This window comes from Streptomyces sp. NPDC028722 (assembly GCF_040637655.1).
Classification (GTDB): domain Bacteria; phylum Actinomycetota; class Actinomycetes; order Streptomycetales; family Streptomycetaceae; genus Streptomyces.
In genome coordinates, this window is the sequence record NZ_JBEZWU010000019.1 from 1 (window position 1) to 172,962 (window position 172,962).

General features: G+C 73.0%; 129 protein-coding genes, 2 tRNA genes, 3 pseudogenes and 1 riboswitch. Of the genes and pseudogenes, 53 read left to right on the forward strand and 81 right to left on the reverse strand.

The features are described from left to right. The 6 genes from AB0F03_RS25785 to AB0F03_RS25810 form a co-directional block, all read right to left on the reverse strand. Positions 1-8,375: type I polyketide synthase (locus AB0F03_RS25785; protein WP_361996002.1), on the reverse strand; the 8,375-nt coding region annotated here is incomplete at its 3' end. Between the two features lie 58 nt (positions 8,376-8,433). Beyond that, positions 8,434-14,049 carry a type I polyketide synthase gene (locus tag AB0F03_RS25790; RefSeq protein WP_361996004.1) on the reverse strand — a complete coding sequence of 1,872 codons (5,616 nt, stop codon included), beginning with the start codon at positions 14,047-14,049 and terminating at the stop codon, positions 8,434-8,436. Positions 14,050-14,084: 35 nt separating this feature from the next. Beyond that, positions 14,085-23,618 (reverse strand): SDR family NAD(P)-dependent oxidoreductase, encoded by a 9,534-nt coding sequence (locus AB0F03_RS25795; RefSeq protein WP_361996006.1) that lies wholly within the window; start codon positions 23,616-23,618, stop codon positions 14,085-14,087. A 324-nt stretch (positions 23,619-23,942) separates the two neighbouring features. Continuing rightward, positions 23,943-26,471, reverse strand: coding sequence for an amino acid adenylation domain-containing protein (locus tag AB0F03_RS25800; protein ID WP_361996008.1), 2,529 nt, complete (start codon positions 26,469-26,471; stop codon positions 23,943-23,945). Between the two features lie 42 nt (positions 26,472-26,513). Continuing rightward, positions 26,514-27,440, reverse strand: a complete 927-nt coding sequence (locus tag AB0F03_RS25805) for a GNAT family N-acetyltransferase (RefSeq protein WP_361996010.1) — start codon at positions 27,438-27,440, stop codon at positions 26,514-26,516. A gap of 99 nt (positions 27,441-27,539) precedes the next feature. Beyond that, positions 27,540-27,797 (reverse strand): type II 3-dehydroquinate dehydratase, encoded by a 258-nt coding sequence (locus AB0F03_RS25810; protein ID WP_361996012.1) that lies wholly within the window; start codon positions 27,795-27,797, stop codon positions 27,540-27,542. 306 nt (positions 27,798-28,103) lie between these two features. Here AB0F03_RS25810 and AB0F03_RS25815 point away from each other — a divergent pair, with 306 nt between their 5' ends. The 8 genes from AB0F03_RS25815 to AB0F03_RS25850 all read left to right on the forward strand — a co-directional run bounded on the left by AB0F03_RS25815 (position 28,104) and on the right by AB0F03_RS25850 (position 40,378). Beyond that, positions 28,104-29,267 carry a DegT/DnrJ/EryC1/StrS family aminotransferase gene (locus AB0F03_RS25815; protein WP_361996014.1) on the forward strand — a complete coding sequence of 388 codons (1,164 nt, stop codon included), beginning with the start codon at positions 28,104-28,106 and terminating at the stop codon, positions 29,265-29,267. Then, on the forward strand, positions 29,264-30,388 hold the full coding sequence (locus AB0F03_RS25820; RefSeq protein WP_361996016.1) for a Gfo/Idh/MocA family oxidoreductase: 1,125 nt from the start codon (positions 29,264-29,266) through the stop codon (positions 30,386-30,388). The genes AB0F03_RS25815 and AB0F03_RS25820 overlap by 4 nt, the downstream gene beginning before the upstream one ends. Before the next feature lie 104 nt (positions 30,389-30,492). Continuing rightward, positions 30,493-31,200, forward strand: a complete 708-nt coding sequence (locus tag AB0F03_RS25825) for an HAD-IA family hydrolase (protein WP_361996018.1) — start codon at positions 30,493-30,495, stop codon at positions 31,198-31,200. Positions 31,201-31,667: 467 nt separating this feature from the next. Further along, positions 31,668-32,897 (forward strand): 3-deoxy-7-phosphoheptulonate synthase, encoded by a 1,230-nt coding sequence (locus tag AB0F03_RS25830; RefSeq protein ID WP_361996020.1) that lies wholly within the window; start codon positions 31,668-31,670, stop codon positions 32,895-32,897. 218 nt (positions 32,898-33,115) lie between these two features. Next, positions 33,116-36,127: a 3-phosphoshikimate 1-carboxyvinyltransferase gene (aroA, locus tag AB0F03_RS25835; RefSeq protein ID WP_361996021.1), complete on the forward strand. Its 3,012-nt coding sequence runs from the start codon at positions 33,116-33,118 to the stop codon at positions 36,125-36,127. An 82-nt stretch (positions 36,128-36,209) separates the two neighbouring features. After that, entirely contained in the window at positions 36,210-37,379 is a 1,170-nt protein-coding gene (locus AB0F03_RS25840) for an acyl-CoA dehydrogenase family protein (RefSeq protein ID WP_361996023.1), read from the forward strand. After that, a complete protein-coding gene (locus AB0F03_RS25845) occupies positions 37,376-38,227 on the forward strand; it encodes an SDR family oxidoreductase (protein ID WP_361996025.1) in 852 nt (283 codons plus the stop codon). The genes AB0F03_RS25840 and AB0F03_RS25845 overlap by 4 nt, the downstream gene beginning before the upstream one ends. A 27-nt stretch (positions 38,228-38,254) precedes the next feature. Further along, positions 38,255-40,378 (forward strand): FAD-dependent oxidoreductase, encoded by a 2,124-nt coding sequence (locus AB0F03_RS25850; RefSeq protein WP_361996027.1) that lies wholly within the window; start codon positions 38,255-38,257, stop codon positions 40,376-40,378. A 38-nt stretch (positions 40,379-40,416) separates the two neighbouring features. On the opposite strand, the gene AB0F03_RS25855 is transcribed toward AB0F03_RS25850, so the two are convergent. Continuing rightward, entirely contained in the window at positions 40,417-43,206 is a 2,790-nt protein-coding gene (locus tag AB0F03_RS25855) for a LuxR C-terminal-related transcriptional regulator (protein ID WP_361996029.1), read from the reverse strand. Between the two features lie 1,432 nt (positions 43,207-44,638). Beyond that, a tRNA-Pro gene (locus tag AB0F03_RS25860) sits at positions 44,639-44,712 on the reverse strand. Positions 44,713-44,816: 104 nt separating this feature from the next. On the opposite strand from AB0F03_RS25860, the gene AB0F03_RS25865 reads away from it, so the two are divergent. Together AB0F03_RS25865 and cobF are read left to right on the forward strand one after the other, a co-directional pair. Then, the gene (locus AB0F03_RS25865) at positions 44,817-45,323 is read left to right on the forward strand and encodes a DUF309 domain-containing protein (RefSeq protein ID WP_361996031.1); all 507 of its coding nucleotides are present in this window, start codon (positions 44,817-44,819) and stop codon (positions 45,321-45,323) included. 69 nt (positions 45,324-45,392) lie between these two features. Beyond that, positions 45,393-46,166, forward strand: a complete 774-nt coding sequence (gene cobF, locus AB0F03_RS25870) for a precorrin-6A synthase (deacetylating) (RefSeq protein ID WP_361996033.1) — start codon at positions 45,393-45,395, stop codon at positions 46,164-46,166. A 156-nt stretch (positions 46,167-46,322) separates the two neighbouring features. Here cobF and AB0F03_RS25875 read toward each other — a convergent pair whose 3' ends face one another. The 4 genes from AB0F03_RS25875 to AB0F03_RS25890 all read right to left on the reverse strand — a co-directional run bounded on the left by AB0F03_RS25875 (position 46,323) and on the right by AB0F03_RS25890 (position 50,819). Continuing rightward, positions 46,323-47,090 carry a cobalt-precorrin-6A reductase gene (locus AB0F03_RS25875; RefSeq protein WP_361996035.1) on the reverse strand — a complete coding sequence of 256 codons (768 nt, stop codon included), beginning with the start codon at positions 47,088-47,090 and terminating at the stop codon, positions 46,323-46,325. 92 nt (positions 47,091-47,182) lie between these two features. Then, a complete protein-coding gene (locus AB0F03_RS25880; RefSeq protein ID WP_361996037.1) occupies positions 47,183-47,956 on the reverse strand; it encodes a sulfite exporter TauE/SafE family protein in 774 nt (257 codons plus the stop codon). 95 nt (positions 47,957-48,051) lie between these two features. Further along, on the reverse strand, positions 48,052-49,563 hold the full coding sequence (locus AB0F03_RS25885; protein ID WP_361996039.1) for a long-chain fatty acid--CoA ligase: 1,512 nt from the start codon (positions 49,561-49,563) through the stop codon (positions 48,052-48,054). A gap of 68 nt (positions 49,564-49,631) precedes the next feature. Beyond that, on the reverse strand, positions 49,632-50,819 hold the full coding sequence (locus tag AB0F03_RS25890) for a thiolase family protein (RefSeq protein WP_361996041.1): 1,188 nt from the start codon (positions 50,817-50,819) through the stop codon (positions 49,632-49,634). A gap of 146 nt (positions 50,820-50,965) precedes the next feature. On the opposite strand from AB0F03_RS25890, the gene AB0F03_RS25895 reads away from it, so the two are divergent. The 4 genes from AB0F03_RS25895 to AB0F03_RS25910 all read left to right on the forward strand — a co-directional run bounded on the left by AB0F03_RS25895 (position 50,966) and on the right by AB0F03_RS25910 (position 53,758). Further along, positions 50,966-51,775 (forward strand): lysophospholipase, encoded by an 810-nt coding sequence (locus AB0F03_RS25895; RefSeq protein WP_361996043.1) that lies wholly within the window; start codon positions 50,966-50,968, stop codon positions 51,773-51,775. Positions 51,776-51,859: 84 nt separating this feature from the next. After that, positions 51,860-52,351, forward strand: coding sequence for a DNA starvation/stationary phase protection protein (locus tag AB0F03_RS25900; RefSeq protein ID WP_361996045.1), 492 nt, complete (start codon positions 51,860-51,862; stop codon positions 52,349-52,351). A 32-nt stretch (positions 52,352-52,383) separates the two neighbouring features. Further along, entirely contained in the window at positions 52,384-52,728 is a 345-nt protein-coding gene (locus tag AB0F03_RS25905; RefSeq protein ID WP_361996047.1) for a DUF3140 domain-containing protein, read from the forward strand. Between the two features lie 235 nt (positions 52,729-52,963). Further along, a complete protein-coding gene (locus tag AB0F03_RS25910; protein ID WP_361996048.1) occupies positions 52,964-53,758 on the forward strand; it encodes an SAM-dependent methyltransferase in 795 nt (264 codons plus the stop codon). A 64-nt stretch (positions 53,759-53,822) separates the two neighbouring features. On the opposite strand, the gene AB0F03_RS25915 is transcribed toward AB0F03_RS25910, so the two are convergent. Then, on the reverse strand, positions 53,823-54,677 hold the full coding sequence (locus AB0F03_RS25915) for a Cof-type HAD-IIB family hydrolase (protein WP_361996049.1): 855 nt from the start codon (positions 54,675-54,677) through the stop codon (positions 53,823-53,825). Positions 54,678-55,074: 397 nt separating this feature from the next. Here AB0F03_RS25915 and AB0F03_RS25920 point away from each other — a divergent pair, with 397 nt between their 5' ends. The 3 genes from AB0F03_RS25920 to AB0F03_RS25930 are packed head-to-tail and all read left to right on the forward strand — an operon-like array spanning position 55,075 to position 58,200. Then, on the forward strand, positions 55,075-56,478 hold the full coding sequence (locus AB0F03_RS25920) for a glutamine synthetase family protein (RefSeq protein ID WP_361996051.1): 1,404 nt from the start codon (positions 55,075-55,077) through the stop codon (positions 56,476-56,478). A 2-nt stretch (positions 56,479-56,480) separates the two neighbouring features. Further along, positions 56,481-57,656 carry an amidohydrolase family protein gene (locus tag AB0F03_RS25925; protein ID WP_361996053.1) on the forward strand — a complete coding sequence of 392 codons (1,176 nt, stop codon included), beginning with the start codon at positions 56,481-56,483 and terminating at the stop codon, positions 57,654-57,656. Positions 57,657-57,672: 16 nt separating this feature from the next. Then, on the forward strand, positions 57,673-58,200 hold the full coding sequence (locus AB0F03_RS25930) for an NUDIX hydrolase family protein (protein WP_361996230.1): 528 nt from the start codon (positions 57,673-57,675) through the stop codon (positions 58,198-58,200). Positions 58,201-58,241: 41 nt separating this feature from the next. On the opposite strand, the gene AB0F03_RS25935 is transcribed toward AB0F03_RS25930, so the two are convergent. The 4 genes from AB0F03_RS25935 to AB0F03_RS25950 form a co-directional block, all read right to left on the reverse strand. After that, complete coding sequence (locus AB0F03_RS25935) at positions 58,242-58,700, reverse strand: helix-turn-helix domain-containing protein (protein ID WP_361996055.1); 459 nt, start codon at positions 58,698-58,700, stop codon at positions 58,242-58,244. 32 nt (positions 58,701-58,732) lie between these two features. After that, the gene (locus AB0F03_RS25940; protein ID WP_361996057.1) at positions 58,733-60,070 is read right to left on the reverse strand and encodes an MFS transporter; all 1,338 of its coding nucleotides are present in this window, start codon (positions 60,068-60,070) and stop codon (positions 58,733-58,735) included. A gap of 274 nt (positions 60,071-60,344) precedes the next feature. Then, on the reverse strand, positions 60,345-60,968 hold the full coding sequence (locus tag AB0F03_RS25945; protein WP_361996059.1) for a ScbR family autoregulator-binding transcription factor: 624 nt from the start codon (positions 60,966-60,968) through the stop codon (positions 60,345-60,347). Positions 60,969-61,138: 170 nt separating this feature from the next. Further along, positions 61,139-61,212 (reverse strand) — tRNA-Pro (locus AB0F03_RS25950). Between the two features lie 125 nt (positions 61,213-61,337). Between AB0F03_RS25950 and AB0F03_RS25955 the strand changes: the two genes are divergently transcribed. Continuing rightward, positions 61,338-62,045 carry a transketolase gene (locus AB0F03_RS25955; RefSeq protein WP_361996061.1) on the forward strand — a complete coding sequence of 236 codons (708 nt, stop codon included), beginning with the start codon at positions 61,338-61,340 and terminating at the stop codon, positions 62,043-62,045. A 43-nt stretch (positions 62,046-62,088) separates the two neighbouring features. Next, on the forward strand, positions 62,089-63,006 hold the full coding sequence (locus tag AB0F03_RS25960; RefSeq protein WP_361996063.1) for a transketolase C-terminal domain-containing protein: 918 nt from the start codon (positions 62,089-62,091) through the stop codon (positions 63,004-63,006). 46 nt (positions 63,007-63,052) lie between these two features. Here AB0F03_RS25960 and AB0F03_RS25965 read toward each other — a convergent pair whose 3' ends face one another. The 13 genes from AB0F03_RS25965 to AB0F03_RS26025 all read right to left on the reverse strand — a co-directional run bounded on the left by AB0F03_RS25965 (position 63,053) and on the right by AB0F03_RS26025 (position 75,294). Next, positions 63,053-64,342 carry an MFS transporter gene (locus AB0F03_RS25965; protein WP_361996065.1) on the reverse strand — a complete coding sequence of 430 codons (1,290 nt, stop codon included), beginning with the start codon at positions 64,340-64,342 and terminating at the stop codon, positions 63,053-63,055. Positions 64,343-64,525: 183 nt separating this feature from the next. Continuing rightward, positions 64,526-64,909 (reverse strand): MmcQ/YjbR family DNA-binding protein, encoded by a 384-nt coding sequence (locus tag AB0F03_RS25970; protein WP_361996067.1) that lies wholly within the window; start codon positions 64,907-64,909, stop codon positions 64,526-64,528. 30 nt (positions 64,910-64,939) lie between these two features. Continuing rightward, positions 64,940-65,461: a GNAT family N-acetyltransferase gene (locus AB0F03_RS25975; RefSeq protein WP_361996068.1), complete on the reverse strand. Its 522-nt coding sequence runs from the start codon at positions 65,459-65,461 to the stop codon at positions 64,940-64,942. Next, positions 65,458-66,024, reverse strand: a complete 567-nt coding sequence (locus AB0F03_RS25980; protein ID WP_361996070.1) for an XRE family transcriptional regulator — start codon at positions 66,022-66,024, stop codon at positions 65,458-65,460. The genes AB0F03_RS25975 and AB0F03_RS25980 overlap by 4 nt, the downstream gene beginning before the upstream one ends. A 46-nt stretch (positions 66,025-66,070) precedes the next feature. After that, positions 66,071-66,973: a LysR family transcriptional regulator gene (locus AB0F03_RS25985; protein WP_361996072.1), complete on the reverse strand. Its 903-nt coding sequence runs from the start codon at positions 66,971-66,973 to the stop codon at positions 66,071-66,073. A 31-nt stretch (positions 66,974-67,004) separates the two neighbouring features. Continuing rightward, positions 67,005-68,198, reverse strand: a complete 1,194-nt coding sequence (locus tag AB0F03_RS25990) for a glycine C-acetyltransferase (RefSeq protein WP_361996073.1) — start codon at positions 68,196-68,198, stop codon at positions 67,005-67,007. 51 nt (positions 68,199-68,249) lie between these two features. Then, on the reverse strand, positions 68,250-69,278 hold the full coding sequence (gene tdh / locus AB0F03_RS25995) for an L-threonine 3-dehydrogenase (RefSeq protein ID WP_361996075.1): 1,029 nt from the start codon (positions 69,276-69,278) through the stop codon (positions 68,250-68,252). Positions 69,279-69,451: 173 nt separating this feature from the next. Continuing rightward, complete coding sequence (locus AB0F03_RS26000; protein WP_361996077.1) at positions 69,452-70,027, reverse strand: GAF domain-containing protein; 576 nt, start codon at positions 70,025-70,027, stop codon at positions 69,452-69,454. Positions 70,028-70,087: 60 nt separating this feature from the next. Next, positions 70,088-70,687: an ATP/GTP-binding protein gene (locus AB0F03_RS26005; RefSeq protein ID WP_361996079.1), complete on the reverse strand. Its 600-nt coding sequence runs from the start codon at positions 70,685-70,687 to the stop codon at positions 70,088-70,090. Next, positions 70,665-71,036 carry a DUF742 domain-containing protein gene (locus tag AB0F03_RS26010; protein ID WP_361996232.1) on the reverse strand — a complete coding sequence of 124 codons (372 nt, stop codon included), beginning with the start codon at positions 71,034-71,036 and terminating at the stop codon, positions 70,665-70,667. The genes AB0F03_RS26005 and AB0F03_RS26010 overlap by 23 nt, the downstream gene beginning before the upstream one ends. 2 nt (positions 71,037-71,038) lie before the next feature. Beyond that, positions 71,039-71,473 carry a roadblock/LC7 domain-containing protein gene (locus AB0F03_RS26015; protein WP_361996081.1) on the reverse strand — a complete coding sequence of 145 codons (435 nt, stop codon included), beginning with the start codon at positions 71,471-71,473 and terminating at the stop codon, positions 71,039-71,041. Between the two features lie 77 nt (positions 71,474-71,550). Continuing rightward, positions 71,551-73,770 (reverse strand): ATP-binding protein, encoded by a 2,220-nt coding sequence (locus AB0F03_RS26020; protein WP_361996083.1) that lies wholly within the window; start codon positions 73,768-73,770, stop codon positions 71,551-71,553. Between the two features lie 462 nt (positions 73,771-74,232). Further along, a complete protein-coding gene (locus tag AB0F03_RS26025; protein WP_361996085.1) occupies positions 74,233-75,294 on the reverse strand; it encodes a LacI family DNA-binding transcriptional regulator in 1,062 nt (353 codons plus the stop codon). A gap of 57 nt (positions 75,295-75,351) precedes the next feature. Here AB0F03_RS26025 and AB0F03_RS26030 point away from each other — a divergent pair, with 57 nt between their 5' ends. Then, on the forward strand, positions 75,352-75,711 hold the full coding sequence (locus AB0F03_RS26030) for an aldo/keto reductase (protein WP_361996087.1): 360 nt from the start codon (positions 75,352-75,354) through the stop codon (positions 75,709-75,711). Between the two features lie 84 nt (positions 75,712-75,795). Here the strand turns inward: AB0F03_RS26030 and AB0F03_RS26035 are convergent, their stop codons facing one another. Beyond that, positions 75,796-76,536, reverse strand: a complete 741-nt coding sequence (locus AB0F03_RS26035; protein ID WP_361996089.1) for a VWA domain-containing protein — start codon at positions 76,534-76,536, stop codon at positions 75,796-75,798. Between the two features lie 115 nt (positions 76,537-76,651). Beyond that, complete coding sequence (locus AB0F03_RS26040) at positions 76,652-77,845, reverse strand: MBL fold metallo-hydrolase (protein ID WP_361996091.1); 1,194 nt, start codon at positions 77,843-77,845, stop codon at positions 76,652-76,654. A 216-nt stretch (positions 77,846-78,061) separates the two neighbouring features. On the opposite strand from AB0F03_RS26040, the gene AB0F03_RS26045 reads away from it, so the two are divergent. Continuing rightward, a complete protein-coding gene (locus AB0F03_RS26045) occupies positions 78,062-79,240 on the forward strand; it encodes a Glu/Leu/Phe/Val dehydrogenase dimerization domain-containing protein (protein WP_361996093.1) in 1,179 nt (392 codons plus the stop codon). An 88-nt stretch (positions 79,241-79,328) separates the two neighbouring features. Further along, positions 79,329-79,949, forward strand: a complete 621-nt coding sequence (locus tag AB0F03_RS26050) for a TetR/AcrR family transcriptional regulator (protein ID WP_361996095.1) — start codon at positions 79,329-79,331, stop codon at positions 79,947-79,949. Between the two features lie 481 nt (positions 79,950-80,430). Here the strand turns inward: AB0F03_RS26050 and AB0F03_RS26055 are convergent, their stop codons facing one another. The 3 genes and pseudogenes from AB0F03_RS26055 to AB0F03_RS26065 form a co-directional block, all read right to left on the reverse strand. Beyond that, positions 80,431-81,216, reverse strand: a complete 786-nt coding sequence (locus tag AB0F03_RS26055) for an SGNH/GDSL hydrolase family protein (RefSeq protein WP_361996234.1) — start codon at positions 81,214-81,216, stop codon at positions 80,431-80,433. 246 nt (positions 81,217-81,462) lie between these two features. Beyond that, positions 81,463-82,383 carry a peptidoglycan DD-metalloendopeptidase family protein gene (locus tag AB0F03_RS26060; RefSeq protein WP_361996097.1) on the reverse strand — a complete coding sequence of 307 codons (921 nt, stop codon included), beginning with the start codon at positions 82,381-82,383 and terminating at the stop codon, positions 81,463-81,465. A 5-nt stretch (positions 82,384-82,388) separates the two neighbouring features. After that, a riboswitch (cyclic di-AMP (ydaO/yuaA leader) is annotated at positions 82,389-82,547 on the reverse strand. A 307-nt stretch (positions 82,548-82,854) separates the two neighbouring features. Continuing rightward, positions 82,855-84,779: pseudogene (locus AB0F03_RS26065) on the reverse strand (alpha-galactosidase). A gap of 166 nt (positions 84,780-84,945) precedes the next feature. Here AB0F03_RS26065 and AB0F03_RS26070 point away from each other — a divergent pair. Continuing rightward, positions 84,946-85,743, forward strand: a complete 798-nt coding sequence (locus AB0F03_RS26070) for a tyrosine-protein phosphatase (RefSeq protein ID WP_361996099.1) — start codon at positions 84,946-84,948, stop codon at positions 85,741-85,743. 36 nt (positions 85,744-85,779) lie between these two features. Here AB0F03_RS26070 and AB0F03_RS26075 read toward each other — a convergent pair whose 3' ends face one another. The 19 genes from AB0F03_RS26075 to AB0F03_RS26165 form a co-directional block, all read right to left on the reverse strand. Beyond that, on the reverse strand, positions 85,780-85,902 hold the full coding sequence (locus AB0F03_RS26075; RefSeq protein ID WP_356944375.1) for a DUF6126 family protein: 123 nt from the start codon (positions 85,900-85,902) through the stop codon (positions 85,780-85,782). Then, entirely contained in the window at positions 85,899-86,522 is a 624-nt protein-coding gene (locus AB0F03_RS26080; protein WP_361996101.1) for an XRE family transcriptional regulator, read from the reverse strand. The genes AB0F03_RS26075 and AB0F03_RS26080 overlap by 4 nt, the downstream gene beginning before the upstream one ends. Positions 86,523-86,658: 136 nt before the next feature. Continuing rightward, a complete protein-coding gene (locus AB0F03_RS26085) occupies positions 86,659-88,044 on the reverse strand; it encodes an aspartate aminotransferase family protein (protein WP_361996103.1) in 1,386 nt (461 codons plus the stop codon). Continuing rightward, positions 88,041-89,939, reverse strand: coding sequence for a 1-deoxy-D-xylulose-5-phosphate synthase (dxs, locus tag AB0F03_RS26090; RefSeq protein WP_361996105.1), 1,899 nt, complete (start codon positions 89,937-89,939; stop codon positions 88,041-88,043). The genes AB0F03_RS26085 and dxs overlap by 4 nt, the downstream gene beginning before the upstream one ends. A 99-nt stretch (positions 89,940-90,038) precedes the next feature. Beyond that, positions 90,039-91,061: an adenosyl-hopene transferase HpnH gene (gene hpnH, locus AB0F03_RS26095; RefSeq protein ID WP_361996107.1), complete on the reverse strand. Its 1,023-nt coding sequence runs from the start codon at positions 91,059-91,061 to the stop codon at positions 90,039-90,041. 5 nt (positions 91,062-91,066) lie between these two features. Beyond that, positions 91,067-91,708, reverse strand: a complete 642-nt coding sequence (locus AB0F03_RS26100; RefSeq protein ID WP_361996108.1) for a 1-hydroxy-2-methyl-2-butenyl 4-diphosphate reductase — start codon at positions 91,706-91,708, stop codon at positions 91,067-91,069. 1 nt (position 91,709) lies between these two features. Beyond that, the gene (gene shc / locus AB0F03_RS26105) at positions 91,710-93,740 is read right to left on the reverse strand and encodes a squalene--hopene cyclase (protein WP_361996110.1); all 2,031 of its coding nucleotides are present in this window, start codon (positions 93,738-93,740) and stop codon (positions 91,710-91,712) included. Between the two features lie 115 nt (positions 93,741-93,855). Next, positions 93,856-94,989, reverse strand: a complete 1,134-nt coding sequence (locus AB0F03_RS26110) for a polyprenyl synthetase family protein (protein WP_361996112.1) — start codon at positions 94,987-94,989, stop codon at positions 93,856-93,858. Then, entirely contained in the window at positions 94,989-96,416 is a 1,428-nt protein-coding gene (hpnE, locus tag AB0F03_RS26115) for a hydroxysqualene dehydroxylase HpnE (RefSeq protein WP_361996113.1), read from the reverse strand. Before hpnE ends, AB0F03_RS26110 begins: the two co-directional genes overlap by 1 nt. Beyond that, positions 96,413-96,541, reverse strand: coding sequence for a DUF6380 family protein (locus tag AB0F03_RS26120; RefSeq protein ID WP_361996115.1), 129 nt, complete (start codon positions 96,539-96,541; stop codon positions 96,413-96,415). Before AB0F03_RS26120 ends, hpnE begins: the two co-directional genes overlap by 4 nt. After that, complete coding sequence (hpnD, locus tag AB0F03_RS26125; protein WP_361996117.1) at positions 96,541-97,503, reverse strand: presqualene diphosphate synthase HpnD; 963 nt, start codon at positions 97,501-97,503, stop codon at positions 96,541-96,543. Before hpnD ends, AB0F03_RS26120 begins: the two co-directional genes overlap by 1 nt. Beyond that, the gene (hpnC, locus tag AB0F03_RS26130; protein WP_361996119.1) at positions 97,500-98,396 is read right to left on the reverse strand and encodes a squalene synthase HpnC; all 897 of its coding nucleotides are present in this window, start codon (positions 98,394-98,396) and stop codon (positions 97,500-97,502) included. The genes hpnD and hpnC overlap by 4 nt, the downstream gene beginning before the upstream one ends. Positions 98,397-98,755: 359 nt before the next feature. After that, positions 98,756-99,544 (reverse strand): ABC transporter ATP-binding protein, encoded by a 789-nt coding sequence (locus tag AB0F03_RS26135; RefSeq protein WP_361996121.1) that lies wholly within the window; start codon positions 99,542-99,544, stop codon positions 98,756-98,758. Then, entirely contained in the window at positions 99,537-100,466 is a 930-nt protein-coding gene (locus tag AB0F03_RS26140) for an ABC transporter permease (protein WP_361996122.1), read from the reverse strand. The genes AB0F03_RS26135 and AB0F03_RS26140 overlap by 8 nt, the downstream gene beginning before the upstream one ends. Positions 100,467-100,549: 83 nt before the next feature. Further along, entirely contained in the window at positions 100,550-101,422 is an 873-nt protein-coding gene (locus AB0F03_RS26145; protein WP_361996236.1) for a glycosyltransferase, read from the reverse strand. A gap of 5 nt (positions 101,423-101,427) precedes the next feature. After that, entirely contained in the window at positions 101,428-102,213 is a 786-nt protein-coding gene (locus AB0F03_RS26150; RefSeq protein WP_361996124.1) for a CDP-alcohol phosphatidyltransferase family protein, read from the reverse strand. Then, entirely contained in the window at positions 102,191-103,252 is a 1,062-nt protein-coding gene (locus tag AB0F03_RS26155) for an iron-containing alcohol dehydrogenase family protein (RefSeq protein WP_361996126.1), read from the reverse strand. Before AB0F03_RS26155 ends, AB0F03_RS26150 begins: the two co-directional genes overlap by 23 nt. Beyond that, positions 103,240-103,992, reverse strand: coding sequence for a phosphocholine cytidylyltransferase family protein (locus AB0F03_RS26160; protein ID WP_361996128.1), 753 nt, complete (start codon positions 103,990-103,992; stop codon positions 103,240-103,242). The genes AB0F03_RS26155 and AB0F03_RS26160 overlap by 13 nt, the downstream gene beginning before the upstream one ends. Continuing rightward, entirely contained in the window at positions 103,989-105,836 is a 1,848-nt protein-coding gene (locus tag AB0F03_RS26165; RefSeq protein ID WP_361996130.1) for a DUF5941 domain-containing protein, read from the reverse strand. The genes AB0F03_RS26160 and AB0F03_RS26165 overlap by 4 nt, the downstream gene beginning before the upstream one ends. A 265-nt stretch (positions 105,837-106,101) precedes the next feature. Here AB0F03_RS26165 and galE point away from each other — a divergent pair, with 265 nt between their 5' ends. The 3 genes from galE (at position 106,102) to idi (ending at position 108,949) form a co-directional block, all read left to right on the forward strand. Then, positions 106,102-107,073: a UDP-glucose 4-epimerase GalE gene (galE, locus tag AB0F03_RS26170; RefSeq protein ID WP_361996132.1), complete on the forward strand. Its 972-nt coding sequence runs from the start codon at positions 106,102-106,104 to the stop codon at positions 107,071-107,073. A 157-nt stretch (positions 107,074-107,230) separates the two neighbouring features. Further along, positions 107,231-108,172, forward strand: coding sequence for a cation diffusion facilitator family transporter (locus tag AB0F03_RS26175; protein WP_361996134.1), 942 nt, complete (start codon positions 107,231-107,233; stop codon positions 108,170-108,172). Positions 108,173-108,355: 183 nt separating this feature from the next. Next, entirely contained in the window at positions 108,356-108,949 is a 594-nt protein-coding gene (idi, locus tag AB0F03_RS26180; protein ID WP_361996135.1) for an isopentenyl-diphosphate Delta-isomerase, read from the forward strand. A 6-nt stretch (positions 108,950-108,955) separates the two neighbouring features. Here idi and AB0F03_RS26185 read toward each other — a convergent pair whose 3' ends face one another. Continuing rightward, the gene (locus AB0F03_RS26185; protein ID WP_361996237.1) at positions 108,956-109,447 is read right to left on the reverse strand and encodes an ATP-binding protein; all 492 of its coding nucleotides are present in this window, start codon (positions 109,445-109,447) and stop codon (positions 108,956-108,958) included. Between the two features lie 214 nt (positions 109,448-109,661). Between AB0F03_RS26185 and AB0F03_RS26190 the strand changes: the two genes are divergently transcribed. Next, positions 109,662-110,417 (forward strand): enoyl-CoA hydratase/isomerase family protein, encoded by a 756-nt coding sequence (locus AB0F03_RS26190; protein WP_361996137.1) that lies wholly within the window; start codon positions 109,662-109,664, stop codon positions 110,415-110,417. Here AB0F03_RS26190 and AB0F03_RS26195 read toward each other — a convergent pair. Together AB0F03_RS26195 and AB0F03_RS26200 are read right to left on the reverse strand one after the other, a co-directional pair. Continuing rightward, complete coding sequence (locus AB0F03_RS26195; protein WP_361996139.1) at positions 110,404-111,039, reverse strand: DJ-1/PfpI family protein; 636 nt, start codon at positions 111,037-111,039, stop codon at positions 110,404-110,406. The two genes, AB0F03_RS26190 and AB0F03_RS26195, sit on opposite strands and share 14 nt — an antisense overlap. A gap of 71 nt (positions 111,040-111,110) precedes the next feature. Further along, complete coding sequence (locus AB0F03_RS26200; RefSeq protein ID WP_361996141.1) at positions 111,111-112,070, reverse strand: GlxA family transcriptional regulator; 960 nt, start codon at positions 112,068-112,070, stop codon at positions 111,111-111,113. Between the two features lie 192 nt (positions 112,071-112,262). Here AB0F03_RS26200 and AB0F03_RS26205 point away from each other — a divergent pair, with 192 nt between their 5' ends. Further along, complete coding sequence (locus AB0F03_RS26205) at positions 112,263-114,704, forward strand: Tex family protein (RefSeq protein ID WP_361996143.1); 2,442 nt, start codon at positions 112,263-112,265, stop codon at positions 114,702-114,704. A gap of 128 nt (positions 114,705-114,832) precedes the next feature. Here the strand turns inward: AB0F03_RS26205 and AB0F03_RS26210 are convergent, their stop codons facing one another. After that, a complete protein-coding gene (locus tag AB0F03_RS26210) occupies positions 114,833-116,473 on the reverse strand; it encodes an ABC-F family ATP-binding cassette domain-containing protein (RefSeq protein WP_361996145.1) in 1,641 nt (546 codons plus the stop codon). 143 nt (positions 116,474-116,616) lie between these two features. On the opposite strand from AB0F03_RS26210, the gene AB0F03_RS26215 reads away from it, so the two are divergent. After that, complete coding sequence (locus tag AB0F03_RS26215) at positions 116,617-117,555, forward strand: FAD-dependent oxidoreductase (protein WP_361996147.1); 939 nt, start codon at positions 116,617-116,619, stop codon at positions 117,553-117,555. A gap of 212 nt (positions 117,556-117,767) precedes the next feature. Here the strand turns inward: AB0F03_RS26215 and AB0F03_RS26220 are convergent, their stop codons facing one another. Next, positions 117,768-119,717 carry a Xaa-Pro dipeptidyl-peptidase gene (locus tag AB0F03_RS26220; protein ID WP_361996149.1) on the reverse strand — a complete coding sequence of 650 codons (1,950 nt, stop codon included), beginning with the start codon at positions 119,715-119,717 and terminating at the stop codon, positions 117,768-117,770. Positions 119,718-119,894: 177 nt separating this feature from the next. Between AB0F03_RS26220 and AB0F03_RS26225 the strand changes: the two genes are divergently transcribed. After that, a complete protein-coding gene (locus AB0F03_RS26225; protein WP_361996151.1) occupies positions 119,895-121,388 on the forward strand; it encodes a M1 family metallopeptidase in 1,494 nt (497 codons plus the stop codon). Between the two features lie 116 nt (positions 121,389-121,504). Here AB0F03_RS26225 and AB0F03_RS26230 read toward each other — a convergent pair whose 3' ends face one another. Then, positions 121,505-122,980 carry an amino acid permease gene (locus AB0F03_RS26230; RefSeq protein ID WP_361996153.1) on the reverse strand — a complete coding sequence of 492 codons (1,476 nt, stop codon included), beginning with the start codon at positions 122,978-122,980 and terminating at the stop codon, positions 121,505-121,507. Between the two features lie 254 nt (positions 122,981-123,234). On the opposite strand from AB0F03_RS26230, the gene AB0F03_RS26235 reads away from it, so the two are divergent. Continuing rightward, complete coding sequence (locus AB0F03_RS26235; protein WP_361996155.1) at positions 123,235-124,011, forward strand: MerR family transcriptional regulator; 777 nt, start codon at positions 123,235-123,237, stop codon at positions 124,009-124,011. A 68-nt stretch (positions 124,012-124,079) separates the two neighbouring features. Here AB0F03_RS26235 and AB0F03_RS26240 read toward each other — a convergent pair whose 3' ends face one another. From AB0F03_RS26240 to AB0F03_RS26250, 3 genes are read right to left on the reverse strand one after another with little or no spacing between them, the layout of a single operon-like run. Further along, the gene (locus tag AB0F03_RS26240; RefSeq protein ID WP_361996157.1) at positions 124,080-126,257 is read right to left on the reverse strand and encodes a 3-hydroxyacyl-CoA dehydrogenase NAD-binding domain-containing protein; all 2,178 of its coding nucleotides are present in this window, start codon (positions 126,255-126,257) and stop codon (positions 124,080-124,082) included. A 41-nt stretch (positions 126,258-126,298) separates the two neighbouring features. After that, positions 126,299-127,513: an acetyl-CoA C-acetyltransferase gene (locus AB0F03_RS26245; RefSeq protein ID WP_361996159.1), complete on the reverse strand. Its 1,215-nt coding sequence runs from the start codon at positions 127,511-127,513 to the stop codon at positions 126,299-126,301. A gap of 42 nt (positions 127,514-127,555) precedes the next feature. After that, on the reverse strand, positions 127,556-128,713 hold the full coding sequence (locus tag AB0F03_RS26250) for a CaiB/BaiF CoA-transferase family protein (RefSeq protein ID WP_361996161.1): 1,158 nt from the start codon (positions 128,711-128,713) through the stop codon (positions 127,556-127,558). A gap of 303 nt (positions 128,714-129,016) precedes the next feature. Between AB0F03_RS26250 and AB0F03_RS26255 the strand changes: the two genes are divergently transcribed. Then, on the forward strand, positions 129,017-130,195 hold the full coding sequence (locus AB0F03_RS26255) for a saccharopine dehydrogenase NADP-binding domain-containing protein (RefSeq protein WP_361996162.1): 1,179 nt from the start codon (positions 129,017-129,019) through the stop codon (positions 130,193-130,195). On the opposite strand, the gene AB0F03_RS26260 is transcribed toward AB0F03_RS26255, so the two are convergent. Beyond that, complete coding sequence (locus AB0F03_RS26260; RefSeq protein WP_361996164.1) at positions 130,192-130,941, reverse strand: endonuclease V; 750 nt, start codon at positions 130,939-130,941, stop codon at positions 130,192-130,194. The two genes, AB0F03_RS26255 and AB0F03_RS26260, sit on opposite strands and share 4 nt — an antisense overlap. Before the next feature lie 60 nt (positions 130,942-131,001). Here AB0F03_RS26260 and AB0F03_RS26265 point away from each other — a divergent pair, with 60 nt between their 5' ends. Then, positions 131,002-131,298: a YciI family protein gene (locus AB0F03_RS26265; RefSeq protein WP_361996166.1), complete on the forward strand. Its 297-nt coding sequence runs from the start codon at positions 131,002-131,004 to the stop codon at positions 131,296-131,298. Between the two features lie 10 nt (positions 131,299-131,308). Here AB0F03_RS26265 and AB0F03_RS26270 read toward each other — a convergent pair whose 3' ends face one another. Together AB0F03_RS26270 and AB0F03_RS26275 are read right to left on the reverse strand one after the other, a co-directional pair. Continuing rightward, positions 131,309-131,647, reverse strand: coding sequence for a plasmid stabilization protein (locus AB0F03_RS26270; RefSeq protein WP_361996168.1), 339 nt, complete (start codon positions 131,645-131,647; stop codon positions 131,309-131,311). A gap of 55 nt (positions 131,648-131,702) precedes the next feature. Next, the gene (locus AB0F03_RS26275) at positions 131,703-132,866 is read right to left on the reverse strand and encodes an oxidoreductase (protein ID WP_361996169.1); all 1,164 of its coding nucleotides are present in this window, start codon (positions 132,864-132,866) and stop codon (positions 131,703-131,705) included. 241 nt (positions 132,867-133,107) lie between these two features. On the opposite strand from AB0F03_RS26275, the gene AB0F03_RS26280 reads away from it, so the two are divergent. From AB0F03_RS26280 to AB0F03_RS26295, 4 genes are all read left to right on the forward strand, one after another. Continuing rightward, a complete protein-coding gene (locus AB0F03_RS26280) occupies positions 133,108-133,524 on the forward strand; it encodes an SsgA family sporulation/cell division regulator (protein WP_361996171.1) in 417 nt (138 codons plus the stop codon). 309 nt (positions 133,525-133,833) lie between these two features. Next, positions 133,834-135,459, forward strand: a complete 1,626-nt coding sequence (locus AB0F03_RS26285) for an ABC-F family ATP-binding cassette domain-containing protein (RefSeq protein WP_361996172.1) — start codon at positions 133,834-133,836, stop codon at positions 135,457-135,459. A 145-nt stretch (positions 135,460-135,604) separates the two neighbouring features. Beyond that, the gene (gene ddaH, locus AB0F03_RS26290; protein ID WP_361996173.1) at positions 135,605-136,381 is read left to right on the forward strand and encodes a dimethylargininase; all 777 of its coding nucleotides are present in this window, start codon (positions 135,605-135,607) and stop codon (positions 136,379-136,381) included. 218 nt (positions 136,382-136,599) lie between these two features. Continuing rightward, positions 136,600-137,574, forward strand: a complete 975-nt coding sequence (locus tag AB0F03_RS26295) for an acyl-ACP desaturase (RefSeq protein ID WP_361996175.1) — start codon at positions 136,600-136,602, stop codon at positions 137,572-137,574. A 53-nt stretch (positions 137,575-137,627) separates the two neighbouring features. Here AB0F03_RS26295 and AB0F03_RS26300 read toward each other — a convergent pair whose 3' ends face one another. Continuing rightward, a complete protein-coding gene (locus AB0F03_RS26300) occupies positions 137,628-137,873 on the reverse strand; it encodes a WhiB family transcriptional regulator (protein WP_356820306.1) in 246 nt (81 codons plus the stop codon). A 326-nt stretch (positions 137,874-138,199) separates the two neighbouring features. Here AB0F03_RS26300 and AB0F03_RS26305 point away from each other — a divergent pair, with 326 nt between their 5' ends. Next, complete coding sequence (locus AB0F03_RS26305) at positions 138,200-138,991, forward strand: VOC family protein (RefSeq protein ID WP_361996177.1); 792 nt, start codon at positions 138,200-138,202, stop codon at positions 138,989-138,991. 76 nt (positions 138,992-139,067) lie between these two features. Here the strand turns inward: AB0F03_RS26305 and AB0F03_RS26310 are convergent, their stop codons facing one another. Further along, the gene (locus AB0F03_RS26310) at positions 139,068-140,162 is read right to left on the reverse strand and encodes a LacI family DNA-binding transcriptional regulator (RefSeq protein ID WP_361996179.1); all 1,095 of its coding nucleotides are present in this window, start codon (positions 140,160-140,162) and stop codon (positions 139,068-139,070) included. A 126-nt stretch (positions 140,163-140,288) separates the two neighbouring features. Next, positions 140,289-141,308, reverse strand: a complete 1,020-nt coding sequence (gene ligD, locus AB0F03_RS26315) for a non-homologous end-joining DNA ligase (protein ID WP_361996181.1) — start codon at positions 141,306-141,308, stop codon at positions 140,289-140,291. 74 nt (positions 141,309-141,382) lie between these two features. Between ligD and AB0F03_RS26320 the strand changes: the two genes are divergently transcribed. Then, positions 141,383-142,459 carry an ATP-dependent DNA ligase gene (locus tag AB0F03_RS26320; protein WP_361996183.1) on the forward strand — a complete coding sequence of 359 codons (1,077 nt, stop codon included), beginning with the start codon at positions 141,383-141,385 and terminating at the stop codon, positions 142,457-142,459. Between the two features lie 14 nt (positions 142,460-142,473). Here the strand turns inward: AB0F03_RS26320 and AB0F03_RS26325 are convergent, their stop codons facing one another. Further along, positions 142,474-143,664: a zinc-dependent alcohol dehydrogenase gene (locus tag AB0F03_RS26325; RefSeq protein ID WP_361996185.1), complete on the reverse strand. Its 1,191-nt coding sequence runs from the start codon at positions 143,662-143,664 to the stop codon at positions 142,474-142,476. 171 nt (positions 143,665-143,835) lie between these two features. On the opposite strand from AB0F03_RS26325, the gene AB0F03_RS26330 reads away from it, so the two are divergent. Together AB0F03_RS26330 and AB0F03_RS26335 are read left to right on the forward strand one after the other, a co-directional pair. Beyond that, entirely contained in the window at positions 143,836-144,822 is a 987-nt protein-coding gene (locus AB0F03_RS26330; protein WP_361996186.1) for a DUF3048 domain-containing protein, read from the forward strand. 87 nt (positions 144,823-144,909) lie between these two features. Then, positions 144,910-145,175, forward strand: a pseudogene (locus AB0F03_RS26335) (carboxymuconolactone decarboxylase family protein); the annotation flags it as partial. Positions 145,176-145,329: 154 nt separating this feature from the next. On the opposite strand, the pseudogene AB0F03_RS26340 reads toward AB0F03_RS26335, so the two are convergent. Further along, positions 145,330-148,012, reverse strand: a pseudogene (locus tag AB0F03_RS26340) (AAA family ATPase). A 304-nt stretch (positions 148,013-148,316) separates the two neighbouring features. Here AB0F03_RS26340 and AB0F03_RS26345 point away from each other — a divergent pair. Further along, a complete protein-coding gene (locus tag AB0F03_RS26345) occupies positions 148,317-149,378 on the forward strand; it encodes a DUF2510 domain-containing protein (protein ID WP_361996188.1) in 1,062 nt (353 codons plus the stop codon). A 137-nt stretch (positions 149,379-149,515) separates the two neighbouring features. Here the strand turns inward: AB0F03_RS26345 and AB0F03_RS26350 are convergent, their stop codons facing one another. After that, complete coding sequence (locus AB0F03_RS26350; RefSeq protein ID WP_361996190.1) at positions 149,516-150,130, reverse strand: TetR/AcrR family transcriptional regulator C-terminal ligand-binding domain-containing protein; 615 nt, start codon at positions 150,128-150,130, stop codon at positions 149,516-149,518. Between the two features lie 246 nt (positions 150,131-150,376). On the opposite strand from AB0F03_RS26350, the gene AB0F03_RS26355 reads away from it, so the two are divergent. Further along, complete coding sequence (locus tag AB0F03_RS26355; protein ID WP_361996192.1) at positions 150,377-151,177, forward strand: phosphatase PAP2 family protein; 801 nt, start codon at positions 150,377-150,379, stop codon at positions 151,175-151,177. Continuing rightward, positions 151,174-152,178 carry a hypothetical protein gene (locus tag AB0F03_RS26360; protein ID WP_361996194.1) on the forward strand — a complete coding sequence of 335 codons (1,005 nt, stop codon included), beginning with the start codon at positions 151,174-151,176 and terminating at the stop codon, positions 152,176-152,178. Before AB0F03_RS26355 ends, AB0F03_RS26360 begins: the two co-directional genes overlap by 4 nt. An 84-nt stretch (positions 152,179-152,262) precedes the next feature. Here AB0F03_RS26360 and AB0F03_RS26365 read toward each other — a convergent pair whose 3' ends face one another. From AB0F03_RS26365 to AB0F03_RS26375, 3 genes are all read right to left on the reverse strand, one after another. After that, the gene (locus AB0F03_RS26365; protein WP_361996196.1) at positions 152,263-153,111 is read right to left on the reverse strand and encodes a phospholipid scramblase-related protein; all 849 of its coding nucleotides are present in this window, start codon (positions 153,109-153,111) and stop codon (positions 152,263-152,265) included. 66 nt (positions 153,112-153,177) lie between these two features. Beyond that, a complete protein-coding gene (locus AB0F03_RS26370; protein WP_361996198.1) occupies positions 153,178-155,226 on the reverse strand; it encodes a phosphocholine-specific phospholipase C in 2,049 nt (682 codons plus the stop codon). Between the two features lie 564 nt (positions 155,227-155,790). Further along, the gene (locus AB0F03_RS26375) at positions 155,791-156,462 is read right to left on the reverse strand and encodes a hypothetical protein (protein WP_361996200.1); all 672 of its coding nucleotides are present in this window, start codon (positions 156,460-156,462) and stop codon (positions 155,791-155,793) included. 240 nt (positions 156,463-156,702) lie between these two features. Here AB0F03_RS26375 and AB0F03_RS26380 point away from each other — a divergent pair, with 240 nt between their 5' ends. The 3 genes from AB0F03_RS26380 (at position 156,703) to AB0F03_RS26390 (ending at position 158,379) form a co-directional block, all read left to right on the forward strand. Then, positions 156,703-157,359, forward strand: coding sequence for a helix-turn-helix transcriptional regulator (locus tag AB0F03_RS26380; RefSeq protein WP_361996202.1), 657 nt, complete (start codon positions 156,703-156,705; stop codon positions 157,357-157,359). A gap of 13 nt (positions 157,360-157,372) precedes the next feature. After that, the gene (locus tag AB0F03_RS26385) at positions 157,373-157,975 is read left to right on the forward strand and encodes a toxin-antitoxin system, toxin component (RefSeq protein WP_361996204.1); all 603 of its coding nucleotides are present in this window, start codon (positions 157,373-157,375) and stop codon (positions 157,973-157,975) included. A gap of 176 nt (positions 157,976-158,151) precedes the next feature. Continuing rightward, on the forward strand, positions 158,152-158,379 hold the full coding sequence (locus AB0F03_RS26390; RefSeq protein WP_361996206.1) for a hypothetical protein: 228 nt from the start codon (positions 158,152-158,154) through the stop codon (positions 158,377-158,379). Positions 158,380-158,788: 409 nt separating this feature from the next. On the opposite strand, the gene AB0F03_RS26395 is transcribed toward AB0F03_RS26390, so the two are convergent. Together AB0F03_RS26395 and AB0F03_RS26400 are read right to left on the reverse strand one after the other, a co-directional pair. Then, positions 158,789-159,469 (reverse strand): 4'-phosphopantetheinyl transferase superfamily protein, encoded by a 681-nt coding sequence (locus tag AB0F03_RS26395; protein WP_361996207.1) that lies wholly within the window; start codon positions 159,467-159,469, stop codon positions 158,789-158,791. Further along, the gene (locus tag AB0F03_RS26400) at positions 159,417-160,322 is read right to left on the reverse strand and encodes a metallophosphoesterase (RefSeq protein WP_361996209.1); all 906 of its coding nucleotides are present in this window, start codon (positions 160,320-160,322) and stop codon (positions 159,417-159,419) included. The genes AB0F03_RS26395 and AB0F03_RS26400 overlap by 53 nt, the downstream gene beginning before the upstream one ends. Positions 160,323-160,599: 277 nt before the next feature. Between AB0F03_RS26400 and AB0F03_RS26405 the strand changes: the two genes are divergently transcribed. Continuing rightward, positions 160,600-161,721: an ATP-grasp domain-containing protein gene (locus tag AB0F03_RS26405; RefSeq protein WP_361996211.1), complete on the forward strand. Its 1,122-nt coding sequence runs from the start codon at positions 160,600-160,602 to the stop codon at positions 161,719-161,721. Between the two features lie 10 nt (positions 161,722-161,731). Here AB0F03_RS26405 and AB0F03_RS26410 read toward each other — a convergent pair whose 3' ends face one another. Both AB0F03_RS26410 and AB0F03_RS26415 read right to left on the reverse strand, forming a co-directional pair. Then, positions 161,732-163,069 carry a 6-phospho-beta-glucosidase gene (locus AB0F03_RS26410; protein ID WP_361996213.1) on the reverse strand — a complete coding sequence of 446 codons (1,338 nt, stop codon included), beginning with the start codon at positions 163,067-163,069 and terminating at the stop codon, positions 161,732-161,734. Positions 163,070-163,231: 162 nt separating this feature from the next. Beyond that, positions 163,232-163,570 carry a nuclear transport factor 2 family protein gene (locus AB0F03_RS26415; RefSeq protein ID WP_361996215.1) on the reverse strand — a complete coding sequence of 113 codons (339 nt, stop codon included), beginning with the start codon at positions 163,568-163,570 and terminating at the stop codon, positions 163,232-163,234. Between the two features lie 311 nt (positions 163,571-163,881). On the opposite strand from AB0F03_RS26415, the gene AB0F03_RS26420 reads away from it, so the two are divergent. After that, the gene (locus AB0F03_RS26420; RefSeq protein ID WP_361996217.1) at positions 163,882-165,327 is read left to right on the forward strand and encodes a glycoside hydrolase family 16 protein; all 1,446 of its coding nucleotides are present in this window, start codon (positions 163,882-163,884) and stop codon (positions 165,325-165,327) included. 263 nt (positions 165,328-165,590) lie between these two features. Here AB0F03_RS26420 and AB0F03_RS26425 read toward each other — a convergent pair whose 3' ends face one another. Then, positions 165,591-165,878 (reverse strand): contact-dependent growth inhibition system immunity protein, encoded by a 288-nt coding sequence (locus AB0F03_RS26425; RefSeq protein WP_361996219.1) that lies wholly within the window; start codon positions 165,876-165,878, stop codon positions 165,591-165,593. Between the two features lie 137 nt (positions 165,879-166,015). Then, the gene (locus AB0F03_RS26430) at positions 166,016-166,948 is read right to left on the reverse strand and encodes an AraC family transcriptional regulator (protein WP_361996221.1); all 933 of its coding nucleotides are present in this window, start codon (positions 166,946-166,948) and stop codon (positions 166,016-166,018) included. Positions 166,949-167,091: 143 nt separating this feature from the next. Between AB0F03_RS26430 and tkt the strand changes: the two genes are divergently transcribed. Genes tkt through opcA form a run of 4 tightly spaced genes read left to right on the forward strand, consistent with a single transcriptional unit; the run spans position 167,092 to position 172,837 of the window. Then, positions 167,092-169,167, forward strand: coding sequence for a transketolase (gene tkt, locus AB0F03_RS26435; protein WP_361996222.1), 2,076 nt, complete (start codon positions 167,092-167,094; stop codon positions 169,165-169,167). Positions 169,168-169,185: 18 nt separating this feature from the next. Next, on the forward strand, positions 169,186-170,328 hold the full coding sequence (gene tal, locus AB0F03_RS26440) for a transaldolase (protein WP_361996224.1): 1,143 nt from the start codon (positions 169,186-169,188) through the stop codon (positions 170,326-170,328). Next, complete coding sequence (gene zwf, locus AB0F03_RS26445) at positions 170,328-171,914, forward strand: glucose-6-phosphate dehydrogenase (protein WP_361996226.1); 1,587 nt, start codon at positions 170,328-170,330, stop codon at positions 171,912-171,914. Before tal ends, zwf begins: the two co-directional genes overlap by 1 nt. Further along, entirely contained in the window at positions 171,911-172,837 is a 927-nt protein-coding gene (opcA, locus tag AB0F03_RS26450) for a glucose-6-phosphate dehydrogenase assembly protein OpcA (RefSeq protein ID WP_361996228.1), read from the forward strand. Before zwf ends, opcA begins: the two co-directional genes overlap by 4 nt. Positions 172,838-172,962: the final 125 nt, after the last annotated feature.

Here is a 172,962-nt window from a genome sequence, read left to right on the forward strand (position 1 = left end):
GCCACCGCCGGGTCGTCCACCCCCTCCCCGACACCCACCCCACCCCGCGTCACCACCACCAAAGACCCCTCCCGCGACGACGCAAGGAAGGACTGAACAGCCGACAACGCCTCAGCCGTCACACCGTGCACGGCTTCCGCATCCAGCGCGACCGCCCCGACCTCGAACACCTCCACCACACCGGCATCAGCGTCCACAGGCACCGGCACCGGCACCGGCACCGGCACCCGAGACCACTCCACCCGCAACAACGACTCGCCACCGTCGGACACCCTCAACTGGTCCCGGGGTACTTCGCGCAGGACGACCGACTCCACAAACGCGACGGGTGCGCCGTCCGCGTCGCGGATGTCCAGACTTACCGTGTCGGAATCGGTGGGCGTCAGACGAACGCGCACCGTGGAGGCGCCGGCTGCGTGGAGGGTCGTACCGCGCCATTCGGTGGACATCCCCGACAGGCCGGTCACATGGGCCGCGGCCTCCAGAAGGGCCGGGTGCAGGCCGAAGCGCTCGGCTTCGGCGATGAGTTCCTCGTCCAGGGCGACCTCGATGAACTCGCCTGCCGGGTGAGCCTCGCCAGTCGGCTCGCCGGCCGCGCCCGTAGGCGCCAGTGTGCCGGTGGCATGGCGGGTCCAGGAGTCGTCGCCACGCTCGGGACGGGTGTAGACACCGACCGTGCGGTTCCCCTCGTCGTCGGCGCCGCCGACAGAGACCTGCACGCGGAGCGCTCCGGTGGCGGGCAGTACGAGCGGCGTCTCGACCGTCAGTTCACGCAATGTGCCGGCGTCGACCTCGTCACCGGCGCGGATCGCGAGCTCGACCATTGCGGCTCCCGGCACGACGTCTGCGCCCGGCAGCTGCTCGGAAAGCCACGGCTGAGCGGCTCGTGAGAGACGTCCGGTGCACAGCACACCGCCCGTGTCGGGCACGGTCAGCACCGCGTTGAGCACCGGGTGCCGCATCGCGATGTCGCCCGCCGGTGCCGCGGCGGCGGCGAGCCAATACCGCTGGTGTTGGAAGGCGTACGTGGGCAGGTCAACGCGGCGTGCGCCGGTGCGGGCGAAGACCTGTTCCCAGTCGATGGCAACACCACGCGTGTGCAGCTGTCCCACACTGTTCATCAACGCCCGGTCCTCGGGCACGTCCCGACGCAGCGACGGCACACAGTCCTCCGCCACCATCCCGGTCAGGACGCCATCCGGACCCAACTCCAGGAACGTACGCACGCCTTGATCACGCAACGCCCGCACACCATCGTGGAAACGAACCGTGCCACGTACGTGCTCCACCCAATAGTCGGGCGAGCACAACCGTCCGGCGTCCGCCACCTCACCCGTCAGGTTCGACACCACCGGCAGGACCGGGGCGTTGTAGGTCAGCCCGGCCGCGACCTCGCGGAACTCCTCCAGCATCGGGTCCATCAACGGCGAATGAAACGCGTGCGACACCCGCAGCCGCTTCACCCGACGGTCGGGCAGGGCTTCGGTAACCGCCAACACCGCACCCTCAGCCCCCGACAACACCAGCGAGGTCGGCCCGTTGACCGCGGCGATGCTCACACCGTCCGACAGCAACGGCGCGACCTCCTCTTCCATGGCCTCCAACGCGACCATCACGCCACCCGCCGGCAGCGCCTGCATCAGCCGACCACGCGCGACGACCAGCGTGGCCGCGTCCTCCAGCGACCACACACCCGCCACATACGCGGCTGTCACCTCACCGATCGAGTGACCCGCCACGAAATCAGGACGCACGCCCCACGACTCCGCCAGCCGATACAACGCCACCTCGACCGCAAACAGCGCCGGCTGCGCGTACCCCGTCTCCTCCAGCAGCTCCCCGCCCTCGAAGACCACCGCCTTCAACGAGCGGCCCAGTTGAGTGTCGACGGCCGCACACACCTCATCGAAAGCTTCGGCGAACACCGGGAAGACGCCGTACAGCTCACGCCCCATCCCCACCCGCTGCGACCCCTGCCCGGTGAACAACACACCCAGACGGCCCGCCGGCACCACACTCTGCGGACGTAAAGACGCCAGACCCTCCCGCGCCTCCCCCACCGACCCGGCGACGACCACCGCACGATGGTCGAAATGCGTCCGGGCGGTCGCCAGCGAGTACGCCACATCCGCGAGGTTCACCGAAGCATCCGCGCCCAGGAAGTCCACCAGCCGACCCGCTTGAGCCCGTACCGCCTCCACCGACTTGCCCGACACCACCAACGGCACCACACCGTCAGGGACCACCGCACGCTCCGCCACCGGCTCAGCCTCGACGGCCTCCAGGATCACGTGCGCATTCGTCCCACTGATACCGAACGCCGACACACCCGCACGACGCGGACGACCCCTCTCAGGCCACTCCCGCGACTCCGTCAGCAACTCCACCGCACCCGCCGACCAGTCCACCTTCGGCGACGGCTCATCCACATGCAACGTCTTCGGCAGCACACCGTGCCGCATCGCCTGCACCATCTTGATCACACCCGCCACACCCGCGGTGGCCCCGGTGTGGCCGAGGTTCGACTTCAGGGCGCCGAGGAGCAGTGGGCGATCGTCGGCGGGGCGTTCCTGGCCGTACGTGGCGATCAGCGCCTGCGCCTCGATCGGGTCGCCCAGCGACGTACCCGTACCGTGCGCCTCCACCGCGTCCACGTCGGCGGCCGACAGACCGGCACTCGCCAACGCCTGCCGGATCACGCGCTGCTGCGACGGACCGTTCGGCGCCGTGAGGCCGTTCGACGCACCGTCCTGGTTGACCGCGCTGCCGCGTACCAGGGCCAGGACCTCGTGGCCGTTGCGTCGCGCGTCGGACAGACGCTCCAGCAGGATCACGCCTACGCCCTCGGCCCACGCCGTACCGTCCGCGCCGTCGGCGAAGGCCTTGCACCGGCCGTCGGGGGCCAGTCCGCGCTGCCGTGAGAACTCCACGAAGACGCCCGGGGTGGACATGACGGCGACGCCGCCGGCCAGCGCGAGTGAGCACTCGCCGCTGCGGAGTGCCTGCATCGCGGAGTGCATCGCCACCAGCGACGACGAGCACGCCGTATCGATGGTGAGGGCGGGGCCCTCCAGGCCGAGGGCGTACGAGACGCGGCCGGAGGCGACGCTGCCGGCGCTGCCGGTCAGGGCGTATCCCTCGGTGCCCTCGGTGCCGCCGCCGAGCCGTGGGGTGTAGTCCTGGGCACCCATGCCGGTGAAGACACCGACGTCCGTGCCGCGCAGGGAGGCCGGGTCGATGCCGGCGCGCTCCAAGACCTCCCAGGAGGTCTCCAGGAGGAGGCGCTGCTGCGGGTCCATGGCGAGGGCCTCGCGCGGGTTGATGCCGAAGAATCCGGCGTCGAAGTCGGCGACGCCGCGCAGGAAGCCGCCCTTGCGGACGTAGGTCGTGCCGGGAGCGTCCGGGTCGTCGGAGAAGAGGTTGTCCAGGTCCCAGCCGCGGTCGGCCGGGAAGTCGGCGAGCGCGTCACGGCCCTCGGCGAGCAGGGTCCACAGTTTTTCGGGGGAGGTCACGCCGCCGGGGAGGCGGCATCCCATGGAGACGATGGCGATCGGGTCGTCGGTCGCCGACGGCGGTACGACGATGGCAGGAAGGGCCGTGTCGGCGGTGTCGGGGATGGCGGCGGACCGGTCGCCGACGAGTTCGGTGCGCAGGTGGTCGGCCAGTGCCTTGGGGTTCGGGTAGTCGAAGACGAGGGTGGCGGGCAGGCGCAGCCGGACGGCCGCGCTGAGCCGGTTGCGCAGTTCCACCGCGGTGACGGAGTCGAAGCCGACCTCCTTGAACGCCCGTTCCTCGCCTACGACTTCGGTGTCGGCATGGCCCAGGACGGCCCCGGCCTCGGCCCGGACCAGGCCCACCAGTCGGCGTTCCTGTTCGGCCGGGGAGAGCCGCAGCAGTTCGGAGCGGAGGGCGGAGGCGTCGGTGTCGGGCTGGTCCTCGGTGGCGCCGGCGAGGATCTCGGTGACCTCGGGCAGGCCGCGCAGCAGGGGGCGGGGACGGGAGAGGGCGAAGGCGGGGGCGAAGCGGGTCCAGTCGATGCCGGCGACGACTACATGCGTCTCGTCGTGCTCCACGGCCTGTACCAGGGCGGCGACGGCGAGGTGGGGCTCCATGAGGGTGATGCCGAGCTTGGCGAACTCCCCGGCCATGGACGCGTCGACCATGCCGCCGCCGCCCCAGGCACCCCACGCGATGGAGGTGGCGGTGAGTCCGCGGGCACGGCGACGGTGGGCGAGGGCGTCGAGGTGGGCGTTGGCCCCGGCGTACGAGGTGAGGCCGTTGCTGCCCCAGGCGGTGGCGCCGGAGGAGAACAGGACGAAGGCGTCCAGGTCGCGGTCGCCGAGCAGGTCGTCCAGGTGGCGGGCACCGGCGATCTTGGCTCGGCCCATGTCCGCGAACTGCTCGACGGTGAGATCGGACAGCGGGGATTCGGTCTGGGGGGCGCCGGCGAGGTGCAGGACGGCGGTGAGCGGCAGCTCGGCGGGGATGTCCTGGAGGAGGCCGACGACTGCCTCCCGGTCGGCGATGTCGCAGGCGGTGATGGTGATCCGGGCGCCCAAGGCCTCCAGTTCGGCGCGGAGTTCGTCGGCGCCGGGCGCGTGGGGGCCGCGGCGGCTGGTGAGCACCAGGTGCTCGGCTCCGTGCTCGGCGAGCCAGCGGGCGACATGGGCACCGGTGCCGCCGGTGCCGCCGGTGACCAGGACGGTGCCGCGCGGCGTCCAGGGCTTGACTGCCGGGGCGCCGTCGAGCGGGGCGCGGCGCATGCGGCGGGCGTGCAGGCCGTCGGGGCGTACGGCGAGCTGGTCCTCGTCGACGGTGCCGGAGAGGGCGGTGCACAGCAGGTCGAGGGTGCGCGGGTCGGCTTCGGTGGTGCCGGCGGGCAGGTCGACGAGGCCGCCCCAGGTACGCGGGTGGTCCAGGGCCAGGACGGTGCCGATACCCCACATCGCGTGCTGGGAGGCGTCGGTCAGTTCGGCGGAGTCGGCCACGGCGACGCCTCCGGAGGTGACCGCCCACAGGGGTGCCTCGATCCCCGCGTCGCCGAGTGCCTGGACGAGCGCGACGGTGCCGATCGTGCCGCGCGACCAGGTGGTGTGGACGGGGTGTGGCCGTCCGTCGAGCGCGAGGAGGGACAGGACGCCCGTGACATCCCGGTCGGTCAGGGCGGCGGCCAGCGTCTCGCGGTCGGCGTTCTCGGTGTCGACCTCGATGCGCACCGTCCGTACGCCCCGTTCGGCGAGTCCGTCGGCGACCGCGTCGGCGAGCGGGCCACCGTCGCTGCCGACGGCGACGAGCCACGTACCGGAAACGGTGCCGACGGCTGTACCGCCAGCGGTATCGGGGACGATGACGGCGGCGGTACCGACGGCTGTGCCCGCAGCAGTACCGGCGACGGTACCGGCGGCGTCGACGCGGTCCCAGCCGAGTCGGTAGCGCCATCCGTCGATGACGGTCCGCTCCTGCTTGCGGCGGCGCCAGGACGACAGTGCGGGCAGGACCTCGTCGAGTACGGAGGCCTTCAGCTGGAGGTCGTCGGCGAGGGCGCCGGTGTCACCGGCCTCGATCGCGGCCCAGAAGGCCGCGTCCACCGGGTCGGCCTCCACGGCGGGCCGGTCGTCGGCGTCGAGCCAGTAGCGCTGGTGCTGGAAGGGATACGTCGGCAACTGGACCCGCCGGCCGGACCCCTCCAGCACCGCCCGCCAATCGACATCCACACCCCCCGCATACACCTCACCCACCGACCGCAAGAACCGCTCCCAACCCCCCTCACCACGCCGCAACGACCCCACCACCACACCATCAACACCCACCGCACCCATCGTCTCCGCCACCACGAACCCCAGCACCGGATGCGGACTCACCTCCACGAACACCCGCCGCCCCGACCCCAGCAACGCACGCACCACCTCCTCAAAACGCACCCGCTCCCGCAAATTCCGATACCAATACCCCCCATCCAGAACCGCCGTATCCACCACACCCCCCGTCACCGTCGAAAAGAACGGCACCCCCGACGACACACCCGACACACCCCCCAACACCTCCCCCAACACACCCTCGACCCGCTCCACCCCCACCGAATGCGACGCATAATCCACCGCCACCCGACGCACCCGCACCCCCTCCCCACGCAACTCCTCCTCCAGCACCTCCAACTCCCCCACCACACCCGCAACCACCACCGACGACGGACCATTCACCGCCGCCACCGACAACCCCCCACCCAACCGCCCCTCCACCACACCCACCGGCAACCCCACCGACAACATCCCACCCAACCCCGCCAAACCCGACGCAATCACCTGACTACGCCGCGCCACCACCCGCGCACCCTCCTCCAACGACAACCCACCCACCACACACGCCGCCGCGATCTCCCCCTGCGAATGCCCCACCACCGCAACCGGCTCCACACCCACCGACCGCCACAACCCCGCCAACGACACCATCACCGCCCACAACACCGGCTGCACCACATCAACCCGCCCCAACGCCTCCTCATCACCCAACACCTCCACCAACGACCACCCCACGAACGGAGCCAACGCCTCACCACACCGCGCCATCCACCCCGCGAACACCTCCGACTCCGCCAACAAACCCACCGCCATCCCCACCCACTGCGCCCCCTGACCCGGAAACACGAACACGACACCGGTGTCACCGTGGGTGCCGGTGGACACCGTGGCGTCCTCCGCGAGGGCCGTGAGCCGCTGGACGGCCTCGGCGTGCGTGCCCGCGACGGCCACACCCCGGTGGTCGAACACGGCGCGCGAGGTCAGGGAGAGGGCGATGTCGGGCAGCGGCGTCCCGGGGTGGCTCTCCAGGAAGGCCGCGAGCCGCTTCGCCTGCGCGCTCAGGGCGTCGGCGGACTTGCCGGAGAGGGCCAACGGCACCACACCGTGCGGGACGGCACGCTCGACGGTCGTCCGCCCGGGCTCGGTCGGCTCGGTGGGTTCGGTCGCGGGGCCGGGTTCGTCGGGCGCGGGCCGCGCGGACTCGAGAATCACATGGGCGTTGGTGCCGCTGAGGCCGAAGGACGACACGCCGGCCCGGCGCGGCTCGTCGCGCTCCGGCCACTCGCGGGCCTCGGTCAGCAGCTCCACCGCACCGGCGGACCAGTCGACCTCGGGCGTCGGCGCGTCCACGTGCAGCGTCCTCGGCAGCACGCCGTACCGCATCGCCTCCACCATCTTGATCACACCGGCCACACCGGCGGCCGACTGTGCGTGCCCGATGTTGGACTTCAGCGAGCCCAGCCACAGCGGTCGACCGTCGCCGGGCCGTTCCTGGCCGTACGTGGCGATCAGCGCCTGGGCCTCGATCGGGTCACCGAGGGAGGTCCCGGTGCCGTGCGCCTCGACGGCGTCCACGTCGGCGGCGGAGAGCCGGGCGTTCTCCAACGCCTGGCGGATGACCTCCCGTTGCGCGGTGCCGTTGGGCGCGGTCAGGCCGTTGGACGCGCCGTCCTGGTTGACGGCGGTGCCGCGCACGACCGCCAGGACGTCATGGCCGTTGCGGCGGGCGTCCGACAGGCGCTCCAGGAGGAGTACGCCGACGCCCTCGGAGAAGCCGGTGCCGTCGGCGCTCGCCGCGAAGGCCCGGCACCGGCCGTCCGGGGAGAGGCCGCGCTGGCGGGAGAACTCCACGAACATCTTGCTGTCGGACATCACGGCCGCGCCGCCCGCCATCGCCATCTCCGACTCGCCGGTGCGCAGGGACTGCACGGCGAGGTGGATGGCGACCAGCGAGGAGGAGCACGCGGTGTCGACCGTGACCGAGGGGCCTTCCAGGCCCAGCATGTACGACACGCGGCCGGAGGCGAAACTGCCCGTGCTGCCGCGCCCGATGTACGCCTCCAGGTCCTCGGGAACCTGGCGCACCCGTGGGGCGTAATCGTGGTGCATGACGCCGGTGTAGAAGCCGATCCGGTGCCCGCGCAGTGACGTGGGGTCGATGTTGGCGCTCTCGAAGACCTCCCAGGAGGTCTCCAGGAGCAGCCGCTGCTGCGGGTCCATGGCCAGCGCCTCGCGCGGGGATATCCCGAAGAAGCCCGCGTCGAAGTCGGCCGCGCCGTGGAGGAAGCCGCCCTCACGGACGTACGACGTGCCCGGCACGTCGGGGTTCGGGTCGTACAGGCCCTCCAGGTCCCAGCCGCGGTCGGCCGGGAAGGCGGATATGGCGTCGGTGCCGTCGGCCACGAGCCGCCACAGGTCCTCCGGGGAGGTCACCCCGCCCGGCAGCCGACAGGCCATACCGACGATGGCGATGGGCTCCCATGCCCTCTCCTCGACCTCACGCAGCCGGCGCGTGGCCTGACGTGCGGTGGCGACGGCCTTGTTGAGGTATTCGCGGTACTTCTTGTCGTCGACCATGGGGAAGGTCAGCTCCTAGAAACAGACTTCTGACGGCGGGCGGGCAGCGGGGACGGCGTCAGGAAGCGGTGAATTCGTCGAACTCGTTGTCGATGATGTCGAAGACCTCGTCGTCGGTGACCGACTCGAGATCGTCGTCCGTCTCGTCCTGGGCGGTGTCCGGGGACCACTTGGCCAGCAGGACGTGCAGGGCGGCGGTGACCTGGGCGCGGACCGCCCGGTCGTCGGGTACGGAGGCGAGCGCGGCCTTCAGTTTCTCCACGTCCGCCACTGCCGGGTGCGCGCTGGGGCCGCCCTCGGGGGTGAGCGCGTTCCTCAGGTGGTCGACGAGCACGGCGGGTGCCGGGTGGTCGAAGAGCAGGGTGGCGGGCAGCCGCAGGCCGGTGGCCGCGGAGAGTCTGTTGCGCAGTTCGACGGCGGTGAGCGAGTCGAAGCCCAGTTCCTGGAAGGCGCGGTCCGGGTGTATCGCGTGCACGTCCTGGTGGCCGAGGACGACGGCGGTCTCGGCGCGGACCAGGTCGAGCAGGATCTCCTTCTGCGCGTCCTCGCCGAGGCCGGCCAGGCGGCGCTGCAACGAACCGGCCGTGGCGAGGTCGGCGCGCCGGGCACGGGCGTCGGCGGCAGCGATGCGCCGTACCTCGGGTATGCCCGTCAGGAGGGCGGAGGGCCGGGCGGCGGTGAACGCCGGGTAGAAGCGTTTCCAGTCGATGTCGGCGACGGTGAGCCCGCTCTGGTCACCCGTCAGGGCGCGGTCGAGTGCGGTGAGCATCAGTTCGGGACGGACGGACCGGATGCCCTGGCGGCGCAGTTGCGGGGCCGAGGCGGCGTCCACCATGCCGCCGCCGGACCAGGCGCCCCAGGCGACGGAGGTGGCGGGCCGGCCGTGGGCGCGCCGGTGCAGGGCCAGGGCGTCCAGGTAGGCGTTGCCCGCGGAGTAGGCGCTCTGGCTGCCGCTGCCCCAGACACCGGCGATGGAGGAGAAGACGACGAACGCGTCCAGGCCGGTGTCGGCGAGCAGTGCGTCGAGGTGGGCCGCGCCGGCCGCCTTGGCGGAGACGACGGCGCCGAAGTCGGCGAGTGTCGTCTGCGCGAGGGAGCCGAAGCCGTTGACGCCCGCGGCGTGCACCACGGCACGGATCGGGTCGCCGTCGGCCGCCGACTTGGTCAGCAGGTCCTCCAGGGCCTGCCGGTCGGCGACGTCACAGGCGGCGACCGTGACCCGGGCGCCCGCCTCGGTGAGTTCGGCGGTCAGTTCCGCGGCTCCCGGGCTGTCGGGGCCGCGCCGGCTGACGAGCAGGAGGTGCTCGGCGCCCTTGGCGGCCAGCCGGCGGGCGACATGGGCGCCGAGCGCTCCGGTGCCACCGGTGATCAGTACCGTCCCGGTGGGCTGCCACCCGGTCTCGTCGGGCAGCGGCCGGTGCAGCGCTGTCCGTTCCAGGCGGCGGGCGAGCAACGCTTCCCCACGGAGCGCGAGTTGGTCCTCGGTGCCGGTGCCGCCGCCCAGTACGGTGCCGAGCCCGGCGCGGACGCGGTCGTCGAACGTGCCGGGCAGGTCGATCAAACCGCCCCAGCGGCCAGGGTGTTCGAGGGCGACGACCTGGCCGAGGCCCCACAGGGCGGCCTGGCGCGGGTTGCGCACCGGGTCGGTGGCGCTGGTGGCGACCGCGCCGTCGGTGGCGAGCCAGACGGGGGCCTCGACGCCGGTGTTGCCGAGCGCCTGGAGCAGGGCGAGCGTGGTGGCCAGGCCGCCGGTGACGCCGGGGTGGTCGGGGTGGTCGGACTCGTCGAGGGCGAGCAGGGAGAGGACGCCCGCGACGGTGTCCTCGCCGTGCGTGGTGTCGGTGAGCAGTGCGGCCACGGCCGTGCGGTCGGAGCTGTCGACCGGCAGCGCGACGGGGTGGGCGCCCGCCTCGCCGAGCGCCGTGACGCAGGCCGTCACGGTGGCGTCGTCCGTCCGGCCGGCGGGCACGGCCACCAGCCAGGTGCCGTGGGGTGCCGCGGCCGTGTCCGTCGCCTCGGTGGGGGTCCAGCTCGTGCCGTACACCCAGTTGTCGAGGCGGGACGAGCCGCTCTCGCGGGCCAGTCGGGCCTCCGCGAGCTGCTCCGGTGTCACCTGGCGGCCGATGAGTGCCTCGACGCGGGCGACGGGTGCGCCCGTCCGGTCGGTGACGGTGACCTGCCAGGTCTCCTCGCCGGCGGGCACGAAGTGCGCCCGGAGCCGGGAGGCGCCGCGGGTCCACAGGGTGATGCCGTTCCAGGAGAAGGGCAGCCGCGGAAGGCCGGTGCCGTAGAGGAGTGGCGCGTGCAGCGCGGAGTCGAGCAGGGCGGGATGCAGCGAGAACCGCTCGGCGTCCTCCTGCTGCTGTTCCGGCAGGGCGACCTCGGCGAAGATCTCGTCCCCGCGGGTCCACACCGCGCGCAGGCCCTGGAAGGCCGGGCCGTACTCGTAGCCGCGCTCGGCCAGGCCCTGGTAGACGGACCCGGTGTCCACGGGTACGGCGGTGGCGCCGGCCGGGGGCCAGTCGAGCGCCGGTTGTGAGGGGTCCGGGTCCGCGGGGACCAGGGTGCCGCCGGCGTGGCAGGTCCAGTCGGGGTCGTCGGCCTCGGGGCGGGAGTGGACGGAGACGGTGCGGCGGCCGGATTCGTCGGCCGCGCCGACCTCGACGCGCACCTGGACGGCGTCGTCCTCGGGGAGGATCAGGGGCGCTTCGAGGACGAGTTCCTCGATGGAGCCGCAGTCGACCGCGGCGCCGGCGGTGAGGACGAGGTCGACGAAGCCGGTGCCGGGCAGCAGGGCCGTGCCCCAGACGGCGTGGTCGGCCAGCCAGGGGTGGGTGTGCGGGGACCAGCGGCCGGTGAAGGCGACGCCGCCTGTTCCGGGCAGCTCCACGGCGGCGCCGAGGAGTGGGTGTCCGGGAGCGGCGAGTCCGGCGGCGCAGACGTCGCCGGCCGTACGTTCCGCCTTCAGCCAGTAGCGCTGGTGCTGGAAGGGATACGTCGGCAGCTGGACCCGCCGGCCGGACCCCTCCAGCACCGCCCGCCAATCGACATCCACACCCCCCGCATACACCTCACCCACCGACCGCAAGAACCGCTCCCAACCCCCCTCACCACGCCGCAACGACCCCACCACCACACCATCAACACCCACCGCACCCATCGTCTCCGCCACCACGAACCCCAGCACCGGATGCGGACTCACCTCCACGAACACCCGCCGCCCCGACCCCAGCAACGCACGCACCACCTCCTCAAAACGCACCCGCTCCCGCAAATTCCGATACCAATACCCCCCATCCAGAACCGCCGTATCCACCACACCCCCCGTCACCGTCGAAAAGAACGGCACCCCCGACGACACACCCGACACACCCCCCAACACCTCCCCCAACACACCCTCGACCCGCTCCACCCCCACCGAATGCGACGCATAATCCACCGCCACCCGACGCACCCGCACCCCCTCCCCACGCAACTCCTCCTCCAGCACCTCCAACTCCCCCACCACACCCGCAACCACCACCGACGACGGACCATTCACCGCCGCCACCGACAACCCCCCACCCAACCGCCCCTCCACCACACCCACCGGCAACCCCACCGACAACATCCCACCCAACCCCGCCAAACCCGACGCAATCACCTGACTACGCCGCGCCACCACCCGCGCACCCTCCTCCAACGACAACCCACCCACCACACACGCCGCCGCGATCTCCCCCTGCGAATGCCCCACCACCGCAACCGGCTCCACACCCACCGACCGCCACAACCCCGCCAACGACACCATCACCGCCCACAACACCGGCTGCACCACATCAACCCGCCCCAACGCCTCCTCATCACCCAACACCTCCACCAACGACCACCCCACGAACGGAGCCAACGCCTCACCACACCGCGCCATCCACCCCGCGAACACCTCCGACTCCGCCAACAAACCCACCGCCATCCCCACCCACTGCGCCCCCTGACCCGGAAACACGAACACCGCTTCCCGGGGGTGGGTGGCCGGCACGGTGTCGGGGGCGGCGGCGAGGGCGGCGAGCCGTTCCACCGCTTCCTGGTGGGTGCCCGCGACGGCCACGGCGCGGTGCGGGAACCGGCTGCGGGTGGTGACGAGTGACAGGGCCACGTCGTGCAGGGAGGTGCCGGGGTGCGTGCGCAGGTGGTCGGCGAGGCGGGCCGCCTGGGCGCGGAGGGCGTCGGGTGTGGCGCCGGAGAGCGCCAGCGGCATGACGCCGCCGGGGACCGTGCGGGCCGGTTCGGGGGCGTCGGCCGGCTCCTCGGGCCGGGCCTGTTCCAGGATGATGTGGGCGTTGGTGCCGCTGATGCCGAAGGAGGACACGCCCGCGCGGCGCGGGCGACCGGTCTCCGGCCAGTCCCGGGCCTCGGTCAGCAGCTCCACCGCACCGGCGGACCAGTCGACCTCGGGCGTCGGCGCGTCCACGTGCAGCGTCCTCGGCAGCACGCCGTGCCGCATCGCCTCCACCATCTTGATCACACCGGCCACACCGGCGGCGGCCTGCGTGTGCCCGATGTTGGACTTCAGCGAGCCCAGCCACAGCGCCGTGTCCGCGGAACGGGTGCGGCCGTAGGTGGCGATCAGGGCCTGTGCCTCGATCGGGTCGCCGAGGGCGGTGCCGGTGCCGTGGGCCTCGACGGCGTCCACGTCGGACGGCGACAGGCGGGCGTTGTCCAGGGCCTGCTGGATGACGCGCTGCTGCGAGGGGCCGTTGGGCGCGGTCAGGCCGTTGGACGCGCCGTCCTGGTTCACGGCGCTGCCGCGCACGACCGCCAGGACGTCATGGCCGTTGCGGCGGGCGTCCGACAGGCGCTCCAGGAGGAGCACTCCGACGCCCTCCGCCCAGCACGTGCCGTCCGCGGCGGCGGCGAAGGCCTTGCACCGGCCGTCTAAGGACAGTCCCCGCTGACGGGAGAACTCCACGAAGGCGCCCGGTGTCGACATCACGGCCACCCCGCCCGCCAGCGCGAGCGAGCACTCGCCGTTGCGGAGCGCCTGCGCGGCCAGGTGGATGGCCACCAGAGACGACGAGCACGCGGTGTCGACCGTCACCGCGGGACCCTCGAAGCCGAAGGTGTAGGCGATCCGGCCGGAGACGACGCTGCCGGCACCGCCGGTCAGCACGTAGCCCTCGATCTCCTGGGAGCCGGTGCCCATGCGGGGCGCGTACTCCTGTCCGGCGACCCCGGTGAAGACGCCGACGCTGTCGCCCTTGAGAGTGGAGGGGTCGAGCCCGGCGCGCTCCAGGGTCTCCCAGGAGGTCTCCAGGAGCAGCCGCTGCTGCGGGTCCATGGCGAGTGCCTCGCGCGGGGATATGCCGAAGAAGTCCGCGTCGAAGCCGGCCACGTCGTCGAGGAAGCCGCCCTCCCGCACGTACGACGTGCCGGACGCGTCCGGGTCGGGGTCGTAGAGGGCGTCGAGGTCCCAGCCGCGGTCGGCCGGGAACGCGCTGATCGCGTCGGTGCCCTCGGACACCAGGTGCCACAGTCCTTCCGGTGAGGTCACTCCGCCCGGGAGCCGGCAGCCCATCGAGACGATGGCGATGGGTTCGGTTCGCCGGCCCTGCTCCTCGCGCAGGGCCTCCCTGGTCTGCTGAAGCTCGGCCGTGACCCGCTTGAGGTAGGTGAGCGCCTTCTCGTCGGTGGTCATGGAACCTGGTCTCCTCTTCCGGGTGGGGCGGCGGGTCAGCCGAGTCCGAGCTCGTTGTCGATGAAGGCGTAGACGTCGTCGGCGGTGGCGTCTTCGAGGCGGTCCGTGGTGGGGGCGGTCTCCGCGGAGGTGCCGTTCAGCGCGGCCTCCTGGATGCGCGTGCCCAGGGACCGCAGCCGGGAGTGGATGCCGGAGTGCGTCAGCTCCTGGGTGAGGAGCGCGTCGAGCGCGCTCTCCAGGGCGTCGAGCCCTGCGGTGACCGGGTCGGTCTCCTGGTCGAGGGCCTTGAGCAGGTACTGGGCGAGCGCGGTGGGCGCCGGATAGTCGAACACGGCGGTCGTCGGCAGCCGCTTCCCGGCGGCCTTGCCGAGGCGGTTGCGCAGCTCCACCGCCGTGAGCGAGTCGAAGCCGGCCTCCTTGAAGGCGCGGTCGGGCAGGACCAGCGAGGCGTCGGCGTGGCCGAGGACGGCCGCGGCCTCCTTGCGGACGACGTCCAGGACGAAGGCGGCCTTCTCGTCGGCCGGGAGCGCGGCGAGCCGTCCGGCGAGCGTGCGGCCGGTGGCCGGACCGGCTCCCGTAGCGCGGCGCGGCGCCCGGACCAGTCCGCGCAGCAGCGGGTGGAGCCCGCCGGAGGCTGCCTGGCCGCGCAGTACGGACAGGTCGAGCCGGGTCGGTACGAGGGCCGGCTCGTCGGCCGTCAGGGCGGCGTCGAACAGGGCCAGGCCCTCGTCGGCCGCGAGGCCGAGCATGCCCGCGCGTTCGGTGCGCCGCAGGTCGGCCACGGCGAGCGCACCGGTCATGTCGCTGGCGTACGACCACAGGCCCCACGCGAGTGACACGGCGGGCAGCCCTTGGCGGTGACGTATCCGGGCGAGCCCGTCGAGGAAGGAGTTGGCCGCCGCGTAGTTGGCCTGTCCGGGGTTGCCGAGGACACCGGCGGCCGAGGAGAACAGCACCCAGGCGGCGAGGTCCAGGTCCTTGGTCAGCTGGTGCAGGTTCAGGGCGGCGTCGGCCTTGGGCCGCAGGACGGCGGCCATCCGCTCCGGGGTGAGCAGGGACAGCACGCCGTCGTCGACGACGCCCGCGGCGTGGACCACGGCTGTCAGGGGCTCCCGGGCCGGTACGGAATCCAGGAGCCGGGCCAGCGCGTCACGGTCGGCGGCGTCGCAGGCCGCGACGCGTACCGACGCGCCCAGGGAGGTCAGTTCGGCGGTGAGTTCGGCCGCGCCGGGAGCGTCGGGGCCGCGCCTGCTGGTGAGCAGCAGGTTGCGCGCACCGTGCTCGGTGACGAGGTGACGGGCGACGAGCGCGCCGAGGGCTCCGGTACCGCCGGTGACGAGGACGGTGCCCCCGGGATCGGGGCGGCGCGGCACGGTCAGTACGGCCTTGCCGACGAGACGGGCCTGACCGAGCTGCCGGAACGCGTCCGGGGCGCGCCGTATGTCCCACGCCGTCACCGGCAGCGGGCCGAGAACGCCGCGTTCGAAGAGGTCGGCCAGTTCGTCGAGCAGCTGCCGCAGCCGGTCGTCGTCCGCCTGAGCGAGGTCGTAGGCCCGGTACTCCACGCCGGGGTGGCGCTCCGCGACCTCGGCGGCGTCGCGGACGTCGGTCTTGCCCATCTCCAGGAAGCGGCCGCCGCGCGGCAGCAGACGCAGCGACGCGTCGACGAACTCACCGGCCAGGGCGTCAAGGACGACGTCGACGCCCCGGCCGCCGGTGGCCTCCAGGAAGCGCTGCTCGAAGCCGGTGGTCCGGGAGTCGGCGATGTGCGTGTCGTCGAGCCCGGCCGCGCGCAGGGCGTCCCATTTGCCGCGGCCCGCGGTGCCGAACACCTCCGCACCCAGGTGGCGGGCCACCTGGACGGCGGCGGTGCCGACACCACCGGCCGCGGCGTGGACGAGGACTCTCTCGCCGGCCCGGAGGCCGGCCAGGTCGCGCAGCCCGTACAGGGCGGTGAGGAAGGCGATGGGTGCGGCGGCGGCCTGGGCGAAGCTCCAGCCGGCGGGGACGCGGACGAGTCTGCGCTGGTCGGTGACGGCCTCCGGCCCGAACGCCCCGCCGGGGAACAGGCCCATGACGCGGTCGCCGGGCGCCAGGGCGGTGACGCCGGGGCCGGTCTCCAGGACGACGCCCGCGCCCTCGCCGCCGATCGCGGCCCGGCCCGGGTACATGTCCAGGGCGATGAGGACGTCGCGGAAGTTCATCCCGGCGGCGCGTACGGCGACCCTGACCTGGCCGGGTGCCGGTGGTCCCGGTTCGGCGTCCGGTAGGAGGGCCAGGTTCTCCAGGGTGCCGGGGCCGGTGGTGTCCAGGTGCCAGGTGCGGGCTCCGTCCGGGATCGTCAGGGTGTCGTCGGCGAGCCGGCCGAGCCGCGGCACGAGGACCTCGCCCTCGCGCAGCGCCAACTGTGGCTCCTCCAGGGCCGCGGCGGCGGCCGGGACGCCGGTGAGGATGTCACGGGAGGCGGCGTGTCCGTCGAGGTCGGCGAGGAGGAGGCGGTCGGGGTTCTCGGACTGGGCGGAGCGCACGAGGCCCCAGACCGCGGCGCCCGCCGGGTCGGTGACCGTCTCGCCGCCGTGTACGGCGACCGCGCCGCGGGTGAGTACGAGCAGCCGCGCGGTGTCGTCGCCGGGGTCCGCGAGGAACGCCTGTAGCTCTGCCAGCACGCGTGCGGTCAGCTCGCGCACGGCCTCCGCGCCGGTACCTGTGCCGGTGGCGTCGAGGACGCGGATGCCGTCGAGCCCGTCCGCGCGTGCCTCCACCGGCAACGCCGTCCAGATCGTGCGGAACAGCGCGTCGTGGCCCGGCTCGACGGCCGGGCGCAGTTGCTCCGCGGCCACCGGGCGCAGGACGAGGGAGTCGACGGCGGCGACCGGGGCGCCGGTGGTGTCGGTGATGCGCAGGGACACCTCGTTCGGTCCGGCCGGGGTCAGCCGGACCCGCAGAGCCGTGGCGCCCGCGGCGTGCAGCCGCACTCCCTGCCACGCGAAGGGCAGCAGGCGCCGGCCGTCGTCCGGTTCGGCGACGGCGCCGAGGGCGCTGGGGTGCAGGGCCGCGTCGAAGAGGGCCGGGTGGAGGCCGAACCGGTCGGCGTCCGTGTGCAGTTCGTCGTCGAGGGCGACCTCGGCGAAGACCTCTTCGCCGCGGGTCCACACCGCGCGCAGGCCCTGGAAGGCCGGGCCGTACTCGTATCCGGCCGCGGCGCGTTCCCGGTAGAAGTCGGTCACGGGCACGGCGGTGGCGTCCGTGGGCGGCCACGGTTCCTGGCCGGTCCCGGAGTCGTCGGCCGTCCTGGTCAGGACGCCGCCGGCGTGGCGGGTCCACACCGTGTCGCCGCCGTCCGGCCGGGAGTGGACGGAGACGGGGCGGTCGCCGGTCTCGTCGGGAGGGCCCACGTGCACGCGGATCCGTACGGCGCCGCTGTCGGGCAGGACCAGGGGGGCGGCCAGGACGAGTTCGCGGACGGTGCCGTGGCCGATCTCGTCGCCGGCGCGGAGGGCCATCTCCACGAGGGCGGTGCCGGGCAGCAGTACGGTGCCGTCGACGGCGTGGTCGGCGAGCCAGGGCTGCGCGGCCAGGGAGAGGCGTCCGGTGAGGGTGACGGCGTCGGCCTCGGGCAGGTCGACCGTGGCGGTGAGCAGGGGGTGGCCGGCGGCGGTGATGCCCGCGGCGTCCAGGCCGCCGGCGCCGGGGTCGGAGGCGTCCAGCCAGTAGCGCTCGTGCTGGAAGGCGTAGGCCGGCACCGTGGTGCGGCGGGCACCGCTGCCGGCGAACAGCACGGGCCAGTCGACCCGGGCGCCCCGGGTGTGGGCGCGGGCGACGGCGGTCAGCAGCGCCTTCGGCTCCGGCCTGCCGTCACGCAGCGCGGCCACGCAGTCGACGTCGTCGGGCAGGCAGTCCTGGGCCATGGCGGTCAGCACGCCGCCGGGTCCGAGTTCCAGCACGGTGCGGGCGCCCTGCTCGCGCAAGGTGCGCAGGCCGTCCGAGAAGCGGACCGTGTCCCTGACGTGGCGCACCCAGTACTCGGGGGCGCACAGCTCCGCGGGGTCGGCGAGGGCGCCGGTCAGGTTGGACACGACGGGCAGAGCGGGGGTGTAGAAGGTCAGTCCGGCGGCGACCTCCCGGAAGGCGCCGAGCATCGGTTCCATGCGCGGCGAGTGGAAGGCGTGCGAGACGCGTAGCCGCCTGGTCCTGCGACCGCGGGCCTCGAACCGGGCGGCGAGGGCCTCGACGGCCGCGGCGTCGCCGGAGAGGACCACGGCTTCGGGGCCGTTCAGCGCGGCGATCGCGACGCCGTCGCGCGGACCGGCGGCGATCTCCTCCTCGGTGGCCTGGACGGCGATCATGACGCCGCCCTCGGGCAGCCGCTGCATCAGCGCGCCGCGGGCGGCGACGAGGGTGGCGGCGTCCTCCAGGGACCAGACGCCGGCCACGTGGGCGGCGACGAGTTCGCCGATGGAGTGCCCGGCGACGAGGTCGGGCCGTACGCCCCAGGACTCCACCAGGCGGAAGAGGGCCACCTCCACCGCGAAGAGGCCGGCCTGGGTGTAGGCGGTCCGGTCGAGCAGGTCCGCGTCCGGGGTACCGGGCTCGGCCAGGACGACGTCGCGCAGCGGGCGGTCGAGCCACCGGTCCAGGGCGGCGCAGACCTCGTCGAAGGCGCGGGCGTACACCGGGAAGGCGGCGTGGAGTTCGCGGCCCATTCCGACGCGCTGCGCGCCCTGTCCGGGGAAGACGACCGCGAGTTTGCCGTCGGTGACGGCGTCGGCCGTGTCGTCGCCCTCGGCGAGGGCCGTCAGGCCGCGCCGGGCCTCCTCCGGGGAGTCGGCGACGACGGCCGCGCGGTGCTCGAAGGCGGCCCGGCCGCTGAGCGTGAGGGCCACGTCGGCAGGCGAAGGGGCGGGATCGTCCGCGAGGAGGGCGGCGACGCGTGCGGCCTGGGCGCGCAGTGCCTGCGCCGACCTGGCGGAGAGCACGAGCGGGACGAGCCCCTCGGGCAGCGCACACTCCCGCGTGCCGCCGGGGGCGGTGCCGGCCGGGGCGGGTTCGCCGGTGGCCTGTTCCAGGACGACGTGGGCGTTGGTGCCGCTGATACCGAAGGAGGACACGCCCGCGCGGCGCGGGCGACCGGTCTCGGGCCAGTCCCGGCCCTCGGTCAGCAGTGCCACGGCGCCCCGCGTCCAGTCGACCTCGGGGGTCGGCGCGTCCACGTGCAGCGTCCGCGGCAGCACGCCGTGCCGCATCGCCTCCACCATCTTGATCACACCGGCGACACCGGCGGCGGCCTGCGTGTGCCCGATGTTGGACTTCAGCGAGCCCAGCCACAGCGGCTCGCCGGTCCGGCGGTGCTGTCCGTAGGCGGCGATCAGGGCCTGTGCCTCGATCGGGTCGCCGAGGGCGGTGCCGGTGCCGTGCGCCTCGACGGCGTCGACGTCCGCGGGTGTCAGACCGGCGTTGGCGAGGGCCCGGCGTATGACGCGCTGCTGGGAGGGGCCGTTGGGCGCGGTGAGGCCGTTGGACGCGCCGTCCTGGTTCACGGCGGTGCCGCGTACGACCGCCAGGACGTCATGGCCGTTGCGGCGGGCGTCCGAGAGCCGTTCGAGCAGCAGCAGGCCCACGCCTTCGGACCAGCCGGTGCCGTCCGCCGCGGCGGCGAACGCCTTGCAGCGGCCGTCGGCGGCCAGACCCCGCTGCCGGGAGAACTCCACGAAGCTGCCCGGTGTCGACATGACCGCGACACCGCCGGCCAGCGCCAGGGAGCACTCCCCCGAGCGCAGCGCCTGGGCGGCCAGGTGCAGGGCCACCAGTGACGACGAGCACGCGGTGTCGACCGTCACCGCGGGACCCTCGAAGCCGAAGGTGTACGCCACCCGGCCGGAGACGACGCTGCCCGCGCCGCCGACGCCGAGGTAGCCCTCGATCTCCTTCGCGGGCCGCACCGCCCGCGAGGTGTAGTCGTGGTACATGACCCCGGCGAAGACACCGACGTCCGTGCCGCGCAGGGCGGTCACGTCCAGGCCGGCGCGTTCGAAGACCTCCCAGGAGGTCTCCAGGAGCAACCGCTGCTGCGGGTCCATGGCCAGGGCTTCGCGCGGGGAGATGCCGAAGAAGGCGGCGTCGAAGCCCGCGGCGTCGTCGAGGAAGCCTCCCACCTCGACGTAGGACGTGCCGGCGGCGTCGGGGTCGGGGTCGTACAGCTCCTCCAGGTTCCAGCCGCGGTCGGCCGGGAACGGGGAGAGGCCCTCGGCGCCCTCGGCGACCAGGCGCCACAGTTCCTCGGGGGAGGTGACACCGCCCGGCAGCCGGCAGCCCATCGAGACGATGGCGATCGGCTCGTCGCGGGCCGTGCCGGCCGTCACGGGCAGAGGCCGGGCGGAACCGTCGGCGGGTTCGCCGAGGACCTCGCGCAGCAGCCGGTGCGCCAGGGCCGCGGGGGTGGGGTGGTCGAAGGCGCTGGTGGCGGGCAGTCGCAGTCCGGTTGCCGCGCCGAGCCGGTCGCGCAGGGCGACGGCCATGACGGAGGTGAGGCCCAGTTCCTTGAAGGCCCGGTCGGCCGGGATGCCGTCCGTGTCGGTGCGGCCGAGGACCGCGGCCGTCCCGGCGCGCACCAGCCGCAGCAGCGTCTCCTCGCGCTCCCGCGCGGGCAGGCCGGCCAGGCGGTCGCGCAGGTCCGCGGCCTCCGCGGGGGCCTGCCGGGCCGTGGTGTCGACGAGGCCGCGCAGCGGGGCGGGGACGGGGCCGCGGAGCAGGGCGGCGTTGTCGAGACGCATCGCGACGAACGCCGCCTCGTCGGCCGCGTGCGCGGCGTCGAACATCACCAGGGCCTGCTGTTCGGTCAGTTCACCGGCGGCGAAGGGGACCGCGGCCCCGGTGCCCTCGGTCGCGCCGTCCTGCCAGGGGCCCCAGGCCAGACACAGTGCGGGCCGGCCGTGGGCGCGCCGGTGCTGTGCCAGCGCCTCCAGCGCGGCGCTCTCGGCCGCGGCCTCGCCGGCGCCGGGAGCGCCGAGGACGCCGAGGGGCGAGGAGCACAGGACGAACGCGGCCAGGTCGTGGTCGGCGGTCAGGTCGTGCAGGGTGTGTGCCGCCTCGGCCGCGGCGCCGGTGCCGGTGGCCTCTTCGGCGTGCACCACGGCTGTCAGCGGCGGCCGTCCACCGTCCGCCAGCAGTGCGGCGAGCCCGGCCCGGTCACCCGGGTCGCAGGCGACGGCGGTGACCTGGGCCCCGGCCGCGGTGAGTTCGGCGCGCAGCGTCTGCACGGTCTCGTCGCCGTGGCCGGAGGTGAAGGTCAGCAGCAGGTGACGGGCGCCGTGCGCCGCCACGAGATGCCGGGCGAGCGCGCTGCCCCGGGCGGTGGCGGCGCCGCTGACCAGCACGGTGCCGTCCGGGTCGAGCGGCGGGAGCGACGGCTCCTCCCGGTCCATGGAGACGCGGGCCAGGCGTGGCAGCAGGACGACGCCGGAGCGGATGGCGAGCTGTGGCTCGCCCGCGGTCACGGCGGCGGTCAACGGGCGTGCGCCGTGCTCGCCGAGGCCGTCCACGTCGAGGTCGGCGAGCACCAGCCGGCCGGGGTGCTCGGTCTGTAACGCACGTACCAGGCCCCACAGCGGGGCGTGCGCGAGGTCCCGCACGTCCTCGCCGTTCCCGGCGGCCACGGCGCGGCGGGTGAGGATCACGAGCGTGACACCTTCGGTCCGCTCGTCGGCGAGCCAGTCCTCCAGGGCCGCGGCCGACCGCCGTACGCCCGCCCCGGACACGTCCGCCGTCTCGGGTGCGTCGGCGGTCCGGTCCACGAGGAGGACGTCGGGGCCGCCTTGTGCCGGGGGGCGGGCCGCCGCGTGGGCGGCGGCCAGGTCGGTGTGGACGTCGCACGGTACGCCGGCGTCGTCCAGGGCGCCGGCCAGGCCGAGGAGGTCGGGACCGGCCAGCGCCCAGCGGCCCGGTGCGTGCTCGAGACCGCCCAGGGACAGCGGGGAGCTCGGGATCCAGTCGACGCGGAACAGCGAGTCGTACAGGCCGCTGCTGGTGGCGCGCAGCCGGGCGTGGGTCTCCAGCAGCCGATGGCGCATGATCTTGCCGGAGGCGGTGCGCGGGATCGATGCGATCTCGTACAGCTCCTCGGGCACCTTGAAGTAGGAGAGCCGGTCGCGGCACTCGGCGAACATCCGTTCCGTGTCCGGTCCCTGCGGGCCGGGGACGATGAACGCGACCGGCACCTCGCCCAGGACGTCGTGCGGCTTGCCGACGACAGCGACGTCGGCGACGCCGGGGACGGTGCGCAGGACCTCCTCCACCTCGCCGGGGTGGATGTTCTCGCCGGCGCGGATGATGAGTTCCTTCTTGCGGCCGGTGATGGTGAAGTAGCCGGCCTGGTCGCGGCGGGCCAGGTCACCGGTGCGGTACCAGCCGTCCTGGAAGGCGGCGGCAGTGGCCTCGGGCTGGTTGTGGTAGCCGGCCATGACTCCCGGGCCGCGTACCCACACCTCGCCCTCCCGGCCGTCGGCGACGTCCTCGCCGGTCCCGGTGTCCACCAGCCGTACGCCCAGGCCCACCACGGGCAGGCCGCAGGAGCCCTCGGGACGCGCGCCGGAGGGCCAGTTGACGGTGATGGATCCGCAGGTCTCGGTGGAGCCGTAGGCGTCGATGAGCGGGACGCCGAAGACACGCTCGAACGACTGGCGCAGCGAGGCGGTGGTGACCGCGCCGCCGACGAGGGCCACGCGCAACCGGGGTGCGGCGAAGCCGCGTTCACGGGCGGCGTCGAGAAGGTAGTGCAGCAGGGTGGGGACGCCGGCGAGCAGGGTGGCGCGCTCCTCGTGCAGCGCGGTCAGCACGTCCTCGGCCGAGAGGCCGTCGATGATGCGGGCGCTGGCACCCACGGCCACGACGGACAGCACGCAGGCGATGTGCGACAGGCTGTGGAAGAGGGGCAGCGGCCACACGACGCGGTCCTCGGGGCCGAGTCCGGGCACCGGGACGTAGCAGGCGGCCACCGACCACAGGCAGTTGCGCTGGGTGGAGAGCACGCCCTTGGGCCTGCCGGTGGTGCCCGAGGTGTAGAGCATCCACGCCAGGTCGTCCAGGCCCAGGTCGTCGCGGGCCGGGGTGGCCGGGTCACGGGTCGCGAACGTCTCGTACGGCAGGAAGTCCGACGGCACCTCCTCGTCACCGACCAGAACGACCGTCAGGTGCGGGCGGTCCGGCAGCAGTCGCCGCAACTGCTCCACGTGGAGGTGGTCGGTGATGACGATCCGGGCGCCGCTGTCGTCGAGGATGTGCGTGAGTTCCGCGTCGCTGCTCTGCGGGTTGACGGGGACGCCGATGGCGCTGGCCCGGGTGATCGCGTGGTAGCTCTCGACGGTCTCGACGCGGTTGCCCAGACAGATGGCCGCGCGGTCGCCGGGTTGCAGTCGCAACTCCGCCAGGTGGCCGGCCAGCCGACGGGTGCGCAGCTCCAGCTCGGTGTAGCTGACACTGCGCCGGTCATCGCTGTAGGCGACCTTGGCCCCGAAGCGACGGGCCTGGCGGACCAGCAGTTCGGGAATCGGCCGGATCAGCTCCGTGCGCAACATGTGTCGTCATCCCTCCGGGGTGACAGCAGACGGGCAGCCCGCAATGGCAGATGATTCCCCCTACCCGGAATTGTTGTGCCTTACGACGCCATTCGGCAGCCCCCTAACCCCCCCTACATCTCCCCGACCAGGGGCGACGAGAATTCCCCTCGGAGGAGTTTAGGGCGATGGACCGCAGGAAATAGACTCCGACGCCGCACGATCTGCCATTGCATTATCTGCCGTCCGCCCGAATACGCCCGTTGTGAACGGCTCGCGATTGACGCGGACTTCAGGGGAGAAACAATTCCCTCCCCTGAAGCCTTCCTCCGGCTTCCGGCGGGGTCAGTCGCTCAGGTGGTCGGTGACGATCGTGGCGGCCCGGCGCAGCACTCGCGGGCTGCTGAGCATCTCCTCATGGCCGCAGCCCAGCTCGTGGCGCACGATCTCACCCGCCACGTAGGGCGCCCAGGCCTCGCTGGAGGCGGTCTCGGCCACCGGGCTGGGGTCGGCCGCGAACAGGTGCAGGGTGCCGCTGTACTTCTCGGGCCGGTGGTTCCTCCAGGCGCCGAGGTCGGTCAGCATGGTCTCGACGAAGGTCTCGGCAGCGCTCTTCCTGCCGCGCCAGGCGTAGTTCGTCGCCATGTCGGCGAACTCGGCGATGTCCTCGTACCTGAGCGGACGCTCGTAGCCGGCGAGGTCCTTGCCGTTGATCAGGAGGATCAGCTCGATGAGCCCCTGCTCGTCCCGGTCCTCCTTGTCCGTGAGGTGCGGGTTGGTGTTGAACACCCCGAGGAACTCGATCTCCTCGCCGCGCTTCTGGAACTCGGCGGCGACGGCGTGGGCCAGGACGCCGCCGAAGGACCAGCCGAGGATGCGGTAGGGGCCGTGGGGCTGCACGCCGCGGATGCGGTCCGCGTAGTCCGCCGCCATGGCCGCGATGCTGTCGACGGGCGTGCCGGACTCCTGGAAGGTGTGCGACTGGAGGCCGTAGATCGGGTAGCGGAGGCTGAAGTGCTGGGCGAGAACCCCGTAGCACCAGGCCGTGCCGCCGAGGTGGCGCATGCAGAACAGCGGCCTCGCGGAGCCCTTCGTCATCAGCGGCAGGAGTACGGCGAAGGAGTCCTGCGGCTCCTCACCGGTGAGCCGACGGGACAGCTCGGCCGGTGTCGGGGACTCCACGAGCATCCGGATCGGGAGTTCCAGGTCCATCTCGGCGCGCACCCGCGTCAGCAGCCGTGCCGCGAGCACCGAGGAACCGCCGAGGTCGAAGAAGCTGTCGCGCGGACCCACCTGCGCCACGCCGAGAACCTCGGCGAACAGCCGGCTGAGCATCAGCTCCGACTGCGTCAGGTGCGTCTCGACCATGGCGTTGTGCTCGACGACGGGTGCCGGCAGGGCCTTGCGGTCGAGCTTGCCGTTGGGGGTGAGCGGGAACTCCTCCAGGGCCACCACGGCGGACGGCACCATGTACAGCGGCAGCGTCCGCGCCACGGACTCGCGCAGCTCCCTGACGTCGGGCACACGGCCGGCCGCGGCCGTCACGTAGGCCACGAGACGCCGGTCGCCCGGACGGTCCTCGCGGACCGTCGCCGCGGCCTGGCCGACGTCCTCGGAGCGCTCCAGGGCGGCCTCGACCTCGCCGAGCTCCACCCGGAAGCCGTGCAGCTTGACCTGGTGGTCGGCGCGGCCGACGTACTCCAGGTCGCCGTCCGGGCGCATCCGCACCACGTCACCCGTGCGGTACATCAGACCGGCACCGGAACGGTCCGGCAGGAAGCGCTCAGCGGTCAGCTCCGGCCGGTTCAGGTAACCGCGGGCCACGCCCGCGCCCGCTATGAACAACTCGCCCTCGGTTCCCGGCCCGACGGGCGCGAGATCCTCGTCGAGGACGTACAGCCGGGTGTTGCGCAGGGGCTTGCCGATGACGGCCGCCGCCTCGGGCGTGTCGACCGGGTGCACGGTGGACCACACGGTGGTCTCGGTGGGCCCGTACCACTGGACGACCTCCGCGCCCAGCTCCAGCAGCGTCGCCGCGAGCTTCTCGGGCAGCGCCTCGCCGCCGATGAGGATGCGCAGGCCGCGCAGTGCCTCGGAGCTGACGGTGGCCAGCATGTGCCAGTGGGTGGGGGTGGCCTGGGCGGTGCCGATCTCCCTGCGCACGATCAGGTCGCCCAGTTCCCGCGGGTCCTGCCCGGTGGCACGCGGCGCGACGACCGCGCGGGCACCGGTGTAGTACGGCAGGAACAGCTCGGGGACCGACATGTCGAAGGTGGCGGTGGTGACCGACAGCATGCGGTCACCGGGTCCCAGGGCCAGCCGCTCCCGCATCGCCTCCAGCAGGTTGTGCAGGGCGCGTACGGGGATCTCGACGCCCTTGGGGGTGCCGGTGGAACCCGACGTGTAGATGACGTACGCGAGATCCTCCGGCGCCGGCGGGGCGGCCCGCTCGGCGTCCGTCAGATGACCGGCGGGCAGCGCCGCCAGCGTCCCGGCGGTCGCGGGATCGTCCAGCACGACCCGGGCGATGCCCAGGTCGGTGCGGTCGGCGTCGATGCGCGCCGACGTCACCAGGACGACCGGGGCGGCATCACGGACCTGGAACGTCACGCGCTCGGCGGGGTGCTCGGGATCGAGCGCGAGGTAGGCCCCGCCCGCCTTGAGCACCGCCAGCAGCGTCACCAGCAGGTCCGTGGAGCGGGGCAGCATCACCGCGACGACGCTGTCGGGGCCCACCCCCAGGGCGACCAGGTGGCGGGCGAGGCGGTTGGCCCGCTCGTGCGCCTCCCGGAACGTCAGCTCCACACCCTCGCATTCGAGGGCCGTACGGTCGGGAGCGGTGTCGGCCCGCTCCTCCAGCGCCTTCACCAGCATGTCCACTCCACAGGGCTCGTACGGATTCTCGCGGCGGTGCGGTCAGACGGCAGGGGTGCGCACCCAGCGGTTCCAGTACGGCCGCCAGCCGACGCGGTGCCAGAACGGCATGGAGACCGGATTGAACATCGCGTGGTAGCCCACCGCCGCACCGATGCCCATGGCGTCCAGCTCGGTGTGGACATGGTTGGCGAGGGAGGTGCCGACGCCCAGGCCGCGGTACTCCTCCTTGACGGCCTGGCAGATCAGGTGCGCCACCGGCGTCGCGGTGATCCGCGTCGCGAGCCATGCCTGCTGCGGCTCGGAGGGCTCCTCGCCGCGGTGCATACCGACGACCCGGCCCTCGTACTCGGCGACCCAGATCATCGGTTCGTCGAGCTTGAGCGACTCGGCGAGCTGCGCGCGCAACAGCTCCTCGGTGTTGTCGCGTTCGACGGCGCCGCTGACGGCGGCGTCGAAGCGTGTCTCCACCATCTGTAGCGCGTACACCTCGTCGCTGTCGTCGGGGGTGGCGCGCCGCACGCGGACGTTGCCCGGCTCGGCCACGAGGTCGGTGCCCCTGAGCCGGCCGATCATCACGAACTCGGGGACGAACCCGAAGGCGCGGAAGACCGCGGTCATCTCGACGTCACGGCTGGGCCACTCGACGGCGGCCATGGAGTCCTCACCCGGGCGCTCCGGGTGGCCCTCCAGGTACTGGTTCCAGTGCGTGAGCAGCGCGGCCATCTCGTCGGGTCCACAGACCCTGGGGGCCAACTCCCAGCGGTCCAGCGGGCCGAGCACGGCCTCCAACTCGTCGGCGGCGACGCGGACATGGGTCAGCAGGCCGTGCGCGCCGCCGACCTCCAGCATCTCCTGGCCGTCGGCGGGCCCCGGCAGCGGATCGGCCTCGGGGATCATCCGGTCGACGGGGCGCAGCCGGTCGCGGTGGGCGGCCAGTACCGATTCCGCCGTCTTTCCCTGGTGCATGATGTCGTGTCCTCGGCTTTCAGTCGTGTCCGTGGCGACGTCGCGGAGGAGCTGCTCCGCGGGAAACGGGGGCGTCCTGGCCGCGGTGCCGGCGCCGCGTCAGCTGTCGGTGTCCTTCCGCGGCAGCGCGCGGGCCGCGAGCCGGTGGCCCGCGGCGTCCGGGCCGGAGATCACTTCGGTGGTGAGGGGGCCGGTCACCGAGTCGTGGCGGAAGTGTTCGCGCGCCCGGACGTCGGAATGGTGGGCCTCGATCCACGGGCGGGGACAGTCGGCGAGCGCGTCCGTTCCGTGGATCTCGGGCTGACGGCTACCGAGTATGCCGAGATTCGCCCCGTCGAACAACAGGAGCCTGCTCAATGCGCACCTCGCCCTATACCGGACTGCTGCGGAAGTATTTTTTATAGCACGGCATCGACGCGTGAACCTCGGGGTCACGGCGAGCAAGGGGACACATAGGGGGGTCCCCAGGGGAATACGCCGTTTCGGCCACCGGGTTAGCGTGCCGATCGCGACGACCCCGCCGGGGGGTGACTGCCGAGGGCGTTCTCCCCTACCGGCGTCCGCGTGGACACCCGGTCCACGCGCGGCAGGCGGTGTCAGACCTCCGCGCCGATCGATGCGGAAGCAATTCGCATGCGCATAGACCGAGGAGTAGGGACCAGCATGAGCAGTGGTGTGCGACTGAGCTCGGACCTTCCGGCATGGCCGCAGTACGACGACGCGGAACGCACCGGCCTGATCCGTGCGCTGGAGCAGGGGCAGTGGTGGCGCATGGGCGGCGGTGAGGTCGACGCCTTCGAGAGGGAGTTCGCCGAGTACCACGGCAGCGAGCACGCGCTGGCGGTCACCAACGGCACGCACGCGCTCGAACTGGCCCTGGAGGTCATGGGCGTCCGTCCCGGCACCGAGGTGATCGTCCCGGCCTTCACCTTCATCTCCTCCTCCCAGGCAGCGCAGCGCCTGGGAGCCGTCGTGGTGCCGGTGGACGTGGACCCGGAGACGTACTGCATCGACCCGGCCGAGACCGAGAAGGCCATCACACCGAGGACCCGCGCCATCATGCCCGTTCACATGGCCGGCCAACTCGCCGACATGGACGCCCTGGAGAAGCTCGCCGCCGACTCCGGCGTCCCGCTGATCCAGGATGCCGCGCACGCGCAGGGCGCCACCTGGAACGGCCGACGGGTCGGCGAGCTGGGCTCGGTCGCGGCGTTCTCCTTCCAGAACGGCAAGCTCATGACCGCGGGTGAGGGCGGTGCCGTGCTGTTCCCGGACGCCGAGACGGCGGAGCAGGGCTTCGTCCGGCACAGCTGCGGACGCCCCCGCGGTGACCGCGGCTACTTCCACCGCACCTCTGGCTCCAACTTCCGGCTCAACGAGTTCTCCGCCGCTGTGCTGCGCGCCCAACTCGGCCGCCTCGACGAGCAGATCGCCACGCGTGAGGAGCGCCGGCCGCTGCTGTCCGCGCTGCTCGCCGAGATCCCCGGCGTGGTGCCGCAGCGGCTGGACCGGCGCTGCGACCGCAACCCGCACTACATGGCCATGTTCCGCGTCCCGGGCATCACCGAGGAGCGGCGTGCCCGGGTCGTCGACACCCTCATCGAGCGCGGTGTCCCCGCCTTCGTCGCGTTCCGTTCGGTGTACCGCACGGACGCCTTCTGGGAGGCCGGCGCGCCGGACCTGTCCGTCGAGGACCTCGCCCGCCGCTGCCCCCACTCCGAGGCGCTCACCTCCGACTGCCTGTGGCTGCACCACCGGACGCTGCTCGGCACCGAGGAGCAGATGCACGAGATCGCCGCCGTCATCGCCGACGTGCTCGGCTCATGAGCGCCGCGCCTCTCGGCGGCCGGCCGATCCGCACCGCCGTGGTGGGCCTCGGCTGGGCCGCACGGTCCATCTGGCTGCCGCGCCTGCGTCGGCATCCCGCGTTCACCGTGAACGCCGCGGTGGATCCCGACCCGGCCTCGCGCGCGGCCGTCACCGCGGACCACGCCGGCACTCCGGTCCTGGCGGCCGTGACCGACGTGGATCCCGCGCAGGTGGACCTGGCCGTCGTGGCCGTCCCCAACCACCTGCACTGCGAGATCGCGAGCAGTCTGCTGCTCAAGGGCATCGCGGTCTTCCTCGAGAAGCCGGTGTGCCTGACGTCGGCGGAGGCGGAGCGGCTGGCCGAGGCGGAACGCGTAGGCGGCGCGCGGCTCCTGGCGGGCAGCGCCGCCCGGCACCGCGCCGACATCGGGACGCTCCTGGCGAGCGTCGCCGAACTGGGCGACGTCCGCCACGTCGAGCTGTCCTGGGTACGCGCCCGGGGTGTCCCCGACGCGGGCGGCTGGTTCACCCGGCGCCGGCTGTCGGGCGGCGGGGCCCTGGTGGACCTGGGCTGGCATCTGTTCGACATCGCCGCGCCGCTGCTGGGCTCAGCGGACTTCGCGCAGGTCACCGGTGCGGTCTCCGGCGACTTCATCGCACAGGCCGGCGCGCGGGTCTCCTGGCGCGCCGAGGAGGAGGCCGGGCAGCCCGGCCGGGCGGCCTCCGTCCCGCCTGACGTCGAGGACAACGCCCGCGCGTTCCTCGTCACCGAGGACGGCATCTCCCTCTCGTTGCAGGCTGGTTGGGCGTCGCACGAGGAGCTGGACGTCACCCGGGTCCGCGTCGACGGCAGCGCGGGCAGCGCGACCCTGCGGTGCACGTTCGGCTTCAGCCCCAACCGGCTGGCACGCCCGGAGCTGACCCTCACCCGCGACGGCGGGACCCGCACGGTTCCGGTGCCCGAGGAACCCATCGGTACGGAGTACGACCGGCAGCTCGACGAGTTGTCCGCCCGGCTGCGGGACCCGTCCGGGCCGGGCCGGGCGATCGAGGAGGTGCGCCGCACGATCGGTGCGATCGAGCGGGTCTACGCCTCGGCCCGTGCCGCGCGGAAGACATCGCAGCCGACGCCGGTGTGACCGGCACGACCGGCCGCCGCTGTGTCGGTGCGGCGGCCCGTACCGCCGCGCGAGCGGCCCTCCGCCCGTCCCCGCCGCCCCACGAAAGAGAGCGCCACAGCACCATGGACAGTCTTGGAACCAGCCAAGACCCCGCCGCCCCCGGCGCCCGTGCCCAGCGGGCGGAACCCGTCGGCGCGGTCGTCTTCGACCTCGACGGGGTGCTCGTCGACAGCTTCGCGGTGATGCGCGAGGCGTTCCACACCGCCTACGCCGAGGTGGTGGGGCACGGTGAGCCACCGTTCGAGGAGTACGAGCGGCACCTGGGCCGCTACTTCCCCGACATCATGCGGATCATGGGTCTGCCGCTGGAGATGGAGGGTCCGTTCGTCCGTGAGAGCTACCGGCTCGCGCACCTCGTCGCGGTCTTCGACGGCGTACCCGAGATGCTGAGGGAGCTGCGGGCGCAGGGGATCCGACTCGCCGTGGCCACCGGTAAGAGCGGTCCGCGGGCCCGGTCGCTCCTCGAACAGCTCGGTCTGCTCGACCTGTTCACCGTGGTGATCGGTTCCGACGAGGTGGAGCGTCCCAAGCCGGCCCCGGACATCGTGCTCAAGGCCCTGGGTGTGCTCGGCTCCGACCCGTCGCGGACGGTCATGATCGGTGACGCGGTCACCGATCTCGCCAGTGCGCGGGGCGCGGGTGTCACCGCGATCGCCGCCCTGTGGGGCGAGAGCGACGAGGAGACCCTCCTGGCCGAGGATCCCGACATCGTCCTGCGCAAGCCGTCGGAGCTGCTCGAGGTGTGCGCCGGCACATCCCGGACGTCCTGACCGACCGACCTGCCGCACCGACCCCGCCCCTGAGGGCGGGGTCTTCGCGTTTCCCGCCGGCTCCGCACGCAGCCCCGGCCGCCCCGTGCGCCGGCCGTGGCGGCCGCCCTTCCACCGGGGGCCTGCCACCTGACCAGGCTTCGGTATGCGCGTAGGAGCAGCAGTTAGGGGGGCAGTAGGGGATGCCCAGGGGATTGGGGCGGCGGCGCATCGGTGAGAGGCTCGATCAGGACCATTCGCGGGGCGCCGGCCTGTCGGCCGGGCTTTCGCGATGACATTCTTCCGCCCCTCGAGAATCACCGCTCCGGCAATCCGGGAGAGGGAATTCGGTGGAGTACACCGAGCAGGGGTCACCATCCGTTCCCGACCTGTTGCGGCGCCCGGCAGAGGCTGCCGAAGGGCCTTCGAGGATCGTTCTCCTATGAGCGCAGTCACATCCCCGACCGACATTTCACCGGAGACCCGACGTGGGAAAAGCCGTCACGGAATTGCGCAAGCCGGCGCAGCAGCAGCCCGAGTGGGACGACCCGTCACAGACGCGGCGCATCCGCGAGATCCTGGCCGGCCGTCCGCCGCTGGTCGAGGGTGCGGACGTGCGTGCGCTGCGGGCCCTGCTGGCCCAGGTGGCCCGGGGTGAGGCCCACGTGGTGCAGGCCGGGGACTGCGCCGAGGACCCGGGCGAGTGCGGCGCGGAGTACGTGGGGCGCAAGTCCGCCGTACTCGACCTGCTCGCGGAGGCACTGCGGACGGTCACCGACAAGCCGGTCGTACGGGTCGGACGCATCGCGGGCCAGTTCGCCAAGCCCCGCTCGAAGCCGGTCGAGCGGGTGGGGGGCGTGGAACTGCCCGTCTACCGGGGGCACATGGTCAACGGCCCGGAGCCCGATCCGGAAAGCCGGCGGCACGATCCGGTACGCCTCCTGACCGCCTACATGGCGGCGAGCGACGCCATGGAGCACCTGGGCTGGCGCGGCCCGGCGGCCCACGCCACCCGGCGGCCGACCGGACACCGGGTGTGGACGAGCCATGAGGCGCTCGTCCTCGACTACGAGCTGCCCATGGTCCGTGACCTGGGTGACGGTCGCCGCTGGCTCGGCTCCGCCCACTGGCCGTGGATCGGCGAGCGGACCCGTCAACTGGACGGCGCCCACATCGACCTGGTCGCCGGCATCGTCAACCCGGTGGCCGTGAAGATCGGCCCCACCACCACGGCGGAGGAGATCACCGCCCTGTGCGAACGGCTCGATCCGCTGCGGGAACCGGGCCGCCTGACCTTCATCGTCCGCATGGGCGCCGACGTGGTCACCGACAGGCTGCCCACGCTGGTCGAGGCGGTCCGGGCGGCCGGCCATCCGGTGATCTGGCTCAGTGACCCCATGCACGGCAACACCGTTGCCGCCCCGGACGGCCACAAGACCCGCCTGCTGGGCACCTTGGCACGGGAGATCCGCGGATTCCGCCGGGCCGTGGCCGCCGCCGGCGGCGTGGCGGGCGGACTTCACCTGGAGACCACACCCGACGACGTGCTCGAGTGCGTCACGGACATGTCCGTGCTCGAAGAGGCGACCGTCCGGCGAACGAGCCTGTGCGACCCGCGCCTCAACACCGAGCAGGCCGTGGCGCTGATCTCCGCCTGGTCCGACCGGGAGGTGTCCGGGACCCGCGACCACTTCGAGGTGCGGCTCCACCACGCGTAGGACCACTGCGCACGGGGCTGGGAATTCGGACTTCATGTCAGCCTCCACGAGCGAGACGAGTCACCGATTCTGCGGTTCTGTCATCGGCCATGGCAGGTCGGCTTCCGGTTTTCACCTGCGTGTGCCCGATGCTCCGGCATCGGAGCGCGGCAGCGGAACCGGGCCGATTTCCTCTCCTGTCTCGGCCACCTGTCCATGGTCAGGGAGTAACAGGTCCCATGCATCTTCTTGTCAACGGAATACGGCGCCGGGTCACCGGTGAGATTCTCGTTCCGAATTCGAAGTACCACGCGCACCGCGCGCTGATCCTCGCCTCGCTGGCCGACGGCGTCAGCCGCATCCACGGACTGTCCGACGCCCGGCACGTCGGGTACACCGTGCGGCTGCTGCGCGACCTCGGCGTGCGGATCACCAGAGACGGTGACACCGTCGTCGTACACGGTCTCGGCGGGCGCTACCGGCCGCGCCGGGAGACCGTCTCCGCGGGCAGTTCCGGCACCACGCTCTACTTCATGATCGGCCTGGCCTCGCTGTCCGACCGCGACGTGTCGGTGACCGGGCAGAAGTACTTCAGGCGGCGCCCCGTGGGGCCCCTGCTGCACGCGCTGGAACAGCTGGGTGTCCGGCTGGAGTCGGCGGACGACTGTCCGCCCGTGCAGGTGCGGGGCAGGCGGCCCTCTGGCGGTCATGTCACGGTCCCGGGCACTCTGTCGCAGTGGGTGTCGGGCCTGATCCTGCTGGCACCGTTCGCGGCGGGGCGCACCACCGTCGAGGTGCAGGGCGAGCTCAACGAGCGCTCCTACCTGGAGCTGACCGTGGCGATGATGCGGCAGTTCGGCCTCGACGTGAGCGTGTCCCAGGACTGGCGGCGCTTCGACATCGAACCCGGCCAGCAGGCACGTGCCGTCGAGCTGACGTTGCCGCCCGACATCGGTTCGGCCGCGTTCGGCATCGCGACCGCCGCGCTGCACCCCTGCGACGTACTGCTGCGCGGGATCACGGGTCTCCAGGGCGGCCCGGCCGACCACCCGGAGTTCCACTTCCTCGACATCGCGCGCTCCATGGGCGTGCCGATGGAAGTGGACGAGGAGGCCGGCGGCCTGCGCATGCGGCAGGACGCACCGCGGCTGACCGCGGTCGACGTCGACTGCCGCGACGTGCCGGACATGCTGCCGATCCTGTCCACGCTGGCCACGTTCGCACACGGCCGGTCGGTGTTCCGCAACATCGCGCACACCCGGCTCAAGGAGTCCGACCGCGCCGCGGCCATGCTCCAGCTCAACTCCATGGGCGGTCGCCTGGAACTGTCGGGCGACGATCTGCGGGTGCAGGGGGTGGACGGGCTGGTCGGCGCGAAGTTGTCGTCGTTCAACGACCACCGTGTCCTGATGTCGCTCGCGGTCGCGTCGTCCCGGGCGCGCGGCCGTTCGACGCTGACCTATCCGAACGCGTACCGCATCTCCTACCCGGCGTTCCTCGACGCGATGAACACCCTCGGTGTTCCGATGTCGGTGGAGAACGGCTCGGCGGTCTCCGCCGGGGAGGGCACCCGCGCCGGGCACCTGGCACGCAAGCCTGCCGATCCCGAAGCCGCGGCGCGGATCACGCTGACGGAACGACTGCGCCGGCAGGCCGTCACCCGGCCCGATGACACGGCCGTGGTGGACGTACGGTCCGACCACGACGAGGTGGTCACCTGGCGTGAGCTGGCGGACCAGGTGGACCGCGCCGCGGCCCTGCTGCTGCGTCTGGGGGTGCGGCCGGGTGAGAACGTGGCGTACCAGCTGCCCAACCGCCTCGAGTTCGTGGTGCTGTCGCTGGCGGCGCTGCGCGTCGGAGCCGTGTGCTGCCCCATCATCCCGTTCTTCAGGGAGCGCGAGGTCGGGTTCGTGCTCAGGCGCTCCAGGGCCCGTGTGCTGGTGGTGGCGGACCGCCACCGCTCACGCCGGCCGGCGCAGGAGGTGCTGGACCTGGCCGCCGAGGACGGCTCGGACGTGCGCGTGCAGCACGTCGTGGTGCTGGCCACGTCGGGAGGCTCCGCCCAGCTGCCCGAGACCCCGGCCGGCGGGATGCTCGTGCACGACTGGCTGCGGGCGCTGGAGACGACGGAGATCGACCGCGCGGCGCTCGACGCGATCGCGCCGACGCCGGACATGACGGCGCAGCTGCTGTTCACCTCGGGCACCACCAGCGAGCCCAAGGGAGTCACCCAGCCCACGCGCAACCTGGTCAGGGCCGCCGCGATGGAGATACGGCACCTCGGGCTCGGGGAGCGGGACGCGATCTGGGTGCCGTCACCGCTCGCCCACCAGACGGGCTTCCTGTACGGCATGGTGCTGGCGTTGGTGCTGGGCGTGCCGCAGATCCTCCAGCCCGACTGGGACGCCAAGCGGGCGCTCCAGTCGCTCAACGAACACCGTGCGACGTTCGTGCAGGCGGCGACGCCGTTTCTGTCCGACCTGGTCAAGGCGGTGGAGGAGAGTGGCGAGACGCCGCACCGGCTGCGGATCTTCGTCGCGACGGGGACGATGGTGCCGCGTGGTCTCGCCGAGCGCGCAGGGCGCGTGCTCGGCGCCGAGGTGTGCGGGGCCTTCGGCACCACCGAGACCTGCCTGGGCGCGCTGTCGGCGCCCGGGGACGAGCCGCGGCAGCGCTGGGGCTCCGACGGCCGGGTGCTGGACGGCGTCGAGCTGAGGATCAGGGACGACGAGGGGCGTGTCCTGGCCGCGGGCGAGGAGGGCAACTTCGAACTGCGCTCCCCCACGGTCTTCGGGGGTTATCTCGACCGTCCCGACCTGACGGCCCAGGCGTTCACCGAGGACGGCTGGTACCGCACCGGTGACCTGGCGACGATCGACAGTGCCGGCTTCCTCAGGATCACCGGACGCGTGAAGGACGTGATCAACCGCGGCGGTGAGAAGATCCCCGTCGCGGAGATCGAGCAACTGCTGTTCGGGCACCCCTCGGTGGCTGACGTGGCCGTGGTGGCCATGCCGGACGAGCGTCTCGGCGAGCGTGCCTGCGCGTTCGTGGTTCCGGACGGCGGGACCGAGCTGACGTTCGCGGAGATGCGGCGCTACCTGGACGGGCACCAGGTGGCCAAGCAGTACTGGCCGGAGCGCCTCGTGCCGATCGACGCGCTGCCGCGCAACCCGATCGGCAAGGTGAAGAAGTTCGAGCTGCGGGCCCTGGCCCACGGTCTCCGGCCGCACGACGAGGACCCTGTCTGACACTCCGCCCGTCCCCGCCGCGGTGACCGGCGGGGACGGGCGTCCATCACACCCCGACGACGGAAGAGGACCGAGGCAGCAGATGACGGACGAGCGGCAGTTCCACGAGTTGCGCACCCAGGTCGAGCAATGGGTGGAGGGACCGGGTGAGCGCTGGGCCGAACGCATCGAGGAGAGCGGGCAGGTACCCGAGGAGCTGTGGGCCGAGTTGAACGGCCTGGGCTTCCTGCGGCTGGCGGCTCCCCAGGAGTACGGCGGCCACGGCCTCGGCTTCGCGCGCTGGATGGAGCTGATGGAGATCTTCTCCCGCTCGCACGGCTCCGTGCGCATGATCGTGCATGTCGTCAACGGCATCTGGCGCTCCATGGACGGCCACGCCGACGACGAGCAGCGCAAGCGCTTCGTCATCCCCTCGGTCACCGGCGACATCACAATCGCCTTCACGCTCACCGAGCCGGGCAACGGCACCGGCGCGGACATCACCACCTCGGTGGTGCGCGAGGGCGACACGTACTACCTGTCGGGGCGCAAGCATCTGATCACCTTCGGGGTGCGCTGCGACTACTACCTGCTGGCCGCCCGCGTCGAGGGCAGCGCCGGTCACGCGGGCACGGTGGCCCTGCTGGTGCCGCGGCACGCGCCGGGCGTCACGGTCGAGGACACCTCCCGCACGATGGGAGTGACGGGTACCGACCACGCGTCGCTGACCTTCGACCGCACCCCGGTACCGGTGGACCACCGGCTCGGCGCGGAGGGCGAGGGCCTGGAGGTGTTCCTCGGCGGCTTCCTCACCCCGTCCAGGATCTCCGTGGCGATGAGCTGCGTCGGCCTCGCCCAGCGCGCCCAGCAGCTGGCCGTCGAGTACGCCCGGAACCGGGTGACCTTCGGCAAGTCACTCACCCGGCGCCAGGCGATCCAGTTCATGCTGGCCGAGAACGCGGCGGACATCGAGGCCGCCAGACAGCTGACCCTGCACGCCGCCCGCCGCTTCGAGGAGGGCGCGGACGACGCGTCCATGCAGTCGTCGATGGCGAAGATGCACGCCGTGACGATGCTGACGAACGTCACCGACAAGGCGCTCCAGGTGCACGGCGGGCTCGGCTACTGGAAATCGCAGAAGATCGAGCGCGTCTACCGCGACGCCCGTGCCCAGCGCTTCGAGGAAGGCACCAACGAGGTGCAGAAGGCAGTGGTGTTCCGCGAGTTGCTCCGACGCGCCGCGGCCGGTGACGGGGAAGGAACGAGCCGATGAAGAGCCAGCAGGACGAGCAGCGGCGGCAGACGTCCGAGCGCGAGCGGGTCTCGCTGATCACCGGGGCCTCGCGCGGCATCGGCCGCGCCCTGGCACTCACCCTCGCCCGGCAGGGCGGCACGGTGGTGGTGAACTACAAGAAGAACGCCGACCTCGCGCAGAAGACCGTCACCGATGTCGAGGAAGCCGGCGGCCGCGGCTTCACGGTCCAGGCGGACGTCGAGACCCCCGAGGGCATCACCGCGCTGTTCGACGAGGTGGCGCGGCGCTGCGGACGGCTCGACCACTTCGTCTCCAACGCGGCGGCGAGCGCGTTCAAGAACATCGTCGACCTCGGCCCGCACCACCTGGACCGCTCGTACGCGATGAACCTGCGGCCCTTCGTGCTGGGGGCGCAGCAGGCCGTGCGGCTGATGGACGACGGCGGGCGGATCGTCGCGCTGTCTTCCTACGGCTCGATCCGCGCCTATCCCACGTACGCGATGCTCGGCGGCATGAAGGCCGCCATCGAGTCGTGGGTGCGGTACATGGCGGTGGAGTTCGCCCCGTACGGCATCAACGTCAACGCGGTCAACGGCGGGCTCATCGACTCCGACTCCCTGGAGTTCTTCTACGGCCTCGAAGGCATGCCGCCCATGCAAGGCGTCCTCGACCGTATCCCCGCGCGCCGGCCGGGCACCGTGCAGGAGATGGCCGACACCATCGCCTTCCTCCTCGGCGACGGGGCCGGCTACATCACCGGGCAGACCCTCGTGGTCGACGGCGGGCTCAGCGTCGTCGCACCGCCGTTCTTCGCGGACGCGGGCGAGTCGCTCGTGCTGCCGCCCCGGCCGACTCGCGGCGACTGAGCCGGGGATCCCGGGAGGGGACCACAGGTGTTCGATCATGTTTTCCAGCCCTGCGGCATCGGCACTCTCACCGTGCCGCACCGCATCGTCATGGGCGCCATGCACCTGAATCTGGAGACCCTGGACGACGGCGGTGCGGCCCTGGCCGCCTTCTACACGGAACGCGTGCACGGCGGTGCCGGACTGATCGTCACCGGCGGCACCGCGGTGAACGGGGCGGGTGCCGGCGGCCCCGGGTACGGCGTGCTCGACGACGAGGACCACAGGTCCGTGCTGCGCAGGGCGGCTCGTGCGGTGCACGACGCCGACGGCCTCGTCGCCCTCCAGCTCTTCCACGCCGGGCGGTACGCGCTGCCCGGCGAGCACGGCAGTACGCCGCTCGCGCCGTCCGCCGTGTACAGCCGGTTCTCCCGCACCGTTCCGCGGGCGATGACCGAGGAGGAGATCACCGGGACCGTGGCCGACTTCGCGCGGGCCGCGAGGACGGCGCGGGAGCTGGGCTTCGACGCCGTGGAGGTGATGGGCTCCGAGGGTTATCTGCTCAACCAGTTCACCGCGCCGCTCACCAACCGGCGGAGCGACGGCTGGGGCGGTGACGCCGAGGGGCGCCGCCGTCTGCCCGTCGAGGTGCTGCGGGCCGTACGGGCGGCGGTCGGTCCGGCGTTCCCGGTGCTCTTCCGGATGTCCGGCGCCGACCTCGTCAGCGACGGCACCCCGTGGCAGGAGACGGCCGCGCTGGCCGTCGCACTCGCCGGCGCCGGGGCCGACGCGCTCGCGGTGGGGATCGGCTGGCACGAGTCGCCCGTGCCGACCGTGCAGGCCCAGGTGCCGCCGGGGACCTGGGCCGGTTACGCCGAGGCGGTCAAACGGGCGCTGCGCGGTGCGGGCCACGGCGAGCTGCCCGTCATCGCGTCCAACCGCTTCAACCGGGTCGCGCAGGCGGAGGAGGCGCTGGCCCGGGGCGACATCGACCTGGTGGCCATGGCCCGTCCGTTCCTCGCGGACGCGGCCGTCGTCGGCAAGTCCCGGGCCGGCCGCGGCGCGTCGGTGGACCTCTGCATCGCCTGCAACGAGGCGTGCATCGACCGGTCCTTCGGTACCGAGAGGGTGTCCTGCCTGGTGAATCCGCGGGCGGGGCACGAGCGGGACTTCCCCCGGCTCCCCGCTCGCAGCTCCCTCACGTACCGGGGCCGGTACGCCGTGATCGGCGCCGGACTCGCGGGGCTCGAGGCCGCCCGCACCCTGGCGGGACTCGGGCACGAGGTCGACGTGTACGAAGCGGCCGACGAGCCCGGCGGCCAGTTCCGGATGGCCGCCCGGGTACCGGGCAAGGCGGACTTCGGCGAGACCGTACGGCGGCGGGTCCGGGAACTCGCCGAACTACGGGTCCCTCTCCATCTGGGGCACCGCGTCGGAGCCCGGGACGTGCACCTGCTGCGCACCATGGACGGTGTCGTGGTCGCCACCGGCGTACGCCCCCGCCGGCCGGAACTGCCGGGCCGCACCCTGCCGCACGTCCTCGACTACCCCCGGGCGTTCGCCGACCCCGACGCGCTCGGCCCGCGCATCGCCGTCATCGGTGGCGGCGGAATCGCCGTCGACCTGGCCCACTTCCTCACCGGCCGTTCCTCCACCGCCCCGACTCCGGAGGAATTCCTCGCCTCCCACGCCTTCACCACGCCTGCCGGGACGGCCCCGGTCACCGGGACGAGCGACCGGCCGGCCGGCGAGGGCCGCCGGGTGACGGTCATGCGCCGCGGCGGCAGGATCGGCGCCGGCATCGGTCCCTCCACCCGGTGGGTGGTGATGGAGGAGCTGCGCGCCGCCGGAGTGCGCCTGCTCACCGACATCGCGTACCAGGAGATCACGCGCGACGGCGTGATCGTCGTCGACGCCGACGGCAACCGGCAGCTCGTGGACGCCGACCATGTCGTCCTCGCCACCGGCCAGGAGAGCGAACGCGATGTCGTCGCCACGCTCCACCGGGCCGGTGTCCCCTTCGAGACCGCCGGCGGCGCCGCCGGCACCGACGGCCTCAATGCCGTACGGGCCACCGCGCAGGGACTGCGCGCCGCGCACCGTATCGTCCGCAACCCGGTACCTCGGGCGGAACGGCACGCACCGTCCCCGCCCGTTCGGCCACAGCGGTGACCGCCGGCCCCCGCTCCGGGTCGGGCGGTCCCGGTGTGTCAGCCGGCGTCGCTGCGCAGATACCCCGGCAGGCTCTGGCGGTTCTTGACGGCCAGCTTGCGGTAGACACGTGTCAGGTGTTGTTCCACCGTGCTGGGCGTGATGAACAGCTTCTCCGCGATCTCGCGGTTGGTGTAGCCCTTGACCGCCATCGAGGCGATCCTCCGTTCGCTGTTGGTGAGCGACGCGAGTGCCGTCGTCCCGTCCGCGTCCTCCACCGGTCTGGCCTCACCGCTCATGTCCGGCAGCAGCTCCTGGCACAGCGGTTCCGCCTTGCACAGGTGCGCCACGTGCCAGGCACGCCGGACGACCACCCGGGCCCGGCGGTGCTTGCCCAGCGCGTGGTGGGCCCGGCCCAGGTCGGACAGTGTTCTGGCCAGTTCGTAGTAGCAGTCGGCCGCCTCCAGGATGTCGGCGGCCTCGCCGAGCAGACGCGGACGCTGTCCCAGCGAGCTGAACACGGCCATCAGCCGCAGCGCCAGAGCCCGGCTGACGGCGTCCTCCGGGCCGGGGATGGCCAGCTGGTCCTTGACCAGGCGTTTGGCCCGGTCCCGGTTGCCCTGCAACAGCCACGCCTCGGCCGCGCTGGTCCGCCACGGCACGATGCCGGGCAGGTCGAGGCCCCATTTGCGCATGAGTTCCCCGCACGACAGGAAGTCCCCGAGCGCGGCACGCGTCCGGTTCGTGGCGAGATAGTAGTGTCCGCGTGCGTGCAGATAGTGCAGTCCGTACCGGCTCTGGAACACGTCGTCGGGGATGCTCCGGGTGACGAGCGCGGTGGCCTCGTCGAACTCGCCCATGCGGGCGTGGGCCAGGATCAGGGTGCCCAGGGGAAGGCCGACGGCGGTGCCCCACCCCTGGACCGGTATGTGCTCCAGGGCCGACCTGGCGCGCTTCACGGCTTCGGGGAACTCGCCCCGGCGCAGCCGGATCTCCGCCTCGCCCGCGTCGAAGACGCTCTGCCACATCGGCGAGGGAGGCCCGTTGCGGCGCTCGGCCAGGCCGCGGCACCGGTCGGCGGCCTCGCCCAGACGACCGCTGTAGACCAGCGACATCAGCGCGAGGAGGGTGGCTTCCTCGGCCCACGGTGCATGGTGGTCGAGGTCGAGCTGGCCGAGGGCGTGCGAGGCCCACTCCTGGGTCTCGCCGCCGCGCCTGCGGATGAGCCCGCCGGAGAGCGCGCCGATCGTCCGGAGCCAGAACGTCCTGCCCCGGCTGGTGGGCGCGCCCTCGGGACCGGTCGGTGCGGCCCCGGCCGGCACCCGTCCCGCGAGCGGCGGGTAGGTGCAGGCCAGCCAGAGTTCCATGTCGTGCAGCTCGGCCGGTATCTCCGGGGCGCCGGGCGGGGCCGGGATCGTGTCGGCCTGCTGCCGCGCCGCCCTCCTGCGGAGCAGGGTGAGCACGTCCGTGGCCTCGTGCCTGCGGTTCAGCCACAGCAGTTGCCGTACCAGCAGTACCGCCTCGTCGTGGTCCAGCCGGCCGGCGCGCGCCGCTTCCGTGAGGGCCATGAGATGCCGCAGCGAGGCCAGGGGGTTGAGCTGCCATTCGGCCTGGGCGAGCTTGGCCTGGATCGTCCAGCGGTCCTCCTCGCTCGTGCAGGAGCGCTGGGCCGAGTCCAGGTACCGCACGGCACGGTGCGCCTCGTCGTGCAGCAGCGCCTCGGAGGCCGCCTCCAGCAGCACGCGCAGCGCCCAGGGCTCCGGTACCTGACCGGCCTCGGCCAGGTGAGCGGCGATGTCGACCGCGGAGGCGCCCTGGCCGCGCAGGAGTCGCGCGGCCCGGTGGTGCAGTTCCGCACGGTCCGGGGCGGGCAGGTCGTCCAGCACGGTGCGCGGGGCCACCGCGTGCCGGAAGCGGTCGAGCCGCAGCAGTCCCGCCTCCGTCATGGAACGCAGGGCCCGTTCCACGGTCGCGACGTCCGCGTCGATCAGCGTCCCGAGTTCCTCCGGCGCGGCGTCGTCCCCGTACACCGCCATGGCGCGGGCGACCCGCAACGTGTCCGGCCCGCTGCGGTACAGGCAGGCCAGCAGCGCGCGCCCGTAGCCCTGCTGGCACACCTGGCCGTACAGCCGCTCGTCGTTGATCAACGCGTCGAGCAGCGACGGGTTGCCGCCGCTGTACTCGAGGAAGCCGTCGCCCAGCCTCCGGGCCGCCTCCGCGCCGAGGCGCTGGCCGATCACCGCTCGCGCACCCTCCGGGGAGAGCGGTGCCAGCCGCGTGGAGACGAAGGAGGACTGACGCAGCAGTTCGGCATGGAACGGTGAGTGGGTGCGACGCGGCTCGGCGAGTTCGGTGAGCACCATGAGCAGGGGGGTCGAACTCATCCGACGGACGAGGTGCAGCAGGCACTGCTGCGATGCCACGTCCATGTGGTTGATGTCGTCGACGCACACCACGACCGGTGTGGCGGCGGCCAGTTCGGTGATCGGCGGGAAGAGGTCGTACAGGATGGTGGCCCTGTGCCGCTCCACGGCCTCGTGCATGTCCTCGGCGCGGGCCGACTCCATGAGGCCGCGCAGCACCGGCGCGACGCGCCCGCGCACGTCCGCCGGCAGCGACGGGCTGTCGAACAGCTGCCGGAGGATACCGAACGGCAGGCTCCGCTCCTCGGGGGAACAGACGGCGTACAGCAGAATCGCCCCGGCCGACAGGACGCGTTCGGTCACCGCGCGCAGGTACTCCGTCTTTCCCACGCCCGCTGTTCCCTCGAGCAGGAGCACCTGTCCCACCATGGGCTGGGGATCGGTCAACCACGCCTGCACCGGCGCGATCTGTTCCTCGCGTTCCATCAGCACGGTGCCCCACGACGAGTCGGGACCGGCATGGACCCCGGGACCGCCCGACGACCTCCCGGACGGTAAGGACTCCGCTGCCGTCGCTTCCAGGACACCGCCGGCGGTAGGGCGGCCTTCTCCTTGCGTCACATCTCCCCCCACGTCATATCCGGGCTGCCGACGCACCCACACAACACCGAAATGAGGATCATGAACCCAATATAGCCAGAGCGTCTGTCCGCCCTGATGACGTGATTTCCCCGAACGGTCATCACAGAGAGAGATTGAGTTCACACTGAACGTAGAGCCGCACCTCTTCGGGCGGCGGACGGACGGCATCCCGTCCGCAATATCTACGACATCTACAGGCAACTTTCGGACGACGTTCCGTCAGCTCCGCGACTCTGCGGAAGACAAGGGTCGAGAAAGATCTTTGAATGGCGCGGCCCGCGCAGCAAGTCGACTTTCGGCCACGCCTTCTCTGTTCGCCTCTCCGGCCGCCACCCCGTCCCGGACCTCGACCGCATTCACGCGACGCGCCTTCCGTTCGCAGGCGATATCGAGTCGATCGAAAGCAGGGCGATGGCGCCGAAGATCTCCACGACACCGTCAACCCCGGTTGATTGCAGGCGAGTTCACTCGCCCAGCCGCGCGGCAGGCGTGTTCGCCGAGCCCGAAACGCCTGGTGGCCGGACGGCCCGCGACCGTACATCGAACCGGTCCACGGCCGGCGTCTGGCACCGCGCGCGAGGCCGCCGACGACAGGCGGCCGGAGGCGGCGAGCAGCGGCCGGCCACCCGACGCGGCCGGCCGTCACAGTTCTCCAGAAAGGCTCATACACATCCCTTGAACGGCCGGTTCGGTCGTCTGCCCGATCACAAATTCCCCCGCCCACGATCCGCGGGTGATCGATTCCTAGCGGACCCTGCCCGGTAGTGGCCCAGTGGCACACCGCCATAGGAAAACGATTAAAGCTGCCGGAACTGACTTCGGGTCAATGATCGGTGGTCGCCGCGAGAAGACGGCGAGCGACAAACATCGGTAATGACACTAGGCCGAAAACCGTTCTCACCGATGCCGGACCGGCCGAGACCTTTGTTCCACAGAACCGAATCGGCTCGTTTCCGCCGTGCACCACAAAGAAAGGGCGGCAGTGGCGGCGGCCGAGGTGTCGAGGATCACCGTCTCCACGACGACGGACGACGCCCTGGACGGGCTGACCGGGGAGACCGGCTTCGCCGACGCGGGTGCCCCGGTCCGTGGCCGGCGACGCGTCGCCGGCCACGGTGCGGCGGCCATCGCCCGGCGGACTGCCTCCGCCCGGACGACCGGACCACCGGACGACCGGACCACCGGACGACCGGACGACCGGACGACCGGACCAAGAATGATCAAGGGCCGGTCACGGATGTCTCCGTCACCGGCCCTGAACCACGACTCTCACGAGTCGGGACGACAGGATTTGAACCTGCGACCCCTTGACCCCCAGTCAAGTGCGCTACCAAGCTGCGCCACGTCCCGATGCTCTCTCTCGCGGTGCCCGCGTGATCGTGCGGACAGAACTGTACCCCACGCCGCGGAACGTGCCGAAGAGGGCAGGGGCGGAACGGGGGACAATCGGCCGTATGACGAACGCGGACGCATCGGATGCCAGGGACCGGGACGTGGACGGGCGGGCCCGGAACGCGCGGCCCCGGGACGGGCTGGGCCGGCCGCTGCCGTACGGCGCCGAGGGTGTGCCCCGGCAGCCGGAGGGGCTCGTACGCACGCCGCGGCAAACGGTCCGCGAGGCGCAGGCGCTGCTGGCGGAGGGGCGGCCGTTCCACGCCCACGAGGTCTTCGAGGACGCCTGGAAGTCGGGACCGCCGGACGAGCGCACGCTGTGGCGGGGGCTGGCCCAGCTGGCCGTGGGGCTCACCCACGCGGCCCGTGGGAACGCCCGGGGCGGGGCCCGCCTGCTGCGGCGGGGTGCGCGTGCCGTCGAGGAATGGCGGACCGGGCGGGGCGAGGACCGGCCGTACGGGATGGACCTGCCGGGGCTCACCCGGTGGGCCGGGGAGCTGGCCGGACGGATCGAGGACGGCTCGGCACCGGTGGACGCGCGGGCCGAGGCACCCAGGCTGGGTCCCTGACCGGGAGGCCGTCGCGGGGCGTGCGGAGGCGGTGGACGCGCTGTCAGTGGCATGCGGCAGACTCGGGGCGTGCGAAAGATTCATGTCATCGGTATCGGCGCGGGCGACCCCGACCAGCTGACCCTCCAGGCGGTCGGGGCGCTGCGGAGCACGGACGTGTTCTTCCTGCTCGACAAGGGCGAGGTGAAGAGCGATCTGACGCGGCTGCGCCGGGACATGCTGGACGCGCATCTGCCGGCGGGCTCGTACCGGGTGGTGCAGGCCAGTGACCCGGACCGGGACCGGAAGGCGGGCGGGGCGGCCTACTCGCCGGCCGTCGGGGACTGGCGCAGCGCCCGCGCCGGCATCTACCAGCGGCTGATCGCCGAGGAGCTGGACGACGACGGCACCGGCGCCTTCCTGGTGTGGGGGGACCCGGCGCTGTACGACAGCACGCTGGGCATCCTCGAGGAGGTGCTGGAGCGGGGCGAGGTGGAGTTCGCGTACGACGTGATACCCGGTATCAGCAGCGTCTCGGCGTTGGTCGCCCGGCACCGCACGGGTCTGAACCGGGTCGCCGGGCCGGTGCAGATCACCACCGGGCGGCGGCTGGCCGAGGGGTTCCCGGAGGGGGTGGACGACGTGGTCGTGATGCTGGACGCCCACCAGGCCTTCCGGCGGTACGCCGACGAGGACATGGACATCTACTGGGGTGCCTACATCGGTACGCCGGACGAGATCCTCGTCTCCGGGCCGCTCGCCGAGGCCGGTCCGCGCATCGAACGGCTGCGGGCGCAGGCGCGGGAACGCAAGGGCTGGATCATGGACACGTATCTGCTGCGCCGCCACCCCGCGAAGGACTGACCGGAGCCTGCCGCCACCGGCACCGGCCGACGCCGCGCGCGTCCGCCGTGCCACCGGCGCCCGTCGTCATCGGCGCCCCCGCCGCCTCGCGAAGGCCGGCCGGCGCCGGAGGCACCCCCCGCGCCCGTACCCCGTGCGCTCGGCCGGACGCACCGGTCAGCCAGGCCCTTCCCGCCCCTCCCCCGCGGCGAGGCCCAGCCGCTCCAGGGCGCCCGCCACGTCCGGCACCGCCCGCACACCCTCCGGCAGCGGGGGCCGGCGGACGACGAGCACCGGGAGTGCGAGGTCGCGGGCGGCGGTCAGTTTCGCGGAGACGGCCGCACCGCCGCTGTCCTTGGTGACCAGGACGTCGACGCGGTGGGCGCGCAGGAGTTCCGTCTCGTCGGTGACGGTGAAGGGGCCCCGGGCGAGGATGACCCGGGTGTCCGGCGGCAGGGGCGGTGCGGGCGGCTCGACCGACCGGACGACGAAGTGCAGGCCGTGCAGGTGGGCGAAGGCCGCGAGACCGAGGCGCCCGGTGCTGAGGAACACCCGGCGGCCCAGGCCCGGCAGCGCCTCGGCGGCCCCGGCCAGGGACGGGACGTCGTACCAGCGGTCGCCGGGGCCCGGCCGCCAGCCGGGGCGGCGCAGCACGACGGCCGGGACGCCCGTGGTGCGGGCGGCGCGGACCGCGTTGGCCGTGATCGACCGGGCGAAGGGATGGGTGGCGTCCACCAGGGCGTCCACCTGGTGCGCGCGCAGCCAGTCGGCGAGGCCCTGCGGGCCGCCGAAGCCGCCGGTCCTTACCTCGCCGGGCAGTGCCGCGGGCCGGGTGACCCGGCCGGCGAGGGAGGTGGTGACGCGGACCCCGGGGCGGGCGGCGAGGTCGGCGGCGAGGCGGCGGGCCTCGGTGGTGCCGCCGAGGATCAGCACGTGCGCGGGCATGGAGGTGAGCGTACGAGGTGGTACGGGCCGGCCGGCCGCCCGGGTGCCCACCGGCCCGGCCACCTGATCCGGCCCGATCCGAACGAAAGACCCTAGCGGAGCAGCAGTTGCAGGCCGCCGACGACGGTCGCCGCGATCACGAGTTGTTCGAAGAGCCGCTGGTCGATCCGGTGCACGGCCCACTTGCCGAACAGGGCGCCGGGCACCACGAACACCGCGAGCGCGGCGTCCAGGAGCAGGGAGCGGCGGTCGATCAGGCCGAGGCCGACGCTGAACGGCACCTTGGAGACGTTCACGATGAGGAAGAAGAAGGCCGAGGTGCCCAGGAAGCCGAGTTTGCGGAAGCCGGCGGAGAGTAGGTACAGGGACATCACCGGTCCGCCCGCGTTGGCGACCATGGTGGTGAACCCGCCGAGGACACCGTACGAGCGTGCCTTGACGCGGCCCGCCCGGGTGGTGACCGCGTCCGGTGCCCGAGGGGTCCCGGCCGTCCGCCGGCGCCACACCGTCACCCCGGCCATGAGCAGCAGGATCGCGCCGATCGAGGTCCGTACGACCCCGTCGTCGGCCCACACCAGGAACAGGGTGCCGGCCACCACGCCCACCGCGACGGCCGGGAACAGCCGCCACAGCGTGGGCCAGTGGGCGTGCCGCCGGTAGGTGGCGACGGCGAGCAGGTCACCGGCGATCAGGACGGGCAGCAGGACGCCGGTGGAGGCCCGGGCGGGCAGGACCGCCGCGAAGACGGCCAGGCTGACCGTGTTGGCCCCGCTCACGGCGGTCTTGGAGAAGCCGACGAGGAGGGCGGCGGCGGCGAGCGCGGCGAACTGCCCGCCCGAGAGGTGCCAGAGGGTCATCGTGTTCATGGAGGAACCGATGCTATGCACACGCATGCGTTCCTGCCTGAGCGGCGTCCCGCCGGCCGGTCCCCGGGCCCGCGGCCGGGCCCGGTGCCGGCGCGCTACCGGCCCGTGTACCGCGCCCGCAGTTCCCGCTTGAGCACCTTCATGCTCGGGCCGAGCGGCAGCGCGTCGGTGAACTCCACGCGCCGCGGGTACTTGTGCCGTCCGAGATGCTGCTTGGACCACTCGGTGAGCGCGGCGGCGTCGGGCGCGGCGCCCCGCGCCGGGACGACGACGGCGCACACCTCCTCGCCGTGCAGTTCGTCGGGCAGGCCGATGACGGCGGCCTGGGCGATCTCCGGGTGGCGCATCAGGACCTCCTCGACCTCGCGCGGGTAGACGTTGTAGCCGCCGCGGATGATGACGTCCTTCTTGCGGTCGACGATCCGCAGGAAACCCTCGTCGTCCTTGGTGCCGAGGTCGCCGGTGCGGAACCAGCCGTCCACCACGGCCTCGGCGGTGGCCTCGGGGCGGCCGAGGTAACCGGAGAAGACGTTGTGGCCGCGGATGACGACCTCGCCCAGCTCGCCGGGCGGCAGGAGTTCGATCCGGCCCTCCAGCTCGGCGCGCGCGATCTCCACGTCGATGCCCCAGAGAGGATGGCCGATGGTGCCGGGCCTGGTGCCGAACACGGGCTGGTTGACGGTGGCGGTCGGTGAGGTCTCCGACAGGCCGTACCCCTCGTAGATCTTCGCCCCGAACGCGGCCTCGAACCGCTCCAGCACGGCGACCGGGAGCGAGGCCCCGCCGGAGACGCACACGCGCAGCTCGGGCAGCCGGGCGGCGTCGGCGGCCGCCGCGGCGAGGGCGACGAACATGGTGGGCACGCCGTGGAAGGTGTTCACGCCCTCCCGCACCATCAGCGCGAGGGCGCGGGCGGCGTCGAAGCGGGGCAGCAGGACGAGGGTGGCGCCCGCGCGCCAGGTGGAGTTGAGCGACACCGTCTGGCCGAAGGCGTGGAACAGCGGCAGCGCGCCGAGTGCGATGTCGTCGGGCCGGATGTCGTTGGCGTCGAAGGCGTTGACGGTCGCGTTCATCACCAGGTTGAAGTGGCTCAGCACGGCGCCCTTGGGGACGCCGGTGGTGCCGCTGGTGTAGAAGACGACCGCCGGGTCGTCGGCGGCCCGGGTGACGTAGGAGGGCAGCGGTTCGGCGTCGGCCGCGAGCTTGCCGAACTCCTCGCCCAGGGTGAGGGCCCGGATGCCGGCGGTGCCGGCGGCGGCGCGGCCGGTGTCCGCCTGGGCCGGGTGGACGAGCAGCAGGGTGGCGCCGCTGTCCTTCAGGACGTGCTCGACCTCTTCGGCGGAGAGCAGCAGGTGCACGGGGACGACGACCGCGCCGGCCGCGGCGATCGCGTAGTAGGCGACCGGAAAGTCGGCGGTGTTGGGGGCCATCAGGGCCACCCGGTCGCCGGGCCGTACGCCGAGTCCGGCGAGGGCGCCCGCCTGTGCCAGCGCCCGCTGCCACACCTCGGCGAAGGTGAGCCGGAGGTCGCCTTCGACGAGGGCGGTCCTGCCGGGGCGGCGCCGGGCGTTCTCGGCGAGGATGGCGGCGACGGACAGGGTTGCCATGGGGTGCTGCTCCGTTTCCTTGCGGCTCGTACTACCGATCCCCTCACGGGGCCCCCGTTGCGGGCGGTTCAGTGCCTTTCGACCAACACCGCGCTGCCCTGCCCCACGCCCACGCACATGGTCGCGAGCCCTCGCCGCGCGTCCGTGCGCCGCATGCGGTGCAACAGGGTGGTGAGGATGCGGGCGCCCGAGCAGCCGAGGGGGTGGCCGAGGGCGATGGCGCCGCCGGTGGGGTTCACCAGTTCCGGGTCGATGCCGAGCTGGTCGACGCAGGCGAGGGCCTGCGCGGCGAACGCCTCGTTGAACTCGGCCTCCTGGAGGTCGCCGGTCTCCCAGCCGGCCCGGCCCAGCACCTTGCGGGTGGCGGGGACGGGGCCGAGGCCCATCACGTCGGGGTGGACGCCGGCGGAGGCGCCCGCGACGTACCGCCCGAGGGACTCCAGACCCAGCTCGTTCAGCGCCTCTTCGCTGACCAGGAGCAGACCGGCGGCCCCGTCGTTCATCGGTGAGGCGTTGCCGGCGGTGACGGTGCCGTCCGCGCGGAAGACCGGCCTGAGCTTGGCGAGCTTCTCCAGGGAGGTGTCCTCGCGGACGCACTCGTCCTGCTCGACCAGGATGCCGTCCGGGCGTTCCACGGGCAGGAGTTCGTCGTCGAAGTGGCCGTTCTTGCGTGCGGTGGCGGCCAGTTGGTGGCTGCGCAGGGCGAACTCGTCCTGTCGGGCACGGGAGATGCCGTGACGGTCGGCGACCTCCTCGGCGGTCTCGCCCATGGCGAGGAGGCCGTGCAGCTCCTTCATGGCGGGGTTCACCAGCCGCCAGCCGAGCCGGGTGTCGTGGGTCTCGATGCGCTGCGGCAGGGCCTCGTCGGGGCGGGGCAGGACGAAGGGGGCGCGGCTCATGGACTCCGAGCCGCCCGCGATCACGATGTCGGCCTCGCCCGCGGCGATGGTCCGCGCGGCGGTGGTGACCGCTTCGAGTCCGGAGGCGCACAGCCGGTTGACGGTGGCGCCGGGCACGGAGTCGGGGAGTCCGGCGAGCAGGGCGGCCATCCGGGCTACGTTGCGGTTGTCCTCGCCGGCCTGGTTGGCGGCGCCCCAGTAGACGTCGTCGACGCGGGCGGGGTCGAGGGCGGGCACGCCGGCCACCAGGTGGCGGATCACGGTCGCCGCCAGGTCGTCGGGACGGACGGACGAGAGGGCTCCGCGCAGCTTGCCGATGGGGGTGCGGCGGGCGGCCGCGAAGTGGACGGGACGCACGGCTGGGACTCCTGACCTACGACGCTGTGGATCAGCACGGACCGGTACAGCACCTGTTAATTAGCACTGCTAGTTTTCGACTATAGACCTCCGCCCGCCCCACTGGGAAGATTCCCCCGGCCGTCACCGAGCCCGCTGGAGGAGACATGCCCCACGTCCGCGAGCACGTGCTCGACGGCCCGCACGGACCCCTCGCCGTACACGAGTGGCCGCATCCGGCGCCCCGCCTCCTCGTCCTCCTCGCGCACGGGTACGGCGAGCACGCCGGCCGGTACGCGGAACTCGCCGCCGTGCTCACCGGGCACGGCGCCGCCGTGTACGCACCCGACCACGTCGGCCACGGCAGGTCGGCCGGCGAACGGGTGCTGATCGAGGACTTCGAGGACGTGGTCACGGACGTGCACCGGGCGGCGGACCTGGCCCGGACCGCCCACCCCGGCCTGCCGCTGGTCCTGGTCGGTCACTCCATGGGCGGCCTCGTCGCGGCCCGGTACGCCCAGCGGTACGGCGACGAGCTGAGCGCGCTGGTCCTGTCCGGGCCCGTGATCGGCGCGTGGGAGCTGCCGGGGCGGCTGCTCGCCCTCGACGAGATCCCGGACCTGCCGGTCAGCCCGTCCTCGCTCTCCCGGGACCCGGCCGTGGGCGCCGCCTACGCGGCCGATCCACTGGTCTGGCACGGGCCCATGAAGCGGCCGACGCTGGAGGCGTTCGCCCGGACCCTGGAGACCGTCGACCGGGGCGGCGACGTCGGGCCGCTGCCACTGCTGTGGCTGCACGGGGACGACGACCGGCTGGTGCCGCTGTCCGGCAGCCGGCCCGGGGTGCGGCGCCTGAGCGGCGGCCGGCTGACCGAACGGATCTTCGCCGGAGCGCGCCACGAGGTGTTCCAGGAGATGTGCAAGGAGGCGGTCCACGCGCAGACGCTGGCCTTCCTGGACCGGGTGCTGCCTCGCTGATCAGCGCGTTTGCCTCCGGACGAGCCGGGGCACCCGCCCTTTCGGACGTGACCCGGAATGCTGACGAAAGGGGACCGACCCACTATGACCGTGGTCAAGAGCACGCTGCCCGACGAGGCGCTCGACGTCGCCGGCACCGCCCTCCAGGACACCCTGGTCGACCTGCTCGGCCTGTCACTGATCGGGAAGCAGGCGCACTGGAACATCGTGGGCCCGCGCTTCCGGTCGATCCACCTCCAGCTGGACGAGGTGGTCACCGCCGCCCGCGCGCACTCGGACACGGTCGCCGAACGGGCCGCCGCGCTGGGCGTGTCGCCGGACGGCCGGCCGGAGACCGTCGCCGCGGCCTTCACCCTGCCCGGCACCAAGGACGGCTGGCTGCGCGACACGGAGGTCGTGGAGCTGATGGTGGAATCGCTCGGGAAGGCCGTCGACCGGCTGCGCGAGCGGATCGGGGCGACCGAGAAGGCCGACCCGGTCACCCAGGATCTGCTGATCACCATCACGGCCGACCTGGAGAAGCAGCGCTGGATGTTCCAGGCCGAGAACCACTCGCCCGGGCAGGCCTCCGGCTGACGCGTCCGGCCCACGGAACGGAAGGGAGAACCATGGCAGACGCCCTGGAACTCGACGCGCTGTGGGAGAACTTCCACCGCGTGGTCAACATGACCTCGGCGGAACTGGCTGCCTGGCTGAAGGTCCGGGACGCCGACGAGGAGACGGAACAGCTGCCGGAGGCGTCGGGCTCGCCCACCGGACGGCACGTCCTCGCGATCCTCCAGAAGCGCCGTACCGACCTCACCGACGACGACATCCGGGTGATGCACCAGGTCGTCGACAGGGTCGAGTCCCTGACGGACCTGGAGAACGAGCCCGCACCCGAGACCACCCCGGCGGACACCCGCCGCCGGCACCGGCTGATGACACTGGGCCACGACCCGCTCAGGCCGTAGGCGGGCAGCCGTCCAGCGGGCAGCCGGCGGCACGGCACCGGACGGCTCCGCCCGGAACACACCGGGAAGCCGGCCGGGGACGCCCAACCGCCCGTGCCGTCCGCCGTGTTGGCGCGGGCGGCACCCGGCGGGCGGGGGACCGGGGCCCGTCTGCGCCGCACCGCGTGATCGTGTCAGACTGCTCCCCGCACGTCCCGGAACGACCACCGGGACCGGACGCGCGGAGGAGCAGCACGTGACGGGGACCGAACCGGACAGCCGGCGCATCGACACCACCCGGCCGCATCCGGCACGGGTGTACGACTGGTTCCTCGGCGGCAAGGACAACTACCCCGTCGACGAGGAGCTGGGCCGCCGGATCACGGCGATCGACGGGGGCGCCCCCAAGGCCGCCCGCGCGAACCGGGCGTTCATGCGCCGGACCACCCGCGCGCTGGCCGCGGAGGCGGGGATCCGCCAGTTCCTGGACATCGGCACCGGCATACCGACCGAGCCGAACCTGCACCAGATCGCCCAGGCGGTCACCCCGGACGCCCGGGTGGTCTACGTCGACAACGACCCCATCGTGCTGGCCCACGCGCACGCGCTGCTGCGCGGCACCCCCGCCGGCGTGACGGAGTACGTGCAGGCCGACGCCCGCGATCCGCACACCATCCTCGAACAGGCCGGCCGCGTGCTGGATTTCGACCGCCCGGTGGCCCTCTCCCTCATCGCGCTGCTGCACTTCATCGCCGACGAGGACGGCGCCCACGACCTGGTGGCCGCCCTGGTCGACGTGCTGGCGCCGGGCAGCTTCCTGGTGCTGTCGACGATGACCGCCGACTTCGACCCGGAGAGCGTCCGCACGGGCATCGCGGCCTACGCCGCGGGCGGAGTAACCCTGGTCGCCCGCTCGCACGCCGAGGTGGGCGTCTTCTTCGAGGGGCTGGAACTGCTGGAACCCGGGATCGTGTCCGTGGCGGAGTGGCGCCCGGAGGAGGAACCGCGGGAGCGGATCTCGCTGTACGGCGGGGTCGCGCGAAAGCCCTGACGCCCCGGCGCGCCGCCCGGCCCGGCGGCGCGCGTACGGGCGACGGCCGGGACCGGGGGCCGGACTACAGTCCGAGGACGCGGGCGATGGTGCGCAGTACGCCGTCGTCGTTGTTGGACGGGGCCAGGTGGCGGGCCCGGCGGATCACCTCGGGGTGGGCTCCCGCCATGGCGAAGGACCAGTCGGCGGCGTCCAGCATCTCCAGGTCGTTGAGGTAGTCGCCGAACACCATGGTCTGCGCGGGGCTGATGCCGAGCGCGCGCTGGAGGCCGCGCAGGGCCGTGCCCTTGTTGGCGGTGCGGTTCATGACGTCCACCCAGTGCTCGCCGGAGACGACGACCTGGTGCGTGGCGGCGAACCCGGCGAGGGCCGGGGCGGTGGTGTGCTCGGCGGGGCCGAAGTCGAACAGCGCCACCTTGATCACGTCGTCGTCGACGGCGGTGACGTCGTCCACGATCCGGTGTTCGGCGTAGTACGTGCGCACCTCGGCGAGGAACGCCTCGTCGGTCCGCTCGACGTACGCCGCCCGCTTGCCGCAGACGACGGCGCCGACGTCCGCGCCGCCCGCGACCAGCCGCCGTACCGTCCGGGCGACCGCCGGGGCGACGGAAGGGTCCAGCGGGTCGGAACTCAGCTCCACGCCGTCGCGGACCACGTACGTGCCGTTCTCCGCGATGAACACCATGCCCTCGGCGACGTCGGCGAACTGCCGGGCCAGCGTCGCGTACTGACGGCCGCTGGCCGGGCTGAACAGCACGCCGCGGCGGCGTAGTTCGGCGAGCATCGGCCACAGTCCGCCGGGGATCCGTTTGGCGTCGTCCAGCAGCGTGCCGTCCATGTCGGTGACGATCAGCCGGATGTCGGCGGGGCCGGCGGGCAGGCGGGACGTGTCGTACAGGGACGCGGGCGTGGCGGGCATGTCCTGCTCTCGGTCGGGGGCCGGGCTACGGACCAGTGTTCCTCATGCCCGCCGCGCGCCCGGAACCGGTGGGGCCCGGTTCGCACACGTGCCCGGAACCGCCCAGGGTGCCCGTTTCCCGGCGCGGGGGATCAGCGGGCGGCACAATGGCGGCGGAGGACCGCACAGGAGAAGGGCGGACACGTGAGCGAGGACCACACCCCGCCGGCCACCGCCCGCGGGCACGCCGGATCCGCCGCCCTCCCCGGCGCCCCGGCGCCGGCCGCACCCGGCCTCGTACCCGGCCCGCGGTGGCGCGCCGGGCCGGCGCCGGCCGCACCGGTGCCGCGGTCCGGCCCGGCCGCCGTGCGACCCTGATGCCGGCCGCGTGCGCCGCCGGGCCCGCCGAGGAGGACGTATGACGACTTTCGCCGACCCCGTGCCCGGCGGCCGTCCCGCGGATCTGCGCCGGGTCGCCGCGCTCACCGCCGGCCTCGCCGCGCGGGGCGTGCACGGCATCGTGCTGGCGTACGTCGACACGGCGGGCGTCGGCCGGGTGAAGACGGTCCCGACGGCCCGGCTGGAGGCGGCCGTGTCGTGGGGCGTCGGCATGTCCCCGGTGTTCGACACGTTCCTCGCCGGTGACTCCGCCGTCACCACCGACGTCCTCGGCTCCCCCGACGGCGATCTGCGGCTCTACCCGGACCTGGACGGGCTGGTGGCGCTGGCCGGGCAGCCCGGCTGGGCGTGGGCGCCGGTGGACCGGATCACCCAGGAGGGCACCCGGCACCCCGGCTGCACCCGGACCTTCCTGCGCCGGGTCGTCACCGACGCCGCCGAACGGCACGGCCTCGCCTTCAAGGCGGCGATCGAGATCGAGTGGTCGGTGGGCACCGGCTCGGCACCCGACGGGGAGTTCGTGCCGGCGGTCCGCGGACCGGCGTACGGCGCGATCCGGCAGGTGGAGCTGAGCGACTGCACCGCCGATCTGCTGGCCGCGTGCGCCGCGCAGGACGTGGCCGTCGACCAGCTGCATCCCGAGTACGCGGCCGGCCAGTTCGAGATCTCGGTGGGCGCGCAGGACCCGGTGGCCGCGGCCGACCGCAGCGTGCTGGTCCGCCAGACCATCCGGGCGGTGGCCCAGCGGCACGGCCTCAGGGTGTCGTTCGCGCCCGCGGTGACCGGCGAGGGCGTCGGCAACGGCGGCCATCTGCACCTGTCCTGCTGGCGCGACGGGGTGAACCTGCACGCGGGCGGTGACCGCCGGTACGGCATGACGGCCGAGGCGGAGGCCTTCGCCGCCGGGGTGCTCGCCCGCCTCCCCGCGCTGACGGCGGTCACCGCGCCGAGCCCGGCCAGCTATCTGCGGCTCAGACCCTCCCAGTGGGCGGGGGTATTCACCGCCTGGGGCCGTGAGACCCGCGAGGCCGCGCTGCGGGTGATCACGGGGACGGCGGGCCGCCACGCCCAGGACGCCAACCTGGAGGTCAAGCCGGTCGATCTGGCCGCCAACCCGTACCTGGCTCTCGGCTGCGTGATCGCCGCCGGCCTCGACGGCATGGCGTCGGATCGCGTCCTGCCCGAGGAGATCACCGGGGACCCGGCCCGGTACGGCCCGCAGGAGGCGGCGGCCCTGGGCGTACGGCGGCTGCCGCGGTCGCTGCCGGAGGCCGCCGAGGCGTTCCGCGCGGACCCGGTGCTGCGGGCCGCGCTGGGCCCGGTCCTCGCGGACGCGGTGACCGCCGTACGGCTCGGCGAGGCGGCGGCCGTCGACGGCTTCGACGACACCCAGGTGGCGGCGGCCTACCGCTGGAGGTACTGATCATGCCCGCGTCGGGACCGGTCCACGAGGCCCTCGCCGCGCTGCCGCTGGTGGACCACCACTGCCACGGCGCGGTGACGGCCGACCTGGACGCCGGGGGTTTCGAGTCGCTGCTCACCGAGGGCGACGCCTGGCCCGGCGTCTCGTCCTTCGACAGCCCCGTAGGCGTGGCCGTGCGCCGCCACTGCGCGCCCCTGCTAGACCTCCCCCGGCACGCGCCGCCCGCCGACTACCTGGCCCGGCGCGCGGAGCTGGGCTGGCAGGAGGTCAACCGGCGCTTCCTGACGGCGTCCGGGGCCGCGGTGTTCTGCGTGGACACCGGCTACGCCCCGCACCCGGTCACCGGCCCCGCCGAGCTGGCCGCGGCGGCCGGCGGCACCGCCTGCGAGGTCGTACGGCTGGAACAGCTCGCCGAATCGGTGGCCGCGCGGGGCGTGGCGGCCGGGGAGTACGCGGCCGTCCTACGCGCGACCGCCGAGGAGGCCGTGCGCCGGCCGGGCGTGGTGGCGGTGAAGTCCATCGCCGCGTACCGCACCGGCTTCGCCCTGGACCCGGAGCGCCCGGCGGACGCCGAGGTCGCGCGGGCGGCCGGGCACTGGCTGGCGGCCGGCGGCCGGCTCACCGATCCGGTGCTGGTCCGGCACCTGCTGTGGACCGCCGTGGACCTGGGGCTGCCGCTTCAGCTGCACACCGGTTTCGGCGACGCGGACGTACGGCTGCACCGCGCCGACCCCGCGCTGCTCGCCGACTGGCTGCACCTGACCGCCGGCACGATCCCGGTGCTGCTGCTGCACTGCTGGCCGTACCAGCGCCAAGCCGCCTGGCTGGCCGCGGTGTTCGAGCACGTGTACCTGGACGTCGGTCTCGCCCTGCACCACACCGGTCCGGCCCGCTGCCGGGCCGTGCTGGAGGAGGCGCTGGAGATCACCCCGTTCCGCAAGCTCCTGTACAGCTCGGACGCCTACGGTGTGGCCGAGTTCCACCATCTGGGCGCCCTGTGTTTCCGGCAGGGGCTCGCCGGTCTCCTCCAGGACCGGGTGGACGCCGACGAGTTGAGCCTGGCCGACGCCCTGCGCATCGCGGACTGGACGGGCCGCGACAACGCCCGCCGGCTGTACGGACCGCCCGTATCCGAACCGGCCCGCGATCCCCGCGGGCGCCCCACCCGGAAAGTATGATCAAGCAATGTCTGACATGACCGAAACCACGCCCGGCTGGCTCACCACGGACGAGCTGGAGATGGCCCGGGCCCGGATGCCGATCCTGTACGTCGAGGCCGTGCCCGTACGCGTGGACGACAGCGGTGAAGTCACCAGCATCGGGCTGCTGCTGCGCATCGGCCCGGACGGAACGGTCAGCCGGGCCCTGGTCTCCGGACGCGTCCTGCACCACGAGCGGGTACGCGACGCGCTGTTGCGCCACCTGGAGAAGGACCTGGGCCCGGTGGCGCTCCCCCGCGTCCCGGCCTCGCTCCAGCCCTTCACCGTCGCCGAGTACTTCCCGACGGCCGGCATGACCCCGTACCACGACCCGCGCCAGCACGCGGTCTCGCTGGCCTACGTCGTCCCGGTGACCGGTGACTGCCGGCCCCGCCAGGACGCGCTGGACCTCGTCTGGTTCAGTCCGCAGGAGGCCGCCTCGCCGGCGGTGCAGAACGAGATGCCGGGCGGGCACGGGGCGCTGCTGAAGCAGGCGCTCGCCCATGTGGGTGTCGTGTCCTGAAACGACCGGAGGGCGGCTTCGGATCCCCTCCGGAGCCGCCTCTACCGGGTCTTCCGCACGTGGGTGCTAGCGCTGTCGAGCGGGGTCCCGGCGGCGTCGGCCGGCGCGAGCCGCGGCACCGGGGTGCCGTGCTGGTCGACCAGGACGGAGTGGCTCTCACCAGGGGCGAAGGCGTGGCGTTCGCCCCACTGCCGCAGGGTGAGGATGACGGGGAAGAGGTCGCGGCCGGTGTCGGTGAGCACGTACTCCTGGCGGCGGCCCGACGGCGCGGTGCGCTGGACGAGGAGTCCGTGCGCGGTGAGCTTGCGGAGCCGGTCGGTGAGGATGTTACGGGCGATGCCGGTGCGTCGCTGGAACTCGGTGAACGAGCGGGCTCCGTCCATCGCGTCGCGGATGACGAGAAGACTCCACCTGTCGCCGACGAGGTCGAGCGTCCGGGCGACGGGGCACTCCGGGTCGGTCCAGCCGGGGTTCGCGGCGCGCGTGGTGTCGTTCGCCATGACACCTCCCGATGAGTTGCGGACCGAAACCATTATGCCGCATGGTCCGCCGGGCCGTAGGCCGTACGGGTACGAGGGCGAGTGACCGGCAGAGAGCCCCGCCCCCGGGCCCAGCGGCCGGGGAGCGCTCGGAGCACGTGTCCGGCTCGGTCACCCCTTTCGCGCCTCCTGCCGCTCCGGCCGCGTGCCCGCCGCCTCGGTTCCGGGGTCGCGCTGCCGACGGGCGGTCGCCTGTCGATCGCCCAGACGGCCAGTGCGCAGGCCGCGAACCCGGCCCCGAGGAGGCTGGAACCCGCCCAGCCGTGGGCGCTGAAGACGGCCGTGGTCCCGGCCGCGCCGAGGGCGGAGCCGAGCGAGTAGAAGACCATGTAGCTGCCGACGACGCCGCTGACGCGAGCCGGATACGCGGTGGTGAGCAGGTGCTGGTTGCTCACATGGACGACCTGGACCGCGAAGTCGAGAAGCACGATCCCGGCGACGAGGAGCCACAGTGACGACGGGAGCCGTGCGATCGCCGCCCACGAGACGATCAGCAGGGTGAGCGCGAGACCGCTGACCGGAACCGCCCGTCCCGCGTCCGCCCACCGTCCCGCGCGTGCCGCGCCGAGCGCGCCGGCGAGTCCGGCGATGCCGAACAGTCCGATCCGGCCCTCGCTCAGCTGCCACGGCGCGGCCCCCAGCGGCAGGGACAGTCCGCTCCACAGCGTTCCGAACGAGGCGAACAGGAAGAACGCGACGAGCCCGCGCGTCAGGAACACGCGCTGCCGGAACAGTCCGCCGATCGAGGCGACGGCCCGCCGGTACCCCGCGGGCCGGCCGGGGCGCTCCTCCGACGGCAGTACGACGAGGACGAGGGCCGCCAGCCCGAGTGACAGCACCGCGAGCACCGCATAGACGCTCCGCCATCCCCACACCTCGGCCAGGACGCCGGTGGCGACCCGCGCGCCCAGGATGCCGACGACGACGCCCGAGGTCACGACGCCGATGCTCCGTCCGCGTTCGGCGGGCGGCGAGACCGAGGCGGCGTAGGCCACCGTGGTCTGCACCACCACCGCGAACACTCCGGCCGTCGCGAGCCCGGCGAACGCCACCCATGCGGCCGATGCCGAGGCCGTCAGGAGCAGGCCCGCCGCGGTGACCGCGAGGTGCATGGCGATGAGACGGCGCCTGTCGACCACGTCGCCGAGCGGGACCAGCAGCACCAGCCCCGCCAGGTAGCCGAACTGGCCGGTCGCGACGATCCATCCGGCGAGTCCCGGCGGCAGACCGAGGTCGTGGCCCATCGGCTCCAGGACCGGCTGCGCGGCATAGATGCCCGCCACCGCGACACCGCACACCACCGCGAGCAGCAACCGCCGCCAGGCGTCCATCGCACCCCCACCTCGATCAGTAGCAGAACGCAACTGTTTTGACGGTAGGCCATGACGGTTTCGATTGGCAACTCATTGCGAGGTGGCCGCGGCCGGCACCTCCGTCGCGGGGTCCCGTCGCATTGGACCCCTCCCCCGCGTAGACAGACATAAATAGCGTTCTTTATGCTTGGCGCAGCCTCGCCGCCGGGTGAATCCCCCGTCGCCGGCGGCGAGGCTGTACGGCGCCCGTGGCGCACGACCAGCGGTGCCGGCAGAGCAGCCGCCGTGGCGGTCAGGAGGCAGGGACGCGTTCGGAGTCGACCCGGATCCCGTCGGCCACCGACTCGGGGGCGACGCTGGGCAGCAGCAGTTCCCACATGTCCTGGACACGTTCCATGAGGTCGGCGCGCTGGGTGGCGAGCTGCGAGTAGACCTGCATGCCGGTGCAGGCGCCGACGAGGAAACGGGCCAGCCGGTCGGGGCTGACGGCCGCACGGAGTTCACCGTCGGCTCGCGCCACGTCGAGGTGGCCGCGCAGGAGCGTCCGCCATTGCTCGAAGGGGGAGGCGTCGTTCATCCCGTGGCTGCCCTGTTCGACGGTGAGGCGGACTCCCGCGCGCAGAATGGGGTCGCGTTTCATGCGGTCCGCCCACACCAGGGTGATGTCCACCACGCGCTGCAACCCGGCCGACTCCAGGTGCGGCTCTATCGTCGTCGGCTGGGCGTTCATCAGCGCTTCGGCCAGGCCCTGTTTCGAGCCGAAGTGGAAGTAGAGCGCGCCGAGGGTGAGCCCCGCCCGTTCCACGACCTGGGTCACCGCCGCCTTCTCGTAACCGGTCTCGTCGAAGACCTCGGCCGCGGCCAGCAGGAGCCGCTGTCGCGTCCGCGCGGCTCGCTCCGCCTTGACACCCGGCACTCGGCACCGTCCCTCGCGCACATAAATAACGCACGTTATGTTAGCGGCGACGGGGGCAGCGCTCCGCGCGGGCCGGAGCGTGCTCACGACGTTCCCGGCCGACCCCGGAAATGATCGAGGGCCGGGTTCGGATCTCTCCGAAGCCGGCCCTCACCTGCGACTCTCACGAGTCGGGACGACAGGATTTGAACCTGCGACCCCTTGACCCCCAGTCAAGTGCGCTACCAAGCTGCGCCACGTCCCGATGCTGTTTGACCTGGGGTTTCCCCCGGCCGAACGCGCAGAGAAACAATACCGCACTCGGATCGATGGTCGTGCGCCAGTTTCCCTGTTGACCTCAAGTCCGCTTGAGGTCGCACGATCGTCCGTATGACGATCACAGCGGACGACAGCCGTACGCACGGATACGACGACCTGCCCCGTCTGATGGGGCTGATGACCGGCGACGAGAAGCACGGCCCGGCGGCCACCTCCACGCTCGACGTGCTCTGGGTGCTCTACGACCGCGTGCTCCGGGTCACTCCGGAACGGCGGGACGACCCGGCCCCCGACCGGTTCCTGCTCAGCAAGGGGCACGGACCCATGGCGTACTACGCCGTGCTGGCCGCGAAGGGGTTCGTGCCGCTCGCCTGGCTGCCCGGGTTCGGGTCGTACGACTCCCCGCTCGGGCATCACCCGGACCGGGTGCTGGTGCCGGGCGCCGAGATCGGCAGCGGGTCGCTGGGACACGGACTGCCGATCGCCGTGGGCACCGCGCTGGGACTGCGCGCGCAGGGCCTGCCCGGTCCGGCGGTCTGGGTGCTGACCGGGGACGCGGAACTGGACGAGGGCAGCAACCACGAGGCGATCGCCTTCGCCGGGCCCGCCGCACTGGACCGGCTGCACACCGTGGTCATCGACAACTCCTCCGCCAGCCATGCGCGGCCCGGCGGGATCGCCGCCCGGTTCGAGGCCGCGGGCTGGTCCGCGGTGACTGCCGACGGACGCGACCACGAGGCGCTGTACGCCGCGTTCACCGCACCGCATCCCGGCCGGCCGCACGTGATCGTGGCCCGTGTCGAACCGAAGAACGCCTGACCCCCGCCGCTCCCCCTTCCCCGTCACAAGAAGGTTCTCTCTGATGGACACCATGCGTGACCGTTTCGCCCCCGTCGTCTCCCGGCTGCTGGACGAGGACCCGCGGGTCGCCGTCGTCCTCGCCGAGATCGGTGCCGACGGCTTCCGGGAGACCATGCGCCGCCACCCCGACCGGGTGATCAACGTCGGCATCCGCGAACAGCTGCTGATCGGGACGGCGGCGGGCCTGGCGCTCACCGGGCTGCGGCCCGTCGTGCACACCTTCGCCAGCTTTCTCGTCGAGCGGCCGTTCGAGCAGGTCAAGCTGGATCTGGGCCACCAGGACGCGGGGGCGGTGCTGGTGAGTGCCGCCGCCTCGTTCGACTGGCCGGCCGGTGGCTTCACCCACATGGCGCCGGGCGACGTGGCCCTCCTCGACACGCTGGACGGCTGGACCGTGCATGTCCCCGGGCATCCCGACGAGGCCGAGACGCTGCTGCGCCACGCGGTCGCCGCGGGCGACGACAAGGTGTACGTGCGACTGTCCGTGCAGTCCAACGGGCAGGGCCGGCCCGTCGACGGGCGGCACTTCCGCACGGTCCGCGCGGGCCGCGCCGGGGTGGTCGTCGCCGTCGGCCCGATGCTGGACACCGTCCTCGCCGCCACCGAGGGCCTGGACGTGACCGTGCTCTACGCGACGACCGTACGGCCCTTCGACGCGGCCGGGCTGCGCCGGGCGACGGAGGCCGCGGGCACGGACGTCGTGCTGGTCGAGCCGTATCTCGCGGGGACGTCGACGGCCGCGGTGAGTGAGGCGCTGTCCGACGTCCCGCACCGGGTGCTCGGCCTCGGCGTGGGGCGCCGCGAGCTGCGCCGCTACGGCACGATCGAGGAGCACGTGGCCGCCCACGGGCTCGACCCCACAGGCCTGCGGCATCGGATCGCCGGCTACCTGGGCGCCGGGCGCACCACCGCCGTATGACGGCACGGGCGGAGGCCGCGCGACCGGGAAGTCGGGGGCCGGCCTCTCAGCGGGCGGGGGCGTCCGCGTCGGCCCGGACCAGGTCGCGTATCGCCGGGACCGCGAGCAGGGCCGCCGCCACGACCAGGCTCACCGCGCCGGCGATCAGCAGGACGTGACCGGCGCCCAGTGCCCCGGCCGCGGGGCCGGCGAGGGCCTGGCCGATGGGCATCATGGCGAGCGAACCGGCCACGTCGTAGGCGTGGATGCGGTTGAGGACGTCGGCCGGGACCTGGGTCTGCACGCTGGTCGCCCACATGACGCCCCAGAACGATATCCCGGCGCCGGCGAGCGCGGCCCCGGCCGCCATGGCCGGTACGCCGAGTCCCGCCCCGACGGCCGCCGGGAAACCGAAGAAGGCGAACAGGGCGACGGCACCCGCCCGGAGCATGCGGCGGGGCCGCAGCCGCAGGGCGATCAGGCCGCCGATCACCGTACCCCCGCCCAGGGCCGAGTTGACCAGGCCGTAGGCGCCCGGGCCGTGGTGCCCGACGACCTCCGTGGCCACCAGCGGGACGGCCGGACCCCATACGGCGATCATGAAGAGGCACCAGACGGCGATCACGCCCCACAACCACGTGCGGGCACGGAACTCCCGCCAGCCGTCGACGAGATCGGCGCGGAAGGCCCGCATGCCGGAGCCGGTGGCGGCGCGGACGCCCGCGGGCGGCGGGGGCAGCCTGAGCAGCAGCAGGCACAGGGCGCTGACCGTGTAGGTGGCGGCGTGCGCGGCGAAGACACCGCCGGGCGAGGCGAGACCGACCAGGACGCCGGCGACGGCCGGGCCGGCGAGCTGGGCGGCGGACTCGGCGATACGGATCGCGCCGTTCGCGCCCTGGATGTCGGCGGCGAGCCGGGGCACCGTACTGGCCACGCCCGGCTGGAAGACGGCCCCGGCGATGCCGTTGACGACCCCGATGGCGCAGATCTGCCACAGCACCACATGCCCGGTGAAGAACAGACCCGCGGCGAGCGACTGGGTGCCGAGCCGGACCAGGTCGGCGCCGATCATCAGTTTCCGGGTGCTGAAGCGGTCGGCGATGACCCCGCCGAAGACGACCAGTCCGGCGAACGCGGCGGTCGTGGCGGCCATGGCGAGACCGACCGCGCCCGCGCCGTAACCCTGCTCCAGCAGGCCGGTGGCGAGAGCCACGGGCAGCATGGTGTCGCCGAGGCGGGCGACGGCCCGGGCCACGAAGAACAGTGCGAAGTCCCGCGACCAGACGGCCGGGCCGCCGGCCGCGGTGCCGCGCACATCCCGTACGGCACTGCCGCGTCGGGCGTCGGTTCCCGTCATGCCCGTGCTCCCCCTCCCCCTCGTGGAGCCGGACTCCCGGCCCCGGCGACGCCGCTCCCCCGCGCTGTGTCCGCCCCGGACCCGCGCCCGGGGTCCGACCGCTGCCCCGCACCACACGTTCCCCCGCGCCCCGGTGCCGCCGCGCGGGATCCTGTCACGCCCCGTTCGCGCGCACCGGGATTTTCACTCCCCGGACTCGCCGTGCTCCACGGACTCCACAGACTGGAGCAACTCGGGATGGGCGTCCAGGAGTCGGGGCGGGGCGGCCTGGCGCCAGGAGTCGGCGAGGATGTCCCGCAGCTCGTCCTCGTCCTCCAGGGCGGCGAGTCTCGCTCTCACCCAGGCGAACTGCGCCTCGTGGCCGGCGACCCAGAACTTCTCCGGTTCGGCCAGCACCAGTTCCTCGCGCTCCTCCTTGGGGCAGCGCACGGCGAGGGAGGTCTCTTCCTCGGGCAGGGTCGCGAACATCTTCCCCGCCACCCGGAAGGTGGGCATGTTCCAGGCGATCTTCTCCGTGGTCTCCGGCAGGGACAGGGCAATACGGCGTACGTCTTCTGCATCCGGCATGCCACGCACCGTAGCTCCCGCCACTGACAGTCACCCCGGGAGCCGTTTGTAGTACAGCGTCGTCGGCCGCAGCCCGCCCGCCGGAGCGGCGGCGTAGTCGGGGATGATGCCGGCCACGGTCCAGCCCGCCGAGCGGTACAGCTCCTCGGCGGCGCTGCCGGTCTCGGTGTCGAGGTGGAGCAGGGTGATCCCGCCGGCCACGGCCGCGTCCTCGGCGATGGCGAGCAGCCGGCGGCCGAGTCCCCGCCCGCGCGCGGAGCGGTGCACCATCAGTTTGACGAGTTCCGCGCGGTGCCGGCTGTTCGGTTTGCCGGGGAAGGCCAGGCCCACCGTGCCGGCCACCCGGTCCGCGGGGTCCACGGCCGCCCAGACGGCGATATGGCCCGCTTCCGTGGCGTCCGCCCGCTCCCGCCACCACGCGACCGCCTCCGCGTGGCCGAGCGGCGCGAGGAAGCCGACCGAGGCGCCGGAGGCCACGGTGTCGGTCAGCAGCGCCGCCAGGTCGGCGGCCCGTTCGCGGACGCGGGCTCCGTCCCAGCGCTCCAGCCTCATGGCCGTACCACCGCCAGCACGTACCGCGCCGCGGCCGGGCCGGCGCAGCGGAACCGGGTCGCCCCGTGGACGCGCATCCGCAGGCAGTCGCCCGCCCCGAGCTCGTGGACCCGGCCGCCGACGGTCACTTCCAGGGCCCCCTCCAGCAGCCATATGTGCTGTTCCAGGCCGGGCACGGGCGGGCGGTCGTAGGCGATGTCCGCGCCGGCGCGGAGGCGGCCCTCGACCAGTTCGCCGCGCAGTCCGGCGTGCGGCGGCGACACCGACCGGCGGACGAACCCGGAGGCACGGTCCTCCCACACCTGCTGGCCGGCGGCCGGCACCAGTGCGGCCGGTGCCGCCTCGACCTCGCTGAGCAGCTGGGACATCGTGCGGCCGTAGACATGGCAGAGCCGGTTCAGGAGGGCGGCGGTGGGGCTGGTCTCCGCCCGTTCGGCACGGGACAGGGTGGACCGGCTCACTCCGCTGCGCTCCGCCAACTCGCCCAGGGTCCAGCCGTGCTGGGCGCGCAGCTCGGCCAGCCGGGCACCGATGAGGTGATCGACGGCGTCCTCGGTTCTCATATGCGGGACGCTATCCCGCGTGTGAGACGGGCCGGTTACGGAGTCCTCACGCCTGCGCGGCCTCGCCCAGGGCCTTGAGCACCGGGCGGATCAGCGGGTGCCCCTCGGCCCCGCGGCGTACGGCGGCGAAGACCCTGCGGGTCGGGGCGACGCCGTCGACGGGCCGCACGACCACGGCGGTGAGATCCATGCCGCGCAGCGCGGAGCGCGGTACGAGGGCGACACCGGCGTCGGCCGAGGCGAGGGCGACGACGGCGCGGAAGTCGTCGGAGGAGTGCTCCAGGCGGGGCTGGAAACCGGCGCTCTCACAGGCCAGGACGACCACGTCGTGGCAGGGGTTGCCGGGATACGGGCCGATCCACGGGTCTTTGGCCAGGTCGGCGAGGGGGACCTCGCGGGCGTCCGCCAGCCGGTGCCCCAGGGGGACGACCGCGTCGAACGGCTCGGCGTACAGCGGGACATGGGTCAGGCGGGGATCGCCGGCGGCCGGGGCGCCCCGGTACTCGACGGCGACCGCGACGTCGACCTGCCGGTCCAGGACCATGGGCAGGCTGGCGTCGCCCTCCGCGTCCTGGACCCGGATCCGGATGCCGGGTGCCGAGGCCGCGAGGCGGGCCACCGCGGGGGCCACGACCTGGGCGATGCCCGTCGCGAACGCCGCCACGGTGACCGTGCCCGCCTCGCCCGAACCGTAGGCGGCCAGCTCGGCCTCGGCCCGCTCCAGCTGGGCGAGGACCGCGTTGGTGTGGCTGAGCAGGATCTCACCGGCCGGGGTGAGCCGGACCCCCTTGGCGCCGCGCTCGACGAGCCGGTGGCCGGTCTCCTGCTCCAGCGCCGTCAGCTGCTGCGAGACGGCCGAGGGGGTGAGGTAGAGCGCGGCGGCCGCCGCGGTGACCGTGCGGTGGTCGGCCACCGCACGGAGGATGTGGAGCCGCCGTGCCTCGATCATGCCCCCGATTATCCCAGGGTGTCCGGCCTGCTCAGGCCTCCAGTTCGGCGCGCGCGGCGATGAACGCGTCGACCGCGCGGTCGACGTCCTGCGTGGAGTGCGCGGCGGACAGCTGGACGCGGATGCGCGCCCGGTCCTGCGGGACGACCGGGTAGGAGAAGCCGATCACGTAGACGCCGCGCTCCAGCAGCAGCTCGGCCATGCGGGCGGCCTTCGCGGCGTCACCGATCATGACGGGGGCGATGGCGTGGTCGCCGGGGAGGATGTCGAAGCCCTCCTCGGTCATCCGGCGGCGGAACAGCGCGGTGTTCTCGGCGAGCTGCACGCGCAGGTCGTCGGCCGACTCCAGCAGGTCGAGGACCTTCAGGGAGGCGGCGGCGATCACCGGGGCGAGGGTGTTGGAGAACAGGTACGGGCGGGAGCGCTGGCGCAGCAGGGCGACGATCTCGGCGCGGGCGGCGACGTAACCGCCGGAGGCGCCGCCGAGGGCCTTGCCGAGGGTGCCGGTGATGATGTCGACGCGGTCCATGACGCCGTGCAGTTCGGGGGTGCCACGGCCGGAGGGGCCGACGAAGCCGACGGCGTGCGAGTCGTCGACCATGACCATGGCGTCGTAACGGTCCGCGAGGTCGCAGATCTCGCGCAGCGGGGCCACGTAGCCGTCCATGGAGAAGACGCCGTCGGTGACGATCAGGCGGCGCCGGGCGTCGGACGCCTCCTTGAGCTTGGTCTCCAGGTCCGCGAGGTCGCGGTTGGCGTAGCGGAAGCGGCGGGCCTTCGACAGGCGGATGCCGTCGATGATGGAGGCGTGGTTGAGGGCGTCGGAGATCACCGCGTCCTCCTCGCCGAGCAGGGTCTCGAAGACACCGCCGTTGGCGTCGAAGCAGGAGGAGTACAGGATCGTGTCCTCCTGGCCGAGGAACGCCGACAGCCGGGCCTCCAGCTCCTTGTGCACCTCCTGGGTGCCGCAGATGAAGCGGACGGAGGCCATGCCGTAGCCCCAGCGGTCCAGGGCCTCGTGGGCCGCGGCGATCACCTCGGGGTGGTCGGCCAGGCCGAGGTAGTTGTTGGCGCAGAAGTTGAGGACCTCGCCGGGACGGCCGCCGGCGGTGACGCCGACGGTCGCGGACTGCGGGGTGCCGATGACCCGCTCGGGCTTGTGCAGGCCGGCGGCGCGGATCTCGTCGAGGGTGGCGCGCAGGTCGTCGCGGACGGTGTCGAACATGGGGTGCTCCTGAAGGCGCAGACGGAGAAGGGGAGTCGGGTCCGGTGCGGGCTACGCGGTCCAGTCGAGGACGACCTTGCCGCCCTTGCCGCCGGCGGCGTCGGCGAAGGCCGCCTCGAAGTCGCGGTACCCGTACCGGCCGGTGATCACGGGGGCGAGGTCCAGACCGCCCTCCAGCAGCACCGACATCGCGTACCAGGTCTCGAACATCTCCCGGCCGTAGATGCCCTTGATGGTGATCATCGAGGTGACGATCCGCGCCCAGTCGACCGGGAACTCCTGTGCGGGCAGGCCGAGCATGGCGATCCGGCCGCCGTGCGTCATGTTGGCGATCATGTCCCGCATGGCCTCGGGACGGCCGGACATCTCCAGGCCGATGTCGAAGCCCTCGCGCAACCCCAGCGCCCGCTGCCCGTCGGCGATCGGGGTCTCGGCGACGTTCAGGGCGAGGCTGACGCCGATCTTGCGGGCCAGCTCCAGGCGCTCCTCGCTGACGTCGGTGATGACGACGTTGCGGGCGCCCGCGTGCCGGGCCACCGCGGCGGCCATCAGGCCGATGGGGCCGGCGCCGGTGATCAGGACGTCCTCACCGACCAGCGGGAAGGACAGCGCGGTGTGCACCGCGTTGCCGAACGGGTCGAAGATCGCGGCGACGTCGAGGTCGACGGGGACGCGGTGCACCCAGACGTTGGCCGCGGGCAGCGCGACGTACTCCGCGAACGCGCCGTCGCGGCCGACGCCGAGACCGACGGTGGCGCGGCACAGGTGGCGGCGGCCGGCCAGGCAGTTGCGGCACTTGCCGCACACCAGGTGGCCCTCGCCGCTGACCCGGTCGCCGATGCGGATGTCGGCCACGTCCCGCCCGGTCTCGACGACCTGTCCGACGAACTCGTGTCCGATCACGAGCGGTGTACGGATCGCCTGCTGGGCCCAGCCGTCCCAGGCCCGGATGTGCAGGTCGGTGCCGCAGATACCGGTCCGCATGACCTTGATCAGTACGTCACCGGGGCCGATGACGGGCTCCGGTACGTCCGTCAGCCGGAGTCCCGGCTCCGCCTTCTCCTTGACCAGCGCCTTCAACGCTACGGCTCCTGTGGGTGAGACCCGGTCCGCGGGCATGCCGAAGCAACCGGGCACCGGGTCGGAGGGGTGGAATCACCCTGCAATCTGCCGTATGCGCGGGCCGGGGTCCATCGAGCTTTTCTTAACCGTCGCCTCAGCTTTCCTTCAGGCCCCTCCCGCCGCCCTCCGGATCACAGGGGCAGGCCGTCCGCCGCGCTCCGTTCGAGGCGTACGACGAGGTCGGCGGCCAGCCCCTTGATGGTCTCCAGGCCGGGCCTGCCCCAGGCACGGGGCGCCATGTCGGCGGCGCACACGGTGCCGAGTGCCATACCGGAGCTGTCGATGAGTGGGGCGCCGAGATAGGAACGGATGCCGTACGCGTCGACGATCGGGTTGCCCGCGAACCGGGGATAGTCGCGGACGTCCTCCAGGACCAGTGCCTTGTGGCGTACCACCACATGGGGGCAGAACCCATGGTCGCGTGGGAGCACCCGGCCGATGCGGGCCCTGCCGCCGTCCTCCCGTACCACCGGGGCGGTCGCCGGGGCGCTCAGGCCCGCGAAGAACTGGTGGTCCTCGCCGACGAAGTTCACCATGGCGTACGGCGCGCCGGTGAGCTGGGCGAGGTGCCCGGCGAAGGCGTCGAGCACGGCGTCGGGCCGGTCCGCCAGGCCGAGCCGGCGCAACCGGTGGACGCGGGCGGGGGCCTCCTTGTCCTCGGGGGTGAGCAGCAGGCCCCGGACCGGCCGGGGCGGCTCGTAGCTCATGGCCGGGCTCCGTCGCTGTGGGCGTACCTCATAGAGGGGCTCCGTACTGGTAGGGCGGGATCACCTGTGGGCGCCGTGGGTGGGCGCGGTCGCCGGGGCGTGGGCGAGGAGATGGCGTACGAGGGTGAGCAGGGTCTGGACTCCGGAGCTGGAGATCCGGGCGTCGCAGCGGACCACCGGTACCTGCGGGTCGAGGTCGATGGCGGAGCGCACCTCCTCGGCGTCGTAACGGTAGGAGCCGTCGAACTCGTTGACGGCGACGACGAAGGCGAGCCCGCGCTCCTCGAAGAAGTCCACGGCGGCGAAGCAGTCCTCCAGGCGCCGCGTGTCGGCGAGGATGACCGCGCCGAGCGCGCCCTCGGACAGCTCGTCCCACATGAACCAGAACCGCTCCTGCCCCGGTGTGCCGAAGAGATAGAGGACGTGCTGCGGATCGAGGGTGATCCGGCCGAAGTCCATGGCGACGGTGGTCTCCATCTTGTTCTCGATGCCGTCGAGACTGTCCGTGCCGACGCTGACCGTGGTGAGCAGCTCCTCCGTGCTGAGCGGCGCGATCTCGCTGACCGCTCCCACGAAGGTCGTCTTGCCGACCCCGAACCCGCCCGCGACGAGGATCTTGAGTGCGGTGGGGAACGGGTCAGAGCTGTCGTCGTAGTCCATCGAGCACTGCCTCCAGCAGAGACCGGTCAGTGGGAGTGTGGTGGTAGGCGGGCGGCTTGGTGGTCAGCGCCCCGCAGTCGACCAGGTCCGACAGGAGCACCTTGGTCACCACGGCGGGCAGTCGGAGCTGGGCGGCCAGCTCGGCGACCGAGACGGGCGCGCGGCACAGGTCGAGGGCCTGCGCGTATTCGGGCCCGAGGTAGCCCAGCGGGGTGACGCCGGTGGACATCACCTGCGACATCAGGTCGAGGGCGACGCTGGGTCTGGTACGGCCGTTGCTGACCGTGAACGGCCGCACCAGGCGGCCGGCCGCGGCGTCCAGCCAGGGCCCGTCACCGGCCGCGGTCACGCTCAAGGCCTCGTCGCCGTGGGTTCGACGGTGTGCTGCCGGGGCGCGGTCACCAGATAGGGGCGGACGCTCTTGACCAGCATCGCCATCTCGTAGCCCAGCACCGCCGCGTCGGCCTCACGGCCGGCGAGCACGGCGAGGCAGGTGCCGGAGCCGGCGGTGGTGACGAACAGCAGCGTGGAGGCGAGTTCGACGACGACCTGGCGTACCTCGCCGCCGTCGCCGAACCGGACGCCCGCGCTGCGGCCGAGGGAGTACAGGCCGGAGGCCAGGGCCGCCATGTGGTCGGCGCTGTCGTGGTCGAGGCCGTGCACGGACTTGACCAGTCCGTCGCAGGACAGGAGCACCGCGCTGCTGGTGTGCGGTACGCGCTGCACGAGGCCGCTCAGCAGCCAGTCGAGGTCGGACGCGTGGGCGGTCGGCGCTTCGCTCGCCATGGTGGATCGACTCCTTGCGGTACGAAGGTGTGGGGGCGCGCTGGGGGCGGGGGTACGGCGTACGCGTGCGGGGGCGGTCATCCGGCCGGCGCGCTCCCCCCGGTCCGGCCGGTACCGCGGATGCCTTCGGGCACGGGCACGGGCACATGGGCGTGCGGCTGGGGGGTGGGGGGCGGACCCATGTGGCCCGAACCCATGTGGCCCGAACCCATGTGGTCCGAACCCATGCCGGACGGCTCCATGACCGGCGCCTGCCCGGACGTCGGGTTCTCGTACGTCGGGTTCTCGTACGTCGGGTTTTCGTACGTCGGGTTCTCGTACGTCGGGTCCAGGTGCTGCCGGGCCTCGGCGAGTCCGATTCCGCGCTGGAAGGCGGCCATCAGACCGGGGTCGTGGCCGGCGACGGTGTCGGTGTCCTGGCGAGGCGCGGGGCCGCCGCGCAGCTGGGGCACGAGGTGTTCCTGGGCGCGGCGTCTGGGCAGCTGGGGTTTGTCCATGGTGCCGCGCACGGCGTCGGCGCGGGGGGTGGGCAGGATGCCGGCATGGGCCTCCACGACCGGCCGGTCCGCGGCGCTGACACCGGGCAGGACCGCGGCGGGGGTGGGCCGCGCCCGCTGGGCGCCGCGCACGGGAAGCGGTGCCGGGACACCGTCATGGCGTACGTGTCCGGCGTCCTCGGCGGCACGCCCCCCGGAACCGTTCTCCGCATCGGCCGGTCCGGCACCGGTCGGCCCGGTGCCGCTCTCCGCGCCGCGCCGCCCGGGTCCGCGCTGGGCGTGCCGCCGTCGTCCGGTGGCCGGAGCCTGCCCCGCACCCGCCCCGGCCTCGGACGCGCCCGCGACGGCGAAGCCACTCCCGGCGTCACCTTCCGGTCCGCCCGCGGTGCCCGCCACGGCCGGGCTCCCCGCGACATGCGGGCTCCCTGCCGCGGCCGTGCTGCCGGCTCCGGTCGCGTACCCGGCGCCGGGCGGATCCGCGGCAGCCGTCGTCACCGCTGTGCCCACCTGCCCGGCACCGCCCTGACCGGGAGTCACGCCACCCGGTGTCCGCGGCTGTGGTGGCGCCACGGCGTCCGCGCCCACGGTGGCCGGCGCACTGCCCAGCAACGCCTGCGGGACGACGAGGACGGCCTGCACCCCGCCGTAGATGTTGCTCTGGAGCCGGACGTGGATGCCGTGTCTGCGGGCGAGTTGGGAGACGACGTAGAGGCCGATCCGGCCGTCGGCCAGCAGGCTGGCGACGTTGACCTGGTCGGGGTCGGCGAGCAGCGCGTTCATCCGGTTCTGCTCGGTGACGGGCATGCCGAGCCCGCGGTCCTCGACCTCCACGGCGAGCCCGGCGGTGACGAGGCTGGCGCGCAGCAGCACCGGGGTGTGCGGTGCCGAGAACACCGTGGCGTTCTCGATGAGTTCGGCGAGCAGGTGGATGACGTCGGCGACGGCGTGGCCGCGCAGTTCGCCGTCGATCGGCGGCACCAGTTTCACCCGGGAGTACTGCTCGACCTCGGCGATGGCGGAACGCAGCACCTCGGTCATGTCGACCGGGTTGCTCCACTGCCGCCGGGAGACCGCGCCACCGAGCACGGCGAGGTTCTCGGCGTGCCGCCGGATACGGGTGGCCAGGTGGTCGACGTGGAACAGGCCCTTGAGGAGGTCGGGGTCCTCGATCTCGTTCTCGAGGTCGTCGAGGATCGAGATCTCGCGGTGCACGAGGGACTGGAGCCGGCGCGCGAGGTTGACGAACACCTCGAGTTTCTGCTCGCTGCCCGCCTGGCTGGAGAGCTGGGCGGCGCGCACGACGGCGGTGACGGCGCCGTCGTGCGCGCGGGCCAGGTCGGCGGCGAGCAGTTCGAAGTCGTCGGCGTCCGCGGGGGGCCGGCGGCGCGGGCCGCGCCGGGGCGGAGCCTCCCCCTGGCGCAGCGCGTCGACCAGGTCGTGCAGGTCGGCCTCGCCGAGCGCGGCGGTGCGGCGCAGGGCGTCGACGCGGTCGGCGACCGAGCGGGCGGCGCGGTCGGCGGCCACGGCGGCGATGAGGATGCCGGCGACGGCCACGGTGACCGCTCCGGCGAGCACGGCCCACAGGGTGGGGCCGGTGCGTACGCCGGTGGAGCGGATGCTGACGAGGACGGCGGCGGTGGCGCCGAGGGCGACAGCGAGGGGCGGCAGGACGGCGAGCCGCATGAGCTGGGGCCGTATGTGCGTCTCGGGCAGTGCGGGAGCGGGTCGGGCGACCGGTCGCCCGTGCCGGCCGCCCTCGCGGCGCTCGGCACGGGTGGCCGGTGCTCGGAGGTGAGACATCTGCGTCCTCGTACTGGTCCGTCGGGCCTAAGGGTGTCCTGCGGTGCGCGCTGCGGACAGGCGTCACCGCGCCGTCGGCGACGGAACCGGGAGACCCGGCCGCGCGTCGCCCGGCAGACACTCACCGTAGTTGCCTGCGCCTCATGTGCGGAGGGCAGTTGACAAACTCCCGCCAGGAGCGTCCCGCTCTGGTATTAAGCGTCGTACGCCGGACCGATAACTCGACTGAACAGCTGGGGCCGTTTCGGAAGTCGGCGAAAAGAGCTGGTCGAAAGCGGTCGGAAAAAGAAGGTGGGGCGGAGCGGGCCGGGAGGGCGGTTCCTGGTCGCCGTCCGGCGGCGCCCGCCTCTCGACGTGGCCTGCGCGTGCTTCCCGCTTCCGCGCAGGCGCCCCCACCCCCGCCTCAAAATCACTGACGGTGACGCTATGGCCTTGGATGATCGGTGTTCTTCGAGGCCGTGCTCAGCCGGCCAGGTGCCGCCTCCTCGGGGCCGAGGCCGTGGAGCCGCGTACCACCAGTTCCGGCATGAAGACGAACTCGCTGTGCGGCGCGGGCGTCCCGCCCACCTCCTCCAGCAGCGCGCGCACCGCGGCCTGGCCCATCGCGGGCACCGGCTTGCGGATCGTGGTCAGGGGCGGATCGGTGAAGGCGATCAGGGGCGAGTCGTCGAAGCCGACGACGGAGAAGTCCCGGGGCACCGCCAGGCCGCGCTGCCGGGCCGCCCGTACCGCTCCGAGCGCCATCATGTCGCTGGCACAGACCACCGCCGTGCAGTCCCGGTCGATGAGGGCCGCCGCGGCGGCCTGGCCGCCCTCCAGGGTGTAGAGGGAGTGCTGGATCAGCGTCGACTCGACCATGTCCGGCGGCAGGTTCAGCTGGTCCTCCAGCGCCCGTACGAAGCCCTCGATCTTGCGCTGGACGGGGACGAAGCGCTTGGGGCCCACGGCCAGACCGATGCGGGTGTGGCCCAGGGAGACCAGGTGGGCCACCGCCAGGGGCATCGCCGCACGGTCGTCGGGCGAGATGAACGGAGCCTGCACCTTCGCCGAGAAGCCGTCCACGAGGACGAACGGCACGCCCTGGGCGCGCAGATGCCCGTAGCGCCGCATCTCGGCGGTGGTGTCCGCGTGCAGCCCGGAGACGTAGATGATGCCCGCCACCGGGCGTTCCACCAGCATCTCGGTCAGTTCGTCCTCCGTGGACCCGCCGGGGGTCTGCGTGGCGAGCACCGGGGTGTAACCCTGTCTGGTCAGCGCCTGCCCGATGACCTGCGCGAGCGCCGGGAAGATGGGGTTGTCCAGCTCCGGGGTGATCAGGCCGACCAGGCCCTCGCTGCGCTGCCGCAGCCGCAGCGGGCGCTCGTAGCCCAGCACATCGAGGGCGGCCAGGACGGCCTGCCGGGTACCGGCGGCGACGCTCGGCTTTCCGTTGAGGACCCGGCTGACGGTCGCTTCGCTCACCCCAGCCTGCGCGGCGATGTCGGCGAGCCGAATGGTGACGGGGACGGTCTGTACCGGACGCATGTCAGGCTGCCCACCACACGGCACAATCCCCGGGCAGCACCGTCGTCCCGGCACCCGGTGTTCAACACACCGGACGCCACGCGGAACGGCTTCGCGACGGGCACGCTGGAGTGGTGCGCGGCCAACGGCGTCCGGCTACAGGCCTGGGGCCCGCTCGCCCGGGGCCGCTTCACCACCCGCACGGACACGGGGGTGAACCGGCTCGTCGCGGACCTCGCCCGGCGCAAGGGCACCACACCGGAGACCGTCCTGCTGTGGTGGCTCCAGCGCCATCCGGCGGGCATCACCCCCGTCGTCGGCACCACCCGCCCCGAGCGCATCGGCGCCTGCGGGGACGCGGTGTCCCGCGATCCGGAACTCACTCACGAGGAGTGGTACGAGTTGTGGGTCGCCGCCCGCGGCGCCCCACTGCCCTGACGGGACTCCCGCCGGGCGTACGGGCGAGTGAGCGGGCGCGGCCGTGGGCGGACGGCCGGCTTCGCCGCGGAGCCCGTCATGTGCTCACTGGATGATGCGCGCGCCGCGCGCGGCGGAGAGCCAGTGCGGGAACTCCCGCAGGAGCCGGTCGTACAGCAGCCCGCTGTCCACCGAGCGGGGATCCGGTCCGGCGTGGAAGAAGCCGGCATTGTCGACGACGCGGCGCTCGGGAACGGCCAGGGTGTCGAGGCGGCGCAGGAAGGCGAACTCGTTGTCGTCGGGGTCGCCGAAGCCGACGAACTGCCAGAACAGCGGCAGTCGAGCTGCTTTGCACAGGTAGCGTTCGGCGGCCGGCCTGCTGGTGGGTCCGCCGTCCGTCTGGAAGACGACCAGGGCGGGGTCGGTGCTGCCGGACTCGAGGTAGTGGTCGATGACCGCGTCCATGGCCCAGTGGTAGTTCGTGCGTCCCATGTGGCCGAGGTTCTCGTGCAGCTTGTCGATGCGTCCTTGATGGTCGCCAAGGCGCAGGTCGGTGGATCCGTCGACATCGGTGGAGAAGAACACGACGGGCACGGTGCCGTCGTCGTCCAGATGGGCGGACAGGGAGAGCACCTGTTCCCCCAGGTGCTGCATGGTGCCGTCCCGGTAGTAGCGCCGCATCGAGCCGGACCGGTCCAGCACCAGGTACACCGCGGCGCGCACTCCCTCCAGGCCGTGCGCCTCAAGGCTGGAGCCGGCCTCCTTGTAGAGGCTGACAAGGCCGGGTGCGGCGTCCCGCACCTTCGACAGGCTGATCGCAGGGGCGGTGTCGTACACGTCGGTCATGGTGCCCCGTCTCGTCCCGGAGCCGACCGTACCGCTACGCGAAGCAGGTCGGCTCCGGCAGCTCCCGTCACCACGCGGAACCGGGCCGTCCCGCGCGGCTCGTCCCCGACCGACGTCACCGCTCACCGGCGAGGTCGAGCTCACCCCTGCTCGTCCCGGCCGCGCCCGCGGTACCGCGGGAACCCCGCCAGGGACGCGCGATCGGGCCGGACACCGCCCGCCACCACGCCTCCACCGGCAGCTTCCCGGCAGGCTCGAACGGCTCGCCCGGCCGGGGGAACGCCACCGTCTGCCCCGCTTCCTCGGCCACGTCCCGCATCCATTCCCCCGGCTCCGCCCACGCGTGCGGGGCCAGGTTGAAGGTGCCCCAGTGGATCGGCAGGAGCACGCCGTGCGGGGCCCCGCCCTGGAGGTCGAGGTGGGCGCGCACACCTTCTTCGGGAGTCATGTGGATCTCGGTCCAGAACTCGCTGTACGCCCCGACCTGGATCATCGTGGCGTCGAACGGGCCGTGCCCGGCGCCGATGTCCTTGAAGCCGTCGAAATAGCCGGTGTCACCGCTGTGGTAGATCCGGTGCTCCGCGCCGGCTACGGCCCAGGACGCCCAGAGGGTGTGCTGGGTGTTGCGCAGGCCCCGGCCGCAGAAGTGGCGGGCCGGGGTGGCGGTGAGGGTGAGGCCGCCGATCCGGGTGGACTCGTGCCAGTCCAGCTCGCGCAGCCGGTCCGGGGAGACGCCCCAGTGTTCCAGGTGGGCGCCGACGCCCAGCGGCACGGCGAACAGCGTGTCGGTGCCGGCCAGCGCCTTGATCGTGGGCAGGTCCAGGTGGTCGTAGTGGTCGTGGGAGATGACGACGACGTCGACCGGTCCCAGCGCGGCCAGCGGCAGCGGCACCGGGTGCAGCCGCTTGGGCCCGGCGAACGGGAACGGGGAGCAGCGCTCGCCCCAGACGGGGTCGAACAGGACCCGGTGCCCGTCGATCTCCGCGAGCACGCTGGAGTGGCCCACCCAGGTGAGCCGGAGGCCGGTGGCGGGCGGCCGGGCCAGGTCGGCGTAGGTCGTGGGGTGCACCGGGACGGTGCCCCTGGGGGCGCGCAGGGGCCGGGTGTCCTTGTCGAGGAACACCTTGGCGACGTCGAGCGTGGAGCCGGCGGGGCGGGTGCGTGCGGGGCCGCCCGGGTTCTGGAAGACACCGTCCTTGAAGTGGGGCGAGCGGCGGATGCGTGCCAGGCGCTCGCCGCCCGGGTCCGCGCCGAAGGCCGCGGGCCGCAGCGCGCGGAGCCCGGAGTTCGGGGAACGCAGACCGGTCACGGTACCTCCCGGTGGAGTGGGTGAGGTTTCCATTATGGTCGGCCCCGCCGACAGTCCCGACCCGCCGGGGTGCCGACTGCCGTCAGCGGGCTTCCGCCGAACACGTTGACAGCTGCCGGACCGGCTCCTAATACTGACCCACCGTTCAGTACCACCCGCTGTCGCACCGTCCGGCCGGCAGCCTCGGAGCTGCGCCCCGGCCCCTTTGGAGACCCCGTGACCGCCCCTTGGATGTCGCTCGTCTGGACCGACCACGTCACCGGCCGCCGGGGCTTCCTGGTGGTGGACCGGCTGGTGCGGGGCGTGGCCAGCGGCGGACTGCGGATGCGGCCCGGCTGCACACTGGAGGAGGTGACGGGGCTCGCCCGCGGCATGACCATGAAGGAGGCCCTGCACTACCGCCCCGGGGCCCGCTACATCCCGCTCGGCGGCGCGAAGGGCGGCATCGACTGCGACCCGCGGGACCCGGGGGCGTACGGGCTCCTCGTGCGGTACCTGCGCGCCGTGCGGCCGTACGTCGAGACCTGCTGGACCACCGGCGAGGACCTCGGCCTCGGTCAGGAGACGGTGGACCGCGCGGCGGCCGAGGCGGGGCTGGTCTCCTCCGTCCAGGCGGTGTATCCGCTGCTGGACGACGAGGCGGCGGCCCGCGGGCGGCTCGCGGACGCCTTCGCGGTCGAGGTGGACGGCATCGGCCTGGACGAGCTGGCCGGCGGCTGCGGGGTCGCCGAGTCGGTGCTCGCGGCCCTGGACCGGGCGGGAGTGCCGTACGCGGGGACCCGGGTCGCCGTGCAGGGTCTCGGCACGATGGGCGGGGCCACCGCCCGTTTCCTCGTTCGCGCGGGCCTGACGGTGGTGGCCGTCGCCGACATCAAGGGCACGATCGCCAACCCGGCGGGCCTCGACGTCGAGGCCCTGCTGGCGGCGCGGGACGGCTACGGCACCGTGGACCGCCGGGTGCTCGGCCCGGACGACCTCGAACTGTCCGGGGACGCCTGGCTGTCCGCGGCGGCTGAGGTGCTGGTGCCGGCGGCCGTGTCGTACGCGATCGACACCGTGAACCAGGAGGAGATCGGCGCCCGTTGGATCGTCGAGGCCGCCAACATGCCGGTCGTTCCGGAGGCGGAGGAGCTGCTCGCCGCGCGCGGGGTGACGGTGCTGCCGGACGTGGTCGTCAACTCCGCGACCAACGCCTGGTGGTGGTGGACGCTGTTCGGTGACATCGGTGCCGACGCCGAGGAGGCGTTCGCGTACATCCGCCGCTCGATGCGCGCCCTGGTCGGCCTGACGCTCGACCGCGCGTCGGCCGACGGGACGAGCCCGCGGGCGGCCGCGCACGCCCTCGCGGCCGACCGGCTGCCGCTGATCGCGGAGCGTTTCGGCTGGTACCGGTGACGAACCCGGGAAGGGAGCGGACGGCGCGGGCCGGCAGGGGGACGCCGGACGGCTTCGGCGACCGGGGGACAACGGCTAGGGTGACGGCGTGGCGAGAGTGCGGTTGAGCGTGGCGGAGCGGCAGGAGGAACTGCTGCGGGCCGCCATCGAGCAGATCGAGGAGCGGGGCGTGGCGGCGGTCAGGATCGCCGACGTGGCCGCGACCCTCGGTGTGAGCAACGCGCTGGTGCTGTACCACTTCTCGACGAAGGAGAAGCTGGTCGCCGCCGCCTTCACGTACGCGGCGGCGGACGATCTCGCGCATCTTCGCGGGCTGCTGGGGCGCCGGACGACCGCGCTGCGCCGGCTGCGGGCGGCGGTGCGCTGGTACGCGCCGACCGGGCAGGCCAAGGGATGGCGGCTGTGGATCGAGGGCTGGGCGGTGGCCCTGCGCGAGCCCGCGCTCCGCGATGTCACCCGGGACCTGGACAGGCAGTGGAAGGCGGCCATCGCGGAGGTCATCGCCGAGGGTGTGGCGGCCGGTGAGTTCGTGTGCGCGGACCCGGCCGGTGCGGCGCTGCGGCTGACCGCGCTGCTGGACGGTCTGGCCGTACAGCTGACGTCCTACCCGGGCGGGGTGCCGCGGGCCCGCGCCCAGGAGTGGGTGGACGACGCCCTCGCCCGGGAACTCGGCCTGGACCGGCAGGCGTTGGCCGGCCGCGAGCGCTGAGCGCGCTTACCGGGGCCGGGGCAGGCCGCACCGCCCCGGCGGCACATGCCCGCACCGGGCAGGCGGCGGGGCCCGGGACCGGCAGGCGCCGAAGGCGGGACCGGCATACGCCCAGGCCCGCACCGGGCAGGCGCCGAAACCCGGGACCGCGCAGGCGGCGAAGCGCGGGACCGGGCACACGCCGCAGCCCGGGACCGGCATGCGCCCAAGCCGGCACAACGCAGGCGCCGAAGCCCAGGGCCGCGCAGGCACCGAAGGGCGGGACCGCGCAGGCGCGAGGGGCGGCACCGGGTCGATGCCGAGGCCCGGGACCGGGGCAGGCACCCGAGCCCGCCCCCGGCACGGCGGTGAGCGGCGTGAGTGGTGAGCGGCGCGGGCGGTGAACAGCGGCGGCAAGGCCGAACGTGCCCCACGCCCCGTACGGTCTGCCCCGCACCGCGTGTGCGGGGCAGACCGTACGGGGCGTGGGCCGGCCGTGGGGTCAGGCCACGGCGGCGATCCGCATCCTGATGTCGTCCGGCGACAGCAGACCCTTGGCGGTCACGTGGTCGCCGGAGGACTCCCCGCGGAGCCGGCGCCCGATCCACGGGACGAGGTGCTCGCGGGCCCAGTGCACGTCGTCGCGGCGGATGTCCAGGGTGCCCCGGGGCGGCAGCGGCGGCCACGGCTGCTCCGGGTCGGCCGGGACCTCCATGCCGAGGACCTGCCCGGCCCGCAGGGCCACGCGCGTGTGCCCCTCGGGCGAGAGGTGCAGCCGGTCGCGGTCCCAGGCCCTGCGGTCCTGCACGGACCTCAGGGACCACAGGTCGAGCACGGGGCAGCCGTACCGGTCGGCGATGGCGCGGACGTGCCCGTTGTACGTGGCGATCTTGCCGCGCAGGTGCTTGAGCACGGGCACGCCACGGGTGTCGAAGCCGGTCGTCACCAGCACCGTGCCGACGGCCCCGGTGAGCCGGGCCACGGCGCGCTCGAAGCGTTCGGCCACCTCGTCGGGGTCGGTGCCCGGGCGGATGATGTCGTTGCCGCCCGCGCAGAAGGAGACCAGGTCCGGGGCCAGTTCCACGGCCCTGGGGAGCTGGTCCGCCATGACCTGGTCCAGCAGTTTGCCGCGTACGGCGAGATTGGTGTACTGGAAGTCGCCCTCGGGACGCCGGTCGGCGAGCAGGACCGCGAACCGGTCGGCCCAGCCCACGAACGCCCCGTCGGGGCCGGGGTCGCCGACGCCCTCGGTGAAGCTGTCCCCCACCGCTACGTACGACCCGATCACTGATCTGTTGTTCTTCGAATCGTCTGCCACGTCGGATCATGATTCACCTTCGGATGTGACCTACGCGACCGTAGGCGGGGGTTGACTAACGGTGAGATGAGCCACTCCTAAAGAATCCGCCAACCCCGGAATAGGGCCGCCGTCAGGCGCGTTGAACGCCCCGCAACCGGAACACCGAAGGCCGGACCCCGGGTTGAGGGTCCGGCCTTCGGTGGCGTGTTAGGCGGGCGGTGCGGGGGGTGGGCGTCAGCCCACGGCGAGGCCGTGCCGGCGGAGGTAGCCGACCGGGTCGATGTCGGAGCCGTAGTCCGGCGTCGTGCGGATCTCGAAGTGCAGGTGCGGGCCGGTCACGTTGCCGGTGGCGCCGGACAGGCCTATCCGCTGGCCCGGGATGACGCTCTGGCCGGCCGAGACGGAGAGCTGGGAGAGGTGGCCGTACTGGGCGTAGTAGCCGTCGTTCAGCCGGATGACGACCTGGTTGCCGTACGCGCCGCCCCAGCCGGCGGAGACGACGGTGCCCGCGGCGACGGCCTTCAGGGGCGTGCCGGTCGGGACGACGAAGTCGACGCCGGTGTGGTAGCCGCTGGACCACATGCCGCCGGGCACGTGGTAGCCGGTGCCGGTGGCCGCGCCGGCCACCGGGAGGGTGTAGCCCGTGGAGGCACCGGTGGGCGTGGAGACCGAGCCGGAGGACGGAGCGGACCGCGAGGTCCGGGCGGACCGGGTGGAGTTCGGGGCCGCGGGGGTGTGCCGCGGGGCCGCGGTCTCGGTGCGGGTCTGCGCGGCCTTCGCACCGAGGCTGAGCTTCAGGCCCGGGTGGATCAGCGACGGATCGGCGCCGACGGCCTGCCGGTTGTCGTCGTAGAGGCGCTGCCAGCCGCCGCTGACACGCTGCTCGTCGGCGATCTTCGAGAGGTAGTCACCGCTGCGGACCGTGTAGGTGCGCAGATCCGTGCCGGGGTGCGCGGCGGCCTTGTCCGCCGTGCCCGGGAGGGACTGCGCGGTCTTGCCGGACACGGCCTGCACGGGGGCAGCGGCCTGCGTGGCGTGCGCACCGGTGGCCCCGATCAGCGGGAGAGCCAGCGCGGCGCCACCGGTTCCGGCGGCGGCGATGGAGCGGGAGAAACGCTGGGGCTTGGGACGTCGGTGCTTGCCCTTGGCGGACATGGCGCGGTTCCTCTCCGGCGCCTGCGAGGTCAGCTGTCGGGTTCGGGCTGGAGCTGCCCGGCCGTGCACCGCACGGCTTCACCCCAAAGCCTGTCGCGGAGACCGGGACAGGCAGTCGTACCTGGTGGGTCCCCCGCTCCTGCCGGACGCGGGTCAAGTGTGTGGGGCTCCGGGCGGCGGCAGGATTCGGCGTTCCGTCCGGATTGGTGGTGAACGTAAGCGAGCGGGACGCGAGGAAACAAGCACCTGGTTCCCGCTACCCGTGTTTCGGATGACCGGATACGGGAACTCATGGTCACCCTGCGTGTGTTTCCGCCTCCCCCGTCCCCCAATTCCCCTTGCGACGCCCAGCATTACGTGGACATGACGTGTGACGCGGCGTCACGAATATGACGCTCCTCACGCGGGCCCTCCCCAGGTCGCCTCATTTCCCTCCGACTTGGACGGAAGACCGCGATTCCGGCAGACGGCTCAGATACGACGCAGCCGGAAAACCGCCGCATCCAGGTCACCCTTGAGCCCCGCACGCAACCCGTAGTGCAGGAGCACCGTCCCTCGATACTTTTCCCCCGTTTCGCGGCATTCGTACGAGGCTGTCGGATCGAGTCCGCGCAGCCGGACCGCCGGCGCCGGTTCGCCGTAGCGCTGCGCCTGGAGCCAGGCGAGGACCACCGCCTCCTCCCCCCAGGACGTACTGGACCGCGCCGAGGCCGCCCGTCGGGGACCGCAGCCGGTACAGCTCGCCGCGCTGCACGACCGGCCGGATCTCCTTGTAGAGCGCCACCCACCGCCGGGCCTCGGCCAGCTCCCGCGGGGACCACCGGGTGAGGTCGCCACCGATGCCGAGCACGCCCGCCATGGCGCTGACGAAGCGGAGTCGCAGCGTACTCATCCTGCCGTCGAGCTGGGTGTCCGGGCTGTCGGTGACCCAGGCGGCCATCACGCGCGCGGGATGGAACTGACTGAAGCCGTGCTGGATGGCGAGCCGGTCCAGCGGGTCGGTGTTGTCGGAGGTCCACACCTGGTCGGTGCGGCTCAGCACACCGAGGTCGATCCGGCCGCCGCCGCCCGAGCACGACTCGAAGGCGACCTGGGGGTGGGCCGCGCGCAGCCGGTCCAGCAGGGCGTACAGGGCGTGGACGTGGTCGATCCACAGGCGCTGCGGGTACGGCTCCCCGGGCCGGCCGGCGTCGGTGAAGCAGCGGTTGAAGTCCCACTTCACGTAGTCGATGGGGGTGCCGGACAGCAGGGCGTCCAGCCGCTCCCACAGGTACGCGCGGACGTCCTCGCGGGCGAGGTTGAGGACGAGCTGGTTGCGCAGTTCCGTGCGCCTGCGTCCCGGCTGGTGCCGGACCCAGTCGGGATGGGCGCGGTAGAGATCGCTGTCCGGGTTGACCATCTCGGGTTCGACCCAGATGCCGAACCGCACGCCCAGATCGTGCACCTGGTCGGCGAGTGGTCCGAGACCGCGCGGGAAACGGTCCGGACTGGGCGTCCAGTCGCCGAGTCCGGCGCGGTCACCGGTGCGGGCGCCGAACCAGCCGTCGTCGACGACGAACAGCTCCACCCCGATGTCGGCCGCCCGGCGGGCGAGGGCGGCCTGCTGTTCCTCGGAGATGTCGAAACCGGTCGCCTCCCAGGAGTTGAACAGCACCGGCCGGTCCCGGTCCGCGTCCGGGACGACGTACGCGCGTTGGTAGGCGTGCCAGGCGCGGCTCGCGCCGCCGAAGCCGTCGTCGCTCCACAGGCCCGCGAAGACGGGGGTGGTGTACGACTCCCCGGGCCGTAGGAGCAGCAGGCCCGAGTCGTCGTGCCCGGCGCCGCCGGTGATCTGCACGCGCGCGTCCGGGAGCTGGGCCTCGCCGTAGGTGAGGGGGGTGGTGGTGAGCCGGGACTCGGCGGCCCAGCGGCCGTGCAGCTGGGACAGCCGCCAGCCCTCGCGGTCGGGCAGCGTCGGCCCGCAGCAGCTCCACGGGCGCGTGGCCGCCGTTCGCGACGGTCACCCGGCGCTCCACCACGTCCCCCTGCATCCGGTAGTGCAGCGTGAGGGCCAGGCCGTCGTCGTCGAAGCGGAGCCGCAGCGCGTCGCCCTCCGTGTCGTACGCCACGGAGCGCCACTCGGTACCGCGCCGCTCGTCCGTGCGCACGGACAGGGCCGGGCGGACGAAGCGGGGGCCGCCCTCGACGGGATACTCCTCGCGGCCGTCGAGCGGGGACTCGAAGGGCCGGTAGCCGGGCAGCGGGTCGGCCGCGAGGACTTCGGCGTCGGCGAGGACGATCCGCGGTCCCCGGTGCAGATGGAGCAGTTCACCGGCGCCGGTGAGGTGCAGGGCGTAACTGCTGCCGGGGCCCGACAGGAGCCACGTACGGCCGTCGTCGGGGCATTCACCATCGATGCCTCGCAGGTGTCAACAAATGCGCTCAGACCCCAACATCACCGAGGGCGTCGGAGCGCGTGACCATGCCTGTGGACAACTCGTCGCCCGGGGAAATCGATGTCGTATGGTCGTCGCAGTGCCCGCCGGTGAGCCGCGCCGGCGGGGCCGACCGGGAGGAGCCCCCGTGACGCAGCAGGTCCCGTCGACCGAGCCGGAGCTGGCCGGAGTGCGTAATTTCCGTGACGTGGGCGGGCTGCCGACCACGGACGGACGGCGGGTGCGCCACGGCGTGCTGTTCCGCAGCGGGCATCTGGCGCACGCGACCGAGGACGACGCGGCGTTCCTCGCCTCCCTGGGCCTGCACACGGTCTTCGACTTCCGCAACGCGGCCGACCAGCGGCTGGAGGGCGCCGACGTCGAGCTGCCCGGCGTGCGGAACGTGAACCTGCCGCTGAGCGACCCGGCGGACGGCGCCGAGTTCTGGACGATGGTCCGGGAGGGCGAGCTCGACCAGCTGCGCGCCATCCTGGACGACGGCAAGGGGGCGGCCCGGATGATCGCCTCCTACCGGAAGATCGTCAGGGAGCGCACCGCCGAGCACTCCCGGGTACTGCACGCGCTCGCCGACGACAGCGTGCCCGCCCTGATGCACTGTGCGGCCGGCAAGGACCGCGCGGGCATCTCCATAGCGGTGACACTCCTCGCCCTCGGGGTGGAGCGGGACGCCATCGCCGCGGACTACCTGGAGTCCAACGCCAGGCACCGCCGCTACAAGGTCCGCCGCAGCGGCAGTGCGGACTCCGCGTACACGCCCCAGGTCATGGAGCTGCTCGACCCGCTCTTCGACGCCCGCGCCGAATACCTGGAAGCGGCCTTCGGGAGCATCGAGGAGACCTGGGGCGACGTCGACACCTACCTGCGCCAGGGCCTGGGCCTCTCCCCCGAGACCCGCGAACGGCTCCGCGAGCGCCTGCTGGACTGACCGGGGACGCCGGCCCGGCCGTGGGCGCCCGGCGGCTCACGACTTGGCGCCCACCGTGAACAGCAGGTACAGGAACGCGGCCAGGACATGCCCGAGGGCGATGTAGATGACCAGCCGGATCCAGAGGGAACGGGGGAACTTGGTCTCGAAGTCGCTCATGGCAGCTCTCCGGTCAGCGGTCCCAGGCACAGTGTGGCCGTGGGACTCTGCAACAGGGTGTGGACGAACAGCAGCTCGACGCCGTCCTGGTCCTCGGCGGCGAGGCGGTGCGGGGTGAGGGAGTCGAAGTGCGCGCTGTCGCCGGCGGCGAGCAGATGCGCCGCGTCGCCGAGGCGCAGCCGCAGCCGCCCCCTCAGGACGTACAGCCACTCCTCACCGGGATGGACGCGCACGATGTCGCCCTGCGAGCCGTGGGGCACGCGCACCCGCAGGGCCTGCATACCGCGGCCGGGCGCCCCGGCCTGCACATACGTCCATCCGCCCGCCCGCGTGGGCTCCATGTCGGCGGCCCGCACGATCGCGTCCCGGTCGGCGACCGTCTCGCCGAGCAGCTCGGAGACGGTCGTACCGTAGATACGGGCGAGCGCGAGGAGCATCGGCAGCGAGGGCTGGCGGTGCCCGGTCTCCAGGCGGGACAGGTGGGCCGGCGAGAGCCCGGCGGCATGCGCCGTGGCCTCCAGGGTCAGCCCCGCACGCCGGCGCAGGGCGCGCAGCTGGGGCGCGACGGCGGGCAGATCGTCACCCGGCCCCGTCGGCGGCGGGACGTCTGAGGCGTTCATGCCTCCATTCAGCCCGATTTTTGCCCGAGCGGCAATTTCCTTGCCTCAGAGGCAAACACCCCCGGGCGGGCGCCTCGTGCCGATCGTGCCTGGATGCGAACGCTCAAAAAGAGGGGACCGCCCCGGCAGACCCGGGTCAGCGGTTCGCCACCGCCTGTTTGATGAGGGTCCTGCCGAAGTCCCACAGCAGGCCACTGCCGGTGTGCGCGTCGTCCATCACCGCGGTGAAGGCCTCCACGAACCGGTCGACATCGGCCTCGTCGATGATCAGCGGCGGGATGAGCTTGATCACTTCCAGGTGGTCGCCGGAGACCTGGGTGAGGATCCGGTGCCGTTGCAGCAGCGGGACGACGACCATCTGGGCGAACAGTCCCTTGCGCGCCGCCTGGAGCACGGTCCAGCGGCTGCGCAGCGCCAGCGAGGACGGCCGGCCGAACTCGATGCCGATCATCAGGCCCCGGCCGCGCACGTCGGCGAGCAGCTCGTACCGGTCGACGAGCGCGGCCAGCCGGGACTTCAGCAGCTCACCCGTCCTGCGCACGCCCGCGACGATCTGTTCGTTCTCCATCACCGACAGCACGGCCAGACCGGCCGCCATCGCCTGGGCGTTGGAGCCGAAGCTGGCCGAGTGCACCAGGACGCGGTCCATGGACGAGTAGACCTTCCTGAAGATCCACTCCTTGCCGAGGGTGGCGCCGACCGGGACATAGCCGCCGGACAGCGCCTTGGCCACGCACACCAGGTCGGGCTCGACGCCGTCCTCGTGCTGGTAGGCGTAGAAGTCGCCGGTGCGGCCGAGCCCGGTCTGCACCTCGTCGACGATGAGCAGCGCCCGGTGCCGGCGCAGCAGGTCCTGGGCGGCGCGCAGATAGCCGGGCGGGGTCTCGTGCACGCCCTTGCCCTGGATCGGCTCGACGATCAGGGCGGCCACGTCACCCTTGCTCAGCTCCCGGGCGAGCGCGTCCAGATCCCCGAGGGGGACGGCCGTGTCAGGCAGCAGGGGGTCGAACCCGTCCCGGAAGCCGCTCTCGCCGTTGACCGACAGGGATCCCGTGGTCAGACCGTGGAAGGCGTGGTCGCAGTAGAGGATGCGGGGCCTCTTGGTGGCGTACCGGGCGAACTTCAGGGCCGTCTCGACCGCCTCGGTGCCGCTGTTGCCGAAGAACACCCGGTCCAGGTGCGGGCTGTGGGCCAGCAGCCGCTCGGCGAGCAGGCCGGGCAGCGGCTGGCAGTCGAAGCGGGTGAGGTCGGCGAGGTCCATGTCCAGGACGTCGTGCAGCGCCTTGCGGACGACCGGGTGGTGCCGGCCGAGCCCCATCACCCCGAACCCGGCGAGCATGTCCAGGTAGTCGTTGCCGTCGGCGTCGTAGAAGTGGGCGCCCTCCGCCCGCTCGTACACCTTGTCGAAGCCGATGGTGTGCAGCATGCGCGGCAGCTGCGGGTTGAGGTGCTTGGCGTGCAGGTCGTAGCGTTCGGCTCCGCGCTGGGCGAGCAGGGCGCCGAGGTCGAACTCGGTGGTCATTCACTCTCCTTGGCTGTGCCGTCGGCATCCTTGGCGGCCAGGCCGGCGCTGATCCGGCCGGCGATCTCGACGGGCGTGAGGCCGATGTCGGCCAGCACCTCGTCGCGTCGGGCGTGTGCGAGGAACTGCTCCGGGACACCGAACCGCCGTACGGGCACGTCGACGTCGGCGTCGCCGAGGGCCAGGGCCACGGCCGAACCGACGCCCGCGGCGCGGCTGTTGTCCTCGACCACGGCAACCATCCGGTGGCCGGCCGCGAGTCCGGGCAGGGCGGGGTCGACGGGCTTGACCCACCGCGGGTCCACCACCGTGCAGCCGAGGCCGCGGGCTTCGAGCAGCTCGGCGGCCCGGAGGCACACGGGGGCCATCACGCCGACGGCGACGAGAAGCACGTCGGGGTGTGCGGCGCGGTGCAGGACGTCCATGCCGCCGATCCGGCCGAGGGCCGGGACGGGCGGACCGGCGGTCGCCTTCGGGAAGCGAACCAGGGTCGGGGCGTCGTCCACGGCGACCGCCTCGCGCAGCTGCGCGCGCAGCTGGTCGGTGTCGCGCGGGGCGGCGATCCGCAGCCCCGGAACGACCTGGAGGAGGGACATGTCCCACATCCCGTTGTGGGAGGCGCCGTCCACGCCGGTGACGCCGGCCCGGTCCAGTACGAAGGTGACCCCGCAGCGGTGCAGGGCGACGTCCATCAGCAGCTGGTCGAAGGCGCGGTTGAGGAAGGTGGCGTAGACGGCGACGACCGGGTGCAGGCCGCCGGTCGCCAGCCCGGCCGCGGAGACGGCCGCGTGCTGCTCGGCGATGCCCACGTCCCACACCCGGTCCGGGAAGCGTTCGGCGAACGCGCCGAGGCCCACCGGGTGCAGCATGGCCGCCGTGATCGCGACGACGTCCTCCCGCTCCTCCGCGATCCGCACGATCTCGTCGCCGAACACCGAGGTCCAGGACGGCCCCCGGGAGGGTACGAGCGGTGCGCACGTCAGCGGGTCCATCACGCCGACGGTGTGGAAGTGGTCCTCCTCGTGGGCGAGGGCGGGTGCGTAGCCGCGGCCCTTCTGGGTGAGGCAGTGGACCAGGACGGGCCCGTGGAAGCGTTTCGCCCGGCGCAGCGCGGACTCGACGGCGCCGATGTCGTGGCCGTCGACCGGGCCGACGTACTTCAGGCCCAGGTCCTCGAACATGCCCTGCGGGGCGAAGGCGTCCTTGAAACCCTTCTTCGCGCCGTGCAGGGACTCGTAGAGCGTGGTGCCGACGGCGGGGACGCGCCGGAGCACGTCCTTGCCCCAGGCGAGGACCTTCTCGTAGCCGTCGGTGGTGCGCAGGGCGGCCAGGTGGCCGGCGAGGCCGCCGATGGTGGGGGCGTAGGACCGCTCGTTGTCGTTGACGACGATGATCAGGGGCCGGTCCCTGGCGGCGGCGATGTTGTTGAGCGCCTCCCAGGCCATGCCGCCGGTCAGCGCGCCGTCCCCGACGACCGCGACCACATGACCCTTCTCCCCGCGCACCTGGCGGGCCTTGGCGAGGCCGTCGGCCCAGCCGAGCGCGGTGGAGGCGTGACTGTTCTCGATGACGTCGTGCTCGGACTCCGCACGCGAGGGGTAGCCGGACAGGCCGCCCTTGCCGCGCAGTTTCGAGAAGTCCTGACGCCCGGTGAGCAATTTGTGGACGTAACTCTGGTGACCGGTGTCCCACAGGATGCGGTCGACCGGTGAGTCGAAGACCCGGTGGAGCGCGACGGACAGTTCCACCACGCCCAGGTTGGGCCCGAGGTGGCCGCCGGTTCGCGACACCGCCTGCACCAGGAACTCGCGTATCTCCTCGGCCAGTTCACCGAGTCTCGCCTCGGACAGCGCCTTCAGGTCGCGTGGTCCCCGGATGCTCTCCAGAATGGTCACGCTCGGCCCCCTCTCGGTCCGTGCCTTGCCTCGGCCCACTCGTCGCGCCCCCGCCCCGGCCGCCGCCGGCCCGTACGGGGGGCGGCGGCGGCCGTCGCGTCAGTCCCGGTTCCCGGAGACGGTCTCGCGCATCGCCCGCAGCGACTCCTTCAGGGACCCCATGGTGGCGAGGACGGCCGTGGGCTCGTAGCCGCAGTGCGCCATGCAGTTGGCGCAGCGCGGGTCCTTGCCGCGGCCGTACTTGTCCCAGTCGGTCTTCTCGATCAGCTCACGGTACGTCGGCACGTACCCGTCGCTCATCAGGTAGCAGGGGCGCTGCCAGCCGAAGAGCGAGTAGTTGGGGATCGCCCACGCGGTGCACGGGAAGTCGACCTTGCCCTCCAGGAAGTCCAGGAAGAGCGGGGAGTGGTTCAGCCGCCACTTGCGGCGGTTGCCGCCCGCGAAGGCCTTCCTGAACAGCTCGCGGGTCTGCTCGACGCCGAGGAAGTGCTCCTGGTCGGGTGCCTTCTCGTAGGCGTACGCGGGCGAGATCATCATCTCGTCGACCTGGAGGTCGTCGTTGAGGAAGTTGAGCACCTCGATGACCGTCTGGGGGGTGTCGGTGTTGAAGAAGGTGGAGTTGGTGGTCACCCGGAAGCCGCGCCGTCTCGCTTCCTTGATGGCCTCCACGGCCTCGTCGAACACCCCCTCCTTCGCCACGGACTCGTCGTGCCGCTCGCGCAGCCCGTCGATGTGCACCGCGAAGGCGAAGTAGGGCGACGGCGTGAACATGTCGATCTTCTTGCGCAGCAGCATGGCGTTGGTGCACAGGAAGACGTACTTCCTTTTCGCCACCAGTTGCCGCACGATCTCGTCGATCTGGGGATGCATCAGCGGTTCGCCGCCGGCGATGGACACCATCGGCGCGCCGGACTCCAGCACCGCGCCCACGGCCTGCGCCACCGGCATGCGCTGCTTGAGCACACCGGCCGGATGCTGGATCTTGCCGCAGCCCTCGCACTTGAGATTGCAGGCGAAGAGCGGTTCGAGCTCGACAATGAGCGGGAACTTGTCCCGCCTGCGCAGCTTCTGTTCAGCCAGGTATGTAGCGACCTTGATGGATTGACGCAACGGCATGGCCATCTGGCTCACCTCCGGGGGAGCGACAAAGAACGGTGCCATTCGAAAAAAGCGGGAAGAACGGAACGGAGAACACGGAAAGCCGATATTCCACCGCGTACCGTGCCGATCCGGACCAGTTCGTGTTCGGGAGCGTCCACGACCACCCGGACGGCCGCGGCCGGGCGCGGGCCCGCGCGGACGGCCGCGAGGAGAGTCGCCGCCGACTCCATGTCGACCGCGATCGCTCCGGTCGCGAGCAGAGCGGACCGCTCATGACCCCGGACCACGTGGTCGGAGCCGGTGAGCGGGCCGGTGTGCACCGTGCGTCCGGGCAGCCGGCGCACGAGTTCCTCCACCAGCGGTGCGGTATCCGCGCACGGGACGGTCCCGCGCGGGTCCCGGGTCTCCTCGGCGACGACGAGGTCGCCGGGATGCATGCCGGGGGCGAGTCCGGCACAGAAGCCGGTGGCCAGGACGGCCGCGCCGGCCAGGGCCGGGTCACCGAGGTACCGGGTGACGGAGCGTTCCGCCGCACGGGGGCCCATGCCCGTACGGACGAAGGTGACCGGCCCGTCCGCCCCGCTCCTGTCGCCGGTGCGCAGGGCGAGGTGCTCGATGCCGAGCGCGCAGGCGATCAGCAGCGGGGCGGGGACGGGCGGGGTGTTCACGTCAGGCCCCCTTGGCCTCGGTGCGCCGTTTCCGGGCCCGGGCGAGCGGCTGCCGCTCGAAGGGGTCCCCGTGCAGGTACCGGCCGAGCGCGGTGAGCGGGAACACCTGCCGGTAGAGGTGGTAGTTGATGGAGAAGTCCCAGGGGAAGCCGGTCCCGGTGAAGTACGGCTCGTCCCAGGTGCCGTCCGCCCGCTGGGTGGTGGCCAGCCACCGGATGCCGCGCTCGACCGCCTTGGAGTCCCGCTCACCCGCCGCGAGCAGGGCCATCAGCGCCCACCCGGTCTGGGAGGCGGTGGAGGCGCCCCGGCCGCTCCACTCCTTGACGTACTTGTAGGAGCGCAGGTCCTCGCCCCAGCCGCCGTCGTCGTTCTGGACGCTCTCCAGCCAGACCACGGCCCGCCGGATCGCCGGGTGCGAGCCGGGCAGTCCGGCCGCGGTGAGCGCGGGCACCACCGACCCGGTGCCGTAGAGGTAGTTGACGCCCCAGCGGCCGAACCAGGAGCCGTCGGGCTCCTGTTCGGCGAGCAGCCAGGCGATGCCGCGCCGGGTGCGCGGGTCATGGGCCAGGCCCTCGGCGGCGAGCATCTCCACGACGTGCGCGGTGACGTCCGCGGACGGCGGGTCGATGACCTCCCCGAAGTCGCAGAACGGCAGCCGGTTGGGGAACGGGCTGGTGTTGTCGGCGTCGAACGCGCCCCAGGCGCCGTTCTTCGACTGCATGCCCAGGTTCCAGCGGACGGCCCGGCCGATGGCCCGGTCCACGCGCTCGGGGTCGTGGTGGCGGACCCGGCGCAGCGCGAGCGCGACCTCGGCGGTGTCGTCGATGTCCGGGTAGTTGTCGTTGTGGAACTCGAACGCCCAGCCCCCCGGCGGGAGATGAGGGCGCTTGACGGCCCAGTCGCCGGGCCGGACGATCTCCTCGCCGAGCATCCAGTCGGCCGCCTTGACCAGCTGCGGATGGTCGACCGGGAGTCCCGCGTCGACGAGGGCGATGGTGGCCAGGCAGGTGTCCCACACCGGGGACTGGCAGGCCTCGATCATCCGGGCGCCGTCCTCGCGCCAGACCGCGAACCGGTCCAGGGAGGCGAGGCCCTCGCGCATCACGGGATGCTGGAGGTCGTAGCCGAGCAGGTAGAGGGCGATGATGGAGTACACGGCCGGGGGCTGGATGCCGCCCCAGCAGCCGTCGTTCTCCTGGCGTTCGATGATCCAGCGGGCCGCCGAGTCCATCGCCGCCTTGCGCACCCGGCGCGGGGCGACCCCGCGCAGCCGGTGCAGCGCCTTGTCCAGCCGCTGGAAGGCTCCGTCCCAACTGGCCAGCGGGGCGCGGGGCCTGGGCGGGTCGGGCCGGGACGGGTCGGTGTGCAGCTCCTCCAGCGGGAAGGGCGCCGGACGGACCGGGCGTTTGGCCGAGACGATGGTGAGCGGCACGATGGTCTGCCGGGCCCAGCAGCCGAAGTCGTAGATGTTCAGCGGCATCCAGGTGGGGAACCAGATGAGTTCCGGCGGGAGTTCGGGCAGGGCCTCCCACTTCCACCAGCCGAACAGGGCGAGCCAGATCCGGGTGAACACGCGGGCGGCGGCGATGCCGCCGCGCTCGCGGACCCAGGCCGACGCCTTCGCCATGTGGGGGGCGTCGGGCGCGTCACCGGCCAGCCGGAGGGCGACGTAGGCCTCCACGGTGGCGGACAGGTCGCCGGGCCCGCCGTAGAAGGTGGCCCAGGTGCCGTCGTCCCGCTGCTCGCCGCGGATGAACCTGGCGGCGGCCTGCGTGGTGTCCTCGTCCAGGATGTCCAGGAACTGACGCAGCAGCAGGTCCTCGGCGTCCATGGTGACGTTGGTCTCCAGGTCGCCCTTCCACCAGCCCTCGGCGTCCTGCCGGGCCAGCAGGAAGTCGGTGGCGCGCTGCGCGGCGCGTGCGGCGGCTTCGTGTACCCCGGCCGTCTCGGGAACGGTGAAGGTGGTGTCGCTGGCCGCGGCAGCGCGGGACGGCAAGGTCGCCCCGGTGCTTCCGTCGGTCGTCGCTGTCATGGCTTCCCCTTCGTGCAGTCGTGCGAAGTCGTGCTGCTGTGGGAACGCCGTCGGCCGGTGTCCGGACACTCGTCACCGGCCGGCGACTACGCGAGGCTTGTCGAGCCGATGACGGTCATCTCTTCCGTACGACGACGAAGTCGGCGAGGGCCGTGAAGGAGTCCCGCACCCGGCCGGGCATGTCGACGGCGTCGAGGGCCTCGACGGCGATGGCGTGCTGACGGCGCGCCTCCCGCGCCGTCCATTCGCGGCCGCCGGCCTCCTCGATGAGGGCCGCCCGGGCCGCGAACTCCTCCTCGGAGAAATTCTCGAAGTCGCTGCTCTTGGCGTCGGCGGCGAGGATCTCACCCAACTGCTCCGAAGCCGGGCCGCCGGCCGCGAGCGCGGCCACCACCGGCAGGGACTTCTTGCGCTGGCGCAGGTCGCTCCACGTCTGCTTGCCGGTGGCCTCCGGGTCGCCCCAGATGCCGAGGAGGTCGTCGACGGCCTGGAAGGCGAGGCCGAGGTGGTATCCGTAGCGCTCCAGCGCGTCGGCGGTGGCGTCGTCGGCGCCGCCGAGGACCGCGCCGATGGAGGAGGCGCAGGCGAGCAGCGCGCCGGTCTTGTTGCCCTCCATCTCCAGGCACTCCTCGACGCTGACGCGGTCGCGGTGCTCGTAGGAGATGTCCTGCGCCTGACCGTCGATCAGGGCGCGGGTGGCGGTGGTCAGCCGGCGGGTGGCGCGGCCGGCCTCGGCGGTGCCGAGTTCCAGCAGGACCTCGTTGGCGAGGGCGAACAGGGCGTCACCGACCAGGATGGCCTGGGCGGGGCCGTGCACCTTCCAGACGGTGTCCCGGTGCCGGCGCTGCTCGTCGCCGTCCATCAGGTCGTCGTGCAGCAGGGAGAAGTTGTGCACGAGTTCGACGGCGACCGCACCCGGGATGCCCGCCTCGGGTGCGGCGCCGGTGACCTCGGCGGAGAGAACGGCGAGCGCGGGACGGACGGCCTTGCCGCCGTCGCCGTCGGCGGGGTTGCCGGCGGCGTCGATCCAGCCGAAGTGGTAGGCGGCGACGGTGTCCATGGGAGGCGCCAGGCGGTCGACGGCCGCACGCAGGACCGGTGTGGCCAGGGTCCGGCCGCGCTCCAGCAGCGCGGTCACGTCCACCGCGGCCCGTGGAGCGGGCGTCGAGGCCGGGGGCACAGTGGGCACAGTCTCTCCTCTTGTTGCGGTACCGGGGGTGCGGGGGCCTGCCGCCTGCTGATCGGGCATCAGGCCGCCTCCTCGAATCCGAAGAGGCGGCGGGGGCGGGGCCGGCCCAGAGCGCCGAGCGCGGCGTCGGCCGCGCTCACTCCACTGCGGACCGCACCCTCCATGGTCGCGGGCCACCCGGTGGCGGTCCACGCTCCGGCCAGGTACAGGCCGGGGGCCTTGGTGCGGGCGCCGGGCCGCAGCCGCCCGACGCCGGGGGCAGGGGCGAACGTGGCCGCGCGCTCCCGGGTCACGAAGAAGTCCTCCACGACGGCCGTACGCGTCGCCGGGATCAGCCGGGCCAGCTCGGGCAGGTAGCGCTCACGGAGTGCGGCGACCGGGGTGTCGATCTCGTCCTGCGCGGCCGACTGGGACAGGGCGAGGTACTGGCCGGTGCGCAGTCCCGAGGCGTCGGTGCGGTCGAAGACCCACTGCACCGGGGTGCCGAGCGCGGCGAAGAAGGGTTCGGCCAGGACCCGGCGGTCGTAGACGACGTGGACGTTGAGGATCGGCGCGGTGCCGATCTCCAGCAGCCGCCGCGGCGCGTCGAGGGCGCCGGACGGCAGCAGTTCGTGGGCCTCGCGCTGCGGTACGGCGAGGACGACGGCGTCGGTCTCGAACGTCTCGCCGGGAACCTGAACGCTCCAGGCCCCGTTCGCGTTGAGAGAGAGGGAGGTGACGCGTGTACGGACCTCGGTGCGCACGCCCGCGGAGTCGAGCGCCCTGCGGGCCAGCCGGTCGTGCAGTTCGCCCAGCGGGACGCGGGCCCAGCCGATGTCGGCCGCGCCCGGGTCGGAGAGCAGACCGGTCTTGAACACCATCGCGGCGAGTCCCAGCGAGGCGTCGCCGGCGACCGCGTTGAGGGTGGCGACCCCGACCAGGTCCCACAGGGCCTCGATGGCGCGCGCCGACTGGCCGTGCGCGGCCAGCCAGCTGCCGAAGTCCTGTGTGTCCAGGGCCGGATCGGCGAGGTCGAGTCCCTTCAGCGCGAGCGCGGCGCGCCCGACGGCCGCGCGCTCGGCGAGCGAGAGATGCGGGTAGGCGGCCAGGCTGCGCCCCAGGTGGAGGGGGACGGGCAGCGGGTCGCGGCGCAGCCGGCCGAGCCGCCTGCCGACGGGCTTGGTGACGTCGACGACGGGCACGTCCAGGCGGTCCTGGAGCGGTGCCAGCGCCGCGCCCTCGATCCGGTCGAGGAACCAGCGGTAGGCGGTGCAGCAGCGCAGGTAGACGTGCTGGCCGTTGTCGACGGTCAGCTCGCCGCGCCGGAAGGAGAAGGCGAGGCCGCCCAGCCGGGGTCTGCCTTCGAGCAGGGTGACGCGGACACCGGCGTCGGCGAGGGCGAGCGCCGCGGTGACGCCGGCGAGTCCACCGCCGACCACGACGGCGCTGCGGCCCGCCGGCTGCGGGGTGGCGGCGTGCGCCGGTGCGGGGCGTGAGCCGTCGCTCATCGTGCGTCCTTCCGTGCGGGGCGGGCGTGCTGGTTGAACGGTGCACGCCCGGCCGTCGCAGTGAGGGACGCCACGCCGCGGCGGAGGGTTGCCCGGCCTCTGCCGTCCGGTCCCGGGAGGTCCATCAGGCGCGCCTCCTGAGGGAGCGCCGGGAGACATGGCGGGTCACGTGCCGGGTGTCGAGCCCGGACAGGCCGCGCACGGCGACGTAGGCTTTCTCGTGCCCGGGCAGCGAGACCCGGCCGCGCAGCACGGCCTCCGGGTCGCGCTCGATGCGGTCCAGCAGCCGGCGGTAGATACCGGCCATCGCGGCCACACAGGCGCCGCTGCGCCGGTCGAGCATGGGCAGCAGCCGGTAGCCCTCGGCGAACAGGGCGCGGGCGCGCCGTACTTCGAAGTGCACGAGACCCGCGAAGTCGGAGCCGTCCGGTGGGGTCGGCCCGTGGAACCCGGCCGAGCAGCCGAACTTGGCGAGGTCGTCGGCGGGCAGATAGGTACGGCCGTCCTCGGCGTCCTCGCGGACGTCCCTGAGGATGTTGGTGAGCTGGAGCGCGAGACCGAGGGTGTCGGCGTACTCGGGTGCGCGCTCGGCGCCCCGCGCCCTGGGCTCGGTGCCGAACACGCCGAGCGAGAGGCGGCCGATGGCACCGGCGACACACCGGCAGTAGACCTTCAGGTCGTCCCAGGTCTCGTAGGTCTGGCCGCGCGCGTCCATCTGGACACCGTCGATCAGCTCGTCCAGACCGCCGAGCGGGATCGGGAAGGCCTGTGCCGCGTGGGTGAGGGCGACGGCCACCGGGTCGGTGTCGTCCTCCTCGACCTTGCCGTCCCTGACCCGGGCGAGCAGCGTCCGGGTGTCCTCCAGGCGGGCCAGTTTGACCTCGTCGGCCAGGTCGCCGTCGCCGATGTCGTCCACGCGCCGGGAGAACGCGTACAGCGCCGACATGGCGCGGCGCTTGGCCGTCGGCAGCAGCCGGATGCCGTAGGCGAAGTTCCGGGCCTGCTGCCCGGTGACGGCCTCGCAGTAGCTGTAGGCGGCGAGTACCGGTGCGGACACGTGCGGCGGAGAATCCACGGTCCGGATCACCCCTCTCCTCGCAGGATCACGCCCGCCTCACGCAGCAACTGGAGCGTGCCGGGCTTGGGCGGGCCGGGAAGTACGTCGAATTCGGCGGCGGTGATCGCCCGGATCGCCGCCCTCCCCCCCGCCACGAACCCTGCGAGCAGCAGTTTCAGCCTGCCGTTGACGCTACCCACCAGGGGGGCGCCTTCATTCAGCAGATCGCGGGCGCGTTGTGCCTCGTAGGCAACCAGGGCGCGCACCGACGCGCCCGCGGTCTTCGCGGCGAGGTCCGCCTCCCGCACGTGGAAGCGCTTCATGTCCTGCGCGGGCAGGTAGATCCGGTCGCGGCCGAGGTCCTCGGCGACGTCCTGGAGGTGTTCCACGATCTGGAGGGCGGTGCAGATCGCGTCGGAGAGCCGGATGCGCTCGGGGGTCGAGCTGCCGGTGACGGCGAGCACGAGACGGCCGACGGGGTTGGCGGACAGTTCGCAGTAGGCGAGGAGGTCGTCGTAGGTCTCGTAACGGGTGACGAGCTGGTCCTGGCGGTTGGCGGCGATCAGCCCGAGGAACGGCTCGGGCGTGAGGGCGTGGCGGCGGACGGTGGGCGTCAGGCGGCGCAGCAGCGGATGGCGCGGGGTGCCGTCGAAGACGCGGCGCAGGTCGGTCTCGAAGGCGTCCAGAAGGACCAGCCGGTCCTCGGCCGCCTCGGGCGACACGCCGAGCAGACGGGCGTCGCCACCGCCGGGGGCGAGGTCACCGTCACCGATGTCGTCCACCAGACGGGCGAAACCGTAGACGGCCATGAGGTCGTCGCGCCACGCCCGGGGCAGGAAGAAGGGGGCCACGGGGAAGTTCTCGCTCGCGGCCTTGTCCAGGGTGGCGCGTTCCAGGTCCGGCGCCGGGTCGGTGGCCGTCATCGCACGCTGCCCGGGGCGGGGACGGCACATGCTGCGTCGAGCAGGGGAGTCTCCGTAGCCATTGCCGTCACATCTCCCGTTCTACACTGCCGACCTAATACACACTATTTCGGACACGCCGCCCGGCCGCGCGCGCGGCGCCCTGACGGGGGGTGTCGCGCGTTATCGCCCCACTTGCCGGTTTCCGGCGCCGGTACAGCTTACGTTGTACAACGCAGCACGGACCGCCGGGGTGTCCTGCACATCACAACAACACACCGATTGACTCCAAGATTCCTGCCACCGGCCGGAGTTGACGTTTCCTTTGCGGACGCAGGGCCCCGCCGGACGCATACCGGCGGGGCCCTGGCCGAAGCGGGTCACTTGCCCGTGAACTTCTCGTACTCCTTCAGGACCTCCTCGGTGGGCCCGTCCATGCGCAGCTCACCGCGCTCCAGCCACAGCACGCGGTTGCAGGTGTCACGGATCGACTTGTTGTTGTGACTGACCAGGAACACCGTGCCGGCCTCCTTGCGCAGTTCCCGGATGCGCTCCTCCGAGCGCTTCTGGAACTTGCGGTCACCGGTGGCCAGCGCCTCGTCGATCATGAGCACGTCGTGGTCCTTGGCGGCGGCGATGGAGAACCGCAGCCGGGCGGCCATGCCGGAGGAGTACGTCCGCATCGGCAGGGTGATGAAGTCGCCCTTCTCGTTGATGCCCGAGAAGTCGACGATGTCCTGGTAGCGCTCCTTGACCTGCTCCCGGGACATGCCCATGGCCAGGCCGCCGAGGATGACGTTGCGCTCGCCGGTGAGGTCGTTCATCAGGGCCGCGTTGACACCGAGCAGGGAGGGCTGGCCGTCGGTGAAGACCTTGCCCTTCTCGGCGGGCAGCAGGCCGGCGATGGCACGCAGCAGGGTGGACTTGCCGGAGCCGTTGGAGCCGATCAGGCCGATGGCCTCGCCGCGGTAGGCGACGAAGGACACCCCCCGCACGGCGTGCACCTTGCGCACTCCTCGCGCCGCGTCGTCGGAACCGCGCCTCAGGATGCGGCTCAGGGCCGCCGTCGCGCTGCCCTTGCCGGTCCTGGCGCCGTTGACGCGGTAGACGATGTGCAGCTCGTCGGCGATGACCGTCGGACGACGCTCGCCGTTGTCGTGTTCAGCCACGGCCGTACCGCTCCTCCGCCTTCCAGAAGTACACGAAGCCGCCGGCGAAGACCGCCCCGGCCCAGAACAGGGCGATGGCCCACACGTGCGGCGGCAGGTTCGAGGCGCCGTAGCCGTCGATCAGCGCGAACCGCATCAGGTCCATGTAGATCGCGGCCGGGTTGACCTGGAGCAGCCGGACGATCCACTCGGGGCGCCCCTCCATCATCTTGTTGATCGAGAACATGACGCCGGAGGTGTACATCCAGGTGCGCAGCAGGAACGGCATGAGCTGCGCGAGGTCCGGCGTCTTGGCGCCCATGCGGGCCACGATCATCGCCAGTCCGGTGTTGAACAGGAACTGGAACACCAGCACGGGCACGATCAGCAGCCAGGACACGCTCGGGTAGCTGCCGAAGCCGATCGCCACGACGAACAGCACGATCATCGAGAACAGCAGCTGCTGGAGCTGCTGGAGCGAGAAGGAGACCGGCAGCGAGGCGCGCGGGAAGTGCAGGGCCCGCACCAGGCCGAGGTTCCCTGAGATCGCGCGGACGCCGGACATCACCGAGCTCTGCGTGAAGGTGAACACGAACACGCCGGTCACCAGGAACGGGATGTAGACGTCCCGGGACATGCCGCGGCTGGCGTGCAGGATCACGCCGAAGATGAAGAAGTACACGGCCGCGTTCAGCAGCGGCGTGGCCACCTGCCACAGCTGGCCGAGCTTGGCCTGGCTGTACTGGGCCGTCAGCTTCGCCTGGGAGAAGGCGAGGATGAAGTGGCGGCGCCCCCACAGCTGACGGACGTACTCCACGAGCGAGGGCCGGGCACCGCTCACGGTCAGCCCGTACTTGGCGGCCAGCTGGTCCGCCGTCAGTCCCTCGTCGGGCGACGGGGCCGCGGTCACCGCGACCGTGCCGTCGTGCGTGGTCTCACTCACAGGGGGAAACTTTCGTCTTCGGGTTCGCGTTCGTCGTCCGGTGCCTGCGTCCGCGGACGCACGGGCCCTCACGGACGAGCTTGTCAGATGACCGGGGGACGGCCCAGTCGGGTGAGGCGCCACACCGTACGCCAGCGCATCGGGCGGCGCGGACCGCACGGTGTGGTCCAGCCTTCCCGGAACCCGCCGAACCAGGCCTTCAGGGCCGGCCGCGAGGGGCGGCGCAGGAGGGTGAGCAGCAGCCAGACCCCGAGGTAGACGGGGACCAGGAGGGCGGGCAGGTTGCGGCGGGCCAGCCAGACCCGGTTGCGGGCGACCATGCGGTGGTAGACCGCGTGCCGCGAGGGCGCGGTCGTCGGGTGGTACAGCACCATGTCGGACCGGTAGTCGATCATCCAGCCCGCGTCGAGGGCCCGCCAGGCCAGGTCGGTCTCCTCGTGGGCGTAGAAGAACTCGTCCGGCAGGCCGCCGACCTCGGCGAGGACGCGGGTGCGTACGGCGTTGGCGCCACCGAGGAAGGTGGTGACCCGGGAGGAGCGCATCGGGTCGGCGGCGCGCAGCCGGGGCACGTGCCGGCGCTGGGTCTCGCCGGTGCCGGGGTCGGCGATGCGGAAGCTGATGATGCCGAGCTCCGGGTCGGCGGCGAAGGCCTCCCGGCACAGCTCGGCGGTGTCGTGCCGGGCGAGCAGGCCGTCGTCGTCGAGGAAGAGCAGGATGTCGACGTCGCGGCCGCTGGGACCGAAGGCCTCGATGCCGACGTTGCGACCGCCGGGGATGCCCAGGTTCTCGGGCAGCTCGATGGTGCGTACGCCGGCCGGCACGTCCGGGACCGGCGAGCCGTTGCCGACGACGACGACCTCGACGGGGTCGCCGTCCTGCTTGGCGACGGAGTCGAGCAGGGCCCGCAGCTCCTCGGGCCGGTTGCCCATGGTGATGATGACGGCGCCGACCTTCACGGCACTCACCGCAGCCTGCTGGAGGCGAGGACGGACACCAGGTGCAGCAGCGTCTGGAGCACGGCGATGCCGGCGAGGACGGCGGTGCCGAGCCGGGTGAAGAACAGGTCGCCGCGGGCCTGGTCCACGATCGCGAGGACCAGGATGAGCAGCGAGGCCTCGATGCCGAGGATGAGCCGGTGGAACCTCAGCGCCGAGGCGGCGCGGCGGGCCAGCGCCATGCCCGCGGAACGCGGCTCGGCGACGCCCGCCGCGTCCTTCACCGGCGGCATCCCGGCCTGGTGGCGGGCGACGCCGACCAGGTCGGTCTCGGCCTTGATCAGGATGGCGCCGAGCGCGGCGAGGGTGCCGAGGAAGGCCCACAGCCAGTCGATACGGCCGCTGCCCCACAGGTCGGCGGCGCGCAGGCCGAGACCGACCAGCACGGCCGCGTCGGTGAGGTAGGCGCCCACGCGGTCCAGGTAGACCCCGGCGAGCGAGTACTGCTTCTTCCAGCGGGCGATCTCGCCGTCGACGCAGTCCAGCAGGAGGTACAGCTGGGTGGCGACGACCCCGAGGACGGCGCCCGCGATCCCCGGCACCAGCAGGGCCGGGGCCGCGAGCACGCCGCAGACGGTCATCAGGTACGTGAGCTGGTTGGGCGTGACCCTGGTGTTCACCAGGTAGCGGTCGACGCGCAGGGACACCTCACGCATGTAGAGGCGTCCCGCCCAGTGCTCACCGCTGCGCCGGTCCTTCACCCCCGCGGGGTGGACGACCGGACGGAGTTCAGCTACCGATGGCCTTGACATAGTCGGCGTAGATGTCCTTGATCTGATTCGTCTTGAGGTCGAGGTGTTCGATGATCGTGTAGCGGCCGGGCCTGGTCTCCGGGGCGAACTCCACCACGCGGACGAACTCGTCCACCGTGAAGCCGATCTCCTCCGGCAGCACCGGAAGCCCGTGCCGGCGCAGCACCCCGGCCATGTACGCCGCCTCCTCGTGCGCGCCGCGCAGGTACATCGCGAAGGTGGCGCCGAGGCCGCACTGCTCGCCGTGGGCGGCCGCCCGCTTGGGATGGAGCAGGTCGAAGGCGTGGTTGATCTCGTGGCAGGCTCCGGAGGAGGGGCGGGAGTCGCCCGACACCGACATGGCGATGCCGGTGAGGACCAGCGCCTCGGCCAGTACCTGGAGGAAGCCGTCGTCGCCGACGCCGCCCGGGTGCCTGAGCACCGCCTCGCCGGCCTGACGGGCCATGGCGGCGGCCAGGCCGTCGATCTTCTCGCCGTTGACGCGGTGGGACAGCTCCCAGTCCGCGACCGCGGAGATGTTGGAGATGGCGTCGCCGATGCCGGAGCGCACGAACCGGACGGGCGCCTCCCGGATCACGTTCAGGTCGATGACGACCGCGATCGGGTTCGGCACGCCGTACGAGCCGCGGCCCGCGTCGTTGTCGAGGGTGGCGACCGGCGAGCACAGGCCGTCGTGCGCGAGGTTGGTGGCGACGGCGACCAGCGGCAGGCCGACGCGGGCCGCCGCGAACTTGGCGCAGTCGATGATCTTCCCGCCGCCCAGGCCGACGACCGCGTCGTAGTGGCCGGCCTTTATGTCGCCCGCCAGCCGGACCGCGTCGTCGATGGTGCCGCCGTCGACCTCGTACCAGGTGGCGCCGGGCAGCGAGGGGGCGATCCGGTCGCGCAGCCGGGCGCCCGATCCGCCGCTGACGGCGATGGCGAGCCGGCCCGACTGCGAGATGCGCTCGTCGGCGAGGACACAGGCCAGATCGTCCAGGGCACCCGGGCGGATGTCCACGACGACCGGCGAGGGAATGAGCCGGGTCAGTACTGGCACGCGATCTCCCGTCCCCGGGCGAGGTCGTCGTGGTTGTCGATCTCGACCCACGGGACCTCGCCGATCGGCGCGACGTCGATCCTGAAGCCGCGGTTCACCAGCTCCTGGTACCCGTGCTCGTAGAACTGCTGCGGGTCGCTCTCCCAGACCGTCTTCAGCGCGTCCGCCAGGTCGGGGGCGGCGTCGCCCTCGATCAGGGTGACACCGATGTACTCGCCGGTCGCCTCGGCCGGGTCCATCAGCTTGGTGATCTTCCGGACGCCCTCGGCGGGGTCGACGACGACCTTCATCTCCTCGTCGGCGAGGGACTTCACGGTGTCCAGCGCGAGGATGATCCGCCTGCCCTCGCCGCGGGCGGCGAGCAGCGTCTTCTCGACGGAGACCGGGTGCACGGTGTCGCCGTTGGCGAGGATGACGCCGTCCTTCAGGGCGTCACGGCCGCACCACAGGGAGTAGGCGTTGTTCCACTCCTCGGCCTTGTCGTTGTCGATGAGCGTGAGCTTCAGACCGTACTTCCGCTCCAGGGCCGCCTTGCGCTCGTACACGGCCTCCTTGCGGTAGCCGACGATGACCGCGACCTCGGTCAGACCGATCTCGGCGAAGTTGCCGAGGGTCAGGTCCAGGACCGTCGGTTCGCCCTCTATGCCCGCGGGGCCCACCGGCACCAGAGCCTTGGGAAGGCTGTCGGTGTAGGGGCGCAGACGCCGTCCGGCGCCGGCCGCCAGCACGAGGCCGATCATGCGGGTTCTCCTTCATCGTGTACGGCGGGCGCGCCGCCCTTGTGGGCGGACACCCAGAAGCGGATGCTCTCGACGAGCACCAGCAGGGCGACGGCCACGGCGAGGACCGTGAGCGCGGCCCTGAACTGCGCGGCGGTGAGCACCGCGGCCAGGACGGTGACGAGCAGCGTCCGCCCTTCCTGCCCCCCGACGGCGCGCACCAGCCAGGCCGGGGGCGCTCCGGCGTCGCCGCGGATGCGGTACACCGTGTCGTAGTGATGGTAGGCGACGGCGGCCACCAGGCCGAAAGCCGCGGGAAGCGCCCCGTTCACCCCCGCTTTGCCGGCCAGGGCGAGCACGGTGCCGTACTCGGCGGCCCGGAAGACGGGCGGCACCAGCCAGTCGAGGGCGCCCTTGAGGGGGCGGGCGACGGCGAGGGCGGAGGTGAGGACGTACACGAGGGCGCCGGCGACCGGCAGGACCCCGCCGAAGCCGGTCAGCGCCGAGCAGGCGACGACCGCGGCACCACCGAGCAGGGCGACGGCGGGCACGGCGAGACCGGGCAGGCCCCGTCCGGCCACGCGTCCGACCGCCTCGGCGAGCGGGCCGGAGTCGGCGAGGTCGGCGAGCGCCCGCGCCGCCCGGTCGGTGCGCCGGGCCCGCCGGGTCACCGAGCGCAGCACGCGGCCGGCCGTGGTGTAGGTGGCCGCGAAGGCGCAGCCGGCGAGCAGGACGTAGAAGGTGATCCGCGGGGTCGTCACGGCCGTGAGGACGGCGATCATCGCCCAGCGCTCGCCGATGGGCAGCACGATCATGCGGCGCAGCCAGACCGTCCAGCCGACGCCGTCGAGCTTGTCGGAGAGGGCGGCGGTGGGGCTGGTGTTGGCGGTGGCGTCGTGGTTGGCCTCGTTGAAGGAGAAGTCGACCACGTGCCGGCAGGTCTGGAGGATCATCGCGCCGAGGGCGAGGGCCCACACGTCGTCGCCGCCGCGGGCCGCGCCGAGCGCGAGACCGGCGTAGTAGGCGTACTCCTTGGCCCGGTCGAAGGTGGCGTCGAGCCAGGCGCCGAGCGTGGAGTACTTCAGGGCGTAGCGGGCGAGCTGGCCGTCGGTGCAGTCGAGCACGAAGGACGCGATGAGCAGCACGCCGGCCGCGACGAACCCGCCGCGGGTGCCGGTGGCCGCGCAGCCGGCCGCGACGAGCGCCGTGAGCAGCGAGGCGGTGGTGACCTGGTTGGGGGTCAGGCCGCGGCGGGCGCACCAGCGCGCGAGGTAGCGCGAGTAGGGGCTGATGAAGAACGTGGTGAAGAAGCCGTCGCGGGCCTTCACGGCCGACTTCAGGCGTACGGCCTCGTCGTCCACGGCGGCGACGGCCTGCCGGGCCTCGTTGCGGGCCTGCGGGTCGGCGGGCACGGTGGCGACCAGGCTGCCCAGCTCGGGCCGGTGCACGGCGCTGCCCTCGGCGTCAAGGGCGGTGACCACGTGGTCGGCGAGGCTGTCCGGGGCGAGCGCGGGAGCGCCGCCCGGTGCGAGCGCCGCCGGCTCGCCGGCCGTACCGGCGCCCGCGGAGGTCTCGCGCGCCACGGCCCGGGTCAGCGCCTGCCGGGCGGCCGGCTGGGCGGTGACGGCGCCGGGGACGGCGGCGAGCGGGAAGCGCGGGTCGGTCAGGCCCAGGCGCAGGGCGTGCGGGTGGCCGACGAAACGGGAGTCGACCAGGGCCACGCGCCGGTCGGCGGGCACCGCGGCCAGCAGGGCCTCCGCCTCGGCGGCGTCGGGGGCCACGCGCACGTCGAAGCCGAGGGAGCGCAGATCGTTCTCGAGTGACGATCCGGGCACCGGCTGACCGGTGACGATGGCGGTCGACAACCGAACTCACTCCCTGGGTGCCGACGCGCGGGCGCCGGTCTTCTGCGTGGTGGGGCGCCCTGCCTGCGACACCCGGGCGGCATGTCGGCAGAGGCTATCGGATGGGCCGGAGCCGGTGTTCACCGGCCGTTCACGGGCCGGCCCACGGGGGCTGCCCCGGCCTTTGCCGCGATCATCATCGGGGATCCGGGCCCCGGCCCACAAACCCGCGGGCGCAGACCCGGGCATCCGGGACACCGGTCGGCCCGGCATAGGGTGGGCGACCATGACGTGGCTGATCACCGGCGGAGCCGGATACATCGGGGCGCACGTGGCACGGGCCATGGCGGGCGCCGGGGAGAGCGTCGTGGCGCTGGACGACCTGTCGGCCGCCGTGCCCGCGCGGCTCCCGGCCGAGGTCCCGCTCGTGCGGGGCTCGACGCTGGACGGGGCGCTGCTGAAGCGCGTCCTGGCCGAGTACGGCGTGACGGGGGTCCTCCACCTCGCGGCCCGCAAACAGGTCGCGGAGTCGGTGGCGCAGCCCACCCGCTACTACCGGGAGAACGTGGGCGGTCTGGCCACGCTGCTGGAGGCGGTCGCCGAGGCGGGTGTCGGCCGGCTGGTGTTCTCCTCGTCGGCGGCGGTGTACGGCAACCCCGACGTGGACCTGATCACCGAGGACACCCCGTGCGCCCCGGTCAACCCGTACGGCGAGACCAAGCTGGCCGGGGAGTGGCTGGTGCGGGCGGCGGGGCGGGCGCACGGCATCTCCACGGTGTGCCTGCGCTACTTCAACGTGGCGGGTGCGGCGGCGCCGGAACTCGCGGACACGGGGGTGTTCAACATCGTGCCGATGATCTTCGACCGGCTCACCCGGGACGAGGCCCCGCGGATCTTCGGCGACGACTATCCGACACCGGACGGCACCTGCGTGCGGGACTACATCCATGTCGCCGATCTCGCGGAGGCCCATCTCGCGGCGGCGCGGCGGCTCGCCGGCGGGGACGTCACCGGTGACCTGACGCTGAACATCGGCCGGGGCGAGGGCGTCTCGGTGCGGGAGCTGATCACGGTCATCGGGGAGGTGACCGGGGACCGCAGGGCGCCCGTGGTGGAGGGCCGCCGTCCCGGTGACTCACCGCGCGCGGTGGCCTCGGCCGAGCGGGCCGCGGAGGCACTGGGCTGGCGGGCCCGGCGCGGGGTGCGGGAGATGACCGAGTCGGCCTGGCAGGGCTGGCGGCTGCACCACGGAGGGTGAACCGGCACGGCACGCGGGCGACGGACCCGCAGCGCTCTGACCTGCGGAACGTTTGCGCAGGTCAGGGCACATGACAACGGTGTTCAGTGCCGCGTTGCCCCATACCCCCGCCCCGTAGTTGACTGGCCTCCCGGCAGGCATTCGGAAGGCGGTAGTCATGGGGGCAGGGCACGACCACGGGCACGCGCACTCCCACGTGCCGGCCACGGGTACGGCCACGGCCGCGTACCGGGGCCGGCTGCGGATCGCGCTGGGCATCACGCTCACGGTCATGCTGGTCGAGGTCGCCGGCGGCCTGCTCGCGGACTCGCTCGCGCTGATCGCGGACGCGGCGCACATGGCGACCGACGCCGTGGGCCTCGGCATGGCACTGCTCGCCGTCCACTTCGCGGGCCGGCCGCCGAGCACCAACCGCACCTTCGGGCTGGCCCGCGCGGAGATCCTCGCCGCGCTGGCCAACTGCCTGCTGCTGCTCGGGGTCGGCGGATACGTCGTGTACGAGGCGGTGCAGCGGTTCGTCGAGCCCGTGGACACCCGGGCCGGGCTGATGATCGTGTTCGGTCTGGTCGGCCTGGTCGCGAACTCCGTCTCGCTGGTGCTGCTGATGCGCGGGCAGAAGGAGAGCCTGAACGTGCGCGGCGCCTTCCTGGAGGTGGCCGCGGACGCCCTCGGCTCGGTGGCGGTGATGATCTCGGCGGCCGTGATCCTCACCACCGGGTGGCAGCCCGCCGACCCGGTCGCCTCGCTGGTGATCGGGCTGATGATCGTGCCGCGGACCGTCAGGCTGCTGCGCGAGACGCTGGACGTCCTGCTGGAGGCGGCACCGAAGGACGTCGACATGGCGGAGGTCCGGGCGCACATCCTGGCGCTGGACGGCGTGGAGGACGTCCACGACCTGCACGCCTGGACGATCACCTCGGGCATGCCGGTCCTGTCGGCGCACGTGGTGGTCAGCTCGGACGTGCTGAACGCCATCGGCAACGAGAAGATGCTGCACGAACTCCAGGGCTGCCTGGGCGACCACTTCGACGTGGAGCACTGCACCTTCCAGCTGGAGCCGGGCGGGCACGCGGAGCACGAAGCGCGGCTGTGCCACTGACCGTCCGTACAGTCGTTCGAGATCTCACGGGTGGTTCCCGGGGACGGCCGGCGGGCACGATGATCCACCGGGCCCGGCGTCGCGTGCCGCACCGCGCGCGGACGGCTCCCGCGCCGGGAAGTGCCGGGAGTGCCGGATTCGTACGGCAGACTTGGGGTGCGAAGACCGAGGCGAAGGATGGGTATGCCGATCACACCTGCCACCGCGACGCACAGCTCGTCGGAGGGCACCGAAGAGGCGATTCTGCTGGAACTGGTCGACGAGAAGGGTGTGACGACCGGTACGGCGGAGAAGCTCGCCGCCCATCAGCCGCCGGGACAACTGCACCGGGCGTTCTCGGTGTTCCTCTTCGACGAGCGGGGCCGGCTGCTGTTGCAGCAGCGGGCGCTCGGCAAGTACCACTCCCCCGGTGTGTGGTCCAACACCTGCTGCGGCCACCCGTACCCCGGCGAGGCGCCGTTCGCGGCGGCCTCCCGGCGCACGTACGAGGAGCTGGGTGTGTCGCCGTCGCTGCTCGCGGAGGCCGGCACGGTCCGGTACAACCACCCGGACCCCGCCTCGGGTCTCGTGGAGCAGGAGTACAACCACCTGTTCGTCGGCCTGGTGCAGGCCGCGCTCGGGCCGGATCCGCAGGAGGTCGCCTCGACGGCCTTCGTGACGGCGGCCGAGCTGGCCGAGCGGCACGCCCGGGAGCCGTTCTCGGTCTGGTTCATGACCGTGCTGGACGCGGCCCGTCCGGCGATCAGGGAGCTGACGGGCCCGTCCGCGGGCTGGTAGAGGTCTTCAGGAGAAGTCGGGCTTGAGCGGCAGGGCGGCCCAGATCACCTTGCCGCCGCTCGCGGTGTGCTCGACGTCGACCACCCCGCCCGCCTCCCGGGCCACCTCACGGACCAGGAGCAGGCCCCGGCCGCCGGTCCGGCCGTGGTCGGTCTCCAGGGCGGTCGGCCGGTAGGGGTGGTTGTCCTCCACGGACACCCGTACCCAATCGGCGCCGACGGCGACCTCGACGGCCAGCACCGGCGACAGCAGCGCCGCGTGCCGGACCGCGTTGGTGACCAGCTCGGAGACGATCAGCAGCAGCCCGTGCGCCAGGTCGTCGGGGACCGGCACACCCTGGCGCAGCAGCAGGTCCCGTACCGCGTGCCGGGCCTGCGGGACCGAGGCGTCCACCGCGGCCGCGGTGAACCGCCAGACGCCTTCGTACGGCAGTGGATCGGGCGGCCGGTCGCCGCCCCCCGCTGGGCGCCGGCCGTCCCCGCGCCCGTGGTCGTCCATCGTCAGGTCGCCACCCTCGCACTCGATTGTCACCACGCGTCGAGTGTTGGTAACAATCCGCTTCGATCCGGCTGTCTGAACGCAAGTCAGCGGGTATCGAACGGTTTCTGACCGAGTGCGTATGCCAGGGTCATCGACGGGACCGTTTCTGTCGCCCGGCCGCCGGTTCGCGAACTAGTCCGACGATACGGCGCCTTCGGTTACGATCCGCCGCATGGAGCCCCAGCTGTCCCACCAGGTCACCGACTCCGTCGCCACCGTGGTGATCCGTCATCCCGCCAAGCGCAACGCCATGACGGCGCGGATGTGGCGGGACCTGCCACCGCTGCTGGACGCGCTGGGCCGCGACCCGGGCGTGCGGGCGCTGGTACTGACCGGCGAGGGCGGCACCTTCTGCGCGGGCGCCGACATCTCCTCGCTGCGCGGGGCACCGGACCGGGCGCAGGGCCTCGCCGTGGCGGCCGAGGAGGCCCTGGCGGCCTTCCCGAAGCCGACCGTCGCCGCGGTGCGCGGGCACTGTGTGGGCGGCGGTGCGCAGCTCGCGGTGGCTTGCGACCTGCGGCTGGCGGAGGAGGGCGCGCTGTTCGGGGTGACACCGGCGAGGCTCGGCATCGTCTATCCGGCCTCCTCGACGCGCCGGCTGGTGTCCCTGGTCGGCCCGGCCACGGCCAAGTACCTGCTGTTCACGGCCGAGTTGATCGACGCCGGGCGGGCCCTGCGGACCGGCCTCGTGGACGAGGTGCTGCCGGAGGGCGAACTGGACGGGCGGGTCGCCGGGTTGACCCGGGTCCTGGTGTCCCGCTCGCAGCTCACCCAGGCCGCCGCCAAGGAGTTCGCGAACGGCCGTACGGACCGGGACGCCCACTGGGCCGGGCAGGCGCAGGGCAGCGGCGACACCGCGGAGGGGGTCGCCGCGTTCCTGGAGCGCAGGCAGCCGCGCTTCACCTGGAACGTGGCTACGTCAGGATGAAACGGCTCGCGGAGCGGAACTCCGCGACGAGGTGGGCGGGCGCCTTCTCCGGTGACCCCGCGTCGTAGGGCGGCTGCGGGTCGTACTCCGTCAGCAGTTGCACGGCCTGCGCGTGTTCGTCACCGGCGATGGTGCCGAGCAGCGTGAGGCCCATGTCGATGCCGGACGACACGCCTGCCGCGGTGACGTACTTGCCGTCCACGACCACCCGCTCCCCCGTCGGCTCGGCCCCGAAGCCGCGCAGCTGGTCCAGGGCCAGCCAGTGCGAGGTGGCACGGCGGCCCCGCAGCAGCCCCGCGGCGGCCAGCAGCAGCGAGCCCGTGCACACGGAGGTGGTCCAGGCGCTGGTGGCGTCGGCCGTGCGCAGCCAGTCCAGCAGGACGGGGTTGTCCATCTGCGCCGCCTGGCCGGGGCCGCCGGGCACGATCACGATGTCCGGGTGCGGTACGTCGGCCAGGGCACGGTCGGCGGTGAGCGCGAGGTTCCCGGTGTCGGTACGGACGGGTCCGGTCCGCTCGGCGGTGAACACGGTCTCGGAGTCCGGGAGCCGGCCGAGGGTCTCGTAGGGGCCGACGGCGTCGAGGGCGGTGAAGCGGTCGTAGAGGACGACGGCGATCTGCACTCTGTTTCCTTCTCTCGGGGGGCGGCCCTGGGTCAGGGCGAGTGACGGCGACCGGGACGGGTCCGCCCGGGTCAGGTCACGGGGGCGGGGCGGAAGCGGCGGCGGTACTCGGCCGGGGAGGCGCCGAGGGTGCGCAGGAAGGCGCGGCGCATGGCCTCCGGCGTGCCGTGGCCGCTGGCCCGGGCCACCCGCTCGATGCCGTCGGTGGTGTCCTCCAGCAGGCGGCGCGCGTGCTCCAGGCGGACCCGGTCCACGTACCGGCCGGGTGTCATGCCGGTCTCGGCCCGGAAGGCGCGGGCGAAGTGGCGCGGGGAGAGGGCGGCTCGGGCGGCCAACGCCTCGACGCCGAGGTCGGCGTCCGGGTGCTCGGTGATCCACTGCTGGATGTCCCGGAGGGGTTCCCGCCGGGCCGTCTGGACGGCCAGCTGGGCACTGAACTGGGCCTGGTTGCCCGGCCTGCGCAGGAACACCACGAGGTGGCGGGCGACGGTCAGCGCCGCCTCCCGGCCCAGGTCCTCCTCCACCAGCGCGAGGGCGAGGTCGATACCCGCGGTGACCCCGGCCGAGGTGGCCACGTTCCCGTCCCGCACGAAGATCGGGTCGGGGTCGACGTGGACGGCGGGGTGGTCCCGGGCGAGCTTGTCGCAGTACGCCCAGTGGGTGGTGACGCGCCGGCCGTCCAGCAGCCCGGCCCGGGCCAGCGGGACGGCGCCGGTGCAGACGGAGACCAGGCGGGTGGCCCGGGGGCCGTGCACACGCAGCCACTCCACCAGCCGTGGATCGGGGTCGCGGGTGCCCGCCCCGCCGGGGACCAGCAGGGTGTGCGGGTCCGCCGCGTCGGCCAGGGATCCGTCCGGTACGAGGGTCAGCCCGCTGGAGGTGCGCACGGGGCCGCCGTCCGGCGAAGCCGTACGGATCCGGTACGAGCCCGGGGTGTGCCGCTCCGCACCGGCGAAGACTTCCACGGGGCCGGTGACGTCGAGGCTCTGGAGGCCGTCGAACACGGTGAGGAGTACGGATCGCTGCGGCATGGCACCGATTGTTCGCGGCCCCGGCGATGGCCGCAATGACGTGTTTCCCACCTTTTCGGCCACGCGGGGCCGGTGGGGCCGGGCGTCCACGGTCGGGGGGCCGGCGCCCCGCCGCGCGTCGCCCTGCCCCGGTTGTCGGTGTCACCTGCCACAATTGCCGCGCAACCTCAGTGGAGAAGGCGGTACGGGCTCGTGACGACACCCGGTTCCCTGGCAGCAGGGTCCATCGAAGGCAGGATCGCCGAGGAACTCGGCGTACGGGAGCGGCAGGTGAAGGCCGCGGTGGAACTGCTCGACGGCGGATCCACGGTGCCCTTCATCGCCCGCTACCGCAAGGAAGCGACCGAGATGCTCGACGACGCGCAGCTGCGCACGCTCGAGGAGCGGCTGCGGTATCTGCGGGACCTGGAGGAGCGGCGGACCGCGATCCTGGAGTCGGTGCGCGAGCAGGGCAAGCTGACCGAGGAGCTGGAGGCCCGTATCCGCGGCGCTGAGACCAAGGCGCGCCTGGAGGACGTCTACCTGCCCTACAAGCCCAAGCGGCGCACCAAGGCGCAGATCGCCCGGGAGGCGGGTCTGGAGCCGCTGGCGGACGGGCTGCTGGGCGATCCCACCGTCGATCCGGCGGCCGCCGCGGCGGCGTTCGTCGACGCGGACAAGGGCGTCGCCGATGCGCAGGCCGCGCTGGAGGGCGCGCGGGCGATCCTCACCGAGCGGTTCTCCGAGGACGCCGACCTGATCGGTGAGCTGCGCGAACGCATTTGGGTGCGCGGACGGCTGGTCGCGAAGGTGCGGCAGGGCAAGGAGGAGGCGGGCGCCAAGTTCGCCGACTACTTCGACTTCGCCGAGCCGTTCACCGCGCTGCCCTCGCACCGCGTCCTGGCGATGCTGCGCGGCGAGAAGGAGGAGGTCCTCGACCTCGTCCTGGAGCCGGAGGAGCCCACGGAGGGCCCGTCCTCGTACGAGGGTGTCGTCGCCGCGAGGTTCGGCATTGTGAACCGGGGCCGCCCGGGCGACAAGTGGCTCAACGACACGGTCCGCTGGGCCTGGCGCACCCGCCTGCTGGTGCACCTCGGCATCGACCTGCGCCTGCGGCTGCGTACGGCGGCCGAGGACGAGGCGGTGAACGTGTTCGCCGCGAACCTCCGCGACCTGCTGCTGGCCGCGCCGGCCGGCACCCGCGCGACGCTCGGCCTGGACCCCGGTTTCCGCACCGGTGTGAAGGTCGCCGTCGTCGACGCCACCGGCAAGGCCGTCGCCACGGACGTGATCCACCCGCACGTGCCGGCCAACAAGTGGGACGAGGCCATCGCCCGGCTGGCGGAACTGGCCCGGGAGCACGCGGTCGAGCTGATCGCGATCGGCAACGGCACGGCCTCCCGCGAGACCGACCGGCTCGCCGGCGAACTCATCGCCCGGCACCCCGAGCTGAAGCTCACCAAGGTGGTGGTGTCCGAGGCGGGCGCGTCCGTGTACTCCGCCTCGCAGTACGCCTCCCAGGAGCTGCCCGGCATGGACGTGTCGCTGCGCGGCGCGGTCTCCATCGCCCGGCGCCTCCAGGACCCGCTGGCCGAACTGGTGAAGATCGACCCCAGGTCGATCGGTGTCGGCCAGTACCAGCACGACCTGTCCGAGGTGAAGCTGTCCCGCTCGCTGGACGCGGTCGTCGAGGACTGTGTGAACGGCGTCGGCGTGGACGTCAACACCGCGTCGGTGCCGCTGCTGTCACGCGTCTCGGGCATCTCCGCCGGGCTCGCCGAGAACATCGTCGCGCACCGGGACCAGAACGGTCCCTTCGTCTCCCGCGCGCAACTACGGAAGGTGCCGCGCCTCGGCCCGAAGGCGTACGAGCAGTGCGCGGGCTTCCTGCGCATCCGGGGCGGCGCCGACCCGCTGGACGCCTCCAGCGTGCACCCGGAGGCGTACCCGGTGGTGCGCCGCATGGTGAAGACCACGGGTCAGGAGGTGGCCTCCCTCGTCGGCAACACGGGCGCCCTGCGCTCGCTGCGGCCCGCCGACTTCGTGGACGACACGTTCGGTCTGCCGACCGTCACCGACATCCTCAGGGAGCTGGAGAAGCCCGGGCGTGATCCGCGTCCCGCCTTCCGCACGGCCACCTTCAAGGAGGGCGTGGAGAAGATCTCCGACCTGTCCGCCGGGATGATCCTGGAGGGCGTGGTGACGAACGTGGCCGCGTTCGGCGCGTTCGTGGACGTCGGTGTCCACCAGGACGGTCTGGTGCACGTGTCGGCGATGTCGAAGACGTTCGTCAAGGATCCACGCGATGTCGCGAAGCCGGGTGACATCGTCCGGGTGAAGGTCCTGGACGTCGACATTCCGCGCAAGCGGATCGCGCTGACCCTGCGCCTGGACGACGAGGCGGCATCCCAGGGCGAGGACGGCGGCAGGCCGCAGCGGGGCGGCTCCCGGCCGCCCCAGCAGCGGCAGAGCGGCGGCGGCCAGGGACAGCGGCAGGGCGGTGGCGGCCAGGGCCGGCGCCAGAGCGGCGACCAGGGCAAGAGGCAGGACCGTGGGAGCGGTGACCGGGGCGGCCGGCAGGCGCCGGCACCGGCCAACGGCGCCATGGCCGACGCCCTGCGCCGCGCGGGCCTGCTGAACCCGAAGAAGCGCTGACCGGCCGGGGCCGGAGCCACCCGGCTCCGGCCCCGCGGAGCATCCGGCCCCTCGGCCGGCGCCCTGCGGCGGCATCCCGCTGGGGATCACCGGCCACTGGAGTGACGGCCGCCCCCCGGGGGGGTGGTTCAGCGCTCGGTCACCTTGCCGGCCGCCACCTCCAGGCGTCGGGTCACCCGGACCGCGTCCAGCATGCGCCGGTCGTGGGTGACCAGCAGCAGGGTGCCCTCGTAGGCGTCGAGGGCCGACTCCAGCTGCTCGATGGCCGGCAGGTCCAGGTGGTTCGTCGGCTCGTCCAGGACCAGGAGGTTGACGCCCCGGCCCTGGAGCAGGGCGAGCGCGGAGCGGGTGCGTTCGCCCGGGGAGAGGGTCGCCGCCGGGCGCAGGACGTGGCCGGACTTCAGGCCGAACTTGGCGAGCAGCGTGCGGACCTCCGCCGGTTCCGTGTCGGGCACGGCCGCGCAGAAGGCGTCGAGCAGGGACTCGGGCCCGTGGAACAGCTTGCGGGCCTGGTCGACCTCGCCGACCAGGACACCGGAACCCATGGCCGCGTGCCCCGCGTCGAGCGGGACCCGGCCCAGCAGGGCGCCGAGCAGCGTGGACTTGCCCGCACCGTTGGCCCCCGTGACCGCGACCCGGTCGGCCCAGTCGATCTGCAAGGACACCGGGCCGAGGGAGAAGCCGCCGCGCCGCACCTCGGCGTCCCGCAGCGTCGCCACGACCGCGCCGGAACGCGGCGCGGACGCGATCTCCATGCGCAGGTCCCACTCCTTGCGCGGCTCCTCGACCACTTCCAGGCGCTCGATCATGCGCTGGGTCTGGCGGGCCTTGGCGGCCTGCTTCTCGCTGGCCTCGCTGCGGAACTTGCGGCCGATCTTGTCGTTGTCGTTGCCGGCCTTCCGCCGGGCGTTCTTGACGCCCTTGTCCATCCAGGACCGCTGCGTCTGGGCGCGGTCCTGGAGGCCGGCCCTCTTGTCGGCGTACTCCTCGAACTCGTCGCGGGCGTGCCGTCGGGCCACGTCCCGCTCCTCCAGGTAGGCCTCGTAGCCGCCGCCGTAGAGGTTGATCTGCCGCTGGGCGAGGTCGAGTTCGAGGACCTTGGTGACCGTGCGGGTGAGGAACTCCCGGTCGTGGCTGACGACGACCGTGCCCGCGCGCAGGCCGGTGACGAACCGCTCCAGACGTTCCAGGCCGTCCAGGTCCAGGTCGTTGGTGGGCTCGTCCAGGAGGAAGACGTCGTACCGCGACAGCAGGAGGGACGCGAGTCCGGCACGGGCCGCCTGGCCGCCGGAGAGCGAGGCCGTCGGCTGCTCCAGGTCCACGGCCAGACCGAGGGAGGAGGCGACCTCCTCGGCGCGTTCGTCCAGGTCGGCGCCGCCGAGACCGAGCCACCGTTCGAGCGCGGTCGCGTAGGCGTCGTCGGCACCGGGCGCACCGTCGACCAGCGCCTGGGTGGCCTCGTCCATGACCCGCTGGGCCTCGGCGACGCCGGTGCGGCGGGCCAGGAAGTCCCGGACGCTCTCTCCCGGCCTGCGCTCCGGCTCCTGCGGCAGGTGGCCGACGGTCGCGGCCGGCGGGGAAAGCCGCAGCTCGCCCTGCTCGGGCGGGGTGAGGCCGGCGAGCATCCGCAGCAGGGTCGACTTGCCCGCGCCATTGGCGCCGACCAACCCGATGACGTCGCCGGGCGCGACGACCAGGTCGAGCCCGGCGAACAGGGAGCGGTCGCCATGGCCGGCGGCGAGGTTCTTGGCAACGAGGGTGGCAGTCATCAGACGTCGATCCTAATGGCCGTACGTGCCTGGGCCGGCCCCGTTTCCGCCGCTCACCGGCGCGCGGGGCATGCCTGCGCGGCCCTTCGACCACCGTCGGCCGCGGGGTGCCGCCGGACACGCGCGGGGCCTATCGTCCTGCCGTGGACAGCGAGCCGAGTGACGAAGTGATCGTGGTCGGAGGCGGGATAGCCGGGCTGACGACGGCCGTGCTGCTGGCCGAGGCCGGGCGGCCGGTGCGGGTGTGGGCGCGGGAGCCGGCCGAGCGGACGACCTCCGCGGTCGCGGGCGGCCTGTGGTGGCCGTACCGCATCGAACCGGAGCCGCTGGTCGGCGCCTGGGCGCTGCACTCCCTGACGGTGTACGAGGAGTTGGCCGCGCGGCCCGGGGAGACGGGCGTACGCCTGGTGGAGGGCGTGCACCACGGAGCGCGGCTGGACGAGCTGGGTGCGTGGGCGGGCCGGGTGCCGGGGCTGCGGGCGGTGGCCGGTGGGCTGGCGGCGCGGCTGCCGGTCATCGACATGCCGGTGCATCTGGCGTGGCTGCGGGACCGGCTGGTGCGGGCGGGAGGGGTGGTGGAGGAACGGGAGGTGACCGACCTGGCCGCGGTGCCCGCCACCGTGGTGGTCAACTGCGCCGGTCTGGGCGCCCGTTCGCTGGTGCCGGATCCCGCGGTGCGTCCCGTGCGCGGGCAGCTGGTCGTGGTGGAGAACCCGGGCGTCACGACCTGGTTCACCTCCGTCGACCACTCCTCGGCCGCCTCCGCTTACTTCATCCCGCAGCCGGGCGGGCTGCTCCTCGGCGGTACGGCGGAGGAGGACGACTGGTCCCTGGCGCCGGACCCGGACACCGCCGCGGCGATCGTCGCCCGCTGCGCGGCGGTCCGGCCGGAGATCGCCGGGGCCCGGGTGCTCGCCCACCGGGTGGGACTGCGCCCGGCCCGCGACGCGGTACGGCTGGAACGCCGGCCCCTGCCGGACGGCCGCGCCCTGGTGCACAACTACGGCCACGGCGGCGCCGGCATCACCGTGGCCTGGGGCTGCGCCCGGGAAGCGGCCGAACTGGCGTTCCCGGGGGCGTGAGCGGGCGCGACCGGTCGAGGGCGTACCCGCCCCCTGAGCGGACCTTGCGAGCGGTGTGCCTGGAGTTCCCGGCCGCGGTGGGCGGGTCTCCTGGCCGTGTGGCGGCCGCACCGGCCGGGTGGCGGACGTACCGGCCGGGTGGCGGGTACCCCCGGCCGCCCGTGGTGCCGGCAGGCGGCCGGGGTCGTGGTCGGCGGGCGGGTGGGCCGGTGTCAGGCCGCCGGGAGGTGCCGGACGGCGTGGGGTGCGCGGACGCCGGACAGGGGCGCCGGCGCGGGAGCCGTGGCGCTGCCGGACGTGGCACGGGCGAACGCCGCCGCACCGCCGGCCACCGGGAGCCGCGCGCTCGTACCGGACAGGTCCAGCGTGAGCGTCGGCCCGGCCGCCGGGGGCGGGTCGATGAGGTCGCGGTCGGTGCCGGCGACGATCAGCGCCAGCCGGTGCCCGGCGGGCACGACGTGGTCGGTGGCGGCGAGGTCGAGGGTCATCGTGTACGGCTTGCCGGGGGTGAGCGGGACGCCCTTGTCCAGGGAGGCGTGATGCCCGAGGTCGGCCCAGCCGCGGCTGAACACGGTGTAGTCGACGGCGGCCGTCCTGGCCTCGGTCTCCTTGAAGCAGGCACTGTCCCCGGCCGTGCTCGCGCCCCAGCAGGTGCGGTCGGTGAGGGTGGTGATGCCCTCGGCGCCGTCGGCGTAGTCGCGGATGGTGTCCGGGCCGAGGTCGACCAGCACGGCGGACAGGTGGGCGGAGGTGGTGGTCGGGGTCGCGGTGACCGTCACCCGGGAGGAGCCGGACAGGCGCAGGTCGCGGGTGAGCGGTGCCGTGAGGAACCCGGCCTTCTCGGGCGTGGGCGTGGTGAGGTGCGCGGCCCAGTCGGTCTCGCTCAGCCGCGGGTCGTCGGTGAAGGTCTCGGTGCCGGTGGCCGGGCGCAGCCCGAGCGTGCCGACGCCGGCCCGGGCGCCGGAGGCCGGGTGCAGGACGGCGGTGCGGGTGGTGCGCGGGGGCCAGGCCGCCGAGGTGACCCACTGGTCGGGGTGGCGTTCGACGTCGGCCATGGGCTCGCGGTCGATGCCGTTGTCGTAGCCGAGGAGTTCGTGGTCGAACCAGCGGTGCAGGGTGTCGACCCAGGCGCCGCGCCGGTAGTCGAACGGGTCGACGTGACCGGTCTGCGACAGCCAGATCTTCCGCTCGACGCCGTGCTTCGCGAGGGCGTCCCACCACTGGCCGAGGTGCTTGGTGCGGACGTTGAGGTCCTGCATGCCGTGCACGAGGAACACGCTGGCGCGCACCTTGCCCGCGTCCTTGACGTAGTCGCGTTCGCTCCACAGCGGGGTCAGGTCGCCGCTGCGTGGGCTGCCGTCGGCGAGCTTGCGCTGGACGGCGGCGCAGTGGGCCTGCGCGTCGTCGCTCTCGACGTAGCCGGCCAGTTCGGCGGGGCCGCCGTCGTAGAGGGGGGCGCCCTGCGCGAAGTAGTAGTCGTACCAGGAGGAGATGGCGCTGATCGGGACGATGGTCCTCAGGCCCTTGACGCCCGTGGCGGCGACGCCGTTGGCGATGGTGCCGTCCCAGCTCTTGCCGATCATGCCGGTTCTGCCGTTGGTCCAGCCGGTCCGCACCGTGGTGTTGCCGGTGCGGCTGGTGTAGGCCCGGGCGCGGCCGTTCAGCCAGTCGACGACCGCCTTCGCGGACCGGATGTCGGAGCGCCCGCCCACGTCGACGCAGCCGTCGGAGCGGTCGGTGCCGGCCAGGTCGACGCCGACGAAGGCGTAGCCGCGGGGCACGAAGTAGTTGTCGTAGAACAGCGGCATCTGTACCACGCGGCCCTGGGCGTCGTACGTCTTGCGCTGGCTCTCGTTGCCGCGTCCGCAGCAGGAGTAGTACGGGCTGGCGTCCATGATGACCGGCACCTTGCGGCCCTGCCGGGCGGGTTCGGCGGGGCGGACGATGTCGGCGGCGACGCGGTCGGTCCGCCCGTCGCGGTCCTCGTCGAGGCCGGTGTCCACCCAGACGGATTCGCGGACGGCGTCGGCGTAGGAGTAGACGGGTCTGCTCTCCCGGGGCGTGGCCTGCGCGCCGGCCGGGGCGAGGAAGACGGCCGTCAGGGCGGCGACGGCGGCGATGACGAGCGTTCTCCGGAGTGTGGAGCGCGTGCGTTTCGGCATGCGCGGACGGTACCGCCGCCAACTGCCGTGCAGAAGAGGGCTCTCCGGGGCCCGTGACGGCTGAATGGCGATCGTGTGACGGCAGGGGTCATGGACAGGTCAGTGGCCCCAGGGAGTGAATAGGCTCCGGACAGACTCTTCCGAACCGACTGGCACTCCCGACGATCTGGAGCTGACGTGCACCGCAGAATCATCGCGCCGGGCGCCCTGGCGGCGGCCTCCCTCCTGCTGGCGATCCCGGCATCGGCCGCGAGCTACTCCCCCGGCACACCGGGCATCGGCGACCCCTACTACCCGGACTACGGCAACGGCGGCTACGACGTCTCCCACTACGACCTGAGACTCCGGTACCAGCCGGCCACGGACGAGCTGGAGGGCACCGCGACGATCCTGGCCAGGACCACCCAGGACCTGTCCAGCTTCGACCTGGACTTCCTGCTGGACGTCAGCGAGGTGCGGGTCAACGGCGCCGAGGCGGCCTTCACGGCCTCCGGCCCGCACGAACTGGTCGTCACCCCGAGGACCCCGCTGGCGAAGGGCACACCGGTCACGGTCGTCGTCCGCTACAGCGGGGTGCCGTCGACGAAGAGCGCCTACGGGTTCACCACCTGGCACCGCACCCCGGACGGCGCGGTGGCCGCCGACGAACCCGAGGCCGCCTGGTGGTGGTTCCCGAGCAACGACCACCCGAGCGACAAGGCCACCTACGACGTGTCGGTGGCCGTGCCGGACGGCACCCAGGCCATCTCCAACGGCACGCTCCAGTCGACCGCTTCGAAGCTGGGCTGGACGCGCTACAACTGGCGGCAGGACAAGCCGCAGGCGACCTATCTGGCCACCCTGGCGCTCGGCAGGTTCGACATCACCACCGGCACCTCCGACGGCGGGGTGCCCGTCATCAACGCCTACAGCAAGGACCTGGGCGACAACGACGGGGCCGCGCGGGCCAGTGTGGAGCGCACCGGGGAGATCGTCGACTGGCTGAGCGGCTACTTCGGGCCGTATCCCTTCAGCTCGGCGGGCGGCTACGTGCCGAACACCACCACGGGGTACGCGCTGGAGACGCAGAGCCGGATCTACTACAGCCCGAAGCAGTTCGCGAACGGCTCCAACACCTCCGTGGTCGTGCACGAGCTGGCCCACCAGTGGTACGGCGACGACGTGTCGCTGAAGGGCTGGAAGGACATCTGGATCAACGAGGGCTTCGCCCGGTACGCGCAGTGGCTGTGGTCCGACGCGGAGGGCGAGGGCACCACGCAGGAACTCGCCGACTACGTGTACGCCTCGCACCCGGCCGACGACCCGTTCTGGACGGTGCGGCCCGGCGACCCGGGCCCGGACGAGCAGTTCTCCGCCGCCGTCTACGACCGGGGCGCCCTGGCCATCCAGGAGCTGCGCGACGCCATCGGTGACGACGCGTTCTTCGCGGTCCTCAAGGGCTGGCCCAAGACGCACGCGTACGGCAACGCCTCCGTGGCCGACTTCCAGAAGTACGCCGAGCAGGTGTCCGGCAAGCCCCTGTCCGCGCTGTTCGACACCTGGCTGTTCCAGCCGTCGAAGCCGGCCGCGCCCGCGGCCCGCGCGCTGGCGGGGACGGGCACCGGTACGGCGGTGGCGCAGCCGAAGTCGTGGAAGAAGATCGAGGCGACGAACGGCGTGCACGGGCACTGACCCGCGCGGCCCGGAGGAACGCGGCGGCGGAGGCGTCGCCCGCGCCGTGGGTGTCGGCCCACCGACGCGGGCGGGGCCGCCGCCGCTGTCCGGCCGGCCGGCCGGCCGCCGGACGGCTACTTCGCGGCCGGGGCGTCCGTCGTGTCCCGGCCGGTGTTCCGGGCCACCCGGCGGCGGACGCCGAACCAGCCGGCGACCAGCATGACGGCGATCACCGGAATGAGCAGCAGGGTCTTGCGGCCCACCTCGGGGTCGTTCCACATCAGACCGAGGCAGACCATGAGGAAGGTGATCGTGGCGATCTCGGTGACCGGGGTGAACTTCAGCTGGAAGTGCGGCCGCGTCACCTGCCCGGCGCGGGCGCGGCGGACGAAGACCACGTGACAGATCATGATGATCACCCAGGTGCTGATGATGCCGAGGGAGGCGACGTTCAGCACGATCTCGAAGGCCTGGTCGGGCAGCCGGTAGTTCAGGACGACGCCGAGGACGCAGACCGCGCAGGTCAGCAGGATGCCGCCGTAGGGGACCTGGCTGCGGTTCATGCGGGCGGTGAACTTCGGGGCGGAGCCGGCCGTGGCCATGGAGCGCAGGATGCGGCCGGTGGAGTACAGCCCGGAGTTGAGCGAGGACATGGCGGCGGTCAGCACCACCAGGTTCATCACGTCACCGGCCGCCGGGATGCCGATCTTGGACAGCACGGTCACGAACGGGCTCTGGTCGGCGGAGTACACCGAGCCGGGCAGCAGCAGCGCGAGCAGGACGACCGAGCCGACGTAGAACAGGCCCACGCGCCACATGATCGAGTTCACCGCGCGCGGGACGATCTTCTCCGGCTCGGCGGTCTCGCCGGCGGCCACACCGACCAGTTCCAGGGCGGCGTAGGCGAAGATCACGCCCTGCATGACGAGGACGACCGGCATCAGGCCGTGCGGGAAGACGCCGCCGTGGTCGGCGATCACGCTGAGGCCGGGCTTGGTGCCGTCCACGTCGTGCTGGGTGGCCAGCAGGAAGATGCCGATGAGCATGAAGCCCACGAGGGTGGCGACCTTGATGATCGCGAACCAGAACTCCATCTCACCGAAGATCTTCACCGAGATCAGGTTCACGGCGAGGACCACCGCGAGGGCGATCAGCGCCAGCACCCACTGGGGGACGGAGGTGAACATGCTCCAGTAGTGCGCGTAGAGCGCGATCGCGGTGATGTCGGCGATACCGGTGGTCGACCAGTTCAGGAAGTACATCCAGCCGGCGACGTAGGCGCCCTTCTCGCCGAGGAACTCGCGCGCGTACGACACGAAGGAACCGGACGACGGGCGGTACAGGACCAGCTCGCCGAGGGCCCGGACGACGAAGAAGGCGAAGATGCCGCAGACCAGATAGGCCAGGGCGAGCGCCGGGCCCGCGTTGTGCAGGCGACCGCCGGCGCCCAGGAACAGACCGGTGCCGATGGCGCCACCGATGGCGATCATGTTGACGTGGCGGGCCTTGAGTCCCTTGCTGTAACCGGCGTCGCCCGCGTCCGCGGGCGTCCGGGCCACCTCGGGACGGTCGGCGGCCTGTGCTATGTCCACGGCGTCCTTGCTGCTCACGGGTGGTTTTCACTTCCTGGTGCGCCCGGACCTCGTGGGCCGGGGTTCGTGCAGGTCCTGGCCCGCACCACCCTGGTGTGTCGCGGCACAGACCAAGACAGCAGCTTTCCAGAGGGTTCCGTCGGCACGCGGTGACCCACGTCACATAGCGTCCTTTCTCACAGGCCCGAAGCCCGGGAAAGCAGACGTCACGGGGCGTTTCACCGCGGCGCGTGAGGTGTTACAGCGTTGGTGGGACAGCGATACTGCTGCACATGACGACCGAGACCACGGAGCAGACGGATCGGGGCGGGCCCACGCTGACGATCGACGAGCTGGCCGCCCGGGCGGGCGTCACCGTCCGTACCGTCCGCTTCTACGGCACGAGAGGACTGCTGCCTCCTCCGGCGCTCGGTCCGCGCCGGGTCGGGCACTACGGACCGGAGCACCTGGCGCGTCTCGCCCTGATCGACGAGCTGCAACGGCAGGGCATGACGCTGTCGGCGATCGAACGGCATCTGCGCCGGCTGCCGCCGGACCTGAGCGCGCAGGACCTCGCCATCCACCGTGCGGTGGTGGCCTCCTGGGCGCCGGACACGGTGGAGACGGTGACGCGGGAGGAACTGAGCCGGCTCGCGGGACGGGAGCTGAGCGACGCGGACGTGGACCGTCTTGCCGCCCTGGACGTGGTCACGTCCGAGGACGGTGGCTACCGGGTCGACGCGGGACTCCTGCGGCTGGGCGTCGAGCTGCTCGACGTACCGCTGTCCCAGGACGTGGTCCTCGCGGCCCGGGAGGTGCTGCTGGAGCACTCGCGCGCGGCGGCGCGGGAGCTGTCCCGGCTGCTGCGCGAGGCGGTGTCCGAGCTGGCCGCTCAGGACGTGAAGTCGCTGACGGCCCACATGCACCCGCTGGTGGTGCAGGCGCTGCTCACCACGTTCCAGCGCTCCCTGCGGCAGGAGCTGCGCGGCTGGCTGAGCGATTCCCAGGAGAGCGGCGAGGACAGGGAGGACGGGCAGGACGGGCAGGACGACGGGAACGGGCGGGGCTGAGGAGGCGGGGGCGCGCCGCGCCTGCGGGCCTGCGGGTCGGCAGGCCCGCAGGCCAGCGGGTCAGCGGGTCAGCGGGCGTCGGTGAAGGTCTCCCCCTGCTCGGCCTTCGTCACGAGCAGCGCGGGCGGGGTGAACCGCTCGCCGTAGCGCTCGGCCAGCTCGCGCGCGCGGGCGACGAACCCGGGCAGGCCGCCTTCGTAGCCGTTGATGTACTGAAGGACGCCACCGGTCCAGCCGGGGAAGCCGATGCCCAGGATCGAGCCGATGTTGGCGTCGGCGACGGAGATCAGGACGCCCTCCTCCAGGAGGCGTACGGTGTCGAGGGCCTCGGCGAAGAGCATGCGTTCCTGCATGTCCCGGAACGGGATCTCGTACCCGGCCGTGGTGAAGTGCTCGCGCAGGCCGGGCCACAGTCCGGCCCGCTTGCCGTCCTCGGTGTAGTCGTAGAACCCGGCGCCGCCGCTGCGGCCGGGGCGGCCGAACTCGTCGACCATGCGGTCGATGACCGCCTCCGCCGGGTGCGCCGTCCAGGTGCCGCCCGCCTCCTCCACGGCCCGCCGGGTCTCCTCGCGGATCTTGCGCGGGAGGGTGAGGGTCAGCTCGTCCATGAGGGACAGCACCTTGGCCGGGTAACCGGCCTGGGCGGCGGCCTGCTCGACGGAGGCGGGCTCGATTCCCTCGCCGACCATGGCGACGCCCTCGTGGATGAAATGGCCGATCACCCGGGAGGTGAAGAAGCCGCGCGAGTCGTTGACGACGATCGGCGTCTTGTTGATCTGCCGGACCAGGTCGAAGGCGCGCGCGATGGCCTCCTCGCCGGTGCGCTCCCCCTTGATGATCTCGACCAGCGGCATCTTGTCGACCGGCGAGAAGAAGTGCAGCCCGATGAAGTCGGCCTGGCGCTCGACGCCCTCGGCGAGGGTGGTGATGGGCAGCGTGGAGGTGTTGGAGCACAGCAGCGCGTCGGGGGCGACGACGGACTCGGTCTCCTGGAACACCTTGTGCTTGAGGGCGGTGTCCTCGAAGACGGCCTCGATGACCGCGTCGCAGCCCGCGAGGTCGGCCACGTCGGCGGTGGGCGTGATCCGGGCGAGCAGCGCGTCCGCCTTCTCCTGGCTGGTACGGCCCTTGGCGACGGCCTTGGCGCACAGCTTCTCGGAGTAGCCCTTGCCCTTGACGGCCGCTTCCAGGGAGACGTCCTTCAGCAGGACGTCGATGCCGGCGCGGGCGCACGAGTACGCGATGCCGGCGCCCATCATGCCGGCGCCGAGGACGGCGACCTTGCGGACCGGGCGGGGCTCGATGCCCTGGGGGCGGCTGACGCCGGAGTTGACCGCCTGGAGGTCGAAGAAGAACGCCTGGATCATGTTCTTCGCGGTCTGCCCGGTGACCAGCTCGGTGAAGTAGCGGGTCTCGATGGTGATCGCGGTCTCGAAGTCGACCTGGGAGCCCTCGACGGCGGCGGCCATGATGTTGCGCGGGGCCGGATAGGGGGCGCCGCCCGTCTGCTTGCGCAGGCTGGCGGGGAACGCGGGCAGGTTGGCGGCGAACTTGGGGTGGGCCGGGGTGCCGCCGGGGATCTTGTGACCGGGGACGTCCCAGGGCTGGTGCGACTCGGGATGGGCGTCGATGAAGGCGCGGGCCTTGGCGAGCATCTCCTCCTCGCTCGCGGCCACCTCGTGGACGAGGCCGTTCTCCTGGGCGCGCCGGGGGGTGTACTGGGTGCCCTGGAGCAGCACCTTCAGCAGTGCGTCCGTGATGCCCATCAGCCGTACCGTACGGGTGACGCCGCCGCCCGCGGGCAGCAGGCCGAGGGTGACCTCGGGCAGGCCGATCCGGGAGCCGGGGGCGTCCAGGGCGATGCGGTGGTGGGAGGCGAGCGCGATCTCGTAGCCGCCGCCGAGGGCCGCGCCGTTGATGGCGGCGACGACCGGCTTGCCGAGGGTCTCGATGCGGCGCAGCGCGTTCTTGATCTCGGTCGCGGTGTCGAAGACCCGCTGGGCGTCCTCGGGGCGGGCCTTGATCATGTCCTTGAGGTCGCCGCCGGCGAAGAAGGTCTTCTTGGCGGAGGTGTAGATGATGCCGCGGATGGAGTCCTTCTCGGCCTCCGCGCGCGCGGCGACCGCCGTGACGGAGGCCCGGAAGGCCTGGTTCATGGTGTTCGCGGACTGGTTCGGGTCGTCCAGGACGAGGGTGACGACACCGGTGTCGTCCTGCTCCCAGCGGATGGTGGTGCTCTCGGTCATGACAGTCGTCTCCGTTGAAGTCGCTTGTTTCCGCAGGGAGTTCAGATGCGCTCGACGATGGTGGCGACGCCCATGCCGCCGCCCACGCAGAGCGTGGCGAGGCCGTAGCGCTTGTCCTGGCGCTCCAGTTCGTCGATGAGCGAGCCGAGGATCATCGCGCCGGTCGCGCCGAGCGGGTGGCCGAGGGCGATGGCGCCGCCGTTGACGTTGACCTTGTCCAGGGACAGGCCCATGTCCCGCACGAAGCGCAGCACGACCGCGGCGAACGCCTCGTTGATCTCGACCAGGTCGATGTCGTCGATGGTGAGGCCGGCCTTGGCCAGGGCCTTGCGGGTGGCGGGGGCGGGGCCGGTGAGCATGATGGTGGGCTCGGAGCCGGAGACGGCCGCGGAGACGATCCGGGCGCGGGGGGTCAGGCCGTGGCGCTCGCCGACCTCCCTGGAGCCGACCGCGACGAGCGAGGCGCCGTCCACGATGCCGGAGGAGTTGCCCGCGTGGTGGACGTGGTCGATCGTCTCCACCTGGTGGTACTTCTGGAGCGCGACCGCGTCGAAGCCGCCCAGTTCGCCGATGTCCGCGAAGGACGGCTTCAGCCTGGCGAGGGAGTCGGCGGTGGTGCCGGGGCGCATGTGCTCGTCGTGGTCGAGGACGACCAGGCCGTTGCGGTCCCTGACGGGCACGACCGAGCGGTCGAAGCGCCCTTCCTTCCAGGCGGTGGCGGCGCGCTCCTGGGACAGGGCCGCGTACTCGTCGACGTCCCGGCGGGAGAAGCCCTCGATGGTGGCGATCAGGTCGGCGCTGATGCCCTGGGGGACGAAGTTGACGGCGAGGTTGGTCATCGGGTCGTTGAACCAGGCGCCGCCGTCGGAGGCCATCGGGACGCGGGACATGGACTCGACACCGCCCGCGAGGACCAGGTCCTCCCAGCCGGAGCGGATCTTGGCGGCGGCCAGGTTCACGGACTCCAGGCCGGAGGCACAGAAGCGGTTCTCCTGCACGCCCGCGACCGTGTCCGGCAGTCCGGCGGCGATGGCGGCGATCCGGGCGATGTCGGCGCCCTGGTCGCCGACGGGTCCGACGACACCGAGCACGATGTCGTCGATCGCGGCCGGGTCCAGGCCCGGGAAGCGGTCGCGGATCTCGTGGATGAGGCGGACGACCAGGTCGATGGGCTTCGTGCCGTGCAGGGCGCCGTTCGCCTTGCCGCGCCCGCGCGGGGTGCGGATCGCGTCGTACACGTACGCTTCGGTGCTCACTGGTGTGCCTTTCGGGAGGGTGGGCCGAGCGGGTGGGCGGGGTCAGCCGCCGTCGGTGACCAGGTCGTCGGTCGGGCGTGCGGGTATGCCCCAGTCCCGGGCGACCGTCTCCGTGTCCGCGCCGGGCCGGGCGGGGCCGCCGCGGACGGTGGTGGGCGTCGCGGAGAATCGGGGCGCGGGGGCGGGCTGGGTGATGCCGTCGTGGTCGGTGAAGGTGCCGCGGGCGGCCAGGTGCGGGTGGTGCGGGGCCTCGCGCAGTGTCAGTACGGGTGCCACACAGGCGTCGGAGCCCTCGAAGACGGCGGTCCACTCGGCCCGGGTACGGGAACCGAAGCGGGCGGCGATCCGTTCGCGCAGCTCGTTCCAGCGGGCCGGGTCCGTGCGGGCGGGTGCCAGGTCGTCCAGGCCGAGCAGGCGCAGGAACTCGTCGTAGAACTTCTCCTCCAGGGCGCCGACCGCCATGTGGCCGCCGTCGGCGGTCTCGTAGGTGCCGTAGTAGGGGCAGCCGCCGTCCAGCAGGTTGGCGGCGCGCCGGTCCTGCCAGGCGCCGGAAGCGAGCATGCCGTGGATCATCGTGGAGAGGTGGGCCGTGCCGTCGACGATGGCGGCGTCGACCACCTGACCGGTGCCGGTCGCGCGCGCGTGGTGCAGGGCGGCGAGGACGCCGATGACGAGGTACAGGGAGCCGCCCGCGTAGTCCCCGAGGAGGTTGGCGGGGGCGGCCGGGGGTTCGCCGGGGCGGCCGGTCATGCCGAGCGTGCCGGTGAGCGCGATGTAGGCGATGTCGTGGCCCGCGCGCCGGGCGAGGGGGCCGTCCTGGCCCCAGCCGGTCATGCGGCCGTAGACCAGCCGGGGGTTGCGGGCGTGGCAGTCCCCGGGGCCGATGCCGAGCCGCTCGGCGACGCCCGGGCGGTAGCCCTCGACGAGGATGTCGGCCCGCTCGGCGAGGTCCAGGACGCGTGCGGGACCGTCCGGTGCCTTCAGGTCGACCATGACCGAGCGCTTGTTGCGGTTGGTGACGTCGTACGCGGGGTCGATGGCGAGGCCGGGGCCGCCCGGGCGGTCCACCCGGACCACGTCGGCGCCCAGATCGGCCAGCAGCATGGCGGCGAACGGGCCCGGTCCGATGCCGGCCAGCTCGACCACGCGCACACCGTGGAGCGGGCCGGCGCCCGGCGTCGGCGTCCCTGCCGTTGTCATGCGACCAGCTCCCGGAGCGTGTGTGACACAACTGATGTAACACCGATGATGCTAAGAACGCGCTCCACCGGGCACAAGACCTGAACGAGCAAGCGCTTAGCCGAGTGCCCGTCCCGTTCACTCCTCACCCGGGAGAGTGACGCGCCCCCCGACGCCTCTCCGGCGCGGGGGCTCCGCAGGGCATTACCGGCCACCGCCATCGCTTCCTCCGGGTGACGTGTCGGACTGCGCACACCTCACGCTAGCCTCAGCCACCGACAGCGGCGCGGGCTGCGCGACGGGCCGCACGAACCGAGGGGTGTCATGAGCAGGCTGAACAGGACAGACCGTCCCTACGACCTCGTGCTCTTCGGAGCCACGGGCTTCGTCGGCACGCTCACGGCCCGGTATCTCGCCGCGCACGCGCCGGAGGACCTGCGCTGGGCCATCGCCGGCCGCGACGAACGCAGGCTGGAGGAACTGCGCGAACAGCTGCCCGGCGACGCGGGCCCCGGTGTGCTGCGGGCCGACGTCACCGAACCGGCCACCCTGCGCGCCCTCGCCGAGCACGCGCGCGTGGTCGCCACGACCGTGGGACCCTACGTGCTGCACGGCGAGGAACTCGTCGCCGCCTGCGCCGACACGGGGGCCGACTACCTGGACCTCACCGGAGAGCCGGAGTTCGTCGACCTGATGTACGTCCGGCACGACGCACGCGCGCGTGAGACGGGCGCGCGTCTCGTGCACGCCTGCGGGTTCGACTCCGTACCGCACGATCTCGGCGCGTACTTCACGGTCCGGCAGCTGCCGGAGGGAGTCCCGCTGACCGTGGACGGCTATGTGACGGCCGACGCCGCCTTCTCCGGCGGCACCCTCGCCTCGGCGCTGAACCAGCTGGCCCGGGGACGGCACATGCTGGGCGCCGCCCGTGAGCGGGCCCGGTACGAGCCGCGGCTGCCGGGCCGCCGGGTGACGGCGCCGACGGGCGTGCCGAGGTTCGCCGGCGAGGTCGGCGCGTGGGCGCTGCCGCTGCCGACCATCGACCCGCAGATCGTGCGCCGTTCGGCGCGGGCGCTGGAGCGGTACGGCCCGGACTTCCGCTACCGGCACTACGCCGCCGTCCGGCGCCTGCCGGTCGCCCTCGGCTCGGTCGCCGCCGTCGCCGCGCTGACCGCGACGGCCCAGCTGCCGCCCGCCCGCCGCTGGCTGTCGGACCGGCTCCGGCCGGGCGACGGACCCAGCGCGCAGAAGCGGGCGAAGAGCTGGTTCCGGGTGCGGTTCGTCGGCGAGGGCGGCGGGCGCCGCGTGTTCACGGAGGTCGCGGGCGGCGACCCCGGCTACGACGAGACGGCGAAGATGTTCGCCGAGGCGGCTCTGAGCCTGGCCTTCGACGACCTGCCGCCGACGTCCGGACAGGTCACCACGGCCGAGGCGATGGGCGACGCCCTGACCGAGCGGCTGCGCGCCGCCGGAATCACCTTCCGGGTGGCGGCGGAACGCTAGCGCCTGTCGCCCTGATCCTGCCGCGGCCGTCCGGAACCGGCGTGATCCGGAGGAAAGGCCGTGACGGCTTCCCGCAGGGCCTGCCGGCACAGGGCGTCCGCCCGGCGCGTGGTCTCGGGCAGCCGGTAGCGCGGGGTGAGCGCCAGGGTGTGTGCCAGGGCGGTGCCGAGGCTCACCCGGTGGCCGGCCGAGACGAACACCGGCTTGACGCCGTCCCGGGTGCGCAGGGCGCGCCCGACCTCCTCGGCCCCGTCGAGCAGCGGTGCGGAGCTGCCCCGCGCCGGTGCCGGGTCGTCGTAGGTGAAGGTGAACGGGTTCTTGGCGACACCGATGGTCGCCAGGTCCGTGAGCACGCCGAGATGGCTCGCCAGGCCGAAGCGGCGCGGATGGGCCACCCCGTAGCCGTCGCAGACCACCAGGCCGGGCGGGCACGGCAGCCGGTCAAGGGCGGCCCGCACGGTCGGGATCTCGCGGAAGGCGAGGAGCCCCGGCACGTACGGGAAGGAGACGCGGCCCACGGCCGTCGCCTCGGCGACGACCTCCAGGGTCGCGGCGTCCAGCACGACGGCCGCCGCCGCGACGAGGTCCAGGCCGTCGTCGTAGGCGACGTCGACGCCCGTGACCCGGCCCGTACCCGGCGGCGGTCCCGGCTCGTCGAGGACCACCCGCCCGCGCAGCCCGTCCTGTACGGCACGGGCCTCTTCCTCGGTCGCGGGCCAGCCCGCGGGTACGCCGACGATCGTCATGGTGGGCGACTGTACGGGCCCGCCGCGGGGCGCCGGTCCGCCGGGGGTAGGCTCGCGATCATGTTCGTACTGGAGCTGACCTACACCGCGCCGCTCGATGCCGTGGACGCCGTCCTGCCGGACCATGTGGCCTGGCTGGAGGAGCAGTACGAGAAGGGCTTCTTCCTGGCCTCCGGACGCAAGAACCCCCGCGACGGAGGGGTGATCCTGGCCGTCGCGGAGGATCGCGCCCGCATCGAGGAACTCGTCGCGGGCGACCCGTTCACCGTCGCCGGTGTGTGCGCCTACCGCGTCACGGAGTTCCTCGCCACGAAGACGGTTCCGGAGCTGGCGCACCACCGGCAGACGCTCGGCTGAGCCCGGCGGCTCAGCCCTTCTTCGAGTCGAGCGCGCGCTGGAGCTCGTCCTTGTTCATGTTCGAGCGGCCTTCGATGCCGCGCTGCTTCGCCTCGTTGTAGAGCTGGTCGCGGGTCGGTCCGTGCGAGCCGGACCGGTTGCCCGACCGCTGCCCGCCCCGCTCGCCGGACGACTTGTCCTGCGTGGAGCTGCGGCTGGCGGTCTTCGACTCACCCGACCGCGCGCGTTCCTTGTTCACCGTCCGCGCGGCGATCTCCTTGGCGCGTCCCTCGCTCTCGCCCCGGTCCTGGGCGCTGTCCTTGATGTGCTCGTACTGACGCTCACGCTTGGGGCTGGAACCGGCTGGCATGATCGCTCCTTTCCTTTGCGGCAGGGCACGGGTACCCGCCTTGCGCTCACCTACGTCAGCGTTCCAGCCGGGCCACCCTGCCCTGCTCGCCGGCCGCCCAGCAGCCCAGGTCGGGCGCGCAGTCCACGGTGTCGTACGACCCGGTGTCGATCGTGCGCCAGCCGCGCCCGCCGTCGGTGGTCAGGTCGGTGCCGGCCGGGCCGACGGCCAGCGCGGTGCCGCGGCTGTGCGGGAGCCAGGCGGCACCGGAGCGGTAGGCGGGTGGCGGGGCCGTGGCGGGCCGCCAGGTCCGGCCGCCGTCGGCGGTGACCGCGGCGCCGTGCGGTGAGGGCCGGTCGGGACGGTAGTCGCCGCCGACCGCGATGCCGTGGGTACGGTCGCGGAAGGCGAGCGCGAACACGCCCTTGGCCGGATCGCCCGCCGGGACCGGCGTGTCGGCGGCCGTCCAGGTCAGTCCGCGGTCGGTGGAGTGCAGCACGCGCGCGTGGGCGCCGCCCCCGGTGGCCAGCCAGACGTCCTTCGGGCCGGAGGTGACCAGGCACTGCCCGCTGGCGGCGAAGCCCGCCTCGCCGTCCAGGGCGGCCGGCATGCCGTCGGGGGGCAGTACGCGCCAGGTACGGCCGCCGTCGGCGGTGGACAGGAGCCGGAACCTCCCGTCGACCGGATCGCTCAGGGCGAGGCCGTGGCGGGGGTCGGAGAAGGCGAGGCAGTCGTAGAAGGCCTTCGGGTCGGTGTTGCGGAAGGACTCCGTCCAGGTGGTTCCGCCGTCGTCGGTGCGGTAGACGCGGGAGGCCTCGCCCTCCCCGATGGCCAGCACCACCGCGCGCCGCGCGTCGAATGCCTCGACGTCCCGGAACTGGAGTGCGTCCGCGCCCGGTGGAGAGACGTTTCGCCAGCCGGCGCCGCCGTCCGTGGTGCGCAGCACCGTGCCGCCGGTGCCGGCCAGCCAGGCGGTGCGCCGGCTGACGGCCGCGAGGCCCCGGAAGCGGACCTGCGGCGTGCCGGGGTCCTTGAGCGCCCAGTGCGCGTCCGCCGGGTCCGCGCCGCCCGGCCCGGGTCCCGGCCGCCCGGCGCCCGCCGGCGTGAGGCCCGCCCGTTCGAGCGGCCGGGCCCCGGCCGCCGGGACCGTCAGCGCGGCCAGCGCCGCCCCGCACGCCACCCCCACCGCCAGCAGTCTGCTCGCCCGTCCCCCGCGTCGCGTGCTCCCCAAGCGCCTCATGGCGGGCGAAGCTAGCCCACCGCACCGGCGCCGTCCAGAGGCCCATCCGGTCTCTCCCGCGCCGGCACGCGGCGGGCACACCGGGAAGTGATCACGAACACCTGGCCGGTCCCCGTGCATGAAAGACGGTGACCGAGGTCACTCGTTCCCCGTGTGCACGCAACGGCCGTTTCCTTCGTCTCTTGTGGTGCCGGGTGTCACACGTCCGGAGGCAGTCCAGCCGTCACGAGGGAGCAAGGCGTTGTCCACCGTCATCGAGCAGCCCGTAGAGGCCCGCCTCGTCGCCGCCGCACCGCGCATGCCGAGCATCCCCGCCACGCTGCGCTACGACCGGCGTGACCCGTTCGCCGTCCGCATGACGTTCCCCGCCCCGGCGACCCTGGAGGGTGTCGAGGTGTGCTGGACGTTCTCCCGGGAGCTGCTGACGGCCGGGCTGACGGAACCGCAGGGCCACGGCGACGTCCGGGTGCGGCCGTACGGGTACGACCGCACGGTGCTGGAGTTCCACGCCCCCGAGGGCACCGCCATCGTCCACGTGCGCTCCGGTGAGATCCGGCGGTTCCTGGAGTCGGCCGACGCCCTGGTGCCCGCCGGCCGTGAACACCTCCAGTTCGACCTCGACCACGACCTGGCCGAGCTGATGCGGGACGCCTGCTAGCGGCGTTCCGCGCGCCACGCGCGCGTGCCGGGGCGGCACGGTAATTCCCGTTGACACCCCTCCGGCCCCCTCCTACCGTGTAGAGCGGTTCTGTTGCCGCCGATAGGAGAAGGACGTTGCTCGTCTGAGGTCCCGAGACACCGCGTCGCACCGGTGAGGTGTGCGCGGCGTACGACCTCGGCGTCCGAGCCGTCCGTCCCTGGCACAGGCCTTCTCTCGTGGTCTCCTGTGCTCCCAGGCCCTTCGGTCTCCGCCTCGCGGTGTCTCGACACGTGTCCGACCGACCGTTCGCACCGTAACGAGGCGCCCATGTCCGCTTCCCTCACCTGTACGTCCCTGTCCTTCGCCTGGCCGGACGGCACCACCGTCCTCGACGGCCTCGACCTCGCCTTCGGCCCCGGCCGCACCGGGCTCGTCGGCGCCAACGGATCAGGGAAGTCCACCCTGCTGAAACTGCTGGCCGGCGAACTGACCCCGGCCGAAGGCACCGTCAAGGCGGCCGGCGAGACCGGCTACCTGCCGCAGAACGTCACCCTGGACACCGCGCTCCGCGTCGACGAAGCCCTCGGCATCGCCGGCCGGCGCGCCGCGCTGCACGCCATCGAGGCGGGCGACGCCACCGAGGAGCACTTCGAGGCCCTCGGTGACGACTGGGACGTCGAGGAGCGCGCCCTGGCCGCCCTCGGCGAACTCGGCCTCGGCCACATCGGTCTGGACCGGACCGTCGGCGAGGTGTCCGGCGGCGAGTCGGTGCTGCTGCGGCTCGCCGCGCTGCTGCTGCGCCGCCCCGACGTCCTGCTGCTGGACGAGCCCACCAACAATCTCGACCTGTACGCGCGCCGCCGGCTGTACCAGGCCGTCGCCTCCTGGCCGGGGGTCCTGGTCGTGGTCAGCCACGACCGGGAACTGCTCGACCTGGTCGACCGGATCGCGGAGCTGCGCTCCGGGGAGGTCACCTGGTACGGCGGCAACTTCTCGGCCTACGAGGAGGCGCTGGCCGTCGAGCAGGAGGCGGCCGAGCGGATGATGCGCGTCGCCGAGGCCGATGTGCGCAAGCAGCGGCGCGAACTGTCCGACGCCCAGGTCAAGCTGGCCCGGCGCAAGCGCTACGGGCAGAAGATGTGGGACTCCAAACGCGAACCGAAGATCGTCATGGGTGCGCGCAAACGCTCCGCCCAGGAGTCCGCGGGCAAGCACCGCCTGCTGCACGAGGAACGGCTCGCCGGGGCCCGGGAACGCCTGGACGAGGCGGCGGAGGCCGTACGGGACGACGACGAGATCCGCGTCGACCTGCCCCGCACGGCCGTACCGCCCGGGCGGCAGGTGCTCACCCTGGAGAACCTGCGCACGGTCCACCACGCGCGCGTGGAGGGCGTGCTCGACCTGCGCGGCCCGGAGCGGATCGCGCTCGTCGGCCGCAACGGCGCCGGCAAGACGACGCTGCTGCGGACCGTCGCCGGGGAGCTGGCGCCGCTGGCCGGCACGGCGACGGCGCACGTGCCGCTGCGCTTCCTGCCCCAGCGGCTGGACGTGCTGGACGACGACCTGACGGTGGCCGAGAACGTGGCCCGGTTCGCGCCGGACGCCACCCGCAACCGGGTCCGGGCGCGGCTGGCCCGCTTCCTGTTCCGGGGCGCGCAGGCCGACCGGACGGCGGGCACCCTGTCGGGTGGTGAGCGGTTCCGGGCGGCCCTGGCCGCGCTGCTGCTCGCCGAGCCCGCGCCCCAGCTGCTGCTGCTCGACGAGCCGACCAACAACCTCGACCTGGCCAGCGTCCGGCAGCTGACCTCGGCCCTGGAGTCGTACGAGGGCGCGCTGATCGTGGCCGGCCACGACCTGCCGTTCCTGGAGTCGATCGGGATCACACGGTGGCTGCTGATGGAAGGAGGACAGCTGAAGGAGACGACACCCGGGGCGCTCGGCGACCCGGCCTGACCGGCCCGGACGGCGGGCCCGCGACGGCCGCGGCCGCCGGCGGGAGTTTTGTGCCGGCCGCGGTGCCCTGCATGATGGCGGACCGGTGCCGTCTCGCCGGCACCGGAACACCGCACCGTCGACCGATAGACCCGAAAGGCCCGTCGTGCCCAGCAAGAAGGCCCTCGTCCGCCGCCCCGGCCCCCGCCTCGCCGACGGCCTGGTGACGCACATCGAGCGGGAGAAGGTCGACGTGGGGCTCGCCACCGAGCAGTGGGAGGCCTACGTCGAGGCACTGCGCGCGAACGGCTGGGAGACCATCGAGGTGGAACCGGCCGACGACTGCCCCGACTCGGTGTTCGTCGAGGACACCGTGGTCATGTACCGGAACGTGGCGTTGATCACCCGGCCCGGAGCCGCGTCCCGGCTGGCGGAGACCGCCGGCGTCGAGGAGGCGGTGGCCCGTCTCGGCTGCTCGGTGAACTGGATCTGGGGCCCGGGCACGCTGGACGGCGGCGACGTCCTGAAGGTCGGCGACACGGTGTACGTGGGCCGGGGCGGGCGGACCAACGCCGCCGGCGTGCAGCAGCTGCGGGCGGCCTTCGAACCGCTGGGCGCCCGGGTGGTGGCCGTACCCGTGAGCAAGGTGCTGCACCTGAAGTCGGCCGTGACCGCGCTGCCCGACGGCACGGTGATCGGGCACATCCCCAGGGTGGACCGGCCGTCGCTGTTCCCGGGTTTCCTGTCGGTGCCCGAGGAGGCCGGGGCGCACGTGGTGGTCCTCGGTGGCGGGAAACTGCTCATGGCGGCGAGCGCCCCGCGGACGGCGGAGCTGCTGACCGACCTCGGCCACGACGTGGTCACGGTGGACATCAGCGAGTTCGAGAAGCTGGAGGGGTGTGTGACCTGCCTCTCGGTGCGCCTGCGGGAGCTGTACGCCTGACCGGGTGCCCCCCTGCCTCCGGCAGCCCCGGGACCTGCGGGTCCCGGGGCTGCCGCGTACACCCCGCACGGGGTAGTCCCTAGGCTGATCAGCGGTTCCTTTACGGCACCCTTAACCTACGGCTTCGTAACCTACGGTTTCGTAGCCTACGATTTCGTAGGTCCCGGCACCGCTCGCCGGGTCCCCCTCCCCCTGTTCGGCGTCCCCCTGGAGTTCCCGTGACGATCACCTCCCCCCGACTCGGCAGCCCGTCCTCCTGGACCGACGCGCGGCTGCTCCACGCGCTGGAGGAAGTGGTCGAGACCGAACTGAACCGGCATCTGAAAGTCGCCAAGGACTGGATGCCGCACGAGTACGTGCCGTGGAGCGACGGACGCAACTTCCCGGGCCTGTTCGAGGACGGGCAGGCGTGGCAGAAGGAGCAGTCCAAGGTCACGGACATCGGCCGGATCGCCCTCGTCGTCAACCTGCTGACCGAGGACAACCTGCCCAGCTACCACCACGAGATCGCCTCGCTCTTCGGCCGCGACGGCGCCTGGGGCACCTGGGTGCACCGCTGGACGGCCGAGGAGGGCCGCCACGGCATCGTGATGCGCGACTACCTGCTCACCTCGCGCGCGGTCGACCCGGACCAGCTGGAGCAGTTCCGCATGTCCCACATGAGCGAGGGCTTCGAGTCCGACAACCGGCACTCGATGCTGCACTCGATCGCGTACGTCGCCTTCCAGGAGCTGGCCACCCGGATCTCGCACCGCAACACCGGTCACCAGTCCGGCGACCCGGTCTGCGACCGCATGCTGGCCCGGATCGCGACCGACGAGAACCTGCACATGGTCTTCTACCGCAACCTGCTGAAGGCGGCGTTCGAGCTGGCGCCCGACCTGACCATGGAGGCGGTCCGGGACGTCGTCGTGAACTTCCGCATGCCCGGCCACGGCATCCCCGGCTTCGAGCGGGCCGCCGCGCAGATGGCGATCGGCGAGGTCTACAACCTGCGCATCCACCACGACGACGTGCTCCAGCCGGTGCTGCGCTTCCTGAAGGTCCTGGAGATCGACGGCCTCGGCCCCGAGGGACTGAAGGCGCAGGAGGAACTGGGTCTGTTCCTGGGCGGGCTGGACGCGGAGGCCTCGAAGTTCGACGAGAAGCTCGCCGCGCGCAAGGCCCGGATGGCGGCGCGCGCCGCAGGCTGACAGCCCGCGTGCGGGGCGGGTGGACGGCCGGCCGCCCCGCGCCCGGGGCGGCGTCAGCGGGCGGTGCGCCGCAGGGCGAGACGTTCCTTCTCCGACAGGCCGCCCCAGACGCCGAAGCGCTCGTCGTTGGCCAGCGCGTAGTCCAGGCAGGCCGGGCGCAGCTCGCACATGGCGCAGATGCGCTTCGCGTCGCGCACCGAACTGCCGGGTTCGGGGAAGAAGAAGTCGGGCCCGGTCTGCGCGCACAGGGCCTGCGCCTGCCAGGTGTCGTCGGCCGGGGTGATGGTTTCGGAGTGCATGCCAGGAGCGTGCCGTACGCCGAAAAACGTTCGATCAACGCCGGCTCAACGGCGTCCCCGGCCGCCCGGCGCGCCCGCCACCGCTGCCGTCGTTCCGACGCCGCTCCCGTCCCCCCGCCCCGCTCCCGTCCCCCCGCCCCACTCCCGTCGCCCCGATGCTGCTCCCTCCGGCCCGGCGCGCGCACGGCGGCGCGCGGAGGCACGTGGGAAAACCGGTGTGCCGCGGACCGGGGTCCGGCGCGGTGCGGTGCTCCGGCGGCGATTGTCAGTGGTCGGTGCCAGACTCGGCAGTGCACAGGACGGGACCCCTTCCGAGGAGGGCACGCATGCTCACGACCCGTTTCGTCAACGGCGCCCCGAACTGGATCGACGTGGGCACCCCCGACATCGACGGCGCCGCCTCCTTCTACGGCGCCCTCCTCGGCTGGCGGTTCCGGTCGGCGGGTCCGGAAGCCGGCGGGTACGGCTTCTTCCAGCGGGACGGGAAGACCGTCGCGGGCGGCATGCGCAGCGGTCCGGAACAGGGCCCGCCGGCCTGGACGGTGTACTTCCGCAGCGAGGACGCGCAGGCCACCGCCGAGGCGGCCGAACGGGCCCACGGCCGTGTGCTGGTCCCGCCGACCGACGTGATGGGCGAGGGCCGCATGGCGGTCCTCGCCGACCAGGCGGGCGTGCCGTTCGGGATCTGGCAGCCCGGACGGACCAAGGGCGTGGACGCGGCGAACGAGCCGGGCGCGCTGTGCTGGGTCGAGCTGTACACCCGGGACATCGCGGCGGCGGCGGCCTTCTACCATCCGGTGCTCGGCCTGGAGACCTACGCGGTGCCCTTCCCGGGCGGGACGTACACCTGCGTCAACCCGGCCGGCGCCGGGGAGGACGCGATGTTCGGCGGGGTGGTGCCGCTGGCCGATGCCCCCGCCGAGGCGGAGGACGGCCCGCACTGGCTGCCGTACTTCGAGGTGGAGGACCCCGACGCCGTGGCCGACCGGGCGGAGCGGCTCGGCGGGACGGTGCGGATGCCGCCGACGACGGTGGACGGTGTGGGCCGCATGACCAAACTCGCCGACCCCTACGGCGCCCGCTTCGCCGTGATCAGAAGCGCTTCCCCGCAGACCTGACGCCCTGCCGTGGCCCGGCCCGACCCCGTGCTCCGCCGGGCCACGTCGGGCTCCGGCGTATCGGCCGGGCCGGGGGTCACGCCGAGGCGCGGCGTATCAGGGTCGTCGGGAGGATGACGCCCGCCGGCGTCGTGTCCGGGGCGCCGGCAGGGGGCCGCGGGTGGTCCTCCGCGGCCGGGTCGTCGCGGTCGCCGGTCAGGCCCTGGAGCAGGAGGCGGGCCATCAGGCGGCCCATCTCCTCGATGTCCTGGCGGACGGTCGTCAGCGGTGGGTCGGCCTGCTCGGCCACCGGCATCACGTCGTCGAAACCGACCACCGCCACGTCCTCGGGCACGCGCCGGCCGCTCTCCCGCAGCACCCGCAGGGCGCCGAGCGCGGAGAGGTCGTTGGCGGCGAACACGGCGTCCACGTCCGGGCGGCGGCCGAGGAGTTCCCGCATCGCGCGTTCCCCGCCCGCCGGGGTGAAGTCGCTCTCCACGACCAGCGAAGGGTCGTTCCCACCCGGGACGCCGGCCATGACGTCCCGGTAGCCGTCGAAGCGGTCCACCGCCGACGTCTGGTCCAGCGCGCCGGTGATGTGCGCGATGCGCCGGCGGCCGAGGTCCACGAGATGCCGTACGGCCGTGCGGGCCCCGCCGCGGTTGTCGCAGTCGACGTACGCGGCACCCGGGTCCTGCGCCCGGCTGTTCTCGCCCCGGTGAGGCCGGCCGCCGAACACGGTGGGCACGCCGGCGTCGTGGATGAGGCCGGGCAGCGGGTCGTCCAGGTGGAGGGAGAAGACGAGCGCGCCGTCGACATGGCCGCCGGCGAGGTACCGCGCCACGCGGGCGTGGTCGTCGCGGCCCTCGGTGAGCAGCAGCACGAGCTGGTTGTCGTGGGCGGTCAGTTCCTTGCTGATGCCGCGCAACTGGAGGGCGAAGAAGGGGTCGGCGAAGACCCGGGCCTCGGGTTCGGCGATGACGACGGCGACGGCGTCGTGCCGGCGGGTGACGAGGCTGCGCGCCGCCTGGTTGGGGACGTACCCCAGTTCCTCCACGGCCCGCCTCACCCGCTCGGCGAGCGGCTTGCGGACCCCGTCACCGCCGTTGACCACTCGGGACACGGTGGCCCGGGAGACGCCGGCTCGCGCGGCCACGGCCTCCAGCGTGGGGCGCGACACTGCCTCGGTCACTTCGGGACTCCTCATCGGCGGTTGCCGATCAGGATAGCCGCGGGGCGCCGGCCCGGCCGGTGCCGTCAGGGGCTCGGCCGGGCAGGTGGGAGCGGGCGTACACCGTGGGTACGCACGCTGTCCCCGTCAGGACGTCGGCTCGGGGCGGGCCCGGCTCGGCTGGACGCGTTTCGGTTCGCCGGGCATCTTCGGGTACTCCGGCGGATACGGCAGATCGCCCAGGCCGTGGTCGTGTTCGTCCCGGCGGGCGAGGTCGAGCAGCGCGTCCAGGGAGTAGGCGTGGTCGTCCATGCCGGCGTGCACGTCGCCGACCTCGGCGAACCGGGCCGGCATGGTGGCGAGGTCGAAGTCGCGGGGGTGGGCGACGCCGACCTCCTCCCAGCGCAGGGGCGCGGAGACGGGGGCGTGCGGGCGGGGGCGCACGGAGTAGGCGGAGGCGATGGTGCGGTCGCGGGCCGTCTGGTTGTAGTCCAGGAAGATCCGGCGTCCGCGCTCCTCCTTCCACCATCTGATGGTCACCTGGTCGGGCATCCGGCGTTCCATCTCCCGGCCGACCGCGATCGCGGCGCGGCGCACCTGGGTGAAGGTCCAGCGGGGCTCGATCGGCACGAAGACGTGCAGGCCCCGGCCGCCGGAGGTCTTCGGCCAGCCGCGCAGCCCGCCGAACTCCTCCAGGACGGCTCGCAGTTCGTGGGCGGCGCGGACCGCGTCGTCGTAGTCGGTGCCGGGCTGCGGGTCGAGGTCGATGCGGAGTTCGTCGGGATGGTCGACGTCGGTGGCGCGCACCGGCCAGGGGTGGAAGGTGAGGGTGCCGTACTGGGCGGCCCACACCACGGCGGCCTCCTCGGTGGGGCACATCTCGTCGGCGCTGCGCCCGCTGGGGAAGGTGATGTGGGCGGTCGGGATCCAGTCGGGCATGCCCTTGGGGGCCCGCTTCTGGTAGAACCACTCACCGCCGACGCCGTCCGGGTAGCGCTCCAGGGTGGTGGGGCGGTTGCACAGGGCGCGCAGGATGCCGGGGGCGACGGCCGCGTAGTAGCGGGCGAGGTCCAGCTTCGTGAAGCCCCGCTCCGGGAAGAACACCTTGTCCGGGCTGGACAGCCGTACCGTCCGGCCGCCCACCTCGAGTTCCACCGCGTCGCCCATGCGGCCACGGTAGGCGCACTCCGCACGGCGCGCATACCGGGCGGACCGGGACGTATACGCGCAGAATCTAAATCATGGATCTGCCCGTCATGCCACCCGTGAAGCCCATGCTCGCCAAGTCGGTGGCGAAGATCCCGCCGGGTATGCACTACGAGGCGAAGTGGGACGGGTTCCGTTCGATCGTGTTCCGGGACGGCGCCGAGGTGGAGCTGGGCAGCCGTACCGGGAAGCCGCTGACCAGGTATTTCCCGGAGCTGGTCGCGGCGCTGAAGGAGCGGCTGCCCGAGCGGTGCGTGATCGACGGGGAGATCGTGATCGCGCGGAACGGCCGGCTGGACTTCGACGCGCTGACCGAGCGGATCCATCCGGCGGCGTCCCGGGTGCGGATGCTCGCGGAGCGGACGCCGGCGTCCTTCGTCGCCTTCGACCTGCTGGCCCTGGACGACCACGCCCTGCTCGACATGGAGCTGACCGACCGTCGCGCCCTGCTGGACCGGGCGCTGGCCGGGGCGGCCCCGCCGGTGCACCTGGCGCCGGCGACGACCGACATCGAGGTGGCCCGGCAGTGGTTCGAGCAGTTCGAGGGCGCCGGTCTCGACGGGGTCGTCGCCAAGCCGCTCACCCTGCGCTATCTCCAGGACCAGCGGGCCATGTTCAAGATCAAGCACGAGCGGACGGCGGACGTCGTGGTGGCCGGGTACCGCTTCCACAAGAGTGGCCCGGTGGTCGGCTCGCTGCTGCTCGGGCTGTACGACGACCGGGGCCGGCTCCAGCACGTGGGCGTGTCGGCCGCGTTCCCGATGCGCACCCGCGCGGAACTGGTCGAGGAGCTTGAGCCGTTGCGCATGGACGACGTGTCCGCGCACCCCTGGGCGGCCTGGGCGGACGAGGCCGCGCACGAGGCCGCCCGGCTGCCGGGCGCGCCGAGCCGCTGGTCCGGCAAGAAGGACCTGTCGTGGGTGCCGCTGCGCCCCGACCGGGTGGCCGAGGTGGCGTACGACCACATGGAGCACGGGCCGCGGTTCCGGCACACGGCCCGGTTCCGCCGCTGGCGGCCGGACCGTACGCCGGAGAGCTGCACCTACGCCCAGCTGGAGGAGCCGGTGCGCTACGACCTGGCGGAGATCCTCGGCGAGAAGGACCGCGGCTGAGCCGGGGCCGCGCGCTACGGCTGCATGAGGATCTTGACGGCGCCGTCCTGCTTGCGCTGGAACATCTCGTACGCGTGCGGGGCCTCCGAGAGCGGCACCCGGTGCGTGGCGAAGTCGTCCACGCCGAGCGGGTCCTCGTCCGTCAGGTAGGGCATGATCTGGTCGCTCCAGCGGCGGACGTTGGCCTGTCCCATGCGCAGCTGGATCTGCTTGTCGAAGAGGGTGAGCATCGGCATCGGGTCGGCCATGCCGCCGTAGACACCGCTGAGGGAGATGGTGCCGCCGCGACGGACCAGGTCGATGGCCATGTAGAGGGCAGCGAGCCGGTCGATGCTGAAGCGTTCGGCGAGCGGGGCGCTGATCCTGCGCGGCATCAGCGCGGTGGCCTGCTGGGCGAGTTTGGCGGCGGCGCTGCCGTGCGCCTCGGTGCCGACGGCGTCGATCACGGCGTCGGGGCCCCGGCCGCCGGTCTCGTCCTGGATGGCGTGGACGAGCGCCTTCTCGTTGTCGAAGGCCCTGATGTCGTACGTCTCCACGCCCCGGCGCTTCGCCCGGGCGAGGCGCTCGGGCACGAGGTCGACGCCGAACACCCGCTCGGCGCCGCGTGCCATGGCGATGCGGCAGGCCATGTCGCCGATGGGGCCGAGGCCGAGGACCGCCAGGGTGCCGCCGGGCGGGACGGCGGCGTACTCGACGGCCTGCCAGGCGGTGGGCAGCACGTCGGAGAGGTAGACGAACCGGTCGTCCGACGGGCCCTCGGGCACCTTGATGGGCCCGAACTGCGCCTGCGGCACCCGGAGATACTCGGCCTGGCCGCCGGGGACGGCACCGTACAGGCGGGTGTAGCCGAACAGGGCGGCGCCCATGCCCTCGCCGGTGACCTGGGTGGTCTCGCACTGGGTGGGCAGCCCGGTGTCGCACATGAAGCAGTGCCCGCAGGCGATCTGGAAGGGCACCACGACCCGGTCGCCGGGCCGCAGGTCGGTCACCTCGGGACCGACCTCCTCGACGATGCCCATGGGTTCGTGGCCGAGGATGTCCCCCGGGGTCATGAACGGGGTCAGCACCTCGTACAGGTGCAGGTCCGAACCGCACAGTCCGGTCGACGTGACCCGGATGACGGCGTCCGTGGGTTCCTCGATCCTCGGGTCGGGCACGTCCTCGACCCGTACGTCGCGCTTGCCCTGCCAGGTGACTGCCTTCATGCGGTCGCACTCCCTTGGTCGCGTGTGGCTGCGTCCTGCGTCCCGTGTGCGGTGCCGGGCGGGTACCCGCGCCGCTGTTGGCGAATCCCGGCCCGTTCCCGTGGGCGGCCGGGTATGGCCGGCCGTGGACCGATGAGCGCACAATCGGACAGGACGGACGGGGGGCCCACGGTGGACACGAGAGGCGGGGCGTGTCGGCGGCGCACGGCACCGACGGCCGCGCTGCTGGCCGTCGCGCTGTCGGCCTCGCTCGCGGCGGGCTGCACCGGCCACGGCCGGGACGACGACCGTCGCGCCCCGCGCCGCACCCCGGCGCCGACCACGCCGACCACGCCGGCGGTGGCGGGTTCCCCGCTCGCCGTGAAGATCGACAACGTGCCCGCGGCCCGCCCGCAGACCGGGCTGGAGGCGGCGGACCTGGTGTACGTGGAACAGGTGGAGGGCGGTCTGAGCCGGCTGATGGCGGTCTACGCGACCCGGCTCCCGCGGACCGTCGGCCCCGTGCGCAGCGCCCGCGAGTCCGATCTGGAGCTGCTGCGCCAGTTCCGCATGCCGGTCCTCGCCTTCTCGGGCGCCCAGCACAGACTGCTGCCGCTGATCGCCCGGGCCCCGCTGCGGGCCGAGCCGCCCGACGAGGCCCCCGGCGCCTACCGTCGCGACACCGGCAGGGCCGCCCCGCACAACCTCTGTCTCCGCCCGGCCGCCCTGCTGCCCTCCGCCCCCGGCGGTACGGCCCTGACCACGGGCTTCCGCTACGGCCCGGCCCCTTCCGGCGGCACCCCCGCGCCCTCGCGGACCGTGCGCTACCCCGCCGCCCGGTTCACCTTCACCTGGTCGGCCGGGCGCGGGGGCTGGCTGGTGGCCATGGACGGCACCCCGACCGGGACGGCCGGCCGCGGCGGCCCGGCGCCGGCCACGGTGGTCGTGCAGCACGTGCGGATCCGTACCTCGCGCTACCACGACGCGCTCGGCAACCACACGCCGTACACCGAGACGGTGGGGTCCGGGCGGGCGGAGGTACTGCGGGACGGGCGGTCCTTCGACGCCCGCTGGTCGAGGCCGTCGGCGGCGGCCGGTACGGCGTTCACGGCGGCGGACGGCAGCCCGCTGGACTTCGCCACCGGGCAGGTCTGGGTGGTGTTCGTACCGGCGTCGTGAGGGCCCGGCAGTACGAGGGCCCGGCAGTACGAGGGCCCGGCAGTGCGAGGTGGGCTCAGCCCTGGGCGGCGAGTGGCTCGGCCGGGCTCCCGCTACGCCTGGGGGGAGATCGGGACCGACCCGACGCTCTCCCGCCGCGAACGCAGCATGATCTGATCACACTGACCGCGCTGGCCGCCCACCGGCACCTGGACGAGCTGGCCCTGCACGTCCGGGCGGCCCGGCGCAACGGGCCGACCCCGGAGGAGATCGGCGCGGTGCTGCTCCGGACCGCCGTCCACTGCGGAGTCCCGGCCGCCAACGCGGCCTTCGCGACGGCCCAACGGGTCCTCAGCGAGGAGCAGAGTCTCTGAGGACCGCCGACCCTCCGGCCGCACCCCCGCCGGCCGCCGCCCGCCCGGGCCGGTCCAGCGGCCCCGGCCGCGCTCGGGGGCGACCGGAAGCCTCGGTCGGCCGGAAGCCCGCGGTCGGCCGGTGGGCGTCGTGGACGGTGGCTCGGTCGGCGGGTCAGGGGAGGATGTGTCCCGATTCCAGGGCCTCGCGGGCCTGGGCCGTCAGGCCCTCCGCGCCGCAGGCTCGGGCGAGGTCCAGGCCCCGGTCGAGCTCCGCGGCCGAGCGGGCCACGATGCCGTACTCGATCCGGGCCGCCGCGTGCTCGTACTGGCAGGGCGAGGCCTCCAGGTAGGTGACGGCCCGGGCGGCGAGCCGTACCGCCTCCCGGCCCGTCGCCAGGGCGGCGGCGCAGCGCAGGGCCTCGCCGATCGCGGTGTCGGTGCCGAACCGCTCGGCCTGCCGGCGGGCGTCGGCCGCGAGCCGGGCGGCCCGAGCCGGGTCCTGGCCGGCGAGGGCCTTGGCGAGGTCGACGGACCAGGGTGCAAGGACGGGGTTGTGGCCGCCGCGGGAGGCGGCGGTCTTCTCGGCGGCCTCCAGTTCGTCGACGCCGTCCTCGGTGCGGCCGACGGCGAGCAGCAGCCGGCCGCGCACGGAGCGGATGTCGGGCAGCACGATCGTGGACGGGTACGGCGGCGCGAAGCCGTACTGTTCGGCGATCGACCAGGCCTCCGCGACCCGGCCCCGGGCCAGCAGGGTGTCGACCAGCCCGCAGACGGCCGACCAGTACAGCGGCAGGCGCCGGCCGACGCGTTCGGCGAGGGTCAGGGCCTCGCGCAGGGCGGACTCGGCGTCGCGCAGCCTGCCCTGTCTGCGATAGGCGAGGCCGAGGAAGGCGTTGGCCAGGGAGAGGTGGCCGCCGCGCCAGCCGGCCGTGGTGTAGACACGCCGGGCCTCGGTGAACAGGCTCTCGGCGCGGTCCAGCCGGTCGGCGTAGGCGTACGCGCTGCCGAGCATCATCAGCAGCTCCATGCCCCACGCGGGGTCGGTCCAGCCGAGGCCGGGCGCGAGGCGGCCGTTGACCAGGGCGCGGTCGCACAGGGCGACGACCTCCTCGGCGCTCTCGCCGTGGGTCATCGCGTCGAAGCCGCGCAGGATGAGCAGGGCGCGTTCGGCGTTGTCGCGGCCGGTGCAGGTGCCGGCCAGCTCGGCCAGGCGCCGGGAGCGGGCCGGGGAGACGGTCTCGCCGTGGATGCCCTCCCACATGAACTGGAAGGCCTGGAGCCGCATCCGCACGGGGCCCGCGTCGTGCCGGGCGGCCTCGGTCTCGACCGTGCGGACGGCCTCCTCCAGCTGGTCGTTGTGGAGCAGCGCCTGGGAGAGGCGGACGACGGCGTCGACCCGCTCGGTCCCGTCCAGGCCGCGCATGCCGAGCGCGCTCCGGAGATGGCCGATGGTGACGGCGGGGCTGGTCAGGAGGGTGGCGCAGCCCAGTTCGTACAGGACGTGCGCGTGGACCTCGGGGAGGGGCGGTTCCCGCAGGGCGCGTTCGAGGCAGCGGCGGGCCGCGTCGGGCGCGCCGACGGCGAGGTGCTCGCGGGCGGCGTCGCGCAGTTGCTGGACGAGTTCCTCGTCGTCGTCCGGGTGCACCTTCAGCAGGTGCCGGGCGGCCTCGGCGGCGCCGCGGCCCAGTTCGGTGATGATCTGGGCGGCGACCCCGTGCATGGCGGTGCACACGCCGGGCGGGATGGACCGGTAGACGGCGGAGGCGATGAGCGGGTGGACGAACTCCAGCTCGCCGCCGTCGTGTTCGGTGCCGCCTGCCGGGTCGGGCGGCGTGAGGATGCGGGCGTTGCAGAGGAGTTCGGCGCTGTGCCGGGCGACGTCGTCGGTCATGGTGGCGAGGCGGGCGACCATGTCGACGGTGATGCCGGTGCCGAGGATGGCGGCGGCCCAGGCGAACCGGGTGGCCTCCAGGCCGAGCGCCTTGAGCCGGTCGACGAGTCCGCCGCCGCGGGCGCCGCGGTTGAGGGCGCGCAGTTCCCCGGCCTGTGCCTCGACCGGCTGGAGTTCGCTGTCCCGCACCTTGGCGAGGAGTTCGACGGTGTCCGTAGGGGTTGCCGTCGGTGACGGCCCACACCTCGCGGCAGAACGCGTCGTCGGCCTGCCGGCCGAGGGTGGCGCGGGTGAGGCCGGCGGTGGCGTCCGGGGTGAGGCTTCTGAGATTGCTGACGGGGCGGCCCGCGGCGGCCACCGCGTCGAGGTGGCGGGCGCCGTCCCCGTCGGTCCCGTCCGGGCGGCGGGCGACCACGACGAGGACGGACAGGTCGTCCAGGCGTTGGGCGAACGCGGCGAGCCAGCGCAGGGTCTCCTGGTCGGCCCAGTGGGCGTCGTCGAGGAGCAGGACGAGCGGCCATTCGCGGCGGGCCAGCCGGCGTACCGCCGCGACGAGTCCGTCGCAGACGTACTGCGGGTCGGCGTTGCCCTCCCGCGGGTCGGTTATGCCGAGGGCGGGGCCGGCGATGTCGTACCAGTCGCCGAGGTACTCGCGGGCCTCCTCGGGCAGCAAGGACAGCAGTGCGGGCTGGAGCAGCTGCCGTACCACGTTGAACGGCACGGACCTCAGGGTCTCGGCGCCGCGCGCGGACCAGACCGTGCAGCCGCGGCGTTCGGCGATGCGGCGGGTCTCGGCCAGCAGCGCGGTCTTGCCGAGTCCCGCGTCGCCCCGGAACACCAGCAGGCTGCCCGCGGACGACCGGTCGGCGCAGAGCACGTCGAGCGCCTGTACGACGGTGGCGATCTCGGCGTCCCGCTCCCACAGGGGAGCCGAGCCGGCCGCCGACGGCCGTCCCTCCGTCATCCGTTACCTCCCCAGGTCGCCCGAACGACGTACGGAGCACGAGCGTAGCCGTCCGGTGGGGTGCGTGGTGGCCGGTCCCGGCAGGTACTGCCCCGCCGGGTGAACGGGGGCGCGGGCCGGCGACGCCCGACCCCGCCCGGACCAGCGGACGGGGCGTCAACACCCGGGTTTGGGGCGCCGGGGAGGCGCGGGAGCGGTGGGACGGGACGGGACGCGGGGAAATCTCGGGCGGAATGTGCCTATTGAGGGGATCGGCCGCGGATCCTCTCATCCCCCTTTCACCGTCGCCTCATACGGTGGGGACATGACGCAGGTGACTCCTCCCGGGTGGTATCCCGACCCCGGGCAGACGCATGACGGTCCGCCCACCGAGCGCTGGTGGGACGGCAAGGCCTGGACGGACCGGACCCGCCCCGCCGGCACGGCCGCCTCGTGGGGTCCCCCGCCGCAGCCGGCGGCGGACGGCGGCCCGCCGCCGGCCCCTCCCGGACAGCCGGCCCACCCCGGGCTGCCGGCCGGTCCGGCGCCCACGGCCCCGGCGGGGTACGGCGCCCATCCGGGATATCCGGTGTATCCCGCCCAGCCGCCGGCCGGCTCCCGGCGCGGTCTGCGCACGGGCATAGCCGTCGCGGTGACGGCCGCGGTGCTGGCGAGCATCGGGGTCGGCGTGTACGTCCTCGCCGGGCACGGCGGTGACGGCGACCGCGCGGGCTCGCGGCGGGGCCCGGCCGGCGGGCAGGACGGCGGCCGGGGCGGACCGTTCGGCGGACCCGGTGGTTCGGGCGGGTCCGGCGGGGCCTCGCCGTCGCCGGACCGGTCCGCTCCGCCGAAGGTCCAGGGCGGCGGCACGGTGTCCGACCCGGTCAGCGGCATCAGCCTGCCGGTGCCGAAGGGCTGGACGGGTCAGACGACCCGCGCCGGCGTGGTGGTGAACTCCGACGACTCCTACAAGTGCCCGGGCGACACCACCAAGACGTGCACCGCGGGCGGCGCCTCCACGGCCCCGGTGATGGGGCTGGGCAGCGGGGCCGACACGGCCGAGAAGGTCGCCGAGGCGGACATCGCGGCCAACGCCAAGGACTCGTACGGCGGCACCACCTACGGCAGCATCACCTCGCACAAGGTGCTGGCCTCCGAGGCGGTGACGGTCGCCGGGCAGAAGGGTTACCTGGTCCGCTGGAAGGCGGTCACCAGCAAGGGCGCCGACGGCTATGTCGAATCGGTCGCCTTCCCCTCGCCCAACGACCCCCGGCAGTTCGTCCTGGTGCGTTTCGGGGTGGACGTCGGCAAGCGGGTGTCCGTGATCGACGAGATCGTCAAGGGGATCAAGGTCTCGTCCGGCACCGGGAACGGCCAGGACGTCTGAGACCCGGATCGGCCGGGTGGGATTCCTCTCCGCTCAAGAGGAACCCCACCCGGCCGGGGGTGCGCGCCGCCCCCGTCCCCACGGTGCGGCGCGGTCAGGTCACCGTTCAGTCATCCCGTGAACGGCGGCCTGGGTCTTCAGGTGAGTCCCAGCGCGGGCAGCACGGCGGCCTCCACGAATCCGGCGAGGTAGTCGGAGTCGGCGTACTGGCCGCACAGCACCGGCCGCACCCGCAGGACGCCGAACATCATGGCGGGCACGTAGGCGAGCGCCGGGTTCTGCGCGGGGACCTCGCCGCGGGCCACGCCCCGGGCGAGCATCTCCTCCAGCGCGGCGATCTCGGGCAGGACCAGCGCCTCGCGCAGCGCCTGGGCCAGTTCCTGGTCCGCCGTCACCGCGTGCCCGAGGGCCTGGAGCAGCCGGGTGTCCTTGCCGGACCAGTCGCCCGCGGCCCGCGCGGCCCGGCGCAGGTCCTCGGCGAGCGATCCGGTGTCGATGCCGGCGAACCGGACCCGGCGGTTGGCGCGCAGCGCCGCCGCGACGAACTGCGGTTTGGTCTTCCACTGCCGGTACAGCGTGGACTTGCTGCACCGGGTGCTGGCGGCGACGCCCTCCATGGTGACGGAGTCGTAGCCGCACTCGCGGATCTGTTCCAGCACGGCGTCGAAGAACTCCCGCTCACGCTCCGGCGTGATCTTGGAGCGGCGCGAGGCGACGACCGTCTCCGGTTCGTCCGCGGCCTGCGACGTCATGCGCTGCTACCCCTCACTCGTGTACGGCCTGTCCGGCTGCGCGGCCCACTGCGGCGGGGCCGGGTGTCCGGGCCTGTCTCCAGTGTGTCGCACCTCAATCGATACGCCAGTGTACCGGTACCCAACCGTATCGGTACACTGGCGTATCGGTACGGAAACGTATCGATCAGTTCCGGGTCCGGCAGGACCTGACACGGGACACGCACGCACCACCACACGCACCACCGTCAGCGAAGGGGCCGGGGGATGAATGCCCGAACCGAGCCTGCGGGGGCGAAGGCGGAGCCGGACACCACGGCACGCCCGCCCCTGATACGTGAGTTCCTGCTGGTCGCCGGGCTCTTCCTGGTCTACAAGCTCGGCCGTCGGCTGGCCGTCGGGCACACCGCCGAGGCCTTCCACAACGCCCGCCGCGTGTGGCACCTGGAGCGGGCCGCGCACCTCCCGCACGAGAACGCCGTGCAGTCCGCGCTGCTGCACGGCGACACCCTTGTCCGCCTGGCGAACACCTACTACGCGACCGTCCACTTCCCGGCCACGCTCGCCTTCCTGGTCTGGCTCTACGTGCGGCGGCCCGCGCACTACGTCTGGGCCCGCCGGGTCCTCGCCGTCGTCACCACGGCCGCCCTGGTGCTGCCGTTCACGTTCCCGCTGGCCCCGCCGCGGATGCTGACCGGCACCGGCCTGGTGGACACCGCGCGGGTCTACGGGCCGTCGGTGTACGGCCCGCCGTCCAGCGACCACCTGTCCAATCAGTTCGCGGCCATGCCGTCGCTGCACCTCGGCTGGGCGCTGATGGTGGCGGTCGGCCTGATCGCCGCCACCCGGTCCCGGTGGCGTCCGCTCTGGCTGCTGCACCCGGCACTCACCCTGCTGGTGATCACCGGCACCGCGAACCACTACTGGCTCGACGCCCTCGTCGCCACGGTCATGCTCGGCCTGGCCCTCGCGGTCATCCATCCGCCGCGGCACACGGCCGCCACGGCCGGGCGCGGCGCCGGCCGGTTCGCCACGCCGGAGCCCGTCCTGGCGGGAGCGGTCCGATGAGCGCCGCCGCAGTGACCGCCCTGGCCCTGTCCCTGGTGTCGGCCGTCGCCTACGCGCTGGCCGCCGTCGCCCAGGAACGCCTCGCCGCGCGCAGCGCCGGCACCGGGCTGCTGCGGCTGCTGGGCACCGGCGCCTGGTGGTCCGCGGTCGGCCTGAACGCCGTCGCCGCACTGCTGCACGTCGTCGCCCTGAAGTACGGCCCGCTCACCGTCGTCCAGCCGCTGGGCGCCCTCACCCTGGTCGCGGCGGTGCCCCTGGGCGCGCGGGCGGCCGGCCGGCGGGTCAGCGCGGTGGAGTGGCGCGGTACGGCACTGACCCTGCTCGGTCTCGGCGCCCTGCTCGTCGCCGCCTCCGGCCCCGCGCCCGCCCGGGTGCTGTCGCTGAGCGAGGCCCTGGCGGTCGCCGGTACGACGGCCGCGGCCATCGGACTGCTGTCCCGGCCCGGCGCCCGGCCGGGCCTGCGGCACGCGACCGCGTCCGGCTTCGCCTCCGGTGTCGCTTCCGCGCTCACCCAGACGGTGACGGTCGCGGCCACGGACCGGTCCGGACCGGCGCTCGGCACCGAGGTGATCGTGGTGGCCGTGCTGGTCGCCGCGTTCGCCGTGGGCGGCCTGCTGCTGTCGCAGACGGCCTACCGCGGCGGCCTCGGCGCCCCGCTGGCCGTCGTCACCCTCGCCAACCCGGTGGCCGCCGCGGTGATCGGCCTCACCCTGCTGGGGCAGGGCCTCAAGGGCGGCGCCGGCGGGGTGCTGCTGGCCCTGGCCGGTGCGGCGCTGGCCGCGTCGGGAGTGGTGCTGCTGACGCGGGCGGCCCCCGCACCCGGCCGCACGGAGGAACCCGGACGGCACGCCGGACCAGAACTCCGGGAACACGAAGGCCCCGACGAGCACGACGAGCATCCGGTGGCGGCGGTGCTGGCCCTGGAGCCCGGGACGGCGACGCCCGAGCCGGTGCTGCTGCCACGGCGGACGGAGCAGCCGGGGCATCTCACGGCACTGTGACCGGGTACGGCGACGGCGGCCGGTGCGGGCGGAGGACATCCGCGTGCACCGGCCGCCGTCGCCGTACCTGTTCCGCCCGGCCGGTCAGCCCCAGCCGCGTGAGTCCTGCTTCAGCGCGGTGTCCACCGTCAGCGCCGTGGCCACCACGAGGCTCAGCAGCGGCTCGGGGAGCTGGTAGTGGATCTGGAGGACATAGTTGTCCGCGGTGGTGAACAGCGTCTTGGCGAGGCCTTCCCAGGTCTTGGTGATCCGGGCGACCTCATTGTCCGCGTGGTCGACGATCGCGAAGTTCCAGGCCCGCCAGTTCTCCGCCTTGATCGCGCCGATCTGCCGGCCGTCCGCCGTCATCGCGAAGTTGATCTTTCCGATCATGTTCTTCTGGACGATCTCGCCGACCGGCGAGCCGTCCGGGCGGGTCACGATCACCCGGGACTTGAAGATCTTCGCGGGGCGGGTCAGCAGCAGCTGCGGCTGGCCGTAGGCGTCGCGGATCTCCAGCTTGTGGGTCATGAACTGGTCGAGGCTGGAGACGAAGCGCAGGATCTTCTTCAGTACGCCCTGTCCGACCTGGGTGACCGATCCGAGCCGGTGGCCGTTCTGGTCCATGACCGTGTACTCGTTGGTCAGCTCGATCAGCTTGGCCTTCTGGTTCACGACCAGGACGGGCTCGGTGAAGAGGGTGCCGCCGCCGGGGCTGCCGGCCGTGACGCCGGCCTGCCGCTGCACCTGCCGCTGCACCTTGCTGTCGGTGGTCTGCTGCTGCGGGAAAGCGGTCTGCTGGGCCGGGGCCTGCTGCGGCGGAACCTGTCCGGTGGGCTGCTGAGCCGGGTTGGTGTGCTCGGTCCACTGCGCGCCGTCCCAGTAACGGAGCGTCTGGACCGCCCCGTGCGGATCCGGGTACCAGCCTGCCGGGGTGTTTGATTGCGTGGTCACCGGGGCACACTATCTTGCTCTGACCGGTACCTGACCAGTCCGCACGGAGCGGTGTTCATCTCCCGTTCAGCCCGTCACGATGGCCGGGTCGCTGACGCCGGGCAGCCCGTTCTCGACGTGGCCGGCGAAGCTCCGCAGGAAGACCGGGTCGGCCTCGGACGTGACGGTCAGGTCGTACCAGCGCTTGCTCGCCGCCAGACCGACGGTCCGCCTGACGGTCGCGCCGGGGCGCACGCTGATCGCGACGGGGCTGCCGCCGTAGCCGTCGGTCAGCGTCAGTCCGACGGTGCCGGAGCCCTTGTTGGTGAAGGTGAGCTGGATGTCGTCGCCCGCGTGCCGGGCAGTGACCTCGGGGCCGGCGACCTTGTTGCGGCCCTTGAAGACGCGCAGGAAGCCGTTGGGGCCGTGCACGGCGAGGTCGTAGGTGCCGCCGGAGTAGACGGAGTTCCAGGTGTCCGAGAGGCTCTTGCCGGCCTCCGTGGTGTACGTCCAGGGGCCGTCGGTGCGGTTGCCGGACGTGACGAGGAAGACGGCGCCCGCCTGCGCCCCCGAGGCGAAGGTGAGCGTGAACTTGCCCGCCGCGGTGTCCGCGGAACCGTCCGTCGTCGGCGCGTACTTCAGCGGGCGGGTGGGCCGGCTGCCGGGCTCCTGCACGGGCAGGGCGGGGTGGGCGGGCGGCTTGGGGACGTAGTCCGGGTGGCGGGCGCTGTCCGGCGGCCGGTAGCCGCTCGTGGAGGGCAGCGCGACCGGGGCCGTGTCCTGGCGGGAGAAGTCGAAGGCGCTGGTCAGGTCGCCGCAGACGGCCCGCCGCCAGGGTGAGATGTTCGGCTCGCGCACACCGAAGCGGCGCTCGATGAACCGGATGACCGAGGTGTGGTCGAAGGTCTCGGAGCAGACGTAACCCCCCTTGCTCCAGGGGGAGACGACGAGCATCGGCACCCGCTGACCCAGCCCGTACGGTCCGGCGACATGGCTGCCGTCGCCCTTGAACAGGTCGGGCGCCGGGTCCACCGTGGACCGGCCCTGGGCGGCGGAGGCCGGCGGGTAGGGCGGGATCACGTGGTCGAAGAAGCCGTCGTTCTCGTCGTAGGTGATGAAGAGCGCGGTCCTGCCCCACACCTCGGGGTTGGAGGTGAGCGCGTCCAGTACCTGGGAGACGTACCAGGCACCGTAGTTGGCGGGCCAGTTGGGGTGCTCGGTGAAGGCCTCGGGGGCCACGATCCAGGAGACCTGGGGCAGCCGCGCCCCCTGGACGTCCGCCTTCAGCCGGTCGAAGAAGCCCTCGCCCTTGCGGGCGTCGGTGCCGGTGCGGGCCTTGTCGTACAGCGGATCTCCGGGCCGGGCGGTGCGGTACTGGTTGAAGTAGAGGAGCGAGTTGTCGCCGTAGTTGCCGCGGTAGGCGTCGTTGATCCAGCCCCAGGAGCCGGCCGCGTCCAGGCCGTCACCGACGTCCTGGTAGATCTTCCAGGAGACCCCGGCCTGCTCCAGGCGCTCGGGGTACGTCGTCCAGCCGTAGCCCGCCTCCTCGTTGCCGAGGACCGGGCCGCCGCCCTTGCCGTCGTTGCCGGTGTAACCCGACCACAGGTAGTAGCGGTTGGGGTCGGTGGAGCCGATCAGCGAGCAGTGGTAGGCGTCGCAGACGGTGAAGGCGTCCGCGAGGGCGTAGTGGAAGGGGATGTCGTCGCGGGTCAGGTACGCCATCGTCGTGGCGGACTTGGCGGGCACCCACTTGTCGTACTTGCCGCCGTTGAACGCGGTGTGTCCGTCGTTCCAGCCGTGCGGGAGGTCCTGGATGAAGGCCAGGCCCAGGTCGTCGGCGTCGGGGTGGAAGGGCAGGATGTCCTTGGTGCCGTCGGACTGCTTCCAGACGGACCTGCCGTTCTGGGTGACCGGACGGGGGTCGCCGAAGCCCCGGACTCCGCGCAGCGAGCCGAAGTAGTGGTCGAAGGAACGGTTCTCCTGCATCAGGACGACGATGTGCTCCACGTCGTCCAGTGATCCGGTGCCGTAGTGGGCGGGCAGGGCGGCCGCCCGCTGGACGCTGCCGGCCAGCGCGCTGAACGCCGTGCCGGCACCGGCCACTTGGAGGAAGCGCCGCCGGTTGACTTCGGGCATGGGTGAGGGTCCTCTCGTCCTGACGTACGTCCGCGAACCGGTCAGTTGACGGAATGTGCGCGGAGCGAGTGTTCCAAGAGCAGCAAACGTCAGGGAAGTCTCCGGTGGCGCCCGCGTGAAAGTCGGCGGTACGAGTGGAGCCGGGACGCGCGCGCCGGGGACGCCGGCCGACACCCCGTCGCGGGCGGGTGAGGCAGCGGGGCGGACCGGCCGCGGCCCGCCCCCGGTGCCTCGCCCGGGCGCCGGTGATCCAGCCGGTGTCGATGTAGGAGTACTCGGAGGTGACCGGCAGGGTCCGGGCGAGCCGGGTGCCGTTGACGTACACGTTCAGCGCGCCGGACTGCCCGTCGGGTGGGTGAGTGTTGCGGGGAGGGGCGGGGCGCCGTACGGGAGAGAGGGTGGACCGGCCGTGCGGGTGCGAGACGGGCGCGCGAGAGGGGACGGGCGAGGGAGGGCGTGGCCCGCCCGCCGTACGGGCGAGGGGGGCCTGCCCGGCAGCCGGGCGAGAGGGGTCGCTCGTGCCGGCCCGGCGCCGCCGGCGACCTGAACGCCGGCGGTGCCGGGTCAGCTGTCGGGGGACGCGACGACCGTCAGGTGCGTGGCCGCGCCCCGGGGGCGGCGCGGGCGGCGGACCGGGGTGGCGGGCCTGCGGGGGTCGCGCAGGACCATCGACAGGCGCCGGTAGCCCAGCTCCCGCAGCGGCTGCGGCGCTTCCTCCACGATGCGGCACTCGGTGCGCCCGCGGCGCGGATCCGGGTGGAGCAGGAGGCGTACGGCGCCGTCGAGGCGGCTTCCGGCCTCACCGACGGCCCGGATCCAGTGCGGCAGGCCCTGCCGGTAGGCGGCCTCCATGATCGGGTCCTGGGCGATGTCCCGGCGGACCGCCTGGAGTTCGTGGTCGTGCCCGCACGTCTCCAGGGCTGAGCGGAGCTGGGCCAGCATCGGCAGGCACCAGCCCGGCTCGTGCTCGCCGAGCACCTCGCCCGCGTCCGGGTGGAACAGCACGAAACGGAGGAAGTTGTCGCCGGGCATGGCCGTCGGATGGGGGCGCACACCGCGGAAGAGTGTCTCGAACGCACTGTTGGCCATGACCACGTTCCAGTGGCGGTCGACGACCAGGGACGGGCAGGACAGAAATTCCAGCAGTGCTGCGTAGTCCTGGAGGTACGCCTGGGTCTCGCAGGTGTCGGGGACGGGCCGCGGTGCCGGCCGCTGCCCTCCTGCCTGATGTGCCATCGGGAGGTCACCCCTCTTGCCTCTGCGGCCTTTCACGCGGCGATGCGATCCTGCTGCCCAGCAAGAGTCGTGTCAACTATCGTGGCATTTCATGCCGCTTCACGGCTGAAATTCGCCACAGTTGTGGCGACACCTGGATGTGAGTTCGAGGCACCCGCTACTCTCCGGGAAGTTCACGGCGACCGCTCGTGAGAATCACGGACGCATCTGAAGCCCTCGAGAGACGTAGGAGTTCTGTCGGTGACGGATGGCTACGAGGATCCGGGCGCCTCGGCGACCGCCCAGCTGCCGGCCGTCGTCGCCCGCGTCACCGCGCTCGCCGACCGGCTCGGTGTACCGCACACCGAGGTCTTCGACGTCGGGCGGCTCTCCGTCGCCTGCGGTGTGCCGGAGGCGGTGGTCAGGGCCCTGCTCAGCGGCCGGCCCGCGGGTGAACCGGACGTCCAGGCCCGCTTCCTGCAACGCCTCGACCTGCTGCGCCGCACCCGGCTGAAACCGGGCGGACGCCGCTACACCCAGCAGGAGATAGCCGACGGCGCGGGCATGTCCCGGCAGCAGGCCGGCGCCCTCATCAACGGCGACCGGCGGCCCACCATGGAGCACTGCGACGCCCTCCAGCGCTTCTTCCGGGTGCACGCCGGCTTCCTCACCGCGGAGGACCCCGAGGCCCTCGCCGGCGCGTTGCAGCGCACCGAGCAGGATCTGCTCCAGAAGCTCGCCGACCGGGAGCGGGCCGCCACCCAGGACCCCGAGGACCCGCTGGAGCGGCTGCTCCAGGACCACGGCGTGCGCGGAATCGCCTGGCGGGCCGCGCAGTTGCCCACCGACCAGCACCGGGACAAGGTCGCCGAGTGGCTCGACATGCTGCTGGAGAGTGTCAAACGGCCCGAGTCGTGAGCAGGGGAGGACCGTGGGCATCGGCAGGGACACGCGCCGGCTGTGCGACGAGCTGGTGGGCGGGCTCGCGCTCCCCGTGCCCGCACCGCCGGACGAGCTGTACCGGGCGCTCTGCGAGGCGATGAGCCGCCGCCGGGGCCGGCCGGTGAGATTCCGAACGGCCGTCTTCCCGCCCGGCACGGCCAGCGGACTGTGGCTGTACCTGACCGACCGGGACGTCGTCGTCGTGGAGGAACGCACCGCCCCGGAACACCAGTTGGTGATCCTGGGCCATGAGCTGTGGCATGTGCAGGCCGGCCACTGCGGGCACCCCGTGGACGGCGCAGGCGCCACGATCCGGCCGCTGGGCGAGGACACCGGGCGCACGGCGCGCCGGGCCGCGGTGGGCCGGACCACGGTGCGACGGGCCGCGGTGGGCCGGACCACGGTGCGACGGGCCGCCGCCCGCAGCCGCTTCGACCTCGCCGAGGAGCGGGACGCCGAGTCCTTCGGCCTGCTGCTGGCCAGCAAGTGCCGCACCCTGCTCGCCGGTTCGGCGCCGCGCGGCCCGGCACGGCGGGACGGCGTGGCCGGCCGTATCGGGGCCTCCCTGGGATATCCGTACCCGCAGGCCTGAGCCGGCTCCGCCGACGGGCGGCCCTGGTGTCCCGTCGCGCCGTGGTGCGGTTCCGCGTCCGCTGAGCGGGCGAACCCGGGCCGAGCCGGACGGCGTTGTCAGTGGTGGGCGGCAAGCTGGGTCCGTGCGCGCCGCGGGGCGCGTGACCGTGACGCCTACTCGGGGAGAGCCGACCGATGCCCACCGCCGTACTGACCGACCGCGAGCGCACCGCCGTGCAGGCCTATCTGCGGCTGCTCCACACGGTGCGCGCCGCCTTCGACGGGCCGCCGCAGGACGGCCGGCCCACCGTCGTCCCGCCCACCGTGCTCGCCGAGGCGGAGCGGGCGCTGGCCCGGGCGGGACTCGCGGGCAACGAGGAGCAGTTCTTCCGGCTGCTGCGCGACTGGGGCCCGCACGCCTGAGCGCCCGGGCGACTCCCGCGCCGCCGCCGTGTCCCGGGCGGACCAAGGGCCCCGGCGGCGGGGGGCGCGCGGGGATACTCTGGCCGCGGCCCGCCGCACGGACACGCCCGCACGCGGCGGGCGCCCGCCCGGGAAGGGCCGGCCTCACGGCGCCCGACCGCTCGGGGGCGACCACGGCGGCCGAACGGACGGGCCCGGCCGCACGGCGCCAGCCCAGACTCCATCGGGGATGTCCACGACGGCTGAACGCGCGGGCACGGCCGCACGGCGCCCGATTCCAAGGTGGCCGACTCGCCGGCACGGCCGCACGGTGGCCGGAGGCGCACGGGTGGCCGCGGTGGGCCGGCCGGTGTCGCCGGGGGGCGGCCGTGACCGGGTGTCAGGGGCGGCCGGGTGGTGGCGGTTGGGCTCAGGTGTGGGGGATGACCACGGACGTGGTGACCAGCCCGTCGCGCACCGTCCACCGGCCCTCGAAGACCCGCAGTCGCCGGCCGTCGACCACGGGCCCGGGCACCAGGAGCGTGGCGCTCAGGGTGCCGTGGCTCTCGCCGCCGGGTTCGGGGTGCAGGGTGATGTCGGCCTCGGAGAAGTCCAGCCACTTGCGGGTGAGGGGGAACCACGCCTTGTAGACGGACTCCTTGGCGCTGAACAGGATCCGGTCCCAGTGCACGGCGGGCCGCTGCTCGCCGAGCCGGTCCAGCCGCGCCGCCTCCGCGGGCAGGAAGACGGACCGGCCGACCCCGTCCGGGAGCGGGCCGTGCGGCTCGGCGTCGATGCCGAGTGAGGCGAGGTCGGTGGCGCGGACCAGGGCGGCGGCGCAGTAGCCGTCGCAGTGGGTCATGCTGCCGAGCAGGCCGTCCGGCCAGCGCGGAGCACCCCGCTCGCCGCTGATGACGGGCTGCGGCGGCACGCCGAGTTTCTCCATGGCGCGCCGCGCGCAGCCCCGGACGGCGGCGAACTCGCGGCGCCGCTTGGTCACCGCGCGGGTGACGAGCGCTTCCTCGGCCGGGTAGAGCGGGGAGTCCCACAGGGGGTCGTCAGCGTGCGCCTCCACGGCCACGACCGACTCCGGGAGCAGCTCCTCGATCACCTGCGTGGACCTCCATCGGCAGGACGCGGCGCAGCCTTCCCGGAGGATCCGGGCGCTTGCGCCATTCGCGGGGGTATCCCACGGAGACCTCCATGAAGCGGACTCCGTCGTGCCAGGTGGTGCGGGGGATGTGCAGATGGCCGTAGACCATCGTGGCGACCCGGAACCGGCGGTGCCAGTCCGCGGTCAGCCGGGTGCCGCACCACATGGCGAACTCGGGGTGCCACAGCACCTCCGTGGGGTGCCGGTCCAGCGGATAGTGGCCGGCCAGCACGGTCGGGAGGTCCTCGGGCAGTTCGGCGAGCCGGCGCTCGGTCTCGGCGACCCGCGCCCGGCACCAGGCCTCGCGGGTCGGGTAGGGGTCGGGGTGCAGCAGGTACTCGTCGTTGCAGACGATGCCCGTGCTCTCCGCGTAGGCCAGGCCCTCGGCCTTGGTGGCGCAGCCGGCCGGCAGGAACGAGTAGTCGTACAGCAGGAACAGCGGGGCGACGACGACGGGACCGCCGGCGCCGCGCCACACCGGGTACGGGTCCTCGGGGGTCACCACGCCCAGCTCCCGGCACACCTCGACGAGGTGGTCGTAGCGGGCGGCGCCGCGCAGGGTGACCGGGTCGCTCGGGTGGGTCCACAGCTCGTGGTTGCCGGGCGCCCACAGCACCTTGCGGAAGCGCTTCGCGAGGGTGCCGAGGGCCCAGCGGATGTCGGCGACGGTCTCCGCGACGTCCCCGGCGACGATCAGCCAGTCGTCGTCGCTCCGGGGGCGCATGCCGTCGACCAGGGCGCGGTTGTCCGGGTAACTGATGTGCAGGTCGCTGATGGCCAGCAGCTGTCCGGCCCCGGCCGTCGACTCCACCCCGCACGCCCCTTCCGATCATCCGATGGCACCACAACAACACATGCGCGGGGCAACGGACAAGAGGCTCCCCGGCCGCGTGTCGTACCGCTGCGGCGGACGGTCCGATTCCGTAACACGCGCGTGGCACGCCTGGGCACTTGAAAGCCGTATGATCGCCCCGACACCAGCGCCCTCCCTCTTCTCCCCTGCACGGGGCCGTTCGGTGACCCTTCCTCCCTCCTGCCCGGGCTCGGGCCGCTCCGCCCTGCCCGCACACCTCCGAAAGGTGGCCCGCATGCCCTCACGCGTACGCGTCTGGCTCAACCGCACGTACGCGGAGAACGTGTTCTTCATGGATCAGCTGCGGAGGAATCCCAGCGACCGGGCGGTCGAGATCCATGCCACGCACGGCGACCCGGACTCCCCCGTACTGGCCGCCGCCGACACCGCCGAGCTGGAGCCCGAGGGACTGTCCCCGGCCGCGTACGTCGAGTACGCCCTGGTCCAGTGCGCGCGGCGCGGCATCGACGTGTTCGTGCCCCGGCTGCACCAGTCGGCGGTCGTCGCGCACCGGGCGGACTTCGCGGCGGCCGGTACGGCGCTGCTGGCACCGACCCCCGAGGCGCTGGCGGTGTTCGAGGACAAGGCGACCGCGTACGAGGCGGTCCGCTCGGTGGGTGTCCCGGTGCCGCCGTGGCGGCGGGTCCGGACTGCGGACGAACTCCTCGCGGCCGTGGAGGAGTTGGAGGCGGCGGGCCACCAGGTCTGTTTCAAGCCGGCCGCCGGTGCGGGCGGGGTCGGCTTCCGGGTGATCACCCGGGCTCCCCTCTCACTGGCCGCACTCGCCGGTTTCCCCGGCCCGTCCGTGCAGCTCGGTCCGGTGGTCGAGGCGCTGCGGCGGGCGGAGGAGCCGGTGGACTGGCTGGTGATGCCGCGCCTGGAGCAGCCGGAGGTGTCCGTGGACTGCCTGACCGGGCCGGACAACCGGCTGCGGCTCGCGGTGGGCCGCACCAAGAACGGCCGCCGCCGGGGCTTCACCCTGGACGAGCGGTGGCTGGAACCGGCCCGGCTGATCGCCGAGGGCTTCGGGCTGCACCATCTGTCCAACATCCAGTTCCGCATGCTCGGTGACCGTCCGGTGCTGCTGGACGTCAACACCCGTCCCGCCGGCGGCCTGCACCAGCTGGCGCTGTGCGGCGTCAACGCGCCCTGGGCGGCGGTGCGGCTGGCGCTGGGCGAGGACCCCGGGGTGATCGAGCCGCCGTTCCTCGGGCAGGACTACACGGTGGTGTCGGGTCCGCGTCCGCTCGCGCCCGTGACGCTGCCGCGGCAGCGGTCGGGTGCCGGCGAGACGGTACTGCCCGCGGTGCCGGCGCCCGTACGGGCGGCGGAGGCGGCTCAGGCGCTGCCGCTGTAGGCGCGGGTGTTCACGCCAGGTACGCCAGGCCCGGGTGGACCGCGGTGTAGCCCTCGACCAGCCGGCGGGCCACGGTGACCGAGTCGACCAGCGGGTGCAGCGCGAAGGCCTTCACGGCGGTCGCCCGGGACCCGGACCCGGCGGCGGCCAGCACCTCGCGTTCGACCGCCTTGACCGAGCAGACCAGGCCGGTGGCATGGCCGGGGAGCGGGTCCGCGGACAGCGGGTGGGCGCCGTTCGCGTCGACCAGGCAGGGCACCTCGATGACGGCGTCGGCGTCGAGCACCGACAGGGTGGAGCGGTTGCGGACGTTGAGGATGAGGGTGGTGCGCTCGTCGCGGGCGACGGCCCGCATCAGCGCGAGGGCGACCTTCTCGTATCCACCGGACAGGTCGTCGGCCTCGCGGTCGCCGGCGCCGGCGCTCTCCCGGTTCTCGGCCATGTAGGTGGCCTCGCGTTCGGCGCGGGTGCGGTCCCAGGCGAGCAGGGCGGAGACTTCGGGGTCGCCCGCCTCCGCGTAGAACCGGGCCTGCTGGTCGCGCAGGAAGGCACCGCGGGTCCGCTCGGCCTCCTGGTAGGCGCGTACGGTCTCCCGGTTGAAGTAGTAGTAGTGCAGGTACTCGTTGGGGACCGCGCCGAGCGACCGCAGCCAGTCGGCGCCGAACAGCCGGCCCTCCTCGAAGGAGCCGAGCAGCGCGGGGTCGGCGAGCAGCCGCGGGAGTTCGTCGCGTCCGGCGACGCGCAGCCCGCGCACCCAGCCGAGGTGGTTGAGGCCGACGTAGTCGATGAAGGCCTCCCCGGGGTCGGCGCCGAGGACGCGGGCGATGCGACGGCCGAGGCCGACCGGCGAGTCGCAGATGCCGATGACGCGGTCGCCGAGGTGGCGGGACATGGCCTCGGTGACCAGTCCGGCCGGGTTGGTGAAGTTGATCACCCAGGCGTCCGGGGCGAGACGGGCCACGCGCCGGGCGATGTCGACGGCGACGGGAACGGTGCGCAGGCCGTAGGCGATCCCGCCCGCGCCGACCGTCTCCTGTCCGAGCACGCCCTGCGCGAGCGCGACCCGTTCGTCGTCCGCCCGTCCCGCCAGACCGCCGACGCGGATCGCGGAGAAGACGAACCCGGCGCCGCGCAGGGCCTCGTCCAGGTCGGTGGTGGCGGTCACCCGGGGCGCGTCGGGGACGCCGGCGGCCTGTTCCGCCAGCACCCGGGTCACCGCGTACAGCCGGCGTTCGTCCAGGTCGTGGAGGACCACGTCGGTGACCCGCCCCTCGGCGCGGTCGGTCAGCAGTGCTCCGTACACGAGCGGCACCCGGAACCCGCCGCCGCCCAGAATCGTCAGCTTCACACCCGTCCCCTTCGCCCGTCTCCCGGGACTCCCGCCGCGTCCGTCCCGGGGGCCGGGCGCGGCGCCGCCGCACGGTCCCGGTCGTCCCGCCGGCATGCCAGGGACCCTATCGCCGTCCGCCGTCACCCCGCGCCGCGCCGGCACCCGCCGTCCGCCACCTGCTCACACCGCCCCGCCGAAGAAGACCTGCACCTCCCGGATGTGACCGTCCCGCACGGTGACGGCCTCGACGTTGCGGTACCGGCCGCCGGAGGCGAGCTCGTACTCGTAGTGGACGAGGACCAGTTCCTCGTCCGCGGCGACGAGGTGCAGGATGCGCTGGTCGGTGAACCGGTCGGCGGTCGGGAAGCAGCGCGCGAAGAACGCCGCCCTGTCGATGTGGTCGTCCTGCGGGCTGGTGAAGGTGAAGTCGTCGGCGTAGAGGGGGAGTGCCGCCGCGCGGTCCTGTGCCCGGTAGTGCCGGAAGGCCGCCTCGACGACGCCGGCGGGAGACCCGTTCATGCGCTGTCCTCGGTGGGGAGGGTGACCGTACCCCGCCACGATAAGCCGGGCACGGGCCGCGGGCGGGCCGTGCCACGGGGTGCCGCGCCGGGACTCCGGGAGGCGCCCGCACGGGCGCGCCGGGCGGCGGGCGGCGCGCCACCGGCCGGGAGGGACGGCAGGGACGGCTTCATCCGGTGAACTCGCGGGCCGCGAAAGGCGTTTATCTGTTTCAACCCTTGACGGTCGCGGGGGCGGGGAGCACATTGGCCGCATCCTTGAGAGCGCTCTCAGGACACCCGCGCGTCTCGCCGTACCCAGAGAGGCAACCCATGAGCGAAACCCCCGGAACACCACCCCCACCCGCCGGAAGACCGCACGGCACCCCGGTGCCCACCGGCCGACGGCGGTCCGTCCGCAAGGCGCTCGTCGCCGCGCTCGGCACGCTCGGTCTGGCCGTCGCCGCGGTGACCGCCGGCACCCTGCCCGCCGGCGCCTCCGCGCCCGCGCCCCCCGCGGGCTGGACCCAGGTCTTCATGGACGACTTCAACGGCGCGGCCGGCTCCGGCGTCAACAGCGCCGACTGGCAGTACGACACCGGTACGTCATACCCCGGCGGCGCCGCGAACTGGGGCACCGGCGAGGTCGAGACGATGACGTCGAGCACGAACAACGTCGCGCTGGACGGGAACGGCAACCTGCTCATCACCCCGCGCCGGGACGCCTCGGGCCACTGGACGTCCGGCCGGATCGAGACGAACCGCACGGACTTCCGGCCCCCGGCCGGTGGAAAGCTGCGGGTGCAGGCCCGGATCCAGCTGCCGAACGTCACCGGTGCCGCCGCCAAGGGCTACTGGCCGGCGTTCTGGATGCTGGGCGCGCCGTTCCGCGGGAACTACTGGAACTGGCCGGGCATCGGCGAGCTGGACGTCATGGAGAACGTCCAGGGCCTGAACACCGACTGGGCCACGATGCACTGCGGGACCGGTTCCGGCGGCCCGTGCAACGAGACCACCGGCATCGGCGGCTCCACCCCCTGCACCGGCACCACCTGCCAGGCGGGCTTCCACACGTACGCGATGGAGTGGGACCGTTCGACCAGCCCCGAGGAGATCCGCTTCTACCTGGACGGCGTCAACTTCCACACCGTCAAGGCGAACCAGGTCGACGCCACGACGTGGGCGAACGCCACCGACCACGGCTACTTCCTCATTCTGAACGTGGCCATGGGCGGCGGCTTCCCCGGAGCGTTCGGCGGCGGCCCGGACAGCGGGACCGAGCCGGGCCACCCGATGGCCGTCGACTACGTGCAGGTCCTTCAGTCCACGGGCGGCGGGGGCGGCCCCACTCCCCCGCCGTCCGGCAACCGGAACGCCTACAGCGCCATCCAGGCCGAGTCCTACGACAGCCAGTCCGGGGTCGCCACGGAGACCACCACGGACACGGGCGGCGGGCAGGACATCGGCTACCTGGCCAACGGTGACTGGGCGCTGTACAAGGGCGTCGACTTCGGCTCCACACCGGCGAGGCAGTTCTCCGCCCGGGTCGCGAGCGGCGCGACGGGCGGGGTCAGCGGCCTGGTCGAGGTACGGCTGGACAACCGCGGCAACGCGCCCGTCGGCAGCTTCGCCGTGGGCGGCACCGGCGGCTGGCAGTCCTGGCAGACGGTGCCGGCCAACATCAGTGCGGTGACGGGCACCCACGACGTCTACCTGACCTTCACCAGCGGCCAGCCGGCCGACTTCGTCAACCTGAACTGGTTCGACTTCGGCCACTGACCGCCCACGGAACGGCACCGGCACCGGCACCGGCACCGGCCCACCCGTGCACGCCGGCACGGACGGGGCCCGCGGGGTTCTCCCGCGGGCCCCGTCGTGCTCCACGCGCCCGGCTTCTCTTCGAGGACCTCGACGTTCGCGGGAACGTCTCGGACTCTCCCGGGACCCGGGCAGGAGTGACCCGCCCCTGGTCGCATCGCGGGCACCAGATCACAGCTGGCTCGCTCCACTTCGTCGGTCGCGCCGGTCAAGGCGGCCGTCCTTCACCGGTCCAGGGCTGCCAGCATCGTGTGGAACCAGTCGGTCACGGAGATGCCGTCGTCACGGGGGTCGTAGCAGGCCCCGCCCTCGTCCAGCCACAGATCGGCGAGCTCCTTCTCGGACGTGCCCGAGGTGAGCAGGCCCTGGATCGCCACGCGCAGGGCGCCGACGGCGTCCGCGGGATGCACGTCCCGGTAGTCCTCCAGCGCCTCCGCCGGTGAGTCGTACTCCAGGTCGTGGTCCTGGTGGAAGTACGCACCGGCGAGGTGCGCGACCGCTTCGGGAAGCATCGGATCTCCGGGTGGTGGTGCCGCTGTCCTACGTGACCGCCGACGGTACCCACACCGCCCCCACCGCCTACCAGCCGGGCCAGGGCGGGCTTCCCGCCGCCGGCGCCCCCGCGCGTTCCTACTGTCCGGCCGGGTCGCTAGCGCAGTTCCGCGCGGAAGGCCACCGGGGTCTGGCCGGTGTGCAGGTGGAAGAACTTGGAGAAGTTCGCCGCGTCGGGGAAGCCCACGGCCGCTCCGACGCGGCCGATCGGCAGGTCGGTGTGGGCGAGGAGGCGCCGGGCCTCCAGGACGACCCGTTTGTCGATGAAGCCCTTCGGGGTCTCGCCTGTGGCCGCGCGGACGGCGCGGACCAGGGTGCGGCGGGAGTAACCGAGGGCATCGGCGTAGGCGCTGACGCTGTGCTGGACACCGAAGCCCTCCTCGACGGCGTCCCGGAAGCGGGTGAACGCGCTGTCGGGCTGCTGCCGGCCGGCCTGGGACGAGCTGGCGGCGAGATGGCCCAGGCGCAGCAGGAACGCGGTCAGGGTGTGCCGCAGCACGGCCGTGTGAAGGCCGGGCGGGAGCGTCGCGGTGTCCTCGTACTCGCGGCGCAGCTGGTCCAGGGCCGCCTGGAGGGCGTCGAGCTGGGCCGGGGCGGGGCGCAGCAGGGGCGGCAGGTCGTAGCGGTACAGGCCGGTGGCCTCGACGGTGGCGGGCGGCAGAAAGCCGGGTTGCATGGTCAGGACGGTTCCGCGGTACACGCATTCCCGGGAGAAGCGGTGGACCTGTCCGGGGCGTATCCACAGCAGGTCGCCGGCCGTCGCCTCGTACTCGGCGAAGTCGACCATGTGTCGTACGGGGCCGTCGGTGAAGAGCATGACCACGTGGAAGTCGATGCGGTGAACGCGGTGCAGGGGGGCGTCGGTGTGCCAGGTGCGGTCCGCGCCCATCGGTCCGATCTGGAGGCCGACGCCGCCGACGGCCAGGTCGGCCGGGAAGGGGAGGGTTCTGATCCCGTCGTGGTCGGTCGTCCCGTCGTCGCCGGTACCGGCGCCGGCGGCGTGCTGTGTCCCGTCGTTCTTGTCGGTCATGCCCGTTTCGTGCCATCCCTGTCGCGATCACTGTCCCAGATTCACCACAGGCTGACACACCCCGACCTTCCCCCGAAAAAGTCAGACTTTTAAGTTTGAACGCGTCCGGCCAGCCAATCGCACTGAACGAGGACTTCTTGAAGATGACGACGCAGACTTCCGACGGTTTCGAGTGGACGGACCTCGACCGGCGCGCCGTGGACACCGCCCGTCTTCTGGCGGCCGACGCGGTGCAGAAGGTCGGCAACGGGCACCCGGGCACGGCGATGGCCCTGGCGCCCGCCGCGTACACGATCTTTCAGAAGGTGATGCGTCACGACCCGGCCGACCCCGAGTGGACCGGCCGTGACCGGTTCGTCCTCTCCCCCGGCCACACCTCGCTGACCCTCTACACGCAGCTCTTCCTCGCCGGGTACGAGCTGGAGCTGGACGACCTGAAGGCGTTCCGCACGCACGGCTCGAAGACCCCGGGCCACCCCGAGTACGGGCACACCGCGGGCGTGGAGACCACCACCGGACCGCTCGGCCAGGGCGCCGCGAACGCCGTCGGCATGGCGATGGCCGCCCGCTACGAGCGCGGCCTGTTCGACCCGGACGCCCCCGAGGGCACCTCCCCCTTCGACCACACCGTCTGGGCGATCGTCTCCGACGGCGACCTGGAGGAGGGCGTCTCCGGCGAGGCCTCGTCCCTGGCCGGTCACCAGCGGCTCGGCAACCTGGTCTTCCTCTACGACGACAACCACATCTCCATCGAGGGCGACACCGCGACCGCGTTCTCCGAGGACGTGCTGAAGCGGTACGAGGCCTACGGCTGGCACACCCAGCGCGTCGAGCCCGCCGAGGACGGCGACATCGACGTACCCGCCCTGTACGCGGCCCTGAGGACCGCGCAGGCGGAGACCGGGCGGCCGTCCATCATCGCGATGCGCACGGTCATCGCCTGGCCCGCCCCGAACGCCCGGAACACCGAGGCGTCGCACGGCTCCGCGCTCGGCGAGGAGGAGGTCGCGGCCACCAAGCGCGTCCTCGGTTTCGACCCGGAGCGGACGTTCGAGGTCGCCGACGAGGTCCTCACCCACACCCGTGGGGCGCTCGACCGGGGCGCCGAGGCGCACGCGGCCTGGGACAAGCGGATCGCCGAATGGCGCACGGCCGCCCCCGAGCGGGCCGAGCTGTTCGACCGGGTCGGCAAGGGCGAGCTGCCCGCCGGCTGGGAGGACGCGCTGCCCGTGTTCGAGGAGGGCAAGCCGGTCGCCACCCGGGCCGCCTCCGGCAAGGTGCTCCAGGCGCTCGGCCCGGTCCTGCCCGAGCTGTGGGGCGGCTCCGCCGACCTCGCCGGCTCCAACAACACCACCATCGACAAGGACAGCTCGTTCCTGCCCGAGGGCAACCCGCTGCCCGGCGCAGACCCGTACGGCCGTACCGTCCACTTCGGTATCCGCGAGTTCTCCATGGCCGCGGCGATGAACGGCATCGCCCTGCACGGCAACACGCGCGTCTACGGCGGCACCTTCCTGGTGTTCTCCGACTACATGCGCAACGCCGTCCGTATGTCGGCACTGATGCAGCTGCCGGTGACGTACGTGTGGACGCACGACTCCGTCGGTCTCGGCGAGGACGGCCCGACCCACCAGCCGGTGGAGCACCTGGCCTCGCTGCGCGCGATCCCGGGCCTGAACGTCGTCCGCCCGGCGGACGCCAACGAGACCGCGATCGCCTGGGCCGAGATCCTGAGGAGGCACGCCACGAACCCCGCCCCCCACGGGCTCGCACTCACCCGCCAGGGCGTGCCGGTGTACGCGCCGAACGAGGACGCGGCCAAGGGCGGCTACGTGCTGCGCGAGTCCTCGACCGAGGTTCCGGAGGTGATCGTCATCGCGACGGGTTCCGAGGTGCAGCTGGCCGTGGCCGCGCGGGAGCGGCTGGAGGCCGAGGGGATCGGCACCCGTGTGGTGTCGATGCCGTCCGTGGAGTGGTTCGAGGAGCAGCCGCGCGCCTACCGCGAGCGGGTGCTGCCGCCGGCCGTGCGGGCCCGGGTCGCCGTCGAGGCCGGCATCGGCCTGACCTGGTACCGGTTCGTGGGCGACGCGGGCCGCATCGTCTCCCTGGAGCACTTCGGTGCCTCCGCGGACGCGAAGACCCTGTTCGCCGAGTTCGGCTTCACCCCCGAGAACGTCGCCGCGGCGGCCCGCGAGTCGCTCGCCGCCGCGCGCGCCTGATACCGACGCGAAAGAAAGATGATCACTGTGACCGAAGCAATCGCGACTCCGGGAGCCCTCAAGGTCCTCGCCGACGAGGGGGTGTCGGTCTGGCTGGACGACCTGTCCCGTGAGCGGATCACCTCGGGCAGCCTCGCCGAGCTGGTGGCGAGCGGAAGCGCCGTCGGTGTCACCACGAACCCGTCGATATTCCAGGCGGCCATCGGCTCCGGGAAGGGGTACGAGGAGCAGCTCGCCGACCTCGCCGTGCGGGGGGTGACGGTGGAGGAGGCGGTGCGGATGATGACGACCGCCGACGTGCGGGACGCCGCCGACATCCTGGAACCCGTCCACACCGCCTCCGGCGGGCTGGACGGCCGGGTCTCCATCGAGGTCGACCCGCGTCTGGCCCACCGCACCGGGGCGACCGTCGCCGAGGCGAGGCAGCTGGCCTGGCTGGTCGACCGGCCCAACGTGATGATCAAGATTCCGGCGACCAGGGCGGGTCTCCCGGCGATCACCGAGGTCATCGGCCTCGGCATCAGCGTCAACGTGACCCTGATCTTCTCGCTGGAGCGGTACCGCGAGGTCATGGACGCCTACCTGGCCGGCCTGGAGAAGGCCCGCGAGCGCGGCATCGACCTGTCCACGATCCACTCGGTGGCGTCGTTCTTCGTCTCCCGCGTGGACAGCGAGACCGACAAGCGGCTGACCGCCCTCGGCACCGACGAGGCCCTCGCGCTCAAGGGCCGCGCGGCCCTCGCCAACGCCCGGCTGGCCTACGAGGCGTACGAGGCGATCTTCTCCTCCGACCGCTGGAGCGCGCTGGAGAACGCGGGCGCCAACAAGCAGCGCCCGCTGTGGGCGTCCACCGGGGTGAAGGACCCCGCGTACAAGGACACCCTGTACGTGGACGAGCTGGTCGCGCCGGGCACCGTCAACACCATGCCGGAGGCCACGCTGCTCGCCGTCGCCGACCACGGTGTGATCACCGGGGACACGGTGACCGGCGGCTACGCGCGGGCCCGCGCCGACCTGGCCGCCCTGGAGCGGCTCGGCATCCCCTACGACGAGGTCGTGCAGCAACTGGAGGACGAGGGCGTCGCCAAGTTCGAGGCGGCCTGGCAGGACCTGCTGGACGCCGTCGCCGCGTCCCTGAAGAGCAAGGGAGTTGACGCCTGATGACCGAGAACGCACCCGCCGCCCAGGCACCCGAGAAGGTGCGCGTGCCGGTCGCCCCGGCCGCCGACTGGGTGAACCCGCTGCGGGACGCCGATGACCGCCGGCTTCCCCGGATCGCCGGGCCGTCCGGTCTGGTCATCTTCGGGGTGACCGGTGACCTGTCCCGCAAGAAGCTCATGCCGGCCGTGTACGACCTGGCCAGCCGCGGTCTGCTGCCGCCGGGCTTCTCCCTCGTCGGGTTCGCCCGCCGGGACTGGGAGAACCAGGACTTCGCGCAGGTGGTGCACGACGCCGTACGCGAGCACTCCCGCACCCCGTTCCGTGAGGAGGTGTGGCAGCAGCTCGCCGAGGGCATGCGGTTCATCCCCGGCGACTTCGACGACGACACCGCGTTCAAGCAGCTGAAGAACGCCGTCGAGGAGCTGGACGCCTCCCGTGGCACCGGCGGCAACTTCGCCTTCTACCTCTCGGTGCCGCCGAAGTTCTTCCCCAAGGTCGTGCAGCAGCTGAAGAAGCACGGCCTGGCCAGTCCGCCGGAGGGTTCCTGGCGGCGCGCGGTCATCGAGAAGCCGTTCGGGCACGACCTGAAGTCGGCCGAGGAGCTGAACAAGGTCGTCCACGAGGTGTTCGACCCGGACCAGGTGTTCCGGATCGACCACTACCTCGGCAAGGAGACCGTCCAGAACATCCTGGCGCTGCGCTTCGCCAACCAGATGTACGAGCCGATCTGGAACCGGTCGTACGTCGACCACGTGCAGATCACCATGGCCGAGGACATCGGCATCGGCGGCCGGGCCGGCTACTACGACGGCATCGGCGCCGCCCGCGACGTCATCCAGAACCACCTGCTCCAGCTGATGGCGCTGACCACCATGGAGGAGCCGATCGCGTTCGACGCCGAGGCGCTGCTCACCGAGAAGCTGAAGGTGCTGAAGTCGGTGCGCCTGCCGGAGGACCTCGGCCGGCACACCGTGCGCGGGCAGTACGCGGCCGGCTGGCAGGGTGGCCAGAAGGTCGTCGGCTACCTGGAGGAGGACGGCATCGACCCCGAGTCGAAGACCGACACCTTCGCCGCGGTCAAGCTGGGCATCGACAACCGCCGCTGGGCGGGCGTCCCGTTCTACCTGCGCACCGGCAAGCGGCTCGGCCGCCGGGTCACCGAGATCGCGGTCGTCTTCCAGCGGGCCCCGCACTCCCCCTTCGACTCCACCGCCACCGAGGAGCTGGGCTCGAACGCGATCGTCATCCGCGTCCAGCCCGACGAGGGCATGACCGTCCGCTTCGGGTCGAAGGTGCCGGGCACCTCGATGGAGATCCGGGACGTGTCCATGGACTTCGCCTACGGCGAGTCGTTCACCGAGTCGAGCCCGGAGGCGTACGAGCGGCTCATCCTGGACGTACTGCTCGGCGACGCCAACCTGTTCCCCCGTCACCAGGAAGTGGAAGAGTCCTGGAAGATCCTCGACCCGATCGAGGAGTACTGGGCGACACACGGCAGGCCGGCGCAGTACTCCTCGGGTACCTGGGGACCGAGGGAAGCCGACGAGATGCTCGCACGAGACGGACGGAGCTGGCGCAGGCCATGAAGATCGACCTGACCGACACCACGGCAAGCAAGATCAACAAGGCGTTGGTGCAGGGCCGCCGCGCCATCGGCACACCGGCCGTGGGCATGGTCCTGACGATGGTCATCGTCACGGACGAGGAGAACGCCTACGACTCGATCCGGGCCGCGGAGGAGGCCTCGCGCGAGCACCCCTCGCGCACCCTGGTCGTCATCAAGCGGCACGCCCGCACGCTGCGCGACCGCACCCACTCCCGGCTGGACGCCGAGGTGCGGGTCGGCTCCGAGGCGGGCACCGGCGAGACGGTCGTCCTGCGGACCTACGGCGAGGTGTCCGACCACGCCGACTCCGTCGTCCTGCCCCTGCTGCTGCCGGACGCCCCGGTGGTCGTGTGGTGGCCGGTGGACGCCCCCGACTCCCCCGCCAAGGACCCGCTCGGCGCGCTCGCCCAGCGCCGGATCACCGACCTGTACGCCGTCGAGCGGCCCCTGGAGGTCCTGGAGGCCCGCGCGCGCGCCTACTCGCCCGGCGACACCGACCTCGCCTGGACCCGGCTCACCCCGTGGCGCTCGATGCTGGCCGCGGCCCTGGACCAGGCCCGGGTGACGGTGACCTCGGCGGCCGTCGAGGCCGAGGCGGACAACCCCAGCGCCGAACTGCTGGCGCGCTGGCTGGAAGCCCGCCTGAAGGTGCCCGTCGACCGCGTGGTCAGCCCCGGCCCGGTCGTCACGGCCGTACGGCTCGGCACCCAGAACGGCGAGATCGTAATCGACCGCCCCGAAGGGCCCCTCGCCACGCTGACCCTGCCGGGCCAGCCGCCGCGCACCCTCGCCCTGAAGGTCCGCCCCACCTCCGAACTCATCGCCGAGGAGCTGCGCCGCCTCGACGCCGACGAGATGTACGCCGTCGCCCTCCAGGGCGAGGCCGCCAAGGAGAACGCCTGACATGGCCGACTACCCGAACCTCACCCACCGGCCCGAGTGGACGGCGCTGGCCGACCATCATGCCCGGAGTCAGCCGCATCTGCGGGAATTGTTCGCGTCGGATCCCGGTCGTGCGGAGCGGTACA

Excerpts from the sequence above, each read along its gene's own strand:
- AB0F03_RS25790 (WP_361996004.1), bottom strand. The coding sequence starts at position 14,049 with ATGACCACCGACGAGAAGGCGCTCACCTACCTCAAGCGGGTCACGGCC.
- AB0F03_RS25795 (WP_361996006.1), bottom strand. The coding sequence starts at position 23,618 with ATGTTGCGCACGGAGCTGATCCGGCCGATTCCCGAACTGCTGGTCCGC.
- AB0F03_RS25800 (WP_361996008.1), bottom strand. The coding sequence starts at position 26,471 with ATGCTGGTGAAGGCGCTGGAGGAGCGGGCCGACACCGCTCCCGACCGT.
- AB0F03_RS25805 (WP_361996010.1), bottom strand. The coding sequence starts at position 27,440 with ATGCACCAGGGAAAGACGGCGGAATCGGTACTGGCCGCCCACCGCGAC.
- AB0F03_RS25815 (WP_361996014.1), top strand. The coding sequence starts at position 28,104 with ATGAGCAGTGGTGTGCGACTGAGCTCGGACCTTCCGGCATGGCCGCAG.
- AB0F03_RS25820 (WP_361996016.1), top strand. The coding sequence starts at position 29,264 with ATGAGCGCCGCGCCTCTCGGCGGCCGGCCGATCCGCACCGCCGTGGTG.
- AB0F03_RS25825 (WP_361996018.1), top strand. The coding sequence starts at position 30,493 with ATGGACAGTCTTGGAACCAGCCAAGACCCCGCCGCCCCCGGCGCCCGT.
- aroA (WP_361996021.1), top strand. The coding sequence starts at position 33,116 with ATGCATCTTCTTGTCAACGGAATACGGCGCCGGGTCACCGGTGAGATT.
- AB0F03_RS25840 (WP_361996023.1), top strand. The coding sequence starts at position 36,210 with ATGACGGACGAGCGGCAGTTCCACGAGTTGCGCACCCAGGTCGAGCAA.
- AB0F03_RS25845 (WP_361996025.1), top strand. The coding sequence starts at position 37,376 with ATGAAGAGCCAGCAGGACGAGCAGCGGCGGCAGACGTCCGAGCGCGAG.
- AB0F03_RS25855 (WP_361996029.1), bottom strand. The coding sequence starts at position 43,206 with ATGGAACGCGAGGAACAGATCGCGCCGGTGCAGGCGTGGTTGACCGAT.
- AB0F03_RS25865 (WP_361996031.1), top strand. The coding sequence starts at position 44,817 with ATGACGAACGCGGACGCATCGGATGCCAGGGACCGGGACGTGGACGGG.
- AB0F03_RS25875 (WP_361996035.1), bottom strand. The coding sequence starts at position 47,090 with ATGCCCGCGCACGTGCTGATCCTCGGCGGCACCACCGAGGCCCGCCGC.
- AB0F03_RS25880 (WP_361996037.1), bottom strand. The coding sequence starts at position 47,956 with ATGAACACGATGACCCTCTGGCACCTCTCGGGCGGGCAGTTCGCCGCG.
- AB0F03_RS25885 (WP_361996039.1), bottom strand. The coding sequence starts at position 49,563 with ATGGCAACCCTGTCCGTCGCCGCCATCCTCGCCGAGAACGCCCGGCGC.
- AB0F03_RS25895 (WP_361996043.1), top strand. The coding sequence starts at position 50,966 with ATGCCCCACGTCCGCGAGCACGTGCTCGACGGCCCGCACGGACCCCTC.
- AB0F03_RS25900 (WP_361996045.1), top strand. The coding sequence starts at position 51,860 with ATGACCGTGGTCAAGAGCACGCTGCCCGACGAGGCGCTCGACGTCGCC.
- AB0F03_RS25905 (WP_361996047.1), top strand. The coding sequence starts at position 52,384 with ATGGCAGACGCCCTGGAACTCGACGCGCTGTGGGAGAACTTCCACCGC.
- AB0F03_RS25915 (WP_361996049.1), bottom strand. The coding sequence starts at position 54,677 with ATGCCCGCCACGCCCGCGTCCCTGTACGACACGTCCCGCCTGCCCGCC.
- AB0F03_RS25920 (WP_361996051.1), top strand. The coding sequence starts at position 55,075 with ATGACGACTTTCGCCGACCCCGTGCCCGGCGGCCGTCCCGCGGATCTG.
- AB0F03_RS25925 (WP_361996053.1), top strand. The coding sequence starts at position 56,481 with ATGCCCGCGTCGGGACCGGTCCACGAGGCCCTCGCCGCGCTGCCGCTG.
- AB0F03_RS25930 (WP_361996230.1), top strand. The coding sequence starts at position 57,673 with ATGACCGAAACCACGCCCGGCTGGCTCACCACGGACGAGCTGGAGATG.
- AB0F03_RS25935 (WP_361996055.1), bottom strand. The coding sequence starts at position 58,700 with ATGGCGAACGACACCACGCGCGCCGCGAACCCCGGCTGGACCGACCCG.
- AB0F03_RS25940 (WP_361996057.1), bottom strand. The coding sequence starts at position 60,070 with ATGGACGCCTGGCGGCGGTTGCTGCTCGCGGTGGTGTGCGGTGTCGCG.
- AB0F03_RS25955 (WP_361996061.1), top strand. The coding sequence starts at position 61,338 with ATGACGATCACAGCGGACGACAGCCGTACGCACGGATACGACGACCTG.
- AB0F03_RS25960 (WP_361996063.1), top strand. The coding sequence starts at position 62,089 with ATGGACACCATGCGTGACCGTTTCGCCCCCGTCGTCTCCCGGCTGCTG.
- AB0F03_RS25965 (WP_361996065.1), bottom strand. The coding sequence starts at position 64,342 with ATGACGGGAACCGACGCCCGACGCGGCAGTGCCGTACGGGATGTGCGC.
- AB0F03_RS25970 (WP_361996067.1), bottom strand. The coding sequence starts at position 64,909 with ATGCCGGATGCAGAAGACGTACGCCGTATTGCCCTGTCCCTGCCGGAG.
- AB0F03_RS25975 (WP_361996068.1), bottom strand. The coding sequence starts at position 65,461 with ATGAGGCTGGAGCGCTGGGACGGAGCCCGCGTCCGCGAACGGGCCGCC.
- AB0F03_RS25980 (WP_361996070.1), bottom strand. The coding sequence starts at position 66,024 with ATGAGAACCGAGGACGCCGTCGATCACCTCATCGGTGCCCGGCTGGCC.
- AB0F03_RS25985 (WP_361996072.1), bottom strand. The coding sequence starts at position 66,973 with ATGATCGAGGCACGGCGGCTCCACATCCTCCGTGCGGTGGCCGACCAC.
- AB0F03_RS25990 (WP_361996073.1), bottom strand. The coding sequence starts at position 68,198 with ATGTTCGACACCGTCCGCGACGACCTGCGCGCCACCCTCGACGAGATC.
- AB0F03_RS26000 (WP_361996077.1), bottom strand. The coding sequence starts at position 70,027 with ATGAGCTACGAGCCGCCCCGGCCGGTCCGGGGCCTGCTGCTCACCCCC.
- AB0F03_RS26005 (WP_361996079.1), bottom strand. The coding sequence starts at position 70,687 with ATGGACTACGACGACAGCTCTGACCCGTTCCCCACCGCACTCAAGATC.
- AB0F03_RS26015 (WP_361996081.1), bottom strand. The coding sequence starts at position 71,473 with ATGGCGAGCGAAGCGCCGACCGCCCACGCGTCCGACCTCGACTGGCTG.
- AB0F03_RS26020 (WP_361996083.1), bottom strand. The coding sequence starts at position 73,770 with ATGTCTCACCTCCGAGCACCGGCCACCCGTGCCGAGCGCCGCGAGGGC.
- AB0F03_RS26025 (WP_361996085.1), bottom strand. The coding sequence starts at position 75,294 with ATGCGTCCGGTACAGACCGTCCCCGTCACCATTCGGCTCGCCGACATC.
- AB0F03_RS26035 (WP_361996089.1), bottom strand. The coding sequence starts at position 76,536 with ATGACCGACGTGTACGACACCGCCCCTGCGATCAGCCTGTCGAAGGTG.
- AB0F03_RS26060 (WP_361996097.1), bottom strand. The coding sequence starts at position 82,383 with ATGTCCGCCAAGGGCAAGCACCGACGTCCCAAGCCCCAGCGTTTCTCC.
- AB0F03_RS26075 (WP_356944375.1), bottom strand. The coding sequence starts at position 85,902 with ATGAGCGACTTCGAGACCAAGTTCCCCCGTTCCCTCTGGATCCGGCTG.
- AB0F03_RS26080 (WP_361996101.1), bottom strand. The coding sequence starts at position 86,522 with ATGAACGCCTCAGACGTCCCGCCGCCGACGGGGCCGGGTGACGATCTG.
- AB0F03_RS26085 (WP_361996103.1), bottom strand. The coding sequence starts at position 88,044 with ATGACCACCGAGTTCGACCTCGGCGCCCTGCTCGCCCAGCGCGGAGCC.
- hpnH (WP_361996107.1), bottom strand. The coding sequence starts at position 91,061 with ATGGCCATGCCGTTGCGTCAATCCATCAAGGTCGCTACATACCTGGCT.
- shc (WP_361996110.1), bottom strand. The coding sequence starts at position 93,740 with ATGACAGCGACGACCGACGGAAGCACCGGGGCGACCTTGCCGTCCCGC.
- AB0F03_RS26110 (WP_361996112.1), bottom strand. The coding sequence starts at position 94,989 with ATGCCCGATCAGCAGGCGGCAGGCCCCCGCACCCCCGGTACCGCAACA.
- hpnE (WP_361996113.1), bottom strand. The coding sequence starts at position 96,416 with ATGAGCGACGGCTCACGCCCCGCACCGGCGCACGCCGCCACCCCGCAG.
- AB0F03_RS26120 (WP_361996115.1), bottom strand. The coding sequence starts at position 96,541 with ATGGACCTCCCGGGACCGGACGGCAGAGGCCGGGCAACCCTCCGCCGC.
- hpnC (WP_361996119.1), bottom strand. The coding sequence starts at position 98,396 with ATGACGGCCACCGACCCGGCGCCGGACCTGGAACGCGCCACCCTGGAC.
- AB0F03_RS26150 (WP_361996124.1), bottom strand. The coding sequence starts at position 102,213 with ATGTCAAGGCCATCGGTAGCTGAACTCCGTCCGGTCGTCCACCCCGCG.
- AB0F03_RS26160 (WP_361996128.1), bottom strand. The coding sequence starts at position 103,992 with ATGATCGGCCTCGTGCTGGCGGCCGGCGCCGGACGGCGTCTGCGCCCC.
- galE (WP_361996132.1), top strand. The coding sequence starts at position 106,102 with ATGACGTGGCTGATCACCGGCGGAGCCGGATACATCGGGGCGCACGTG.
- AB0F03_RS26175 (WP_361996134.1), top strand. The coding sequence starts at position 107,231 with ATGGGGGCAGGGCACGACCACGGGCACGCGCACTCCCACGTGCCGGCC.
- idi (WP_361996135.1), top strand. The coding sequence starts at position 108,356 with ATGCCGATCACACCTGCCACCGCGACGCACAGCTCGTCGGAGGGCACC.
- AB0F03_RS26185 (WP_361996237.1), bottom strand. The coding sequence starts at position 109,447 with ATGGACGACCACGGGCGCGGGGACGGCCGGCGCCCAGCGGGGGGCGGC.
- AB0F03_RS26190 (WP_361996137.1), top strand. The coding sequence starts at position 109,662 with ATGGAGCCCCAGCTGTCCCACCAGGTCACCGACTCCGTCGCCACCGTG.
- AB0F03_RS26200 (WP_361996141.1), bottom strand. The coding sequence starts at position 112,070 with ATGCCGCAGCGATCCGTACTCCTCACCGTGTTCGACGGCCTCCAGAGC.
- AB0F03_RS26210 (WP_361996145.1), bottom strand. The coding sequence starts at position 116,473 with ATGACTGCCACCCTCGTTGCCAAGAACCTCGCCGCCGGCCATGGCGAC.
- AB0F03_RS26220 (WP_361996149.1), bottom strand. The coding sequence starts at position 119,717 with ATGCCGAAACGCACGCGCTCCACACTCCGGAGAACGCTCGTCATCGCC.
- AB0F03_RS26235 (WP_361996155.1), top strand. The coding sequence starts at position 123,235 with ATGACGACCGAGACCACGGAGCAGACGGATCGGGGCGGGCCCACGCTG.
- AB0F03_RS26240 (WP_361996157.1), bottom strand. The coding sequence starts at position 126,257 with ATGACCGAGAGCACCACCATCCGCTGGGAGCAGGACGACACCGGTGTC.
- AB0F03_RS26250 (WP_361996161.1), bottom strand. The coding sequence starts at position 128,713 with ATGACAACGGCAGGGACGCCGACGCCGGGCGCCGGCCCGCTCCACGGT.
- AB0F03_RS26255 (WP_361996162.1), top strand. The coding sequence starts at position 129,017 with ATGAGCAGGCTGAACAGGACAGACCGTCCCTACGACCTCGTGCTCTTC.
- AB0F03_RS26260 (WP_361996164.1), bottom strand. The coding sequence starts at position 130,941 with ATGACGATCGTCGGCGTACCCGCGGGCTGGCCCGCGACCGAGGAAGAG.
- AB0F03_RS26265 (WP_361996166.1), top strand. The coding sequence starts at position 131,002 with ATGTTCGTACTGGAGCTGACCTACACCGCGCCGCTCGATGCCGTGGAC.
- AB0F03_RS26270 (WP_361996168.1), bottom strand. The coding sequence starts at position 131,647 with ATGCCAGCCGGTTCCAGCCCCAAGCGTGAGCGTCAGTACGAGCACATC.
- AB0F03_RS26275 (WP_361996169.1), bottom strand. The coding sequence starts at position 132,866 with ATGAGGCGCTTGGGGAGCACGCGACGCGGGGGACGGGCGAGCAGACTG.
- AB0F03_RS26285 (WP_361996172.1), top strand. The coding sequence starts at position 133,834 with ATGTCCGCTTCCCTCACCTGTACGTCCCTGTCCTTCGCCTGGCCGGAC.
- AB0F03_RS26300 (WP_356820306.1), bottom strand. The coding sequence starts at position 137,873 with ATGCACTCCGAAACCATCACCCCGGCCGACGACACCTGGCAGGCGCAG.
- AB0F03_RS26305 (WP_361996177.1), top strand. The coding sequence starts at position 138,200 with ATGCTCACGACCCGTTTCGTCAACGGCGCCCCGAACTGGATCGACGTG.
- ligD (WP_361996181.1), bottom strand. The coding sequence starts at position 141,308 with ATGGGCGACGCGGTGGAACTCGAGGTGGGCGGCCGGACGGTACGGCTG.
- AB0F03_RS26320 (WP_361996183.1), top strand. The coding sequence starts at position 141,383 with ATGGATCTGCCCGTCATGCCACCCGTGAAGCCCATGCTCGCCAAGTCG.
- AB0F03_RS26325 (WP_361996185.1), bottom strand. The coding sequence starts at position 143,664 with ATGAAGGCAGTCACCTGGCAGGGCAAGCGCGACGTACGGGTCGAGGAC.
- AB0F03_RS26345 (WP_361996188.1), top strand. The coding sequence starts at position 148,317 with ATGACGCAGGTGACTCCTCCCGGGTGGTATCCCGACCCCGGGCAGACG.
- AB0F03_RS26350 (WP_361996190.1), bottom strand. The coding sequence starts at position 150,130 with ATGACGTCGCAGGCCGCGGACGAACCGGAGACGGTCGTCGCCTCGCGC.
- AB0F03_RS26355 (WP_361996192.1), top strand. The coding sequence starts at position 150,377 with ATGAATGCCCGAACCGAGCCTGCGGGGGCGAAGGCGGAGCCGGACACC.
- AB0F03_RS26360 (WP_361996194.1), top strand. The coding sequence starts at position 151,174 with ATGAGCGCCGCCGCAGTGACCGCCCTGGCCCTGTCCCTGGTGTCGGCC.
- AB0F03_RS26370 (WP_361996198.1), bottom strand. The coding sequence starts at position 155,226 with ATGCCCGAAGTCAACCGGCGGCGCTTCCTCCAAGTGGCCGGTGCCGGC.
- AB0F03_RS26375 (WP_361996200.1), bottom strand. The coding sequence starts at position 156,462 with ATGGCACATCAGGCAGGAGGGCAGCGGCCGGCACCGCGGCCCGTCCCC.
- AB0F03_RS26390 (WP_361996206.1), top strand. The coding sequence starts at position 158,152 with ATGCCCACCGCCGTACTGACCGACCGCGAGCGCACCGCCGTGCAGGCC.
- AB0F03_RS26405 (WP_361996211.1), top strand. The coding sequence starts at position 160,600 with ATGCCCTCACGCGTACGCGTCTGGCTCAACCGCACGTACGCGGAGAAC.
- AB0F03_RS26415 (WP_361996215.1), bottom strand. The coding sequence starts at position 163,570 with ATGAACGGGTCTCCCGCCGGCGTCGTCGAGGCGGCCTTCCGGCACTAC.
- AB0F03_RS26420 (WP_361996217.1), top strand. The coding sequence starts at position 163,882 with ATGAGCGAAACCCCCGGAACACCACCCCCACCCGCCGGAAGACCGCAC.
- AB0F03_RS26425 (WP_361996219.1), bottom strand. The coding sequence starts at position 165,878 with ATGCTTCCCGAAGCGGTCGCGCACCTCGCCGGTGCGTACTTCCACCAG.
- AB0F03_RS26430 (WP_361996221.1), bottom strand. The coding sequence starts at position 166,948 with ATGACCGACAAGAACGACGGGACACAGCACGCCGCCGGCGCCGGTACC.
- tkt (WP_361996222.1), top strand. The coding sequence starts at position 167,092 with ATGACGACGCAGACTTCCGACGGTTTCGAGTGGACGGACCTCGACCGG.
- tal (WP_361996224.1), top strand. The coding sequence starts at position 169,186 with ATGATCACTGTGACCGAAGCAATCGCGACTCCGGGAGCCCTCAAGGTC.
- zwf (WP_361996226.1), top strand. The coding sequence starts at position 170,328 with ATGACCGAGAACGCACCCGCCGCCCAGGCACCCGAGAAGGTGCGCGTG.
- opcA (WP_361996228.1), top strand. The coding sequence starts at position 171,911 with ATGAAGATCGACCTGACCGACACCACGGCAAGCAAGATCAACAAGGCG.